The following is a 230,686-nucleotide window of genomic DNA, read 5'->3' as shown; positions in this document are numbered from 1 at the left end:
GTATGGCAGATAGTTGATGAGCTGGGATGCGCAGAATTTTGACCAGCAATCACCGCATAATACAAGCATGCAGAGAAGATGCAGGGGAAGGATGGATAGCTGTGACAGCAGTAAGAAGTAGATTATCAAACCGATAACGCCGTAACTGCCGATATGCGAGTCTTTCATGATGGCCAGTGTACGCTCACGGGTAGTACCGCCGCCAAAACCATCGAGAAAATCGGCCAATCCGTCTTCGTGCAGACAGCCTGTGACGAGCAAGCGTACAATGATAGCTGTAATCCAGGCAATGGATATAGGCAATATCTGTCCGGTAATCCATAATGTACCCGCCATGATACCGCCGGTCAGCCAGCCGGTCAGCGACCAGTAGGGCACTACGTGCTTGAAACATTCGGCGGGCACTTCTTTTATTTTCCAAAAAGGAAGTCGCGTGAAGAAGATAAATGCAGCCAGTATATTCATAATATGTAATTATCAATTTGCGGATTTCGATTCAAAAGGGATAACGGTTGCAGAAGCCTTAAAAGTACTTGGTGATAGAGGCATGGGCAAAGTTATCCATTTCATTAATCATGCGGACAGCCGAGTCTACAATGGGGTATGCACAGATTGCCCCCGTTCCTTCTCCAAGTCTTAATCCTAAGTGTAATAACGGGTTGACATTTAATGACTCGAGTAAGAGTTTATGTCCGGATTCATCCCCGCAATGCCCGAAGATAGCATAATCCAGTACTTCGGGATACAGCTTGCCGGCGGCAAGAATGCAGTTTGTCATGATGAATCCGTCTATCAGAATAATCATCTTCAGTTCGGCGGCTTGCAACATGGCGCCTACTGCCATAACCATTTCCAACCCGCCAAAATAGCGGATGATGTCGCGTGGCGAGCCGTCTCCTTTATAATTGTCCAGCGATTGTTTCAGCACTTCGTACTTGTGGCGAATACCTGCGTTGTCCAGACCGCTTCCCGCACCTACACATTCTTGCAGCGGGATGCCTGTAAGGCAAGTCATCCACAGGGAAGAAGAGGATGTGTTGCCTATCCCCATTTCTCCGAAACTGAGTATGTTGCTGCCTTCTTCGTGGCAACGGCGCACTACTTCAGCGCCCCGCTCAAGGCAAAGTTCCATTTCTTCCTCGGTCATTGCAGCTTCATGCAGATAGTTGCGCGTACCTTTACGTACTTTCATATCGATGATACCTTTCTCGTAAGGTAAGTCATAATCCACTCCGGCATCCACAATCTTTAGCGTAAATCCATGCTGACGGCACAGGAAGTTGACGCCTGCGCCTCCGTGAAGGAAATTACTGATTTGCTGCCAGGTAATTTCTTTAGGCGAGAGGCTGACACCTTCCTCTACAATGCCATGGTCGGCGGCAAAGATGACATTTTGCGGATGTTGCAGGGTGGGAGTTAGGGTTTGCTGGATGAGCCCGATTTGCAGCGCAAGGCTTTCCAAAGCACCTAAAGCACCTTTCGGCTTGGTGAGATTATTGATTTTATCAATCAATGCCGGACGGATGGCTTCGTCCGGACGGGAGATATGAAATGTTTTCATTATATTCTTCAATTCTTAATTCTCAATTCTTGATTTTGACCGGGATGCCGGATACCATTAGGATTACCTCATCCGCCCGCGAGGCTATGTACTGGTTCATCCAGCCCTGCATATCCGTAAACTTCCGTTGTATCTCGTTCTCGGATGTACCCCCCATGCCTATCTCGTTCGTGACGAAAATAAATGTGGCATCCTGTGCGGTAAAACGATTGAACTCTTCTTTGGCGGCCGCGAGAGCTTGGTCTGTATCTGCGTTCAGGTCGAAGAAGAAGTTGGTGCACCACAGCGTTATGCAATCTATCAGAACGATACGTCCGGATAAAGAATGGCGGCTCAGCTCCTTTTCTTCTTCTATATTCGTCCATTCAGTTCCTCGTCTTTCTTGATGATGTATCACTCGTTTGCGAAACTCTTCATCCCATATACGTGCCGTGGCGAGGTAAACAGGGTTGGGAGCGAGGCTGAGCGCCAGTTTTTCCGCATAAGTACTTTTGCCCGAACGGGCTCCGCCGGTGATAAGTATGATTCGTTTCATTGATTTGCTTGAAGTTTACGGGAAGCAAATGTACATGATTTATGTGGCAGTGACAAGAACAGAGCATTTTTTTAGCGATTTCATTTTTTCTTTTTTAAAAGATTTCATTACCTTTGCCAACGTTTTCAGTACAAAGGAAAGCAAACTCTGCGGAAGTAGCTCAGTTGGTAGAGCATCAGCTTCCCAAGCTGAGGGTCGCGGGTTCGAGTCCCGTTTTCCGCTCTGTCTGAGAATTAGGCGGTTACTAATGAAGTAGCTGCCTTTTTTATTTGCTTATGTTAGTTAATACAACAAGCCATACGATGTTAACTTCGTAATGATATGATATTAACTTCTTAGGATGTAATAAGTTAACATCCTTTCCGCATGATTATTAACTTACTGTAACCGATCGGTCATGACGGGGTGTTACGGGAAAAAAGCCTGCATTTATAAACTCCGCAAAAAATAGTGATTACACAATAAACACTTTTCGCACAGAAATTTGTACTTTTGCACTCCGTTTAATGAATCCGAATAGAAAACTTTAAAAACAAAATAGAATGGCAGTAGAATTGAAAGACCTGACCAAACGTAGCGAGAATTATTCTCAGTGGTACAACGAGTTGGTGGTAAAGGCCGATTTGGCAGAGCAGTCGGCTGTGCGCGGATGTATGGTAATCAAGCCTTACGGATACGCAATTTGGGAGAAGATGCAGCGTCAGCTGGACGATATGTTCAAGGAAACAGGACACGTAAACGCTTATTTCCCCTTACTTATCCCGAAATCATTCCTCAGCCGCGAAGCGGAACACGTGGAAGGCTTTGCCAAAGAGTGTGCCGTAGTAACGCACTATCGTCTGAAGAACGACCCGAATGGCGGCGGCGTAGTGGTAGACCCCGCCGCAAAGCTGGAAGAGGAGCTCATCATCCGTCCCACTTCGGAAACTATCATTTGGAACACCTATAAGAACTGGATTAATTCGTACCGCGACCTGCCTATCCTGTGCAACCAGTGGGCAAACGTATTCCGTTGGGAAATGCGTACCCGTCTGTTCCTTCGTACTGCCGAGTTCTTGTGGCAGGAAGGCCACACGGCGCACGCCACTCGCGAGGAAGCCGAGGAAGAAGCGGTACGTATGCTGAACGTCTACGGTGAGTTTGCCGAGAAATACATGGCAGTGCCCGTCGTTAAGGGTGTGAAATCTGCCAACGAACGTTTTGCAGGCGCTCTCAATACCTATACTATCGAGGCGATGATGCAGGACGGTAAGGCTTTGCAGAGCGGTACTTCCCACTTCCTGGGACAGAATTTCGCCAAAGCTTTCGATGTACAGTTCGTCAATAAAGAGAATAAGCTGGAATATGTATGGGCTACTTCTTGGGGCGTATCTACCCGTTTGATGGGTGCGCTTATCATGACACATTCCGATGATAACGGTCTGGTGCTTCCGCCACACCTGGCCCCGATACAGGTAGTTATCGTGCCTATCTATAAGAATGCCGAAATGCTTGCCAAGATTGACGAGAAGATTGCCGGTATCGTAGCCAAACTGAAATCAATGGGTATCTCGGTGAAGTACGACAATGCCGACAACAAGCGTCCGGGCTTCAAGTTTGCCGATTACGAGGTGAAGGGTGTACCTGTTCGTCTGGTTATGGGCGGTCGTGACCTGGAGAACAATACAATGGAAGTGATGCGCCGTGATACATTGGAAAAAGAAACCCGTTCTTGCGACGGTATCGAAGAATACGTAAAAGACCTGCTCGAAGAAATTCAGGCAAATATCTATAAGAAAGCGTTGGATTATCGCAACAGCCGCATTACTGTGGTAGACAGCTACGACGAGTTCAAGGAAAAGATTGAAGAAGGCGGCTTTATCCTGGCTCACTGGGACGGTACAACCGAGACCGAAGAGAAGATAAAGGAAGAAACCAAAGCTACCATCCGCTGTATTCCGTTTGAATCTTTCGTACCGGGCGATAAGGAGCCGGGCAAATGTATGGTTACCGGTAAGCCGTCTGCTTGCCGCGTGATATTCGCACGTTCTTATTAATCGGATTTTTTCATCCTGCGGAACGGATTTTTCCGTCCCGCGGTACCAATCAACTCATCCCGTGAGACGAATCCGTTCATCTCACGGGATGATTTTTTTTATCCCGTGAGATAAAATTGTAACCTTCCCCACATACATCTGAAACAGCTTTCGGACATCTTTGTATCGTCAAAAAGAAAAGAGATATGAACATGAAACCGAATGGAAACGATTACACCGTAGAGGCGGCTGCCGGCGTGGCTTTTACCGAAAACGTGTAAAGTAAACAACATACAAACTGTACAAAGATGAAAGTTCTTTTTATTGTTCAAGGAGAGGGGCGGGGACATCTCACCCAAGCCATTGCCATGGAAAGGCTTCTGCGCCGCAACGGACATGAAGTCGTGGAAGTGCTGGTGGGTAAAAGCAATTCCCGTCATCTGCCCGGGTTCTTCAATCGCAGTATTCAGGCTCCGGTAAAGCGCTTTCTCAGTCCGAATTTCCAGCCGACACCTGCCAATAAGCGGGTGAGCCTGTCGCGCAGTGTGGCGTACAACCTTGTCAAAGTACCGGCCTATCTGCAAAGTATGCGCTACATTCATCGGCGCATCAAGGAAACCGGCGCGGAACTGGTCATTAACTTTTATGAACTGCTGGCCGGACTTACTTATCTGGCGTTTCGTCCGTCCGTACCTCAAATCAGTATCGGTCACCAGTACCTCTTTCTGCATCGCGATTTCGAATTTCCCGCCAAGAGCCGGTGCGGTTTGTGGCTTTTGCGTTTCTTCACCCGGCTCACCTGCATAGGAGCATCCCAAAAGCTTGCGCTCTCCTTTCGTGAAATAGAAGACGATGAACGCGCCCGTATTCGTGTCGTACCGCCGCTGCTTCGCCGTGAAGTGCTTTCCTGCGAGAGCGTAGAGGGTGATTATCTGCACGGATATATGGTGAATGCCGGTTTCGGCGAAAACATAAAGGCGTGGCATAGGGAACATCCGGAAGTGCCGCTTCATTTCTTTTGGGACAAGCAGGATGAAGCGGAAGTGTGTAAGGTGGATGATACGCTGAGCTTTCATCAGATTGACGATATGAAGTTTCTTCACTATATGGCGGGGTGCAGGGCGTATGCCACAACCGCAGGGTTTGAATCGGTTTGCGAAGCGATGTATCTGGGTAAGCCTTTGCTGATGGTTCCCGCACATATCGAGCAGGATTGTAACGCATACGATGCCGCCCGTACAGGAGCGGGCGTTGTTTCTGACGAATTCGATTTGCGGCGGTTGCTGAACTTCTCCGAGAATTATAGGCCGGACGCGTATTTCCGCTATTGGGTGCAAAGCTGCGACCGACGGATAATGCACCATATAGAGGCGGCTATGTGCTTGTCACACTATCCCTCTCCGGCCTTTCCTTATCCGTGTTGCAGTCTGTCCGATGTGGCGCTGTGATGTTTGTTGCATACGGTATGGGTAGTGAAGTGATGCCATGCATGCGTGATAAATATATCAGTCCTTGCGCTTCTCCTTCAATCTCTTTAGCTTCCACTTGTTCCAGAAGAGCAGCTCATTCCATTTATTGAAGTCTTTCTTGAAGACGATACCTATGCCCTGAGTGGTGAGGTTGGTCTTGGTGTAGTAGCGGTCGTTGGTTTCGTTATACGCTTTCAGGCGTATGTCACCGGAACGGTTTACGAGCCATTCGGCCTGAAAGTCACCTACGAAGTTCGTGTTTGCCATCGGGTTGTCGCGATAGCCGAAGTTACCGTTGATAAGCAGGCGGTTGTTCAGCAGTTGCCCGGAGAGCATTGTCTCGAATTCCATGTCGGTCCAGCCTTTTTCTCCGGTACTGAAGTTCGTGCCGAAGTTCCAGTTGTTGCTGTCTATAATCTGTGAAAGCGCATTGTTCAACTGTCCGGACAGGGTGGAAGACAGTACGCTCGACATCATGTTGGAGTTGCCGGTGGCATCCACATTCTCCGGGGTATAGAACTTGCCGATACCCAGCAGGTAGAGTATCTGCATATTCATCTGCTCGTCCGTAGGGATATAGTTACGCACCAATGCCTGCACTTCATCGCGCTCGTTGGGCAGTTCCAGGCTCATTTTGATGTCCGGCGAGGTGAGTTGTCCGGTCAGAGCCATAAGGCAGTTTACCTTGATGCTGGTTTGATTGACGTAGTTGCCGGCGTCGGGTACAAGGTCGTTCAGCGAAGCGGAGTTCACGAGGTAGCCGGCCTGGATGTCGAGGGTGGCATCGAGCGGCGGTCCGTTGAAGGTGATGGTACTTCCGTCTTTGATGATGAAGTCCTTGCGGATTACTTCCTGCAAACTGAATTTATACACTCCTTGACTGATGCGATAACTGCCGAACATCTTCACATCTCCCTTATTGTAGAATTCGGTACGGATGTTCCCCGTACCTTTTCCGCTGATGTAGTCGCCTGCAATGGGGTCCATGATAATTTTCATGGTAGCGTCCGGTGTGGCGTCTATCAAGAGATTCAGACGGATATCGGTATCGCTTTCCTTTTCCCGGACTTCTTTCTGGGCTTGCTCGAACTCGGATATAAGTACGATGGAATCTTGGAGTACGCGGCGGGGCGTCTTGTCTACGAAGCGTATAAACTGGTTGCTGACTGCCGAGGCGACACCCTCTTTCATATAGGTGAAGTTGGTGTTGCGGTTGGTGGTCATTGCCACGTCGATGTTTACTCCCTCGGCTGCATTACCGGCAATGGTGGCGTTACCCGTACCATATACCGTGCCGTAGAAAGGAAAATCGGGAGACTCTTTGGTGTTCATTACCAGCATATTGTTGACATCGAATTGGAAACGGTATTCCAGATTCTTGAAATGTCGGTAATGCAGGTAGCCGTTGGCTCTTCCCTGATGTCCTTGCGTGTCGAAGATGCGGTTGTTGCGGAAAGTAAGCCCGCCCGGCTCGATAAGTATGCTGTCTTTCAGTGAGAAAGTGGTGTTGAGCACATCTACCTTTAGGGAAGCGTCGCCAAACACACGCCCTTCCATTGTCAGCGCTTTGAATTTGCCGTAGAAATGTACGTGGCCGCTGGCGCGTCCGTTGAATTCGGGCGTGATGCTTTGCATATAGTGGTGGATGAACTTCAGGTTGGTACTGTCAGCCTCGATTTGCAAATCGAGCGAGCTGGTGGGCTTTATGGGGTAAATGTAGCCGTACACATGGCTCTTGGCGATGTCTTTCTCGCGTATGCGGGCATCCAGATAGATGCCTTTTACGTCGTGATGCCATTCTCCGTGTATGTTGGCATCGCCTAAAAGTCCTTCGTTCAAGCCGAGGTTGCGGATGAACAGGTCAGTACTCATTACGGGGGTTTTAAGTACGCCGCTGGCGTATGCAGGGCCGGTGGCTTCACCTTTGAAGTTGACGCCCAGGTCGGCTATGTCGAATACATAGCCTATGTTTATCTCTTTCAGGTTCAGGCGTACGGTGTCCTGCGGCTGTTCGGATACGGTTCCGTTGATACGTAAATGACGCTCTTTATGACTGAAATAGAAATTGTTGACATGTATCTTGCCCGAGTCCACAACGATTTGTGACGGGTGTATCTTCCAGATAGTGTCGTTGAGGATTACGTTCGTTTCCTGCACATTGACAATCGTCTTCAGGGCGGGAATGTCTTTCTTGCCTTTGCGGACGGGTTTATGCTGTTTATCGTTATCCGTTTCTTGCGATGATTGGCGGATGAATTGCGTTACGGCTGCCAGCTTGCCGCTGTATGTTACGGCGCTGCTGTTTCCCCAGTTGAAGATGGCTTGTATCTGGTCGTCTTTGGCCTTGGCTTCCAAAGCGACATTCACCGCGCCGGTTGCTTTCCGGTTGGTAAAGCGGACTTTTGCCTGGAACTGTTCGCCCGGATTTTCGCAGAGAATCACTCCCGATTCAAAGAACTTTTCTCCGTAGCTCAGTCGCGGGAAGTAACCTTCCACGCGCAGGCGTTGCGCTTTGTCGTTGAAGTAGCCTTTCAGCGTGGAGTGGGTATATACTTTCAGCGGTATCTGGAATACGGTGGACAGTATCTCCGTATTGTAGACGTGCAGGTCGAAATAGAAGTTGTTTTCGGTTTCCCGGGGTTTCTTGTCCGGCAATATCAAGGCGGGGATGTAACGCCGCATGATGTTGAGTACGCTGGTAGGCAGGGTCTGATAGGAGTAGTCCCCTTCGATAGTGCCTCGCAGGAAGTTGGAATTGATAGTCAGCCGTTTCTGACGCTCGTCATTCTGAGTGGCGGCAATCCGCAGGTTGTCCATGAAGAAGCTCTGGTCGGGAGCGGTGTATTGCAGGCTGTCAATGTTGATTTCACCGTTCATGTCGTTAATGGAACTTCCGGTGAAGTCGGCTTTTATCTTTACGGATATTTCCGTGTCCTTGTATTTGGGAGTAAGATGAAGGGTGTTCGGACGGAAATGGTCGACATCGGCGCGGAAGTTGAATGTCGGGATTTTGCCGGCTGTGTTGATGGAGCCGTTCAGTTGTATGGCGCCGTTCTCGTCGTCGAATGACACGTTTCCGTTGAAGCCGCCTTGTTTGTATTCACCGTCCAAAGTGATGTTTTCGTAGGTGTAGTCGCTGTAATCTATGGACGCAACAAGCCCTTTCATCGTAACGGACGGGTATCTCTTGGCGTAATGGCTGCCTTTGACATCCATGTTGAAAGTAACTTTCCCGAATTTGTCGTTAGCCAACAGTTTGCCCAGCTCGAATTCCGCGGTCTTTACCGCGCCGGAATAGGAGAAATATCCCTTTTCCTTATCGGAACTGAACTTGACGTCTGTCTTTACAGTACCTATGTCCGTACGCACTTCACCGTAGGTAACCAAATCCGTGAAGTACCCGGATATTTCTCCCCGGAAGGATATCGTACCCAAATGCTGTAAGGCCGGCGGAACTCCCTTATAGTCTTTGCTCAGGTTGCGGACGAAGAATGCGATGCCGTCCGGATCGGCGTATAAATTGGACAGATTGCCGAATATATAAGCGTCTTGAGGATGTGAGAGGTCTTGCAGGGATACATCGCCTTTCAGCAGGAAATGGTTGTCGGCGGAGATTAGCAACTTTGGGCAATTGAGCTGGTTGACCGTTCCGTCGGCTTCCGTTTCCAGTCGTAGTTTTTCTTTGAAAGGTTTGAAAGCGGGTACAAAAGCCGATAAGTCCTGCAACACGACTTCCGAAGGCAGCATACGGAATGAGAAGCGGACGTCATCGGCGAAATTGCCGAGAGAACCCAGACTGTCATACTCCATACGGATAGTATCCATTGCCAGGGAAGTGTTGGGTAAATCAATGGCAAAGTTCTCTATCCGCATGTTTTGGTTGTTGGCTACTATCTTAAGGCTCAGCTTCTTCAATTCAAAGCCGGAGTGTTCCTCTTCAACACTCATCCGCTTGATGGCGGCATTGATAGAGTCGCTTTGAAGCGCTTTCAGTGAGATGTTGGCAAGGATATTGGACAGACGGATGTGCTGCGGATTAAACTTTCCCGGAGTTTTTCCGGCAGAGAGGACATCATAGGATATTCTTCCGCGACGTATCAGCAGTGAGTTGATGCGAAGGTCCAGATTGCTCTTTTTCTTAACGGTGTCTTTGGAAGCGAAAGCGTCGAGTATAAACTGGAAATTGGTTTCAGCCTGTGGCGTAGGTCTTTCCAGATTGGCGTTGAAACTGAACAGTTGCACGTTTCCGATGGATATTTTTCCGTTGAACAGGGGGAGTATCTCGAACTTGGCCGACAGACGGCCTATTTTCAGCAACTCTTTCCCCGATTGGTCGTTCAGTATTAAGTCATCAATGATGATTCGGTTCAGCAGGCCTATGTTTATCTGCCCTACAGTAAGCCGGCTGCCCAGTACGGAACTCAGTTCCTGGGCTACGAGTACGGACATCCGGTGCTGGACATAAGGAATGTTCAGCAATAAAATTATCCCGATATAGAGTCCCAATACTATACCGATTACCCAGCGTACTGTCGTTTTCAGCGTTCTGATAGGCGATTAATTTTTTGTTCAGCCAACAAAAATATGAAATAATACGTTATGGATACTACTTTTATCACTACTTTTGCAGCGTTTAAACGTAAATAAACACTATGAGTACAATAATCTTAGGAATAGAATCTTCATGCGATGACACTTCTGCAGCAGTCATCAAGGACGGCTACCTGCTATCGAATGTCGTGGCCAGCCAGGCAGTTCATGAGGCTTATGGCGGGGTAGTGCCCGAATTGGCTTCACGTGCGCATCAACAGAATATAGTGCCGGTGGTGCACGAGGCGTTGAAGCGTGCCGGAGTTACCAAAGAGGAACTGAGCGCTGTGGCGTTTACGCGCGGTCCGGGATTGATGGGTTCTTTGTTGGTAGGCGTGTCGTTTGCCAAAGGGTTCGCCCGTTCTTTGGGTATTCCCATGGTGGATGTTAATCATCTGACAGGACATGTGTTAGCTCATTTCATTAAAGCGGAAGGTGAAGATAATGTGCAGCCTGAGTTTCCTTTCCTTTGCTTGCTGGTCTCCGGTGGAAATTCCCAGATTATTTTGGTGAAAGCTTACAATGACATGGAAATCTTGGGGCAGACAATCGATGATGCCGCAGGTGAAGCCATTGATAAATGTTCCAAGGTAATGGGTTTGGGCTATCCCGGCGGACCGATTATCGACAAGCTTGCGCGCCAGGGCAATCCTAAAGCGTTTACTTTCAGCAAACCTCATATTCCGGGGCTGGATTACAGTTTCAGCGGACTGAAAACCTCATTCCTGTATTCGTTGCGGGACTGGATGAAAGATGATCCCGATTTCATCGAACATCACAAGACGGACCTGGCCGCTTCGCTGGAAGCTACTGTCATCGATATATTAATGGATAAATTGCGTAAAGCCGCAAAGCAATACAACATAAAGGAGGTGGCCGTTGCAGGCGGTGTATCGGCCAATAACGGCTTACGTAACTCTTTCCGCGAACATGCCGAAAAGTATGGTTGGAATATATTCATTCCTAAATTCAGCTATACAACGGATAATGCCGCAATGATTGCCATTACCGGATATTTTAAGTATTTGGATAAGGATTTCTGCCCGATAGAGGCTCCGGCTTATTCACGTGTCACTTTGTAAGGTTCTATATATAATAAGGTATGAAACCGGAAGAGGAGATAGGAGAATTGTTGAAAGCGAAGAATTTGTCCCTTTCCACCGCTGAAAGTTGTACCGGCGGCGGAATAGCAGCCTTGATAACTTCGGTTCCGGGGAGTTCGGAGTATTTTAATGGCGGCATTGTGGCGTATTCTAATGAAATAAAGAAGGATTTGCTTCATGTTTCCGCCGAAACTCTGGCTAAATACGGCGCGGTGAGCCGGGAAACCGTTATCGAAATGGTGAAAGGTGCGATGAAAACGCTGAAAACGGATTGTGCGGTTGCCACCTCTGGTATTGCAGGTCCCGGTGGCGGTACACCGGAAAAACCGGTAGGTACGGTGTGGATAGCCGCTGCATATAAAAATGACATCGTAACCATGAAGCAGGAAGGAGACCGCGGAAGAGCGGGAAATGTACAGTCGGCTATTCAAAATGCCCTGTCGATGCTCTGTGACAAGCTAAAATGAGGAAAAAATGTTCTCGCACAATGAATTATTTTAGGAAAAACTTGTTTTGTAACGATAAAAGTGCTTACTTTGCGCTCTGTTTGAAATAAGTATAGATAAAAACTATAAAATAAAGATAGAAATGTCGAAGATTTGTCAAATTACCGGAAAGAAAGCCATGATTGGCAACAATGTTTCACACTCAAAGAGAAGAACAAAAAGAACCTTTGATTTGAACTTGTTTAACAAGAAGTTCTATTATGTAGAACAGGACTGCTGGATCAGTCTGAGCATTTGCGCTAACGGCCTGCGCATTATTAATAAAAAAGGTTTGGATGCTGCTTTGAAGGATGCAGTAGCTAAAGGTTATTGTGATTGGAAAAGCATTAAAGTAATTGGCTAAAAGTAGAGGAGAATACTGATTATGGCAAAGAAAGCAAAAGGTAACAGAGTACAGGTGATTCTGGAATGCACGGAACACAAGGATAGCGGTATGCCGGGAACTTCTCGTTATATTACGACGAAGAACAGAAAGAATACTACCGAGAGATTGGAATTGAAGAAATACAATCCGATTCTGAAGAGAGTAACAGTACACAAAGAAATCAAATAATAATAGTATAACCCATGGCAAAGAAAACAGTAGCAAGTTTGCACGATGGTTCTAAAGAAGGTCGTGCTTATACGAAAGTTATCAAGATGGTTAAGTCTCCGAAAACCGGCGCTTACATCTTCGATGAGCAAATGGTTCCTAACGAAAAAGTACAAGACTTTTTCAAAAAATAAGATAAATGCAGTTGCTGTGAAGCACTGATTACTTATAAAGCTCCTCTCACCGAATCTATCGGTGGGGGGATTTTTTTTGTTATTAAATCGCTTCAACTTTTATTATTTGTTAGTTTTGTTATATCTTTGTAGCATAATGTATTGTACAAAAAGGTAGACTATGGGATTTTTTAGTTTTTTCTCAAAAGAAAAGAAGGAAACGTTAGATAAAGGATTATCTAAAACAAAGGAAAGTGTATTCGGCAAGATAGCTCGTGCTGTGGCTGGAAAGTCGAAAGTGGATGATGAAGTGCTGGATAATCTGGAAGAGGTGTTGATTACTTCGGATGTGGGTGTGGAAACTACGTTGAAGATAATTGAACGTATCGAGAAGCGTGCCGCAGATGAAAAATATATGAACGCGCAGGAACTGAATATGATTTTGCGCGATGAAATCGCTGCTTTGTTGACTGAGAATAACTCGGACGATGTAGATGATTTTGAAACTCCGATTACGAAGAAACCTTATGTTATTATGGTGGTCGGAGTGAATGGCGTAGGAAAGACTACAACCATAGGTAAATTGGCTTATCAATTTAAGAAAGCCGGTAAATCTGTTTATTTGGGTGCGGCCGATACTTTCCGTGCGGCAGCGGTAGAACAGTTGGTAATATGGGGCGAGCGTGTAGGCGTTCCTGTTATAAAGCAAAAAATGGGTGCCGACCCTGCTTCCGTGGCATTTGATACTTTAAGCTCTGCGGTAGCCAATAATGCCGATGTGGTGATTATTGATACGGCCGGACGTCTGCATAACAAAGTAGGCTTGATGAATGAGCTGACTAAGATTAAGAATGTAATGAAAAAAGTCGTACCTGATGCTCCCAATGAGGTATTGCTTGTTTTGGACGGCTCCACCGGACAAAATGCATTCGAGCAGGCCAAGCAGTTTACTTTGGCTACGGAAGTTACGGCAATGGCTGTAACCAAGTTGGATGGAACGGCTAAAGGCGGTGTTGTGATAGGTATTTCCGATCAGTTCAAAATTCCGGTAAAATATATCGGTCTGGGAGAAGGCATGGAAGATTTGCAGGTGTTCCGTAAAAAAGAGTTTGTCGATTCGTTGTTTGGGGGAAATGCATGAAACGGAAAACCATTGATATTATAACATTAGGTTGTTCTAAAAATTTGGTGGATTCGGAGCATTTGATGCGTCAATTGGAAGAAGCGGGTTTTCATGTGACGCATGATGCCGAACGTCCGAAAGGACAGATTGCGGTAATTAATACTTGCGGTTTCATCGGTGATGCAAAGGAAGAGTCCATTAATATGATTCTTGAATTTGCGCAGGCCAAGGAAGAAGGGAGTTTGGAGAAACTCTATGTCATGGGCTGCCTGTCGGAACGTTATCTGAAAGAACTGGCCATTGAAATTCCTCAGGTTGACAAGTTTTACGGCAAGTTCAACTGGAAAGAACTGTTGCAGGATTTAGGCAAGGCATATCATGATGAACTGCACATAGAGCGTACATTGACCACTCCCCGGCATTATGCATATCTGAAAATATCGGAAGGATGCGATCGCAAATGTTCGTATTGCGCTATTCCTATTATTACGGGGCGGCATATATCGCGTCCGATGGAAGAAATTCTGGATGAGGTGAAATATCTCGTAGCTCGTGGAGTGAAAGAGTTTCAGGTTATTGCGCAAGAGTTGACCTACTATGGCGTGGATTTGTATAAAAAGCAGATGTTGCCCGAATTAATCGAAAGAATCTCCGAAATACCGGGTGTGGAATGGATACGCCTGCACTATGCCTATCCGGCTCACTTTCCTATGGATTTGTTCCGGGTAATGCGCGAACGTCCTAATGTCTGTAAATATATGGATATCGCTTTGCAGCATATCAGTGATAATATGCTGGATAAAATGCGCCGCCATGTAACTAAGGAAGAAACTTATCGGCTGATAGAAAAATTCCGTGAAGAAGTTCCCGGTATTCATTTGCGTACAACCTTGATGGTAGGGCATCCCGGAGAAACGGAAGCGGACTTTGAGGAATTGAAAGAATTTGTCCGCAAGGTGCGTTTCGATAGAATGGGTGCGTTTGCGTATTCCGAAGAAGAGAGAACGTATGCTGCGGCCCATTATGAAGATGTCATTCCCCAAGAAGTGAAACAAGCTCGTTTGGATGAGTTGATGTCTATTCAGCAAGGTATTTCAGCAGAACTGAGCGCGGCAAAAGTAGGTAAGCGGATGGATGTGATAATCGACCGTCTGGAAGGTGATTATTATATCGGACGCACAGAATTTGATTCTCCCGAGGTGGATCCGGAAGTATTGATTGAGTGCGGAGACAAGGTTTTGGAGATTGGTAACTTTTACCGGGTGGAGATAATAAACTCCGATGATTTCGACCTTTTTGGCCGAGTTCTTTAAAGATTTTTTCTGAACTTCTTGTATATATGGGGAAGATTTGCTAATATAGCACCGTAGTTCACAATTTTAAAGCTTGGATTTTGAATAACAAAGAATTTACTTCTGAATTGTCACGACGATTGGGGTATACTTTAAAGGATACCTCGGAATTGGTTACATCTTTGTTGTCGGATATGACGCGGCAGTTGGAGGACGGGAATACGATTTCCGTACAAGGCTTTGGAACATTCGAAGTTAAAAAGAAAGCGGAACGCATATCTGTCAATCCTACAACGAAGCAACGTATGTTGGTTCCGCCGAAACTGGTGTTGACCTATAAGCCCAGTACGTTGTTAAAAGATAAGTTTAAGTAGTCTTTCTTTTAAAATCTCCCATATTATGAATGAAAAACTAAACATACAGGACTTGATTGACTTGCTGGCTGAAAAGCATGGCATGAGCAAGAAGAATGCTGATAGTTTTGTGAAGGAATTTTTCCAGTTGATAGAAGAAGCGCTGGAAAAAGACAAATATGTGAAGATAAAGGGATTGGGGGCTTTTAAGCTGATTGATGTGGAAAGCCGTGAGAGTGTCAATGTCAATACCGGAGAACGTTTTGAGATACAAGGACATACTAAAGTTTCGTTTACTCCGGAACCTGCTCTGAAAGATATTATCAATAAGCCGTTTTCGCATTTTGAAACGGTTGTGCTCAATGACGGCACTGTTTTGGAAGATACCCCTATAGATAGCGGCAATGAGGATGAGGAAGAAGCAGAGCAAAAGACAGAAGGGGGGATGTCGGGAGAAGCTGAAGGTTCTCAAGGTGTGAAAGACGCCGTAAACGTGCCCCCGGTAGAAGTTGTACGGGAAGCAATTGCGGATATTCCTGAAGCAATCGAAACTCCGAAAGAAACTGAAAATTTGGTGGAAACGAGTTCTTCGGAAGAAGCGAAAAGTTGCTCGGAGGAAATTACTGTAAGTCCGGAAGAAAAAGCTGTGGAAACCCTTTCTGCCACTTCGGAAGAGGAGGTCGGTGTTGAAGAAGCGAAAGCTGCGAAGACTGATGGACCGACGGAATCTTCTACAATGAAATACTTTATCGGCATTGTTGTTCTTGTTGTACTGTTGTGCGCGGGAACTGTCGTCTATTTGTATTATCCGGATCTGTTTGATAAATTATCAACCAAACCACCGGTAGAAGAAATTGTTGATGCCGAAGTCGATAAACAGACGGATGATGCCGCTTTAACAGATAGTATTGCCGATAAAGATACTGTAATTGTTGCAAAAGCGGATACGGTTTCGATGAAGCCTGCGGTGGAACCCGTAACCAAAAAACCGGATGTATCGGCTGTTGTCAAAGAATCTGCCGCAGTTGCCGCACCTGTATCACAACCTAAAAAACAACCCGGAATCACGTATGTTCCCGATTCCACCAATTATACTATCGTGGGAACGGAAACTACGTATACAATTAAGCCTGGAGAGACATTGACCAGAGTTGCCCTTCGTTTTTACGGTACTAAGGCGCTTTATCCATATATAGTAAAGCATAATCCGGGTGTTATTAAAAAACCGGATAATGTACCTGCGGGTACCACTATAAAGATACCGAAATTAGCGAAGAAGCAGTAAAAATATTACTGCTTCTTTTTTTGTTAAATACTAAACTCTATGAAAGTAGTTTAATCTAAAGGTTTCACATAGTTTTTTAATAAAAATTAGTTGCTATGGTTAATTTATTCCCGTACTTTTGGAAGCAAAATATAATTACCGGCGTTCAGTCGGGGTAAAATGAAAATTAAACATTAAAAATACATTGATTTATGGCTGAAACAATTGATATCCGCGAATTGAACGAGCGGATTGAAAGACAAAGTGCTTTCGTTACCAATCTTACTACGGGCATGGACCAGGTTATTGTAGGACAAAAGCACCTGGTAGAGTCGTTGTTAATCGGTTTATTGTCTGACGGACATGTATTGCTGGAAGGTGTGCCCGGTTTGGCAAAAACATTAGCAATCAAGACACTGGCTTCATTAATCGATGCGCAATATAGCCGCATTCAGTTTACGCCGGACTTGTTGCCGGCGGACGTTATCGGTACAATGGTTTACAGTCAGAAAGACGAGACTTTCCAAGTAAAGAAAGGTCCTGTGTTTGCTAATTTTGTCTTGGCAGATGAAATTAACCGTGCTCCGGCTAAAGTGCAGAGTGCTTTGCTGGAAGCCATGCAGGAGCGTCAGGTCACCATAGGTAAGGAAACTTTCAAGCTGCCCGAACCTTTCTTGGTACTTGCAACCCAGAATCCTATTGAACAAGAAGGTACATATCCATTGCCGGAAGCCCAGGTAGACCGTTTCATGCTGAAAGTTGTGATCGACTATCCTAAATTGGAAGAAGAAAAACTGATTATACGCCAGAATATAAACGGGGATAAGCTGAGTGTGAAGCCTATCTTGAAAGCTGACGAGATTATCGAGGCGCGTAAAGTGGTGCGTCAGGTATATCTGGATGAAAAGATTGAGAAATACATTGTCGATATTGTATTCGCAACCCGTTATCCGGAGAAGTACGATTTGAAGGAACTGAAGGATATGATCGGATTCGGCGGCTCACCCCGTGCGTCCATAAACCTGGCACTGGCTGCCCGCAGTTATGCTTTCATCAAACGTCGCGGTTATGTTATTCCGGAAGATGTACGTGCTGTGGCACATGATGTACTGCGTCACCGTATCGGCTTGACTTATGAGGCTGAAGCAAGTAATATGACTTCGGACGAAATCGTCAGCAAGATATTGAATAAGGTTGAAGTGCCCTAACACGTGGCAAATGCATCCGAAACTCCGGGAATCAGCCGGCATAACCCCTGAGGTTTACACTCGTAATCCCCGGTTTTTTGCCAGCAAACCTTAGGCTTATAGGACGTAAACTTAAGGGTATTCCTGTCGGGAGCAAATGCTAAGGTCTTTTGTTAATGGGATTATTTTAAATAAATCAATGGAAACAACAGAACTCTTAAAAAAAGTCCGTCAAATTGAAATAAAGACACGCGGATTATCCAATAATATCTTTGCAGGCCAGTATCATTCGGCTTTCAAAGGTAGAGGTATGGCTTTCTCCGAAGTGCGTGAATATCAGTTTGGCGACGATATACGCGACATAGACTGGAATGTAACGGCCCGTTTTCATAAACCTTTTGTGAAGGTGTTTGAAGAAGAACGTGAACTGACTGTAATGTTGCTGGTAGATGTTTCCGGTAGTTTGGAATTCGGTACGGTAAAGCAGATGAAGAAAGATATGGTGACGGAAATTGCTGCTACGTTGGCTTTTTCTGCCATTCAGAACAACGATAAGATTGGCGTTATCTTCTTTTCAGACCGGATAGAAAAGTTCATTCCACCCAAGAAAGGGCGTAAACATATACTATATATCATTCGTGAGTTGCTCGATTTCCATCCGGAAAGTCGCCGAACCAATATCCGTCTCGGTTTGGAGTATCTAACGAATGTCATGAAGCGTCGTTGTACTGCTTTTGTTTTATCAGACTTTATCGACCAGGAGAGTTTTAAAAATGCCATGACTATCGCCAATCGTAAGCATGATGTCGTGGCTATCCAAGTATATGACCGTCGTGTGGAAGAATTGCCGGCCGTAGGTCTGATGAAAATAAAAGATGCGGAAACAGGACATGAGCAGTGGATTGACACTTCTTCGCGCGCTGTACGGCGTGCTCACCATGATTGGTGGGTAAACAAACAGGTGGAGCTGAACGATACGTTTACCAAAAGCAATGTAGACAATGTGTCGGTACGTACGGATCAGGACTATGTTAAGGCATTGATGAATTTATTTGCGAAAAGAAATTAATCGGAAAATGAAAAGATATTTATTTCTGATAACATTGTTGGCAGCATTGACGGGTAGGACAGTAGCCCAGTCGGTGACGGTGGATGCTACAATTGATTCCTTGCAAATCCTTATTGGAGAGCAGGCTAAAATTAAACTCCAAGTATCATTGGACACCGATAAGCGTGCTATTTTTCCCGTTTATACCGATACTTTGGTGCGTGGAGTGGAGATTATCGATATAGCCAAGCCGGATACGCAAATGCTGAATGACGGCAGGCGCTCGCTGATTACCCAGGAGTATACTGTTACTTCCTTTGACTCGGCACTCTACTATTTGCCGCCAATGGAAGTGCTTGTCGATAATAAGGCATACCGTTCCAAGGCTTTGGCGTTAAAGGTGTATTCCATGCCGGTGGATACATTGCATCCCGATCAGTTCTTCGGCCCGAAACCGGTAATGAAAGCGCCTTTTGCGTGGGAAGACTGGTATATGGCTATCGCTTGTGCCGTACTGTTCGCTCCGTTTCTGTTATTGCTTATCTACCTCGTGAAACGTATCCGTGATAACAAACCGATTATACGTAAGGTGAAAGTCGAGCCCAAATTACCGCCACATCAATTGGCAATGCAGGAGATAGAACGCATCAAGAGTGAGAAGGTATGGCAGAAGGGGCAGTCGAAGGAATATTATACGGAATTGACAGATGCTATTCGTACTTATATAAAAGATCGTTTCGGCTTCAATGCATTGGAGATGACTTCTTCCGAAATCATTGATAAGTTATTGGAAATGAATGATAAGGATGCGATATCCGATTTGCGTACTCTATTCCAGACCGCGGATTTAGTGAAGTTTGCCAAGCATAACCCGCTGATGAATGAGAATGACGCTAATTTGATTAATGCGATTGACTTCATCAACGATACGAAAGAGAAAGAAGATGAAAATGCTAAACCGCAACCTACTGAGATTACTGTTATTGAAAAACGTTCTTTGCGTACCAAGATATTGCTTGGCGCAGGAATTGTTGCTTTAGCGGCGGCTCTTGTCGGTTCTCTGGTATATATAGGTTTGGAGTTGTACAACTATTTTGCCTGATGCAAAAGTGGAAGTGCGCTTTAATCATAAATCGTAATTTGTAAAATTGTAAATATCATGGTTTTTGCCAATATTGAATATTTATTTTTGCTACTGTTGCTTATACCTTATATAGTATGGTATATCATGAAGAGGAAGAATAGTGAGGCTACACTTCAGATTTCGGACGCTCGTGTTTATGCACATACCCCTAAGAGCTATAAGAACTATTTGCTGCATGCGCCGTTTGCATTGCGGATAATTGCTTTAGCGCTGATTATTATTGTTTTATCCCGTCCGCAAACTACCGATAGCTGGCAGAATAGCGAAATAGAGGGTATTGATATAATGCTTGCTATCGATGTTTCTACCAGTATGTTGGCCGAGGATTTGAAACCTAACCGCTTGGAAGCGGCCAAGGATGTGGCGGCCGAGTTCATCAATGGCCGTCCGAATGATAATGTCGGTATCACGCTGTTTGCCGGAGAGAGTTTTACGCAGTGTCCGCTGACGGTAGACCATGCCGTTCTGCTGAATTTGATAAAAGACGTAAAGTGTGGTCTTATCGAGGATGGTACGGCAGTGGGAATGGGTATTGCCAATGCGGTTACCCGACTGAAAGACAGTAAAGCCAAATCTAAAGTAATCATTCTATTGACAGACGGTACGAATAACAGAGGAGAGATATCTCCGTTGACGGCCGCCGAGATAGCAAAAAGTTTTGGTATCCGTGTTTATACTATCGGTGTAGGAACCAACGGTATGGCTCCATATCCTTATCCGGTAGGCGGAACCGTGCAATATGTCAATATGCCGGTTGAGATTGATGAAAAGACTCTGACACAAATTGCCGGGACAACGGATGGCAATTATTTTCGTGCTACGAGCAATTCGAAGCTGAAAGAGGTATATGAGGAAATAGACAAGCTGGAGAAAACGAAACTGAATGTAAAAGAATATAGTAAACGTCAGGAAGAATATCGTTGGTTTGCGCTGGCGGCTTTCTTGTGTGTGCTGTTGGAAGTTTTGTTGCGTAACTCTATATTGAAGAAGATACCGTAATAATTGCAGACTTTTCCTCTGATATATTTTGTATCGTACGCAAATTTAGTAAATAGTAAATCGTAAATTAGTAAATAAGAAGATGTTTCGATTTGAAGAACCTGCATATTTGTACTTGTTGCTGTTGTTGCCCTTGTTGGCAGCCTTCTACTTATATTCCAATTATCGGCGGCGAAAGAATATCCGTAAATTCGGTGATCCGGTACTGATGGCACAGTTGATGCCGGATGTATCCAAATACCGTCCGGATGTAAAATTTTGGATGGTGTTTGCTGCTATCGGACTGTTTGCCGTACTGTTGGCTCGTCCCCAGTTCGGTTCTAAACTGGAAACAGTGAAGCGTCAGGGAGTGGAAGTGATGATTGCATTGGATATTTCCAATTCGATGTTAGCGCAAGATGTGCAGCCCAGCCGGTTGCAGAAGGCGAAGAGACTGGTGGCACAGTTGGTGGATAAAATGGAAAATGATAAGGTAGGTATGATTGTATTTGCAGGTGATGCATTTACGCAACTTCCTATCACAAGTGATTATATATCAGCCAAGATGTTTTTGGAATCCATTGATCCGTCATTGATTTCTAAACAAGGTACGGCAATTGGGGCAGCCATTAATTTAGCCTCCCGCAGTTTTACGCCTCAAGAAGGTGTAGGGCGTGCGGTGATTGTCATAACTGATGGTGAAAACCATGAAGGTGGTGCGGTAGAAGCTGCCAAAGCTGCTGCCGAGAAAGGTATTCAGGTGAATGTACTTGGTGTGGGTATGCCCGAAGGAGCACCTATTCCGGCGGAAGGAACCAATGATTATCGTCGTGACCGTGACGGGAATGTGATTGTAACCCGCCTGAACGAACAGATGTGTCAGGAGATAGCGAAGGCCGGTAATGGTATTTATGTGCGTGTAGACAACACAAACGGCGCTCAAAAGGCGATTAGTCAGGAAGTCAATAAAATGGCGAAGGCTGATGTGGAAACACAGGTATATACAGAATTCAATGAGCAATTCCAGGCTGTGGCATGGATTATTTTATTGTTATTATTGGCTGAAATGCTGATATTGGAACGTAAAAACCCTTTGTTCCGTAATATTCATTTATTTTCCAATAAGAAATGATGCGTATGTTACAGAAGAGATATATAGGATTGGTTTTACTGCTGTTGATGGCAGTTACGGCTTCGGCTCAAAAAGCCGAACGTGATTTTATTCGTAAAGGAAACCGCTTTTTCAAAGACAGCGTGTATGTCAATGCTGAAGTGAATTACCGTAAGGCATTGGAAGTGAACCCTCAGTCTACAGTTTCTATGTTTAATCTTGGAAATACACTGGCGCAGCAGAATAAGTTGCAAGAGGCTATGGAACAATATGTTGCTGCCACGAAAATGGAAAAGAACAAGGATGGATTGGCTCAGATGTATCATAATATGGGAGTGATTTTTCAGTCGCAAAAGGATTATGCAAAGGCGGTAGAAGCATACAAACAGTCATTGCGTAATAATCCGAAGGATGATGAAACACGTTATAATTTAGTTTTGGCTCAGAAGATGTTGAAAGACCAGCAGCAGAACCAGCAAAATCAAGATCAAAATCAACAGCAGCAGAAGCAAGATCAACAAGAGGATAAGCAAGAGCAGAATAAAGACCAGCAACAGAATAAAGATCAGCAACAACCACCTCAGCCGCAGAAAAAGGACAATGAGATGTCTAAAGAAAATGCCGAACAACTTTTGAATTCTGTGATGCAGGATGAAAAAGACGTACAGGATAAGGTTAAAAAACAGCAAGTTATCCAAGGTGGTCGTTTAGAAAAGGATTGGTAATAAATATAATAAGAAATATATATGAGAAAAATAGTTTTCTTATGGATGGCACTGATGATAGTCAGTATACATGCTTTTGCCGATGGTAAGGTATCGTTTACTGCGTCTGCCCCTGATGCTGTGGCGGTAGGTGATCAGTTCAGGCTATCATATACAGTGACTACACAGAAAGTGAGGGACTTCCGGACTCCTTCCATAAAAGGATTTGATGTGCTTATGGGGCCGAGTCGTTCCCAACAAAAAAGTGTACAGATTATTAATGGGGAAACAACCTCTACCAGCAGTATTACATTTACATACATTTTAATGGCTACTGCAGAGGGGAGTTTTACTATTCCAGGGGCCACTATAACGGCTGAAGGTAACCAAATGGTTTCCAATTCTGTACACATAAATGTACTTCCTGCCGACCAAGCGGGCGGGGGAGCTTCCGGAAATGGTGGAAGACAAAGCGGTTCGACAAGCCGTGCTTCATCAGGAACGTCAGTTTCAAATAGTGATTTGTTTATTACTGCTACGGCCAGTAAGACAAATTTATATGAGCAAGAGGCGTTCTTGTTGACGTATAAGATATATACTTTAGTGGATTTGCGTGGTTTTGATAATGTGAAACTTCCTGATTTTAAGGGGTTTCATTCGCAAGAAGTAGAACTGCCTAATGACCGCAAGTGGAGCCTTGAACATTATAAAGGAAGAAACTATCAAACAACTGTATATCGCCAATTTGTACTATTTCCGCAACAATCGGGAAAGATAACCATCGATGCGGCGCGCTTTGACGCATCGATAGCTAAAGCTACTCATGTAGACGATCCTTTTGAGGCATTTTTCAATGGTGGTAATAATTATGTGGAAGTAAAGAAAACGTTAGTGACTCCTCAATTGACAGTTGACGTGAAAGCTTTACCGGAAGGTAAGCCCGCAGGGTTCTCTGGCGGAGTGGGAGAGTTCAGTATTTCTTCTTCTATAAATAGCACGAATGTTAAAACAAATGATGCTGTTACAGTGAAGCTTGTTATTTCCGGTACAGGTAATTTGAAATTAATTTCTACTCCGGAAGTAAAATTCCCTGAAGACTTTGAAGTATATGATCCGAAAGTTGATAATAAGTTCCGTTTGACAAATGCCGGGCTTTCAGGTAGCCAGGTAATTGAGTATCTTGCTATTCCCCGTAATGCGGGAACGTATAAGATTCCGGCTGTGAAGTTCAGTTATTTTGATATTAAATCTCGGGAATATAAGACTTTAACAACCGAGGAATATGAGCTTCATGTTGAAAAAGGTAGCGGTAATGCCGCTCAAACTATTGCCAACTTCACTAATAAGGAAGATTTAAAGGTTCTGAATGAGGATATACGTTATATTAAGCAGAATAACGTAACGCTTTCTCAGAAGGGTGACTTTTTCTTTGGCTCTTTGCTTTGCTGGTTATTCTATATTGTGCCTGGTATTGCATTTATCCTATTCTTTGTTATTTATCGTAAACAAATTGCTGCCAATGCCAATGTTGCTAAAATGCGTACGAAGAAAGCAAATAAAGTAGCTGTAAAACGTATGAAGCTGGCTGGTAAATTATTGGTTGATAATAAGAAAGATGCCTTTTATGATGAGGTTTTGAAGGCATTGTGGGGGTATATTAGTGATAAGTTGAGTATTCCGGTTTCACGTTTGTCTAAAGATAATATTGAAGGGGAACTTCGCAAATATGGTGTGGATGAAGTATTGATAAAAGATTTCCTTGCTGCATTGAATAATTGTGAGTTTGCCCGTTTCGCTCCCGGAGATGATAATCAGGCCATGGATAAGGTTTATTCGGACTCTTTGGAAGTTATCAGTAAAATGGAAAACTCTATAAAACATTAATTGGGAGGACACAATAATGAAGAAAATAATATCCTTAACCTTGAGTTTTTTAATGGTGTTAGTTGTCTGGGGACAAGATGTAGCCACAGAAGATACTTTGGCTGTTGCTAAAGACTCTGTTTCCATAGGCTCACATACAGAATTCGCTGCGACTAAACTGTCAGATGATAATGTAACAAAAGCACAAGGTGATAGTGCATATATGCGAAATGATTATGCTTCTGCTATTCAAATTTACGAGAGTCTGTTGACAAAAGGGGAAGCGGCCGAAATCTATTATAATTTAGGTAATAGCTATTATAAAACTGATGATATAGCCAAAGCTATTTTGAATTATGAACGCGCTTTGTTGTTGCAACCGGGAAATGCTGATGTGCGTGCGAATTTGGAGATTGCACGTTCTAAAACGATAGATAAGGTCGTTTCAGTACCTGATATCTTTTTTGTTACTTGGACTAAATCTTTGATAAATTGCTTAAGTGTAGATGCTTGGGCTAAATTAGGCGTCGCATTTTTTATTCTTCTGCTTGTATCCTTTTCTCTTTTCTTCTTTTCCAAACAGATCGTATGGAAGAAAAGTGGATTTATTGCGGGAATTGTATTCTTAATATTTGTTGTATTAAGTAATGTTTTCGCTTCAGAACAAAAAACAGAGTTGATGAATAGAAATAATGCCATAATCTTGTCTCCAAGTGTCACAGTACGTAGTACTCCTAGTGAGAGTGGTACTAGTTTGTTTGTTCTGCATGAGGGACATAAAATTGAAATTAAGGATAATTCTATGCGTGAGTGGAAAGAAATTCGTTTAGAAGATGGTAAAGTGGGATGGGTTCCTGCTTCTGCAATAGAAGTGATTTAGGATAAGCTTATAGCTGAATATAAAGCCCGTATGATATGTAAAAGAAAACAGGTTTCTTTTACTTCATGCGGGTTCTTTTTATATTTATGGAAATGTTAAACATATAATGGAAAAATACAAGTAAATAGTTTGTTTTATCTTTTTTTTTCCTTAAGTTTATAGCGTGATAAAGAAATATCCAAAGTATTAACCATTAAATTTATGAATATGAGAACAATAACATTTAATGAACTCCGTAAGATCAAAGACTCATTACCTAGCGGTAGTATGCATAGAATAGCCGATGAACTCGGACTTAACGTTGACACTGTAAGAAATTTTTTTGGTGGTCATAACTTTAAGGAAGGTAAAAGCGTTGGGATTCATTTGGAACCCGGTCCGGATGGCGGTTTAGTAATGATTGATGATACTACCGTTCTTGACCGGGCTTTAAAAATTTTAGACGAAATGACAGGTGAAACTGCTGAACCCGTTCAGGCTTAAGAAGAGAAAGTAAAAAAGGATCCCAATTGCTGAGAAACAATTGGGATTTCTTGTGTGTTTTATAAACGATATAATAAGATGACTTATGGAAGATAAATTAGTAACATTAGCGATTCTGACGTATGCCAAGGCACAGATACTGAAGAATGTCCTTGAGAATGAGGGTATTGAGACTTACATCCATAATGTGAATCAGATACAGCCGGTTGTATCTTCCGGGGTACGTGTCCGTATAAAAGAAAGTGACTTACCGCATGCTCTGAAAATCACTGAAAGCTCAGCATGGCTGTCTGAAGAAGTAGTAGGAGAGAAGGCCCCTAAAATAGAGAAAGGAAGTAACAAGGTTGTGATTCCTGTCGATTTTTCAAACTATTCGTTGAAAGCCTGCGAATTCGGCTTTAATTTTGCAAAAAATATAGATGCTGAAGTTATTTTACTTCATGTTTATTTTACACCTATCTATGCGACATCATTACCATACGGTGATGTGTTTAATTATCAACTGAGTGATGAAGAAAATGTAAGAAACATATTGCAAAAGGTGCATTCGGATTTAAACGCTTTGTCCGATAAGGTAAAAGCTAAAGTCGCTTCCGGAGAATTTCCTGATGTAAAGTATACTTGTGTCTTAAGGGAAGGTATTCCGGAAGAAGAAATATTGCGCTATTCTAAAGAAAACCGTCCAAGGATTATTATTATGGGTACACGTGGTAAAAATCAAAAGGATATTGATTTGATTGGTAGTGTAACGGCCGAAATTATTGAACGTAGCCGTGTACCTGTTTTAGCTATTCCTGAGAATACACCATTTAAGCAGTTTAGCGAAGTCAAGCGTATCGCATTTATTACAAATTTTGATCAACGTGATTTAATAGCTTTTGATTCATTGATTAATAGTTTGAAACCATTTCATTTTTCCGTATCTTTAATACATCTTGCTGATGTAAAAGATACTTGGAATGAGATAAAGTTAGGTGGTATTAAGGAGTATTTTCAAAAACAATATCCGCAATTGGATATTTACTATGATGTGGTGAAAAATGATGATTTTCTTAATAGCTTAGATAACTATATTAAAACCAACCAGATAGATATTATTACATTGACATCATATAAACGAAATATATTTTCTCGTTTATTCAATCCAGGAATTGCCAGAAAGATGATTTTTCATTCTGATACGCCATTATTGGTTATCTATGGACAGCCTTAATTTATCTAACATTAATAAGTACTTATACAGAATAAGGTCTTTACTTTATCCATAATCGTAAGATTAAAAGTTAATAATCAAATGTCTCATAACTTAAAAAAGTCCAACCAAAAGATACAGCATAAGCCTTAAAAACGTCAGACGCTTCGATAAGGGTACAATCCTTGAAAGTTTTGCGGTGAAAACAGTTGTTATAGTCCATATAATGAACAATCACTCTGCGAAACCGCTTTGAATACTTCTTAGAAAAAAATGCGCCATAACCGTTTATTTTAGGTATGGCGCAAAGCTAAATATTACTTTTGTGATTTTATTTATAATCGTGATTATGTTTAATATATCAAGGAGATTACTAAAAAAAGAAATAACTACTCCTCTCATAGAATATCACTATAAATAAAATATGTAAAAGAGAGATAGCGCAAAATGTGAGCTATCTCTCTTTTTATTATTATTGCATCATCTTATCAATTTCATCGAATTCCGGACCCATTTGCAAGTTATAGTATACTCGGTACAGTCCATTCAACCATAAATCTTTCTGATCAGGTTTCAGTTCTCTTGCTTTTTCATAATTAGGTCTAGCCTTTTCATAGAAGACTTTCAGTGTAGCTTGATCTTCTTTGTATTTTGGATCATTGACATCAGTAGTAGCCTTCTCTGAGAAATCCTGTGCTTGCAAGCAATAGATTAAACCTAAATTAGAATATGCTTCTGCGTAGTTAGGATCTACTTCAATAGTCTTTTTGTAGAACTCAATAGCTTTATCATAATCTTTCATGTTATGATAAAGATATCCTTTTACATACAAATAAAATGTATTATTAGGATCCTTAGCCAGCATATCATCTGCAAACTGCATTGCTTCGTCAAACTTATTGTTATTGCTATAATAATCAATCAGATGGCCGAAGAAGAATGAATGTTCAGGATACTTTTGAATACCATCTTTCAAGGAAGCAATCCATTTGATAGTATCGCCTTGAGCTTTCAATGCTGTAGAAATAAATTCCATGGCATATTTACCCACTTCTTTATCTTCTTTTGCATAAGGAGCATATTTCAGCACACTTGGGTAATCTTCCATTTTGGCTGCAGCTAAGCTTGCATAATAAGCAATTTGAGGCAATACGGTATCTGTTTGAAGCAGATTTTCTTTTTCAAACATCGGATTAATGGCAACATCTACATAAGTTGCAAAGAAATCGAGTGCTTCTTTGTTCTTATCCAGATTAAAGAATTGGATACCGCCATTAATCAAATTAGGACGTGCGGCTAATATAGCAGCACTATTAGATTTTCTGTATTTGTTTTTGATTTTACCTTTTTCATTAGGAATTTGTGCAAGCTCATCACATTTAAAGTAGTATTTGCACATGTTCAATGCGCTGTTGTACACTTTAAGAGTATCATAAGGTTTTCTCAAATATGCATTCTCCATTTCCTTCTCATTGATTCTCTTTTGGATAAATCCTGCTACATCCCATGTCTCAGCGTTGTCCTTAGTCTCGGCATTCGTCAAGGCTCCATTGATAAGTTTCTCTGCTTGGGCAAAGTTTGGTTTTACTTCGTTGGCAATGCTTTTAGCTTCTTTTACGTTCTTCTCCTGAGCAAAAGTGAAGCCGGCAGCAAGCAGTAAAACCATTGAAAATAGTACTCTTTTCATGATTGTAGAAAATTTTAAATTAATATTATGTCTATTCTTCATTTTCATTATTTATTTCGTTTTGAGGGGCTTCTGATGCGGTGTCATCTTCTTCTGCGATAATATCCTCTTCATTTTCGGAGGTAACCTTACATACGGAACCGATCTCGTCATTACGCTTTTCAAGATTTATCAGTCGTACTCCCTGGGTGGCACGTCCCATGATGCGGACATCAGCTACTTTCAGACGGATGGTGATACCTGATTTATTGATAATCATTAAATCATTCTCATCTGTTACAGACTTGATTGTTACCAGCTTACCGGTCTTATCGGTAATATTCATGGTTTTTACGCCTTTACCGCCACGGTTTGTCTTACGATAATCCTCAATATCAGAACGTTTACCATATCCTTGCTCTGACACAACCATGATAGTTTCGGCTTCAGGGTCTTTGATGCAAATCATTCCAACAACTTCGTCTTGTCCGTCTTCATCAAGTGTCATACCACGTACGCCGGTAGCTGTACGTCCCATTACGCGTACTGCGTTTTCGTGGAAACGAATAGCGCGTCCGTTACGATTGGCAATGATAATTTCATTGTTACCGTTAGTCATGCGTACCTCGATTACGCGGTCGTCTTCACGAATAGTAATGGCATTGACACCGTTTTGGCGAGGACGGGAATATTGTTCGAGCAATGTTTTTTTAATAACACCATTCTTTGTGCAGAACAGTACATAATGGCTGTTGATGAAATCCTGGTCGTTCAGGTTCTTCACGCGCAGATATGCATTTACGGCGTCATCAGAGTCTATGTTCAACAGGTTTTGAATGGCACGTCCCTTGGAGTTCTTCGTTCCTTCGGGTATTTCATAGACCTTCAGCCAATAACACTTACCTTTTTGAGTGAAGAACATCATGGTATTGTGCATTGTTGCAGGATAAATATGCTCTACAAAGTCCTCATCGCGTGTTTCTGTTCCCTTAGAACCTACTCCACCGCGGTTTTGCGCGCGGAATTCGCTTAACGGCGTACGCTTGATATATCCCATGTGAGAAATGGTGATAATCATTTCGTCATCCGCATAGAAATCTTCCGGATTGAATTCTTCCGATGAATAAACGATTTCAGAACGGCGTTCATCACCGTATTTATTTTGAATCTCGATTAATTCATCTTTGATAACCTTGCGGCAAAGCTCATCGTTAACGAGGATTTCTTCCAAATAAGCAATCTGCTTTTGGATTTCCTCATACTCGGCATGAAGCTGATCCTGCATAAGTCCGGTTAGCTGACGCAGACGCATTTCTACAATGGCACGTGATTGAATTTCAGTCAATTCAAAGCGTTCCATCAGCCCGCTGATTGCGTCATTTGGAGTTTTGGCGGCACGGATGATTTTGATTACCTCGTCAATATTGTCCGATGCGATAATCAAACCTTCTAAAATATGAGCGCGTTCTTTAGCTTTACGCAAATCATATTGTGTGCGGCGGATAACTACGTCGTGACGATGCTCTACGAAATACTTGATAAGGTCTTTCAGGTTTAATAAACGGGGACGTCCATGTACCAATGCCACATTGTTTACACCGAAAGACGTCTGCAACAATGTCATCTTGTAGAGCTTGTTCAGTACTACGCTGGCGTTGGCGTCACGCTTCACGTCGATGACGATACGCATGCCTTCACGGTCAGACTCATCATTGGCGTTGGAAATGCCCTCTATTCTCTTTTCGTTGGCCAAATCGGCAATAGATTTGATTAATTCGGCCTTATTCACTCCGTAAGGAATCTCGGTGACGATAATCTTGTCGTGAGTGGAAGTTGTCTCAATCTCCGCTTTGGCACGCATTACGACACGTCCGCGGCCTGTCAGATAGGCTTCGCGCACACCGCTCATGCCATAGATATAACCGCCTGTCGGGAAATCGGGAGCTTTGACATAAGTCATTAAGTCCTCAATGTCAATATCGTTATTGTCAATGTATGCGATGCAGGCGTCTATCACTTCGGATAGATTATGAGTCGGCATATTTGTGGCCATACCTACAGCGATACCGGAAGCACCGTTTACGAGTAGATTTGGAATGCGGGTAGGCATTACGGTCGGCTCCAGTAACGAGTCGTCGAAGTTGGTTTGCATGTCAACAGTCTCTTTATCAAGATCCTGCATCATTTCTTCTCCAATCTTCTGCAAGCGACATTCCGTATAACGCATGGCGGCTGCGCTGTCTCCGTCTACAGAACCATAGTTACCTTGTCCGTCTACAAGCATGTAGCGCATAGCCCAAGGCTGTGCCATACGGACGAGAGCTCCGTACACGGAAGAGTCACCGTGCGGGTGATATTTACCTAATACCTCACCGACAACTCTCGCAGATTTCTTATAGGGTTTATCCGACGTATTTCCCAGTCCCATCATACCGAAAAGAATTCTTCGGTGAACAGGTTTAAAACCATCTCTAACATCCGGAAGGGCACGTGAAACAATGACCGACATAGAGTAGTCAATGTACGAAGACTTCATTTCCTCCTCGATGTTAATCTTTATAATTCTGTCTTGTTCAAGCATTTAAAAAGATTATTAATTATACATTTGCGGGTTTGTGAAAAACCACGCTAAAGTACTGCTTTTTTACGATATACAAAAGTTTTCCCTCATAAACTTTGTTGCAGAATTCCAGGCTTACGGCCTTGTTAGGGTATCCTCTTCCCTACTGAATATATAACCGGTTAAGAATAAGACAGATACGGTACCAAACAAATACCACCCTTTGGAACACGGTGTACCTTACTAAGGTACGAGCCGTACCAAGCTCAGGTACATGAAGTTTCTTAGGTTGGTACATCGAGTACCAATCGTTGGTACGGGCGGTATCATCGTGCATTATAATATAAGGTGTAGAAGGGAAAACCGGTAGATTATGATTTATGGCACGGGATTTGTATATTATTAAATCAGTTTATGGTACGCGATATAAAGAAATGCGTATCTTTGTAAATTCAAAACCTTTAATTAAGGAGATAAAAAATATATGAACAATCAATTTTCACAAAGAGTTTCTGATATTATAACTTATAGCAAGGAAGAAGCTAACAGACTGAGAAATAGATATATCGGTCCGGAGCATCTTCTGCTCGGCATGTTACGTGACGGCGGTGGAAAAGCTATCGAGATATTGATGAGACTCGATATAGATTTGAAGCAAGTAAAAAAACGCATTGAAAGCTTCTTGAAGGATGCCGAAGACGACACCCTGTTACCCGATGCGGATGTACCATTGTCGCCAATGGCCGCTAAAATATTGAAGATGTGTATGCTGGAAGCGCGTATTTTAAAGAGTGCGACCGCTGATACCGAACATGTGCTATTGGCCATATTGAAAGATGGAGATAACCTGGCCGCTACTGTTCTGGAAGAAAACCAAGTAAGTTATCAATCTGTATTTGAGCAGCTTACCATGCAGTCTACTAATCCGAATGCAGGTATGGGATTTCCGGAAGAAGAGGAAGATGATGATGAAGACATGAATATGTCCCATTCTTCTCGCAATGCAGGACAGGGAGCGGCTTCTTCCGCGCAGACTGCATCGAAGAAGCCTTCCAACGATACTCCGGTCTTGGATAACTTCGGTACGGACATGACCCGTGCCGCAGAAGAAGGCAAACTTGACCCTGTTGTAGGACGTGAACGTGAGATAGAACGTTTGGCGCAGATATTGAGCCGCCGTAAGAAAAACAATCCTGTATTGATTGGTGAGCCGGGTGTCGGTAAATCGGCCATCGTAGAGGGGCTGGCATTGCGCATCGTCCAAAAGAAAGTATCCCGCATCTTGTTTGACAAGCGAGTGGTAATGCTCGATATGGCCTCTGTTGTGGCCGGAACCAAATACCGCGGACAGTTTGAAGAGCGTATTCGCTCCATTATCAATGAGTTGCAGAAGAATCCGAACGTAATCTTGTTTATCGATGAGATTCACACCATTGTAGGCGCCGGTGCTGCTGCAGGTTCTATGGATGCGGCTAATATGTTGAAACCCGCTTTGGCTCGCGGTGAAATACAGTGTATCGGCGCTACCACTCTTGATGAATACAGAAAGAATATCGAGAAAGACGGTGCTTTGGAGCGTCGTTTCCAAAAGGTTATAGTGGAACCCACTACATCGGAAGAGACTCTTCAGATACTGAAGAATATAAAAGAGAAGTACGAGGACCATCATAATGTGAGCTATACAGACGAAGCGTTAGAAGCATGTGTCAAGTTGTCAGAGCGTTATATAACTGACCGTAACTTCCCGGATAAAGCCATCGATGCTTTGGACGAAGCGGGTTCGCGTGTGCATCTGACGAATATCAATGTTCCCAAAGAGATTGAAGAACAGGAAAAGCTGATAGAGGATGCACGTGTTTTGAAGGCCGAAGCCGTAAAGTCGCAGAACTTTGAATTGGCCGCCAGCTATCGGGATAGAGAGAAAGAACTTTCCGCTCGTTTGGATGAAATGAAAGCGGAATGGGAAGCTCGTCTCAAAGACGACCGCCAGACTGTCGGTGAGGAAGAAATTGCCAATGTCATATCCATGATGTCCGGCGTTCCGGTACAACGTATGGCTCAGGCGGAAGGCCTTAAGCTTGCGGGCATGAAAGAAGACTTACAGGCAAAGGTTGTAGCTCAAGATGCTGCAATAGAGAAACTTACCAAAGCGATTCTACGTAGTCGTGTAGGCCTGAAAGACCCTAATCGTCCTATCGGAACGTTTATGTTCCTCGGCCCTACCGGTGTGGGCAAAACGCATTTGGCCAAACAATTGGCTAAATACATGTTCGGCTCCAGCGATGCGCTGATACGTATTGATATGAGTGAGTATATGGAAAAGTATACGGTATCGCGTATGATTGGAGCGGCTCCGGGCTATATCGGTTATGAGGAAGGCGGACAGTTAACGGAGAAAGTACGTCGGAAGCCTTATTCCATAGTACTGTTGGATGAAATCGAGAAAGCTCATCCGGATGTGTTCAATATCTTGTTGCAGGTATTGGATGAAGGACGTCTTACTGACAATTATGGCAGAACGATTGACTTTAAAAATACAGTCATCATCATGACTTCAAATATCGGTACCCGCCAATTAAAGGAGTTCGGCCGTGGTGTAGGTTTTGCGGCACAGGCACGTACGGATGATAACGAGCACTCGCGCAGCGTGATTCAGAAAGCATTGAACAAAACCTTTGCTCCTGAGTTTCTGAACCGTCTGGATGAAATCATAACGTTTGACCAACTCTCATTGGATGCCATCACGAAGATTGTAGATATAGAATTGCAGGGCTTATATGAGCGTGTTGAAAACATTGGTTATAAGATGGTTGTGGATGATGAAGCCAAGAGATTCCTTGCTGCCAAAGGTTATGACGTGCAGTTCGGCGCCCGTCCGTTGAAGCGTGCCATTCAGAATTATCTGGAAGACGGACTTTCGGAGCTGATTATATCTGTTGGATTACAGCTCGGTGATACGATTTGTGTCTCTGCCGATAAGGAAAAAGACGAGTTGAGTATAACCAAAGCGTAACAAGCTTTTATAATAAAACAGTCAAAATGTCAGTTCTTCGGGACTGGCATTTTTTTTGTGTTCAGTTTGCCAAAACAATAAAAATATAAATCTGAAAAATATAAACTTAGTATGCAAAAAGGAAATATTGGGGTAACTACAGAGAATATCTTCCCCGTTATCAAAAAGTTTTTGTACAGTGATCATGAAATCTTCCTTCGTGAGTTAGTTTCTAATGCCGTCGATGCTACGCAGAAGCTTAAAACACTGGCTTCTATCGGTGAGTTTAAGGGTGAAGCCGGTGATTTGACAGTGCACGTGTCTTTGGGTAAGGATACGATTACCGTATCCGATCATGGTATCGGCTTGACAGCAGAAGAAATAGACAAATACATCAATCAGATTGCGTTCTCGGGAGCCAACGACTTCCTGGAGAAATATAAGAATGACGCCAATGCCATCATTGGTCATTTCGGACTTGGCTTTTACTCGGCTTTCATGGTTGCCAAGAAAGTTGAAATCATCACCAAATCCTATCAGGATGGCGCTAAAGCCGTAAAATGGACTTGTGACGGTAGTCCGGAATTTACAATCGAAGATACGGACAAGGCAGAACGCGGTACGGATATCGTTCTTTATATAGACGACGATTGCAAGGAATTCCTTGAAGAAGCGCGCATCTCTTCTCTTTTGAAGAAGTATTGCAGCTTCCTGCCTATTCCCGTTGCATTCGGCAAGAAGAAAGAATGGAAAGACGGCAAGCAGGTTGAAACAGCCGAAGATAATATCATTAACGACGCTAATCCGTTGTGGACGCTGAAACCCAGCGAATTGAAAGACGAGGATTACAAGAAGTTCTATCGCGACCTGTATCCGATGTCCGATGAACCTTTGTTCTGGATACACTTGAATGTGGATTATCCGTTCCATCTTACAGGTATCTTGTACTTCCCGAAGGTAAAGAGCAATATAGAGCTGAACAAGAACAAAATCCAGCTTTATTGCAACCAGGTATATGTAACGGATTCCGTAGAGGGCATCGTACCGGACTTTTTGACATTGCTGCACGGCGTACTCGATTCACCGGATATTCCGTTGAACGTATCCCGCTCTTATCTGCAGAGTGACTCTAACGTTAAGAAAATCTCTACATATATTACGAAGAAAGTATCCGACCGTCTGCAATCCATATTCAAGAACGACCGCAAACAGTTTGAAGAGAAGTGGAACGATTTGAAAATCTTCATCAACTATGGAATGCTCACGCAAGAGGATTTCTATGATAGAGCAAAGGATTTCGCCCTTCTCTCCGATACAGACGGCAAGCATTATACTTTTGAAGAGTATAAGACCTTGATAAAGGATAATCAGACGGACAAGGACGGTAACCTGATTTATTTGTACGCCAACAACAAAGACGAGCAATACAGCTATATCGAGGCTGCCAAGAACAAGGGTTATAATGTACTGTTGATGGACGGCCAACTTGATGTTGCCATGGTAAGCATGCTGGAACAGAAATTTGAGAAAGTACGTTTCACCCGTGTAGACAGTGATGTTGTTGACAACCTGATAGTGAAGGAAGACAAGAAAAGCGATGTTTTGGAAGCCGGTAAGCAGGAAGCTCTCTCTGTTATCTTCAAGAGCCAGCTGCCACAGATGGAAAAGACAGAGTTCAACGTGATGGCTCAGGCTTTGGGTGAAAACGCTTCACCGGTCATGATTACTCAAAGCGAGTACATGCGCCGTATGAAAGAAATGGCTAATATCCAAGCCGGAATGAGTTTCTATGGTGAAATGCCGGACATGTTCAATCTGGTATTGAATGCCGACCATAAGTTGGTAAAAGAGATTTTGGCTGATGAAGACAAGAAATGTGCGGCTGCCGTTGCTCCGATTCAAAAAGAAATGGACGATGTAAACAATCGTCGCAATGACCTGAAAAAGAAGCAGGAAGGCAAGAAAGATGAAGACATTCCTACGGCAGAAAAGGATGAAGTGAACGACTTGGACAAGAAATGGGAAGAATTGAAATCTCAGAAAGAAGGTCTGTTTGCCAACTATGCCGCCCAAAATAAAGTTGTCCGCCAGCTTATTGATTTGGCGTTGCTTCAAAACGGCATGCTGAAGGGTGAAGCTCTGAACAACTTTGTCAAGAGAAGTATCGACTTGATTAAATAAGCCCCTTTAGATTTCTATTATATAGGGCATTGCAACTCGCATGAGTTGTAATGCCCTTTTTTTGTTTGTTTTTTCGTAATGAATATATTTTTTTCCGTTGGATACGAGGTTTTTGGAAACTATTGTTTATATTTGAACATTGAATAAATTAGTATATTTCACTCGAAACTGCATTCATGAAAAGATTTCTTTTGTTTTTATCAGTCTGTTTATTGCTTCTGCCGCTTGCGCAAGCCCAGAAAGTAGGACTTGTTTTGAGTGGCGGCGGTGCAAAGGGAATGACGCATATCGGTATCATCCGCGCTTTGGAGGAAAATAATATCCCTATCGACTACATTACCGGTACTTCTATGGGAGCTATCATCGGTTCGCTATATGCTATGGGATATTCCCCTGACGATATGGAGGCTTTGTTGCGTTCCGAAGACTTCAAACGCTGGTATTCGGGTCAGGTAGAGCCTAAATACGGATACTATTTTAAGCAGAACCGGCCGACTCCGGAGTTTTTCAATATCCGTTTCTCTTTTAAGGATTCGTTGCACATCAAGCCTCAGATACTTCCTACAAGCATGGTAAATCCCATCCAGATGAATCTGGTCTTTGTGGAACTGTTCGCACGCGCTACGGCAGCGTGCAACGGTGATTTCAATCGGTTGTTCGTGCCTTTCCGCTGTATCGCTTCCGATGTATATAATAAAAGGCCGCTGATTATGCGTAAAGGAGACTTGGGAGATGCGGTGCGTGCCTCCATGAGTTTTCCGTTTGTTTTCAAGCCGATAGAGATTGATAGCGTTTTGGCTTATGACGGTGGTATTTATAATAATTTCCCGACAGACATTATGCGTGAGGACTTCCGGCCGGGAGTTATTATAGGCAGTGTGGTAGCCGCTAATCCCAGTAAACCGAAAGAGAATGATTTGATGAGTCAGCTTGAAAACATGATTATGCAGAAGACGGATTATACCCTTCCGGATTCTTTAGGTATTATTATGACGTTCAAGTACGATGATGTGAGTCTTCTGGATTTTGACCGTCTGCAGGAGTTGCACGATATCGGCTACAACCGGACTATAAGTTTGATGGACTCCATAAAAGGCCGTATTCATCGGAGGGTCAATGCTGAGAATGTGCGTTTAAGGCGTCTGGTGTATCGAAGCAATTTGCCTCAATTCCGCTTCAGGGACATCTATATAGAAGGAGCGAACCCGCAGCAGCAGGCGTATATCAAGAAAGAATTTCATGATGAAGACCACGAAGTGTTTACATACGAGGATTTAAAACGTGGTTATTTCCGTTTGCTATCCGATAATATGATTTCGGAGATTATCCCGCATGCGGTTTATGATACTGAAAGTGACCTGTATTCACTGCATCTGAAAGTGAAGATGGAAGATAATTTCTCTGTACGGATGGGGGGAAGTGTTTCGACCACCAGTTCCAACCAGATTTATTTAGGGTTAGGCTATCAGAACTTGAATTATTATTCCAAAGAAATCACTCTCGACGGGCAGATTGGCAAGGTGTATAATAATGCGCAACTTATGGCTAAAATAGACCTTCCTACCCGTATTCCGACTTCCTATCGCCTTATCGCTTCTTTAAGTACATTCGATTATTATAAGAAAGACAAGCTTTTCTCTAAAAACGATAAGCCCTCGTTCAATTCTAAAGACGAGCGTTTTGTAAAGTTGATGGTAGCCTTGCCTTTTTTAGCCAATAAACGGGCGGAAATAAGTATCGGATACGGAAAGTTGCAAGATAATTACTTTCAATCCAGCGTAATCAATTTCGATAAGGACCGTTCGGATAAGAGCACTTATAATCTTTTGGGAGGAGCTATCGGATTTTATGGGAGTACGTTGAATGCGCGACAGTATGCTACGAAAGGGTATTTTGAAAAGCTGGTGGCACAGGTCTTTAGCGGGAAAGAAAGATTCATTCCGGGAAATCCGACAGAGACGAGCGTTACAACTAAAGACCGGCAGTCTTGGTTGCAAATCTCTTATATGAAGTATGCCTATCATACTATGAGCCCCAAGTTTACTTTGGGGTGGATGGCGGAAATGCTGTATTCATCGAAGAATTTTTCGGAGAATTATACGGCAACAATGTTGCAGGCGGCGGATTTTTCTCCTACTCCTCATAGTAAGTTGATGTATAATGAGGCATTCCGGGCTAATCAATTTTTGGCGGCGGGAGTTAAACCTATATTTGTTCTCAATGATATGTTCCAGTTCCGTTCCGAATTTTATGGTTTCATGCCGATATTTCCTATCAAAAAGAATGCTTTGAACAAGGCTTATTATGGAAAAGCGTTCTCACGCTTTGAATATATGGGAGAAATTTCTGTGATATGCCAATTGCCTTTTGGGGCAATCTCTGCATATGTAAATCATTATAGCTCACCGAAAAAGGAGTGGAATGTGGGATTGACACTCGGTTGGCAGCTGTTTAATTACCGGTTTATCGAGTAATTTTCTTCAAAAAAAGTTTGCGTATCGCTTGCTAATTCGGAAAAAGTACGTATCTTTGCACCCGTTAAACAAAAAGGCCGCGTAGCTCAACTGAATAGAGTAGCTGACTACGGATCAGCCGGTTACAGGTTTGAATCCTGTCGCGGTCACACTTTTGTTAATAATAAAGGGTCGCGTAGCTCAACTGAATAGAGTAGCTGACTACGGATCAGCCGGTTACAGGTTTGAATCCTGTCGCGATCACAAGAAGCCTCTGCAATATAGTTGTAGAGGTTTTTTGTTTGTGTTTATAGACGTTGTATATTTTCCGACATACGAGCACTGAATTTTTAATCTACATAGAAAGAATTTTATCATCGTATGAAAAATAAATATGATGTATATCAAACCGTATTTTGATATATATATCATATCAGTCCACAATAATATAGCGAATATGACCTGTTCTTGCAATAAAAAAGCCCCGTATTTCTATACGAGGCTTCTTATAGTTTAATAAGGCTTGTTTCAGCATTTGATATTCAATTCGTTTAATATCTTGCGCATAGCTTCAAAAGTCGTGATTCTGGTAGGTACTAGCGGCAAGCGAAGCTTATTCTCAATCATTCCCATTGCATTCAGCATGGCTTTTACTCCGGCAGGATTACCGTCAACAAAGAGCAATTTGAATAATTCCGCAAATTTGTGGTGTATGGTCAGCGCATTTTGATAATCTCCTTGCAATGCCAGACGTACCATACGGCTAAATTCGCGCGGAAAGGCATTTCCAATGACCGAAATGATACCAACTGCTCCTAAGGTAATCAAAGGGAAGGTGATGCCGTCATCGCCCGAAATAACGTCAAAATTAGCAGGTTTGTTTTTTATGATGTCATCCATCTGGCTGATATCGCCTGATGCTTCTTTAATTGCGATTACGTTCTTAAAATCGCGTGCGATACGCAGGGTGGTTTCGGCTTTCATATTTACGCCCGTACGCCCCGGTACATTATAAAGCACAATCGGAAGGTCGGTAGCCTCGGAAATTGCTTTATAGTGCTGGTAAATTCCCTCTTGAGAAGGTTTATTATAATATGGAACGACAGAAAGAATGGCATCTACTCCTGTAAAATCGTCATTTTTCAGAGTTTCTACTATAGCGCGAGTATTATTTCCGCCTACTCCAAGCAGAATAGGTATTTTCCCATTCACACGCTCGATAACCATCTTCTTGATTTTCTTTTTTTCCTCTTCAGTCAGTGTCGGAGTTTCTGCCGTAGTGCCAAGCACGCATAAAAAATCAGTGTTGTTTTGAAGCTGATAGTCTACTAAACGCATCAATGCATCGTAATCAACGCTTTCATCCTCTTTAAATGGAGTAATCAGCGCTACCCCCATTCCTTTCAATCTAGTCTGTATCATGAGTATTATAAAGTAATCTCTAATTAAATGACTCGCAAAAGTACGATTTTTTTCGATTTACCATACAAATATAAGCTATAAAAAAGCTTTTTGTGGAAATTTGTTAGGATATGAGCGCTAAAAACTCATCTTCGCTCATAATCCTTATGCCCAGTTTGTGAGCTTTTTCCAATTTGGCTGGACCCATATTCTCCCCTGCCAGGATAAAACTGGTTTTGGCAGAGATACTACCGACATTCTTTCCGCCATTTTTTTCTATCAACTCTTTGTATTCGTCTCTTGAATGGTGCGCGAACACACCGCTTATAACAATGGATTGTCCCGCCAATTTATCCGTATATCCGCTTAAATCCTCTTCTCTGCGATAGAGCTGCAATCCGGTGGATTTCAAACGTTCTACCAACTCCCGGTTCAATGGATTTGCGAAGTATGCCAGAATGCTTTGCGCTATTTTTTCCCCGATTTCATCGATGTTTATCAGTTTTTCGAGGTTCGCATTTTCCAGTTCGTCTATATCATTAAAGGACTTGGCTATTTTCTTGGCCACAGTTTCTCCTACAAAGCGGATACCCAAGGCAAAGAGTACTCTTTCAAATGGAACCTCTTTGCTTGCTTCGATTCCTTTAATGATATTCTCCGCCGATTTCTCACCCATACGGTCCAAGTTCTTAATATCGTCTGTCGTGAGCTGATATAAATCTGCCGTATTCTTAATTAATCCCAAACGATAGAACATATCTACGGTTTCCGGGCCTAGTCCGTCGATATTCATTGCCTTACGGCTGATAAAATGCTCTATCTTACCTTTAATCTGAGGTGGGCAGGATGTCTCGTTAGGACAATAATGGGCAGCTTCTCCTTCGTAGCGTATCAACTTGCTGCCACATTCGGGACAGTGAGTGATGAATTTCACTTTTTCGCCGATAAGCATACCGCGTGCATCTTTGTCTACTCCCGTAATTTTAGGAATGATTTCTCCACCTTTCTCTACGTAAACCATGTCTCCGATATGTAAATCCAGCCCTTCGATAATATCGGCATTGTGTAGAGAAGCTCTCTTTACGATAGTTCCGGATAGTTGTACCGGGTCTAAATTGGCAACGGGAGTTACAGCTCCGGTGCGTCCTACTTGATAAGTGACTTTATTTAAGCGAGTCAAAGCCCGTTCTGCCTGAAACTTATACGCGATTGCCCATCGGGGAGATTTCGCGGTAAAACCGAGATTTTTCTGTTGACGCATACTGTTGACTTTTAGAACAATACCGTCTGTCGCTACCGGTAAATTCTTGCGTTCGGTATCCCAATATCTGATGTATTCAAATACTTCCTCAAGGCTGTGCGCCTTTTTTGTGTGTTCCGAGATTTTAAATCCCCAGCCGGCTGCTGCTTGCAGATTTTCATAATGACCGTCACAAGGCAATTCTTCTCCCAGCAGATAATACAAATAGGCATCAAGTTTCCGAGAGGCTACAATGGCGGAATTTTGCAGCTTTAAAGTTCCGGAGGCTGCATTGCGTGGATTAGCGAAAAGCGGTTCTTCGCGCGCTTCCTTTTCCCGGTTCAACTCTTCAAACACTTCCCAAGGCATCAAGATTTCTCCTCTGATTTCAAATAATGCAGGGTAATTGCCATGGAGTATTAATGGTATGGTACGGATTGTTTTTACATTATCCGTTACATCATCGCCTTTTTCACCGTCTCCACGAGTTACGGCACGTACCAGTTTGCCATTTTCGTAAGTCAGTGAAATGGATGTACCGTCGTATTTTAACTCACAACATATCTCAAAATCTTCATTCAAGGCTTTCTTTACTCGGTCGTAAAAGTCTGTCACTTCATTTTCAGAATAGGTATTTCCCAATGAAAGCATAGGATATTTGTGAGCTACCTGAGTGAAATTCTTATTCAAGTCACTCCCCACACGCATGGTAGGTGAGTTTTCATCTTGATATTCCGGATGTTCTTTTTCAAGTTCCTGTAATTCACGCATCCTGTCATCGAACTCTTTATCAGATATTTCGGGAGTATTCAATACGTAATAATTATAGTTGTGCCGATGTAAATCGGCGCGCAGCTGGTCTATCTTTTCTTTTATGGTCATAATGATTCTGGTGTTTGAACGCAAAAATACGGGTTTCTCCCGAATATTTTTTGCTTTTACTCTTAACTTACACTATTTTTGCGGAAAAATTAAATATATGCGTATTGATATCATTACTGTTTTGCCGGAAATGATTGAAGGGTTCTTCAATTGCTCCATCATGAAACGTGCTCAAAACAAGGGGCTTGCAGAAATCCATATTCATAATCTTCGTGATTATACCGAAGATAAATATCGCCGGGTAGATGATTATCCTTTTGGCGGGTTTGCCGGAATGGTTATGAAGATAGAACCCATAGAACGTTGTATCAATGCTTTGAAGGCGGAACGGGAGTATGACGAGGTGATTTTTACGACTCCGGACGGTGAACAGTTTAATCAGCCTATGGCCAATACGCTATCTCTCGCAAAAAATCTCATTATCCTTTGCGGACATTTCAAGGGGATTGACTATCGTATTCGCGAACACCTCATAACGAAGGAAATCAGTATCGGAGACTATGTACTGACGGGTGGCGAATTAGCTGCTGCTGTTATGGCCGATGCGATTGTACGTATCATACCGGGGGTTATCTCTGACGAGCAATCAGCTCTTTCCGATTCTTTTCAAGATAATCTTTTAGCCGCTCCTGTATATACACGCCCGGCTGATTATAAAGGTTGGAAAGTTCCGGATATTTTACTATCCGGCCATGAGGCTAAAATTAAGGAATGGGAGTTGCAACAGTCTCTTGAAAGAACTCGGAAGTTGCGCCCTGATTTATTAGGCGAGTAATCTGTAAGATGTAAATAAAAAGAAAAAGGACATTCAAGTTGAATGTCCTTTTTTATGAAAATAACTTGCGAATGGCTATACTTTGTAATTTGTCATACCTCAAGTGCGCCAATTATTTCCTTAACCGACTTATATCCATGTCTGTTTAGGTAGTCATCAATACCTTCTGCAACCTTCACAGTAATTGCCGGATCAATAAAGTTTGCTGTACCAATCTGGATAGCGGAGGCTCCTGCAAGCATAAATTCCACAGCATCTTTCCAATTCATGATACCCCCTAAGCCTATGACCGGTATTTTTACTGCCTTAGCAACTTGCCATACCATGCGGAGCGCAATAGGTTTCACTGCCGCTCCGGACATGCCGCCTGTCACCGTAGAAAGGATGGGACGTCTGCGTTCCGCGTCTACAGCCATTCCTAACAGGGTATTGATAAGAGATACACTGTCTGCACCTCCATTTTCGGCTGCACGTGCTATCTCTGTGATGTCTGTAACATTAGGTGACAGTTTTACGATAAGTGTCTTTTTGTAAACTGAGCGCACAGCTTTTACCACTTCTTCAGCTCCTTTGGCTGTGACACCAAATGCCATTCCACCTTGCTTTACATTAGGACAGGATATATTTAATTCTATAGCAGGAATATTTACAAGTTCATTAATGATTGCAGCAGTTTCCATATAATCTTCGATAGCAGAACCTGAAACATTTACAATCATATTAGTTTTTATATTCTTAATGCGCGGATAGATATGTTCAACAAAGTGATGGACACCCTTATTTTGCAGTCCTACAGCGTTTAACATGCCGGAAGGAGTCTCTGCCATACGTGGATATGGATTTCCTTCACGTTTGTGAAGAGTAGTGCCCTTTACAATTATACCACCTATTCGCGATATATCGATGAAATCGGCGAATTCTTCACCGTATCCAAAAGTTCCGGATGCCGTCATTACCGGATTCTTCATATGCAATTCGCCAATGTTTACATTTAAATCTGCCATAATAGTTTGTTTATATTAAAAACCGGACCTTCTTTACATACACATAAATGACCTTCTGTAGTATTTTCCACACAACATAAACAAGCGCCTATGCCACATGCCATCATGTTTTCTAAAGATACTTCACAACTGATATCTTTACTTTTGGCATATTTAGCTACAGCCATCATCATCGGCTTGGGACCACAGGTATATATTTGCTCGAAGTCCACCTTGCTCAATATAGAATGTTGGGTAACATATCCTTTTTCGCCATGACTACCGTCTTCTGTTGTAGTATATACTTCCCCGTAGGCAGCAAATTCTTCCAATTGCAGCAAATCCTTGTCGCTTCTGGCACCTAATAAAAAGGTTGGTTTGCTTCCGTTTTTCGCCAATTGCCCGCCTAAATATAACATTGGTGCCGTACCTACACCACCGCCTACTAATAAGAGCTTATCTGAGGGCTTTTCAGGCATTGTGAAGCTATTTCCTAATGGAAGCACTACATTGATTACATCTCCTGGTTTTGCTTCACCTAAGCGTCTGGTTCCATCTCCTACAAGTTGAATTAGAAACCATACCTCGTTCCGTTGTTTATCTACATAATTAATAGAGATAGGACGTCGCAAGAAAGTACTGGGTGAACCATCTACGCGAATCTCTGCAAATTGTCCCGGAAGCATTTCCGGGAGCAGGGACGAGGAAGTCAATTTCAACAGCGCATAGTTGGTATGCAGCCGGACGTTCTCAGTCACTGTCAGATCTAAAATATATTTTTTCATATTATCTATATAGAAGAATTATCTTTTGGCTGCAAAGATACGGGAATTTGTGCAAATAGCCGTAGTTACCTCTTAATTTTCCGATTTGAATGTCTCATAAGTATTATCATCAAAGAAAATTCTTATTTCAGTTATTTTTCTGGGTGGTCTTTCTTTATAGATAATCTCTTGTTTTACAACCTCTTTAGGTGATTTTTGTACTGTTTCTAATGCGATTTCCTTGCGATTTTCCGATGCACTCGTCTCATTGGACAGGTTTTCCGGATTGTCAGCGAATAAAGGATAGTCAAATCCGCCATCTTCAGTAGATGGGGAGTTATTGCTCATATTTCCTTTCCCTGTCAGCAGCCATTCAAGATTGATGTCATTATATCGCTTGTGCAGTTTTAAAATGACTTCCGTACTTGGATTATTGCGGGAACTTAAAATATGGGAGATAGTGGCTTGAGCTACATCTATGCTTTCTGCAAATGCTCCCGCAGTTAATTGTTCCCGGTCCATTATCATCTTGAATCTGTCCTTTATACTCATAGCGTAGATATTATTACAATTGTATCTCTTTTTAATCTGATTACAAAAGTAAAAAATAGAAATCACAAAAGCAAATTAAAAATGTAATATTAACAAAATCACAAGAGTACTGCATTTGTTTACTTATGTCATTTGTATTTTTGTAAACACTTGAAATATATAAAAAATAGTTATGATATTAGCTTTAATATAATCATATATTAAGCTGGTATACAATGGTATATTCCTATATTATACCCACTAAGATGTGTATGTTACAAATGTTTTTAATTATATCCCCGATCTTTATAATCTATTGGTATAATAAAATATTATATACATCTGATTTACAATGCTATATCCTTTAATTTTAATACGGTTAACCATTTATACAATAAAAATGTAATAATGTATATCGTGTTTGTAAACAAGTGCTTTTACAAATATATTTCTATTGTTGTGTTTCTATTTGTAATATAATATAGTTATAGTGTATATATTTGTATATTCCAATTTTTACATAAGTAATATACCATGGTTGTATCATACAACTATTCTCTCATTAAGTTTACTAAACTTAATGAGGGGCATACTCTTTCTTAAATGAAAATGGGTAACAAAATAGAAATGAACTAATCTTTTATTACTTTGTAATGTAGCAACAATAAAATCTTTGCTTTCTTTCAATATAAAAGTCCGAATGGTTGGAAAAAAAAGATTCTCAGAGGCTTATTTTTAGCGTATTTTATTGTATTACAATTTATTATCTCTTTTTCTACACCGTTGAGGAATCATGATAATAGAAAAAAAGGGGGAAATCCCCCCTAAATGTGACAATATGATATAGAAATGAGTTATTTTTATATTTCCTTCTTTTATATAAAGAGAAGCAAATGTGGAAATCAATGTAAGATTTTAAAGACCAACTCCCGCAAGAGAGCTCCGTCGTTTAATGAAGAGTTTCCTACTCCTTTAGATTTGGCATCTGCATATCGTATTTCTCCAATGATTTGCATGGTCTTTACCCCATTATATCTCCGCATGGCATTGAGATATTCACGAGACTGCCATGGACTCTTTAAACCTAAGAATGCGGCAATGCCCTGCTCAGACTTTTCAGGAGCATAATAAGCTAACATTAAGTTGGAAAAGAAGCCAAAAAGTAAAGATAAAGTCATTTGAATTGGATTGGTTTTCGGATTTTCTTCAAAATATTTTATTATTCTATTAGCTTTTAAAACATCCTTTTCTACAATGGCGCTACGAAGTTCAAAGTTATTATAATCCTTACTGATTCCTATGTTATGCTCTATCTGTTCGGGGGTGATGCGTGTCTGACCTTTTGGAAGTGTAATAATCAGTTTCTCCAGCTCACCGGTAAGGCGGCTGAGGTCGGTTCCCACAAAATCGGCAAGCATGGAAGTTGCTTTGGGTTCAAGATCTACTCCCTTACGCTTCATATAAGATGTGATGAATGCCGGTAGTTGGGCATCTTTTACTTTTTTGGACTCAAACAGTATACCGGACTTCTCTATTTCGGCAGCAAGCTTTTTCCTTCTGTCCAATACACCATGTTTGTGGCATATTACCAATATGGTGGATAGCAAGGGCTTTTGAAGATAGTAGGAAAGTTCCTCCATATTGCGTATGTTTTGTGCTTCCTTCACTACTACTACCTGGTGTTCGGACATCATTGGATAGCGTTTGGCAGCATTGATGATTGTAGCCACATCTACATCTGCGCCGTATACTACGGTTAAGTTGAATTCCTTTTCGGTTTCGTTCAGAACATTATCTGTTATATAGTCTGAAATGAGATCGATGTAATACGGTTCTTCTCCCATTAAATAATAAATAGGGCGGTATTGTCCGGTTTTCAACTCCTTTATGATGTCGTCACATGTAATATCTTGCTTTGCCATGTTTCTTGGTTTTACCAGTCGAATTTCAGATGTTTTACCGTTTTCTTTTCATCAATAATCATACGTAGAGATGCGATACCGATTTCAACATGCTCTGTTACATAGTTTTGAGTTACTATGCTATCGCTTTTATCAGTCTTGACGCCTTCCGGAATCATGGGCTGGTCGGATACTAATAGCAAGGCGCCGGTTGGAATATGGTTGGCAAAACCGCAGCTGAACAAGGTTGCCGTCTCCATATCAACTGCCATGGCACGGGTTTTCTTGAGATATTTTTTAAAACCTTCATCATGTTCCCAAATGCGACGGTTGGTGGTGTATACAGTACCTGTCCAATAATCACGGGCATAGTCACGAATGGCGGAAGAAACGGCACGCTGTAACATAAATGCCGGCAATGACGGTACTTCCGGCGGAAAATAGTCGTTTGAAGTACCTTCACCGCGGATAGCGGCGATTGGAAGGATAAGATCTCCTATCCTGTTTTTCTTGTCTATGCCTCCGCATTTGCCCAGAAACAGACAGGCTTTGGGTTGGATGGCGCTTAATAAATCCATGATAATGGCGGCATTAGGGCTTCCCATTCCGAAGTTGATAATAGTCATTCCTTCCGCGCTGGCAGAAATCATATTGGCATCCTTACCAAGAATGGGAACATTGAATTTTTCGGCGAAAATTTCTACATACTTGTTGAAGTTGGTCAACAGAATATACTCTCCAAAATCTTCCAGGTTACGTTTTGTGTAACGGGGTAGCCAATTAGCTACGATTTCTTCTTTTGTTTTCATAAGATTTCATTAAATTTGTTCCCTAAAGTCGTTAGGAAGCGATTATTTAACTCACAAAAATACAATAAAAAAGTAAAAACAAGAAATTAAAGTAGAATGTTCTCACTGAATCTGCCTGCGTTTGATGCCAAGATTGTTGTAAGGGATGGAAAAAGGAGTATTTTTGATGTTATCCGTCGCCGATATGTTGCCTTGACTCCGGAAGAGTGGGTACGACAGCATTTTGTGCACTTTCTTATGGCACATAAGAGTTATCCGCAGGCGCTTATGGCAAACGAAGTGCAGGTACAGTTAAACGGTACTAAAAAACGTTGTGATACAGTTCTTTATAGACGAGACCTTACAGCGCGTATGATTATAGAATATAAAGCTCCCGAGGTAGAAATCACCCAAAAGGTTTTCGATCAGATTACCCGCTATAACATGGTATTGAAAGTGGACTATCTGATAGTGAGCAATGGTATCAGGCATTATTGCTGCCGTATGGATTATGAGCGGAATGGCTATACTTTCTTACAAGATATTCCTGACTACACAAGCCTTTGAATTACTTACCAAACGAATCATACTCACTCCGGGACTGAAAGGCATTCAGTTACGGGATGAATATGGTTCAGCCCTATACTTATCTCTCTCCCTCTTGGGAGATATAGTTTTCAGATAAGTATTCATCGTATACCATCCGGGAAATACGGGCGATAATAGCGGCATTTTCATCGTCTGTCTCACGTGAATTCATTACAAAAACGGCAATATAATACTTCTTTCCGTCAGGCATGATTACGACTCCGGCATCATTATCTGCAATTTTCACACCTTCCGAATTACGGTCGGAAGAGCCTGTCTTATGTCCTACAATTGCATTGGAAGGCAATAATCCCTTCAGTTTATTACTTCCGGTACTGGTTGCTATCATGGTATTCCATAAAAAATCTTTGTATATGGGATCGAATAGTTCCTTTTTGTCAGCTATTTCCAGTAATCGTACCATTTCAGCGGGAGTACTCCAATTCAGATATGTCTTTGAGGGATTCCGGTGCATGGAATCTTCCGTTTCGGACAGATTAAAATCGCAGACGCCTAACTTGTTAATATACTGATGGATATGCCCTATCCCACCGGCATATTCTATGAGGATGTCGCAAGCATTGTTATCACTTAGCGAGATGCTGTATCGTAAAAGCTCTCCTAATGAGATATCGAGATCTTGATTGGGATACTTTTGCCGTAACGGACTGTAAGTATTTGGCTGCAACTGAGATGCTTTTACATGAACGATATGGTCTAATGGAGTTCCCTGCTTGTTCATCTTGTCCAATACAGTTAGTGCTACGTGGAATTTGAATACGCTTAGCAACGGATAGTTCATCTTGTTGTTGTGCAGCAGGATTTTGTTCCGGTCTGTCAGTACAGCCACGCCTACCATGGCTTTCTTTCCTTTAAGGAAATCGCCAATTTTGCTTTCCAATGTTTGCTGTTGTGCTTGCAAAGCGATACTCATGCTGAAACACAACACATATATTAAAGTATATCTAAGTCCCATATTATTAATTTCATACATTTGCTCAATCCGCAAATGTATGAAATTAATTCAAAATAAGGAAACTGGACTTTTTTATTTGGCTATATTCTTTCCGAACTTTTCTTGCAGCTTTTGCATCAGTTCATAGAAATTAGGAATATAAACCGTTGCAAGTAATGTATTTAGCGCCATACCGAACACCACTGCCGCTCCAAGAGCAACACGGCTTCCCGCCCCTGCCCCTGTGGCAAACAGAAGTGGCATGACTCCCAGCACAAATGCCAATGAAGTCATCAGAATAGGACGAAGCCGGATGTGTCCCGCCTGGAATGCAGCGTCACGGATACTGTTACCTTGTGCACGGAAATCACGTGCGAATTCTACAATCAGGATGCCGTTCTTGGCGGATAGCGCCACTAACAGGATTATACCGATTTGAGTGTAGATACTGACCGGAGTTCCCATTACATAACACCCCAGCATTGCGCCGAGCAATGCTACCGGAAGCCCCATTACGGCAGATACCGGGCTGGTCCAACTTTCGTATTGTGCGGCGAGTACGAGGAAAGCCACTAATAACGCCATGATAAAGACGACAGTTGTAGTTGTTCCTGCCTGTGTCTCTTGATAGGCAACGGAAGTCCATTCGTAGCCGAATTCATTACCGAGTTGATTCTTTATCAGACTCTCCACTTGCTTGATAGCTTCTCCGGAGCTACTTCCCGGAGAAGCATTGCAGGTAATGGATGCGGTAGAATACATATTATACCGGTTGATTTGGTCCATACCCAGTTGTTCGTCTATCTGTGTGAAAGAAGAGAAAGGGACCATCTCTCCCGAAGCATTAGATACACTTAATTTGAGTACGTCGTCAATAACACGTTGGGCGCGGTCGCCAGCTCCCAATTTTACTTGGTAAATGCGTCCGAACTGTACATAGTCGTTAACGTAGGCTTCCCCCATATAATATCCTAAGGCGGTGAAAACGCTGTTCAACTGTATGCCCATTAATTGCACTTTGTCTCGGTCTATATTCAGGAAATACTGAGGAACATTTGCTTGATATTGGCTGCTGACAGATGCCAAGGCCGGATACTCACGATAGTGCTCCATTAAATTTTCTACGGCACGCTGCATTTCGGTAGTACCGAGATTGTTACGGTCTTCCAATTGCAGTTGCAGCCCGCCGGTGGCACCCAGCCCGGGAATGGCGGGCGGAACCATTGCAAAGACTTCAGCTTCCTGAATACCGTAGGCTTCCATATTGAAACGGTCAACGACGGCCGATGCCGTATGTTTCTTCCCTTTGCGTTCATTCCAGTTTTTCAGGACAACGAAGTAGGTGGCGGCATTGCTCTGTTCTCCCCCGCCCATAACGGAAAAGCCGGATATTCCGATATAATTCTTTACTTCGGGATAAGTGTCGAGCAAAGCATTGATTTGTTTTCCCACTGCTTGCGTGCGTTCCAAGCTTGATGCAGGTGGAAGTTGCACAACAGCGAGGAAATATCCGTCATCTTCTTCCGGTATAAAAGTAGAGGGCCACTTAACGAACAGCAATACAGCGATTATCGTAAATACAGCATAGGAAGCCATTGCGACAAAAGGCCGTTGCAACAAATAGCCCACTACTTTGTCATATACTCCTTGCGTCTTGTCGTATAAACGGTTAAATCCTTTATACAGAGGAAATTTCGAGGGTTTGGCGGGTTGAAGCATTAATGCGCAGAGTGCAGGTGTCAGAGTCAGTGAGTTGATACCGCTTAGTACGGTACTGGCTGCAATGGTCAAGGCAAACTGTTTGTACAACTGTCCTGATATTCCGCTGACAAGGGTGGTAGGGATAAATACGGCAAGCAATACTAAAACCACCCCCACGATGGGGCCTGTAATTTCTCCCATTGCTTCCGTTACAGCTTGCCGTGCCGTATATCGCCCGGTATCCAACAGACGCATGGAGTTTTCTACAACCACAATAGCATCATCCACTACGATGGCAACCGCCAATATCAGTCCGAATAGTGTTAATGTATTGATAGAGAAACCGAATAACGACATGATTGCCAGCGTACCAATCAGTGAAACAGGTATCGTGATACAAGGAATGATGACAGCCCGCCAGTTTTGTAGAAAGAGGAAGATTACAAGCACTACCAATAGCGTTGTTTCAAAGAAAGTCACCATTACTTCGTCAATGGATGCATGGATAACGTCTGTTGTATCGAGCGTTACATTATACTGTATGCCTGCCGGGAAATTCTGCGATAACTCTTGCATCTTTGTTTTGACACCTTTTGATACGTCTAATGAATTGCTTCCCGGTTGCTGGTAAATGGCGATGGCAGCTGTAGGTTTTCCGTTCAGCTGAGAGACGACACTGTAAGATGCCGAGCCCAGGTTTATATGGGCTACATCACGCAGACGGAGAATCTTTCCGCCGCTGTCCGTACGAAGGATAATGTTACCGAATTCCTCGGGTGAAGTCAGCCTCCCTTTTACAGTCAGGCTGTATTGATAAGCATTCCTGTTGTCATTTCCGATAGGCTGTCCTACGTTTCCGGCGCTAACCTCTACATTCTGCGCCTGAATAGCCTGATAAACATCTGCCGGTGAGAGATTACGGATACGCATAGCGTCAGGGTCGAGCCAGATGCGCATGGAATAGTCTCCTGCTCCCATTACATTGACTGCACCCACACCGGGTACACGGGTCAATTGATCCACAAGATTCAGTTTGGCATAGTTGCTGAGGTAAAGACCGTCGTAATTTTTGTTGTCGGACTTCATTGTCAGGAACATAACGATATTGCTGGACTGCTTCTGCACCGTAACTCCTTGTACCACTACAGGGGCAGGCAGTGATGATTGCGCCACACTAACCCGGTTTTGCACCTGTACGGTAGCCATGTCAATATCTGTACCTACTGCAAAAGTAATGGTAAGCGAATATGCCCCCGATGAGGATGAGTTGGAAGACATATAAAGCATCCCGTCTACTCCGTTGACTTGCTGCTCGATAGGAATACCGACGGTTTGAGCCACCGTCTGCGCATTGGCTCCGGGATAAACAGCACTCACCTGTACGGTAGGCGGTGTAATGTCCGGGTATTGCGCAATGGGTAGAATGCCCAGCGTGACCAATCCCGCCACGACAATGAGCAGTGCCAGTACAGTTGCGAATATGGGACGGTCTATGAAGAATTTTGAAAACATAATTCCTTGTTTTTTTGAATGGTGATATATACAGTGTGAATTATTGGACGGGGTTTATCCGCATGCCGTTTCTGACTTTCATCAGGGCTTTCGTTACATACCTTTCCTGCGGGGAAATTCCTTGTTTTATTTGCCGCAGACTGTCCCCTATCAGTTGTCCTGTCTCGATGTGACGGTAGTGCACGATGTCCGAATCATTGACTACATACACGTATTTACCCAGTTGGTCTGTACCGATAGAGGCATCAGGTATGAGGATTGCATTTTTCTGTTTTCCATAAGGTAGTGTGATGCTGACATAAAGTCCGCTTTTCAAGATACCTTTGGGATTATCCAGTCGGGCACGAATATTCAGTGTGCCGGTATTCAAGTCTACATTGGGCGAAAGATAATCCAGCTGTGCCGGATAATTCAGTATGCCGTCTTTCCCCAAGCTGACATTGACCTGTTTGGGAATGCTTTCCCCCTGCTGTATCAGCATGGCAAGCCATTGATTATCTGCTACATTAAAATAGGAATACAGATGATCGTCTTTATAAATGGTAGCCAAGGTTACAGGTTGCGCACTGCCGTTTATATAACTTCCCGCATCTGCAAGGTTGCGACTGATTGTTCCGTCGAACGGAGCACGTACCGTACAATAACCCAAGTTGGTGCGTGCTGTATTCAATGCAGCTTCGGCATTACTTACGGCTGCCAGTGAAGTAGCCACATTCGATTTGGATTGCAATACCTGTATCTGACTGACGGCATCCGTTTTTGCGGCTTCCTGCATACGGGCATAATTGTTCTGCGCATATTCAAGATTGGCCCGTGCCGTATTCAGAGCCGCCTCCGCCTGTCGCACATTATCTTGATAAACAGTTGGTTCAATTTGGAAAAGCACTTGTCCTTGATGTACCCGGCTACCGGGTGTATAGGCTACGGTTTGCAGCGTACCACTGACTCTGCCTACTAAATCTACCGTTTTTTCAGAGGTCAGATAGCCGGGGTAGTTTTTAGTAAGTGTAATGTCTTGTACACTTGGACGGGCTACGCTGATTTCCGGAGCAGGCATTGTATGTGCCGCTTCTTTTTTATTCCCGCATCCTGCCAATAACGGTAGGACAAGCAGGGCGATGTACATTTGATTTTTCATATATGGTTCGGTTTAAATTTAGAGATTAGTGATTTCATATCCTCCTCCCAATGCTTTGTAGAGCGATATAAGCTCTTGCAGTGAGTTACCCTGAGCATGTGTCAGCTGATTTTGATAAGTCAGCAATGAGCGGAGGGCGTCCAGAACGTTTTGAAAAGGGGTCAATCCCTGCTTATAGAGGTCTAATGATAGTTTTAAAGTTTCTTCTCCCTGATTGCATACTTCGCGCAGGGCAACAATCTGCTTGATAGAATTACGGTAACCGTTCATGGCATTATCAGTTTCCTGCACGGCTGTGAGCACTGTTTGATTAAACTGATGGATGGATTCATCCAATTGCGCACGTGCCAACCGGGTCGCATTCACCAGTTTTGTACCGCTGAACACGGTCCAGCTAAGACTTGGCGCAATCTCAAATGTCATGCTGTTTCGTTTGGTAAGATTCTTCAAGTCATGAGAAGAGTAGCCTACGGAACCTTTTAGAAAAACCTGCGGTAGCCAATCGCTTTTAGAAGCTCCAAGTAAGGCAGCCTGTGCATTGACTTGCCGTTCGGCCTGCCGGATATCCGGGCGGCGAAGTAGCAAATCGGCCGGAATGCCGACACCTACGGGTTCCATATAATCGGGGAGTTTACCGTTTTGCTCCAATGTGGGGCGAATGTCTTGAGGATAAGTTCCGAGTAAAATGGCCAGAGTGGTAATATATTGATTAATACCGGATTCCAGTTGAGGAATAGATGCTTTGGTGCTGTAGTATACAGACTTGGCTTGAGACACATCCAGCTTGGATACCAATCCAGTTTTATAGCGGACCCGGGTAATTTCAAGCACTGCCGCTTGCGTATTGCAGTTATGGGTGACGACATTTAATTCTTGCTGTAATTCACGTAGCCCGATGTAGGCTGACGCTATTTGTGCGCACAGTGAAATCATAACAGAGGTGTATTCTTCTTTGCTGGCGGCAAAATTTTCCCGCTGCGCTTTTACCCGTTGCCGGATATTTCCGAATATATCCAGTTCCCAACTTGCATTGAGCGAGGCACTGTATGCTCCGGTTATGGATTGTGGCACTTCACTTACGTTACCGCTACTTTGCTGACGTGCCCATCCACCATTCAAGGAAACGGAAGGAAAGAAACTCCCCCGTTCTATTCGCCAATTGGTTTTCGCCATATCCATGCGGTCTATGGCTGAAAGAACTGAAAAGTTCTTGGTGGATGCCGTTGTTATCAGTGAATCGAGCATCGGATCATCAAAAGCCTTCCACCATTTGTCATTTACGGGTTGTATTTGGCCGTCGAACATATTATCGTCTCCGGGGATGGCATGAGCAGTTTCGGTTCCCCAGCCTTGTGGAAGCGGTTTTTCCAAGTAGCGGCTGCTGTTCTGTGCCCATGCCGCAAAAGAAAAACATAGGACGAGCAATGTACTGCTCCAAGCTTTTATACTCATAAAAAAAGGTTTAGGTTGTTATTTTATGGGATTGATAACAACCTAAACCTTTATTTGTTTATCGCGATTCTTGCGGAATTTATTCAGCGTCTGCCGCTTTCTTTCTGCTTCTTGTCGGCTTTTCCTTTACCGGTTCTTCTTTCACTTCGGGAGTGATACCTGCCAGTTCAGGGTCAATCATAATACGTCCGCAATATTCGCAAACAATGATTTTCTTGCGTGAACGAATATCCAATTGTCTTTGGGGCGGAATCTTGTTGAAGCAACCGCCACAAGCGTCACGCTGTACGTACACGATACCCAGACCATTACGTGAGTTCTTGCGGATACGTTTGAAAGATTGAAGCAAACGCGGCTCTATTTTAGTTTCGAGCTCTTTAGCCTTGTCTCTCAGTTTTTCTTCTTCCTGCTTGGTCTCTGAGATGATTTCGTCCAATTCATTCTTCTTTACGTCCAGGTCTTTTTGCCTTTCTTCCAAAGCAGCGGTACTGTCTGCAGCTTCCTGAGATTTAATTTCTTCATCGGCGGAGAATTCTTTAATTCTCTTTTCGCAAAGTTCAATTTCCAAAGTTTGGAACTCTATCTCTTTACTCAGGAAGTCATATTCGCGGTTATTGCGTACATTTTCCTGTTGCTCTTTATATTTAGCTACAGAAGCCTTTGCTGTTTCGATTTCCACTCTCTTGGTTGCGATAGCGGATTTCAAATCGGCAACTTCCGACTGGATTCTTTCGATGCGGGTACTCAAACCGGCAATTTCATCTTCCAAGTCTTGCACTTCCAAAGGAAGCTCGCCTCTCAACGTCTTGATTTCATCGATTTTAGACAACATAGTCTGTAGTTGGAACAAGGCTTTCAGTTTTTGTTCCACTGTCAATTCCTGGGGATCTTTTTTTGCTTCTTTAGCCATTTTAATTACATGTATTTTATGGGATTTGTATTCACTTTACTCTGTTGAACCTCAACATTAGGAAACAACTCCCGGATTATTGTATAAAATATTTCTTTTGTATATTGTTCGCTTTCGTAATGCCCTATCTCCGCCAACAGGATATCTGTATCATGGCCGAAATAATCGTGATATTTTATCTCGCCAGTGATGAAGACATCTGCATGGTTACGTATGGCAAGCGGCATAAGGAAAGCACCTGCACCACCACATAGAGCAACGGTTTGTATCTCGCGTCCGGTCAGTTTGTTGTGTCTCAGGCAACCTGCTTCAAAGGTTTTCTTGATACGCTTTAAGAATTCCAACTCGGTTTCCGGAGTTTCCAATTCGCCGATAACGCCTGCTCCGGCCTGTTGCCAAGAGTTTTGCAACGGATATAAATCAAATGCAGGTTCCTCGTATGGATGTGCGGTAAGTAACGCTTTTATCATTTCCGCTTTTCGGTAAGTTGGCAGAATGGTTTCGATACGCACTTCTTTTTCCACATGCAGTTCACTGATTTCCCCACAATAAGGATTGGCGCCTTCACGGGCACGGAACATCCCCTCACCTTCCACATTGTAGCTGCACGAATCATAATTGCCTACACATCCGCATCCGGCAGATGCCAATGCCGCGCGTACTTCTTCCGCCCGGTCTGTAGGAACAAATGTGACCAACTTCAGCAAAGCGTTTTCTTTAGCTTCCAGTACACGTACATTCTTCAATCCTATTTTCTCGGCAATCTTGAAATTTACTCCTTCCGGCGCATTATCAAGGTTGGTGTGGGCGGAATAAATGACAATGTCGTTCTTGATGGCTTTCAAGATACAACGTTCCACATAATCCTTTCCTGTAATGGATTTATAACCTTTAAAAATGAGCGGATGATGCGATATAACAAGATTATATCCTAACGCAATCGCTTCATCCAATACGGCTTCAGTAACGTCAAGACACAACAAAGCCCCTGTTGCTTCCGCATCTGTCAATCCTATTTGCAGGCCGGCATTATCAAATCCGTCTTGCAATGGCAGAGGCGCGAACCGTTCAAGGGCGCTTACTATCTCCTTAATTTTCATTATCAGTAGAAAATTTGGTTGCAAATATACGAAAAAGTAGTGAACTACGATTTACTTTTTACTTTTTTTTCTATCATGACAGGTTGTAACTTTCCGTAAGCGTCGAAAGACTTACGCGAAGCCAATGAAATGGTTATCATCAGCGAAAGCATAGATGCCGTAAATGTGATAACCATAATCATCATCTGATATTTGATAGCGACATTCGGACTGCTCCCACCCAATATCTGTCCGATCATTGTTCCGGGAAATGCGACCAAACCCATGACGGAGATATTGGCGATGAGCGGACTGAATGCCTTGATAATAGCCTGACGGATAAACGGTGCTTGTGCTTCGGTACGGGTAGCCCCGTTGCCAAGCAGATAACGGTAAAGTTGTTGTTCGCGTTTCAATCCGCTATAATAAGTATTTAGGGCTATGACATTGCTGGATAGCATATTCCCCATCAGTATACCGAAAATTGGAATGAAATACTGGGCACTGAACACATTTTCAAGACGCAGCACGATTCCTATGAAATACATTCCCACACATACCACACTACACAGAAAGCCTATGGATATAGGTATCAGTAATATCTTGCGTTTCAGTTGTGTGCGTGCCAATGCCGTTTGCGAAGCTACGAGTATCATGACGATTACCCATAAAAAATTAATCCACGGATTATTCCACAGAAAAAGGAATCTCAGATAGACGCCGATGAAGAAAAGCTGCACAATCATACGCGCCGTACCGATGAGAGTTGCACGCAGTAGACCTGTCTTGAACTTCCATATATAGAATAAGGGTATTAATAGTAGAAGTAGTCCGATACCCAGGCTGAGGTATGATATGTCGATAGTTCCCATGAATATTTCCGATAGCTTGTAATGCAAAGGTAGCGCTATTAATAAATTACGGAAGAATTTATTAATAAATTTCCAGGAATTTATTAATAAATCTTGGAAAATTCATTAGTATTTCGGTAGGCCTTTTTTTTCTTATGGAATTAGCGGGTAAATATGAAAACCAATACAGACGCAGTAAGAATACAAATTCCCATAATAATCAACATCATCCGCACGGTGTGCCTCTGCTCGGAATATTCCTTTTGCCGGGTAAGTCTGGTTATCTTTTCCATGTCTTCTGCTGTTGTGTTTCGTGGCATACCATGCCCTTTGTACATTTTATCTAAACGTTCATTGAGACGTTCCCGGCGAAGAAGACGTAAATTGCGATTCTCCTTATCACGGCGTATCATATCAAAGACAAATCCGGCAAAACTCATGGTTTTATTTTTATCAGGTTGATTACATTATTATATGCCGGTCACATCCTCCGGTAAAATCTTTGTCGTGTGACACAGCCAGCACAGCGGTTCCCTTACGGGTTTGATGCCGTAAAAAGGCAAGTACTCTCTCCGTAGAGCCCGAGTCGAGCGCAGAGGTTGGCTCGTCTACGATGATTAAAGGTTTGTTAATCATGGAAGCTACGGCTATCATCATACGTTGGCGTTGTCCGCCGGATATCTCATTTACACGCTTATAATATAGTTCTCCTTCGAGTCCTAATTCCTCAAAGCAGTTGAATAATTGTGTTTCGGAAAACGGTGTGGTTCGATTGGCTTTTAGACCGAAAGGTAGTTGAATCATGTCTCTTACCCATTCTAACGGAAGTGCCAATTCTTGTGGAATCCAAGCTATTTGTTTGCGAATGAGGTCTATGCTGTTTTTATCCAATATGATGTTATTGACTGTAATACGTCCTTCTTTTAACGGAGTAAAACCCAGTATGGCATTGAGAAGAGATGTCTTCCCGCATCCCGACGAACCGGAAATGCTGGCAATCTCTCCCCTTTTCAATTGCAGGTTGAATTTGGAGAATAATATCTCATCACCGTATGCAATACTGGCATCCTCTATTTGTAGCATAAATAAATACTTTAGTCTTTATTGCAAAGGTAAGGAAAAAAGATTTGCAAAGATAACTTTATACTTTTATCTTTGTATCACTAATTAATTCAGGAAAAAGTATGATACAAAACGAACGGGATTGCCGCCATGAACATGTGCTCAATGTGGCGAGACAAATGATGACCGCTGCACGTACGGCGCCTAAAGGAAAAGGTGTAGATGTAATTGAGACAGCGCTGGTTACGGGAGAAGATTTGAAAAAGCTTTCGGAAAAAATGATTGCCATGGCCGAAGAGCTGGGCATGAAGTTCTTTCTTCGTGATGCCGCAAATGTCTTACAGGCCGAATGTGTCGTTATAATAGGTACGCGCGAGCAGGCACAAGGCTTGAACTGCGGACATTGTGGTTTTCCAACTTGTGCCGGACGTTCCGAGGGGGTACCATGCGCCTTGAATACAGTTGATGTGGGGATTGCCGTCGGATCGGCTTGCGCTATGGCCGCCGATATGAGGGTAGATACCCGGGTAATGTTTTCTGCGGGGCTGGCTGCGCAGCGAATGAATTGGCTGAAAGATTGCAAGGCTGTATTCGCTATTCCGGTCAGCGCATCTTCCAAGAATCCGTTCTTTGACAGAAAGCCTAAGGAAGAAAAGAAATAAATGTATTCCGAACCTTAAGTCGAGATATGGAAACGTAGAGCTGAGATTCAGAATTCTAAAGTAGAACTAGGGAAATGCAGAATAGGGCTTTACGAAGATTGAGATTCAGGAATATCGGTACTCGAGTTTCATTGCCTTACTTAACGAATTAAATGACTTAGAATGATATGGGATATTTTGTCGGACTTCCCCTGGGTGGAGGAACGGAAAAAGATTGCCAAGTGCGTTTGGGCAAGAATATGACCTTCCAGGTGGAAACACGTGCTCCTCACCTGCCTGCAGAATGGACTTTACAGAGCGGTATACAGCTTACATGGCCTCATGCGAATACCGACTGGGCTTATATGCTGGAAGAGGTACAGCAATGTTTTATTGCCATTGCTTCCGAAATAGCAAAGCGGGAGTTGCTGCTAATCGTAACTCCGGAACCGGAGGAAGTAAAAAAGCAAATCTCCATGACGGTCAACATGGATAATGTTCGTTTTCTGGAGTGTGAGACGAATGATACTTGGGCGCGCGACCATGGAGTTATCACAATGATAGATACGGAAGGGCCTTCTCTGCTTGATTTTACATTTAACGGTTGGGGCTTGAAATTCGCTTCGGACAAAGACAATCAAATAACACGCCGGGCTGTTGAAACCGGAATTCTAACAGGACGATATGTGAACCGTTTAGGTTTTGTGCTGGAAGGCGGTTCCATTGAAAGTGACGGTATGGGAACATTGCTTACCACTTCGGAGTGCCTGCTGTCGCCTAACCGTAATGGTCAGCTAAATAAAGTGGAGATTGAGGAGTATCTTTGCTCCGCCTTTCATCTTGAACGGGTACTTTGGCTGGATTATGGATATTTGGCCGGAGATGATACGGACAGCCACATAGATACGCTTGTCCGTTTGTGCTCGCCGGATACGATTGCTTATGTGCAGTGCCGGGATGTGAATGATGAACATTATGAGGAATTGTATCGAATGGAAGAGCAGCTTAAAACGTTCCGAACACTCGCAGGAGAACCTTATAAACTGTTGGCACTGCCAATGGCTGATAAAATAGAAGTGGAGGGAGAAAGGCTGCCGGCTACGTATGCTAACTTTTTGATAATGAATGATGCAGTGTTATATCCTACGTATAATCAGCCGGAGAATGATATCCGCGCCAAAGAGGTGTTGCAAGAAGCTTTTCCCGGACATGAGATTGTAGGTATAGACTGTCGTGCTTTGATAAAACAACATGGTTCGCTGCACTGTGTCACGATGCAATATCCGATAGGAGTAATCAGATAGACAAAAAGAAAAACATTCAAAAGAAATATAGATTATGAGAAAAATAAAAGTCGGTATTATTCAGCAGGCAAATGTTGCGGATATGCGCATTAATCTGATGAATCTGGCCAAGAGTATCGAAGCATGTGCCACTCATGGTGCACAGTTAGTGGTGTTGCAGGAACTGCACAACTCACTCTATTTCTGCCAGACGGAGAATACCCAACTGTTTGACTTGGCGGAACCTATTCCCGGACCGTCAACCGGTTTCTATTCAGAGTTGGCGGCTGCCAACAACATTGTATTGGTAACCTCGTTATTTGAAAAACGCGCTCCGGGTTTATATCATAATACGGCTGTTGTTTTTGAACGTGACGGAAGCATTGCCGGGAAATATCGCAAGATGCACATTCCGGACGATCCGGCTTATTATGAAAAGTTCTATTTTACCCCCGGAGATTTGGGATTTGAACCTATACAGACGTCTTTGGGGAAATTGGGCGTTTTGGTTTGTTGGGACCAGTGGTATCCCGAAGCTGCTCGTCTTATGGCGCTGAAAGGAGCCGAATTACTGATTTATCCTACCGCTATCGGTTGGGAAAGCAGTGATACAGATGATGAGAAAGCCCGTCAGCTCAACGCATGGATAATCTCTCAGCGTGGACATGCCGTAGCAAACGGTCTTCCGGTTATTTCGGTGAATCGTGTGGGACATGAACCCGATCCTTCCATGCAGACAAACGGTATCCGGTTTTGGGGAAATAGCTTTGTGGTTGGGCCACAAGGTGAATTTTTGGTACAAGCAGGTAATGAGCAACCGGAAAATATTGTAGTGGAAGTGGATATGGAGCGTTCGGAGAATGTTCGCCGTTGGTGGCCGTTCTTGCGCGACCGCAGAATCGATGCTTATGAGGGATTGACCAAACGCTTCTTAGATTAAAGGAAAGGAGTGCTTTTATTTGAACGTGACCTTTCTGTTCATCAAGAAGTTAACTCCGCCATATACAAATAGTCCCAAGAACTGGGCGAGATATTCATCACAATTCAACCCCTCTACCAATCCGATGAGGAAAAGGAATTGTGCGCAATAAGCCATTCCGAAGGCTATGGAAAAGAGCAGCACTTGTCGCCAAGTGTTGCTCTTTTTTTCTGTTGGGAATATCCAATACTTGCACCAGATAAAGTTATGAGTCTGTGCCAGTATATATGCAGTGACATTGGAGAGCATGTAATTAATATCCAATCCATCCATCATTATCCAGATGGTGATTGCTGTTATTAAGGCGTTTAGCGTACCGATTACTGCAAAACGGCAAATACGTGTGGACTCTTTCACTCTCTCCTGTTCTCTGGTTTTTATTCTTTTACCTCAACAATAAGGTTCAGTTCATCCAATTGCTTTTGGTCGATGACCGAAGGCGCATCCAACATGACATCGCGGCCGGAGTTATTCTTCGGGAATGCAATGCAGTCACGGATACTGTCGAGGCCGGCAAAGATGCTTACCCAACGGTCAAGGCCGTAAGCCAAACCGCCATGAGGAGGTGCGCCGAATTTGAAGGCATTCATCAAAAAGCCGAACTGTTCTTCAGCCTTTTCCGGGGTGAAGCCCAATATTTCGAACATCTTAGCCTGCAATTGGGCATCGTGGATACGGATAGAGCCACCCCCCACTTCAATACCGTTACATACCATATCGTAAGCATCGGCACGAACAGCCGCAGGATCTGTGTCCAACAAAGGAATATCTTCATCTTTCGGATGCGTAAACGGATGATGCATAGCCATTAAGCGACCTTCTTCTTCACTCCATTCAAACATGGGGAAGTCGACTATCCAAAGCAATGCAAACTTATTCTTGTCGCGTAAGCCTAATTGATTACCCATTTCAAGACGAAGTTCGTTCAATTGCTTGCGGGTTTTCATTACATCATCACCGCTCAAGATAAGAATCAAGTCGCCGGGTTTTGCGCCAAAGGCTGCTTTCATATCTTGCAGAACTTCTTGTGTATAGAACTTGTCGACACTCGATTTTACAGTACCGTCAGCTTCTATACGGGCATATACCATACCCTTTGCTCCGATTTGCGGTTTCTTTACGAATTCGGTCAAGGCGTCCAATTGTTTGCGGGTGTAGCTTGCGGCGCCTTCCGCACAAATACCGCCGATATATGCGGCATTGTCGAATACAGAGAAACCATGGCCTTTCATGATGTCCATCAATTCCACAAACTTCATACCGAAGCGCAAATCGGGTTTGTCGCTACCATAATATTTCATGGCATCCGCCCAAGGCATCCGCTGGAACGGTTCTGTCAACTCAACACCACGAATTTCCTTGAAAAGGTACTTTGCCATACCTTCAAAGAGCTCGATTACATCGTCTTGTTGTACAAAAGACATTTCACAGTCGATTTGTGTAAATTCCGGTTGGCGGTCGGCACGGAGGTCTTCGTCACGGAAACATTTCGCGATTTGGAAGTAGCGGTCAAAGCCTGAAACCATCAGTAATTGCTTCAATGTTTGAGGGCTCTGCGGCAGTGCATAGAATTGTCCCGGGTTCATACGTGAGGGAACAACAAAGTCGCGCGCGCCTTCTGGGGTGGAACCGATGAGAAGAGGAGTCTCTACTTCAATGAATCCTTTGCTATCCAGATATTTACGTACCTCGATTGTCATTTTATGGCGCAACTCCAGATTCTTGCGTACTGCGGCGCGGCGTAAGTCCAGATAACGGTATTTCATACGGATATCATCGCCGCCGTCCGTATTATCTTCGATTGTGAAAGGCGGAGTTAAAGCTGAATTAAGCACATTCAGTTCCGAAACGATGATTTCGATATCTCCCGTAGGAATATTTTTGTTTTTGCTGAAACGCTCATTTACCGTTCCTACTATTTGAATTACGAATTCACGGCCCAAGCGGTTGGCCTGCTCGCAAAGTTCGGCATCTACTTCTTCATTAAATACTAATTGGGTGATTCCGTAACGGTCGCGAAGGTCTACGAATGTCATACCTCCCATCTTACGGCTGCGCTGTACCCAACCTGCCAGCGTCACTTGCTTATTAACGTCGGAGATACGCAATTCTCCACAGGTGTGTGATCTATACATATTATTATATATAACTTTATAATTTATTCTTTTGGCTATACAATGCCCTTTACTGCATAAATATCATGCAAAAATACATAAAACATATTACAGACGTATCAAAACAGAAGAGTTTATTTTAAAAAACAACCGTATCTAGCAGTTGACAGTAAAATTATCAATCCTAAAACAACTGCAACGTCACTCGTAGAATTTAATTCTTTCTGAGTCTTTTTATTTGTTCCTTGCCTTTATCCAATATCCTTCTATTCGTATGGGTAATGTCTTCCATTATGGCTTCATTTATTTGTTTCAGGCCATTGATGTAATCCTGGGCACGTTGCAATACGTTTGAAGTGTCTTTTTCGGCATTCTTGGGTACAATAACCTGTAAGCCTCTTTTGAGGATATTCACATCGATGTTTTCTCCCATCATCATCGGGTCTCCATCGAAATGTATCACTCCCGGTTTGGAACGGTGAATACGAAGTGTTTTACAACGAAAAGTCTTTATACGGCTGTTTTGGTCGATAGTCTTGTTGAACAACTGGAATGATAATGCCGGTACGTCCAATACGGTAAAAGGCTCCAAAATAGTAACATCCAGCAATCCGTCATTTAACGTGGCCTGTGGGGTTATATAGGCGTTATTCCCATATTGTGAGGCATTGCCGCATGCTATCAGGAAAGCTTTGTATCGCGAGGTACTGCCATCCATCTCCAACTCATATGTTTCCGGCTTGTACTTGAGGCTTTCAAGCAGTGTCTTCTCCAGATATATGAGCGGGCCTCTCCTGCCGGCTTTGGAAAATTGCAGACTGACAAATGCGTCGAATCCTACTCCGCAGGTACAGAAAAAAGGAACATCATTGATTTTACCATAGTCAATGATATCTATCAATCCCTCATTGATAATATCAATTGCTTTTTTTGCCTCCATGGGAATCTGCAGATGGCGTGCCAACCCGTTGCCGGAACCGCATGGGATGATGCCCAATGCCGTTTTGGTGTGCACCAATGAGCGTGCTATCTCGTTGATTGTTCCGTCTCCGCCGATGGCAACAACGGCAAAAACCTCTTCTTTAGCTTTCCGGGCGGCTATTTCAACGGCGTGCCCCGCCCATTCCGTATAAATTACTTCCGGTATGTAGCGGCTCTTATCCAGCTTTTCATCGAGCCATTTCAATATTTGCTCCTTACCCTGCGTACCGGATATGGGATTTATTATAAATGATATTTTCTTTTTACTATCGTCCATTTAAACGGATATTACTATGGGGTTTTCTGTCATGCAAAAGTAATATAAATCCTTTAAATTTTAACCATATGAATCTCTTAAAACGAGTTAGAGCAGATTTTTTAGAGTAAATGGAACAGATAACAACATATTTTGCTATCTTTGCCCCCTGTTTTTAAGAACTTGTTTTTAATAGAATTAAATATTCATTATATAAAAGACATTTCATGGGTTTACTGCAAGACAAATTCGCGAAATATGATTTGCCGCAACAATTTATGGCAAAAGGGGTATACCCTTATTTCCGCACAATTAACAGCCACCAGGATACAGAGGTGATGATGGATGGCAAAAAGGTTCTGATGTTCGGTTCGAACGCATATATGGGACTGACATACGACAAACGAATCATTGACGCTTCAATAGCTGCCACTGAAAAATATGGTACAGGTTGTGCCGGTTCCCGTTTTCTGAATGGTACTCTTGATATACATGTTGAATTGGAAAAGGAATTGGCCGAATTCGTAGGCAAAGACGAAGCTCTTTGTTTTTCTACCGGTTTTACTGTAAATGAAGGTATTATTCCCGCGGTGGTAGGACGTGGTGATTACATTATTTGTGATGACCGTGACCATGCTTCTATCGTAGACGGACGCCGCCTTTCTTTCGCTACACAATTAAAGTATAAGCACAATGATATGGAAGACCTTGAAAAGGAACTCCAGAAGTGTGAGCCGGATGCCGTAAAGCTGATTGTTGTAGATGGCGTATTCTCAATGGAGGGTGATTTGGCTAATTTGCCGGAAATCGTTCGTTTGAAAAAGAAATATAATGCCAGTATTTATGTGGACGAAGCTCACGGTTTGGGTGTATTCGGTAAGCAAGGCCGTGGTGTTTGCGACCATTTCGGAGTGACCGAAGATATCGACCTGATAATGGGAACTTTCAGTAAGTCATTGGCTTCTATCGGCGGTTTTATCGCGGGTGACAAAGATGTCATCAACTGGTTGCGTCACAATGCCCGTTCTTATATATTCCAGGCAAGCAGTACGCCGGGAGCAACGGCTGCAGCCCGTGAAGCTCTCCATATTATTAAATCAGAACCGGAACGCATTCAACGCCTGTGGGATATTACCAATTACGCATTGAAGAGTTTCCGTGATGCCGGTTTTGAGATTGGCGAAACCGAGTCGCCTATCATACCTTTGTATGTGCGTGATACGGAAAAGACATTTGTCGTAACGAAGATGGCATTTGATGAAGGTATCTTTATCAATCCGGTAATTCCGCCTGCATGCGCTCCTCAAGATACATTGGTACGCGTAGCATTGATGGCTACTCATACTAAGGAACAAGTAGATTATGCCGTTGAGAAGTTGACTAAATGCTTCAGGGAATTGGGAATAATCAAGTAAAAGAATGAAGAATTAAAGCAAAGATAAAAGCCGTTTAATCGTGGGTCGGTTAAACGGCTTTCTTTTATAAAATAATCCATTAAAACAAACCAAACAACATGAAAAAACAAATTCTGATTTTCGCCGCTATTGTATGCGGAATGACTTACACTACAACTGCCTATGCGCAGTTTAAAATTGGCGGTAAGAAAATAAATGTAGGTAAGGTTGTTCAGGCCGGCACTGATGCCGCTAAAGCTATAACTCTTTCGGATGCGGATATTGCAGCTATGAGCAAGGAGTATATGCAATGGATGGATACTCACAATCCTTTGACCAAACCCGATACGGAGTATGGTAAGCGTCTGGAAAAACTGACCGGGCATATTAAAGAGGTGGATGGTCTGAAAGTAAACTTTGGCGTTTATGAAGTTATCGACGTGAACGCTTTTGCTTGCGGTGACGGCAGCGTACGTATTTGCGCCGGGTTAATGGATATTATGACGGATGATGAAGTGATGGCTGTGGTAGGTCATGAGATAGGCCATGTAATTCATACAGACTCCAAAGATGCTATGAAGAGCGCTTATCTTCGTTCTGCAGTGAAGAATGCCGCAGGCGCTGCAAGCTCTACCGTATCAAAGCTGACTGATTCCGAGTTAGGCGCTATGGCGGAAGCTTTGGCGGGTGCGCAATACTCCCAAAAGCAGGAAACGGAAGCGGACGATTACGGTTTTGAATTTTCTATAAAGAATAATTTGGATCCTTATGCCATGTATAATGCTTTGAATAAACTGCTGGAACTTTCAGCGGAAGCTCCCAAGGAGTCTAAATTCCAAAAGATGTTTTCATCTCATCCGGATACGGCGAAACGAGTAGCTCGTGCTAAGGAGAAAGCTGATGAATATATGAAAAACAAGCAATAAGAGATTGTATTTCCAAATTACAGAGAGAGGCAGGATTTCATTTGAATTCTGCCTTTTTTCTTGATAATAAAAGGATAAAACGTACTTTTGCTTTGATTTACCGGTTTTGCTTGTCTAATTGCTTTGATATTGAATTTATTTTAGTATGTTTGCCGTTATTATTAATGAAAAGCACAGCATTTGAATGAAAAAGCAAGATTTCCTTTTCGTTTTCGTCCTAATCGTAATCTTCTTACCTTTTTTCGTGAGTGATGCGGTTTACGACTGGTATAAGTCTTTCAATGCCACACATGGTATGGTAATGAGTTTCCTGAAATTCGGAGTGCTTGCCACTTTAGGTGAGATGCTGGGGCTTCGCATCAGTGCCGGAATATATAACAGAAAAGGATTCGGAGTACTTTCCCGTGCGGTTGTATGGGGTATCTTAGGGATGGGAATCAATATGGCGATGATTGTCTTTTCTAAAGGTGTGCCGCAGTTTATGGAGTATATGGGGATGGCGGATGCCTCGGTGATAATTAACGGTGGTTTCTGTTTGGACAAGTTATGGATTGCTCTGGCTATATCTGTTGCCATGAACACAATCTTTGCTCCTGTATTCATGACATTTCACAAGATAACGGATACACATATTCTGGATTGTGGCGGTTCGCTTCGCAGTCTTATTACCCCTATCCCGATGACGCGTATCATTACGCATCTTAATTGGGATGCGCAATGGAATTTTGTTTTTAAGAAAACGATTCCTTTTTTCTGGTACCCCGCCCACACCATTACTTTCTTGTTACCGGGCGAGGTAAGAGTTTTGTTTGCCGCTATTTTGGGTGTTGTGCTTGGGGTACTGCTGGCTATTGCTGCAAGAATGAAATAATGGTTCTTTTGGTATAAAAAGGAAGGGGAATACGGACACTGTTGCGCATTCCCCTTTATTATCTTACTTTTCTCTTACATAACGTAGTGTATAGCCGTAATTGGAATTTAAGATTAATGAGTCAGCCGTAAGTTTCTCAATTCTTAAGGTGTCTATCCCCTCTATCTCCATACCGTTACCAATGCTTTTTACCGTGAGATAAAGTTCATCTCCTTGTTGCTCCCAATATTTATATACCAGCGTAGCCATATTAATGGAAGATGCATCCCCGCCCTCTTCCAGTTTGATACCCTGCATTTTTCCCGGCTGTCCTTCGATAGGCATTACCCATGAGCCAATGATAGAGTCTTTGCTTTGCTTTTCATTACAAGCGGCCATTGCAATAACCAATACGGCGGCTGCCAATAAAAGTTTCTTCATACTATATGTTTTTAAAAGTGAGTTAATGTATTTTCGTTATGGCAGATGCAATGTTAATGCCGGGTTCATCTTCGGTAACCGTGTACGAAACCTCTAATGTATCTCCTACTGATAGTCCTTCTTCCAAGGCTATATCCTGATCCATTGTACTTATATATAAGGTATCGTTTTTCCGGGTAACCATTGTGAATCCATTCATGGTAGCATCCATAACTACGCCTTGTGCATGATATACGGAATCGTTAATCTCCTCTGTACCGGGCTTTGCGCTTTCCTGTTCTGTGTTTCCGGCTTTATTTTTGCAGGAAGCACATCCCAACAGAATAACGGTAACAAGTAAAATAGGTTTGGTCAACTTCATATTCTCTGATTTTATTAAGATTATTTCTACAAAAATAGATATAAAAGAGAACGTATCAAAGAGGCAGAGAATAATTAACTGTTCCCGTATATTGTTTCCCAGACTTTTATAATTTTATTTCAGATAAAATCATAAAAAGATTTGGTCTATATCAAAAAAGATTTTACCTTTGCACTCGCTTTTAAGAAGTAAAGCACTCGGGGTGTAGCGCAGTCCGGTTAGCGCACCTGCTTTGGGAGCAGGGGGTCGTGGGTTCGAATCCCGCTACCCCGACTGATAAGAATCAAGGAGTTACAGTAAAATGTAGCTCCTTTTTTGTTGCTCGATTGGGCGGTTGAATTGACGGTTGACTTAGATAATGTCAACCAAGATGTCAACCATTAAAACAATGAATGCAACTGTAAATGTAGTATGCTACAAATGGAAAACATTATCCAATGGCGAACATCCGTTGATGCTTCGCATCTGTAAAGACGGTAAAAGGAAATACCAAAGTTTGGGAATATCGGTTAATCCGAGATATTGGGACTTTAAGAAGAATGTACCAAAGTCTAAATGTCCTAACTTAGAATATATCCAAAAGATAATTCTTGATAAGAAGTTGGAGTTTCAAGAACGAATGCTTGAAATGAAAGCCGACCAAAAGGATTATTCGGCTGAAACACTTGTTGCGATGCGAGGGCAAACAACTACGATTAAAACAGTCGGAAGTTTCTATCAAGAAATCATTGCCCAATGCAAAGCTGATAATAAATGTGGGAACAGATTGGTCTATCTCAATTCTTACAATTCGTTGATGAGGTTTACAAAAGGGAAGTTGGAGATACCGTTTGACGTAGTTAATGTGGCGTGGCTCGAAAGATATGAAAAGTGGCTTCGAGCAAATGGGAATAAGGAGACAACAATCAGTTTGATGTTCCGTACTTTGCGTAGCACATATAATAAGGCTATCAATGCCAAATGCGCCCGAACGTCCGATTATCCGTTCAATGAATATAAAATCTCTAAGTTCGACACTACTACTCAAAAGCGAGCCATAGCCAAGACAGAGATGTTGAAATTTACAGAAACATCCCAGCCGATAGGTCAGAAGAAATACGTGGAATTGAGCAAGGACATATTTATATTTAGCTACCTGTGTGGCGGTATCAATTTTACCGATATTGCCAATCTGACGCAAGAGAATATCGTCAATGGTAGGTTACACTATATCCGTCAGAAAACTGGTAAGCTAATCAAAATTGGAATACCCCAAGAAGCTATGCTGATAATAGAGAAATACGCAAAGGAGGGTAACGGTTATCTGTTCCCGATATTGAATGTAAAAGTCCATAAAACAGCTTTGCAGAAGCAGAATAGGATTCATAAAATACGCGGCAAGGTGAATGAGGTTTTAAGGATACTCGGTAAGCGATTGGGAATTGAAGCCAACATTACGACCTATGTTGCAAGGCATTCGTTTGCAAGTGTCCTTAAAAAGTCGGGAGTGAACATTGCATTAATAAGCGAAGCATTAGGACATTCAGACTTAGCGACCACTCAAATATATTTGGATAGCTTCGACAACGAGCAAGTAGATGAAGCGATGAAGAATTTACTTTGAAGCCATTGCCATATGAATGAAAAGTTATATCTTTGCACCAATTCTACAACGTGGTAGAAGATACGGGCTAAGACTTAAATAAGCCCTCCTGAATGGTTCACGTGACAGTGCAGTTATCAAGCGGATAATCAAGAAAGGTAACCGTTCTACAAGAAGCTTGTCAGCAATTAAATTCTACTGCATAAGTAGCGGCTTCTGCAACTAAGTTCTCGGAGCGTGACTTCCGAAATCTATTATTGGATGAACATTCATTCGTACCTTGTAAGGGTGAATTGTATCCAATCGTAAGGAGAACTTGGTTGCAGGAGCTTTTTTATTCCCCTTAGTCCAATTGTTAAATTTCTAAATTCATCAAATTATGCCAATGAATTTAAGAATCCGAACAATTGGATTGAGCCGCCAATCGGAACTTGTCACCCCGACAAGTCTTAATCGGCTCACGAGTTTTATAACTTTATATGGGTCTGAACTCCATTCTTCGGGTGGGGTAACAAAATCATCACGCCCATATAATAACCAGTTCTTCCAAGTTTCTTACCCCCTAAATCCAATGTACCATGAATGACGCGGCAAACAGAACATTGGACGTGGAGGTACTGAACATCCACAAGGGAGAGTATCTGTCCGAGGCCTTAAAAAGACAAGGCTACCCCATGCTACCGAGTAATGCCATTATTAATAAGGTAATGACAGGTACAGGTGCTACTTACATGGAATTGAACCCGAAGTTAAGTCCAAGAAATTCTATCGTGATCGAGCCGTATCGTTCTGCGGTGGAGAACAAAGTGCAGGCATTTGACGAAGTGCAAGGAGTGTTCAAGGAAGTAACCGTTAAGAAATTGACCGCCTACCTCAACAACTCCAATATCAAGTACAAGAAAATTATCACCACTCCCGAAGGATTTCAGACCAAAGTCTTGAAGGCGGCAAAGAGTTTGAAGATGAACATCTATAAGGAGTTCTTCAACTTGTACGATGAATCCGAACACATTACGGAAGACACAGATTACCGTAGGAGCATATCTTCCCCGATGAAGGAGTTCTTCAAGTTCGAGGGAAAGGCTCTCGTATCTGCCACTCCGTTAAAGCCGAGCAAGTACACCTTAACGCTGTTCTTGCGTCACCAATTTAGGTGGGTGGAAATTAAACCCGACTATGACTATCGGGAAGATATGACTTTGATAACGACCCGTAGTTTTTACAGTCGGGTGAAGCAGGAAGTAAAAAGACTGTTGGATAACGGCTCTCCTCATGTGTGCATCTTCTATAAGACAACAGAGGGTATATGTAACATCGTGGAATCATTGCTGCATGACGGAATAATAAAAGAGGATGATTACAAGGTGTTCTGTTCAAAGGAAAGTACCGATAAGCTAAAGAGCCGTTTCTTGGAACACAGTACGGACAGGTTGGAGCTTCCCCTAAGAAAGGTGAACTTGTTTACCTTGCGGTTCTTCCCGTCAATAGACATCAATCTGAAAGAACTTTGCGATGTGCTGGTGTTGTCAAACTACGACCATGTGAAGCACACCCTAATCAATCCGTTCACCGAAGCCATCCAATGTCAAGGAAGATTCAGACGCGTCTTCCCAAACGGTAAGAGATATAACTCGCTTACGGTTATCGCTTCAATTCCGAATGAACTTAAAGTTAATTCCGATGAAGAAATTTATAGGGACATTACAGCGAGGATTAAATCTTACCGAGCCGTTCAAAAAGAAAGACTGAATGCGGACGACCCGACCAATTTCGACAAGGACTTGAAACGGTTACGGCTGAATGAAGTCTTAAATCCCGAACGGAACGGATTTGACAGGTTCGCCATAGAGCAACTGTTACTTGACGAGCAGGTTAAGAGATATTACCTCTCACCCGATGCACTTAGACAGGCATACGAAGCAACGGGATATTTCAATGTGGACTTCCAGCCCGAAGAAGAAGTGATCGGTGAGGATGACATTTACAGAATCAAAGCAGCCAAATCCAAAGAGAAATGGCAGTCCATTGTATCCGTCTTAAGCAACATCAAGGAAGATGAAAATGCCGTACAACTTCTCCGAGCCAAGTGTGTAGAGGAAGAATGGCTCATCAATGCGTTCTTCAAGTTAGGGCGAGAAACTATCGAACAGCAGAAGTACAGCAAGACTGCAATCAAGGAGCTGTTGGAACAGACCGAACAGAAAGAAGCCATGCAACGGAGATTCAGCCGAGAGTTCCTATCAGACATAAGACGTGAATTTGAAACGGAAACGGGTAACGATTTATATATCCCCGTAAATGATGTGCTTGATAGAATTTCTTACCTGTTGGACTGTTACGGAATAACCTACTCCCGATATGGAGACGGAAAGAAAGGTACAATGTGCAAGCTATCCGCTCCTTTCATTGAGGAATATTTCGATGTAACACGCAGCAATCGGGACGGTGCTAAAATCAAACTGGAGAAGTTCAAAGATGAATTACAGAACCGACATTAAATGAAGTGCAGGCTGGCGCAGCCAGCCGGAACTTCGTTCCGTCTGACTGCACCCCTCTTTTAGTCCCCCTTATGCCTGCCGAAGAAAAAGAATGCTTTAATAATTGCACTACCACCTCACATCGTCAATTAAAAAGACATTCTTTGTTGGCAGCGTATATGTTCACAACTCTATTCCCATAGCCGACCGATTACTCACTAATGCTCCGAACTTCCTTTAATTGAATATTTAGGGAAAGACATAGAACGAGCCTTAGATGCAAGCGAAGAAATTCACTTGTGTTTAGGGTTTGTTCTTGTTAAATCCACTCAATCAATAACCCTTTAAATTTCAATTATAGATAGATTATGAAAGCTGATTACACAGTTGGAGAAGTGGAACTCACTTACAAATCCACATCAAAAACTCGGAGTGAAATTTATAGCTCGGAGGATGCTTACAAAGTCTTACTCCCCACATATAAGGAGGGTACAATCTGTTACAAGGAATATTTTAAAGTCTTGTTCCTAAACCAATCCAACCAAGTTTTAGGCTACACTCTCATATCAGAGGGTGGAATAACAGACACAACCGTAGATGTAAGAGTAATTCTACAAGCTGCATTGCTCACCAATTCAGTAGCTATCATTCTTGCTCATAACCACCCAAGCGGTAACACGAAACCAAGCAGGCAGGATATGGAGATTACTAAGCAGGTCAAAGAAGCTGCAAGACTTATGAGAATTACAGTAACAGACCACCTCATATTAACAGATGCAGGATATTATAGCTTCGCTGATGAAGGACAGTTATAGCGTATCATCTTAAAAGGACATTCAATTTTCAAGTTGGGTGTCCTTACTTACATAAGCTGAATGTTCGTTCAGCATTTGTAACCAACCATTAATAAATGTGAATTATGAAGACATATATAGCATATCTAAGGCAATCCACCATGAAGCAGCAAATATCGGGTCTTGGTGTGGAAGCCCAACGGGAGATTATAAACAACCATGTAAAGAATAAGCCCATACTTGCTGAATATATTGAAACGGAGAGTGGGAAGAAGTCTAACAGACCTCAACTTCTTGCAGCTTTGGCAATGTGCAGGAAAACCAACTCTATTCTGATTGTCGCTAAATTGGATAGGTTGTCAAGGAATGTAGCGTTTACTTCAAAGCTGTTGGAGAGTGATGTTGAGATTGTGTTCTGTGACTTTCCACAAGCCAATAGGCTAATTCTGCATATCATCAGCAGCATAGCCGAATATGAAGCAGGGCTGATTAGTCAGAGAACCAAGCAATCACTTCAAGCCAAAAAAGCAAGGGGTGTGCAGCTTGGTAAATCGGAGAACTTGATGAATAAATTTGAACAAGCTGTTCAACATAGTATCGTTACCAACAAGGCTAAAGCAGATAACAATCCAAATAACATGAGAGCAATAGCGCTGTTACGGTCACTATCAATGCAAGGCAAATCATTATCTGAAATGACTTGTCTGTTAAATGAGCAAGGCTTCGTTACATCTAAAGGATGCAAGTTTCAGATTACACAAGTCAAGAGGTTGCTTGTCAGAGCAGGATTGATGTCGTGAAATCACTTTGAAAGGCAGGACAAATTTAGAACAAGGTCAGTCTTATATACCCCAATCTAAATTTGTCCTACCCTTAAATTCAGACGAAGAAATTAACTTTAGCTTTATAAATCCATGTGGGTAACAATTTCTAAAATTCACTTCTTATAATGGGAATTATCATTTTGATACCCACATGGATTTACAGAGTATGGATGCAAATCTTATTAAATATCCCGTTCAGACCATGTTTGAGAGCATAGAAGTTACTATTAATCCACACTTCATGCTTATTAATTTAGAACCTTTCATTATCTTTGCACCAATTCCAATGAACTAATGAGATAGGGAGTTGGAAGGACATATTTAACGAAAGGTGTTATTGAAATTATCTTCTTAGATTAAACTTCGCAACTTTAATTCTTAGCATGAAGATGATAGCAATAGTACCCATGCATTTGATATATATTCATCTTTTAGATGAACTATATACCTTTTGGTGTGGGGCTATTGTTTTATCCATGCTAAAGGTAATGCGAAGACCTAATCTAAGGATAAGACAGATATAGTTCCCACACCTTATTTATTTTAACAGCTTACTAATAGGGAACAAGTAAGCATAATATTATTAATATGAGAACACTTAGATTAATTGGAACGACCTTATTAATGGTCTTGTGCGCTGTAAACTTTACAGCTTGTGATGACGATGATGATGAGAACAATGCTAACAGTAGTATCAATCCTCAAAAGGTATTTGTGAATGGAATGCCTAAACAAGTTTCTGATATGAAAATCACCCAAGATGCATCAGGTTTAGTTTCTAAGATTGAAACAGATGATGCGGTTGCTATCTTTAAATATCCTACCACTGTAACAACAAGAGCAGGACTTCCCAATCAGCTTGTAATAGTGGAATTAACAGAAGATACAGGAGGAGAATATGAAGAAACATTCATCTTCAAAATGGAAATAGGTGACAATGGTTTTATAAAGCATTGTGATGAAACAGAAGAAGACGGTGATTTAGAGACTTGGGATTTCACATACACCGCAGAAGGCAACTTACTATCTATGAAACGTTCAGAAGGTGGAAATGAAACCACGACTATTACCTATCAAGACGGTGACATTATTAAAACGTCCACCGTATCAGCAGATGAACCAGAGGTTTCGTCCATTTACACCATAGACTACACCTCAGATGCAGCAGTGAACACCCCAATTGAGAACAAAGGATGCCTCATGTTCTATGATAAGACATTAGGAATTGACATGGATGAAATGTGGTTTGCCTATTATGCTGGACTATTAGGAAAAGCAACCAAGCATTTACCTTTAAAACTAACTTATGAATCCGACTCTTATGAGGACATAACCAATTTTGCATGGACGCTAAATGCAAATGGATTCCCTACCTTATTGTCTATTCAATCAGAACATAGTTCCACTAATAATAATATTTCTATCATTTGGTAATGAAACTAATATAAAGGCAAATAGATTCTTATTATACTATAAGCGGTATCGGAGGAAACTCTTATACCGCTTTGTTTATAATGGGTACGAATCTTGAAACATTCTTCTTCATATGGAGAAGCGGCAAATTCATACCCGAAGAATAAAGTGCAACAATAATGTTGCTCGCTTAGAATGGATTATTATATTACCAATATGGCATCAAGCCATAGAGAGATTATAAACTTATTGTTCAATACTTCTTGTTTGGTTATCAAATTCAACCAAGATGTCAACCGCTTTAATTCAGTAGGAAAGCAGATGTAAGTTAATTGACTTATAGATAATCTATTAAACGATGTCAATAATAGCATAAGCGCACCTGCTTTGGGAGCAGGGGGTCGTGGGTTCGAATCCCGCTACCCCGACAAAAACGAGCCACTGAATTTCAGTGGCTCGTTTTTTTGTATCATAGATACTCTCCGATGACGATGGATTATACATAAATAAACAGGGTTTGTACTTTTGCCCTTCACCTTCCACACACCTGTTTATACGGGTTAGCGGGTGAATCCTTGTTCTTTTGCTATATAAGGAATTGCCTCGTGAGATAAATAAAACCATCTCCCGAGACGAATTAATTCGTCTCACAAGACAAATATATCCGTCTCTCAGGATGAATATATTCATTCCGCAAGACGAATTTACACAGCTTACATTCTCAAATAAAAGTCTTTGGTCAGGGCGATGTACTCCGGGGTAAACTGTCCGTGCTTCTCTCCTTCTATGTAAAGACTGTCCTCGATACATGGTACATCCTGATAACCGAAAGTCAATAACACGCGCCGGCAAGGTTTTCCGGGTTTGGTAAAAACATACAAGCGGCGATGTGGATGAAAATTATACTTCCAGGCTGTATCAACCACCGTCTTTTCAACTTCCGCCGGAATGATAATGCTTATACTTCCCCGTTCCGATAAGAAATGCGCCGAATGTCCGAAGAGCAATTCATAGCTCAGTTCACTCGTGTGCCGTGCCATGCAGCGCTGATTGTCCGGGCATTTCAGGGCATCGACAAAATAAGGTGGGTTGGAAACAATCAGGTCGAATCTGTCTTCCGGATGATACTTGCGGAAGTCACAGCATACCACTTCCATCCGATGGCTCCAGGGGGACGATTGAATATTCTCTTGGGCTTGCGCCGCCGCTGCCGGGTCTATTTCGACAGAGGTAATTGCGGCTTCCGGATTACGCTGCGCTAATTGTAAGGATATTAGACCACTACCCGCTCCTACATCAAGAATTCGTTTAGCATCTTGAACCGGAGCCCACGCCCCTAATAGCACTCCGTCTGTACCTATTTTCATGGCGCATTTGTCGTGCCGGACGGTAAATTGTTTGAACTGGAAATAAGGATTCGGCATATTTGTTTTTGTTAATCGGACTCAAAAATAATCAAAGCCGCCAAAATAGCGGCAATTTTGGCATCGTTTTTGTCTTTTTAAAGAAAGGAACGCCTATTTAATAGAAGAAATAGCTAACTTTGCAGACGCCTTATTGGCCTGCCAATATGACATAAACTAAAAAGAATGAGATGAAGAAAAGAAATTACTTGAGTGATATCGAAGATAGGAATGAAAATGCGTTTTCTGTAATTGCTGATTTTGAGGGGAATGAAGAACAATTGATGGATATTGAGGTTGATGAAATCCTGCCGGTATTACCTCTGCGGAACATGGTTTTGTTTCCGGGTGTGTTTATGCCGGTGTCTGTCGGAAGAAAATCTTCCCTGAAATTGGTGCGTGAGGCAGAAAAGAAAGGTACATATATCGCCGTGGTGTGTCAGAAAGTAGCTGATACGGAAACGCCTTTGTTTGAGGACCTGCATACAATAGGTACGGTTGCCAAGATTGTCCGTGTGTTGGAAATGCCGGATCAGACGACTACCGTTATCCTGCAAGGCTCCAAGCGCATTGAATTGAAAGAGATAACGGAAGTTACTCCATATTTGAAAGGACGTGTAAGCACGCTTAATGAGGAAATTCCCGCAAAAGACGATAAGGAGTTCCAGGCATTGGTAGAAGCGTGCAAAGATTTGACCGTACGCTATATCAAATCTTCGGATATGTTTCCGCAGGATTCTGCATTTGCCATCAAGAACATTACCAACCCGATGTTTCTGGTGGACTTTATCTGCACCAACCTGCCCTTGAAGAAGGATGAAAAGATAGAGTTGCTGCGCATTGACGCATTGCGTGCCCGCACCTATCGTTTGCTCGAAATTCTGAACCGGGAAGTTCAGCTCGCCGAAATCAAGGAATCTATCCAGATGCGCGCCCGCGAGGATATAGACCAGCAGCAACGCGAGTATTTCTTGCAACAGCAGATTAAAACCATTCAGGATGAACTGGGGGGCGGCAGCCAGGAGCAGGAATTGGAAGAGATGCGTAAAAAAGCGGAAACCATAAAATGGAATGAAGAAGTAAAAAGCACCTTCCTGAAAGAAGTGGATAAGTTGGAGCGCATGCATCCGCAATCGCCCGATTACAGTGTACAACTGAACTATCTGCAAACCATGATGAGTCTGCCGTGGGGCGTTTATACAACGGATAATCTGAACCTGACCAATGCCGAGAAGACGTTGAATAAAGACCATTACGGTTTGGAGAAAGTAAAGGAGCGTATATTGGAACACCTCGCCGTATTGAAGTTGAAGGGAGACATGAAGTCGCCTATCATTTGCCTGTATGGCCCTCCGGGTGTGGGTAAAACCTCTTTGGGGCGTTCTATTGCGGCTGCTTTGAAGCGGAAGTATATCCGTATGTCTTTGGGTGGCGTGCACGATGAAGCCGAAATACGCGGACATCGCAAGACTTATATCGGAGCGATGCCGGGACGCATCATCAAAAGTTTGATTAAAGCCGGTTCTTCAAATCCGGTATTTATATTGGATGAGATAGACAAGGTGAGCGCCGACCGTCAGGGAGACCCCTCTTCCGCTCTGCTCGAAGTACTCGACCCGGAGCAGAATACTACGTTCCACGACAACTTCCTGGATGTGGATTATGATTTGTCGAAAGTAATGTTCATTGCTACCGCCAATAATCTGAATACGATTCCCGGACCGTTGCTCGACCGCATGGAGTTGATTGAAGTAAGCGGTTATATCACCGAAGAAAAGATAGAGATTGCCCGTCGCCATTTGGTTCCCAAAGAGTTGGAAGCAAACGGTATGAAGAAAAACGATATCAAGATTCCCAAGAATACGCTGGAAGCGATCATAGAGTCTTATACCCGTGAAAGCGGTGTGCGTGAGTTGGAGAAGAAGATTGGAAAGATTCTGCGTAAATCGGCTCGTCAATATGCTACGGACGGTTATTTCGCAAAGACCGAAATTAAGCCGGGCGATTTGTACGAATTCCTGGGCGCTCCCGAATATACGCGCGACAAGTATCAAGGCAATGAATATGCCGGTGTGGTTACCGGCTTGGCGTGGACTGCTGTCGGCGGTGAGATTCTGTTCGTCGAAACCAGTCTCAGTCGCGGCAAAGGCGGCCGCCTGACGCTGACCGGAAACTTGGGTGATGTAATGAAAGAGTCGGCTATGCTGGCGCTGGAGTACATTAAGGCGCATGCTTCGTTGCTGAATCTCGATGAAGATATTTTCGACAACTGGAATATCCATGTTCATGTTCCCGAAGGGGCTATTCCCAAGGATGGTCCGTCGGCAGGTATAACGATGGCTACTTCGCTGGCATCCGCACTTACGCAGAGAAAAGTAAAAGCCAACCTTGCCATGACGGGCGAAATCACGCTCCGTGGAAAGGTGCTTCCCGTCGGTGGCATCAAAGAAAAGATTCTGGCTGCCAAACGTGCCGGCATCAAGGAGATTATCCTCAGCGACGAGAACCGTAAGAACATTGAAGAGATACAGGAAATTTATCTGAAAGGACTGACTTTCCACTATGTGAAAGACGTAAAAGAGGTGTTTGCCATTGCGCTGACTGATGAAAAGGTAGCTGATGCCATCGACTTGTCCGTTAAAAAAGAAAAGATAGAAAAGTAAGAAGAATGACATTTGAGTTACAGTACACAGACAGTAAGACGAATGCGCGTGCAGGTTTGATTACCACTGACCATGGGCAGATTGAAACTCCCATCTTTATGCCGGTAGGTACGTTGGGAACCGTAAAAGGCGTGCATCTGACAGAATTGAAAGAAGATATAAAGGCGCAGATTATATTAGGGAATACCTATCATCTTTATTTGCGTCCCGGATTGGATGTTATAGAGAAAGCCGGCGGACTGCATAAGTTCAACGGCTTTGACCGTCCGATGCTGACCGATAGCGGCGGTTTCCAGGTCTTTTCATTGGCGGGTATCCGCAAGCTGCGCGAAGAAGGCGCCGAGTTCCGTTCGCACATCGACGGAAGCAAGCATGTCTTCACTCCGGAGAGGGTAATGGACATCGAGCGTACTATCGGAGCGGACATAATGATGGCGTTTGACGAATGTACTCCGGGCGATGCGGAATATGCCTATGCCAAGAAGTCGATGGAAATGACGCACCGTTGGCTGGACCGTTGCATCACGCGATTCAACGAAACGGAGCCCAAGTACGGTTATCATCAGGCGCTTTTCCCTATTGTGCAAGGATGTGTCTATCCCGACCTGCGTAAACGGTCGGCGGAGTTCATAGCCTCTAAAGGAGCCGAGGGTAATGCAATCGGCGGTCTGGCCGTAGGTGAACCTACGGAGAAGATGTACGAAATGATAGAGTTGGTGAATGAGATTCTTCCGAAAGACAAACCCCGTTATCTGATGGGGGTAGGTACGCCTGTGAACATTCTGGAAGGCATCGAACGCGGAGTTGACATGTTCGACTGCGTGATGCCTACACGCAACGGACGTAACGGTATGCTGTTCACCAAAGACGGTATCATCAATATGCGTAATAAGAAATGGGAAACCGATTTCTCTCCTATTGAGGCGGACGGCGCATCTTACGTAGATACATTATATAGTAAGGCCTATCTGCGCCATCTGTTCCATGCGCAGGAGTTGCTGGCCATGCAGATTGCTTCCATTCACAATCTGGCGTTTTACCTCTGGCTTGTCGGTGAAGCCCGCAAGCATATTATCGCCGGTGATTTCTCTACATGGAAACCGATGATGGTACAACGTGTATCGACAAGATTATGAGCAAGATTGACCGGAAGATACTGAAAAATATAAAACTGCCTGTCGGGAAAAACAAGTTCCTCAAGCGGCTGGACTGGTACATCATCAAGAAGTTCCTGGGAACATACGTGTTTGCCATAGCCCTGATTATCTCCATCGCCGTAGTATTCGACTTTAACGAGAAAATGGACCGCTTTATGTCCCATGAAGCGCCGTGGAAAGCCATTATCTTCGATTACTACATGAACTTCATCCCCTACTTTGCCAATCTGTTCAGCCCGCTGTTCGTCTTTATCGCGGTAATCTTCTTTACTTCCAAGCTTGCGGAGAACTCGGAGATTATCGCAATGTTCTCTACGGGAATGAGCTTTAAGCGTATGCTGCGTCCTTATATGGTGTCGGCGGCTATCATTGCGATCACTACGTTCTGTCTCGGTTCGTACGTCATTCCTAAAGGCAGCGTCACGCGACTTAATTTCGAGGATAAATACTATAAGCCCCGTAAGTCCACCACAGCCCGCAATATTCAGTTGGAAGTCGATTCGGGAGTCATTGCCTATATAGAGCGTTTTGAGGATTACAGCAAAACGGGTTATCGCTTTTCACTCGATAAGTTCAAGGACAAACAGCTGGTGTCTCACCTCACTGCACGCAGCATCACCTACGATACGGCAGCCGTGCATAAATGGAAAGTGAAAGACTACATGATTCGTGAAATGGACGGTATGCGCGAAAGTATCGTCAAAGGAGAGCGGCTGGATACCATCCTGTTTATGGAGCCTGCCGACTTCCTTATCATGAAGAACCAGCAGGAGATGCTTACCAGCCCTCAGCTGAGCGAGTATATAGACAGGCAACGGCAGCGTGGTTTTGCCAATATCAAGGAGTTCGAGATAGAATATCATAAACGTATAGCCATGTCTTTCGCCTCGTTCATCCTGACGCTGATAGGTGTATCTCTTTCTTCGAAAAAGACAAAAGGCGGTATGGGATTGCATCTGGGTATAGGCTTGGGATTAAGTTTCTCGTACATTCTGTTCCAAACGATTGCCTCCACATTTGCGGTGAACGGTAATGTGCCGCCCGTCATCGCGGTATGGATACCGAACCTGCTTTATGCATTCATAGCATTCTACCTGTATAAGAAAGCGCCGAAGTAAGTAATTGCAGGAAGCTGTCGCCAAGGCAAATCACAGGATATTATAAAATAAGAAGCCGTCCCGCTCTTGTGTTTCCACAAGTGCGGGACGGCTTTTTTGTTGTATTCATTTCCTCTTTTGTTTTGTTCTTCCTTCTTTTCAGGCGGACAGACCGCCCGTTGTCGGAAGAAACCCCACTTTCTTCTTACAGGTTCTTTAATCCCTTCGTTGCAGCGTTGTGCATTGAAGCGCTTAATTCAAGTAAGCTGAAAGCTCTGCAGCAGAGATGTTTTTGGCAATAATCACACCATTCTCATCTAATAAATAGTTAGTAAATCCGCGGCCTAAGCGATATTTCTTGAATAAGCCGGAGGACTCGCCTTTAGTTTCCACGAAACAAGTGGGCGTAACTATTTGGTCCTTACGAACAGTTTCCTTAAAAATAGATTGGTACTCATCGAATGAGACGGAAACCATTTCCACATTTTCATTGCGGGAAGCGGAACGAAGCACATTGCTCAAACTTGCGTTTTGCATCCGGGAGTGCGCGTCATAACTTGCCCAAAAGCTAAGCAACACATATTTGCCTTTCATGTCTGAAAGTTCGGCTAACGGTTGCCCGGCAGACATAGATTGGATTTTAAAGTCCGGGGCTATGTCACCCACATTCAAACCGCCGGTCGGTTTGTCTTTTTCTACAAAAGAAGTCAAGGAACCAATTAGTAATACAACAAAAATCCATTTTACATATTTCATGTAACACGATTTTGGTTAATACTATCCGGGACTGTCCTTTTTGGCAGTGATTTCTTCCCGGAACGTCATCTTCTCAGACCTTGCAATGAGAGGAATTCATTGATACTCAAAGCCTTTAATTCTGAAATCGGGTGCAAAGGTAAGTAATTCTTAAAGTAACTTCCAAATAAACAAGCAATTTTCTCACTTTTTTAGTGCACTTTTTTATGTTATTTAGCATAAAAGGCGAGATTTTTCCTTACTTTTGTGGCTTGTTATCCTATTAATAGACAACTTATGCAACCATTAAGTACAGAACTTATTCTTATCCGCGTAACAGGTGAAGACCGTCCGGGACTGACGGCTTCGGTTACAGAAATTCTTGCCAAGTACGATGCGACCATTCTCGACATCGGACAAGCCGACATCCATAACACCCTGTCATTGGGTATCCTATGTAAAACGGAAGAACAACATTCCGGCTTTATCATGAAAGAGTTGCTTTTCAAGGCATCGTCTTTGGGTGTCACTATCCGCTTCTATCCTATTACGGCGCAAGAGTATGAAAACTGGGTGAGCATGCAGGGTAAGAACCGTTATATTCTCACGCTGCTCGGACGTAAGTTGTCTGCCCGCCAGATTTCGGCGGTTACCCGTATTCTGGCGGAGCAAGGTATGAATATCGATGCTATCAAGCGCCTTACGGGACGTATTCCGCTGGATGAATGCGATACGAAAACACGCGCCTGTATTGAGTTCTCCGTACGAGGCACACCTAAAGACCGCATAGCCATGCAGGAGCAGCTGATGCAACTGGCCAGCGAACTGGAAATGGACTTTTCTTTCCAGCTGGACAATATGTATCGTCGTATGCGCCGCCTTATTTGCTTTGACATGGACTCTACATTGATAGAGACCGAGGTTATAGACGAACTGGCCATACGTGCAGGTGTCGGCGAGCAGGTAAAGGCTATTACGGAACGTGCCATGCGTGGAGAGATAGACTTTACGGAAAGCTTCCGCGAGCGGGTGGCTCTGCTGAAAGGCCTGGACGAGTCTGTCATGCAGGAGATCGCCGAGAACCTGCCTATTACGGAAGGTGTTGACCGCCTGATGTATGTTCTGAAGAAATACGGTTATAAGATTGCCATCCTTTCGGGCGGTTTCACTTATTTCGGGCGTTATCTCCAGCAGAAATACGGTATCGACTATGTCTATGCCAATGAACTGGAAATAGAGAACGGCAAACTGACCGGACGTTATCTCGGCGATGTAGTGGACGGCAAGCGCAAAGCCGAACTGCTGCGCCTGATAGCGCAAGTTGAGAAAGTAGACATAGCCCAAACCATTGCGGTGGGTGACGGCGCCAATGATTTGCCGATGCTGGGTATCGCCGGATTGGGTATCGCTTTCCACGCCAAGCCTAAGGTCGTGGCAAATGCCAAGCAGTCCATCAACACAATCGGTCTGGACGGAGTGCTTTACTTCCTGGGATTCAAAGATTCTTATATAGATATTCCGCGATAAAATAAGCTCGTACCATATATGCGTAAGCTCCTGCGAGAATTAATTATCGCAGGAGCTTATTTTTTAGCAAGCTTATTTTGTTCTACTTTCGGTTTGCATTATCTTTGTACCAAATACGAAAATAAGCTGCACCTCGGCATAAAAAATGAACAAGTTCATTTTATTCTGTTCTCGGTTTGCATTATCTTTGTGGCAAATATAACGAAATTCATGAAGTTTTCTGAACTAAAATTAAACGACAACGTGCTTGAAGCACTGGATGCAATGCGTTTCGACGAGTGCACCCCCATACAAGAAAAATCAATACCAGTTATACTCGAAGGCCGGGATTTGATAGCTGTTGCACAAACCGGAACCGGAAAAACCGCCGCGTACCTGTTGCCCATATTGAACAAGCTTTCGGAAGGCGGGCATCCCGAAGATTCCATCAACTGTATAGTAATGGCACCTACACGGGAGTTGGCGCAACAGATAGACCAGCAAATGGAGGGTTTCTCCTATTTCATGCCGGTGAGCAGCGTGGCTGTGTACGGCGGTAATGACGGAGTGCTTTTCGAGCAGCAAAAAAGAGGTCTGACTTTGGGTGCGGATGTTGTAATCGCAACTCCGGGACGCCTGATAGCGCATCTCAGTCTGGGATATGTAGACCTTTCACGCGTCTCCTACTTCATTCTGGATGAAGCAGACCGCATGCTGGACATGGGATTCTATGATGACATTATGCAGATTGTGAAATACCTGCCTAAAGAACGTCAGACCATTATGTTCTCGGCTACGATGCCTGCCAAGATACAGCAACTGGCGCAGAGTATCCTGAACGATCCGGCAGAAGTGAAACTTGCCGTTTCCAAACCTGCCGAAAAGATTGTGCAGGCCGCTTATGTATGCTATGAGAACCAAAAGTTAGGAATCATCCGCAGCCTTTTCGCCGAGCAGACGCCCGAACGCGTCATTATCTTCGCATCTTCCAAGCTGAAGGTGAAAGAAGTAACCAAAGCGCTGAAGCAAATGAAGCTGAACGTCGGGGAAATGCACTCCGACCTCGAGCAGGCGCAGCGCGAGGAAGTAATGTACGAGTTCAAGGCGGGTCGGGTCAATATATTGGTTGCCACCGATATTGTGGCGCGCGGTATCGATATAGACGATATCCGCTTGGTTATCAATTATGATGTGCCGCATGACAGCGAAGACTACGTGCACCGCATCGGACGTACGGCACGTGCCAACAATGACGGCGTAGCTCTTACTTTCGTCAACGAAAAGGAACAGACGAACTTCAAGGGCATAGAGAATTTTCTGGAAAAGGAAATCTATAAGATACCGGTGCCGGAAGAATTGGGCGAAGCCCCCGTGTATAAACCGCGCTCCAATGACGGACGCAAACGCAGCAACTTCAAAGGCGGCGGACGCCGGAGCGGCGGAAACGAAAAAAGCGGAAATGGAAAAGGCGGTAACCGGAATAACAACAAACGCAGGGAAGGCGGCAAAAAGCCTGTCCGGGCAAAGAAACAAGAATAAGTAAAAAGCGGAATTTATTCCGCTTTTTTTATCTCCGTCCGATTGTCGAATCCGATGGTAATATCCGCCAGACTGTATACGGAACTTTCCGGTACGCGTAAGGTTGCCTGGTATCGGTAGCCCTTGTTGTCAACTCCCATAAAATTCATATCGGCAAGAATCATTTGGCTCAACGTCTCCTCGGAAAAGATACCGGCAAACATTTTCTTGGTAATGTCTTTGCCATACAACATCCGCCTGCCCTCATACACGCAGATATGTATGACATTGTCGTAATAAACATTATCCACACTGATGCCACCCTCTGAATAGGACGAGCGGACAACCTTCATCTTCGAGGGATTGATGTACACATATCCCCGGTAGCGTGTACCTTTGTACATTACTACGCTATCCTTTTTCACTACTTCCGTAGTGGGTATGACTTCCACTTCCCTGTTCTCAAAGGCAAGCGCATCCTCGGGACTTTCCGATTTATGCAGCTTTACAATCTCATCCGCCAATGAATGAAACCAAAAGCTGTACTCGGTCTGCCTGTCAATCTTGTAGGTTACGGTATTGCTGCCGTACACATATATCGTATCTCGTATAATCTTAAATGATACGGGGATATTCTGGGGATCGGCATAGTATATGGTGTCTCCTTCTATGCGCATCAAAGGCAGTTCGGTTTCATCATCTATCCAAACGCCTTGAAGCAGAGCCTTGGCCGTAGAGTCCTCTTCGACAGTATTTTGCTCCTTACCATTACCGCATGCAGCCAACACTATGACGCAACACAACTCTATTACGAGTTTTTTCATGTCTGTCTCCTTCCTTTATTTACCTATACAGTGGTAGGTAAATCCAAGTTCTTCTATTTCTTTCTTTTCGTAGATATTGCGACCGTCCAATAACACCGGGGTTCTCATGGCCTTTTTGATGACAGCCCATGACGGCAGGCGGAACTCTTTCCATTCCGTCACCAGCATCAAGGCATCCGCATCGAGTGCGGCATCGTACATGTCGGTAGCGTAGCAGACGCTATCGCCTATCCTACGGCGGCATTCCGTCATGGCGGCCGGATCGTACACGCGCACTTTACAGCCCGCATTCAGCAACTTGTTTATCAGAATCAACGAAGGCGCTTCGCGCATATCGTCTGTTTCCGGCTTGAAAGCCAATCCCCATAAGGCGATTGTCTTATCCTGCAAATCGCCGCTGAAGTGTCGCTGCAGCTTTTCAAATAAGACGCTTTTCTGCTTTTCATTGACCTCCTCCACTGCTTGGAGCACACGCATCCGATAACCGTTCTGTTCGGCGGTCTTGATTAACGCCTTTACGTCTTTCGGGAAACACGAACCGCCATACCCGATGCCCGGATAGAGGAACTTGCGGCCGATACGCGTATCGGAACCGATGCCGCTGCGCACCATATTGACGTCAGCTCCCACCAGCTCGCACAGATTGGCGATATCGTTCATGAAGCTGATGCGGGTAGCCAACATGGAATTAGCCGCATACTTTGTCATTTCGGCAGATGGGATATCCATGAAGATGACGCGGAAGTTATTCAGCAAGAACGGTTTGTAGAGCTTGCTCATCAGCTGCTTTGCCCGTTCGGACTCTACTCCCACCACTACCCGGTCGGGGCTCATAAAGTCGGCCACGGCATTTCCCTCTTTCAGGAATTCGGGGTTGGAAGCAACGTCAAACTCTATTCGTACTCCCCGTTTATCCAGTTCAGCCTGAATCGTCGCACGCACTTTCCCGGCAGTGCCCACCGGAACGGTACTCTTGGTTACCACCAGTACGTATTTCGTCATGTTGCGTCCGATGGTACGCGCCACTTCGAGCACATAACTCAAGTCCGCGCTGCCATCTTCATCGGGCGGAGTACCCACAGCGCTGAATATAACATCTACCTCGTCCAGGCAACTTTCCAAAGAAGTCGTGAATTGCAGGCGTCCCGCTTTCGCGTTCCGGTTTACCATTTCCTCCAGTCCGTTTTCGTAGATTGGAATCACTCCCTGCTTCAGCGCTTCTATCTTTTCGCCGTTCGTATCGACGCAAATAACGTTGACGCCTATTTCTGCAAAACAAGTACCGGTTACTAAGCCGACGTATCCCGTACCGACAATGGCTATTTTCATATCCTATTCAAAATATTCCGCATCTTTGAACGATACGGCATGTCCGTCTTTCTCTGATACTATGAATTGAGATTCCGCAACCGGCCAGTCGATACCGACGGTTTCGTCGTTGAAGCGAATGGAGGCCTCTGCCTGCGGTGCATAGCCGTTATCTACTTTATAAGTGAAGATTGCCTCGTCGCTCAACACCAAAAAGCCATGGGCAAAGCCGCGGGGAATAAAGAACTGACGCTTGTTCTCCTCGCTCAGCTCCACGCTGACGTACTTGCCGAATGTAGGAGACGAACGGCGCAGGTCGACCGCAACATCCAGTACCTTGCCTTTTATGACACGTACCAGTTTGGCCTGACTGTATTCGCCTTTCTGATAATGCAGTCCGCGTAATACACCGAAAGAAGATTTAGACTCGTTGTCCTGTACGAAATGTACATCGCCGATGTTGGCACGGAATTCTTCTTCTTTAAACGCTTCCATAAAGTAGCCGCGCGCGTCATTGAACACTCTCGGTTCGATGATCCATACGCCATCAATTTCTGTTTGTATGTAGTTCATTGCTTTAGAACGATTTATGTATCTTTAATTGAAATCCGAAATTATCTCCGTATATCTCTCCCATGTCCAAGGCAAGAGAAGCGTTGAAGTTCCAGCCTTTCCATCTTTCGGGAGCATAAGAGAACGAGGCGTAGGCCGAAAAGTTCTCTAGAATATCCAGCGTGGGAGCGCCGGGAGTACCCCACGTCCTGTTGTGGCTCATCTTGGCGATGTAGCTCCATTCCGGACTTATCTGTCCGCTCCAGCCGATGTGCAACGCTTTTACACGGTTGTACTTGAAGGTCATGTCGCCGTCTTTATTATAGATGGGCGACGCAATCAACGGATTGGCTATCATCATACCCCAATGCGCCCAGCCGGGGTAAAGGCCGTTGTTGTAATAGTTGTCGGAGCCGCCTGTTTTGTGCACAGGGCCTTCTTCGGGTTCGTGCAAGCCGTGCAGCGGACCGCTCATGTTGGTAGTCTGCAAAAACTCGAACACAACCGCGTTGACAGGTTTGAAATGGTTGAAACTCATTTCAAGTCCCCACAATCCGTCCCAGCCGTTCTGCTTACCCATGGCGGAGAAGTCGTCGAAGTGGTTGCACAGATATGCGCTGATTGAGAACTTATCGGAACGGTGGGTCAGCCTTATTTGCTCGCTGCCCAGGAAGTTGCCCTGAAAGAAGTTGCTGTCGTTCCACGGCTTGTCTTCATCGCCGGCGCCGGGAATAAATACTCTGAAATAATCTTTCAACGTGTTTCCCAGATTGGCTACGTTGCCGTTCGAATCTACTATGCTTCCGCCGAATTGCGTATCGAGCGTCATGCCGATGTCGAGCTGCCATTTTCCGTTAGGCACGCCGACGCGGATAAATCCCTCTTTGTGATGATACTTGATGTCTTTTGTGTACCAATGCCCTGCTCCTACTTTGCGCTCCTGGTATTTGTTGTCGGTGAACCATCCGTAAGATATTTCACCTTTGATGGCGAGGCGCGGAAGTATGTAAAGGTATTCGGGGATGCCCACCATGATTTGAGGAATCGGCCTGGCGTTGCCCGACCATGTCATGTCACCGCTGCTCAAAGCGTTGTTCAGCAACGGAGCGCCTTTCTCGCGGCTTCCGGCAAACAGCCCCAGCCACTTGTAACGCGCGTCTATATATGCCTGCTGGATAAAGATGTCCTTGTCGCCTTTGAAGTTCATGCCCACGGCAGCTACCATGTCCAGCTTTTCTTCGAATTTCCACTTGCCGAGCTGATGCTTGTAGCCCAGTCCGCCCCGTATGTATGTATTGTCATAAACAGAGCCGAGCCCCTGTTGGTTGCTTACTTGCCATAAAGGAGTGTTGTCTCCCGTATGCACGGTAGCCCCGTATTCCACGAAAGGAGAAACCTGCGCCGTTGCCATGTTGCCGCCCATGAGAATAAAGGCCAATAAACAGATAGGGATACGCATGATGGTGAATAGTCTGTATCTGGTTAAGTGCTGACAGTTATCTGTGTTCATTTCAAAATATATAATATAGTTTATAGTCCTAATTAAAGAGAGATGTGGAAGACGGTGCAAAAGTAGGAAAAAAATCTAATATATCGGCCATGGGCGATAAAGGAGTTTCCAAAGTTCGCCGTGTTTATAAGTTGTTAATAAGAAAAGCTGTCCGAAAGTGGCGTATATCCGATAAAACCGCTACTTTTGCAACATGATTGAATTAGCGCAGCACATAGAAGTATTGTTATTGGAGAATGATTGTGTCATTGTTCCGGGGTTGGGCGGATTTGTCGCTCATTATACTCCGGCAATGAGAGTGGCGGAAGAAAATACTTTCCTGCCCCCCACCCGTATTATCGGTTTCAATCCGCAGTTGAAGATGAATGACGGACTGCTGGTGCAATCCTATATGGCTGTGTACGGTACGGACTTTTCCGATGCCACCAGGATTGTGGATAAATCGGTGAAAGAGCTGCTGTCGCTTCTCCATGAGAATGGTAAAGCGGATTTGCCCAATATCGGCGAGTTGCGCTACAACATTCACGATGTCTACGATTTCGTGCCGTACGACAATAAGATTACCACTCCTTACTTATATGGGCTCGACAGTTTCGAGATGCGGGAACTGGCCGTTCTGCGTAAGCCTTACGAGAGCAAGACCATTCCTTTCGCACCCGTTGTCCGGGAAGAAAAGAAGCGTAAGTACGAGATTCGTATCAACCCCTCTTATCTGACCAATGCGGTTGCCATGATTGCCATTGTGGCTCTGTTCTTCTTCTTTTCCGCGCCCATAGAGAATACGGAAGTGGTGGAGGCCAACTATGCCCGTCTGCTGCCCGGTGAGTTATTCGAGCAGATAGAAAAGCAATCGCTGGTTATTACTCCGATTGTCGTTCATCAGCAGGCAACCGCTAAGAAGGCGAAAGCCTCTCAAACCGGCTTGTCGCAGTCTGCGGGTAAAAAAGTCGTCGCCCCTGTTGCCGTGAAAGAAGTGAAAGTCCGCCGGCAGTCCGCAGCGGCTCCCGTTCAGCCTAAAACGGAAACGACAGCTGCCGTTTCTGTCGTTCAGGCCGCCAAGACGCCTTACCATATCATCATTGCCAGCGTAGGAACCGAAAAGGATGCCGATGCCATGGCGCAGCGGTTGATTGCCAAAGGCCATGCCGGCGCCAAAGCGATTATCGGTGACGGCAAAATGCGTGTCAGCATTCAGTCGTGCGCCACAGAAGCGGAAGCCTATCGCGCTTTAAACAAGATTCGTCAGGATGAAGCGTTTCAGAACGCCTGGGTGCTGAAAAGATGACTTTCTCCATAGCGAATTATTAATTACCAACTATCCATCAATTCAATGAAACGTATCCGTTGCCCCAAATGTGAGAACTATCTGACTTTCGACGAAACAAAATACACGGAAGGCCAGTCCTTGGTGTTTGTTTGCGAGAACTGCAAAAAGCAATTCAGCATACGTTTGGGCAAGACGAAAATGAAAGCGCCGCAGAAAGAAGAGAATCCGGACGAGACCGAATACAAGGAAGCTTTCGGAAACATTACGGTCATTGAGAATGTCTTTGGCTTCAAGCAAGTGCTGCCTTTGCAAGAGGGCGACAATAAGATAGGCCGTCGCTGCGTAGGAACGGTTATCAATGTCCCGATAGAAACCTCGGATATGAGCATGGACCGCAACCACTGTGTTATCAACGTGAAACGCAACAAGCAGGGCAAACTCGTTTATACGCTGCGTGACGCTCCGAGCCTGACGGGTACTTTCCTTAACAATGAAATTCTGGGCGATAAAGACCGTGTCCGTATTGAGGACGGAGCTATTGTAACCATCGGCGCCACCACCTTCATTCTTCGGGCGGCGGAGTAAGCAGATTGCTTTTTCTGCTTACCCACCAATAGCGTATAAACAATACCCCGGTGGACATGAGTGCAAGCGAAAGCCCGGTATAGAATACCGAAATAAACGCGTCCGGCAATAAATGGAACGAGCGTATCGTAATGCCGAACGTTATCATAAAGACCATTACAATCCAACCTTTTACATCGAAGAAAGAAAAAGGGCAATTCTTCTCTTTCTTTTTTTGTTCGATACGTTTGGTGTGCTTGTAGTAGAGTTTCTTGAAGACCAGCAAAAAGAACAGAAGAAATACAACCGTAGCCTCTCCTATCTTGAACAGCCAATATTGTGAATCCGTCAGCCATGTCACGATTCCTATCCGGAGGATATTGGCTCCGGCTGCCATCCACACGATTCCGGCGGTGATAAGCAATACTTTCCTGTTTACTCCGTATTTCATTTTTCTATATTTGGGTAATCTTACTGATACAGGGAACAAAGATAGGAAAAATATGTTCGCAAATTCATATTGTATACTTCACTGTCTATCAGACCTGTGTATGTACCAGGGAGTTCCTGCCTTTGGTACGTCCCGTACCTCAGCGTGGTACGGCCTGTACCCTACTGTGGTACGACGTGTACCATAGTAAGGTACAAGACGTACCAACGGTTGGTATTCCTTGTACCAACCGTTGGAAATTAAAATATCATGCGGGAGAAAATCGGCGGTTCCGCAGGGAAACGCGGGCGGGATGCCTACCAGTCGTATTCTTCGGTGTATCGGTCGAAAGCGATCTCCTTGTTCCAACCATGTTTCCTGCACACTTGGCGGATACATTCCTGTTGCTTCGGAGTAAGTCCCAACTTTTGATTGCGGTATCGGTAATAGGGAGAATGATTGAAGACGGCTTCCAAATTGAGGTGGATGGCGCGGGAAATGCGTGCGGGCATGTCATCGTACAGGTTTTTGAAACCCCACGCTACCCGTATCTTCTTGTTTGTACGGAAATGCGGGCATTCCTTTCCCGCTTCCGGATAACAGAGGGGATTGATAACGGACAGTCGGATGTTTTTCGCCGTATTGTATTGTGTCATACTGTGTCGCAAGCAGCTTTCGGCCTTAGCGCAGCAGTCGTTGAAGCATAGGGTGTATCGGGCTGCCTGGTTGTTTAAGTCGGAGTTGTTTTCCATTATTTGTTCGGATTTTAATGAATATGTATTATCTGGTAAAGGTACATGAAAAAAGTCGGCCGGGCATCATATAACTACTGTTATATTTAGTGTGGCAGGTATAAAAAACAGGGTAAAACCGAAGTCTTACCCTGTTTTCTTTCGTTATATATCGGTTCTTGTTTAGAGAATACCTTTCACTGTTTCCAGCATACCCTTTTCTTGAATGGAGTTCAAGAAACCGGTAACCATATCCGTTAATCCCGGGATGGTGTTCAAGTCCCCGTGTTCGCCCCAAATAAGGTCTTTGGCTGCCAATACGCCTTCCGCTACTTTGCGGGTGTCGCCTGTCGCCCAAAGGTCTTTCAGTAATTGCATGATTTCGGGAGCGTCGTTCGGAGTGATTTCCGCACCGTCGGCACGCACACCGCCCTTATAATATGTGATGATGGCGGCAAGACCGAGCACGAGTCCTTTCGGAAGTTCGCCTTTGCGTTCCAGATAAGTCTTCAAGCCCGGCAGGTCGCGGGTTTGGTATTTCGGGAAGGAGTTCAGCATGATGCTGGTCACCTGATGTTCTACGTAAGGATTGTCGAAACGTTCCAATACATCGGCGGCGAATTTCTTCAATTCGTCCATGGGCAGATTCAATGTCTGCATCAGTTCGTCGAACTGTACTTTGCGGACGTACTTGCCGATAACAGGGTGGTTACAGGCGTCGCGCACGATGTTTACGCCACTGAGGTAAGCCACCGGAGAAAGCACGGTGTGAGGACCGTTCAGCAAGGTTACCTTTCTTTCGTGGTAAGGAGCCTCGGACTTCACGAAGAGTACGTTCATGCCTGCCTTGTTTGCGGGGAATTCCTCTGCCAACTGGCGGAGAGAGAGGTTCTCGGCAGCTTCGATAACCCACAGATGGAAGATTTCGGCCTGTACAACCAAGTTGTCGGCATAACAGATTTTCTTCTGAATCTGCGCGATTTCCTTACGCGGGAAGCCCGGAACGATACGGTCTACCAGAGTAGCGCATACGTAGCAGTACTTTGTGAACCAGGTCTTGAACTTCTCGTAATCTGCGCCGAAGTCGTCTTTCCACAGTTCGATGTACTGATAGATGCATTCTTTCAGGTGATGGCCGTTCAGGAAAATCAATTCGCAAGGCATGATGATAAGACCTTTGCTCTTGTCGCCCTTGAAAGTTTTGAAACGACGGTACAGAAGCTGAGTCAGTTTGCCCGGATAAGACGATGCGGGAGCGTCGGTGAATTTGCAATTCGGGTCGAATGCAATACCGGCTTCCGTTGTGTTGGAGATAACGAAACGTATCTCGGGCTGGTCGGCAAGCGCCATGAATGCGGAGTTTTGAGAGTACGGATTCAATGCGCGGCTGATACAGTCGATACGCGTGAGGCTGTTGACAGCCTCACCGTTCAGACGGCCTTGCAGATTGACGTGGTAAAGACAGTCCTGGCCGTTCAGCCATTCTGCCATACCTCTTTCTATGGGCTGAACCACTACAACGCTACTGTTGAAGTCGGTTTTCTGATTCATGTTGTAAACAATCCAGTCTACAAATGCACGAAGGAAGTTACCTTCACCGAATTGGATAATTCGCTCGGGAGCAACGGACTTGGGAGCCGTCTGTTTGTTTAATGCTTTCATCTTAAAACTGATTTTAATTATGATTTATGGATTATGATTTAAATTGTACGATGCTTGGGGAACTACTCGAATTCGAAGTAGAAGTCGATGTTTTCTTTCATCAGAACGTCGATGGGCATATACTTTACGGCAGTCACCGGCTTCTTGAATACGATGTGATTGCATAACGCTTTAACGCCGCAATATCCTTGCAATCCGGGGCGTTGTCCGATGAGATAGTTCACCTCGCCGCTTTTCAGGTATTCCACATTCTTTTGAAGCAGGTCGTAACCTACCAGCGCGTCCAGCTTTTGCTTCTTTCTCTGCAAGTAGCCTGCCACTTGATATACGCGAGAGTTGAAGACGGCTCCTAAAGCGACTTTGGGATGTTCGGCAAAGAAAGTATCCAGCTGCTTTTCATTAGCGTCGGTGTTTTCTTTGTGGAGAACAAAGTCGTGTACAATCAGATTCCGGTGCTCGGCGGCAAGGTATTGCATAAAACCTTCCAGGCGGCGTTGCATCTGCACCTCGGCGGGGCTGTTCTTTTGGTTGTTCAGGAAAAGCACCAGCTCCTGGCCTTCCCGGTAACGGCGCATCAGTATCTTGGCCGCAATGTATCCGCTGACCTGAGAGTCCTGGCCTATATAACATAAAGCATGGGTCTGCTCCATGTTGAAGTCGATAAAGGCGTAAGGTATATTCTTGCTTTCCAGATACGATGTCAGTTTCAAAGTATCGTCCTGAAAATTCGGAGCAATCAATACCGCATCGACGGACTCGGATTGAAGCCGCGTGCATGCCTCTTGATAAGAAGGCTTGTTTGCATGGCTGTAAAACAGGTAATCCACGCCTACGTTGAACGGACGCATTTCCTGCGCGGCGCGGTCTATTCCCTGCGCCACGGAATGCCAGTAATCATGCTCTATATAATAAGGTATGATACATACCACATGATAACGCTTTTTGGCCGCCAGACCTATGGCAAACATATTGGGATGATAATCTATTTCATCAAGAACTTTCTGAACCTTTTCTCTGCTTGCGCGGGATACGTCGCCCCGGTTATGGAGCACACGGTCTACAGTTCCGGCAGACACGCCTGCCATACGTGCAATGTCCTTTATCGTATAATTCTTGTTTTCCATTCTCTCCTACCTAAAGGCGTTTAAAGGTCTTACGTTCAAAACTTAAATATTATAAATATTTGCCGCAAAGATACGAATTATTTTGTTTCTCCAAGTAAAATTTCTACTTTTGTGTTCGATAACGGTTAATAAAAGCAAAAAGCCTTATCAGGCCTATCAGCTTTACAATCAATACTATATAGGTGTAATAACAAGAAAGTAATTTTTTTAGATACTTAAAACACAAGAAGATGAAAAACTTTATGGACGAGAACTTCCTGTTGCAGACAGAAACCGCACAGAAGTTGTACCACGAACATGCGGCTAAAATGCCGATTATCGACTATCACTGTCACTTAATTCCACAAATGGTAGCAGACGATTACCAATTCAAGTCACTGACGGAAATCTGGTTGGGTGGCGACCACTACAAATGGCGCGCAATGCGTACCAACGGCGTGGACGAACGTTTCTGCACCGGTAAGGACACCACCGATTGGGAAAAGTTCGAGAAATGGGCGGAAACCGTACCTTATACTTTCCGTAATCCTTTGTACCACTGGACGCACTTGGAATTGAAGACTGCATTCGGCATCGACAAGATTTTGAACCCTAAAACCGCACGTGAAATCTATGACGAATGTAACGAGAAGCTGAAACAACCCGAATACTCGGCTCGCGGCATGATGCGCCGTTATAACGTGGAAGCTGTTTGTACGACCGATGACCCCGTCGATTCACTGGAATATCATATCAAGACCCGTGAAAGCGGCTTTGAAATCAAGATGTTGCCTACTTGGCGTCCCGACAAGGCGATGGCGGTAGAAGTTCCTGCTGATTTCCGCACTTATGTAGAGAAGCTGGCGGAAGTGAGCGGTGTGGCTATTTCTACTTTCGACGATATGATTGCCGCTTTGCGCAAGCGTCATGACTTCTTCGCCGCTCAAGGATGTAAACTGTCCGACCATGGTATCGAAGAATTCTATGCGGAAGATTATACGGATGCGGAAATCAAGGCAATCTTCAATAAAGTGTATGGCGGCGCCGAATTGACCAAGGAAGAAATCCTGAAGTTCAAGTCGGCTATGCTGATTGCCTTTGGTGAAATGGATTGGGAGAAGGGCTGGACACAGCAATTCCACTATGGAGCCATCCGCAACAACAACAGTAAAATGTTCAAGTTGCTCGGCCCTGACACCGGTTTTGACTCTATCGGTGAGTTTACTACCGCTAAAGCAATGGCTAAGTTCCTCGACCGCTTGAATTCGGCAGGCAAACTGACCAAGACCATTCTTTATAATCTGAACCCGTGTGCCAATGAAGTAATCGCTACTATGCTGGGTAACTTCCAGGACGGTACGATTGCCGGTAAGATTCAGTTCGGTTCAGGCTGGTGGTTCCTCGACCAGAAAGACGGTATGGAAAAGCAAATGAACGCACTTTCCGTACTTGGCTTGCTGAGCCGTTTCGTAGGTATGTTGACAGACTCACGTTCTTTCCTCTCCTATCCGCGTCATGAATATTTCCGTCGTACATTGTGTAACCTCGTAGGTCGTGATGTGGAAAACGGCGAAATTCCTGTTGCTGAAATGGAACGCGTAAATCAGATGATTGAAGATATCAGCTACTACAACGCTAAGAAGTTCTTCCAGTTCTAAGACAAGGACGAGATAATTAAAATCAGCCCTTCCACGCTTGATGCTTTATGGCGAGCGTGGAAGGGCTTTTTATTAAATACTGCTGATTTTAGACTTATACTATCTGTCATTCTTCGTTGCGCTCTGAATGACAGGTTACCTTATAAGAGGTATTCCGTTATATCTTTGATGTTCTTTAATTGGATGAAGTTGGGGCTTGTTATGTTTCCGTCATGGGTTTCATATTGCCAGGTAATATGGTAAGGAATGTGGGCGGCATATCCGCCTAACTCCAATACCGGCAGTATATCCGATTTGACGGAGTTTCCCAGCATCAGGAAATTTCGCGGATTGCATTTCATGGTGTCAAGAAGTTTTTGATAATCGGCTTCTTTCTTGTCACTCATTATTTCAACGTGGCAGAAGTACTTCATCAGTCCCGAGCTCATCACCTTTCTTCTTTGGTCGAACAGGTCTCCTTTGGTTGCCAGTACCAGCTTGTATTTTCCTTGCAGTTGGAGTAATACATCTTCCACTCCGTCTAAAAGCATGACGGGCTTTTGCAGAAGTTCCTGTCCCAATTTGATGATTTCTTCCACGCAATGCATGTTTTCTGTTCCGTCGGTAATCCGGCATGCGGTTTCAATCATACTGAGCATCATGCTTTTCAGACCATATCCATACATGTGCAGGTTCTTCATCTCTGTCTTAAACAGTTCCTGCGAGACTGTTGCCGATGGCTGATATGCTTTTAGCAAATCACAGAACTTATGTTCGAACTCCTGAAAATAAAGCTCGTTTTCCCAAAGGGTATCGTCCGCATCGAATGCCACAACTTCTATTTTGTCTGTCATACGTTGTCCGTTTTATTGTTATTGTCTATCTTTGCCGCAAAGATAAGTAATAAAAACGTAATAATTAATCAGTAAAGGATGACTCAATCACCCCAAACTAATGCCAAAGGTTTTAGCAAGGCCTTTTGGGTAAGCAACACGGTAGAACTTTTTGAACGCATGGCGTATTATGCCGTATTTATTGTTCTCACCATTTATCTGTCCAGTATTTTAGGTTTCAATGATTTTGAGGCGAGTATGATTTCCGGTCTGTTCTCGGGCGGGCTGTATCTGCTTCCCATATTTACCGGAGCTTATGCCGATAAGATAGGTTTCCGTAAATCGATGATTATCGCATTCTCTTTGTTGTCTGCGGGTTATTTGGGCTTGGGAGTGTTGCCTACCTTGCTGGAAGCAGCCGGACTGGTGGAATATGGAGAAGTGACACGCTTTTCGGGACTGACCGATAGCAGTGAACGCTGGATGATTGTTCCTGTGCTGTTTGTCATCATGCTTGGCGGTTCGTTCATTAAGTCTGTTATTTCCGCATCGGTGGCGAAAGAAACCACCGAAGCAACCCGTGCCCGCGGTTATTCCATCTTTTATATGATGGTGAACTTCGGCGCTTTTACAGGAAAGACCATTATCGATCCGTTGCGCAACGCTATCGGCGAGCAGGCTTATATCTATATCAATTTCTTTTCCGCCTCAATGACCATTCTGGCGTTGTTGTCCGTTATTCTTCTGTATAAATCGGCGCATACGGCAGGTGAAGGTAAAAGTATGAGTGAGATAGGACGAGGTTTTCTGCGCATCATCACAAACTGGCGTTTATTGATTCTTATCCTTATTGTAACGGGATTCTGGATGGTGCAACAGCAACTGTACGCCACAATGCCTAAATATGTTATCCGTATGGCCGGCGAAACTGCCAAACCGGGTTGGATAGCCAATGTAAATCCTTTTGTGGTGGTTTGTTGTGTAAGTTTCATCACCAGATGGATGGCCAAACGCACGGCCATTACTTCCATGAATATCGGTATGTTCCTGATTCCTGTTTCTGCATTGCTGATGGCATGCGGAAATCTGTTGGGCAGCGATGTTATTGCGGGAATGAGCAATATTACCTTGATGATGATACTCGGTATTGTGGTACAAGCGTTGGCGGAATGTTTTATTTCTCCGCGATATTTGGAATATTTCTCATTGCAGGCTCCAGAGGGAGAAGAAGGTATGTATCTCGGGTTCAGCCATCTCCATTCTTTTCTGTCATCCATTTTCGGATTTGGCATAGCGGGTGTGTTACTGACCAAATACTGTCCCGATCCGGCTTTGTTTGCAAGTCGGGAAGCTTGGGAAGCGGCCAGTATGAACGCGCATTATATCTGGTATTATTTTGCGGGAATAGGATTGGTGGCCGCCGTAGCTCTGTTGATTTTTGCCAAAACCACCGAATTCATCGACAAAAAGAAGAAAGTATAATCTTTTATATTGCATATTTTTCCGTATATTTGTCGCCCAATGCGAAGACAGGCTGCTTTCGGCATAATTTAAGTACGCTTAATTCTGCCCTCATTTGCACTGTCTTCGCCGTCATTTTTTCTCAAAAAAGTGACGGCTTTTTGTAATTAAGTAGATTAGAATGAAAGTAAGATTTATAAGCCTTGCAAGTGGTAGCAGTGGCAATTGTTACTATATAGGCACAGAGAAATACGGAATACTTATTGATGCCGGTATCGCTGTCCGTATCATAAAAAAAGGATTAAAAGAGGCAGGTATCAATATGGAAATGATACGTGCGGTGTTCGTTACCCATGACCATGCCGACCATATAAAGGCGGTAGGCGGACTGGGAGAGAAACTGAATATACCTATTTATACGACGGCGCGCATTCACGAAGGTATAAACAAAAGTTACTGTATGACGGAGAAGCTGCATTCGTCCGTCCGTTATCTGGAAAAGCAACAACCTATGCAGTTGGAAGATTTCCATATCGAATCTTTTGAAGTTCCCCATGACGGTACGGACAATGTAGGTTATTGTATCGAGATAGACGGAAAAGTGTTCTCTTTCCTTACCGACCTTGGAGAAATCACTCCTACCGCGGCGCATTATATCTGCAAAGCCAATTATCTGATATTGGAAGCCAATTACGATGACGAAATGCTGCGCATGGGTACTTATCCCCAATACTTAAAGGAGCGTATCACCAGCCGTACCGGACACATGAGTAACATCGCCACCGCAGAGTTTCTTGCTGAAAATATCACTGAGCATTTGCAATATATCTGGCTTTGCCATTTAAGCAAAGATAACAACCATCCGGAACTGGCCTATAAAACCGTTGAATGGAAATTGAGAGAGAAAGGTATCATTGTAGGTAAAGACGTGCAACTCTGTGCTTTAAAGAGGACTACTCCTTCCGAACTATACGAGTTTGAATAAAAAGATACCGATTCCATCGAAAAAAGTCCTGGAATTGTTTGCGGAATAAAATAAAAGGACTTACCTTTGCACCCGCAAACAGGAAATAAGAATGCACTCTTAGCTCAGTTGGTAGAGCAACTGACTCTTAATCAGTGGGTCCAGGGTTCGAATCCCTGAGGGTGTACTTAAAAAAGGAACAACAATAGTTGTTCCTTTTTTGTTATATATCCATGTTTTTCTATCTTTGTGACTAATCAACAGATATTTCTAATTTATAAAATACACTATGGATAAAAGTGCAAAACAAGTCGTGGTTCTTCTGGCACACCCCGATATTAAAAGTTCGCAAGCCAATAAGGCATTGGCGGATGCCATCAAAGAGTTGGAAGAAGTGGCGATATACAATTTGTATGAAATGCGTCCCGAAGACGCTTTTAATGTAGATTTATGGAGCAAGATTATATCCCAGGCGTCTACTCTTGTGTTTCAGTTTCCGCTATATTGGATGTCGGCTCCTTCTTTGTTGAAGAAATGGCAGGATGAGGTGTTTACTTATCTGGCTAAGACTCCGGCGGTGGCGGGCAAGGCGTTGTTGGTGGCGGTTACTACCGGTTCCGAATACAGCGCATATCGTAGCGGCGGAAGAAACAACTTTACGATAGATGAATTATTAAGACCTTATCAGGGAAGCGCCATACATGCCGGAATGGTATGGCAAACTCCTGTCGTCGCGTATGGTATGGGAACGGCAGACGCCGGAAAGAATATTGCGGAAGGGGCTAATAATTACAAACTGAAGATAGAATCTCTGATTGGAAAGAATCACGCAGGCAGTGATTGGTAATATACAAACCGAGGGGCAGAATAAGGTTTGAAATTCGTTCTGCCCCTCTTTGTTGTTTTAGTGTTCGGAATATTTGGTTTTACCGATATATTATTCCTTGCTTCTGCAGCATTTCAAAATCTTCTTTACGCATTCCTATATCATCCAAAGACCGGGCTTCATTGTGGTCGTTGAGATATACGCCGGGCTTTTCGGAATACAAAGCGCTTGTAACGGATAATGAATCATTCCGGTAAGGCGTCTCCACTCCTCCCAGTTCCAGCATAGTCTGAAAGAAAGACGCGCTGGATGAAATGTTTTTCTGTTTGTTTGCTTCAGCGTTTCGCAGAAGAACCGGATAATTCCGTCGGTATCCGTCAGACATCCATACAAGGAAAGGTACGTGTATCTGATAATAGGACGGTACCGGTGATGCGTGCAGGAAAAGACGACGGTTATCATCGAAAATATCTTCTCCATGGTCTGAAGTATAGAGCATTGCCGCATCTACATTCTGCTCTTGCAACATCTCAATGAGACGTGCCAGAAAATCATCCGTATAGCGGATGGAGTTATCATAGGCATTTACCAGATTATCCTTATATCTCACTTCTGCATCTACCGGAAAATCCGGCAGGAAGTAAGCATTGTCCGACGGATAACGTTCCCGGTAATTGAAATGAGAGCCATAGGTGTGGAGAACAATAAATTGTTTGGAAGCATTGTTGGCCAATTCGGCAGCTACCAGCTTCAATAGTTCATCGTCAGAAGGATTATAGTTGGCGTCTCCCGCATCTTCTTTAATAAAATCGTACGTATCGGCTTCTTTTCCAAAAAAGTCGATAAATGAATGGTTATAGCGCTGGTTGGAGAAAAAAGCCGTTCGATATCCCGCTTCCTTGAATGCTGTAATAACTCCTTTTTGTTGATAAATGGAATTGAAGTCATGAGCCGAAATCGGAGACATCAGCATCGGTACGCTTTTGTGCGTGGTATTAGACTCGGTCAACACGTGGCAAAAGGCTGTCAACCCCTCTATTTTGGAAAGTTTCGGGTTCGTTTCACGATTATAACCATAAAGCGACCAGTTGGCGGCACGGGATGTTTCTCCAATTACCATGACGTAGACTTCCCTATCCTCTCCCGAATGAACGGCTTTTGCCTGATAAGTGAAATCTTTCGAGGTCTCTGCATAGTTCTGTGTCTGTGCGGTACGTTGAAAGGCCAGTGCAATGTTATAGCACACATTGGCCGGATATAAATCCGATTTCAATTCATAGCGGGAATCGAACAGATAGGCGGTTCCCAATGACAGGACTCCGATGATTATCGCTATCCGGGCACGTCTGCGCTCTCTGTGGATGAACGGTTCCGGCAGTTTCCGTTTCCTGATGACAGATACCGCAGCCAGAATCAACGCCGGAATGTACAGCAATACTACGATGACAATGGCGGGAATCAGATTATCCAGTAATTCCAATGCTTCACTGGAATTGGTCGTTACCAAATTGAGAAACATATCTACCGCAATGATGGACTGTCCGAAAAGGTATAACAATACGATTTGGAATGCTCCGAAAAACAAAAAAGGGAACAATATCCAGAAAGTCTTGCCGCAATTCCTCGACCGGCTCATCACTATATAATAGACGGAGAATGGCAATAGCACATTACACGTTTTTGCCACCGGCGGCATAGGTTCCGTAAAGCATAGTACAATATTGGGTACTATCAGAATTATCAGGAACAAATAAAACAAATTCTCTTGGTTTTCAAACCATTTTTTGATTTCTCTAAAAAGCTTCATTGATATTAAATATAAATCCGGTCTGGTGTTTGCCAAACCCTAAATCCAAACGTACATTCACTCTCTTCTTAAATTCCCAGCGATAGCCGAAACCATAATTGGGAAGAATATGTTTCACATCGAACTCGGAGACCTTCGGGAAAACAGTACCTGCTCCTACCCATACGGCCACTCCGTTCCGTTTCCACACATGCTGGCGAAGTTCTATTTGGGCATCCATCGCGCATTTGTCGCGATAACGTCCTTCATAATAGCCGCGCATGGAATACGAACTGCCTAAAGTTGCCATCAGTCCCCAGGGAGGATTTCCATAATTCAGCAACGTATGAAACTGTCCGGCCAGAACACCGCCTTTCCATACGGTATGATAGTACCTTGTATCCAGTTCTGTGCTGCTGAACGCATATTTATTTCCTAAAAAGGCAGGGCTGAAACGCTGGTCTATTCTCAGGTAGTATCCTTTGTATGCGTTCGTCAGAAAGTCGCGCGAATCATAAAGCAACGACAAGCCTAAACTGAGATTGGTAGTACGTGCGCTCATGCCTTCCCATAATTCCGGTTTTTCAAAATCATGTCCGTATATATAATCGAATACAGCCATAGGACCTATGTAGAAGTTCGGAGCCAGCCGAAACATGAAGTCGGCTTTCATTTGTGCCTGAAAACGGTCATAGTCGCTTTCATTATCGCTGTTGGCTCCGTTGTCATACCCTGTTCCCCAATACAAACTGGGAAAAGAATAGAAATACAGGTTGTAATTCAAACGGTATCTGTCATGAGGAAACAGATGCGTTCCGCGTATTCCCAACAGATAAAAACCTACCGTAGAAACATCTCCGTACAGTGAAACATTGGAAGGCGGAAGAATCGTATCGTTCCGGTCGGAGCGGTAAAGTCCCGCAGCTACCAGTCCCAGTCCTAATTTGGTGTCGCTGGAGTAGTGCGGTCCGCCGATAATGCTGAAATCGAATTTCTTGTTTTTCTTTTCTTTATTGGCGTCATTGAAGTAATTCAGGAACTTTTTAAAGAAGTTCCGCTTTGCAGGAACAGAGTCAAGGGTGATGGCAGAATCCTTGTCGGCCGAAGTATTTGCTTCTGCCAAACGTGTTTGTGCATGAACAGCAGTTACAGTCACCAACAAGATTAAAGATAATAGACATCCTTTTAGTTTTGTGCTCATTCTCTATTGCTAAGAAAACTTCGGGGCAAAGTTAGTTGTAAATAATCCATGTTACAACAATGTTACGAGCCTTTTTGTTTCCATTTCTTCCTATTTAGTGTCTATAATTTCCTTAGAGTATTTTAACCCGGGTCTTGACAGAACATTCCTTAATTCCTTGTGTTTCTTTATAATGAACAAAGAACAACTTGAAATATGAAAACAGCAATGGATATCCCCGATAAAGAGGGACGTAAACGACTGGTCATTGTAGGTGGCGGTTTTGGCGGACTGAAACTGGCAAGAAAACTAAAGAGTGATAAGTATCAGGTCGTCTTACTGGATAAGAACAACCACCATATTTTCCAACCTCTACTCTATCAAGTGGCTACGGCAGGTATCGAGCCAAGCGCCATTTCCTTTCCTTACCGCAAAATCTTTAAGAAAAGAGACCATTTCCACATACGTATTTGTGAAGCTCAACGCGTAATTCCGGAGAACGACTTATTGGAAACTTCTATCGGTACGCTGGCTTATGACTATCTGGTGATCGCCACCGGATGCGATACAAACTATTTTGGCAACAACGATATGGCCAAGCAGACCATGGCTCTAAAGAATACATCGGAAGCCCTGTTCAACCGTAATCAAATTCTGGACAGTTTTGAACAAGCTCAAAATACCGGAAATCAGGAAGAGCGTAAGCGTCTGATGACATTCGCCATAGTGGGTGGTGGAGCTACGGGGATAGAGTTGGCAGGCGCTTTGGCGGAAATGCGAAAATTTGTATTGCCGCAAGACTATCCGGACTTGAATATCAACGAAATGCGTATCATTCTGATAGACGGCGCTTCCCGCCTCTTGTCCGCCTTTTCAGAAAAATCCTCTCAAGAGGTGACGGACTACCTGCGAAGCCGGGATGTAGAGATAAAGCTGAACGCGCGCGTGATGAATTATGAAGACAATAAGCTTGTACTGAGCGAGGGCCCCGTAATCGACACGAAAAATGTATTTTGGGTGGCCGGTGTAAAGGCAAACAGCCTGCAAGGCTTACCGGCTGAAGCCTACGGACCGGGAAACCGCCTGAAAGTAGACAATTATAACCGTTTGTATGAGTATCCCGATATTTTTGCCATTGGCGATACAGCTTTGATGACTTCCGATGTTTTTCCCAAAGGGCATCCGCAAGTTGTCCAACCTGCCATTCAGCAAGCAAGGAATTTAATAATAAACCTGCAACGTATCGAGCAAGGTCTGCCTTTGCAACCTTTTGTTTATCACAGCAAAGGTTCTATGGCCACCATCGGCCGTAATCATGCGGTTGTTGAATTAAAAAAACTGCGTTTTGGCGGTTTTCCGGCATGGGCTGTATGGTTGTTTATTCATTTAATGAGTATTGTGGGCGTAAAAAACCGCTTGTTTATATTTGTAGACTGGATGTGGAGCTACTTTACTTACGATCCGTCATTACGGATAATCATCAAACCATTGAAGCGGGAGTAAACATTTATTCATTCTTATTTGTTAAGAGTATATATCAACTTAAAAAAACGAATGATTATGTTAAAGCGATTTTTATTCCCCTCTAAACCGGACGGTACCTTTATATCTGTTATATTATTAACGGTCAGAGTTGTGTTCGGCATTCTGATGATGAACCACGGCATTGATAAATGGGCAAACTATCAGGAACTATCCACGGTATTCCCTGACCCTCTCGGTATCGGCAGTCCCCTTTCTCTCGGCTTGGCTATTTTTGGTGAGCTGGCGTGTTCAATGGCGTTTATTACCGGTTTCTTATACAGACTGGCCATGATTCCCATGATATTTACAATGTGTGTGGCATTCTTCGTCGTTCATGGCAGCGACCCGTTTGCGGTAAAAGAACTTGCGTTCGTTTATTTGGTAGTATTTGTACTGATGTATATCATAGGCCCGGGTAAATTTGCGGTAGACCGCTGGATTTCCAAATCCCTTTCTCGCAAATAGAGAGAAAGGCTCCTCTTTTATTTTACAAAATGTTGTTTTTCGCGGCTTTTTTGTGTTTTTTTATAAAAATGGTTATATTTGCACTAACCTATAAATAGATAATGAGATACTATCTCAATAAATACAGTAAAATAAAAGAAAGTGATTATGAAAAAGTTCAATTTGAAATTGGCCGCAACTGTAATGGTATGCGGTGCTTTTCTTTTCAGTTCATGTATCGGTTCTTTTGCCTTGCACGGCAAGTTGTTAAGTTGGAACCAGGGTGTCAGCAATAAGTTTGTCAATGAACTTGTTTTTCTTGCGTTCAACATCATTCCGGTGTATGGCGTATGCTACTTGGCAGATGCTTTGGTGATCAACTCTATCGAATTCTGGAGTGGAAATAATCCTTTGGCAAGTATCGGTGATGTAAAGAAAGTAAAAGGCGAAAACGGAAACTACCTGGTAGAAACTCTTGAAAACGGTTATTCCATCACAAAAGAAGGTGATGAAACCGCATCTATGGAGTTAATCTACGATAAGGATTTAAATACCTGGAATGTTGTAGCAGACGGCGTAAGTACCGAACTTTTGCAGATGAACAATGACGGTACGGCACAGATGACTTTACCTAACGGTGAAGATATGACTGTTACTTTGGACGCTCAAGGTGTATCTGCCGCTCGCCAGGCAACTATGATCAATACGTATTATGCCGCACGTTGAGAACTGAAAAATAAGAATTAAGATAAAACAGAAGGCTGCGCGGTTCTTTAAAGAATATTGCGCAGCCTTTTGTTTTATATTTTTTTCAGGCGGATATTCTCATGTTAGAACGGATATCCCACTGCAAAATGGAATGCGAAGTCACGACTGAATTTGGGATGTATAATAGGAAAATGTTCTTTTCTGTTGTTGTACACCGGGTTGACAGCTTTCATACCACCGTCAAAACGCAGAACAAAGAAATCCAGGTCCAATCGTAATCCCAAACCGTAAGCTACGGCTATCTGCTTATAGAATTTATTGAATTCGAACTTACCGCCCGGCTGGTCTTTGTAATCGCGCAATGTCCAGATATTACCCGCGTCCACAAAGACTGCTCCTCTGAACTTCCAGAACAGGCGCGTGCGATATTCTATGTTTGCATCCAGTTTAATATCTCCCGACTGATTCATGAAGTTTCCGTCACCGGGAAACACACCCGGACCCAAATCACGTACCGACCAGCCGCGTACGCTGTTTGCACCGCCGGAGAAATAACGCTTTTCAAAAGGTACAATCGTTGCATTGCCGTAAGGTACGGCAATACCGGCTCCCACATGGAACGCAATGGAGTTACGGTTGTCTATAACGACATTCTTGGCAAAGTCAAAATCTCCCTTGACATATTGTGCGAATGGGATACTCAGTAATGAATATTCCCCGTCTTCATTCTTCTTCATGTTTGTCATTTTGGCAAAAGCATACAAAAGATTGCCTGCCGACTCAAAATTAAAGCGAATAGAGTATGAATTGCCGATGATTGCATTATTCATCAGGGCTTGTCCTGCGCTATTGTATGTATAACTATACCCTGTGCGAACAATCAGACGGTCGTCGTAGTTGTATTTTAAAATATAATTCTGCTCGTTATTCAAATATTTGTCGCGAAACTCCTGCGAAATGGAAGGCATGTACAGATAGTTGATGTCCAGTAAGTCAATGCGGTGCTGTGCTCTCTGGCGTTGCAACCCCCATTTGTAGCTCCAACTGGCAGAGGCGATGATGCGTGAAAACTCCGGACGTATCTGATAATTGTACTGTACGCCGAATTCCGTAGTGGCGCGTATTTTCCTCCGGAAGTCGTTGGAGAGGAACGGAAAGAGGAAACGCGGGAAATTTATGGTTGCTTCCGCTCCTAACTCCGTATAATCCTCGTGATTATAACCGCCCTGCAAACCAGATACCGCTTCGTATGCGCCACGCAGCTTTATCATAAAGGTTTCGGAACCCTTGAACATATTCCGGTTCTGGAATGATACGGATGCGGCAGCACCCAAGTCTCCCGCAGAATTGGTTCCTTCCAACTCAAACGATACGGACTGGTATTTCCCTTTCGTCAGCATCACATAAGCATTCAACTTGGCGGTATCGCCTACCTGCGTTTCAAAGAAACGGATATTGGTATATTTCAATGCCTGCAAGCGTCCGAAATTGGAGTAGGTACGTTGCACATCCGGTTCGTTGTACAAGCTGCCCGGTACAATACGCAGATTATTGGTCAGTACCTTCGGGCGCAGATAGAGTTTATCCTTATAATATATGGGAAAGCCCTTGTAATGTATGGAGTCGTTGATTTCTATACTGCTCAAAGCAGATGATTCCAACACATTGTAGTCCGTTATAAAATTTACCTTGTTGATGTAGTACTGCCGATGATTTTGCGGGGTATCGTCATTGTGCTGCCGAAAAGGCGCCAAATGCATGGTTACGTCCACTTGGTAGGTATTCCGTACCGTATCTGCCGTATATGAGATGTATTCCTTGTTGAACTTATAATATCCGTTACGAAGAAGATTGTCCGTAATGCGCTGACGCTCTGCATCCAAACGGTTCACATCAAAGTACATGCCTTCGGTCAGATAGGTGTCTGCCGAATCCTGTCGCATGTATTCCTTGATTTTCTCATCTTTGATGTCGTATTTAAGCGAACGGATTTTATAGGGCTTTCCGCTGGAAACCTTATAAGTCAACTTTAATTTCTTCTTCTTGACATGTGTAACCGGTTCTACGGTGGCACTCATATAGCCCATGTTTTGTATGGCCTTTGTCATTTCCTCACCGGACCGTTCGGTTTCCTCCGCCTTGTAGATAACCGGCGCGTCTCCCATTCGTCGCAAGGTACGATTTATCCAGCGCGTGGAATCCCTGCCCGACCAGTTGTAAACATACAGCTGTGTCTTTATCAGGCTGAACCATTTGGCATTCGGATTTTGGCGGACATACATCGAGAGGCTTGAAGGCTTGATTTCCTTGTTGTCCGTTTGTATGCGCACTTCGTCCAATAAATACGAACCTTCCGGCACATATTTCGTGGCAGAACATGAAGCTAATAAAAGTATGGCGGTAGCAAGTAGTGCGTAGCGAAAGCCTTTCTTCATACTAAGTTATTAATTGGCGCATAAATTACTGCAAATATAGAAATAATCGTGTACTTTTGCCAAATAAAACCAAACAACTTATGGCACTGAGTAAGAATCGTATCAAATATATCCGTTCATTGGAGTTGAAGAAGAATCGTAAGGCTGATAAAGTATTTCTGGCGGAGGGGCCGAAGCTGGTAGGCGATTTGTTGGGGCACTTCCGTTGCCGCTTTCTGATTGCAACGGCAGAATGGCTTTCCGCACACAAACATCTATCGGTAGAAGACATAACCGAAGTCTCCGAAGAGGAACTCTCACGCGCCAGTCTGTTGAAAACTCCGCAACAGGTACTCGCCGTGTTTGAACAACCGGAAGAAGCAATGGATGCTTCCGTTATAAGCCGTTCCCTCTGTCTGGCATTGGACGATGTACAGGATCCCGGTAATCTGGGCACTATCATCCGCCTTGCCGACTGGTTTGGTATCGAGCATATCTTCTGTTCGCCCAATACGGTGGATGTCTATAACCCCAAGACCGTACAGGCCACTATGGGCGGCATTGCACGGGTAAAACTGCATTATACTTCCCTACCCGAACTGATAGGTTCATTAAAAGACATACCGGTATACGGTACTTTTTTGGATGGGGCAAACATGTATACTCAACCGCTTTCGGCTCATGGATTGATTGTTATGGGAAATGAAGGCAACGGTATAGGAAACGAGGTGGAGCAGCTTATCAATCGTAAACTTTATATTCCCAACTATCCGTCGGAACGTGAAACTTCCGAATCTTTGAATGTTGCCATTGCTACCGCAGTAGTTTGTGCCGAGTTCCGTCGACAGGCAGCATTGTTGTAATGTCAAAATTAGAGAAATAGACGGGTCGCAGTCTGCAACTCCCGTTAATAGAGGGCGGCGGAGCCATTAATAAATTCCGGGGGAATTTTACTATATTTTTTTTAGAATTATAGTAAAATTCTGCGGACGTTTTACTATAATTTTGTTGAGCGTTTGGTATGGGGGAATTTATGTCAGGTTCTTTCAACTCTTCTTGCGTCAGCAGTACGATAGCCCCCGGCAACCATTCCACATTTTCCATCTCCTCGGTTAATGGAAATAAACGTACAACCACACCTTCTTCCGTTTCTACCGCATATTGCTTTAGATAGCCATATGCGGGCAAGAACAAAAAATGGGAAGCGAAGCGTTTCATTACTTTTCGGTAGTTTGGCGTAATCTCGGACGAGGACGCATTTCAGGACGGCGGATACTGTCTTTCTTTTCATCCTGTTTCTTCAATTCTACGGGTTTGCCCGGAACCATATCTTTCTTTATCTCCTTATCATCGATTTTCAGACTTTCTTTATCAACGTTAAACAAGGTGTCCGTTGCATGATAACGCATCAGGCTGATACGGTCTGCTAATATACTCTGCGCAGATTTCTGTGCAGGATAATAGATAAAACCTCGTATTTCTTTTATTTCTCCCAATGTATCGGCAAATAAAGAAATGGTTTCCGTACCCGATCGCTTTACTTTAAGCATCTCGTTCAGCGTATCTTTGGCATAAAGAATCTGCATGGCCATTAATGGAGCATGCAGGCTGTCGGGCGTTCCGCTCAAGAAACGAAAACGAACCGTCCACCGCAGTGTATCCCTGTCCTTGAAGTTGGTATCCGAAGGAAGCGTAAAGGCCAGCTTGTTGTCCAACGGCGTTCCGGTAAGATGATAGATATGCCGGCCTATCCATACGTCGATACTGTCGCCCGGAAGAGATTCTTTGGGCTTGTTGTCACGCAAGGCTATTAAATGGTTGATACCGTCTCTCTCGGCCTTTAACCGTTGGTTCACTTTCTCGTAGACTTTTGTGAGAGCATCCGGATGGCGGGCATACCACACCATTGAGGTGTCGAAATCGGCTTGAGTGATGCCGTGTTTCCTGTAAACCGATTCAATGTACAGCACACGCTTGTAACTGTCGCTATAAGGAACTTCCTCTCCCATTGCCTTTGCAATGTGGAAGTCATAAAGCACGTTTTCCATTTTGGCGTCCGGTATAACCGTATCAGGTCTTTTAACCTGACACGCTGTCAGACCGAACGCCAAAAGGATTACGCTATACCATTGAATCCGTTTTTTCCTTTTCATGATTTCTTTATAACATGATAGGAATCATTCAAATATTTACTGTAAAACAGCAACAGTGCTATGATACCGCAACTGATCGCAGCATCGGCAAAGTTGAAAATCGGGCTGAAGAAGATGAAATGGTTTCCACCTATGAACGGCATCCATTCAGGCCAGTTTGTTTCGATAATGGGGAAATAGAACATATCGACCACTTTGCCGTAGAACAGCGGAGCATATCCGCCGCCTTCGGGCATGAAAGTTGCCAGTTGCGAATAGGTGCTTTCATTAAACAGCACTCCGTAGAATACGCTGTCGATGATATTGCCCAATGCTCCCGTCAGAATGAGTGAAACACAGACAATAAATCCCGTCTTCATACCATGCTTTATGAACTTATACAGGAACCAGCCTATCACTCCTACCGCAACGATTCGAAATGAAGTAAGGAACAATTTCCCGAATATCTCCAAGCCGAAAGCCATACCGTTGTTTTCGGTAAAATAGATATAGAACCAATCGGTGATGCGTATACTCTCATGCCAATACATTTGCGTCTTAACAATCACCTTGATTACTTGGTCGATAATCAATACCGAGAAAATAACGAGTAAGGCTATCCGCCCTTTCGTGAAAAATTTCTTCATCCTTATTTCTTGCCGTTGTTTTTAGCTTCAATGCTTAATGTTGCATGAGGCACCGCACGCAGACGTTCGGCGGGAATCAGTTTACCTGTTTCGCGGCAGATACCATACGTTTTGTTCTCGATACGTACCAAAGCCGCCTGTAAACCCTGGATGAACTTCAGCTGGCGTTGCGCCAAACGTGTCGTTTCTTCCTTAGACAAGGTATTAGCCCCTTCTTCCAGTACTTTGTACGTTGGAGATGTATCGTCGGTATCGTTACCGTCTGCACCTGTCAGGCTGGCTTTCAGCAATTCATAATCGCGTTGTGCCAACTCTAACTTTTCCATAATAATGGCGCGGAATTCTTCCAATTCAGCATCCGAGTATCTTGTCTTTTCTGCCATAACTTTACGTGTTTAATCGTTAGTATTAATAATTTATTCTTTTACAACGCTTACATACAGTTTGAAATCGTCGAACTCAAGTTCTGTACCGCTTTCTACATCGTCTGCCAGCGTCAGTGAGGTTCCTAAAACCTGGTTACAAATATAGTCTTTATATTCATTTACCGCATCATCTGTTTGCGGATTTTTTGATAATGTAATCTTTATTTTATCCGTTATCTCAAAGCCGCTTGACTTGCGGATATTCTGGATACGGTTCACCAATTCGCGGGCGATACCCTCGCGACGAAGCTCCTCGGTTATGGTAACTTCCAGAGCGACAGTCAGCTTGCCTTCATTGGCAACCAGCCAGCCCGGAATATCTTCACTGAAGATTTCCACGTCGGATGTTTCGATTACGGCTTCCGCGCCGTCCAGGTTCAGTGTATAAGAACCGTTCTTTTCCAGTTCGGCGATGGCTTCCTGCGGCATTTCGGCTACGGCGGCGGCAACAGCTTTCATTTGCTTGCCGAATTTCGGGCCCAGCTTCTTGAAGTCGCACTTCACTTTCTTCACGAGTACCCCGGCCGCACCGTCCACAAACCGGATTTCCTTTACATTCACCTCGTTCATGATAAGCGCTTTTACGGCTTCGATGTGGGCACGTTGCTCTTCGTCCACAACCGGAATCATGATGCATTGCAGCGGCTGGCGCACTTTGATGTTCACCTTGCGGCGCAAAGCCAATACCATAGAAGTAACGTCCTGTGCCATTTGCATGCGTGCTTCCAGCTCCTTGTCTATCGCTTCTTCCTCGCATTCGGGGAATTTGGCCAAGTGAACGGACACGACATTGTCACGTCTGGTTGCCGCTATCAGGTCCGAATAGAGCATATCGGCATAGAACGGAGCGATAGGCGCCATTAGTTTGGCTACGGTTTCCAGACAGGTATAGAGCGTTTGGAAAGCAGACAGCTTATCTTGTGTCATGCCACCACCCCAGAAACGTTTACGGTTCAGGCGGACATACCAGTTAGAAAGGTTGTCGTTCACAAAGTCCGAAATCAATCGTCCGGCTTTGGTCGGCTCGTATTCGTTGTAGCAGTTGTCTACGTCTTTCACCAGCGTGTTCAGTACGGAGATAATCCAACGGTCTATTTCCGGACGTTCCGCCATCGGTACATCGGCTTCCTTGTATTCAAATCCGTCCACATTTGCGTAGAGGGCGAAGAAAGAATACGTATTATATAAGGTACCGAAGAACTTACGGCGTACTTCTTCCACTCCGTCTACGTCGAACTTCAGGTTGTCCCACGGAGAAGAATTGGTAATCATATACCAGCGTAGGGGGTCGGAACCGTATTTCTCGATAGTAGAGAACGGGTCTACGGCATTGCCCAAACGCTTGGACATCTTATTACCGTTCTTGTCGAGCACCAGACCGTTTGAGATTACAGCCTTATAAGATATGCTGTCGAATACCATTGTGGCGATAGCGTGCAGGGTGAAGAACCAACCGCGTGTCTGGTCTACGCCTTCTGCGATGAAATCGGCGGGATATACCTGATGGCTATCCAGCAATTCCTTGTTTTCAAACGGATAGTGTATCTGCGCATACGGCATGGAACCGGAGTCGAACCATACGTCAATCAAGTCTGATTCGCGCTTCATAGGCTTGCCGTCTTTGGATACGAGGATGATATCATCCACGTAAGGACGGTGAAGGTCTATCTTGTCATAGTTCTCCTGCGTGTACACACCCGGGCGGAAGTCTTTCTCCTTGTAAGGATTGGACGCCATCAGTCCGGCTGCAACGGATTTCTCTATCTCGTTGTAGAGTTCTTCCACGGATTCGATACACTTCTCCTCATCACCGTCTTCCGTACGCCAGATAGGCAACGGAGTACCCCAGTAACGTGAACGGCTCAGATTCCAGTCGTTCAGGTTCTCCAGCCATTTGCCGAAACGTCCCGTACCGGTACTTTCCGGTTTCCAGTTGATAGTCTTGTTCAGCTCTATCATACGTTCCTTGCAGGCGGTACTGCGGATAAACCAGCTATCCAACGGATAATACAATACGGGTTTGTCCGTACGCCAGCAATGCGGATAGTTGTGCACGTGCTTCTCTATCTTGAATGCCTGGTTGGCTGCCTTCATCATCATACATATATATATGTCGAGAGTTTCGGCAGCTTGCGCGGCTTTCTCATCATATTTGCCGTCAACGGTAAATTGAGGGTCGTAGGCATTCTTCACCCAACGGCCCTGATATTCTTTGTAAGCATCTGTATCGACGCATTCTTTCACGAACTTCTCATCCAGTTCGTCTAATAAATAGAACTTACCGGTAAGGTCTACCATAGGACGGGTTTCACCGCGCTTGTTAATCATGAACAAGGAAGGGATACCTGCCGCACGGGCTACGAAAGCATCATCCGCACCGAATGTGGGAGCGATGTGTACGATACCCGTACCGTCTTCCGTGGTCACATAGTCACCGAGGATTACACGGAAGCCTTTGTCGCTGACGCTCCAATTACCGTCATTATCCACGTCCACCGGTTTCACCCACGGAATGAGTTGTTCATATTCCATTCCTACCAAATCCGGGCCTTTATATTCGCCTACAATCTTGAACGGAATCAGTTTATCACCGGGTTTATAATCCTCTAATGCAAGTCCTTCCGCTTTTTTGTTGAAGTGAGTATAGAGCAATGCTTTGGCAAGCACCACAGTCATCTTTTCACCCGTATAGCCGTTATAGGTCTGTACGGCTACGTAGTCGATTTTCGGACCTACGCAGAGAGCGGTATTTGAGGGCAATGTCCAAGGAGTTGTAGTCCATGCCAAGAAATAAGGAGTACCCCACTCCGCCATTTCAGGCTTCGGGTTCTTCATCTTGAACTGTCCTACCACGGTTGTATCTTTTACATCGCGATAGCAACCGGGCTGGTTTAACTCGTGAGAGCTCAAACCGGTTCCTGCAGCCGGAGAGTACGGTTGTATGGTATACCCTTTATAAAGAAGTCCTTTTTTATGAAGTTGCTTCAACAGCCACCACAAGGTTTCGATGTAACGATTGTCATAGGTGATATAAGGGTTCTGCATATCCACCCAATAACCCATTTTGTGGGTAAGGTCTTCCCACTCTTTGGTGAACTTCATCACGTCCTTGCGGCATGCGGCGTTATATTCGGCAACGGAGATAGTCTTACCGATATCCTCTTTGGTAATGCCGAGCGCTTTTTCCACACCCAGTTCCACAGGAAGCCCGTGTGTGTCCCACCCGGCCTTACGCTTCACCTGGAAACCTTTCATGGTTTTGTAGCGGCAGAAAATATCCTTAATGGAGCGAGCCATTACATGGTGAATACCCGGCATACCGTTGGCCGAGGGAGGTCCTTCGAAAAACACGAAAGAAGGACAACCTTCACGTTCTGTCATACTCTTGGCGAAAACCTGGTTTTCGTCCCATTTCTTCAACACTTCCTTATTTACTTCCGAAAGGTCAAACTTTGAATATTCGGCAAACTTCTTACCCATCTTGATATTTACGATTTGACTATTTACGATTTACTACTCTTAGAGATAGCCCGAGGAGTCTTTTCAGCGCACCTGGAGCTATCCTCTTTGTTTTAAGGGTGCAAATTTACAAAAAAGTTAGAGAAAAGAGATTTTTGAATAGATAATTTTAAAATGATGCATTGTTGCATACGTGTATCGCGACAAAAGCTCGCCGCCGGTTACGCGGATTTATCCTTACTTCTTCATCCTCACTTCATATAAATCATTTCTGCGGTCTTTCAGGTTACGAACGCTGCCATAAGTGTGTAGCTCGTTCAATAAATCCAAATCCACGTCGGACACAAGAATCATTTCCGTGTTCGGAGTGGCTTCGGCACGCTTTCCGTCTGTGGGGAAAGCGAAGTCGCAAGGAGTAAACACACCCGACTGGGCATATTGTATATCCATATTGTGTACACGGGGAAGATTACCCACACTGCCCGCAATGACAACGAAACACTCGTTTTCAATGGCACGGGCGTGAGCGCATACCTTCACACGCGAGTAGGCGTTCTGCGTATCGGTAAGGAACGGAACAAACAATATTTGCATTCCCTGGTCTGCCATGATACGTGATAGTTCCGGGAACTCCACATCATAACATATCAGCACACCGATTTTGGCGCAATCCGTGTCGAATGTCTGCAAGGATTTACCGCCGCTCAATCCCCAGCTTTTAATCTCATCGGGAGTGACATGTATCTTTTCGTACATTTCGTATGTTCCGTCGCGACGGCACAGAAAACCTACGTTGTACAAACGTCCGTCCTCTTCTTTGATAAGCGGCATACTGCCTGTAATGATATTGATGTTGTAACTGATGGCCAGTTTTACAAACCGTTCTCTGATTTCATTGGTATAAGCGGCCAGTCCGCGGATGGCTTCCGACTCTCCCTCGTCATTGAATTTCGCCATTAACGGCGCATTGAAATACTCCGGGAAAAGTACAAAGTCGCTCTTGTAGTCGGATACGGCATCCACGAAAAACTCCACCTGTTCGAATAAATCGTCCAATGTTTTGTAAGTACGCATCTGCCATTGCACCAGACCGACGCGCACGGTGGTTTTCGGACTAATATACTCCTGCGTAGGCGGCTGGTAATAAATATTATCCCATTGCAAGAGGCAGGCGTAGTGCTTGGATTCCTCATCGTTAGGGAGATAGTTGCGCATCACTTTACGCACGTGGAAGTCGTTGCTCAACTGGAAAGTCAGTACGGGGTCGTAAATCTCTTTTTGTTTTACTTTATCGATATACTCCTTAGGGCGTATTTGGTCGGCGTATTTATGGTAATTGGGAATGCGTCCGCCGAACATGATGGCTTTCAGGTTCAGCGTTTCGCAGATTTCCTTGCGGTATTCGTACATACGGCGTGCCAGACGCAATCCGCGGTATTGAGGATGGATAAAAACTTCGATACCGTATAGAATGTTACCTTTGGGATTATGCGTATTGAAAGTTTCCTTACCCGTAACCTGAGCATAGGTATGGTCATTCTTCACATCGTCATAGTTTACGATGATGGAAAGCGCGCATCCCACTATCTTCTCATCGACAACCGTCACAATCTGCCCTTCCGGAAAGATACGGATCAGCTTCTCTATCTGTTTATGCGTCCAAAAAACATCACTTCCGTCTGAATAAACACGCGTGAAGGATTGTGCCAATTGGTCATAATCTTCTATTTGCAGATTACGTATCTGCACTTTATTGATTTTCATTTCGTCCATACTCATTGTGTTACATCTGAATTAAAAACAGTGCAAAGTTACAGTTTTACCGATACATTAATCTTTATGGATATGATTTTTTCCTACCTTTACCGCCAAAATGATATTTATCCCCGCACATACTAAATATAAATAAGATATGCGTAAACTTATGATGTTGGCATTCAGCGCTTTATTTTTGCTTTCACTGAATGCGGCAAATCCGAAAAAGCACTACACCGTTATTGTTTCACTGGACGGTTTTCGTTGGGACTATCCCGCCATGTACCGAACTCCCAATTTAGACCGTATGGCGGCAGATGGGGTAAAAGCCGTAATGCTTCCCTCCTATCCCGCTTCTACATTTCCCAATCACTATACCCTGGCTACCGGGTTGGTTCCCGACCATCACGGCATAATCAACAATACCTTTTGGGATGCAAAAAACAAACGGCAGTATTCGATGGGCGATTCCGTCACCCGTAACAATCCGGAATATTACTTAGGGGAGCCGATATGGATTACAGCCCAGAAACAAGGTATTAAAACCGGCAACATGTATTGGGTAGGTGCTGACATTGCCATCAAAAACAATCATCCCACTTATTACAGGCCTTGGAACGCCAAACCTTTTCTGAGTTTTGAACAACGAATAGATACTGTGCTGACCTGGCTGCAAAAGCCCGAGGAAGAACGTCCCGGACTTGTCATGTTGTATTTTGAAGAACCTGACGGCAGCGGACATCATAACGGTCTGCGCAGTTCGCAGACAGGCGCAGTGGTTCAGCGTATGGACAGCCTGATGGGAGTATTGAGAAAAAAGATAGAAGCCCTTCCTTTTGCCGGAGATGTCAATCTTATTGTCACTTCAGACCACGGCATGACCGATATCAGCGCTGAGCGTGTAGTCAATATAAATGATTATTTAAAACCGGAATGGTGTGAAGTGGTAGACGGCCGTACGCCTACTTCCATATTTTCTAAACCCGAATATCGTGATTCTATCTATAATACACTGAAAAAAGCGGCCCATATCAACGTATGGAAAAAAGAGGAGATTCCCGCAGAACTGCATTACGGCAGCAGTGACCGCATAGGAGATATTGTCGTTGCTCCGGAACTTGGATGGCAGTTCACGGATGTGGCGCGTGACACCAAAGGCGCGCATGGATATTTCCCTCAAAGTCCCGATATGCAGGTGATGTTTCGTGCCATCGGACCGGATTTTAAAACAGGATATACTGCCAAAGGTTTTGTGAATGTAGACATCTATCCCCTTTTATCCTATCTTTTGCAGATTGTTCCGGAAAAAACCGACGGACAGTTTGAACGAATCAGGGATATATTACGATAGGCAACGGCATGCTTATAATCAAATAACTGCATGTACCAACTTATTTCATGCCTTGGTACCGACCGTACCATGTTGAGGTACGCGGTGTACCACCGGGTGGCAGTCTCCGTACCATGCCTTGGTACGAGCAGTACCACCTGATGGTAGGCATCAAAAGTCGAGAGGTTTAAACGCAAAAGGCTGTGCAATTCATTTCGAATCGCACAGCCTTTCATATTCTGTTGAATGAAGTCCTTACGAACTTATTTCTTTTTCTTCCAAAGCTTGGTCATATCTTCCAAAGTCTTGCCTTTCGTTTCGGGTACGAGCTTCCATACGAAGATGGCCGCCACTACGCAGATAATGCCATAAAGAGCATAGGCGAACATGTGGCCGAACTTATCTCCCATTTCCCCGAGGCGCATGTTGTACATCGGTAGGAAAGTAGACGAAACAATGAAGTTGAAAATCCATTGGAATGCCACCGCAATAGCTACTGCAGCACCACGGATGGTATTCGGGAAGATTTCGGCAATCAATACCCAGCAGATGGGTCCCCAACTGAACATAAACGAAGCGCTGTAAATCATAATGCTGATAACGGAGATTATCGCCGGAAGTCCTGTGACGATGTTGCAAAGCGCCACACCGAAAGCTCCTACGGCCATACCGATGGAACCGGAAATAAGCAACGGCTTGCGTCCCCATTTCTCAACAGTGAATACGGCCAGCAAGGTAAACAGGATATTCACGACACCCATGAGCACTGTCTGCACCATAGGATTAGCCATCCCCATTGTATCGAATATACGCGGGGCAAAATACAGTACGGCATTGATACCGACAGCCTGTTGGAATACGCTCAACATGATGCCGATGAAGATAACCATCCAACCGTACGTAAATAGTTTTTCCGTCTTTTCTTCGGTAGTGGCTTTTATCTCGGCCAGAATTACTTTGGCTTGTGACGAACCGTTGATTCGGCTCAATACATTCAGAGCCTTTTCATCTCTGCCGCACATGGCAAGGTAACGCGGCGTTTCAGGAACCAGCAATACCAGCAATGCGAATAATCCCGCCGGAACAGCCTCGCTGACAAACATCAAACGCCAACCGGTTTCTGTGGTCCATGCAGCAGCTTCGGGGTTCATTATCTGATTTACTCCGTTCACCAAATCGATTACAGGATTGGCATGACTGCCCAAAATCAGGAAGTTCACGAAATACACCACCAACTGACCGAAGATAATGGCAAACTGGTTCCATGACACCAATGTTCCGCGAATGTTACTCGGAGCAATTTCGGCAATGTACATCGGACAAATGGCAGAAGCCAGTCCTACGCCTACACCACCCAAAACCCGGTAAAAGTTGAACGCTACCAAAAGAGAATAGGAAGGAACGCCGTGTTCGAAGAACAGGAATTCCGGGTAATATGAACCCAGCGCCGATAAAAAGAACAGGATACCGGCCAAAAAGAGAGAGTTCTTGCGCCCTAATCTGGAAGCAAAAAAACCGGAGACGGCACTACCGATGATACAACCTATCAGTGCGCTGGATGATGTAATGCCGTGTATTGCATCTGTGTATTCAAAATCGGCCCCCATAAAAAAAGCTTGCAGTCCCTTTTCAGCGCCGGAGATAACCGCGGTATCATAACCGAAAAGCAGACCGCCAATGACGGCCACAAGTACGATAGAGAAGAGGTAGAGCTTGCTACCTTTTTCTGTATAATTCATGATAATAGTGATTAGGAGTTAGTGATTAGGGATTAGTGATGAGCGATTAATGATAAGTGATGGGTGATAAACAATTATCACTAATCACTAACCGCTAATCACTCGTCACTAACCCCTATTTATCAGCAATACATATTTACGATTGCTTCGTACAATTCTTGCTTGCCGCTGGTTTGCTTCGGCTCGCCGTTAGCTTTCGCATAAGCCACGACATCTTCCAAAGTCAGCTTGCCATCTTCAAATTCCTTACCCTTACCGCCGTCGAAAGAAGCGTAACGGTCAGCGAGCATTTTCTTATAAGGAGATTCTTCGAGCAACTTGGCAGCGCTTTCCAAGGCACGTGCCATAGCGTCCATACCGGCAATGTGAGCGATGAAGATATCTTCGAGGTCGGTAGAGTTACGACGGGTTTTAGCGTCGAAGTTAGTACCGCCGTTACCCAAACCGTCATTGCGGATGATTTGCATCATGGCTTGCGTCAGTTCGTAGTTGTCGATAGGGAATTGGTCTGTATCCCAACCGTTCTGGTAATCACCACGGTTGGCGTCGATAGAACCCAACATACCGTTATCTACGGCAACGGCAAGTTCGTGTTCGAATGTATGGCCTGCCAGTGTAGCGTGGTTTACTTCGATATTCACTTTGAAATCTTTATCCAAACCGTGAGCTTTCAGGAAGCCGATAACAGTTTCCGTATCCACATCATATTGATGCTTGGTCGGTTCCATCGGTTTCGGCTCAATCAGGAACGTGCCTTTGAAGCCACGTGCACGGGCATAGTCGCGTGCGATAGTCAACATTTGTGCAAGGTGTTCCTTTTCACGTTTCTGGTCGGTGTTCAGCAAAGACATATAACCTTCGCGTCCGCCCCAGAATACATAGTTTGAACCGCCTAATTCGATTGTAGCGTCGATGGCGTTCTTAATTTGAACGGCGGCGCGGGCTACAACGTCGAAATCGGGATTGGTAGCGGCACCGTTCATATAACGTGCGTGGCTGAATACGTTGGCAGTACCCCACAGCAGTTTGATGCCGGTTTCTGCCTGTTTTTGCTTTGCGTAAGCAACGATAGCTTTCAAGTTTGCTTCATATTCTTCAATGGTAGCGGCTTCTTCGCAAAGGTCTACGTCGTGGAAGCAATAGTATTCGATGCCCATCTTTTGCATGAATTCAAAACCTGCGTCCATTTTATTCTTGGCAGCCTGTACTTTGTCGGCATCACCATTCCAGGGGAACTGTTTTGTGCCGCCGCCAAACTGGTCGCCGCCTTCTGCGCAGAGTGTGTGCCACCATGCCATGGCAAACTTCAACCAGTCTTTCATTTTCTTACCCATGATGACTTTTTCTGCATCGTAATAGCGGAATGCCATCGGATTCATACTTTCTTTACCTTCGAATTTAATTTTTCCTATACCGGGAAAATACTCTTTTGTTGCCATAATTCTAATTGTTTTTAAAGGATTAATATATTTACTGTTTAACTGTTTGCTATTTCATATTGATGTCCAGACATTGTTTCCAACGTGCATACGCATCTGCGTAAGCCTGACGGTCGGACTGCTTCGGCTCTATGATTTCCAGTTTCTCCAATGTTGCAAAAGCTTCGTTATTGTCTTTATAAATACCCGCGCCTATACCTGCGCCTTTGGCCGCACCTACCGAACCGTCGGTATCATAAAGTTCGATTACCGCTCCCGTTACGCCGGCCAGTGTTTCGCGGAACAGCGGACTGAGGAACATATTGGCCTTGCCCGCATGGATTTTTTGTACCGGAATACCCATTTGCTCCATAATATCGATACCATATTTAAAGGAGAATACGATTCCTTCCTGTGCGGCACGGATAATGTGCTGCTTGCCATGCTGGTTAAAGTTGACACCCTGAACGGAACAACCTATCTCCTTGTTTTCCAGCATACGCTCTGCACCGTTGCCAAAAGGCAGGATACTGACACCTGCACTGCCGATGGGAGCTTGAGCCGCAAGAATATTCATGTCGTTGTAAGAAATACCTTCGGGAGCAACGGTGCGTTTCACCCACGAGTTGAGAATACCCGTACCGTTGATGCACAAGAGAACTCCCAAACGGGTTTGTTCTGCGGTGTGATTGACGTGCGCAAAGGTGTTGACACGTGATTTCGGGTCATAATTCACTTCACCGTTCACACCGTACACTACTCCGGATGTTCCTGCGGTAGATGCAATTTCACCGGGATTGAATACATTCAGTGACAATGCGTTATTAGGCTGGTCACCGGCACGGTATGTAATTGGCGTACCCTCTTTCAAACCCAATTCCTGTGCAGCCGTAGCATTTACACGTCCTTGTTCGGAAAAAGTCGGTTTGATATCGGCTATCAACGAATGGTCAAAACCATAATATTTCATCAGGAAGTCCGCTACCCGGTTGTTCTTGAAATCCCAGAACATACCTTCCGACAAGCCTGATACGGTAGTGCAGATTGTACCGCTCAACTTCATGGCAATGTAATCGCCGGGCAGCATAATCTTGTATATCTTCTCATAGACAGAAGGCTCATTTTCCTTTATCCAGGCAAGTTTGGATGCCGTGAAGTTACCCGGAGAGTTCAACAGATGAGAAAGGCACACTTCCTCTCCCAACGTTTCAAAAGCTTTTTGTCCGTAAGGCACTGCTCTTGAATCACACCAGATGATTGCCGGGCGCAATACATGTTGGTCTTTGTCAACGCACACCAGTCCATGCATCTGGTAAGAGATGCCGATTGCTTTGATATCTGCCGCATCCACACGGGAATCTGCCAATACGGCTTGCGTAGCCAATTTTAAGTTTTCCCACCAGTTTTCCGGATTTTGTTCCGCCCAACCCGGTTTTACGGCGATAATTTCCGCCTCTGTTTTCGGAAAGAATGCAGAAGAGACACATTTACCACTTTCTGCGTTTACCAAACTCGCTTTTACGGACGAGCTGCCGATGTCATAACCTAATAAATACATGATGAAGATTTATGATTTTTAATTTATGATTTATGATTTCATCGTCTCACCTTATTATATATCTTTTTGTCAAACCGATAATACCGTGCAGCGCGGTGGGCTACGCCTTGTTGTTTTTCTTCCAAGGGAACCACATATTCCATGAGGGCTATCTTTTTATGGAAATTGCGCACATCAATCTGTTTGCCGTACAATAATTCGTATAAGGTGCGAAGCTGGGATGCCGTAAATTTACGCGGCAGCAAATCAAACAATGACGATGGATTAAACTCTATATATTGGCGGATGTAGGTCATAGCCTCTTTGATGATAAGGTTATGGTCGAATGCCAGCGCTTTGATGTCCGGCAAAGCCACCCAACTTGCCATATAATCGTCCAAATCGCGATTCAGCGCACGGTCTATCTTTACCAGCGAGAGGTATGCGATGGTTACGATACGCTCCACTTTGGACTGCATGGCCCGCTCCAGCCAGTGCACATCCTTAGGGTCTTTGGTGCGGTTTTTGGAACCGAATGCCTTGAACTGCATCAGATTTACATTTTTGAGACCTGTCAATTCGTTCAGTACCCGTTGGGCAGCTTCATCCAAATCCTCGTCCATATAAATCAAACTGCCGGGAAGTTTCATGTCATGAAAGATTTCACCTTCTTCCTCTCCCGCCCGTTTAATCAGCAGAACTTTCAATTGCTCTCCGTCAAAACCGATCACTACACAATCTACGGAAATATGATTGTTGGCCAACGGCATGTTATGTTCCATGTTTTGCATAATATTTATGTTTAACGGCTGCAAATATAATGAGGTTTTTCTAATTTGCAATAAAGAAAAAGAATATTTTAATGATGTTATAAAGCATTATTTTACAGGTAAATACATATCATACATTTTACAATATGAACTTATTGTGTTATCGTATAAAATACAATATGTAATTTAAGCGGATACCCGGCATAAGTAATTGTAAGATATACAATAACTGTAAACTGCTTAATTTATAAGGATTTTACCGCTTGCCTGCCTGTCCTTCGAAAGTGGTACATATTGTATTCTAACCACATGTAAAAATAGTGCATTGCACAAAAAACGTCCATTTGTGCGGTGGTTATCAGAAAAACCTATACCTTTGCACCACTTTTTTAATTAAACACTAAAAATAAGTAAATATGAAAGCATTTGTATTTCCAGGTCAAGGTGCTCAGTTCGTAGGAATGGGTAAAGACTTGTACGAAAATTCGGCTTTAGCCAAAGAACTTTTTGAAAAAGCAAACGATATCCTCGGATATCGTATTACAGATATTATGTTCAACGGCACGGACGAAGATTTGCGCCAAACCAAAGTAACGCAACCTGCCGTATTCCTTCACTCGGTAATTTCCGCGCTTTGTATGGGCGATGATTTCAAACCGGAAATGACTGCCGGTCACTCACTCGGTGAGTTTTCCGCATTGGTTGCCGCCGGCGCGTTGAGCTTTGAAGACGGTCTGAAACTTGTATATGCCCGTGCCATGGCAATGCAGAAAGCTTGTGAAGCGCAGCCTTCCACTATGGCCGCCATCATTGCTTTGCCGGACGAAAAAGTGGAAGAAATCTGCGCACAGGTAAGTGCGGAAGGCGAGGTTTGCGTGGCTGCCAATTACAACTGTCCGGGACAAATCGTAATCTCAGGTTCCATTGAAGGCATCAACAAGGCTTGCGAACTGATGAAAGCTGCCGGAGCGAAGCGCGCTTTGCCTTTAAAGGTAGGCGGTGCATTCCACTCTCCGCTGATGAACCCTGCCAAGGTCGAATTGGAAGCAGCTATCAACGCTACTGAAATCCATACTCCGAAATGTCCTGTCTATCAGAATGTAGACGCTCTTCCCCACACGGATCCGGCTGAAATCAAGAAGAATCTTGTGGCTCAGCTGACAGCTTCCGTACGCTGGACTCAAACAGTCAAGAATATGGTTGCCGACGGTGCTACCGACTTTACGGAATGCGGTCCGGGTGCAGTTCTGCAAGGGCTTATCAAGAAGATTGATGCCAGTGCAACGGCTCATGGCATTGCATAATCCATAAAAGAAATTCCTTTTGGAGTTACTTCCGGTGGGGATGTGTCAAAATTTCGATTGGCACATCCCCATCTTTTTTATTCATTTTGCTTCCCTTTGATAAAAAATCCTCTCCTTTTGTTTTTTATATTTTATTTTCCTTTACCTTTGCCACCGTAAAGACAAAGGGGTGCCCCGACGGGCTGAGATTATACCCTCGAACCTGATGCAGTTAGTACTGCCGTAGGAATTGGATATTTTTTCTTCTTGGAACTTACCTTAACGGTACTTCTTTGTATTTACTTCCATTGTTTTACTTAACAGAAACAAAACATGAAAGTATTAATCAACAACAAAGAAGTGGAAACCGAGGCCGTTACCCTTTTACAACTGACAAATGAACTTTCCCTGCCAGCGCAAGGCGTCGCCGTTGCTGTCGATAACCGCATGGTTCCACGTGCGGAATGGACGGATTATGCTCTGTCCGAAGGAATATCTATCGTTATAATAAAAGCTGCCTGCGGCGGATAAGCCTATGAAATCACTTCAGTTCATTACACATTACACCGAAAGGTATTCCTACCTCGACTCGGCCCGTATGGCTTTGGAAGGCGGTTGCCGATGGATACAACTGCGCATGAAAGATGCCGGAAAAGAGGAGATACTGCCCATAGCGACGGAAATACGAAAATTATGCAATGATTGCGGCGCAATATTCATTATCGACGACCATGTGGAACTGGTCAGGGAAATCCGTGCTGACGGCGTACATCTCGGCAAGAATGATATGCCCGTTGCCGAAGCGCGGCGCATACTCGGAGACGAATATATCATAGGCGGTACGGCCAACACATACGAAGATATAAAGAAGCATTGGCTCGACGGAGTAAATTACATCGGCTGCGGACCGTTCAGATATACCACCACCAAACAAAAGCTCAGTCCTATTCTGGGTTTGGAAGGATATAAAGAGATTATCCGTCAAATGCGCGCGGAGAACATCAACCTGCCTATCGTCGCTATCGGCGGAATTACCTTCGCAGATATTCCGTCTGTCATGCAGACAGGAATTACGGGCATTGCCCTTTCGGGTACCGTGCTGCGGGCGGATAATCCGGCGGAAGAAATGTGGAGAATACTTGCGGCAATCAATCAAACAGACAATCACCGAACTAACAAATAAATAAGATATGGAGAAATTAATCATTGCGGGACGTGAATTCAACTCCCGCCTGTTTTTGGGAACGGGAAAGTTCAATTCCAATGAAATCATGGAGCAGTCCATTCTGGCATCCGGCACGGAAATGGTGACGGTGGCCATGAAACGTATAGAGCTGGAGAATAAAGAAGATGACATGCTGAAGCATATCCGTCATCCCCATATCCAGCTTCTGCCCAACACTTCCGGCGTGCGCAACGCCGAAGAAGCCGTATTTGCCGCGCAAATGGCACGCGAAGCATTCGGAACCAACTGGCTGAAACTGGAAATCCACCCCGATCCGCGCTATCTTCTTCCCGACTCCACCGAAACCCTGAAAGCAGCGGAAGAGCTGGTAAAGTTAGGCTTTATAGTTCTTCCCTATTGTCAGGCAGACCCTACGCTTTGCAAACGTCTGGAAGAAGCCGGAGCCGCCACCGTCATGCCGCTGGGTGCGCCTATCGGTACGAATAAAGGATTGCAGACCCGCGACTTCCTGCGGATTATCATCGAACAGGCCACCATACCTGTGGTGGTAGATGCCGGCATCGGTGCTCCCAGCCATGCCGCCGAAGCAATGGAAATGGGCGCTTCCGCCTGTCTGGTCAACACGGCTATTGCCGTAGCGGGCAATCCCGTAGCCATGGCAGAGGCTTTCAAACAAGCCGTAGAAGCAGGACGCATGGCTTATGAAGCCGGTTTAGGATTGCAGGCCGATAACTTTGTGGCCGAGGCCAGTTCTCCCCTTACAGCCTTTCTCAATGAATAAAACACATTATTAAATAAGCTATGAAACCAAGAATTAAATTTCCCCGTTCGGAAAAGGTATACCTGTCGGGAAACATATATCCGGAACTGCGCGTGGCTATGCGCAAAGTAGAGCAAGTACCCAGTACGACTTTTGTCGGAGAAGAAAAAGTCATTACTCCCAATCCGGATATTTACATTTACGATACCAGCGGTCCGTTCAGCGACCCCGATATAGAGATTGACCTTAAAAAAGGATTGCCCCGTCTGCGCGAGCCCTGGATTTTGCGTCGCAACGATGTGGAGCAGTTGCCGGAGATTACTTCGGAATACGGCCGTATGCGCCGTGACGACAAGTCGCTCGACCACCTGCGCTTTGAGCATATCTCATTACCCTATCGCGCCAAACAAGGCAAATGCTGCACGCAGATGTATTATGCCAAGCAAGGTATCATCACTCCCGAAATGGAATATGTGGCGATTCGCGAGAACATGAATTGCGCCGAATTAGGAATAGAAACGCATATCACCCCCGAATTCGTCCGCCAAGAAATAGCGGAAGGGCGTGCTTTGCTTCCCGCCAATATCAATCATCCCGAAGCCGAACCGATGATTATCGGCCGTAACTTCCTTGTGAAAATCAATACGAACATCGGTAACTCCGCCACCACTTCAAGCATCGACGAAGAAGTGGAAAAGGCCCTTTGGAGCTGCAAATGGGGCGGTGACACTTTAATGGATTTATCTACCGGAGAAAACATCCACGAAACGCGCGAATGGATTATCCGAAACTGCCCGGTTCCCGTAGGCACGGTGCCCATCTATCAGGCATTGGAAAAGGTGAACGGCAAAGTAGAGGAGCTAACTTGGGAACTCTATCGGGATACCTTGATTGAACAATGCGAGCAAGGCGTGGACTACTTCACCATACACGCGGGTATCCGCCGCCACAACGTACACCTGGCGGATAAACGTCTGTGCGGTATCGTAAGCCGCGGCGGAAGCATCATGAGCAAATGGTGCTTGGTACACGACCGGGAGAGCTTTCTGTACGAGCATTTCGATGACATCTGCGATATATTGGCGCAATACGATGTAGCCGTTTCCTTGGGCGACGGCCTGCGTCCCGGTTCTACGTACGATGCCAATGACGAAGCGCAGTTTGCCGAACTCGATACCATGGGCGAGCTTGTGCTCCGTGCCTGGGACAAGAATGTACAGGCTTTCATCGAAGGCCCCGGACACGTGCCCATGCACAAGATTAAGGAGAATATGGAACGTCAGATAGAGAAGTGCCACAATGCGCCGTTCTACACGCTCGGCCCGCTGGTTACGGATATTGCTCCGGGGTACGACCATATCACTTCTGCCATCGGTGCGGCGCAAATAGGTTGGCTGGGTACGGCAATGCTGTGTTACGTTACTCCGAAAGAGCACCTTGCATTGCCCGACAAAGAAGATGTACGCGTAGGTGTCATTACCTATAAGATAGCCGCCCATGCCGCCGACCTTGCCAAAGGGCATCCCGGCGCGCAAGTACGCGACAACGCCTTGAGCAAGGCACGTTACGAGTTCCGCTGGAAAGACCAGTTCGACCTTTCGCTCGACCCGGAACGCGCACAGACCTATTTCCGGGCGGGACACCATATCGACGGAGAATACTGCACCATGTGCGGGCCGAATTTCTGCGCGATGCGGTTGTCAAGAGAATTAAAGAAAAAAGAGTGATTCAATAAAAAGAATTATATGTTTTCAGACGAATTAGAAAAAATATCCTGGGAAGAGACGACCGACCGCATCCACTCCAAAACAGATGCGGACGTACGTCGTGCTCTTTCCAAAGAACATTGTGACGTAGAGGACTTTATGGCACTCATCTCACCGGCCGCCGTCCCCTATCTGGAAACGATGGCGCGTTTAAGCAAAAAGTATACGGAGGAACGTTTCGGCAAAACGATTTCCATGTTTGTGCCGTTGTATATTACGAACTCCTGTACCAACTCCTGCGTGTACTGCGGCTTTCATATCAGTAATCCCATGCCCCGCACCATATTGACGGAAGAGGAAATTGTGAACGAATACAAGGCTATCAAAAAGCTCGCTCCCTTTGAGAACCTGTTGCTGGTTACGGGTGAAAACCCCGCCAAAGCCGGCGTTCCCTATATCGCCCGCGCACTCGATTTGGCAAAGCCTTATTTCAGTAACCTGAAGATTGAGGTAATGCCCCTGAAAGCCGAAGAGTATGCCGAGCTGAAAGAGCATGGCATGAACGGCGTTATCTGCTTTCAGGAAACCTACCATAAAGCAAACTATAACATCTATCACCCGCGCGGCATGAAGTCCAAATTCGAATGGCGTGTCAACGGTTTTGACCGTATGGGACAGGCGGACGTACATTCCATCGGTATGGGAGTGCTTATCGGTTTGGAGAAAGAGTGGAGAACCGATATTTGCATGATGGCATACCACTTGCGCTATCTCCAGAAACATTACTGGAAAACAAAGTATAGCGTCAACTTCCCGCGCATGCGTCCCTCGGAAAACGGTGGTTTCCAACCCAACGTGATTATGAGCGACCGAGAACTGGCGCAAGTTACATTCGCCATGCGGATATTCGACCATGATGTGGATATATCCTATTCTACCCGCGAACCGGCTTTCATACGCGATCACATGGCTACTCTGGGAGTAACCACCATGAGCGCGGAAAGCAAGACGGAACCGGGCGGATATTACAGCTATCCGCAGACATTGGAGCAATTCCACGTCAGCGATGAACGCAAAGCCGTGGAAGTGGACAAAGCCTTAAAAAGTTTAGGCCGCGAACCCGTATGGAAAGACTGGGATGCCAGTTTCGACCTGAAACGGGTTTAAGCCTCTTTCTTTATACTTATAATTCTCATCATGACCCGATACAGCAGACAAACCTCTCTTCCCGAAATAGGAGAAGACGGACAGGAAAAACTGCATAAGGCAAGAGTTCTGATAGTAGGCGCAGGCGGACTTGGTTCCCCTGCCGCCCTCTATCTTGCAGGTGCAGGGGTAGGTACAATAGGTTTGGTGGACGATGACACGGTCGGTATCAGCAACCTGCAACGCCAGATATTGTACACGGAAAACGAGGTAGGACAACCTAAGGTACACTGTGCCGCCCAAAGATTGCAGGCTTTGAACGGTGATGTAAAAGTACATGCCTATCCTTTCCGTCTCAATCAGGAGAATGCCCGCCGTCTGGTTGCCGAATATGACATCATTGTAGACGGATGCGATAACTTCTCCACCCGTTATCTGATTAGCGACAGTTGCAGCTCGCTGAACAAGCCTTATGTATACGGCGCTATTCAGGGATTTGAAGGGCAAGTTTCCGTATTCTGTTACGGTGAGCGACCCAAGACATACAGGGATTTGTTTCCCGACGAAACCGCAACATTGCAAATGCCCGCTCCCGACAACTCCGTCGTAGGTGTTACCCCTGCCATCGTAGGCAGTGTGGAAGCGAGTGAAACGATGAAGCTCATTTGCGGCTACGGCGAGGTCTTGGCAGGGAAATTATGGACTGTGGATTTAAGAACCATGCAATCGTTCGTTCTTTCATTGTGAAAACGAATGATTTGCCCTTTAATAAGTAAATGCGCATAATTAGTTTATACTATCTTGATATAAATTAATTCTCAACATTTACTTACCTAAAAGCAATATCCCGAAAAGTATGAAACTGATAACGATTACCCTACCTGTATTCTTTGAAGAAGAAGCCGAAGCAATCACTTCCCTGTTCGATGCAGGGCTTGAGATTCTGCATCTTCGGAAACCCGGCGCTTCTTATGAAGATATGGAAAAATTATTGAACAAGCTTCCGTCGGAGTATCTGGAACGTATCGTCACTCACGAGCATTTCCAACTGGCGTCTTTCCTAAATTTGAAAGGTATCCATCTGAACGGACGCAACCCGGTAGCGCCGGCAGGCTTTACCGGACACATCAGCCGCTCCTGCCATTCATTGGAAGAAGTCTCAAAATACAAAACAACCTGCGATTACGTATTCCTCAGCCCCATATACGATAGTATTTCCAAAAAGGGGTATTCCTCTGCCTATACTCCCGACACCCTGCAAAAGGCGCGGCAAGCAGGCATTATAGACGCTAAAGTAATGGCATTGGGTGGTGTCACGGCAGCGCATTTCCCCGAAATCAGTTCATCAGGTTTCGGCGGTGCGGTTCTTTTGGGAGATATATGGAAACGGACGGGAACGGATTTTATCGGGCACTTCAAGGAATTACTCCGTTTGGCGTCTTTATTTTAATCATCAAACATTTATATTATCATGTCAACTATTCCTGTCATTCTCACCATTGCCGGTTCCGACTGTTCCGGCGGTGCAGGCATACAAGCGGATATTAAAACGATTTCTGCGCTGAAAGGGTACGCCGCCTCTGTCATTACCGCCGTTACAGCGCAAAACACAACGGGAGTTCAAGCTGTCTACCCTATCCCGCCGGATATTGTTCGAGCACAGATAATATCCGTAACAGACGATTTGCAGCCTGCCGCTATCAAGATAGGAATGGTACACAATGCCGCTATCGTGCATACCATAGCAGAATGTTTGCAAAAGTACCGGTCTCGTTTTGTCGTCTATGACCCCGTTATGGTATCCACCAGCGGGCGAAAACTAATGACGGAAGATACCGTTTGCGCTATCCAAAACGAACTGTTCCCCCTCTGTTCCCTGATAACTCCCAATTTGAGCGAAGCGTCTTTGCTTCTTTCCAACCCCGTTACGGACCTGGAGGAAATGAAACACGCCGCTCGTGAGCTGGCAAACCGCTATCATTGCGCCGTACTGGTGAAGGGCGGTCACTTATCCGGCGGCACAATGTGTGATGTATTGTACAACAACGGTAGTGTCAGCCTGTTTGAACAGCAAAAAATAGAGAGTTACAACCTTCATGGTACGGGATGTACGCTTTCTTCCGCCATCGCCACCTTTGCTGCCCGCAACAACGGACTTGAAGAAGCTATCCGTCAAGCCAAAGCCTATATAGGCAAAGCTATTTATTATGGTAAAGACCTGCATATCGGACATGGAAACGGGCCTCTATGCCATTTCTTTTCCGGGGAATAAACTCAGTTCTTAAATAATAAGCAGAATTGAGATAAAGATAAAACTTATAAGTCGATATTGAGAATCGGTTTATATCAAAACACTCTGTCATTCAGAGCGTATAAACTAATTTTGAGAAACTTCATAATTAAAGCCCGAAACACTTGACAAAGGGTATCCTGATTTCGTATATTTGTATTCTGAACAACTGATAACATTAACCTAAAACTTAGCAAATGGCAAAATCTATTTCTTCTTTTTCCGAATTGGCGCAGATGTATTTCCCCGGGTGCTCTACTCCCAAAAATGCGGTAAGATGCTTGCAACGCAGTATCAAAAGATGTACAAAATTGGCAACATTATTAGCCGAAACAGGTTATCTTCCATACAATCACCGTTGGATTTCGCCCAGACAGCAAGCGCTTATTTTTGAGAATTTAGGAGATCCTTACCCCGATTAAACTTATGAAAAGACATAAAAAAAACGGCATTTCACACTGTGATTTGCCGTTTTTTTGTACCTATATTTCAATGAATTCATTTATAACCTCAGAAATACCTACTAATAAATTTTGGAAGAATTTACTATAATTTTTCCAGAATTATAGTAAAATTCAAAACACACTCATTAATAAGGATATTTTAGTTGTATCATCATTTTACTTTTTTGTATAACAATTCCTGTTTCTATTCTTTATCCAATTCTTTAGCTATTTCCACCAAGCGGATAAATTCTCTTTTATATCCTTTGGCATCCTTACCAAGACCGGTCTTAGTAAGGGAAATAATTTTGTCATAAGTGGCTGTTCCCTTATAGTCGGAATCGCGAAGTAACTGGCCGAACATTGCCACTGCCGAAGCAAAATGAAAATCCACCGATACTTTATTTGCTTTATCATCCGCAAGAGTAATCTCTATTCTCTTACTACTATCCCCATCCGGTTGTTTGTAGCGAAGTTTCACTGTCAATAATTCCTTGGAAAGTGATACGGGAACAGTCTTTTCCGGTTTTTGGTATTTCAATTCGTCCACCTTACCTGCATAGTCGCTTTCTACTCCTGCGGGAATCACTTCGTAAAAAGCGGTTACCGTATGTCCGGCTCCCATTTCTCCTGCATCTTTCGCATCATTGTTAAAGTCTTCGTCCTGCAACAAACGGCTTTCGTAGCCTATCAGCCGATAAGCCTGTACCTGTGCCGGATTGAATTCAACCTGCAATTTCACATCTTTTGCCACCGTATGCATCGTTGCGCCAAATTCATTCACCAGTACCCGATTGGCTTCCTGCAAATTATCTATATAAGCATGGTTACCATTTCCTTTTTCAGCGAGCACCTGCATTTTACCGTCTTTGTAATTGCCCATTCCATATCCCAATACCGTAAGAAAAACGCCCGTTTCACGCTCTTTCTCTATCAATTTTTCAAGAGCTTTTCCGGATGATATGCCTACATTGAAATCTCCGTCCGTACAAAGAATGATACGGTTATTGCCACCGGGCACAAAATTCTTCCGGGCTATTTTATAAGCAAGTTCAATACCCGCGCCACCCGCTGTGGAACCTCCTGCCTCGAGTTCGTCAATGGCATCTTTAATCTTTTGTTTGTCACTGCCGGAAGTGGAAGGCAATCTTTCGCCCGCAGCCCCTGAATAGACCACAATGGCTACTCTGTCTTTATCACGAAGATTATTTACCAAAAGTTTAAGCGATGACTTTACCAAATCCAAACGTTCGGCGCCAACATCAATCAGAAACACCAAATTGGATACCGGCAGATTTTCCGTAGGAATTTCTCTGGCTTTCAAACCGATACGAACCAACCGATGAACTGGATTCCAAGGACATGCACCTACTTCGGTCGTAATCTTTACAGGAGCGTCTCCCGTCGGTTTCGCATAATCATAGGAAAAATAATTTATCAATTCTTCCGTACGGACGGCATCTGCCGGCGGCAGCTGTCCTTTGTTAAGGTAGCGGCGCATATTGCCGTAAGCCGCTGCATCGACATCAATGGAAAAAGTGGACAGCGGCGTATCCTTTACTTTCATGAATCCGTTTTCTACGATTTCATTGTATTCTTCGGAAGGAAGTTCCTACCGAACCGGAACATACATTATCCGTATTTCCTCCGAGGATACATCTTCCACAGATTCTCCTACCGTATAACCGGTGACCATGGATTCTTTGAGCGCTTCAGGAGACTCCTGCAACACAACATTGAGTTTGGCAGACTTCACCGTTTTCTCTTGGGTAATGCAGCCTATATAAGAGAACACGAGTGTATCGCCTGTATTGGCGCTGATAGCATACTTTCCGTCAGCATCGGTCAGTGTTCCGTTTCGGGTTCCTTTTATAAGTACACTGCAGCCTATTATGACGGAACCATCTTCTTTTGCCGTCACCTTTCCTTTTACAGTTACAGGTTTTGCGCTGGCAGGCGCCACTGACATCATTGCCGTCAGTAAAGCGAGTACTACAATCGTCCAATGTTTTGTTTTCATATCTTTAAGGTTTTCTACTTTATAACTGCAAATATACTAATTAATGATATCATATTTATCTATCGGCGGCTTAAACTTTTATTACTACCTTGACTTCTTTCCGTTAGAAAGTCGGAAACCGCAGAAACAGTCTGTAACTCAAAAAGAAAAAGATTTAGCAATCAATGGATTATGACTTTTCTTAAAAAACATACTTCTAAAGGGTTTAAAAGGGGACTATGGCAATAAAGACCTATTGTATCTTTGCATAGTCGTTGAAATAAACGGCAATAGTAAACCTTATTTTTTTAACCAATAAAACTTTAACAATTATGGCTTTAGAGTATGTAGTAACCAAAAGAGTGTTTGGCTTTGACAAGACAAAAGCGGAAAAGTATGTAGCGCGATCTGTCGGTTCGGGACAGGTGAGTTTCGACAAAATGTGCGCAAAGGTCAGCCGTCTGTGCGGTATTCATCGCAAAGTGGTGGATTTAGTGGTGAGCGGTCTGGTAGACATGATGGCAGAGGATATTGACGACGGTAAAACCGTACAAATGGGTGAATTCGGATTGTTCCGCCCTACCATTAAAACGAAGAGCGCCGATGCCGCAGATGCCGTCAAGGCAAGTAATATCCTTTCCAAGCGTATCGTTTTTACTCCGGGAAAGATATTCCACCGTACGCTGGATGAAATGAGCGTTACCCGTTCCGTACCTGTCGACACAGACTATACGGACGGAAGCAGTAACGGCGGTAATAATAGCGGCGGCGGTTCAGGGAACGGCGGCGAGGAAGAGAACCCGTTAGGTTAATCGTCAAATAGGAAGACATGGCTCTTCCACACGAAAAGAGTGTAAAGCAGCGGATTTTGTTCCGCTGCTTTTTTTATTTCATATACCTGTCATTATTTAATTTTATCTATTATTTTTGCAAAAATAATCACAATAAACAGGTATATATATGGAAAAAGCCAAAGTATATTTTTCAGACTTACGAACCTCTCCCACCTCTAATCTTTTAGACAAGATGGAACGCCTGCTTAAACGTGCAGGCATCGGACAACTTCCTTTGAAAGACAGTTTTACCGCTATCAAGATACATTTCGGAGAACCGGGTAATTTGGCGTATATCCGTCCTAATTATGCCGCACGCATGGCAAACCTGCTCCGTAGTTTCGGAGCCAAACCTTTTCTGACGGATTGCAATACGTTGTATTCCGGACGTCGCTCCAATGCGGTAGACCATTTGCAGAGCGCCATGGAGAACGGTTTCAATCCTATATCCGCCCAATGTCAGGTGATTATTGCCGACGGGCTGAAGGGTACGGATTACAGGGAAATACCGGTAGACGGGGAATACTGCCCTGCTCCCAAGATAGGTACCGCCATTGCCGATGCCGATATCATCATCAGCATGAATCACTTTAAAGGACATGAGCAGGCCGGATTTGGCGGCGCTCTGAAAAATCTTGGAATGGGATGCGCCAGCGTAGGCGGTAAACTGGAATTGCACGCTTCATCGCAGCCCAAGGTGGATATCGAAAACTGCATCGGATGCAATATATGCGTAAAGCATTGCGCCCATGACGCCATACATCTGAACGCCGGACGTAAAGCGGAAATAGACTATGCAAAATGTGTGGGATGCGGACAATGCGTAGCCCTGTGCCAGCATGACGCTGCCGTAGTAAGCGACTGGGATACGTCCGAACGTCTGAACTACAAAATAGCGGAATATTCCGTTGCCGTACTGAAAGACAAGCCGCACTTCCACATCAGTTTCATTATGAACGTATCGCCGGAATGCGATTGCTGGAACCATAATGATGCCGCCATCATTCCCGACCTCGGCATGCTGGCGTCGGCAGACCCCGTAGCGCTGGATAAGGCTTGCGCGGATTTGGTGATTCAGGCTCCCGTACTGCACAGCGATAATGTGCTTGCCAAGAAACACGAGCACGAAGACTTGTGCGGCTGCGACAAATTCCACATGATACATCCCGATACGGACTGGCTTGCCGGATTGCGTCATGCCGAAAAAATAGGCTTGGGAACAATGAATTACGAGTTGATAAAAATATAAACCGCATTACTCTTATGGCAAAAACAATGGAAGAAGTGCTGGAGCGTTTCCGCACGATCGAGTTCCACGATGATTTTGATATGATTGTAGCTATTGCCAATGGCGGTATTGTTCCGGCCGGCATCATCAATCAGCGTTTACAAAAAGAAGTGCATCTGCTGCGCATCAATTTGAGGGACGAATACCAACATCCTAAATACGATACTCCGCAATTGCTGGCTCCCGTTGATTTTGATTTCAAGGGAAAGAGCATTTTACTGGTGGACGACCGCATAAAAACGGGGTCTACCATAAAGCTGGCGCGTGAATTGCTGAAAGAGGCGCGCAGCATCAAAACCTTTGCGGTAAACGGTACGGCCGACTATGCGTTGTTTGATGAAGCGTGTTTCAAATTCCCGTGGATACTATAATAAATGAACATTTTTCTACTATTTTCCTTTCTTACTACGATAAAATAACTAATTTCGTACCGAACAAAAACAGTAGATTTTAACAACATGGAAGTAGTAACGAACAACTGGTTCTCAAACAAATATTCTATCGGTTATGCCCTGAGCGGCGGTTTCATTAAAGGTTTTGCCCATTTAGGAGCCATGCAGGCTTTATTGGAGCACGATATTAAGCCCGACATAATTTCCGGCGTCAGTGCGGGTGCGCTGGCCGGTGTTTTTTATGCGGACGGTAACGAGCCCCATAAAGTATTGGATTATTTTGCCGGGCATAAATTCCAGGATTTAACGAAACTGGTTATTCCCAAAGTGGGCTTGTTTGAGCTTAGTGAATTCAAAGACTTCCTGAAAAGCAACCTGAAGGCGAAAAAGCTGGAAGAGCTGAAATTGCCGTTGATTATCACCGCTACGGATTTGGACCACGGGCGTCTTGCGCATTTTCATAAAGGGGATATTGCGGAGCGTGTAGCCGCATCTTGCTGTATGCCTGTACTGTTTGCGCCCGTAAAGATAGACGAGACGTATTACGTGGACGGCGGCTTGCTGATGAACCTGCCTGTAACTACCATTCGGCGGGTATGCGAAAAGGTTGTAGCAATCAATGTCAGCCCTTTAATGGCGCCTAAGTACAAAATGAATATCGTAAGCGTAGCCTTGCGTTCGTACAACTTCATGTTCCGCTCCAACTCGTTTCCCGAACGGGAAAAAGCCGACCTGTTGATAGAGCCTTATAATCTGGACGGTTACAGCAACCGGGAGCTGGAAAAGGCGGAAGAGATATTTATGCAGGGATACAATGCCACCAACGACATACTTGAACGCCTGCAAATAGAAAAAGGCACCATATGGAAAGAATAAAAATAACCATTCTCTAAATAACAAGCAATGAGCGACGAAAAAAAACTGATTATTTATCAAGTGTTTACCCGATTATTCGGAAACAACAATAACCACTGCATCAATAACGGCAGTATCGCCGAAAACGGATGCGGCAAGATGGCGGATTTCACCGCCAAGGCATTAGGAGAAATCAAAAAACTGGGTGCTACCCACATTTGGTATACAGGTATCATTGAACACGCAACGCAAACGGATTACCGTCGCTATAATATCCAGCCCGATCATCCGGCTATCGTAAAGGGTAAGGCCGGTTCGCCCTACGCCATAAAGGACTATTATGATGTAGACCCTGATTTGGCGAAAGATGTTCCCGAACGTATGAAGGAATTTGAAAATCTGGTGCAACGTACGCATCGCAGCGGACTGAAGGTAATCATAGATTTCGTACCCAATCATGTGGCACGTCAATACCATTCGGATATGCAGCCGGACGGTACTTCCCAGTTGGGAGCAAACGATGATACGAGCTATGCGTTCAGTCCTTATAATAACTTCTATTATATTCCGCAGTCGGAACTGCATGGACAATTCGACATGAAAGGCGCTGCCGCCGAACCTTATAAAGAGTTTCCCGCCAAGGCTACGGGTAACAACCGTTTCGATGCGTATCCTAACATCAACGACTGGTACGAAACGGTCAAACTAAATTATGGCGTGGATTATCAGAATGGCGGTACCTGTCATTTCAATCCCGTTCCCGATACATGGACCAAAATGCTGGACATTCTGCTGTTTTGGGCGGATAAGAATATCGACGGCTTCCGCTGCGATATGGCGGAAATGGTTCCCGTTGAGTTTTGGGAATGGGCTATTCCGCAGGTAAAGGCCAAGTACCCCGCCCTACTCTTTATCGCCGAGGTATACAATCCGAAAGAATACGGCAACTATCTGTTTCGCGGAAAATTTGATTATCTCTATGACAAAGTGGGACTATATGACACGCTCCGCGCGATAGTTTGCGGCAACGAGTCCGCTACCGCCATTACACGGGCATGGCAAAGTCTGGGCGGAATAGAAAAACGGATGTTGAATTTCCTGGAAAACCATGATGAGCAGCGTATCGCTTCCGATTTCTTTGCGAGTAATCCGCGCAAGGCTATTCCCGCCCTTATCGTATCGGCTTGTATGAATGTAAATCCCATGATGATTTATTTCGGACAGGAGTTCGGCGAACTGGGTATGGATAGCGAAGGATTCAGCGGCAGGGACGGACGTACCACTATCTTTGATTATTGGAGCGTAGATACTATCCGTCGCTGGCGCAATGGCGGGAAATTCGACGGGAAGATGCTGACGGAAAATCAGAAACATTTGTATAGCGTCTATCAACGCATATTGACGTTATGCAACGAGGAAAAGGCGATTGCGCAAGGAGACTTTTTTGATTTGATGTATGCCAACGTCAACGGCTGGCGCTTCAACGAACATAGGCAATATACTTTCCTGCGTAAGTTCGGACGGGATTTATTGCTGTTTGTCGTGAACTTCGACCATATATCGGCCGACCTTGCAATCAATATTCCTTCCCATGCTTTCGATTTTCTGCAAATACCGCAGATGGACCAATATCAGGCCGTGGATTTATTGACCGGTAAGGAAGAAAAAATAAGCCTATTGCCCTATAAGGCAACGGAAGTATCCGTAGAGGGATGCAGCGGTAAGATTCTCAAAATAAAACTATAAAAGATAGATAATGCAGGGTGAACCCAATCACTCTGCATTATCTTTACCTTCCATCTTATCCTTTAATTGATACAGGCGGGTGATGGCCGGATTATAGAATTCATCCGGATAATGAGCGGCTATATCGCTCAGATTGGCCTGTACATACCTTTTCACATCAAATATATTCTCCGCTTCGCTTAACATGACCTGTTCGGGGAATGACGCCGTTTTAGTCCACTCTATCAGAGCGTTAACGCTTTCTTCGTCGTATTTATACTCTTTCATATTTTACATATTTTCTTGCAAAGATATAACAATTGCTAAAGATATGCTTACCCCCATGAACAAAATCTGAAAGTGTAATGTTATATAAATGTGTTTTTCATAGTATTAGATATAAGATTAATTAAAAGAGACGTACCCGCTTGTGATAAGTAAGTACATCAAAAAACAGAAGCGTCTGTTTGATTGATAAATGTGTAAGGAGCATCGGTTTACCAGAGCCGATGCTTTTTTTTTACGTCTGTTTGTAGCATGTTAGAAATATTATCCGTAAATTTGGCAGAAATAAGGATTTATATGATATGAACATCCCTGTTATATTTCAATTTCTGAAAGAACTATCCGCCAACAACAATCGTGAATGGTTCAATGCTCACCGGGAGCAGTATGAAAATGCCCGGAACGAGTTTGAGAACCTGCTGACAGTTATTATCTCCCGTATCTCATTGTTTGACGAAAGTGTTCGTGGCATCGAAGCCAGGGACTGCACATACCGCATCTACCGGGATACACGCTTTACGGAAGACAAAACGCCTTATAAAAATCATTTCGGCGGCTACATCAATGCCAAAGGGAAAAAATCAGACCACTGCGGATACTATGTTCATCTGCAACCGGGAAACTGCCTCTTGGCGGGTGGCAGCTATTGTCCGCCCTCTCCCTTGCTGAAAGCCCTGAGACAGGCTGTTTATGATAATATGGATGAATTTCGGGGGATTGTCGAGGATCCTGCTTTCAAGCAATACTTTCCCGTTATCGGAGAGAATTTTCTAAAGACGGCCCCGAAAGGTTTCCCAAAAGATTATCCGTACCTGAAGTATCTGCAATGTAAGGAATACACCGTTACTTGTTATCAGCCTGACAGCTTCTTTCTGGCTCCCGACTTTCTGGAGCGTACAGATGACGTCTTCAAGCAGATGAAACGTTTTTCCGACTTTGTGAATTACACAATAGACGACTTTGAATAATAATTACCTATTTATAACTAACTAAAAAATATTTGAATTATGGTAGTAGACAGACTTGAAAACATAGAGAAATACGCTTCGCTGAATCCTTTATTCGCACAGGCCATCGAGTTTTTGAAATCGCACGACTTAAACGCTTTGGAAGTGGGAAAAACCGAGCTCAAAGGTAAAGATTTGCTTGTAAATGTAGCGCAAACCAAACCGAAAGCAAAAGAAGATGCCAAGCTGGAAACTCACAGAGACTTTATTGACATCCAGATACCTCTATCAGGAACCGAATTAATGGGGTATACCGCTGCCAAAGACTGCGTTCCGGCCGATGCTCCTTACAACGCGGAAAAGGATATTACTTTCTTTGCCGGTCTGGCGGAAAGCTATATCGAAGTAAAACCAGGTATGTTTGCCATTTTCTTCCCACAAGACGGACACGCTCCCGGTATCACTCCGGACGGCGTGAAAAAAGTAATTGTGAAAGTTAAAGCATAATATCAAATATCCAAAATTAATCCTCTATGGAAACATTGAATTTGATTAAAAACGATCCTTGGCTGGAACCTTATGCAGATGCCATAAACGGACGCCATAAACATGCCGCTGAAAAAGAGGCTGAGTTGACCAACAAGGGAAAGCAGACATTATCGGATTTTGCATCCGGCTATCTTTATTTTGGTTTACATCGCACAGATGACGGCTGGGTGTTTCGCGAATGGGCGCCTAATGCCACCCAAATTTTCCTGATTGGCACATTCAACGATTGGAAAGAAGAGAAAAAATACAGCCTGAAACGTAAGGCGAACGGCAACTGGGAAATAAAGCTCCCCGCCGACGCCATGAAACACGGCGATTTATATAAGTTGATGGTGCATTGGGACGGTGGTTGCGGCGAACGCATTCCGGCATGGGCCAATCGGGTTGTTCAAGATGAGCAAACCAAGATATTCAGCGCGCAAGTATGGTCTCCGGAGAAACCGTACAAGATGAAGAAAAAGAGCTTCAAGGCCGCTACCGACCCGTTGTTGATTTATGAATGCCACATCGGTATGGCGCAACAGGAGGAAAAAGTAGGCAGCTACAAAGAGTTTCAGGAAAAGATTCTTCCGCGCATTGCCAAGGACGGATATAATTGTATTCAGATTATGGCGATTCAGGAACATCCGTATTACGGAAGTTTCGGCTATCATGTTTCCAGTTTCTTTGCGGCTTCTTCCCGTTTCGGTACTCCGGAAGAACTGAAAGAATTGATTGATACAGCCCACAGCATGGGTATTGCCGTTATCATGGATATTGTTCATTCACATGCAGTGAAAAACGAGGTTGAAGGCTTGGGGAACTTTGCCGGTGATCCGAATCAATATTTCTACCCGGGCGCCCGTCGCGAACATCCGGCATGGGACTCACTTTGCTTTGATTATGGCAAGAATGAAGTAATTCATTTCTTACTGTCCAACTGCAAGTACTGGATGGAAGAATATCACTTCGACGGCTTCCGTTTTGACGGTGTGACTTCCATGTTGTATTACAGTCACGGCTTAGGTGAAGCATTCTGTAATTATGGAGATTATTTCAACGGTCATCAGGACGACAACGCCATCTGTTATCTGACGCTTGCCAACCGCTTGATTCATCAAGTTAATCCTAAAGCAATAACCATTGCGGAGGAAGTATCGGGAATGCCGGGGCTGGCTGCCAAGTTTGAGGACGGCGGCTATGGGTTTGATTATCGCATGGCTATGAATGTTCCCGATTATTGGATTAAGACTATCAAAGAAAAGATAGATGAAGACTGGAAACCGTCCAGCATGTTCTGGGAAGTAACCAATCGCCGTCAGGACGAAAAAACAATATCTTATGCGGAAAGCCACGACCAGGCATTGGTAGGTGACAAAACCATTGTTTTCCGCTTGATAGACGCCGATATGTATTGGCACATGCAGAAGGGTGATGAAAACTATACGGTACATCGCGGCATCGCTTTGCACAAAATGATACGTTTGCTGACAGCGACGACTATTAATGGCGGTTATCTTAATTTCATGGGTAATGAATTCGGCCATCCCGAATGGATAGACTTTCCTCGTGAAGGTAACGGCTGGTCGTGCAAGTATGCCCGCCGTCAATGGGATTTGGTAGATAATAAGAATCTGGCATATCATTATCTGGGTGATTTCGATTGCGCCATGTTGGGAGTCATCAAGAGCGTGAAGAATTTCCAGGCTACACCGGTTCAGGAAATCTGGCATAATGACGGCGATCAGATATTGGCGTATATGCGTAAGGATTTGATATTTGTATTCAACTTCAATCCTAAACAGTCTTTCACTGATTATGGCTTCTTGGTTCCGGCAGGTTCTTATGAGGTTATATTAAATACGGATAATCCGGATTATGGCGGTAACGGCCTTACCGATGATACAGTGAAGCATTTCACTCTATCGGACCCTCTGTATAAGAAAGAAAAGAAGGAGTGGCTGAAGCTCTATATTCCGGCACGTACGGCAGTGGTATTGAGAAAGACCAAATGATACAAGTGGTAGAATAAAGAGAGAGGCAGGTAATTGTAATTCAGTACCTGCCTCTCTTTTGCTATCTTCTTGAAAATATTTACTGTAATTGGGAATTGATGAAATTCAACATTGTATTTGCATTGTCTTTCATTTTCTTTTGAGCCGGTTTGTCGGCAGACAATAACGGAATCAGTTTATCCAAATATTCCTTGGCTTGTTTAAATTCCTCTTTTGCTTTATCTGCATCTGTTTTCAGCAGAGTTGCGCCTTGATTGTAGTATAATGAGCCTAAGCTATTGAGTGCGTTTACATTGTCGGGCTGAATAGAAACCGCTTGTTTGAAAGCTTCTTCTGCGGCACTGTTTTTCTTGGCTCTTTGTGCCAAAATACCTTGATTTACATAGTAAGTGGCATACAGCTTGGTCAATGTTTTATTTCCGGGAACTGCTTCCAGACCTTCTTTCAGAGTAGCTACATATTCATCATTCTTCTTCAAATCCTTCAATGCACCGGCTTTACCGATATAAGCATTGGCCAAGTTATACTTTTTCTGTACGGCTATATCGAAATATTTCAAAGCGTCCGCCGGCTTCTTAATTTTATCGGCGCAAACACCGCAGTTAAAAGCGATTACAGAGTCTTGGTTGTTGGTCTGTGTCAGATAAGTACTGAATTTTGTGAATGCTTCTTGATAATTTTTAGCCTCAAGTGCGGCTTTACCTTCGTTGACCAATTGTGCAGGGTCAGCATTCTGCGCAAAGAAATTAGTAGCTGCACAACATAGTGCAAGAGATAAGATTAATTTTTTCATATGCTTTTATTATTTTAAAAGTTGATATTCCAAAGTTAGCAGCCTATAACGTAGGAGCAAAACCTTTTTACCTTTTTTGAGCTTTTTACGAGAGTAGTAACAAGTGTTATTTTACGTAAACAAAGATATTGACGGGATGATAGCGGTTTATCGGGAAGAAAATTCATTAAGACTATAAAACGACGAAAGGCAAGCAGTTTTTATCGACTGCTTGCCTTTTCGTTGTGATTCCGTTGCGATTCGAACGCAAGACCCACGCCTTAGAAGGGCGTTGCTCTATCCAGCTGAGCTACGGAACCAGCCTTAATTGCGGTGCAAAGGTACGTTTTTTTATGAAAACTACAAATTTTACATTCAAAATATTTATTGTTTGTATTAAAATGATAGTCTTCTATATGGCAAGCAAATAGTTGTATTACTGAAACACAATACTTTATACATACATAATATTTTTTTAAAAGAGTTGCATCATAATTGGTAATAAGCGTCGTCAGCCATAATGATTGCATCTTCCAAAGTACCGCCACTTTGTTCTACAAATGCGATAATAGCATCTATAAACTCGTTGAAAGAAGCAATATCCTCACCTGCTGTTTTCTCATTATAATCTTTCTCTGTAAAGTCTAAATTTTCTATTAACTCCGTTTTCATATTTACTCAATGATTATTATAGTATCATTATTAAATATCTTTTTTTGGCAAAAATAATATATCGCCATGACTTCTTAGCTATTATTTGCAAATAATATTTACCATTACAATATATTATACCAAACATATTTCTAATAAGAACTTCCCTCTGAGAAGTGTAATGTAAATGTAATTCAAGTCATTACAGCCTATTAGATCCGTTACTAACGATTGTCTATGTTTTTCTAAATCATTTCTTTAAACTGATATCAACGGTAAATGAGTTCTTTTCTTGTTTCGGCATTTCCTCTCTCTTTCTAAAAGACAATTCTAATAACATATTCAACCAAATTAATAATTCAACTCCTATTTGTAGTTAGGATATACACATTACTGAACGGCACTCGGTGATAAACTTCTTATATTTGCACAAATAAACTAAATACTTAATACGATGATATTCAAGCGCCATTTTTACATTTGTGCATTCCTATCTTCTATCATTATGTTCGGATGTACAGATAACGACATACCCATAAAAGATAAGGAAGAAGAGAAACCGCCCGTAGAGGATGAAGAAAAGCCCGCTCTGCCCCCAGACGAAGATACAGAAGTAACCCTATTCAATATTCTTAATCTGGACTATCCCGGATTGGGTACTGTCAAATCGCTGTATGAAGCAGGTGATGATAATACTGCCTTAAAAGAACTGTTGGCTTACTACATAAACAGAGAGAATATAAAGAATCCCAATGTCACATCAGCTTCTCCCAGTGAGGTAGAGCGTGGTTATGCGGACTATGCCATAGATGAATACCGTTTTTATGTAAACGATAACTATTTGGAAGATAAGAATCTGAAAAAGCCTTATTCCCTACAAAACAGCGATAAAACAATCAATTGGGAATTTGCGCCTAAAGGTGCGGATAATGAATATCAGAAGCAATTGCATCGCCACAATTGGATGCCGCTTCAAGGAAAAACCTATCAAGATTCTCATGATGAGAAATATATGCTTTCATGGAAAGAAGTATATACCGATTGGATTGCCAAGCACCCTCTGCCCGAAGGCAGTCCTGATAAGTTTAAATGGTATCAGCTTCAAGTGTCCACACGCATTATGGGTCAGACGGAGTCATTTGAATATTTCAAAAGTTCTCCCAACTTTACGCCGGAGTGGCTCTCTTTTTTCCTGGTACACTTTGCGGAGCATGCCGATTATTTATCCAAATACAAATATGCCGGTGAAAATAATATCTTGCTAAGCCAAGCAGTGGCATTAGTGTTTGCAGGAACTTTGTTCCCTGAGTTGAAGAATGCCTCACAATGGCAAAAAACAGGTTGTGATATTATCAATGACCAAACTTCAAAACTGTTTTTGGAAGATGGTATGACAAACGACTTGTCTCTACATTATCATATCGGTATATTAGACGGACTGTATGACCTCAAACGACTGCTTCTTCTGAACAAAGTTCCGGAGAATTTACTTTCACCAAATCTCAATGAGGTACTTTTAAAAGCGGCAAAGGTAGTGATGCACTTCACTTACCCCAGCTATTTCACGAAAAACAGTAAAGATTGCAGCCCTGCTTTCAACGATTCATGGGTGAAAACCCGAAGCGTGCTAAATAAGAATTTCAAGAAATATATGGAAATGTTTCCTGAAGATTCCGAGTTTGAATATATGTACACATATAGCAAAAGCGGCGCTTGTCCGAGCACACAAATAAAAACGTTCCAATCTTCAGGCTTTTATGTACTGCGTAGCGGTTGGGACTCACAATCTACCGTATTGATTCACAGTAATAATATTTCTTCAAAATTGGGCGATTCGAGCCATAACCAGCTTGACAACGGTACGTTTGAGCTATATCGTAACGGGCGTAACTTCTTCCCCGACTCCGGTGTTTGTGCATATATGGCAGAGGGTAATGAAAATGTAATGGAGTTACGCAGATGGTTCCGCCAGACCAAAGCGCATAACACGATGGTTTTAGGCAAGACTGCGGAACATGAAGAGACCGGAGCGGAAAACATCAATAAAGCAGCCGGAACCTTATTATTATCCAAAGATGAAAATGAATACCAACTTATTGTGACGGAAAATCAAGGATATACCAACTTCAAACACCGTCGAGCCATCTTCTACGTCAAACAGCCACAAGAATTCTTTGTACTTGTAGATGAAGGATTCGGGACAGCCACCGGATATGCAAAATTATATTTCCATCTTTGCGATGAAAAGTCAGTTGACAATGTTCTTTTGGATAAGGAAGTATTTGGCGCTCATACCACCTTCAATGGTGACAATAACCTGTTAGTTCGTACATTCGGAGAAATAAATAAGAATCTTATCTTCAAAGAATTTGATGGTCGCATATCCTACCAGACAGACAGAAAATATGAACAAAGAAAGTCCTATGCGGTTGTCATGCGGAAGCCAGATAACAGTCCTGTACGATATATTACAGTACTATACCCCGTACGCTCTGCCACAGGTCACACAATCGAGGGTCAGTTTAAAGAAACCGGGAACAAGGACAATGTATCTATCAATATAAAAATAGACGGTCACCCATACGACTTAAATTATAGCCTTAATGAACAGCCTATTTACAAAGTCCGTTAACCAATGAAACAGAAAACATTCTTGGCAAACTTTTTTCTTTAAAGTTATGTTATAATAACAATATAAGAAACAGTAAAAGGTATGAAGTGGAACAATCAACTCATAGAACAGTTGCAATGGTCAAATACTATTATCAACAGAGCCGGCAAAGAGCGTGTTGCCAAAGAAGTAGCCGATATAGCCAAAAACGGAGATATAATCGGTGCCGGTTCCGGCTCTACTGTCTACCTGACTTTATTCGCATTGGCCGAACGGATACGCAAGGAAGCGCTCCACATAGAGATAATACCCGCTTCCAATGAGATTTCAATGACCTGCATACAACTGAACATACCACAAACCACCCTTTGGAATAAACGCCCCGACTGGACTTTTGACGGAGCCGACGAGGTCGATCCGCAACATAACCTGATTAAAGGTCGCGGCGGTGCCATGTTCAAAGAAAAATTGCTGATTAAAAGCAGCGACAAAAGTTACATCATCATCGACCCAAGCAAGAAGGTGGAGCGTTTGGGAAGTAAATTTCCTGTTCCGGTGGAAGTCTTTCCCGGTGCGCTCAATCATGCGGAGCAGGAGATTCGTCGGTTGGGAGCTTCTGAAATAACATTGCGGCTTGCTGTTGGGAAAGACGGTCCGATACTGACCGAAAACGGTAACTTTATCTTGGATGTCCGTTTCGACACCATCGGCTCCGGTTTGGAACAACAGCTCAAATCCATTACGGGAGTCATTGAAAGCGGGCTTTTCATTGGTTATGATGTTGAGATTATTACCGCAGAATAAAGATACGCGCGAAAACAATCCCGACTTACAATCCCAGCGGCAGTTTACAAAGATACCAAAGCACAAACAAAACAGTCCAGGCAATAAGAATGGCCAATGAATATCTCCACGTATATTTAAGCAGCGAACCATAAGTAGACTGCTTATCGTACTGCTGCATATACGTCAGAACAAGCGGCATATAAAACATGAAAGGAGTAATCGCATTCGTTGCGCTATCACCGATGCGATACGCGCACTGTGTCATATCCGGAGAAATCCCCATACCGGCCAATACCGGAACGAAAATGAACGACATAAACGCCCACTTCGATGTGGAAGAAACCATAATGAGGTTAATAAGAGCAGTAAACAAAATAAATAATATCAGTATCCACAAACTGTCCGAACGAACGGAAGAAAGCATATTCGCTCCCATTATTGCGATACACTTATCCAGATGTGAATACTCAAAGCAAGCGAACATCTGGGCAGCAAAAAAAGCGATTACGAAATAAACGCCCAATAATTTCATCGGTTGGGTCAGCCCCTCTATCACATCACCGTCCGTACGATAACGTCCGGAAGCGAATCCATACACCATTCCCATCAACCCTATCCCCAAAGATAGCAGGAATAGGATACCGACAATAAACGGCGAACGGATCAGCCCGCCATTAACGCCTCTCAATATCCCCCACGAAGAGAATGTAGCCCACAGAACAAGCGCCGCATAGAGCAAACCGACAATGACAGCTCCCAACAAAGCTCTCTGCTCCTTTCGGGACAACTGCTTATAACCGCAGAACGCATTACTTCCATTGTATTCCCCTAAACCCGGCAATAGTCTTCTACGGGTTATATGGTAAATAATGAGTACCAATAGGAAAGTAGATGCGCAAAAGAAATAATAATTGCACAGAGGTCCGACCCGTCCGCCCGACACATCCGTCATATCGGCAGCCTCTTGTGTTGCGGCGGCAAGCATAGGATCGAGCGTACTCAAAAGTATATTGGCACTATAACCGCACGACACCGATACATAAGCAGCTATAATTCCGCCTACGGGATGCAATCCTACCGAATGGAATAACGTTGCGGCGATAGGCAGCAATATGATATATCCGGCATCCCCCACTACATTGGACAGCAACCCCAAAACAATAACACTGAGTACGATACGCCACGGATTACGTCCCCGGCCGCGTATGCCTTTGCGTATACACGCATCTATAAACCCGGAATGTTGCGCAACTCCTATCCCGAACATCGCCACGATAACCAGCCCCAACGGGGCGAAACCCGTAAAATTCGTTACCACATGGCGCAACAGCCATCGAATACCTTCCGGGCTCAACAAACTCTGTACACGTATCTCCTCGCCTGTCTGAGGCAGACGCACACTCAAACCGTAGACATCGAATATCCACGACAGAAAGATAACTCCCAGCGTCAGCAGGAAGAACATCGTTGCGGGATGGGGCATGCGCCATTTATTCCTCATAACTATTCGGTATCCGGGATTATTCCTCATCCGCTTCCAGATTGTCAATATCAAGAATACGTAGCTCGAGCGCACGCACCACCAGGCGCGTAGCATTTACTCCCACTCGTTCATAATCTCCAAAAAGGCGTCCTATCAAATCATTCTGCCGTTTCTCCAAAGACTTCACGCCAAACGGCATTCCTTTCAGATTGGCAATCATCTCCTTGGTGTACCCCAAAGCAAGATGACGGAGAAAGCGTTCGTCGTATTCGTCTATATCATAACTGATAACGGCTTCCTGCCGTTTCGCATCATTCCGGACGGAAGTTTTAAAGCGTTCTACAATCTTTTCCAATATGGGATAATTGAAAACGAGTTTCTTCCCGTCCATAACGGCCTGTACATCCGTCTTGGTCAGCAGTTCTCCGGTCTTCAGAATGATACCGTCGGCTCCCGCATCAAGGACATCCACCCATAGTTTCTCATTCAAAATCTCTCCGGTGAATATCAACACATGCACACCCGGATAGCGCTTAAAGATATTGCGGCAAATCTCCACGCCGATAGTGGTGGAACCGCCCAAGCCCAAATCCAGTAAAACAAGGTCCGGTACACCGGTTTCCATCAAACCCCAGAACTCCTGTTCCGTCATGGCGGTACCGATAACTTCCGCATCCGGTATTTCGTGACGGAATATCTCTTCCGTCCCCTTTAACTCCAGCTTTACGTCCTCTACAATAATGACTTTAAATTTCTTTGCTTCCATATTTCATATCCTTTCATCCTTACCTATTCCGATTTGCTCCGAGGAAAAACAATTATCTTCCCGGCTAAATTCTTTTTAGATAACGGGGCAGCGTAAAGTATACGACAAATCCCCCTTTCTCCGCAGGTTCCGCGTTAATGCGGCATCCTCTTCTTCCGGCGAATTCGTCATGGTCGCGAATAATCTGTTTGCATAGCAGATACTCCGTACCGTGCAACTCTCCTCTTTTACCGGCCGTCATACGCGCCAGATTCGGATAAAACAGTTGGTTCAGCTCTTCCCTTGTCTTCTCCCGCCGCGTGTCTGTAAAAAGAAAACGCACAAAATCATCTTCTACTGCACAAGTCAGGCTGATTTTTCCCGAAACAGGTACAGACAAAGCTTCATCAATCAAGTTCTCCAACAGAAAACGCAATTGGTTTACATCGCCGACAACCGATTCGTCTACCGTTTCCGTACTGAAAACAACAGAAGCCGCAACTCCCCTGCCCGCCTTGCGGAAATACTTCTCCGCAGCTTCCGATAACTCGGAAACAGGAATCACCGTACGCCTGAAAGTAACCTCTTCCAATTGGCGGGATGCGCATTGGCTCAAAATGGAGAATACCCCCTTATAATACTCTATCAGTTCGCTGATAGCCGTTACCGTTTCCCGCTCTTCCGTTTCCGACAATTCACCGGAACGGAGTTTGCCTATCAGTTGCTTTATTCTGTTCGGATAATAAATCGTTTCATGCTTGATGGTAGACAAACAGTTGTCGAGTACCATATTTTGCACATGCAGCACACTGTCTTCCCACGATGCACGGCGCGCTTCATCCTGAGCCGTTTCGATATCCCGGTATTTCGTTGCCAGCTTCACTACCGCATTGAATATCACGATCGCAACGTAACGGGCTATCAGCTCCAGCAACAAGTGGTCGGACTCCTGCTGCGCCTCGCTTCTTACCAGGCACAACACCCCTATGCACTGACTGGAGTTTCCGGCTTTCACAATGAGAGGCAATGCCTGCATTCCACTTTCCGACAGATACCTCTGTTCTTCAAAACAGCGTTGCATCAAGTCTTTCCACACGGATTTATTCTCCGCCGCTCCTTCCAAAGGGTTGGACGCGTACTCCAACCTATGGGCAGCCTCGTTATACACCGCAATACTCAACCGCTCTATACCCAACAACTCGTTAACCGCGTCGAATGCATTATCCGCTATGTGTTGCGGAATACCTTTCAGCGTATCTTCTTCCCGTTGCAGCATCTCCTCGTTTTCGGATACAGGCATTACAGAGGCGGAAAACACCTGCTTGTTGATTTCCAAGACCTGTTCCAGGTTCCAACGGTTTACCAATCTCCTGCGGAAATACAGAACATAATACCCCAGACATAGCGTAACCAGCAAAATAATCACCAGCAGGATGCTCACCATCTTATTATTCGTAGAGCGTTCCAACTCACGGCAGAAATCTTCCAAAGACTGGTCTTCGCCCAGCAACTTGTACAAAGTAGTATAAGCGGCATTATTGTAACTGTACTCATCCCACTGCTTCAAAGCGAGAAAAGCAACCGCCGCCTCGTTCCGGATATCCAGTATCACATGAAAGTCCGAATTAAACATCCTATTCCACCAATCCAGCTCGGCAGGCGTGTCATCCCCGGCCAAAGCCATATAGCGACGCGGTTCTTCGGCATACTTTCCGTAATGCTCATTCAAGCAAATCATCGCGGAGTCTATATATTGCAAAGCCATCGCATATTCACCGTCCACATTACAGTAATAGGCTTCATTGGCATAGTCGGAAGCCCGATTCAGTAAAAGTTCATATTCTGCCTGCAAGGCCGATGTCAGAGAATCGGTAAGCGTTTCCTTCGGCATATCGTTATCTGTCGCTTTGCCGCAAGAAACCATACCCAAAGAGAATGCAAGCAGCATTGCCGTCAAAACCTTGCGTACTCCTGCCGGCAGCCTGAAATAGAAGCGGCTGCCCTGCCCCAACGTACTCTCTACATCGAACAGGCACACATTAAAAATAGGATTCGTCTTCTTATATTTCTCAATGATACCCTTACAATTCATTAAACCGAACCCGCTGCCCTTATTCTTTCGCAATTCTTCCCGGTCGGGCGCGTCGTTCATTCCGATGGCTTTGGAATCATATACTTTCTCGCCTATGATATGGGCGACATCTTCCGGAGACAGGCCGCAGCCGTTGTCCTCAACGGATATTTCCACATAATCACTCTCCCGACGGGCGTAGATTTTCACCTTACCCCCCTTAGGAGTATATTTGCGCGCATTCTCGGCCAATGTATTTATCATAAAGAGAGTCAAGGCCTTGTCCGCTTTCACGCAGGCATCGGTCGGCTCCACTTCCAAATCCAGCCGCTTCATCTCGAAAGCCCGGTTCCCTTTCCTCAACAATTCAAAAAGTTCATTCAGCTCAAAAGCCTCGATGTTCAGGCTCAGCGTACCTTGCTTCATCTTAATCCACAAAGCCAGAATATCATTATATTCGTTAATGGTGGTGACAAGTTCATCAATATACTGATACTTCTCTTTTTTGATAGTTTCATCATGGATATATCCCATGCGTATCAGCTTATGCACCTCGTTCAGAATACGGTCGATGTAAGGATGAATGCCATTGACAATGGAAAGACAAGCCTTTTTAATCAGATTCTGCCGTTTGTTTCCGGCGATATGCTGTTCATGGATATAGCGTTGCTTTTCCAGCCTGCGCTGTTCCTCGCCGAGAGAGATGGACGTCATTCCGTTGTCCAGCGCCCATTGGATATAGGGGTTGATTACCTGCACCATAGCCTGCTCGTCTTTCCCCATACGCCGTGCGAATACCAATTCTCTGTTTTTGATACATACCTCTTCTGTACCGAACAGGCATTTCAATCCCGGACGTACAGCCGTCAGAATCGCATCCGTGATGTCTTCCTCAGTCTGCGCATCAGCGGGGATGGATGCGGTTATTCCCTGACAAATATCCAGCATGGACTGCAAGCGGTGCAGGTGTAATCTGTTGCGCAGTTTGGAGCGTTTATTAAAGAACCAGAAGAACACCAGCACCAAAATAAGTCCCGTAATCACACAGAAAAGCAGCAGGTTCAGTTGTCCCGCCTCTTTCTCCAACGCCTGATAACGGCTTTCCAGCTCCTTATCCTGACGGGTATCTTCCAGAATATCCAGATATATATTCCTATTGTAATCCGAATACTCTTTCATTTCCAGCCCGGCGTAAGTCACACTCAACTGCTCGCGTATCCTTGAAATCCATTCGGGAACGGTTTTCAGTTTCTGCTGAATCCACGACTTCTCCGCGCATATCGTATCACGGCGGTCGTAAGCCTTCAACCAGTCCAAGCTGTCGTGGCAATCGTAAAAGCGGCGATGATGGTCGTTTACACATTCCAGAGCACGTTTCAGCGTATCGAGAGCCTGCTCGTATTCCCCGTGCGCATTCAGATACTTCCCGATGGAAACGTACGCGCCCGCAATTTGGTAAATGTCATTATATTGCCGGAATTTCTCCAAAGCCAATTGCCCCAACCGCATGGGCAATAAAGAATCCACCGGCTCGCCGAACTGCTTCAGCGCATGCGCCCGCCGTCCTTGAAAGAATTCATAATTATCCGGCGAAGCCATCAGATTGGCCAACCCCTGTACGCCGTTTCCCTCAAAATACAGATACCCTTTTCTGAAAGCCAGTCTCCAGGTCGTGTAAAGTTCGTCAAACTCCCTTAAACGACGCTCGTCGGGCGTTTCTCCGTCACACAGAGAAGCCGAACCCTTTATATAGTGATAATACAATAACTGGTTGGTGTCCGCTGCCAGTTCCTCGTTCTCCGGCACCTCATCGATGGACGCCAGAGCTTCCGACCGCTGCTGCAGATAATAGTAATATATGGCAGATACGATATAGAACTCCGACCGGGCGTAGGCCAGCCGCATCCGTTCATGCCTGTCCGCAAACAGATTATTATCCTCGGCGATACGTTTCATGCGGCGCACGGCGCTGTTGCGGTAATCATAAAACTCCTTGTTCAGCGCCGTCCGCTGATAAATCTTCATCAAACCTATATCGGCGATAAGAAGCTCCAACTCATTCTTTGTCAGGCCGTACACTTCCTGATGGTATTTCTCCGCCTGCTCGAAGTCCATGCGCATAAAAGCGCAGAATCCCAGATTATTACAGGCTTCCGCCTTTCCTTGTCTGTAAAGCCCCACTTCCCGGTAAGCCCTCGACGCCGCATGACACGACGAGTCCAGATTTTTATAACGATAAGTATATGCCGCCTGATTCAAGGAATCAATCAGATGCACCTCTTTTGTAGGAGCCGTACCCACACACGAGACAAACGCCGTACCTGCCAGGCATAGCATTCCTACCGACAATAATATAGATGAAAGGCATTTCACAAAGCAAAGCTACAAATAAATCCGGTAAAGAAAAATATTTTTTCTACAATAAGTCTTGTATTATGTAGCGGGAAATTCATACCTTTGCATGCAAATTAATAAATAGGTAACATCTATTACAAAATGAGCGAAAAAGCACCCTTTATGGTATTCTCCGGAACAAACTCGAGATACCTTGCAGAAAAAATCTGCGCCAGCCTTGATTGCCCTCTAGGAAAGATGAATATCACCCACTTTGCTGATGGTGAATTCGCCGTTTCTTACGAAGAGTCCATCCGTGGCGCAAACGTATTCCTGGTTCAATCCACTTTCCCTAATTCCGACAATCTGATGGAACTTCTGCTGATGGTTGATGCGGCCAAAAGAGCATCCGCCAAAAGTGTAATTGCAGTTATTCCTTATTTTGGTTGGGCACGTCAAGACAGAAAAGACAAACCTCGTGTTTCCATCGGCGCCAAGTTGGTAGCCGACCTGCTTTCAGTTGCAGGCATCGACCGTTTGATTACTATGGATCTCCATGCTGACCAAATTCAAGGTTTCTTCAACATTCCCGTTGATCATTTGTATGCATCGGCAGTATTCCTTCCTTATATCGAATCATTAAAGCTGGATGATCTTGTTATCGCAACTCCCGACGTGGGCGGTTCAAAACGTGCCAGCACATTCTCCAAATACCTCGGCGTACCTTTGGTATTGTGCAACAAAACGCGTGAAAAAGCAAACGTAGTTGCCACCATGCAGATTATCGGTGACGTAAAAGACAAGAATGTCGTATTGGTGGATGACATTGTGGATACGGCCGGCACCATTACCAAAGCTGCCAACATTATGATGGAAGCAGGCGCCAAATCCGTACGTGCCATTGCCAGCCACTGCGTGATGTCCGATCCGGCATCATTCCGCGTACAAGAGTCCGGTCTGACCGAAATGGTATTTACAGACAGTATTCCTTACTCCAAGAAGTGCGATAAGGTTAAGCAATTGAGCATCGCCGATATGTTTGCCGAAACCATCAGACGAGTGATGAGCAATGAATCCATCAGTTCTCAATACATTATTTGAAAATTGAGAATTAAGAATTGAGAATTAAAAAATAAGGGCTGCGCGATTCCGGATGAATATCGCGCAGCCCTCTCTATTTTTTAATTCTCAATTCTCAATTTTCAATTACTCAACCGTCCCATTTTGTAGGTTCCTTTCCGTATCAGCTTTCCGTTCTTGTCCGTTTCCACAAACGGGCCGTCTTTCTTGCCTTGTTTGAAGAAGCCTTCGTAGCGGTTTCCGTTCTTATCTTCCTGCACGCCGCTTCCCTCTTCCAGTCCGTTCACAAAACCGCCTTTGTATTTTGTGCCGTCGGTAAGAATCAGAGTACCCTGGCCGTTGAATTTATTATCTTTCCATTCACCTTCGTAGGAGTCGCCGACGTTCCATTTGTAAACGCCATAGCCGTTACGCTGGTTATCTTTCCATTGTCCGTCGTATACGGCACCGCTGGCCCATGTAAACGTACCCTGTCCGTCCTGCATGCCGTTCTTGAAGTTTCCTACATATTTATTGCCGCTGGCATGATAATAAATGCCTTCGCCGGTACGCTCGCCCTGCACGTAAGAACCCTCGTAGCGGTCGCCCGTATGGAAAAAGTAAATACCCTTGCCATGCTGCATATCCTCTTTCCAGTCGCCTACATACTTATCGCCATTGGCATATTCAAACGTACCTTTGCCGTCGCGTACATCATTCTTCCAATGACCGTCGTATTTGCAGCCGTCATTCCAGATTAACGTACCCTCACCGTTCTTTTTGTCGTCTTTCCACGAGCCGATGTATTTGGAACCGTTCTTCCAGGTATAAGTACCCTGACCTTCACGTTTGTCGTTTATCCAGTCGCCCTCGTAAAGGTCGCCGTTATAGTAGTACATAGTGCCTTTGCCGTGTTGGTAATCCTGGTACCACATACCGTCGTAACGGTTATTGTTCATAAAATAATAGATACCTCTGCCATGCTGCTGGTCTTGAAACCACTGGCCGTCGTACTTCTCGCCGTCGGGAAAAGTATAGACGCCGTACCCCTCGCGTTTTCCTTTGACGTATTCGCCTTCATAGACATCGCCGTTCTTAAAAACCGTCTTTCCTTTGCCGTTGGGTTTGCGTCCTTTCATCTCGCCGGTATATACGGAACCGTCTTTAAACGTATGCGTCCCTATTTTTATTTCCGATGAGAAAGTACCCTTTATTTTATCAAAAAAACCGCTCTTTTCTTGGGCTGCGGCACTGCCCTGTGATAAGTATAACAGAATGATTGCGGTATATAGATATTTCATCTTTGGTTACAGATTACTTAATTAGTATTTTGACAAAGATACGATTAATCTGCCAAAACCACGAGCCGCTTCCCGCTTTTTATGACATTTTTTTGCCGGATATGACTTCTTTTAATTTCTCTTTGCACAAATGCCGTCCGGCAAGTTCCCGTATTTCTTCGGGGGTAATATCCTTAACCGCATTCAGGGCATCCTCAAAGTGGGTATCACCGAAGCCCGAAACCTGAACGAACATCCATGCGTCTGCCAGCGAAAATGCCGATTCATAGCTGCGGCACATCTCGCCCAGCATATAATTCTTTACCATAGACAACTCCTCTTCCGGTACCAAATCATTCTGCAGGCAGTCTATTTCGTGATAAACTTCCCGAATAAGAGGCTCTGCAAACTCGTTTGCCGTTTCCGTATTTACAACCAGCATCCCTTTTCCCGGATAGGGCACGATACCTGCGGAAATACCGTAAGTATATCCTTTTTCCTCACGGATGTTAGACATCAGGCGGCTTCCGAAATACCCGCCGAACAGCGTCACCATCACCCGTGTCTTCAAATAATCGGGATGATTGCGCTCCAAGGAAAGCATACCCATGCGCACCGCGCTCTGCATGGCATCCGCATATTCCACAAAAATCCGTTTGTCTGCGGAAGAAACCGGAATAAAGTCTCTCCTTTCCGGTTTGCGGAAATCCTTACCGAACGCTTCCCTGCCGAACAAATCCTCTATCCGCCGCACACAATCATCGCTCACTTTTCCGGAAACGTAAATCGTGCAGTTCCGCGAATGATAATGCCGGTCGTAGAACTCCCTGAGCACGGCAGGGTTTATCCGGTTATAATCCTCTTTCTGCACCAGCCGCCCGCAGGGATGCGCTTCGCCATACACCGCTTTCATCAACGCCCGGTGCGCCAGAAAATCCACTTTGGACGAATTGACCATGAACTGCTGGATATTATTATCTATGATAATGCCCAACTCCTTCTCCGGAAATACAGGTTCTTTCACGATAGACTCCAGTATCTCCAAAGTCTGCGGCAGGTATTTATTCAACGAATAAAGCGTGATGTAGGCATATTCCGATGCGCTGGACAGCTCCAGCCATGCGCCGTAATAGTCCAGCTTCTCCGCTATTTCCAAAGCGCCGTACCGCAGCGTTCCTTCACGCAGCATACGGTTGGTGAACAGAGCCTGCAACGGTTGCGACTGCTGCCAGCGTCCGCCTTCCATCAGCAGGTCTATGCGTACCACTTCATTATCGCCGGAATCGAGAACGTTCAAAAGTACGCCGTTGGGCATGACGGAGCGTCGGGGCATTTGTACGGCCAAATGCTCGATATCCCTTACTTTAGGTTGGTTGGTTCTGTCCAAAAGCATCATCAGTCAACTATTCATTGAACGTTTTGAGCTTGCAGGAAGCGTTCCGCATGCTCCAAATCCTGCGGCGTATCGATGCCGATTGTCTCCACTTCGGTAATGCCGGCTTTAATGGTATAACCGTTCTCCAGCCAACGCAACTGCTCCAGCGATTCCGCCAGTTCGAGCGAGGACTGGGGAAGCGAAGTTATCTCTTTCAGTACTTCCACCCGATAGGCATACAAACCGATGTGTTTGTAATAAGTATGATTTTTCAGCCACTCCCGTTTTTCCGCATTACGCTGGTACGGAATGATGGAACGGCTGAAATAAAGGGCGTTCATGTTCTTGTTGAGTACCACTTTCGGAGAATTGACGTTCTCCAATGCTTCGAAGCCGTTATCCGCCGTGAAGGGTTTTACCAAGGTGGCTATTTGCGTGGACGGGTCGTCGAAGCAAGCCTTTACGGTTTCCAATTGTGACGGTTGTATAAAAGGTTCGTCACCCTGAATGTTTACCACCACATCAAATCCGTCCCCTACTTTGGTACAGGCCTCATAACAACGGTCGGTACCGCTTTTATGATGTACGGACGTCATCACGACTTTTCCGCCGAACGCCTTTACGGCAGCTTCGATGCGCTCGTCGTCGGTAGCCACGTAAGCGTCGTCCAAAACACCGGCCACTTGTTCATACACCCGCTGAATAACGGTTTTTCCACCCAACAAAGCCAAAGGTTTGGCCGGGAAACGCGTAGATGCGTAACGGGCAGGAATGATTCCCAGAAATTTCATATCGTTAATACTTTATAGTTCTTCCAATCCACGGACGATATAGTCCCGTTTCCAATCTTCGGGTTTATACACCTTGCCATCACAGGCCAGCAAGTCGATATCGAGGCGCACAATCTCCCGTTCCTTCTCTTCGGGCGTTCTTCCGGCTTCCCGTTCTATATTCTTCAAACGGAGTATGACTTCATCGGCGTCATAATCGGATATGAAACGTGCCACCTGATTGGTAAACAACGCCTGCCGCCGGAAAAACAACGGTTTCGTATCCGCCTCTGCCGAAAAGCGAATATCCGGAAAAAGTTCCGACAGCCTTTTACGCGCCAATGCCAGATTATCTTTCCGGTGCTCGTTACTGCCGATGCAGATTGTATACACCATTTCTGTTATCCGGTTCTCAATTAAACAAATCGTCCAATCCTATTTCCGATGCAGGTTCCGCATCCTCATAGTCGCTGTCCTTGCACGGGTCGAAACCTTCGGGCAGTTGGAAAGTCTCGTTTTCGTCATATCCCAGCGATTTGTCGCCAAGCACTTTCACCATATATTTAGCCCAGATAGGCAATGCCATGGAAGCGCCTTGTCCGTGCAGCATCGTATCGAAGTGAATATCACGGTCTTCGCCGCCCACCCAGCAACCGGACACCAGCGAAGGCGTAAAGCCCATGAACCAGCCGTCGGCGTTAAAGTTGGTCGTTCCGGTCTTGCCGCCCATATCGGCCTTCACACCCAGGCGGCGGACACGTCCGCCGGTACCTTCATTGACTACCGCACGCAGCATCACCAGCATCTTATAAGCGCTGGATGCGCTGATTACTTCCTGCATTTCCGGCGAGAATGTAGCCAGTACATTACCGTCGTTATCCTCGATACGGGTTACGAACAGCGGCGCTACACGAATACCCTTATTGGGGAATGCGGTGTAAGCGCTCACCATCTCGCCTACGGATATTTCGCAAGGGCCGAGACAGAGAGATACCGAAGGCACGATGTCGCGATTGCGCACACCGAAGCTGTGTACCAGCCGTTTCAATTCATACGGGTTCAGTTTGCTCATCAGATAGGCCGTAATCCAGTTGTCCGAATTCGCCAGTCCCCACTTCACCGTCACCATTTCGCCGTAGCGTTTTTTGTTGGCGTTACGCGGTGTCCAGGGTTTTCCGTTTTCGTCTATCAACGTATATTCCACGTGACGCGCCTGGTCGCAAGGAGAAAAACCGTTCTCCATGGCCAGCGAGTACACATAAGGCTTCATGGTAGAACCGATTTGGCGGCGTCCCACCATGGCCATGTCATACTTGAAGTAATGATGGTTAGGCCCGCCTACATACGCTTTTACATGACCGTTGCGAGGGTCCATCGACATGAATCCGGCACGCAGGAAGAACTTGTAATAACGTATGGAGTCCATCGGCGTCATTACCGTATCTTTCTCGCCGCCCCAACTGAATACGGACATTTGCTCGGGCGTATCAAACGCTTTCTTGATTTCCGCCTCGGAAGCTCCGGCGTTCTTCATGATGCGGTAGCGGTCGGACAGCCTCATGGCGCGTCCCAGGATTTCGTCCACCTGCTCCTGCGTCAGGCGGAAAGTATAGGGCGCTTTTTTAGCGCCTTTTTTCTCCTTGAAGAAGTAACCCTGCAATTCTTTCAGATGCTCGGTCACGGCGTCCTCCGCATATTTCTGCATGCGGGAGTCAATCGTGGTATAGATTTTCAGCCCGTCCGTATACAGGTTGTATTTGCTTCCGTCTTTCTTCGTATTCTTTTCGCACCAGCCGTACAGAGGGTTTGTTTCCCAGTCGAGCGAATCCTCGTAATACTTCTGCATCTGCCAGCCCCGGTAATCCGATTTGTCGGGTTTCCTGGCATTCAGTACGCCGCGCAGATATTCGCGGAAATACGTTGCAAGCCCCTCGTTATGGTCTACGCGATGATAGGACAGTTTCAGGGGCAATGCCTGCAAAGAGTCGCGTTCCTCAACGGTGATATATCCGGCCTTGCGCATTTGGTCGAGCACCACATTGCGGCGTCCGCGCGAGCGTTCGTTATAACGCACCGGATTGTAAAGCGACGGATTCTTGCACATACCCACCAGCGTGGCGGCTTCCTCTATCTTTAATTCTTTCGGCTCGCAACCGAAGTAAGTATAAGCGGCGGTTTTTATACCTACCGCATTGTTCAGGAAGTCGAACTTGTTGAGATACATCGTAAGAATCTCCTCTTTGGTATAATAGCGTTCCAGTTTCACGGCGATAACCCATTCGATGGGTTTTTGGAACAGACGCTCCATAATGTTATCGGCGCTCGGAGAATAGAGCTGCTTGGAAAGCTGCTGGCTGATGGTGCTGCCGCCGCCGGCATTCTTCTGCATCAGGATTCCCCGCTTCACCACGGCGCGGAACAGCGCGATGGCGTCAATACCCGAATGTTCGGCGAAACGTACGTCTTCCGTCGCGATCAGCGCATTGATGATATGGGGGGACAAATCGTTATATCCCACAAAAACGCGGTTCTCCTTACTATAAGAATAAGTACCCAGAACTTTTCCGTCTTCCGAGAAGATTTCCGTTGCAAATTTATAATTGGGATTTTCCAGGTCTTCCACAGGCGGCATATAGCCAATCCAACCTTTTGCTATCGAGAAGAAAATAATAACGCATGTCAATGCTATCAGTGCTATGAAAATCCAAAGGACTTTTACGACTCTTTTTATCATGTCCGGTTCAACAATTTCTGTGATTATAATAATAGGGCAAAGGTACGGAAATATAATGTATATACACCCAAACATCCTTGCTTTTTTCGTCTTTTTTAGGTTCGGAAAGCGGGTTTTCCCGTGCAGATTTTGACACTTTTCGCACGAAAATGAACGCGAAACGCCTCTAAAGTGAACAAATTCTGCACTTTTTTAAATCAGAGGAAAATCAAGAATGCGCTGACAAGCAAGCTCTTAACCGCTTTTTCGCGCGTTTTTTTCATGCGGAAATACTATATATTATATATAAACAACAACATCATAAGAAAGAAAAAGAAAGAACTGCCGCCGCTGCCGCTTTTTTCTTTCCGGGAAACGAGAGACCGGAAGCGCGCGGCTTATCGTTCCCGAGCCCGCACCTTGCGAAGCCCGGCCGCGCATGCCGGCAAGCGTAAACCACGGGCTCACGACCGATGAGACGTGCGCCCGGGAATGACGGGCTGAGGGCTCGGGGACGACAAAGCGCGCGCTTGGCGACAACCTGCATTTTTATCTCAAAAAAGTCCGCTCACATTTTCGTGCGCCACATCTTTTTCGTACCTTTACACTCTCGAAAAGTAAAATGAATATCAACGATATGGAAAACAGAAGTTTAGTCACTATCGCCGAACACAGCAAGGAAAAAATCCTCTACATGCTCGAAATGGCGAAAGAGTTCGAGGCAAAGCCCAACAGGCATCTGCTTGATGAAAAAGTTGTCGCCACCCTATTTTTCGAGCCGTCCACCCGTACCCGTTTAAGTTTTGAAACCGCCGCCAACCGTCTCGGCGCACGTGTCATCGGTTTCAGCGACCCTAAAGCCACCAGCTCGTCCAAGGGCGAAACGCTGAAAGACACCATCAAAATGGTAAGCAATTACGCCGACATCATCGTGATGCGCCACTATCTGGAAGGGGCTGCCCGCTATGCCAGCGAAGTAACCTCGGTGCCTATCGTCAATGCCGGAGACGGAGCCAACCAGCACCCCTCGCAAACGATGCTCGACCTCTACTCCATCTACAAGACGCAAGGCACGCTGGAGAATCTGAACATTTACCTGGTAGGCGATTTGAAATACGGCCGCACCGTACACTCCCTGCTGATGGCAATGCGCCACTTCAACCCCACCTTCCATTTCATCGCTCCCGAAGAACTGAAAATGCCGGAAGAATACAAGATTTACTGTCGTGAACACGACATCAAATTCGTGGAACACACCGACTTCACGGAAGAAATAATAGCCGACGCGGACATCCTCTACATGACCCGTGTGCAGCGTGAACGCTTCACCGACCTCATGGAGTACGAACGTGTAAAGAACATCTACATCCTGCGCAACAAGATGCTGGAACACACCCGTCCCAACCTGCGCATCCTGCATCCGCTGCCCCGTGTCAACGAGATAGCCCTCGATGTGGACGACAATCCGAAAGCGTACTATTTCCAGCAGGCGCAAAACGGACTTTATGCCCGCGAAGCCATCCTCTGCGATGTACTCGGCATCACGCTGGACGATGTTAAAGTATAAAGCATGGAACATGAGGTATACCGCTCTAAACGTTATACTTCTTTTACGCTTTCTACTTCAATATTTTACACTTCATACTTTATTTAGGACATGAAAAAGCAAGAATTACAAGTAGCCGCGTTAGAAAACGGCACTGTCATCGACCATATACCATCCGAAAAGCTGTTTACAGTAGTGTCACTGCTCGGACTGAAACAGATGAACAACAACATAACAATCGGCTTCAACCTCAAGAGCAAGAAGCTGGGAACAAAGGGTATCATCAAAATAGCGGATAAGTTCTTCTGCGACGAGGAAATAAACCGCATCGCCGTAGTTGCCCCCAACGTAAAGCTGAACATCATCCGCGACTACGAAGTGGTGGAAAAACGCGAAGTGAACCTGCCCGACGAATTACGCGGCATCGTAAAATGCGCCAATCCCAAGTGCATCACCAACAACGAGCCGATGCCTACCTTGTTTCATGTGGTGGACAAGGATAATTGCGTAATCAAATGCCACTATTGCGAGAAAGAACAAACAAGAGAGGACATAGAGATAATCTGATGAAAGAAGACTGGAAACCGGGAACCATGATTTATCCGCTGCCCGCCGTATTGGTGAGCTGTGGAAGCACCCCGGAAGAATACAACATACTGACTGTCGCATGGACGGGAACCATTTGCACAAACCCGCCCATGTGCTATATTTCCGTACGTCCGGAACGTCACTCCTACGACATCATCAAGCGTAACATGGAGTTTGTCATCAACCTGACAACCAAAGACATGGCACGCGCCACCGACTGGTGTGGCGTACGCTCGGGCAAGAACTACAACAAATTCGAGGAGATGAAGCTGACACCCGGCAAGAGTACCGTTGTCAGCGCTCCGCTCATAGAGGAGTCTCCTTTGTGCATCGAGTGCAGGGTAAAGGAAATCGTCGCCCTCGGCTCACACGATATGTTCATCGCCGATGTGGTGAATGTCCGTGCCGATACATCCCGCCTGAATACGGAAACCGGAAAGCTGGAGCTGGCGGAATCCAATCTGCTGGTCTACGTGCATGGCGGTTATTACGGGCTGGGAGAGAAAATCGGAAAATTCGGCTGGTCGGTAGAGAAGAAAAAGTGATAGATACTATCTGATGCGTCCAAGCGTGTCGTTACATTAATAATTTAAAGACAATTATGGGAAGAAGAGGATTACTTTTCGGGTTTTGTTTGCTGGCTTTCTCCGCAACCATGTGGGGTCAACTGCCGGTTGTGCCCGGAACGGATGAACCGGAACGCCCCCAGCATACCCACCGTCACGACCGACGGGTGAACTTCGGTATCAAGGGCGGATTCACCTCTTCACTTTTCCTCGTATCAGACCTGGTGCTTAACGGCACCGTCATCGACGAAGTGCAGAACAACTACAAGATAGGCTATTTCGGCTCGTTCTTTATGCGGATAAACTTCAAGCGCCACTTCCTGCAACCGGAACTGTCGTACACGATAAACCGCTGCAATATCACCTTCGAGAAGCCGCTGCCCGAAGACGCGCCCGAAAACAGTACGCCCGAAATGGCCTCTATCACCTCGTCCATCCATAGTTTCGAGATTCCCGTAATCTACGGATACAACATCATCAAGGAAGGGCCTTACAGCCTTGCCGTATTCGGCGGACCGAAAATACGCTATATTTGGGACAAGCAGAGCAAGGTCACTTTCGAGAATTTCGACCAACGGGATATCGAAGAAGAGCTTTATCCGCTGAACGTCAGCTTCACGGCCGGCGTTGCCGTAACGATTTCACGCGTATTCTTCGACTTCCGCTATGACATCGGACTGCACAACATTTCAAAGCGCATCAGCTACAAGCCGGTTTACGATGAAAGCGTCGGCGAGGAAATTACTCTTGCCAACCAAATACGCTTCCACAGACGGGATAATGTACTCAGCTTTTCGCTCGGGGTGTTCTTTTGATAGGAAATTTCTTACTTTTCTTACAGTTTATTCATTTATTTCCTTTAAATTTGTGCGCTTAATAAGAGAACACAGAATTATCAAACTTATCTAATAAGCAAGAATGAAAAGAGACGATTTAATTTTCGACATCATCGAAAAAGAACATCAACGTCAGCTCAAAGGCATTGAACTGATTGCATCAGAGAACTTCGTAAGTGACCAAGTTATGCAGGCGATGGGCTCCTGCCTCACCAACAAGTACGCAGAGGGCTATCCCGGCAAGCGTTACTACGGCGGTTGCGAGGTTGTAGACCAAAGCGAACAGATTGCTATCGATCGTTTGAAACAGATTTTCGGTGCAGAATGGGCTAACGTACAACCGCACTCGGGCGCACAGGCCAATGCCGCCGTATTCCTCGCAGTGCTGAATCCGGGCGACAAATTCATGGGTTTGAACCTTGCGCACGGCGGTCACCTCTCTCACGGCTCATTGGTTAATACTTCCGGTATTATCTATACTCCCTGCGAATACAACCTCAATAAAGAAACTGGACGCGTAGACTACGACCAAATGGAAGAAGTAGCCCTGCGTGAGAAACCGAAAATGATTATCGGCGGCGGTTCCGCTTATTCACGCGAATGGGACTACAAGCGCATGCGCGAAATTGCCGACAAGATAGGCGCTATCCTGATGATTGACATGGCGCATCCTGCCGGACTGATTGCCGCCGGTGAACTGGATAACCCCGTGAAATACGCCCATATCGTAACTTCCACCACTCATAAGACGCTACGCGGTCCTCGCGGCGGTGTCATCATGATGGGTAAGGACTTCCCCAACCCCTGGGGCAAGAAAACTCCGAAAGGCGAAATCAAGATGATGTCCCAATTGCTCGACTCTGCCGTATTCCCCGGTATTCAAGGCGGTCCGTTGGAACATGTCATTGCGGCAAAAGCCGTTGCTTTCGGCGAGATTCTGCAACCGGAATGGAAGGAATACGCCAAGCAGGTTAAGAAGAATGCCGCTACGCTGGCGCAAGCCCTGATAGACCGTGGCTTTACAATCGTTTCCGGCGGTACGGACAACCACTCCATGCTGGTAGACCTGCGCAGCAAATACCCCGATTTAACAGGTAAAGTGGCTGAAAAGGCATTGGTATCTGCCGACATCACCGTAAACAAGAACATGGTTCCGTTCGACAGCCGTTCCGCATTCCAGACTTCCGGTATCCGTCTGGGTACTCCCGCCATCACAACCCGCGGCGCAAAAGAAGATTTGATGTTGGAAATCGCCGAAATGATCGAAACCGTTCTCTCCAACGTAGACAACGAACAGGTCATCGCAGACGTTCGCGCACGTGTGAATGCCAAGATGAAAGAATATCCGCTGTTCGCTTACTGATTATTAAATTAAGAATTGAGAAATAAAAAACAGGCTGCGCAATGTTCACTTGAGCTGCGCAGCCTGTTTTTTTTCACTTCTTATTGTAGAAACTATTATTTCTCACTTCTTAATTCTCAATTCTCAATTTTTAAGAAAGTCCCTCTATGTTACCGTCCACAATGTCGATGTGCTCCGCTTGCGGAACTTTGGGCAGCCCCGGCATACGGAGTATCTCACCGGCAATGGCTACAAGCATTTCCGCGCCGTTATTGATAACGATGTCTTTGATGTGGAACTCGAAGTTATTGACTGCGCCGTATATTTTGGGGTCGGCGGAGAAAGAGTATTGCGTCTTGGCTATGCAGATGGGATAATGCGCGATGCCCATTTCTTCGATGAGCTTCATCATCTTGCGTGAAGCGCTGCTATAAGTCACCACGCTTGCTCCGTAAAGGTTGCAGGCTACTTTCTCTATCTTCTGCTGTACGCTATCGTTTTCCCCGTAAGTGTATTGCAGCGGGGCGGAAGGTTTCTTTTCGATTGTTTCCACGACAAGGTTAGCCAGGTCGATAGCACCTTCCCCACCCTCGGCGAAAGCGTTATTGATGGCGAAGCCCACCTTCAAATCATCTTCACAATGGCGGCGGATAGCTTCTACTTCTTCGTCGGTATCACTGGCAAAACGGTTGAAAGCGACAACAACGGTCTGTCCGAAGTAGCGCAGGTTACGAATATGTTTGTCAAGATTACCGAAACCTTCTTTCAAGCCTTCCATATTCGGTTCCTTGATACGGTCAAGGCTGACGCCGCCATGCATCTTCAGGCCTTGCGCAGTGGCAACGATAACAGTGAGCTTGGGTTGCAGTCCGCTTTTACGGCATTTGATGTTATAGAACTTTTCCGCTCCCAAGTCCGCGCCGAAGCCTGCTTCCGTCACTACATAATCGCCGAAGGTCATAGCCATTTTGGTGGCGAGAATGGAGTTGCAACCGTGCGCTATATTTGCGAACGGACCACCATGCACAAAAGCAGCCGTTCCTTCGGTAGTTTGTACCAGATTGGGATGGATGGCGTCTTTCAGCAATACGGTGATGGCACCGGCTACACCTAAGTCTTTAACAGTAAACGGTTTGCCGTTGAAATCAAAGCCGAGTATGATGTTCTCGATTCGCCTGCGAAGGTCTTCCGTATCTTTTGACAGGCAAAGAATTGCCATAATCTCCGATGCAGGCGTAATATCGAAGCCGGACTCCATGGTAACCCCATTGGTGCGCGGGCCGAGACCGGTGACGATGCTGCGCAAAGAGCGGTCGTTTACATCGAGCACGCGTCGCCAGATGATTTCTTTCAGACCGAAGCCGTCTGCCTGATGCTGGTAGATATAGTTATCCAGCAAAGCGGAAATCATATTGTGAGCGGAAGTGATGGCATGAAAATCTCCTGTGAAATGTAAGTTTATTTTCTCCATGGGAAGCACCTGCGCATAGCCGCCGCCTGCCGCTCCGCCTTTCATTCCGAAGCATGGGCCGAGTGAGGGTTCACGCAAGGCTACGATGGCTTTCTTTCCAATCTTATTAAGTCCTAATGCCAGGCCGATAGAGACGGTAGTTTTGCCAATGCCCGCCTTGGTTGCCGTGATAGCGGTTACAAGAATCAGGTTACTCTGTTTTACTTTCTCCTCGTCAATCAGTTGTTCGGGAATCTTGGCGATGTAACGGCCGTAGTTCTCTACTTCTTCACGGGGAATACCCACACTTTCAGCAACCTGCTTTATCTTCTTCAGCTCTATGCTGCGCGCTATTTCAATGTCTGATTTCATACAGGGTCTTTTCTTTAAATAACAACTTTGGTTTTTGAAAGTTGCAAAAGTACAAAAAAGAAGGGAAAATGCAGGTATATAAAAAGAATTTAGTGACACGCCGAGTTGTTTCGTCGGTAAGGGGAGAATGCCATATAGTATAATGGAATAATTTAATACATAGAATAGCCTGATTGTAGAGTAACCTAAGGCTGAAAGCCTTGCATCTCTAAACCCGGGGTAAGCCCCCGGGAACGTATATATGACTAACATTACGCCCTATAAAGGCAAAATCTTTAAACATTAATCTTTTGCCCTTACAGGGCGCAGAAGACCGAGGACATTTAGACCCGGGGTGTTACCCCGGGCTATATGATGAAAGCCTTTCAGGCTTAGAGTTAATCAAATCAACTACAAAATCATATTTAATTGACAAGCCATACCTATATTATCAAGACATATTTAATATCAACTTATACTTAATATCAAATCATACTTAATATCAAATCATACCTAATATCAAATCATACCTAATATCAAATCATACCTAATATCAAGTTATATTTAAGACCAAGTTATACTTAATATCAAGGCATATTTAAGTATAGACTAACCTAAGGCTGAAAGCCTTACATCTCTAAGCCCGGGGTAACACCCCGGGAACGTATATATGACTAACATTGCGCCCTGTAAGGGCAAAATCTTTGAACATTAACCTTTTGCCCTTACAGGGCGTAGAATACAGAGGACATTTAGACCCGGGGTGCTACCCCGGGCTATATGATGAAAGCCTTTCAGGCTTAGAGTTTGTCAAATCAACTACAAAATCATATTTAATTGACAAGACATGCTTAACTACCAAATCATATTTAATCGCCAAGTCATGTTCAATTATCAAGTTACACTCAATCGTCAATCCTTCTTTATTACTCAATCCTTCTCAATTCTCAAACAATCATTAACAGCCAAATAATCATTTAAATCGTGATGTATCCACCCCTTCCCTTTGCTTTTCTTTATAGCCACCGAATTTGTATGTGAACGACACTCCCAACTCGCGAAAGCACGAATAATGATTGGTTACGTTCTGTGTCCGGAAGCGGATGCGCGGAGAGATTTGCCCTGTTTCGAATATATCGTTGCAATACAAATTCAGTATAGCCTTTCCTTTGGCAAATCCATAGCGCAGGGCGGCGTTCACATTGCCGGAAACAGGCAGGTCGTAAATCCCCTGAATCGCTTTGCTATGTACAAATCCGGTGAGGGTCAGTTTCAAATCGGGTTTGGTGGAAAGGGTGAAAGTATTGTTCATTTGAGCTATGCCGTAACACTGTTTGCGATTGAAAGGAATATCCCAAAAGTCATTGTCTTTCTCGTGATGCCATATCCCGATAAGCGTCAGGCGGGAATTCAACCAATTCTTTATCTTAAACGGCACTGACGCCTGTATACCAGCCTGTTGCTGATAATCAAAATTCATATACTTATAAATCTCGACCAACCGTTGCGAGGATTGGTAAAGCGTCTGCGTCGAGTAGTCTTTGGTATGGCTGAACCAGGTACTGAAGATATATTTTCCCTTCAAAACGTAGTTCATCTTAAACTCGTAGCTTTGCGCAGGCTTCAGCAGAGGATTACCGTGAATCTCGGAATACCCGCCGCCGATATACGAAACGGCATCCTGCACAGCCCAATAATCGGGATAGTCCTTATCACTGCTCAACGCAAGTTGCAGGATATGTCCGGGAGCAGGCATATAGTTCAGATTGATGGCAGGATACAAATCCCACTGGTTCCATACGGGCGTTTTATAGCGTTCTATGGCTAAGGATGCGTCCAGCGAGAGCTTATCGCCGAAACTCTTGTTGAAGCCCGCATAGATGTTCAGTGTTTCTTCCCGTTTGCGTGATTTCATGTTGCTGAGGTTATCGGCGGAGTTATCACCGGCTGCCAACGAAGTTGTGTTTTCATCTCCCAGCTGCTCTCCGGTTTCCGGGTCGTAGTAATATTGGTAGCTGTTGTCGGTGCTGGTGGTATAGACGATGCCGTAATTCAATCCCCAGCCCTTGCCCAGACTGTGTTCCTGCGCCAAAAACATTTTCCAGCGGTTGATGCGCTGGCAGTCTTGCGTAAAGAAGTCGAGTTCATCGCTCTCCAGCAGACGGCTGTTCAACAGCTGGTCGGACGGAGAACGATAATAGGTCAGTTCCACACCCGCTTTCAAACCGAAGGGAGTACGGTAGTCCAGACGACCGTTGTGAAGCCAATCCGTACTGTTACTCAGCGTGGTGGACTGCTGCGAACCGTTGATATGCATCCGGTTGTGATACGTTTGATAGTTACCGTTATAAACAAAGCTCAACTGATGCTCTTCAGCGATATTGTAATCGGCTCCCACCCGGAAACTATGCGTATGCGAACGGCCGCGGCGCACCTCATCGGTAGTCATCGGGTACACCGAGCCATCCGCCAGAGTGTGCATAGCCTCTTTGTCCGTCGTATTGTAAGTACGGCCATGTTTGTGCGAGTAAAGAAAATCCGCTGAGAACTTATTTCCGTTATATAAGAGGCTGGCACGCTCTTCAAAGTTTTCGTAATACTTCTGGTTGTACTTGCCATAAAGCTCGCCTTGCCAGGAAGAAGGGCCGTCTGCGGTCTGCTTCAATTGTATGTTGATAAGGGCGCCGCGCACTTGGTAGCGGGCGGGCGCATTGTACATCACTTCGGCTTTTTCTATACGGCTCGCAGGGATGCTCCGCAGCAATGAATACAACTGTTCGACACTGAGGGTGGTTACCTTTCCGTTCAGAACGACGGTGACGCCCTGCCCCGCCAATTGCAAAGCGCCGTTCATCTCGGTTACGCCGGGAAGCTCCTTTACGGCATCATAAGCGTTGTCCACAGGCAGGTCGCGGATAAGCCGCGGCAAGTCATAAACCAGTTTGCCTTGCGATGCTTTTACTACGGGACGCTCGCCGGTTATCATTACTTCGGGCAGACTTTGGTAGATGCTGTCCAGCCGGGCATCCGAGGTTATAATACTGTCAGCGCTGAGAGTACGTTCTTCGCCGGTGCTTTCCTGGGCGGAAAGGCTGATGCTTGTCAGGCAAATGGCTGATAACAGATAAAATCGTTTCATATCAAGTTAGTGTTGAAATTTAATTTATAGTCAGGCATATTTTAATTGACCTCCGCAAAGTACGGCATTAGCCGCGTAACTCTGTGTTATCACCGGCTTACCAAGTGTTATCTACTGTTATCGGAAGTGTTATTTAGTCTTACCGCATGATACAGCGCACGATATAACTCCTTATATTTGCCTGCGTAAGCATTAAGCATAAAGAAACTGCCATGAAACTGCCTCTGAAATATATTGCCGTACTCGTTATCCTGTCTTTGGCGGGCATCTTCTCCTACCAGGCCTATTGGCTCGGCGGACTGTACCGCACCATGCGCAATGACCTGGAACGCAACATCATAGAAGCCATGCGCATGAGCGACTATAATGAAATGATGCTGCGTGTGGAAAGGATGCGTAAGGACAGCACCGACCATGGAGAAGTGAGCGTATCCGCCGGATTCGAGAAAGACGGAACGCAAAACAAAGCCTATGTACGCAGCACCACCAGTATAGACCGCAACGGTGAGAAAGAAGAAACCACCACCCAGCAGGTCATCCATCAAAAGAGTGATACCATTTCGATGAATATCTCGGACAATTCTTCCGTACAAGCTATTGTCACCCGTGATGACATTGCCGCCTCGGACTCCGGTGACGTGCTTTTCATAGAACGAAACAAAGACCGGAGCAAGGCTCAATGGCTGAACCCCGATTCAGCCCAAAAGAAGCTGGAAGCCGCCGTAAAAGATACCGGTAACTCGCCCCAAGCCGCCCTGAGAGCCAAAGACGGGCTGGATGTGATTCTGCGCGACCAGAACAGCATGCTGGAACTCGCCACCTATTTCCAACGAGGTCTGCACTCCGGTCTGGACATTATCTCCGACCCCGACGTCCTCGTGTACGACAGCCTGCTGACCCTTCAACTGAAAGACCGGGGCATCACGCTGCCCTACCGTTTGGAGCATATCTACACGAGCGACAAAGACGCGCCTTACACATTCGTGGACACGCTGGCCGTTGCCGGTACTGCCGGATATATCCCCGGCCCTGACGCCAAGCAATACAACTACGCCTTCGACCTCAATACCCACCAAAGCTACCGTCTTTGGATAGAGCCCGTCACGCAACTGGTGTTGAAGCAGATGTCGGGCATACTGGCTACCTCGTTCGTCATTCTGATTATCCTTATCTTCGCATTCTGGGTACTTATCCGCACCATTCTGCGGCAAAAGACGCTGGAAGAGATGAAAAGCGATTTCACCAACAACATCACCCATGAGCTGAAAACCCCTATCGCCGTCGCCTACGCCGCCAACGATGCCCTGCTGAACTTTAACCAGGCGGAAGACAAGACGCAACGCGACAAATACCTGCGTATCTGCCAGGAACAGTTGCAGCGGCTCAGCGGACTTGTCGAGCAAATACTTTCCATGAGTATGGAACGCCGCAAGACCTTCCGCCTGCATCCGGAAGTACTGTCCGTCGGAGATATCCTCGAACCGCTCATCGAACAGCACACACTGAAATCGGAGAAGCCCGTGCATATATCGGTAGATATCGAGCCGGAAGACCTGGCTCTTACCGCCGACCGCACTCATTTCAGTAACATCATCAGCAACCTGATAGATAACGCCATAAAATACTCGCCGGGAGAGGCGGAAGTAAACATCCGCTGCCGGCAAATCAACGCAGCGGAACAAGGAAAACTTGTCGAAATCGCCATCAGCGACCGTGGAATAGGTATCGCTCCCGAAAAGCAGAGCCACATATTCGATAAGTTCTACCGTGTTCCCACCGGTAATCTGCATGACGTGAAGGGCTACGGGCTCGGTTTGTTCTACGTCAAGACCATGGTTGGGAAACATGGCGGGAGCATATCCGTAAAGAGCGAACCGGGCAAAGGCAGCACCTTTGTTGTAAGATTAAACAAGCAGGCGGATGATTGAAATCTGTATGGGACAAAAAGCTTCAACGCACGAAACAAAGTGTTTTTTACGTGTTTGAACACTTTGTTTCAAGGCATGAAAACAGAATGTTCCGCATAGCGAAACAAAATGTTCACCGTAGGGAAACAAAGTGTTTCAACGGTTGGAACAATCTGTTTCGCCGCTGAAAACCGACATCCGCCTCAGGAGTAACTAAATTCGGCTCATAATACAGAAAAAATAAAGGACTATGGATAAAATAAAAGTATTATTGGTTGAGGATGAAGAAACCCTTGCCATGATTATAAAAGACACGCTTGAAGGGCAGAACTTCACCATCCACACCGCTGCCGACGGTGAAGAGGGATTGCGCCGGTTCTTCGACCTGCGCCCCGATGTACTCGTGGCCGACGTAATGATGCCCCGCATGGACGGTTTTGAAATGGTACGCCGCATCCGCCAGACTGACAAGCATACGCCGGTACTGTTCCTTACCGCCCGCTCGGCCATCAATGATGTCGTAGAGGGCTTTGAGCTTGGCGCCAACGATTATCTGAAAAAGCCTTTCGGCATGCAAGAGCTGATTATCCGTATCAAAGCGCTGGCGGGCAGGGCTTTCAGCTTCACTGACGCCGCACCCAAAGAAGTCACCGACTTTGAAATAGGCGATTACCGGTTTAACTCCGTCACGCAACGGTTGTCGTATATAGGGACTGCCGTATCTCCGCACACTGACACGGATATGGAACTCTCCCACCGTGAATCGGAAATACTGAAACGCCTCTGCGAAAACCGTAACCAGGTTGTCAACACCCAGAATGTTCTGCTCGAACTTTGGGGAGATGACAGCTTTTTCAACTCCCGCAGCCTGCACGTGTTCATCACCAAGCTACGCCACAAACTGGCGCTGGACGACCGAATCCGCATCGTAAACGTACGCGGAATAGGATATAAACTGATAGTATAAAGAGTATAAGTGAATGAGACGAACACTCCCGATGCAGACCGCCCCTCAATATTTACTTAAAGAAATTTCGAAGAATGACCGGAAAGGTTTATCTTTGTAATCGGGAGACGGGGAATTAAAGAATGAAGGAGCGAAACCGCCGGATTGGTGAAAGCTCCATTAAGAATAGTTGAATGGAACAATGAAACGAGTTTGCTTTTTTATCATCGCACTGCTTGCAAGTATCGCTTCGCTATATGCCCAAAGCGAAGTGAAGGGCGACAGCGTACGCTCCCTGCCCGACGGTACTCCGCCCGATGGCGTATTCCTGCCCGAAACAAAGAATTACAACGGCTTTCTTTTGGATATGAGCCTGATGAAAATGGAAGCTCCCCGCCTGCCTGAGTTTACGCTGGAAATACCGGACGCAAGCAAGGATTACAGCAGCATATTCCGTCTTAATCCGGACGTTACCTACTCGCAAGGGCTTTCGAATGTATTCTCACTGACCAATTCCACCGTTTACAGCATGAATCCGTTCGGGCTGACCGGATTCTGGTCGTCACCGGAGAATCTGCAGATGGGCAGCTTCAAACTGAAAAACGGTATGCGTATCAATACCTATGGCGAATATGACAAAGACGGCTGGAAAGTTCCCAACCGCTCGGCGCTGCCATGGGAGAAGAACAACTTCAAGGGCGCATTCGAGATGAAATCTTCCAACGGAGCGTTCGGCATACGCATCGAAGTGCAGCAAGGTAACAGAAGCCCGTTCTAAAGCATGAGTTCCGGCTCTGCCAATCCTTTCTCCTTGCGGTATCCATGTACCATTTCCAAAATAATATCCCCGTACTTTTCCACTCCTTTCTTTCCGAAATAAGGGATGCGGACAAGCATGGCTTTATCGGCGGGCAGCAGGTTGCTGATGCCTAAAATGGCTTTTTGTTGGATAACCGTATAGACGGGCAGCCCCAGCCGGGACGCTTCCGAGTTTCTCCATGCCACCAGCCGGTCGTAAAGTTCGGGATGTAACACGTCCGAAGGAACTTGAACAGCAGGTGTTGCCGATTCTTTCTTTTTCCGTTCCCGTATATTCTTCTCCACCGCATCCAACAGTCCTCTTCGTTTCAGGTCTTCTTTACCGGAAAGAGCGGAGTCACCGATGGAGAGTATCGCTTTCTGCCTTAAATATTCGGCTGTACGGAATCCGTGCGCTATGACGTAAGCCAAGAGGTCGTCTTTCAGCAAGAAAAGGGTATTCAGCTCTTCTTTCGCGGTATTCAACTGTTTCTTCAGTTCCTTGTTGTCCGTGGCAAGAACCCGTTCTTTTATCAATACGAGATACTGAGGCTCCATTTCTTTTTTGAAGTAGCCGGCTCCCGCAGCAATCCGTTCCTGCAATGTTTCGTCCGTAGCATAGTTCTGCGCGGCGTCAATCAGACGGTTGTATTGCATACCGAACTTCTGCGCCACTATCACCACCTTCTCGTGAAAACGTTCCGCTTCTGCCTTGTATGCTGCCAACTGCTTGGGATAGAGTTTATAAAGATGCTCGTCAATCAGGCGTACATAGCGCTGAAGCGATTGCTCCAACGGCCGGAAATCGAATAGTCCCGACAACAGTTCATGGAAATAGGTTCGCTGCAACGAATGGAAGCGGTCTTCATCCGGTTCGTTTCTGCGTGCTTCTTCCGTAAAGCGGTCTACCGCCCGGTCGCTGATAACGGCTTTTGCGGAAAGCGGGGCGCTAAGCACCAAACCTTCCAATGTCTTGCAACGGCTCAGAGCCACATACGTCTGTCCGTGCGCAAAGGATGAGCTGGCGTCGATAATGGCGCGTTCAAACGTAAGCCCCTGGCTTTTATGAATCGTAATGGCCCATGCCAGTTTCAAAGGGAACTGCCGGAAAGTACCTTCAATATCTTCCACAATCTCCTTGCTTTCCTCGTCCAATACGTATTTTGCGTTTGCCCACTCCTCTTCTTGCAGCAGGAAGGCAACGGTGCTATCTTTGGCACGCACTTCGATGCTGTCGGCGGAAAGGTCGGTGACTTCACCGATCATACCGTTATAGTAGCGGTGCTCGCCGGACGAGTCGTTCTTTACAAACATCACCTGAGCGCCTTTTTTCAGCTCCAGGAGTTCGTCCGTGGGATATGAATACTCGGGAAACTTTCCGTCAATCGTGGCACGAAAAGCATAAGAACGTCCCGGAAGCTGTTCCAGTTCGTAATTGTTGATGCGCTGCGCCTGGTAGTTATGGGTGACCAGACGGATATAACCCTCTTCCTTCCGGGGTTGGAAATCGGGAAGATAGCGACGGTTCAGGGCTTCCAGGACTTGAGGGTCGCAATGATTCTCGCGAATGCGGTTCAGTAAGTCCAAGAAAGCTCCGTCACTCTGCCTGTATACGGTTTTAAGTTCGATAGTGCAGTATTCCGTCTGCTTCAGCGCGCGGCTGGAGAAAAAATAGGGAGTATCGTAATACTTCTTCAGCATCTGCCATTCCTCGTCCTTCACTACGGGAGCCAACTGCTGCAAATCGCCAATCATCAATAGTTGCACACCGCCAAACGGCTTGTGACGGTCGCGGTAACGGCGGAGCATTTCATCTACCGCATCCAACAGGTCGGCACGCACCATACTGATTTCATCAATCACCAGCAGGTCCATACTGCGTATGATATTGATTTTCTCCTTACCGAAACGGAAACGATAGGTTGCCTGTCCATTCGTACTGAACGAGCTTTCGGGCACATAAGGCGCGAACGGAATCTGAAAGAACGAATGGATTGTTACACCGCCGGCATTGATGGCCGCGATACCGGTCGGCGCGATAACGACCATGCGCTTAGGACTTTCCCGCTTGAGCTTACGTAAGAAGGTTGTTTTACCGGTTCCGGCCTTACCGGTCAAAAAAAGATGAGTGCCTGTATTTTCAATGAACTGCCATGCAAGCGTTAATTCAGAGTTTTGCTCCATTATTCCTTTCAGTTTGTTGTAACAGGTGGTAAAGGTAGCACAAATAAATAAAGGAGAGGGGATGTTGGCGGAATGTTTTTTATGATAGGAAAAGAGGATGTACCGAAAGCGCTTCGGTACATCCTCTTTTCCTATGCAAAACTTATTTCAAGCTGCCGCCGATTATATCCAGCAATTCATTCGTAATCGCCTGTTGGCGACTCTTGTTATACTGCTTCGTCAGGTCCTGAATCAACTCGTTGGCATTGTCCGTAGCGGCCTGCATGGCAAGCATACGGGCTGCATGTTCGGAAGTATTCGAGTCCAGCAGAACCGTATAAATCTTCTGGCTCAGTACTTTAGGAAGAAGGTCGGCTATCAACCGGGCTGCGGAAGGCTCTACAATATAATCATTATTGAAGTTGCTCTTTCCGGCGGTTTCCGTCGCTTCTTCGGCCACCTTATCCAAGTTGATAGGCAGATACTTATCTCTCGTCAGGATTTGCGACCCGGTAGATTTGAAATGATGATAAATCAGCTCTACCTTGTCGATGCGTCCCTCCAGAAACTCTTTCATCAAGAGTCCGGCAAGCTCGTAAGCCTGCACATACGAAGGTTTGTCGGCCATTTCCTGATAGCTGCCTTGCGGCTCGTATCCCAACTTCTTTACGGCTTCTTCCACCTTCTTGCCTACGGGATACAGCAAGATGTTCTCTTTGCCCAACGATTTATAGTCTTCCAGTGTGCGCTCCAGCATCTTCGCCACGTTGGAATTGAAAGCGCCGCATAAGGACGAATTGGACGAGAACGCCACAATCGCCACTTTCTCTACCGGACGTTCCTCGGTATAGGGTGACTCTATCGTAGCATCCGTACTCAAGAAGTTTGTCAGAATCTCATTCAGCTTCCGTTGATAAGGCAGCATATTCTCAATCCGCCCCTGCGCCTTATGCAGTTTGGCAGATGCTACCATCTTCATCGCCGAGGTTATCTGACGCGTACTCTTGACGGAGCTTATTCTATTTTTTACCTCTTTCAGTGAAGCCATTTCATATAGTGATTAGGGGTTGGTGATTGGCGATTAGTCGTTGTTGAATGCCTGACCGCCATCTACATAAATTGCTTGGCTGTCTTTGCCGCCGTCTCTTCTATCTTCTTGCAGACATTATCATCAATGACACCCGTCTTCAATACATCGAGCACTTCCATCTGATAATCTCTTTCAAGGAATTCGAGGAAACTGCGTTCAAACTCGCTCACTTTGTCCAAAGGCACGTCTTTCAACAAACCATGCGTACCGCAATAAAGAATGGCAATCTGCTTCTCTACGGGCATCGGGCTATACTGAGGCTGTACCAGCAAACGGGTATTCTTTTGCCCTTTGTCGATAGTCAGCGCAGTAACAGGGTCCATATCACCGCTGAATTTGGTAAACGCTTCCAGTTCGCGATACTGAGCCTGGTCTATCTTCAATGTACCCGCAACCTTCTTCATCGCCTTAATCTGGGCATTACCACCTACACGGCTCACGGAGATACCTACGTCGATAGCCGGACGGTTACCCTGGTTGAAGAGGTTGGTGTCGAGGAATATCTGTCCGTCGGTAATGGAGATTACGTTTGTAGGAATGTAAGCCGACACGTCACCGGCCTGCGTTTCGATAATAGGAAGCGCCGTTAATGAGCCGCCGCCTTTTACTCTGCCTTTCAGGCTTTCGGGCAGGTCGTTCATCTCGCGCGCCACCTCTTCCTGGCTGATAATCTTTGCCGCACGCTCCAACAGACGGGAATGCAGGTAGAAGATATCACCCGGATATGCCTCACGTCCCGACGGACGGCGCAAAATCAAGGAAACCTCACGATAGGCTACCGCCTGCTTGGACAAGTCGTCATAAACCACCAGCGCATGACGGCCGGTATCACGGAAATACTCACCGATTGCAGCGCCGGCAAACGGAGCATAATACTGCAATGCAGCCGGATCGCCTGCCGTAGCAGCCACAACGATGGTGTAATCCATCGCACCGTTTTCACGCAATGTGTTTACGATGGATGCTACCGTAGAGCCTTTCTGACCGATGGCTACGTAGATACAGTACACAGGGTCGCCCGCTTCATAGTTGGCACGCTGGTTTATGATAGTATCGATGGCAATCGCAGTCTTACCCGTCTGGCGGTCGCCGATAATCAACTCACGTTGCCCGCGGCCGATAGGAATCATGGCATCGACAGCTTTCAAGCCGGTTTGCAACGGCTGGTTTACTGGCTGGCGGAAAATAACGCCCGGAGCCTTACGTTCCAACGGCATCTCACAAAGCTCGCCGCCTATCAGGCCTTTGCCGTCCAACGGTGCGCCCAACGGGTCGATAACGCGTCCCAACATACCCTCTCCCACCATGATGGAAGCGATACGCTTGGTACGTTTCACCACGAATCCTTCCTTGATTTTATCCGTAGGGCCTAATAATACGGCGCCCACGTTGTCTTCTTCAAGGTTCATCACGATGGCTTTGATACCGTTGTCAAATTCCAGCAACTCGTTTGCTTCGGCATTGCGCAATCCGTAGATACGTGCCACGCCATCGCTGACTTGCAGTACCGTACCGATTTCATCCAGTTGCACGCGGGTATCGATACCTTCCAACTGTTTGCGCAGAATATCGGAGACTTCGCTTACTTTTATATTTTCAGACAACATTTTAGTATTTACTATTTAACGATTTACTATTTTACTTTCTGAAGAAACGAATCATATACCGCTTTTGACCTCTTACAACTTACCCGTCACAATGCTAAATAGTAAATTGCAAATTGTCAAATCGTAAATCACACGATTCTTCTGTTCTTATCAATGAACTGTTGTTTCACTCTCTTTAGCTGAGTAGCAATACTGGCATCCAGACGGAAATCGTTGACGTCGAATATAAATCCGCCTTCAATAGATGGGTCGACATCTGTCTGTAACTCCATTTCGGCATGCAGCAGATGGGAAGCGCTGTTTCGGATACGTTCCCAAATCTCATGGCTTGCGGGTACGGCGGTCGTCAGTTTCGCAATCCCGATATGCCTGCTCTTTCTGTATAAATCCAGATAGCTCAGACAAATATATTGCAGAAACGCCTCACGCCTGTTTCTTAATACCAGCGTAATGAAACGGGCCAACTCACGCTCGGCAGGAGCATCCCCCACGGCCGCGGTACAGATAAGCGAGAATTTCTCCCGTACCGACAGTACTGGATTCTCCAATGCCGTACGCAAATCAGGATGTTTCTCGAAACTCCAGCTCAACGTACGCATTTCAGTATATAGTCTGTCTTCCGTACCCGTGCTCTTGGCATACTCCATAAGAGCCTTTGCATATCGCATCGAAACAATTCCTATATCCATTTCTTCTAAAGATTAATGATTAGTGATTGGGCGTCAGCATCTCATCCAGCATACGGTCAATCATTTCCATCTGGTCTTGCTTCTCGTCCAGATTACGACGGATAATCTTCTCCGCAATATCTACCGATAGTACAGCAACCTGACGGCGAATATCGCGGATAGCTTCTTCCTTCTCTTGCTGAATCTGCTGTTTTACATCATCCAGTTCCTTCTGCGCAACGGCTTCCGCATGTTTACGCGCTTCGACAATAATCTTGTCACGCTCGTGCATTGCTTCCCGCATGATGCGTCCCTGCTCCTTGTTCGCGGCAGCAATCAGCGCCTCACTCTCCTCTTTCAGTTTGGCGAGCTGGGCGTTTGCCTGACGTGCCACTTCCAGCGACTGGTCTATGTAGGTCCTACGGCCTTCCACCATTTTAGTAATGATGGGAAAGCCGTACTTGGCCAATATCACAAAAACCACGCCGAATGAAAGGAGCATCCAGAACAGCAGACCACTATCAGGTAATAACAATGACATAATTTTATCTTTTTATAAGAAGAATACCAACAGACACACAACAACTGCCAACAATGCGACACCTTCAATCAAGGCGGCGGCAATAATCATGCTCATACGAATATCTCCCGATGCTTCCGGTTGACGTGCAATGGCTTCCATGGCAGAACTGCCAATCTTACCGATACCTACACCTGCGCCGATAACAGCTAAACCAGCGCCAATGGCTGCACCCAATTTACTAACTCCAACACCTGCCGCAGCAGCTTGCAATAATACAGATAGTAACATAACTTTCAGTTTTTAAATTGTTATTTTATTAATGTTTATTTTCTCAATTTTATCACTCCATCACTTTATGGCCTTCTCCTCCGCTTTCTCTTTGTGTTCCTCTTGCGCCAGACCGATGAACACGGCCGACAGCATCGTAAACACATAGGCCTGAATAAAGGCTACCAATAATTCCAATGCGTTCATAAAGATATTAAACAGCACCGAAGCCACCGTTAATGTCCCGTTCAAAGCAGGTCCCATACTCGCCGATATGAATATCAAACAAGTCAGCACCAGCATTGCCATGTGTCCCGCCAGCATATTGGCAAAAAGACGTATCATCAGAGCAAACGGCTTCGTAAAGATTCCGAAGAATTCTATAAACGGCATCATGGGCACAGGCACTTTCAACCACCAGGGTACATCCGGCCAGAAAATGTCTTTCCAATATGTTTTGGTTCCAAAAATATTGACGGCAAGGAACGTACAGACAGCCAGGACCATCGTAATGGCAATGTTTCCGGTGACATTCGCCCCGCCCGGGAAGATAGGAATCAATCCCATGAGGTTATTTATGAAGATAAAGAAGAACGCTGTCAGCAGGTAAGGGGCAAACTTACGGTACTTTGGTCCCACACAACTCTTTATAATGTCGTCGTTCACCATCATAATGAACATCTCCATAAATCCTATGAAACCGCCCGGTGCCGCACTGCCTTGAGGATGCTTGCGATACCATTGGGCCACGCTCAGAATAATGACAAGCAATAAGACGCTATTGATAAGCAGTGCCAACGTAACTTTCGTAATGGATATATCCCAAGGACGCACCTCATTACCTGCGGCATCGTATTCCACCAATTTTCCCTCGTACTTACTGCCTTCCGGAGCGATGGACAAACCCTCGTAGCTTCCGCCGTTTTCTTCCAAACGGGAAGAAAGGAAAGTGTGCCATCCTGTTGTACTGCTATATACAATGACAGGCAACGGAATGATAACATGCGTTTCCCCAAAAGCGGTAATATGCCATTCGTACGAATCGCCAATATGCCCGAATACGATTTCCTTTACATTCACCGTATTCTTCTCTTGCTCTGCAGGGGTTACATCATCACGTTGGACTATGCTGTCGAGTTCGGCCGCAAGTCCATTTTGTGCAACAGGAATACTGTCGGCCTGCACAGAGGCGGATAACAATAATCCCCACACCAGCAACACCCCGGTTAGTATGTTACGCAATTGTTTCATTTTTTTGTTTCATTTTCTTTTTCAACTTCCGGTTAGTTTCAAAAGTGAAGAAAAACCAAGAGTCATAAATCAAATATATCAGATAGTTCGCGATAAACGTCAGCAGGAATTCTTTCGCTTCTTCACGCACGGCAACGCAATATACCAGCATCACAATGATAGAAGCAAGCATTCGCATAACACGCATCAACAGGTATATCTGCAACATCCGCCCCGGCATCCGGTGACGGCAGCTTTCGACCATGCTTATCATAAACACACCGAAAACCAAGAAGAAAATCGGTATCAACGGATAACCGCCAAAATAGTGATGCGGGAATACCGAATAATAAGCCCAACCGCCTATACCGCCTACCAATACCGTTAAGAGCGCTACCTGCCACAAATAATTTCGTTTTGTAATACTCACATCGATTCAATTTAAGGTTCAAAATCAAAAGGGGTCAGTCTACGCAAACCGAAACTTTGTTGCCGTTCATCTCCACAAAACCGCCATGAATATCCTGTACATGCTCTTCTCCGTCTTTTGTTACATAAGCCAGTGTACCGGCTTTGAGCGAAGACACGATGGGCGCATGCTGCGACAAAATAGTAAACGAACCAAGCGTACCCGGCAATGTAACACTGTCGACCTCGCCATTGAAGATTTCCTTATCCGGCGATACAATATCCAAATGCAGTCCCTTCATTTTTTTAGTCTATTGAAATTTAAATATTCAAACTACTTCTTTGCCTGTTCCAGCAACTTCTTACCTTTCTCTATCGCTTCTTCAATAGTTCCGACATTCAGGAAAGCCGGTTCGGGCAGATAGTCAACTTCACCGTCCAGAATCATCTTAAAGCCTTTGATGGTATCTTCGATAGAAACCATCGTACCGGGAACTCCGGTAAACTGTTCGGCCACGGCAAAAGGCTGGGACAAGAAACGCTGTACGCGACGAGCGCGATTTACCAATGTGCGGTCGGCATCCGAGAGTTCTTCCATACCGAGGATGGAAATAATATCCTGTAATTCTTTGTTGCGCTGAAGAATCTGCTTTACACGTTGAGCTACTTCGTAGTGTTCCTGACCTACAATGTGCGGGTCGAGAATACGCGAGGTGGACTCCAATGGGTCGACAGCCGGATAAATACCGAGCTCGGTAATCTTACGGCTCAATACCGTTGTTGCGTCCAAATGCGTAAAGGTAGTGGCAGGCGCAGGGTCGGTCAAGTCGTCGGCAGGCACATAAACAGCCTGTACAGAAGTAATAGAACCGTTGCGCGTAGAAGTAATACGTTCTTGCATGGCCCCCATCTCCGTTGCCAGTGTCGGCTGATAACCTACGGCCGAAGGCATACGTCCCAACAACGCGGACACCTCGGAACCTGCCTGAGTGAAACGGAATATATTATCAATAAAGAACAATATATCGCGCGGGCCATTCGTCTCGGAACCCATATCACGGAAAGACTCGGCTACCGTCAGACCGGACAATGCAACAGACTGACGTGCACCCGGCGGTTCGTTCATCTGACCGAATATCAAGGATACCTGCGATTTAGCCACTTCGTTATAATCAACTTTGGAAAGGTCCCAATGACCTTCTTCCATTCCTTTCTTGAATTCTTCGCCATAGCGGATCACACCGGATTCAATCATTTCCCTCAGCAGGTCGTTACCTTCACGGGTACGCTCTCCTACTCCGGCAAACACAGAAAAACCATTCTGTTTCTTGGCGATATTATTGATTAACTCCTGGATTAATACAGTCTTACCTACACCTGCGCCACCAAACAAACCAATCTTACCGCCCTTACTGTATGGTTCCAGCAAGTCGATAACCTTGATACCCGTATAGAGAACTTCCTGTACGGTAGTCAAATCTTCAAATTTAGGGGGTTCGCGGTGAATGGGATAAGCGCCGGCACGATCTAATTCTTTCATTCCGTCGATAGAGTCGCCCACAACGTTCATCAATCGGCCTTTGATTTGTTCTCCTATCGGCATGGTGATAGGTCCGCCTAACGGGTAAACTTTCATACCTCTCTGTAAACCGTCCGTACTATCCATAGCTACGGTTCTCACGGTGTTTTCACCAATGTGCTGTTGTACTTCCACAATCAGTCTCTTACCGTGGTTCTTTTTTATTTCCAGCGCGTCGTGAATGCTTGGCAGCATCAGTTCTGCCTCTGTACCTTCAAAATAGACGTCTACAACAGGTCCGATAACCTGAGAGATATGTCCAACAATCTGTGACATAAGCAATCTTTTTATATTCTGTTTTCTTAATTATTATCCAGTAAAGTTGTAAGTCGTCGCGTAAATCTTCTACCAGCCATGTCGCGTCCTTCATCATCCAATTTCACTTGCTCTCTTAACATTTGCGTCAGGCTATTTGTTCATTTAAAATAGTTACATAAACAACCTCGCAAATGTATAAACAAATCACGTCTAATTGTTCTCCTTAAAAGCTTTTTTTCTATAAATTATACGATTTTGAACGATTTATACTACAATAGGAACAATTTGTTCCATATACAATAACGTTGGTTAACAATTAGTAATGCACCTAATTATAAAAAACAGTTAATTGCGCCCCATATTCCACCAATAAATATCGGCGAACAAGATTCTAAGTTTATTTCAAAAAGAAACTTGGCATAAGAAATACATGTATGTTTCTTATGCCAAGTACAAATATATTCAATTCCGTATGGGAAGAATATTCAAGATAATCAATGATTGCAGACCTTGGTAACATCTACCGTAAATCCATTGCCGGCAGGCATAAACTTACCTTTCATTTTAAGAAATTCAATGAGAGTATCGATGTCCATATTATCAGCCGAACAAGCATAGAACCGCTGTTCTTTACCGAACTTGCGAACGATTGCTTCTTTTAACGACAATTCCGTATAACTGTTGCCTTCCATCATGTGAAGAACTTCATGAGCGTGTAACTGTTCCATAATCTTTTTTCTTGCAAAGATAAAACAAGGAAAAACTCCCGAGTGTAACAAATGTGACAAAACTAATGAAAAAAACAAAAAATAAGCCCTGTCTCGCGACAAGGCTTATTCACAACACAAACACAAAATAAAACACGACAAAACTACTATGCAATCTTACCTGTCTATGCCGGGGAGGCATATGTACTAATTACGGATATTCACATATACATAAGCAGCTTCAGGCTGATTTGCATGTAATAAACAAATGCGGGGAAGCATTTGTTTATTTTCTATCTGTTAAAAAACACAAATCCGTTTATTCTTATTGAATACCTCTTTCACGAAGTTTCAACTGCCAATTCCATGCGGAACGTAAAGTATCTTCAATACCCTCTTCCGCTTTCCAGCCTAATTCATTGTTAGCCAGTTCAGGATTAGCCCATACTTTTTCAATATCTCCGGCACGACGGCCCACAATCTGATAATTCAACTTCACGCCGGTAGCCTTCTCAAACGCGTTAATCAGCTCCAATACGGAAAGACCGCGTCCTGTACCGATATTGAATACTTCAACTTTCTCTTTCTGTTTCTTCTCCAAAATACGACGGATAGCTACGACATGAGCCTTTGCCAAATCCACCACATTAATGAAATCGCGGATGCAAGAACCGTCAGGAGTATCATAATCATCACCGAACACACTCAGCTTCTCACGGATACCGATAGCAGTCTGAGTAAGATACGGTATCAAGTTCTGCGGCACACCGTTAGGCAATTCACCAAGCAATGCCGTAGGATGAGCGCCTATCGGATTGAAATAACGCAGCAAGATAGCATTGATAGGAGCGCCGGAAGCGACTGTATCACGAACAATCTCTTCGTTGATTTGCTTCGTATTTCCGTACGGGGATTCCGCCTTCTTTATAGGAGCTTCTTCCGTGACAGGAAGTTGATCGGGCTGACCATATACAGTACAAGAAGAAGAGAATACAATACCCTCTACTCCATGTTTAGGCATCAGTTCGAGCAGATTTATCAAAGAAACCAAGTTGTTGCGGTAATACAGCAACGGCTTTTCCACAGACTCTCCCACAGCTTTGCTCGCTGCAAAATGAATAATTGCTTTGATACCTTTATATTTAGCGAACACAGCGTCAAGACCGGCATAATCCAAGCAATCCAATTTCTCAAATACGGGACGGATACCCGATACTTTTTCGATATTGTCTACAACATCTGCGCTGGAATTTGACAGATTATCAATAATAACAACTTCATAGCCTGCGTTTTGAAGTTCTACAACAGTATGAGAACCGATATAGCCGGTTCCGCCTGTAACCAAGATTTTCTCTTTCATATTAAATAGATAATTTAGCTTTTAGGTTATCACTAGGCCACAAATGTAAGGAAATAAATTCATAAAGTATATACATGGCGGAGAAAAATTAGCGAAAGATTACTCCACCCTGACCGTGCGCGATAACTCCTCATATAAAAGACAAAGCGAAAGAGCTATCCTCTTCTTTTACAAAGAGAACAGCTCTTTCGCCTTATCTTAACTTCCAAGTATATCTTAGATTTTAACTACACCGGAGAAGCCCATAAATGCCATAGCCAGCAAACCGGCGGTAATCAAAGCTATCGGAGTTCCCTGCATGCCTTTCGGTATGTTTACCAAGCTCATCTGTTCGCGTAAACCCGCAAAGAGTGTCAACGCCAAACCAAAGCCAAGGGCAGTGGAGAATGCGTAAACCACACCGGTCAGCAAATCGTAATCTTTCTGGATAACGAGAATAGCTACACCGAGAATACAGCAGTTCGTCGTAATCAAAGGCAAGAACACACCTAAAGCCTGATATAAAGAAGGAGATACTTTTTTCAGGATAATTTCCACCATCTGCACCAATGCGGCAATCACAAGGATAAAGGTGATGGTTTGAAGATACCCTAAATCGAAAGCATCGAGCACATACTTCTGAATGAGGAACGTTACGATTGTTGCAATGGTAAGCACGAAAGCCACCGCTGCCGACATACCCAACGCCGTCTCCACTTTCTTGGACACACCCAGGAACGGACAAATACCCAAGAACTGCGACAACACAATGTTATTGACAAAGATTGCCGAGATAAATATCAATATATATTCCATAATATCAATTCTAATTATGAATTACAAACTACGCTTTCTTGAAGCTGTTAACCAACGCAATGAGGTATCCCAACGCAATAAATGCACCCGGAGCAAGTACAAATACCAACATTCCGTATTCTTCGGGAAGAATCGTAAGATTGAAGATCTTACCCGTGCCCAGAAATTCACGAACGGCGCCCAACAAAGTTAATGCAATGGTAAAACCTAAGCCCATGCCTAAACCGTCAAAAAGAGATGCCACCGGACCGTTTTTGGCAGCAAAAGCTTCAGCGCGCCCTAATACAATACAGTTTACAACAATCAACGGAATAAACAAGCCTAACGTTGCATAAAGCGCAGGAACATAAGCCTGCATCACCATCTGCAACAATGTTACGAACGATGCGATTACAACAATGAAAGAAGGAATGCGTACCATGTCCGGGATTAAATTCTTAATAGCGGAAATTACCACATTGGAACAGATAAGCACAAACATTGTAGCCAAGCCCATACCCATACCGTTGATGGCAGATGAAGTAGTACCCAGTGTAGGACACATACCAAGCAGGAGCACAAACGTAGGATTCTCTTTAACAATCCCGTTCATCAATACTTTAAAATTATTCATATCTCTACTCCTTTCTTATTTAGCACTGACAGAATCAGTGAGTTCAACTTTAATGGTAGCTCCCGTAGCCGTATTGGTATCAGCGGCTTCTTCCACATTCTTTTGAGTAGCTCCCGTAGCTCCATCGGCTGTGTTTTGACCCGCATACGCAGCGTATGCAACATTTACAGCGTTCAGGAACGCACGTGAAGTAATGGTTGAAGCTGTAATAGCGTCTACTTTACCACCGTCTTTACTTACAGTCAGAGGAGCTTCACCGGGATTCATACCCGTAATATCTCCCTTGTTTCCTTTCTTAAACCAATCGGCAGCCTTGGAACCCAATCCCGGAGTTTCTACGTGCGACAGCAAGGAGTAATCGATAATCTTGCCCTCAGCATCGAAACCGACCAGTACTTTCAGTTCACCGCCGAAGCCCATGGCTGCCGCTTCAACAGCCGCGCCAATGAATTTACCTTCTTTGGTGGCGGGATATACGGAGTATTCAACACCGTTAACCTCTTGGGCTTTCTTTTCCGCAATCGGATCATTGTCAAAACCGGGAACAACTGCACTGACTGCATCGCTCAAGGTCTTGGCATTGGCTTGCGCAATAGGTTCTTTTGTCAATTCGTTGACATAGGCCAGCAAGGCTACGGAAATAGCAGTAACTCCCGTAAGCACCAGCAACATATTCTTTAAGGATGATTCTAATTTTTTCATTTCTTCTTCGCTACCTCCCCAAAGCGTTTAGGTTTAACATACGTGTTAATCAGCGGAGTGAACGCATTCATAATCAGAATAGCGAACGACATACCTTCGGGATATGCACCGAACAGACGGATGATGACTGTCAGCAAACCGATACATACGCCGTAAATCAACATTCCCTTATGGCTCATCGGAGAAGTGACATAGTCCGTAGCCATGAAGATAGCACCCAGCATCAAACCACCGGACAGCAGTTGTATCACCGGAGACACATAGATTTCCGGATTAGTCCAATACATGATACCGGAAAAAACAAATACCGTAACCAAGATGGAAACAGGAATATGCCAAGTTATAATCTTCTTCCACAACATATAAGCCAATCCCAACAACAAAGCCAATGCGCTGACTTCACCCAAACAACCGCCGTTATTACCGATCAGCAGGTCGAAAGATGCAGGAAGGTCGCTTAAAGACATTCCCGGAGCACCGCTGATTACACCTTTCATAATAGCCAACGGTGTAGCAGCCGTAGTGGCATCCGTATAAGCGGTCAACTGTCCCACGGCAGGCCATGTAGTCATCTGCACAGGGAATGACAGCAGCAAGAACACACGTCCTGCCAATGCCGGATTAAAAGGATTACAGCCCAGACCACCGAAAGACATCTTGCCTACGCCGATAGCAAACAATGCGCCTAAAATGATAATCCAGATAGGAAGATTGGAAGGCAGGTTGAAGGCCAGCAACACACCGGTGATAATGGCAGAGCCGTCACAGATAGTTGTGGTTTCTTTCTTCATCAGGAATTTGCCGATAGCCCATTCAAAGAACAAGCAGGCCGCTACGGAAGTAGCCGTAACAATCAGTGCGCCCAGTCCGAAAAAGTAAAGCGATACAAGAAATGCAGGAATCAATGCTATAAGCACGCCGTACATATTCTTCTTTACGCTGTCACCGCCGTGAACATGGGGCGAAAGGGATACGATTAATTTATTCATAAGATTATACTAAATTAATTCTTTCATTTTTTTACTTGACGTGCACGTATCATCGCTCCTACTTTTCCCTTACCTAAACGGATGTAGTCCAACATCGGACGGTTGGAAGGACAAGTGAACTGGCATGAGCCGCATTCGATACATGACATGATATCTTCTTTCTCTACTCTCTCAAAGTCTCCGTGAGCCGATACAGTAGCAAGCAAGTAGGGTTCCAGTCCCATCGGACAAGCACCTACGCATTTGGCGCAACGGATACACGGTTGTACCTCACCGCGCTTAGCCTCTTTATCGTTCATAATCAGAATACCGGAACTGCCTTTAGCTGTCGGCACATCGGTATTTACCAGAGCTTTACCCATCATCGGTCCACCGCCGATAACCTTACCCGTATCTTCGGGCAAACCACCACAAGCATCAATCAGCTGCTTCATCGGCGTACCGATACGTGCCAGGAAGTTAGAGGGTTTGGACAAAGATTTACCGGTAACGGTAATAACGCGTTCAAACAGCGGCTTATTCTTCTGCACAGCCTGATATACGGCAAATGCGGTACCTACATTCTGCACCACAGCACCCGTAGAGATAGGCAATGCACCGGCAGCAACCTGACGGCTGATAACAGCATCAATCAACTGTTTTTCACCACCTTGCGGATATTGCACTTTCAAAGGCACAACCTCAATACCGGCATAACCGGCGGCTACTTTCGTCATCAGCTGGATAGCATCGGGTTTATTGTTCTCGATACCGATAAATGCCTTATTTACTTTAACGGCTTTCATCAAAATAGAAACACCTACCATTATTTCTTCGGCATGCTCCAGCATTAACTGATGGTCGGCGGTCAGATACGGTTCGCACTCTACGGCATTGATAATGACACATTCCGCCTTAAATGCAGGCGGCGGACACAATTTTACTTGTGTCGGGAAACAAGCGCCACCCAAACCTACGATACCGGCGTCCGCAATCTTCTTCACGATTTCCTCGGCTGTGAGGTTACACTCTTTTACCAACGTATCGGTACGGTCGATGGATTCTTCCCACTCATCTCCCTCTACATCAATGAAGATAGCCGGTTTAGCGTATCCGCTGGCATCGACAATAGTGTCAATTTTAGCGACCTTTCCGCTGACAGACGAATGGATGGCTGCCGATACGAAGCCGCCGGGTTCGGCAATCTTTGTACCTACTTTCACAACATCACCTTTAGCTACGATAGGCTTTGCAGGAGCACCGATATGCTGGCTCAATAAGATAACGGCTTTTGCCGGAATCTCTGCCTTCACGATAGGCTGATGTGCTGAAAGTTTATTTTCGTGTGGATGAACTCCACCAATTGAAAATGTCTTCAACATACAATTCTGTATTTTTAGTCGTTTAATTTCTTTTAATATTATGCCTCTGCTTTCGGCGCTTCTGTTGCAGGAGCCTCAGGAGCTTTGGGGCTTTCCACCGTTTTCTTCGGAGCTTCCGCTACCTTCGTAGTAGCTTCTGCAGCCTTAGGAGCCACAACCGGAGTTTCCCCCTCTGCCTTTGGCTTACGCGGCGGGAAGTTCAGTGCTATAATTGTGCCCTGCGGACAAACTTCTTCGCACTTACGGCAAGATTTACACTTATTCGGGTCGATGTAGGCCAGATTATTTTCCAATGTAATTGCTTCGAACGGACATACTTTCACACACTTGCCGCAACCGATACAAGCTACGGTACAAGCCTTACGTGCCACAGCACCCTTATCCTTGTTTACACATTGTACATACACCCGGCGGGATTTCTTACCTTGCGGACGGATCTCAATAATGCTTCTCGGACAAGCCTTAGCGCATGCGCCACAAGCAGTACATTTCGCTTCATCCACCTCCGGAAGTCCGGTTTCGGGATTCATGTGAATAGCATCGAACTGACAGGCAACCACACAGTCGCCACAGCCCAAGCAGCCAAAGCTGCAACCGGTTTCACCACCGTAAAGAGAAGATGCGATAGCACAACTCTTTGCGCCGTCATATTGATTGACGCGAGGACGGTTGGCGCATGTTCCGTTACATCTAACCACTGCAACCATCGGTTCGGCGGCGGCAGCATCCAATCCCAGGATTTCAGCAACCTTAGTCATAACGGGTTGTCCACCCACCGGACAAAGTTTACCTTCAAGCGAACCGGCCTTCACGCAAGCATCGGCAAATCCGCTACAACCCGGGTAACCACATCCACCGCAATTTGCTTGGGGAAGCACTTCGGCCACCTGTGCAATTCGCGGATCTTCATACACGGCAAATTTCTTGGAAGCTACATAAAGAATAGCCGCTGACACCAGCGCTATCGCTCCCAATGAAATTACTGCAATCAGAATTACATTCATAAATTAGTTGTTTATTAATTATTTGTTTTATGTATTAGTTAGTTCATGGGGCTTATTGAGAAAGAGAACTTCTTTCCCAACCGCGACTTGTTCAGCCACAATATATAATAATAAGGTATAAGGAGAGCCAACGAGCAAAGCGCCGAACCCAACTCGTCATTCCATATAGCCATAAAGATAAAAAGGGAAAAGATTAAAACAAGGAAAGGTAGTATAAAGGCTAACAGAACCGCCATCACTCCCATCGATAATTCGCCGATAACCCATACACGGTCACCCGGCTGATAGGAAGATACGTTATCGTCTGTAACATCGATGAGCTTCTCTTTCGTATCGGCGGAACTGCAATGTCCTTTGATACTGCATGAAGCGCATGCCGAAGTTTGAATAATTCTCACTTGAAGATGAGAACCGTTTATGTTTTCCACAATACCCTGATGTTTTATAGTATTCGCCATTTTGCAAAGTGTGCATTACAAATCGCGGCAAATTTACGCATTATTTGCGAACTGCAAGGGATTAGATAACTTTTTCTGTGTGCGTAAACGTTCTTTTTCCTGATTTTAGTGATTTTTCTTGATTTTTTCTACCGGAAAAAGAAAAAGAGCGCTCCGTTGTCATCCAACGGAGCGCTCTTTTCAGCCGTTAACAATATATATGGTTACCATTTGTAATTGATACCAAAACTCAACAATTCCTTTACTTGGAAATAGCTGTCTCCTTCGGTCGGCTTGGCGCTATCATCAAAACGGGCATGAACATAGAGCTTGGTGGAAAGATAACGGTTCAACACAAAATTAACCGTATTTTCCCACTCGATACGCGTCCATTCATAACTGGTCTGGAAATCCAGCCGTGAGTCCAAAACAATGGAAGGAATGATAGTCCATGACAAAGTCGGCTGTATTTGAGAACCGAAATTGTGCTTGACGCATGTGCCCTCATCCAAACCAAACTTCACTTCATCCACATCTTTATTGCCTACATAGCGCAGCATATAAGTCAACGGAGCTATGAAAACAGATAAGTTGAACTTTTTCTTTTTCAATTTATAATCCATACCGATACTGGATGACCAATCCGCCGGAGCGAAGAATGCAGAAACCAGTTCCTCACTGTTTGCTTTATAACCATGGCAGAACTGCGTTTTAAATTCCGTAGAAACGGTATAGTACCATTTGGATGCAGCCTGAATACCCAATTTACTATAAATACGAAGCTGGTCGGTACTTACCAAATAATCGTGAAATTCATCGGAAGGCGCGGAGCTGAAACCTAATTTAGCGTCCAGCATATTCTCCCATTGAACCTTCTCTTTATCATTGTAATTGGCAAACAACTGCAAGTTGGCAAGCAAAGCGTTGGTACTTTCACCACCTTTGTACCAGTTATCGGAAATATAGTTTTGCGTAATCTGCAACGAACCGTTTCCGCCGGTCACCCACCAGTTAGGCTTCTGTATCACGACTTCAGCCTCTTCCTTCACTCCCACCATTTTCTCTTGGGCAAAAAGCTTTGCTACGGAAGGTTTGGAAGAAACTTCCTTTTCTATATTATCTTTGAACAATTTCTTCTTTTTAATCTCCTTTTCAGTCATTACCACTAAATCCGGACGATTGATATACGTACTCATCATCACACGATCCACAACCTTATTGGCATTCTCTTTCGACAAGAAGCTCAATGTATCGAAAGGCAAAAGCTCTTTTGTCAGGGCAGGTACCGTATCAGGTTTCTGAAAAGTCCAGTTGACCTGCGACATACGTTCCATCGGAGCATAATAATAAGTAGTGGGAACGAACATGCGGTAGTAATTCGGATTGTACGCGATGTAGCGTTCGGGAGTAGCCGGATCATTCAAATAATTCAGCACCCCGAAATACTTCTCATACAACACAGAGACCGTATCCAACCGATATCCATCATTGTAAGGTTTCAGCTTCAATATCCAGTTTTGACTCCAAATACCCGACAATGTATCCGCATTCTCCGTTACAGCCTGTTTCTTTATATTCTTTGCAGAATTCTGGGCTATCACCGGAAATGAAAGTAGTGCGGCAACCAATCCTATTAAAACGCGTCTATTCCTCATACTTTTTTCTTAAAATCTATATTTGAACGCAAAATTAAATCAAAATGTTCAGATAACAAAAGGTAGGAAGTGAAAGTTTATCAGAACCTTATTATGCGCACATATTCCACTTTTTATAATTGTTTTCACTAAACTGTTATGTACTTCCTCTTTTTTTTCATAATTTTGCGCTTTAATTTTTAGAGAAAACATTTAAAAACAGTATAGCTGTGGGAGAAACAAAGTATATTTTCGTCACCGGTGGCGTTGCCTCTTCATTAGGTAAAGGTATTATTTCGTCATCCATCGGTAAATTATTGCAAGCAAGAGGTTATAAAGTAACGATTCAAAAGTTCGACCCGTATATCAATATCGACCCGGGCACACTGAACCCTTATGAACACGGAGAATGCTACGTAACGGTAGACGGTCACGAAGCTGACCTTGACTTGGGACACTATGAACGCTTCCTGGGCATCCAGACTACCAAAGCTAACAACATTACAACCGGACGTATCTATAAGAGCGTTATCGACAAAGAGCGTCGCGGCGATTATCTGGGAAAGACCATTCAGGTGATCCCTCATATCACAGATGAAATCAAGCGTAACGTAAAGCTGTTGGGCAACAAATACAAGTTCGATTTTGTTATTACTGAAATCGGCGGTACGGTAGGTGACATCGAGTCTCTTCCGTATTTGGAAAGTATCCGCCAGCTGAAATGGGAACTGGGTAAAGACGCGTTATGCGTACACCTTACTTATGTGCCCTACCTCGCCGCTGCCGGTGAATTGAAAACAAAACCCACCCAGCATTCCGTAAAAGAATTGCAAAGCGCCGGAATTCAGCCCGACGTGCTTGTGCTCCGTACGGAACACGAATTGAGCACCAATTTACGCAAGAAGGTAGCCCTTTTCTGTAACGTGGACGAAAATGCCGTTGTACAGAGCATTGATGCGCCGACCATCTATGAAGTGCCTATCTTGATGCAAGCTCAGGGATTGGATGAAACCATCTTGAAAAAAATGGGACTTCCTGTGGGCGACACTCCGGGACTGGGCCCCTGGCGCGCTTTCCTCGAACGTCGTCATAAGGCAGAAACAACAGAACCGGTACACATTGCGCTGGTGGGTAAATACGACTTGCAGGATGCTTACAAATCCATCCGCGAAGCCCTTTCACAAGCCGGAACATATAATGACCGCAAGGTATCCGTAGATTTTGTAAACAGCGAAAAGCTGACAGACGAAAATGTAGCGGAAGCATTAAAAGGCATGTCGGGTGTTCTCATCGGACCGGGCTTCGGTGAACGCGGCATCGCAGGTAAATTTGTAGCTATCAAATATGCGCGTACGCACGATATTCCGACATTCGGTATTTGCTTGGGCATGCAGTGCATCGCCATCGAATTCGCCCGCAATGTCTTGGGATACGCAGACGCCAATTCACGCGAAATGGACGAAAAGACGCCTCACAACGTTATCGACATCATGGAGGAACAAAAATCCATTACCAATATGGGAGGTACCATGCGCTTGGGCGCCTATGAGTGCGTATTGCAAGAAGGCAGCAAAGCATACGAAGCCTACGGAACAGAGCACATACAGGAGCGTCATCGCCACCGTTACGAGTTTAATTCCGCCTATAAAACGGAATATGAGGCGGCAGGCATGAAATGCGTAGGTATCAATCCGGAATCCGATTTAGTGGAAATCGTGGAAATTCCTGCATTGAAGTGGTTTGTGGGAACCCAGTTCCACCCGGAATACAGCAGTACAGTATTACACCCGCACCCGTTGTTCGTAGCCTTTGTGAAAGCTGCGATTGAAAATGAAAAGAAGTAATCATTACTAATTAATAATAGATAATTCATATTTGACTAAATGGATAAAAATACCATCACAGGCCTTGTCCTAATAGCCGTTTTGTTAGTCGGATTCAGTTTCCTAAGCCGTCCGAGCAAGGAGCAGCTGGCCGCACAGCAACGTTATTATGACTCCATAGCCCAAGTACAACAACGCGAAGCTGACCTGAAAGCAAAGGCGGAAGCCGCCCTGGCTAATGACAAAGAAGCTCAAACGGCAGATTCCACCGCCCTATTCTTTAATGCGCTTCAAGGAACCGACTCACAGGTTACAATACAAAACAACCTGGCGGAACTGACGGTAGCCACTAAAGGCGGACGTATTTCATCAGCTACGTTGAAAGAGTATATGGGACAGGACAAGAAGACTCCTGTTACTTTATTCAGCGGCGACGACGCTTCCATGAACTTCCTTTTCTACAACAAAAAGGAAACGATACAGACGGAAGATTACTACTTTACAGTGGTAAACCGTACGGACAGTACCGTAACCATGCGTTTGTCGGCAGATAGCGCCAGCTATATCGACTTTAATTATGCCATGCATAATGACACCTATCTGGTAGACTTTACGATTGACGCAACAGGCATGGCAAACAAACTGGCAAGTACCGACTATGTGGATATCGAGTGGTCGCAACGTGCACGCCAGATAGAAAAGGGGTATACGTACGAAAACCGTTTGTCGGAACTGACTTATAAAATTACCGGAGACGGAACCGACTATCTATCCGCCGGTAAGAATGATGAAAAAGAAGTCGCAGAACGTTTGGACTGGATTGCTTTCAAGAATCAGTTCTTCTCTTCTGTATTCCTGGCCGATGCAGACTTTGAAAAGACCAAGTTAAACTCAAAAATGGAAGCGCAGGGCAGCGGATATATCAAGGATTATTCCGCTGAAATGAGTACGGCTTTCGATCCGACGGGCAAAACTCCTACTCAACTGTTCTTCTACTTCGGTCCGAACCACTACAAAACACTGACTGCGCTCGATAAGGGACGTGAGGATAAGTGGGAACTCAACCGCTTGGTATACTTGGGCTGGCCGTTAATCCGCTGGATAAACAAATGGTTCACCATCAACATCTTCGACTGGTTATCCAGCTGGGGATTGAGCATGGGTATCGTTTTGTTGCTGATGACACTGATCGTAAAAGCAGTGGTATTCCCCGCAACCTGGAAAACGTATATTTCTTCTGCTAAAATGCGCGTCTTGAAACCTAAAATCGACGAAATCGGCAAGAAATATCCCAAGCAGGAAGATGCCATGAAGAAGCAGCAGGAAGTAATGGGATTGTATAGCCAGTACGGTGTCAGCCCGATGGGCGGATGTTTGCCTATGCTGATTCAGTTCCCCATCTTAATGGCCTTGTTTATGTTCGTACCGAGTGCTATCGAGCTTCGCCAGCAAAGTTTCTTGTGGGCCGATGACTTGTCTACATACGACGCATTCATCAACTTCCCGTTCCATATTCCGTTCCTGGGCAGTCACCTCAGTTTATTCTGTTTGTTGATGACCGTAACAAATATTCTGAACACCAGGTTTATGATGCAGCAGCAGGATACCGGCGCCAATCCGCAAATGGCGGCTATGAAATGGATGTCATACCTGATGCCTGTTATGTTCCTGTTCATATTGAACGATTATCCTTCGGGACTGAACTATTACTACTTCATTTCTACGCTTATCAGCGTAGTGACTACGCTTATCATGCGCAAGATGACTAATGAGGAAGCTCTTCTTGCACAACTGGAAGCGAAGAAGAAAGACCCGAAGAAAATGAAGAAAACCGGCTTTGCCGCCCGTCTTGAAGCCATGCAAAAGCAGCAAGAACAGATGATGAAAGAAAAACAGAACAGGAAATAAAACTTCCGTTCAAGATATTTTTTCAGAAGGGAGCCGGACAATTCGCATTGCCCGGCTTTCTTTTCCTTTTTCAAGTACATCAAAAAGGGTTATCAAGTATATCAAATGATTTTTTCAAGTATATCAAAAAAACTTATTTATCGAATATGCAAACTAAGTACACCTACAAAGAAATTTGGCTTATAGCCTACCCTATCCTAATCAGTTTGCTCATGGAGCAGATGATCGGTATGACAGACACCGCCTTCCTGGGACGTGTAGGCGAAATAGAATTAGGAGCATCTGCCATTGCGGGTATCTTCTATATAGTAATGTTCATGGTGGCCTTCGGTTTCAGTATCGGAGCGCAAATTCTGATTGCACGGCGTAACGGTGAGCAGCAATATAAAGAAATAGGCAACTTGTTCTATCAAGGCATCTATTTTCAACTAGGAATGGCAGCGGTTATGTTTGTCGTTTGTTATAGCTTTGCTCCGGTGATATTGAAGCGGCTTGTCTCTTCCGAGCATATTTATGATGCGGCAATGAGTTATCTCAACTGGCGTGTCTTCGGTTTCTTCTTCTCCTTTACGGCGGTAATGTTCCGTGCGTTTTTCCTGGGAACGACACAAACCAAGACACTGACATTGAACTCAATCGTCATGGTATTGAGCAACGTCGTCTTCAACTATATCCTGATATTCGGCAAGTTCGGCTTCCCTGTCCTCGGCATTGCCGGAGCGGCCATCGGCTCGTCATTGGCGGAATTGGTTTCATTGATATTCTTCATCATCTATACCCGCAACCGCATTGATATCCGCAAATATGGACTGGACAAGATACCGGGCATCCGTTGGAACATACTCAAGCGTATGCTCAACGTTTCTTTTTGGACAATGGTACAGAATTTCCTGTCACTCTCTACTTGGTTCCTGCTGTTCCTCTACGTAGAACATTTGGGAGAACGTTCGCTCGCCATCACAAATATCATCCGTAACGTATCGGGAATCATGTTTATGGTGATGATGGCATTCGCGTCGACCTGCGGCTCATTGGTCAGCAACCTTATCGGAGCGGGAAACATCAGCTGCGTACCCGGAACAATACGGCAACATATACGTATCGCGTACGCTTTCGTATTGCCGTTTGCCGTATTCTTCGCCCTGTTCCCCAAATTGATATTGGGCGTGTATACGGATATGCCGGAATTGCAAGAGGCGGCTATCCCCTCGCTGTGGGTGCTTTGCTCCGCTTACTTGTTTCTCGTACCGGCCAATGTATATTTTCAGTCCGTATCGGGAACGGGTAACACACGTACCGCCTTGGCCTTGGAGCTGATAACGCTGGTAATTTACACCTGCTATATCACATACATTGTGGCCTATCTGAAGTTAGACGTGGCATTTGCATGGACATCGGAAATAGTTTATTCCGTAGGTATTTTAGTGCTTTGTTACTTCTATATGAAGAAAGGAAAATGGAGTCTGAAGAAAATTTAAATTAATTCCCTATCTTCGCTACCAAAATAAATCTTCAAACATATATGAAACAATCAAACCTATTATTTATGTCGGCAGCAATGATGTTGGCATCCTGCGGCGGAACCAAAGAAGCAGGACAAAACGGAGCGCTTATCGAGAGATCGGATATAAAAATCGAAGGTCAGCGTATGACGCCTGAAGCGCTTTGGGCAATGGGACGTATCGGCAGCGTAGCCGTATCGCCCGACGAGAAACAGATTGCTTATTCGGTAGCTTATTACAGCGTGCCCGAGAATAAGAGCAATAATGAATTATTTGTTATGAATGCCGACGGCAGCAATAACAAGCAAATTACTCGTGACAATTGGCAGGAAAGCCAGCCTGCCTGGATTAAGGACGGCAAGAAAATCGCTTTCCTGTGCAATGAAAGTGGTAGCAGCCAAGTATGGGAAATGAATCCGGACGGTACGGAACGCAAACAACTCACTCAGTATGACGGAGATATCGAAGGATTTGCTTTCTCGCCCGATGGTAAGAAATTACTTTTCATCGCTCAAGTAAAGACCGTGCAGAGCACCGCCGACAAGCATCCCGATTTGCCCAAGGCAACCGGCATCATCGTTACCGATTTGATGTACAAACATTGGGATGAATGGGTAACGACCGCTCCGCATCCTTTCGTTGCCGAATTCGACGGCAATGGCATCAGTAATGTGAAAGACATCCTTGAAGGACTTCCCTATGAAAGTCCGATGAAGCCTTTCGGCGGTATCGAACAACTGGCGTGGAGCCCCGCATCGGATAAAGTGGCTTTCACCTGCCGTATGAAGACGGGACTGGCATATGCTATTTCTACCGACTCGGATATCTATGAATACGATGTACAGAAAGGCGGCTTCGTCAACCTTTGCAAACAGGATGCGAAAGCTTCCGACGGTCAAACCGAAATGGCGGGCTACGACACCAATCCGCAATATTCTCCGGACGGCAAATACATCGCATGGCAGAGTATGGAGCGCGACGGCTATGAGGCAGACCTCAACCGCCTGTGTGTAATGGACCGTGCTACCGGAGAGAAACGTTTCGTCAGCCAAGGATTCCAATCCAATGTAGACGCTTTCTTGTGGAATAAAGACTCACGAAGCATCTTCTTCCTGGGTGTATGGCAGGGCAGAACCCAAATCTACAACACCGGTTTGGAAGATGACAAACATATATACCAACTGACCAACGGCATGTACGACTATGCTTCGATGGCCTTATGCGGTAACAGTATGATTGCCAAACGCCACTCCATGTCCATGGGCGACGAAATTTTCTCCATCGGTCAGTTGGACAGCAAACCTTTCCCTGTCTGCATGTTCGGTACCGATACGTACAACAATGCCGATAGCAATACTCCGGTAGAGGAGATTTATCCCGTAACGCAACTCACCTTCGAGAACAAACAAATCTACGACCAACTGGAAATGGGTAAAGTAGAGGGACGCTGGATGAAAACCACTGACGGCAAGCAGATGTTGACTTGGATTATCTATCCGCCGCACTTCGACCCGAACAAGAAGTATCCTACCCTGCTCTTCTGCGAAGGCGGTCCTCAAAGTCCTGTCAGCCAGTTCTGGAGCTATCGTTGGAATTTCCAGATTATGGCGGCCAACGACTATATCATCGTAGCTCCCAACCGTCGCGGTCTTCCGGGCTTCGGCGTAGAATGGAATGAGGCTATCAGCGGCGATTACGGCGGTCAGTGCATGAAGGATTATTTCACCGCCATTGATGAAATGGCGAAAGAGCCGTTTGTCGATAAAGACCGTTTGGGTTGTGTAGGCGCCAGCTTCGGCGGTTTCTCCGTTTACTGGCTTGCAGGACATCACGACAAACGTTTCAAAGCATTTATCGCCCATGACGGCATCTTCAATATGGAAATGCAATACCTGGAAACTGAAGAAAAATGGTTTGCCAACTGGGATATGGGCGGCGCATACTGGGAAAAGAACAATGCCACAGCCCAACGTACGTTTGCCAACTCCCCTCACCTCTTTGTAGACAAATGGGACACTCCTATTCTCTGCATCCACGGTGAAAAGGATTTCCGTATTCTCGCCAACCAAGCTATGGCCGCTTTTGATGCAGCCGTCATGCGCGGCGTGCCTGCCGAATTGCTTATCTATCCCGATGAAAACCATTGGGTACTGAAACCGCAAAACGGTATTCTGTGGCAGCGTACATTCTTTGAATGGCTGGATAAATGGCTGAAACCGGCTAAACAATAAAGAAAGCAGATAAAAAAGGATATGAAAAAAGGAAGTTAACATCGTTGGTACGATGATGTTAACTTCCTTTCTTTATGATATTAACTTGCTATAAATATTCTATTAACTTCTTATTTACCAATTCATCAATAGGATATTATTCTATTAATCACACCAGAATGCCCAATATCGGGAAGGTTGCTCCCTGCATAGCGAAGCAGATACCAAAGACGGCTGCACTCACCATCCAAAGAATAACCAAAGTCCATTTCAAGCCGGAAGCCATCGGCTGCCACTTAAATATCTGGCTGAATATTGCCCAAACAAGACTTACCAATGGAATGCCCACCAGCAAAATACCCGCAATGTACATTACAATAGCCGATAACGGAGAAGTAGGCAATATCACATCAAAAGTGGGGAACATCGAGATAAGCGCAGCTCCGCCACCAATAGCCACCATTACGGCCGCAAAAAGCAGCGCGACAAATACTACTCCGAACACAAACAATAGCGGGCTGCAAATAATGGCAAATATCACCAGGCAGATTTTGAAAAACCAACCGGCCACCATCACCAAAGCATCACCCAGCTTCTGCAAGAAAGTACGGGGTTTATCGGATTTCATGTAATCATTCACACCGTTGGCAACCTTTTCAAAACCATCGGTCACGGTCTTCCCTATATTTTCTACCGTAACGGCTTCACCGCGCATACTCAGTTTCTCGGCGGCTGTACGCGCTTCGGGAATAACCAACCAACAAACGATATAAACCGGAATCAATGTTCCTACTCCACAAATCAATACAACCAGCAACAACAGACGGAGCAGAGTCACATCCCATCCCAAATACGCAGCCATACCGCTGATAACACCTCCCAGTAACTTATCATCCGGATTACGGTAAAGACGGCGGTGTATCGTAGTACGGGTTGCATTGCCAACCGACGGCTCACTATCATTTTCCGCTTCCATATCTTCCGGTTTTCCCATACGGGCAATAACCTCTTCCACATCAGTAATGGTAATCACTTGCGAACCCGCAGTAAGTTTCTCCGCAAAGAGCTCGGAAATACGGCGCTCAATATCATCAATAATCTCGTCTGCACCGGCTTCCTTACGGAAATGTATCTTCAGATTACTTAAATAATTATCCAAAAGACGGTAGGCGTCTTCATCAATATGAAAAACAGTTCCGCCTAAGTTTACCGTTAATGTCTTTTTCATTGTTATATGTTTTTTATTTATTACTTTATTATCTAATATGTATAATTGCCAACCGCTAATTATTCGCTATATGATTGACCGTATCACTTAATTCCCGCCAAGATACTTCCAGCTCACCTAAAAACAGCTCCCCTTTCTCTGTCAGCTTATAGTATTTGCGTGGCGGCCCTTGCGTGGACTCTATCCATTCGTAACTCAATAAATCATCATTCTTCAAACGGGTAAGTAACGGATACAGCGTTCCTTCCACCACAATCAACCGGGCTTCTTTCAGTTTTTGTATAATATCCGAAGCGTAAGCCGGTTCTTTATGGAGCAATAGCATGATGCAATATTCAAGCATGCCTTTACGCATTTGCGACTTTACATTATTAACATCCATAATCTATTCATTATTAATTTGCTTTATTAATTACAACAAAGATGCCCTACCGACATTCTTTGTATGGCACAAATATATGTATTATATTAGTACTATGTATTGCAAAGTACTTTATATTTATATTAATTAACAATAATCCCGGATTTTACACCGCCAATACCTAAAGTTTATGCCTTTTATTCTTAAGGTTTGCAACACATATACCTCGACGCTAAGCTCTGATGCACCGGATTATAATTTCAGCCGATTAAGATACACCGTTTCATAAAGCATGCTATATTTGTATCCGATTAACAATATAAACGCCACAAATATGTTTACTATCAGAAAAGCGACAAGCGCCGATTGTGAATTGATTCACAAACTTGCCTGGCAGATATTTCCCGAAACCTACAAGGAAATACTTTCAAAGGAACAAACCGAATATATGATGGAGTGGATGTACTCTTTGGAGAATATCCGTAAGCAAATGGAAGAAGAAGGACATGTGTACCTCATAGCCTACGAAGAGTGTGAAGCAGCAGGATATGTATCCGTACAACCGGAAGGCGACAACCTGTTTCATCTGCAAAAGATTTATGTACTCCCCTATTATCAAGGGGCGCACTGTGGAAGTTTCCTGTTTCGTGAAGCCATAAAATACATCAAGGAAGTGCATCCGGAACCATGTATGCTGGAATTAAACGTAAACCGTAATAATAAGGCAATACACTTTTATGAGCGTATGGGAATGAAGAAATTAAGAGAAGGAGATTTCCCGATAGGAAACGGGTATTATATGAATGATTATATAATGGGAAAGGAAATTTAAATTTAAATGAAGAATGAGAAATGAAAAATTCTTCATTCTTCATTTCTCATTCTTCATTTAACTGGGTTTTCATTTATTTTGCCACTCTCTCCAGCCACTTAACCATTGAGAGCATTACAATCATAGAAGCGCCCGTCGCACCTACAAAGACTAACCAACAAGCCCAGATTGGAACGGTAGTATAAAGAATACCGCCAATGAAAAGCAACGAGTTACCTACTGCGGTCGCAGCCAACCAACAGCCCTGCATCAAACCTTGCAAATGAGGAGGAGCCACCTTCGATACGAAAGACAATCCCAGCGGCGAGATAAACAATTCGGCAACCGTAAGGATGAAGTACAAACCGATCATAATCCACGGAGTTACACGGATGGCATTAATTTCAGCCGCACTCATTGTACTCAGCGCATCTTTGGCGGGCAGCGTGAACGAGAATACCATAAGGAAAATATAAGCCAATGCCGCGATACCCATACCGATGGCAATCTTCATCGGTGTGGAAGGTTCTTTCTCCTTCTTCTTCAGCGCGCCGAAGAACCACATGATAAACGGAGTAAGGAATACCACAAAGAACGGATTTACACACTGGAATATTTCAGCACCCTTGATACGGGTAAAGCCGAGGTCGATATCGATTACGCTCAAGTCTACATAGTCGCGCGCAAAGTAAGTCAGCGAATAACCATTCTGGTGGAACGACAACCAAAAGAAAATCACTACACCGAATACAGCGAACAAAGCGTAAATACGCTGTTTGATTTCGGCCGCACTCATCTTGATTTCTTCCTTGCTTACAGTAGCGTTCTGCTCTTTGGCAGCTACCACTTTCTTTGCAGGATCGGGAAAACGGTTCTTATTGGCCAAATAGATTACCAATGAAATCAACATGGCAACAATGGCAGCCATAAAAGCATATTGGAAACCACGGTTAAACACATCCAGGTAGTTATTGACAAATGTACCCATATCAGCCACGTGGCTGCCGTCGAGCGTAACCTTATCGGCCAACGATGCAAGATTCTCCATTGCCTGAGGAGCCATTTTATCACCTTCTTTAAGGAATTGGTGACAAAGTTCGGGTAAAGTGGCATCATAATCGAAGTTATTAACCTTCAACCACCAGTTACGTACACCGATAGCAATCCACGGAGCAAAGAAACCGCCGATATTGATAAACATATAGAAAATTTGGAAACCGGAGTCACGCAGACTCGAGTATTTGGGATCATCGTACATCTGACCTACCAATGCCTGAAGATTACCTTTGAACAAACCGTTACCGAAAGCGATAACCAAAAGTCCGAGACAAGTCAATCCCAGGTAAAGTCCCATGCTGGGAACCGGCGTAGGAGTAGGAATGGCAATAATCAAATAGCCGACAGCCATCATCACCAAACCGGCAAGAATAGTACCTTTAAAGTTTTTAGTCTTGTCAGCTATGATACCGCCTGCCAATGCCAGAATATAGATGGATGCATAGAATGCGGAATAGATATATCCGGTAGTCGTTTCAGACAGCCCGAACTTGGCCGAGATAAACAGTGTAAGGATTGCCATCATGATATAGAAGCCGAAACGTTCTCCCATATTAGCCAAAGCGGCAGCAATCAAACCATTAGGGTGTTTGCTAAACATAAAAATAAGTTTTTGTAAATTAGTAATTAGTATTAGTTTATTTATATTTTTTGCAAATATATACTTTTCATCGAGATTTTCGGTAAGAAAACAGAATATCTCTTGTCCGAACCAAGCTTTTACGGCTCAAAAAGAGTGCAAACCTCGGCGCGTACTTCCTTTATCAAATCTTTCGGAGCCAGTTTAAGCTGTAGTCCGCGTTGCCCGGCACTGATATAAATATAGGAGAATTGCAAGCATGTCTCGTGAATATAAGTGGGAAAAGGCTTTTTCATACCGATAGGCGAGCAGCCGCCGCGAATATATCCTGTCAGCGGAAGCAGTTCCTTCATGGGGATAAGGTCGCACTTCTTGTTTCCGGAAACCTTGGCCGCCAATTTCAGGTCGACTTCATGCTCTCCGGGAATGACGCACACGAAATAACCGGTCTTGTCACCATGCAATATCAATGTTTTAAAGACTTGTTCTATATCCTCTCCCAGGCTGGCGGCAACGTGTATGGCACTCAAATCTTTTTCATCCACTTCGTACGGAATGAGTTCATAGGCAATCTTCGCCTTATCGAGCAGCCGTGCTGCATTCGTTTTATTAATTTTGGGTTCTTTCATCACAAGATAATCATTTTTCATCACAGGATAATGGTCTTTCGTTGTAGGATATTCAAAGATGAAGTTCTTCTTTCAGAAACTTCGGAGTATATCCTTTTGTACTCTTCGCCACTTCTTCGGGTGTGCCGCAAGAGAGAAGCTCTCCCCCGCCCTTACCGCCTTCGGGGCCCATATCGATAATATAGTCCGCCATTTTGATAACGTCGAGATTATGCTCGATAACAATAACCGTATTACCCTTATCGACTAATTTATTCAGTACATTCATCAAAACGCGAATATCTTCAAAATGCAGTCCGGTAGTGGGTTCGTCAAGAATATAGAGCGTCTTGCCCGTATCCCGCTTGGAAAGTTCGGTAGCCAATTTCACACGCTGGCTCTCACCACCGGAAAGCGTGGTGGAAGATTGCCCCAACTTGATATACCCCAAGCCGACCTCTTGAATTACTTTAATCTTATTCAATATCTGAGGCACGTTCTCGAAGAATTCCACCGCGCGGTTTATCGTCATATCCAGCACATCGGCAATGGACTTCCCTTTAAAGCGCACTTCCAACGTTTCACGGTTGTAACGCTTGCCATGGCAAACCTCACAAGGGACGTAGACATCGGGCAGGAAGTTCATTTCAATGGTTTTGTAACCATTACCCTGGCAGGCTTCACAACGTCCGCCACTGACATTGAACGAAAAACGTCCCGCTTTGTAACCGCGGATTTTAGCCTCAGGCAAGCCTACAAACAAGTTACGGATATCGGAAAAGACTCCCGTGTAGGTGGCAGGATTGGAACGAGGGGTTCGTCCCAACGGCGACTGGTCTACATTCACCACCTTATCTATATACTCCAGTCCTTCGATATTGCCGTATTCCAAAGGGTCTTGAAGGGAACGGTAAAACTTCTGTGAAAGAATAGGCTGAAGCGTTTCATTAATCAACGTAGACTTTCCGCTACCCGACACACCTGTAACGCAAATCAGCTTGCCAAGCGGAAACTCCACATCCACATTCTTCAGATTATTACCCTTTGCGCCACGCAGCCAAAGACTATGACCGTTGCCCTTCCGCCGTTCGGCAGGAACTTCGATGGCACGCTCACCGTTCAAATATTGGGAAGTCAACGTATGCGTCTGCAACATCTTCTGCGGAGTACCGGCAAATACGACCTCACCACCCAATCTGCCCGCTTTTGGACCCATATCGATGACATAATCGGCTGCGAGCATCATATCTTTATCATGTTCCACCACGATAACGGAATTACCCATGTCGCGCAGTTCTTTCAGCGAATGGATAAGCCGCTGGTTATCCCGCTGGTGCAATCCGATGCTCGGCTCGTCCAGGATGTAGAGTACATTTACCAACTGCGAACCTATCTGCGTAGCCAGTCGGATGCGCTGGCTTTCACCACCGGAAAGGCTGACAGCGCTGCGGTCTAACGACAAATAGTCCAATCCCACATCCAGCAAGAACTTCAGACGGGTGCGGATTTCTTTCAGAATTTCCACGGCAATCTGTTGCTGCTTATTGCTAAGATACCGGTCTACATTCATCAGCCAGTCATACAACTCGCTGATATCCATTGTAGAGAGTTCGTAAATATTTTTATCATGAATGCGGAATGACAAGGCTTCCTTGTTCAACTTCGCCCCATGGCACTCGGGACAGACGGCCGTCTTGGCAAATTGCTCCGCCCACTTCTGTGCCGTGGCAGACACATCCTTTTCCTGTAACATCTGGATGTATTTCACTACTCCCTCAAAAGTTACAAAGTAGTCGGAAGATGTACCGATAAGCGAGCTCTTTATCTTTATACGCTCGTCCGAACCGTACAATATCTCCTCGATGGCATCGTCCGGAAGCTCCTTGACGGGGGTTTTCAGCGTGGCTTCGTATTTCTCCAACAATGCGGTGATCTGCCAGAATATCATGCTGTTCTTGGATTTTCCCAAAGGTATGATGGCTCCCTCTCCGATAGACAGTTCGCGGTCGGGGATAATCTTGTCTATATCAATCTGGCTCACCACACCCAGCCCTTTACACTTCGGGCAAGCCCCTTGCGGAGAGTTGAAAGAGAAATTGTGGGGAGCAGGTTCTCGATAGGACAATCCGGTCACAGGACACATCAAACGTTTGCTGTAATGACGTACGCTCTCACTTTGGGCATCAAGGATCATCAGCAACCCGTCACCCTGGCGCATGGCGGTGGCAACGCTGTTCTTCAAGCGGGTATCATCCTTATCCGCTACCACCAGTTTGTCAACGACCACCTCGACATCATGGTTCTTGTAGCGGTCCAGTTTCATGCCGGGCAACGCTTCGCGCACTTCACCGTCCACGCGGACGTAAAGATAGCCTTTTTTGCGAATTTGCTCGAACAACTCCTTATAATGTCCCTTACGGCTACGCACCAGCGGAGCAAGAATGTAAATGCGTTTCCCTTTGTAATCATTCAGAATAAGCTCAAGAATCTGCTCTTCGGTATATTTCACCATTTTTTCACCGGAAAGATAAGAATAAGCTTCACCGGCGCGGGCATACAACAGACGAAGATAATCGTATATCTCCGTTGTCGTACCTACGGTAGAACGTGGGTTTTTATTGGTTGTCTTTTGCTCAATGGAAATCACCGGGCTCAATCCTGTAATCTTATCTACATCGGGACGTTCCAGATTGCCCAAGAAGTTACGGGCATAAGCGGAAAATGTTTCAATATAACGGCGCTGGCCTTCGGCGAATATCGTATCGAACGCGAGAGATGACTTGCCGCTTCCGCTCAATCCTGTAATCACCGTCAGACTGTTACGGGGGATTTCCGCATCGATATCTTTCAAATTATGTACACGCGCTCCGTATACATTGATATATTCTGTTTCTTCTTGCATACTTTAATTAATGAATTTGTGCAAAAATAACGGTTTCCGACCGAATATCAGCCGAAAAGAAGTATTTTTCAGTTTTGAAATGCACAATATTATTTCTTAACTCAATCCTTTGGTTAAAATAGGACAATATTGTTAACTTTGCGGCTACTTTGGGAAATTGTAAACATAAACCAACGATTACTGAATGAAAACAATCAACCGTATTTTTTGCTCCCTACTGCTTGCCGGCGCATGTGGCCTCGGAGTAAATGCACAAGAAAACCAGTCATATTTTCTGCATACAATAGAAAAAGGCCAAAGCTTATACTCCATTGCCAGTATGTACAATATCAGCCAGGCGGATATAGTAAAACTGAATCCCGGCAGCGATGACAAGATATATGTGGGACGCGCTCTACGCATTCCACGCACGGACGCCAATACGCAAAAAGAAACCTTTCACACCATAGCGCCCGGTGAGACCCTTTACCGCCTGACCGTGAAATATAACGTATCCGCCAAAGCAATATGCGACGCCAACCCCGGACTGAGCGCCGAGAACTTCCGCATCGGACAGGTAATCCAAATTCCCTCTGCTACGGACGAGACAACCGTCACCGCAACCACACCGGAACTTTCCGGTATATCTACGGGCAATTCGTCCGTTCAAGCTCCGGTACAGTCGCGTTGCCGCGATATGCATAAGGTAAAACGCAAAGAAACGGTATTCAGCATCAGCCGCGAATACGGCATTACAGAAGCCGAACTCATTGCCGCCAATCCGGAGTTACGGGGGGAGAATAAAATAAAGAAAGGCTCATTCCTTTGCATTCCCTACCCCTCTGCCCAAACTCAGCAAAGCACACATCCCCAAACCGTGCCGAGCGACAGCGAACTATTCAGTGAAAACAAAAAGAGTAACGAGCGCATCAATGTCATCAAGGCAGCCGTTATCCTTCCCTTCCTATCCGACGGAGCAAGCAAAAGCGAATCTGCAAAAATGGTGGAATACTACGAAGGTTTCCTCATGGCGGTAGACAGTTTGAAACGTACAGGAACTTCCATAGACCTTTATACTTACACTACCGGTTCCGCCACATCATCTCTGAACTCCATACTGGGCAAAAGCGAAATGAAGGATATGGATATTATTTTCGGTCCGTTGCACCAGCAACACATCAAGCCGCTGGCCGATTTTGCCGACAAGCATGACATACGTCTGGTCATACCGTTTACATCGAAAGATAACACCGTATTCCGCAATCCGTCGGTGTACCAAATCAACACTCCCCAATCCTATCTCTATTCGGAAGTGTACGACCACTTTGTCCGCCAATTCCCCAACGCCAATGTAATCTTCATCGAAGCCAGCCAAGACACAAGAGACAAGGCGGACTTCATTAAAGGATTGAAAGAGGAACTGCGTAACCGTTCCATACCAACGAAATCGTTGAAAGAAGATGCCACCGTAGAGTCATTGAAAGCCGTACTGCGTAACGACCGCGAAAATATCTTCATCCCGACTTCCGGAAGCAACATCACCCTGATTAAGATACTTCCGCAATTGACGTTATTGGTACGCGAAAAGCCAGACAGCCGTATACACTTGTTCGGTTATCCGGAATGGCAGACTTATACAAAAGACCATCTTGAGGCCTTCTTTGAACTCGATACATATTTCTATTCATCTTTCTATACGAACAACTTGCTTCCGGCGGCCATTAACTTCACCAAGAGTTACCGTAAGTGGTATGGAAAAGACATGGATGAACGTTATCCCAAATTCGGAATGTTAGGTTTCGATACAGGCTATTTCTTCCTCAAAGGACTGTCCCGATACGGTTCAGGTTTTGAAAAGAACCTGAACGAAATGAACCTCGTTCCTATTCAGACAGGATTCAAGTTCCAGCGTGTCAATAACTGGGGCGGATTTATCAACCGGAAAGTATTCTTTGTGCATTTCACCAAGAATTTTGAGCTGATAAAGCTTGATTTTGATTAAAGACGACTGACAGCCATTTGGCGTTATAGCAATTCGTAATTGAAGAAAATGAAACTAAAAACAATCATAGGAACAGCTCTTTTAGCAGGTACATGTGCTTTGCCGGCAAGCGCGCAGATAGGCGAACAACGCCATAACCTTTCTGTGGGTATCAACGGCGGTATCAACCTGAACAGCGTAAGCTTTTCTCCCAGAGTTCGCCAAAGCAATCTGATGGGTATCAACGGCGGACTGACAGCCCGTTATATTTCCGAAAAGTATTTCAGTATGATATGCGGTGCACAAATTGAACTTAACTTCTCCCAACATGGTTGGGATGAATTTTATCAGGACTATCCCGAATTACAATATACGCGAAAGATGAACTATATAGAAATTCCTTTCCTTGCACACCTGGCGTTCGGAAAAGACAGAGGCCTGCAATTCTTTGTACATGCCGGCCCGCAGATAGGTTTCTTTCTCGGAGACAGTTATACAATAAGCGGTGACTGGGACAATTATACGGGAATAACCGTTGAGCAGCATGATAAAGCTGTCGACAATAAGTTCGACTATGGTATTACGGGCGGAGCCGGTGTAGAGCTACGTACTAAAGCAGGCAACTTTCTGGTAGAAGGCAGGTATTATTATGCCTTGTCCGACTTTTACAGCAGTACTAAGAAAGATTATTTCTCCCGCTCGGCACATGGAGTTATCACGGCTAAAATCACCTATTTATTCGATTTAAGAAAATAAGAATACAAATCCGACAATAACAAGCGGGGCATATGTTACTTCAACATATGCCCCGCTTGTTATTATTTAAATATCCTTTTCTTATCGAAACCGATTTATTATCTCAATCTATCCGCAGCTTTCACCATCAGTTCGTCACGATAGATGGCACGAAAAGCCAAATAATTCAGTATGATACATACAGCAGGCAGACATAAAGCCCAACCTAACTGAAAACTCATCGCATTCAAATCACCTTTCAAAATAAACATGAATACAAAGAAAGCAATGTAATAGCCTATCAGTAAAAGACTGCCGAATATCGTCATACGAACTTGCAGCATACGGTTACGGAACAGGAATATAGTACATAGCGCAATAATTGCACTCAGTAAAAGAATACCGAACAAACCCCATGTAGACTGAAAACTTCCGTCAGCCAAAGTTACGCCCAACGGCTTGAAAACATGAGTCGCTATTCCATCCGAACCTATGAACTGTCCTACCGGCAAGCAGATGGCCACAACCAGCAGAATAGTCACTAATAATAAATAAACGGATTGAATACGCTGTATCATTACTGCAATTTTTCTTTTTCCTTAGAAGGATTACGATAATATACCTTGCCTTCAAGATATTCCTGAGTGGCAATCAATGTCGGTTTCGGCAATTTCTCATAGTAACGGGAAATCTCAATCTGTTCGCGATTCTCGAATACTTCTTCAAGATTATCATTGTAAGAAGCGAACTCTGCCAACTTCTTAGAAAGATCATTCTTGATTTCAACACTGATCTGATTGGCACGCTTACCAATGATCGCTACTGTTTCGTATACATTACCGGTATCCTCACACAACTCCATCATATCACGGGTCACCGTAGTAACAGGAGCATTTGTCTTTCTGTAATCCATAAATTTCTATCTAAATTAATTTTATTCTATAACAATAATAACCTCTCTTTTATCAATCTTTCAAAATCTTCTGCGCCTCCTTAAAAATGCGATCGGCATCTTTCATGTATTTGCTTTCCGGAAATTCATTCTTAAAAGCGTAATATTCATCTACCGTCTCACGATAACGTTCGGCTCTCTTATCCTCCACACTATACACCGCCATTTCATATTTGGCACGCAAGATAAGGATAGACAAATCTTCACGCATATTGGTATAAGGATAATCCTTCAATGCGTTCTGTGCAGTAATAACGCAAGACTCGTAGTTATTTCCCAAATAATTTCCCAAATTATAATAGAGCTTGGCAGAAAGATATTCTTTCATAACCAACTTATCCTGCAAAGTAAATATCATACTTTGAGCTTCATCTTTCTTCGCGCTGTTAGGGAAATATTCAAGAAACATTTGTAACTGCTGAATCGCGCTATATGTACCGGATTGGTCCAAACGGGGTTCCGGAGTATCCAAATATAACGCCTTTCCCGCATGGAAACGTGCCAGTTCAGTAAACGTACCACGCGGGTACACATTATAATATTGGGTAAATGTCTGCGCGGCGGTCTGATAATCTTTCTGGTTATAATAGCTCATACCCAGCATATAAAGTGATTCTTCCGCTTTATCAGTACCTTTAAGAATAGCAATCAACTCATTCAGCAAAGTCGCAGCACGATTATACTGACCTTTCGCGAAGTAATTCTTTGCCGCTTCATACTTGTATTCGTAGTCTGTGCTTTTCAGCAACTTGTTGTATTCTCCGCATGAGGAGAGCAGCAGTGCTGCAAGCAAAGTTATAAGGATGTTCTTCTTCATTACTCTTATTCAAATAATGTGCAAAGATAGAGGTTCGCATCGAATTAAACAACGATACGCACCTTAATTTTTCAAAAACAAAGACTAAGGGCGCAAGATAATCGATGGATAGGGAAGAAAAAAGATAATAGAGTGGCAGAAGGGTAAAAGATAATAAGATGACAGAGCAACAGAGTGATGAGGTACTGAGACTATACCCTATCACTCTGTTATTTTTCATCCTTTTTACAGTTTATATAAGTCGCTTGCAGCGAGTAAATCCACCTTTTTCTCCGTCAATACCCGGATACAGTTTTCCATATCATTGGGACGGATAATAACGTTGGCGGTCTGTCCGTTGGCAAAGGAGTACATATATTCAATAAATACGCCTTCATCAGACAGGCAACGGAGCACTTTTGCCAATGACCCCGGAATATTGGGACAACTGATACCCACCACATCAGTTACGTTCACGGCAAAATGATTATCCTTTAAGGCCTTATATGCTTTATCCGGTTCGGAGACAATACCGCGAAGAATACCAAAATCGGCATTCTCGGCTATGCAGAGAGCAGAAAGATTAACACCTTCTTTGGCAAGAACTTCCGTCACCTCCGTAAGACGACCGGACTTATTTTCCAAAAAAATAGAAAGTTGTTTTGCTACCATAAGTTTTACTATTTGACGATTTACAATTTACGATTATCAATTACGCGTTTCGCTTTGCCTACACTGCGCTCAATGCTGCGAGGCTCTACCAGACGGACATCTACGCCCAAGCCCAATACGCTTTGCAAACGCGCGGTAAGCTTCTTCTTCAAAGCCAGCATCTTATTAATCTCATCGGAGTAATATTCCGGACGGACTTCTACTTGCAGTTCCATGGTATCCGTATTATTCTTACGGTCGACAAGCAGCAGATAATGCGGCTCGAATTCAGGCATTTCGAGAATAACGGATTCAATCTGTGTGGGGAATACATTCACGCCGCGTATAATGAGCATATCGTCACTACGTCCGAGAATACGGTCCATACGCACCAATGTACGTCCGCAAGAACATTTGTCATAGTGCAAAGCCGTAAGGTCTTTAGTGCGATAACGCAGCAACGGCATGCCTTCTTTAGTAAGGTGAGTAAATACCAGCTCTCCCGTTTCACCCGGCGCAACAGGTTCAAGTGTTTTCGGGTCTACTATCTCCGGAAAATAATGATCTTCGTTAAGATGCGTACCATTCTGGCATTCACATTCATACCCTACACCCGGACCCGCTATTTCACTCAATCCATAAATGTCATAAGCCTTTATTCCCAATTTCGTTTCAATATCGCGACGCATATTCTCCGTCCACGGCTCTGCACCGAATGCACCGACTTTCAGTTTGAACTCCTCACGCGGAAAACCCGAATCCTTAATGGCGTCCGCCAGATACAACGCATAAGAAGGCGTACAACAGAGTACTGTCGAACCGAAATCATGCATCAATGTAATTTGCTTTTCCGTATTACCGCTGGACATCGGAATAACAGAAGCACCGATATTCTCGGCGCCTGCGTGCGCCCCCAATCCGCCGGTAAACAATCCGTATCCGTAAGATACTTGAAAAATATCCGAACTGCCTGCGCCATACGCCGTAAAAGCACGTGACAGGCATTCCGACCAGGCCGAAAGGTCCTTGCGCGTATATCCCACTACGGTAGGTTTTCCGGTTGTACCGGAAGACGCGTGGATACGAACAATCTGGCTCATAGGAACAGCACAAAGTCCGAAAGGGTAATTGTCCCGCAAATCATATTTTGTAGTAAAAGGAAGTTTTACAATGTCGTCGATGCTGTTGATGTCATCGGGAGTAATTCCCAGTTCCTGCATTTTCTTGCGATAGAAAGGAGTGTCATGATATACGCGCTCCACCGTTTTTTTAAGACGAATGCTCTGAATTTTACGAAGGCTTTCGCGATCCATGCATTCGATACTTTCGTTCCAAATCATGTTTTTGTTGTATTACATTAATGGTTATTATTAATTTGATATCGCAAAGATATGTTTTACTTACGAATTCACAAATTTTCGATGTAACTTTCCTATCTTTGCCCGACAATTCTGATGAAATGAATAAATTTGAGTTAACATCCGCCTATCGTCCCACCGGAGACCAACCGGAAGCAATTGCACAACTCACCAAAGGTGTACGTGAAGGAATTCCCGCACAAACTTTGCTGGGTGTGACAGGTTCCGGAAAAACATTTACCATTGCCAATGTCATAGCCAATATCAACAAGCCTACGCTCATATTGAGCCATAACAAGACACTGGCTGCACAGCTATACAGCGAGTTCAAGGGATTCTTCCCGAACAACGCGGTAGAATACTATGTATCCTATTATGATTACTATCAGCCCGAAGCCTATCTTCCTTCTTCGGACACATATATAGAGAAAGACCTCGCCATCAACGACGAAATCGACAAGCTCAGGCTTGCCGCCACTTCCGCCCTGCTTTCCGGACGCAAGGATGTGGTAGTGGTATCTTCCGTATCGTGCATCTACGGCATGGGAAATCCGGCCGATTTCTATAATAATGTCATCGACGTGCAACAAGGAAAAAATTACAGTCGCAATGTGTTCCTGCGCCGGCTTGTAGACAGTCTTTACGTCCGTAACGACATTGATTTGAACCGGGGGAATTTTCGCGTGAAAGGCGACACCGTAGACATTTACCTTGCTTATGCCGACAATCTGCTGCGCATAGTTTTTTGGGGAGATGAGGTAGACAGCATCGAAGAAGTAGACCCTATAAGCGGAGTTACCATTGCCCGGTTCGATGCTTACAAAATATATCCCGCCAACCTCTTTATGACGACCAAGGAAGCCACTCTGCGGGCTATCCATGAGATAGAGGACGACTTGCGCAAACAAGTACAATGGTTTGAAAACGAAGGACGTCCTTTTGAAGCCAAACGCTTGCAGGAACGGGTCACCTACGATATGGAGATGCTGCGCGAATTGGGACACTGTTCGGGAATCGAGAACTATTCGCGCTATTTTGACGGACGTGAGGCGGGTACACGCCCTTACTGTTTACTGGATTTCTTCCCCGATGATTTCCTTATCGTCATTGACGAGAGCCACGTCAGTGTTCCGCAGATACGAGCCATGTATGGCGGTGACCGTGCCCGGAAAACCAATCTTGTAGAATACGGTTTCCGGCTTCCCGCTGCCATGGATAATCGCCCGTTGAAGTTTGAGGAATTTGAATCTATGGCCAAACAGGTAATATACGTCAGCGCCACCCCCGCCGACTATGAATTGATGCAGTCCGAAGGTATTGTCGTAGAACAGGTGATTCGTCCCACAGGTTTGCTGGACCCTATCATCGAAGTACGCCCCAGCCATAACCAGATAGACGACCTGATGGAAGAAATTCAATTGCGCATAGAGCGCAATGAGCGTACACTCGTCACCACTCTGACCAAACGTATGGCGGAAGAGCTGACGGAGTACCTTCTCAATAACAGCGTAAAATGCAACTATATCCATAGTGACGTAGACACGCTGGAACGTGTAAAGATTATGAGCGATTTACGTGAAGGCGAATATGATGTGCTTGTAGGTGTCAACCTTCTGCGTGAAGGACTGGACTTACCGGAAGTCTCTCTTGTGGCTATTCTGGATGCGGACAAGGAAGGATTTCTCCGCTCTCACCGTTCATTGACGCAGACAGCGGGACGTGCCGCCCGTAATGTCAACGGTATGGTTATCATGTATGCTGATAGAATTACGGAAAGTATGCAGCTTACCATTGACGAAACCAACCGTCGTCGCGAAAAGCAATTGAAGTATAACGAAGAACATGGTATTACTCCCCGGCAAATCAAGAAAGCAAAGAACCTCAACGTATTTGCCGGTACGGAAGGATTTGCCGAAAGCGGAGCCGGCAAAGAAAAATCTTCCGCAACCACCCCACGTCCCTATGTGGAACAAGACAGTACCGCTACGCTTGCCGCAGACCCGATTGTTCAGTACATGAACCGCGCCCAGCTTGAAAAGAGCATCGAGCGTACCAAGAAACTGATGCAGGAAGCCGCCAAGAAACTCGACTTCATCGAAGCCGCGCAATACCGTGATGAAGTACTGAAAATGGAAGACCTTCTAAAAGAAAAAACAGAATAGAACCTAAAAAGTCTGTTTGTATCAAACTGTTTGATGCTGCATTTGTTACTCTTTGTATATAAATCACTTAACTCATAAGATTATGAATACAAAAAGAGGAACGGTAGCATTAACAGCCTTAGCTGCCCTGTTTTCATTAGGCATACAACAAGCGGACGCATGTACGCGCGCCACTTACATCGGACCGGACAATATGGTTATCACAGGCCGTACAATGGACTGGAAAGAGGATATCATGAGTAATATCTACGTATTCCCGCGGGGAATGGAAAGAGCCGGATACAATAAAGGCGAAACAGTGAAATGGACATCAAAGTACGGCAGTGTCATTGCAACAGGTTATGACATAGGTACATGTGACGGTATGAATGAGAAAGGCCTGGTGGCCGGCCTGCTATTCCTGCCGGAGTCCGTATATGACCGCCCCGGAGATACCCGCCCCGTAATGGGCATCAGTATTTGGACGCAATACGTACTTGACAACTTCGCTACCGTACGCGAAGCCGTAGACGAGCTGAAAAAAGAGACCTTCCGCATTGATGCCCCCCAAATGCCGAACGGCTCGGCTTCCACTCTTCATTTGGCTATTACAGACGAAACGGGAAATACCGCTATCCTGGAATATCTGGACGGAAAACTGAGTATCCACGAGGGCAAAGAATATCAGGTAATGACCAACTCGCCCAAATATGAGGACCAATTAGCCATAAACGACTACTGGAAAGAAGTCGGTGGATTGCAAATGCTGCCCGGAACCAATCGTTCCAGCGACCGTTTTGTACGTGCGTCATTCTACATCCATGCCATTCCGCAGACGGCAGACGCAAAGATTGCAGTGCCCAGTGTATTGAGCGTGATGCGTACCGTATCCGTCCCGTTTGGAATCACTACACCGGATAAACCCCACATCTCTTCCACCCGTTGGCGTTCGGTCTCCAACCAAAAGGATAAAGTCTATTATTTTGAATCAACCCTCACTCCTAACCTGTTCTGGCTTGATTTGAAGAAAATAGATTTCAGCCCTAAAGCCGCAGTAAAGAAACTCGCGCTGACCAACGGAGAAATCTACGCGGGAGATGCCGTAAAAGATTTGAAAGACAGTTCCTCTTTCACATTCCTGTTCCAGACACCCGTTCTTTGATAAGAGCGTATAAATCTTTATTAAAGATACATATAAAGGACTGTACCATACGAACAAAAGGGTACAGTCCTTTTTTGCATACCTGTTTTTCACGTTAGCCTTAAGCCTTTCTCATGATTTTTATGTATGTTTGTAGTCAAACTTCAAAGCCGCATATCTACATGGAACTATTAGTATATAAAGCCTCGGCCGGTTCGGGAAAGACCTTCACACTGGCTGTGGAATACATCAAGCTTCTGATTCTCAATCCCCGCGCCTATCGGCAGATTCTTGCCGTAACTTTTACCAACAAGGCTACGGCGGAGATGAAAGAGCGTATTTTAACGCAACTTTACGGCATTTGGAAGGCAGACCCTGCATCAGACGCTTACCTGAAACGTATCAAAGAGGATTTGAATTCCTCTTCCCTTTCCGACAAAGAACTGCGCCAACGTGCAGGGATGGCCTTGCAATATATGCTGCACGATTACAGTCGCTTCCGCGTGGAGACAATCGATTCGTTTTTCCAGTCCGTCATGCGCAACCTTGCCCGTGAGCTGGAACTCAGCCCCAATCTGAACATCGAACTGAATAACGCCGATGTGCTGAGCGACGCCGTCGACAGTATGATTGAAAAACTGACTCCCTCTTCACCCGTATTGGCTTGGCTATTGGATTACATCAACGAACGCATTGCCGATGACAAACGCTGGAATGTCTCCAATGAAGTCAAGAGTTTCGGACGGAACATCTTCGATGAAAGTTATATAGAACGCGGCGAAGGACTGCGTCTCAAACTTCGTTCGCCCGAAACAATCAAACTTTATCGTGACGTGCTGCGCGAAATGGAGACTGATGCGCTGGAACAGATGAAAGGTTTCTACGACCAGTTCGAAGGAGAGCTGGACGGTCATGCCTTCGTACCCGAAGACTTGAAAGGCGGTGCACGCGGCATAGGCAGCTATTTCCGCAAATTGCGTGACGGGCGGCTGACAGACAAAGACGTACTGAATGCCACCTTACAAAACAGTCTGGCAGATGCCAAAAACTGGACTACAAAAACATCTTCCCGTAAGGATGAGATTATCCGTCTTGCGGAAACCAGTCTGATACCTTTGCTTCAGGATGCAGAAAGGCTGCGCCCGCAGAAAAGCCGTACGATAAACAGTTGCCGCCTCTCGTTGCAACATCTCAACAAATTACAGTTGCTTAACCATATCGATGAAGAAGTACGCACACTGAACCGAGAGCATAACCGGTTTCTGTTATCAGACACCAACGCCCTGTTACATAAATTAGTGCACGAGGGCGATTCTTCCTTCGTATTCGAGAAAATAGGCGCCAACATCCGCAATGTAATGATAGACGAGTTTCAGGATACAAGCCGCATGCAATGGGATAATTTTCGGTTACTGTTGCTCGAAGGGCTTTCACAAGGAGCTGACAGTCTGATTGTGGGTGACGTGAAACAGTCCATCTATCGTTGGCGCAACGGTGATTGGGGAATATTGAACAGCCTGGGAAGCAGTCAATCCCAACCTCAACTCTACAACAACAGTTCCCAACTCTCTTTTCCTTTCCCGGTACGTGTGGAAACATTGAAGGTAAACCGCCGGAGTGAAACGAATGTCATCAATTTCAATAACCGCTTGTTTACCGCTGCGGTAGATTATCTGAATTCCTTGCATTTGGAAGAACTGAAAGAAGAATGCTTTCCGCTGAAACGAGCCTATGCCGATGTAGCCCAGGAATCTCCTAAAACAGACAGTAAGGGCTATGTCAAAGTTTCTTTCATAGAGCCTGACGAAGAACGGAACTATACCGAAAAAACTTTATCCGCTTTGGGCGAAGAAGTACAAAGACTGCTCTCGGAAGGTGTGAAATTGAATGACATCACCATTCTTGTACGCAAGAATAAGAACATACCGCCTATCGCGGATTATTTCGACAAAGAACTGCATCTTCCCGTCGTATCGGATGAAGCGTTCCGTTTGGATGCGTCTCTTGCCATCTGCATGTTGATAGATGCTCTGCGCTATCTGTCGAATCCGGAAGAAAAGATAGCGAAAGCTTCGCTAATCATGAATTACAAATTACAGATTACGGATGAAAAACAAGTGAAAGCCGATAAGGCAGGAGCAAATGAGAATAAGCTCCGAGAAAACGGAAATATCGCAGGAGCAAACGAAGACAAGCGAGAGGCGAACTTTGCAGAACCGGCAGATTGGCACAATATCTTAACGGCTGATGCAAGAACAGCGCTTCCCGCAGAGTTCGTTTCCCGTATGAACGAACTACGCTTGATGCCGCTATACGAACTACTGGAAGAACTTTTTACACTGTTCAATATGGGCAGCATCGAAAAGCAGGACGCTTACCTGTTCTCTTTCTTCGATGCGGTGACAGAGTATCTGCAAAGTAATTCTTCCGACCTCGACGGCTTTATCCGTTACTGGGACGAAACACTTTGCGCCAAGACAATCCCCAGCGGAGAAATGGACGGCATACGTATCTTCTCCATTCATAAATCCAAAGGACTGGAGTTCCATACCGTCCTCATTCCCTTCTGCGACTGGAAACTGGAGAACGAAACATACAACCAGCTCGTATGGTGCACCGCTCCCGAGTCACCTTATAATGCAATAGACCTTGTTCCCGTCAACTACTCTTCCACAATGGCGGAGTCTGTTTACCGTCAAGACTATCTTGACGAACGCTTGCAACTGTGGGTGGACAATCTGAACCTGCTTTATGTAGCGTTTACCCGCGCCGGGAAGAACCTTATATTATGGAGCAAGAAAGACCAGAAGGGTACGATGGCGGAACTTCTTTCCGCCGCCCTGCCTCAAGTAGCCCAAACGGGTGAAGGCAGTTGGAATGAAGAGGAAAGTGTCTATGAAAGCGGAGAGATATATCCGTCGGGAGAAGAGATTCTTCACTGCGTTCAGAATGAAAAGAACAAAGACACGGATAAGCCGAATGACAAAAGCAAAGTCCTGAACAAGCTTGCCCAGAAGCCCGTCAAGCTTCCGGTGCACATGGAGAGCATGCGCCACGACATCGAATTCCGCCAGTCCAACCGTTCCGCCGACTTCATAGCCGGAGTGGACGAAGCCGAATCCAGCCGGCGTTTCATCAATCGGGGACGTTTGTTGCACACATTGTTCTCTGCCATCGAAACCGAAGTGGATATTGACGATGCCATCAGCCGCCTGGTATTCGAGGGTATTATAGGACGTACCGAAACAGAAGAGGAAATACGGGAACTGACCCGCAAGGCGTTCTCTCAACCGCAAATCAAGGATTGGTATTCGGGCGCATGGCAGTTATTCAACGAATGCGACATCATTTGGCAGGAGAACGGCGAACTCCGCAACCGCCGTCCCGACCGCGTGATGATGCGTGACGGTGTAATCGTGGTTGTAGACTTCAAGTTCGGCAAACCTAACAAGAAATATAACAAGCAGGTGCAAGGATACATAGAATTACTTGTCCGCATGGGGTATGACGCAAATACTATCAGCGGGTATCTGTGGTATGTAGAAGAAGATATAATAGAGAAAGTATGAAAACATTCCTTCAATTAGTAGCCCAAGACCTATATTCCAAAATAGGAAACGACCTGTCACGCACAGCCATCGTATTTCCCAATAAACGCGCCGGCCTGTTCTTTAATGAACATCTGGCAGCCCAAAGCGACCGCCCGTTATGGTCGCCCGCATACGTCAACATCAGCGAACTGTTTCGCCAACTTTCACCCCTGAAATCGGGTGACCCTATCCGGTTGGTGTGCGAGTTGTATAAAGTATTCCGGGAAGAAACCCATAGCGAAGAGCCGTTGGATGATTTCTATTTTTGGGGAGAACTGCTTATCAGTGACTTCGATGACGTAGATAAGAACCTTGTAGATGCCGGCAAACTGTTCAGCAACTTACAGGACTTGAAGAACATCATGGACAGCTACGATTTTCTTGATAAAGAACAGGAAGAAGCCATACAACAATTTTTTCAAAACTTCTCCATTGACAAGCGCACGCAGCTCAAAGAGAAGTTTATCTCCCTTTGGGACAGGCTGGGAGACATTTATAGAAACTACCGGAAGAATCTCTCCGAACTGGGCATCGCTTATGAAGGCATGATGTACCGCCACGTCATAGAACAGCTCGATACAGACCGCCTGCGCTATGACCGCTACGTATTCGTCGGCTTCAACGTGCTGAATAAGGTGGAAACCCGCTTCTTCCAACTTCTGCAGGATGCGGGAAAAGCCATGTTCTACTGGGATTACGATGTGTTCTACACCCGTCTGCCCCACGAACAACAACCACCGTACATCCACGAGGCAGGTGAATTTATCCTGCGCAACTTAAAGCTGTTTCCCAATCAACTGCCCGAAACAGCCTTTGACGTCCTGCGGCATCCCAAGATAGTCCGTTTCATATCCGCTCCGACAGAAAATGCGCAAGCCCGCTACCTGCCCGAATGGGTGCGTACGGTTATGAAAAATCATACCGAAACAAGCAAGGAGAAAGAAAACGCCATCGTATTATGCAATGAATCGCTGTTACTGCCCGTACTGCACTCCATTCCCCCGGAAGTGGAGAACGTCAACATAACTATGGGATTTCCATTGGCGCAGACACCCGTATACAGTTACATCAACGCCCTTATGGAATTGCAGACTACGGGATACCGCAGAGATACGGGACGCTATACGTACGAAACGGTACTTGCCGTATTGAAACACCCCTATACCCGGCAACTGTCTGCCGCCTCCGAAGATTTGGAGAAGCAACTCACCAAAGACAACCGTTTCTACCCTCTTCCGTCGGAGCTTAAAAAAGACGCTTTTCTTGAACGGATATTCACTCCGCAGAACGGAATCTCTTCCATCTGCCGTTATCTCACCGAACTGCTGCGCGAAGTAGCCGTTGTTTACCGTCAGGAAAAGGACGAAGAAGATATTTTCAACCAGCTTTACCGGGAATCACTATTCAAGAGTTATACGCTTGTCAACCGTTTGCTCAGCTTGATAGAGAGCGACGGACTGAGCCTGCAGACAGACACCCTGAAACGTTTGATGAATCGTCTGCTCACCTCAACCAACATCCCGTTTCATGGCGAACCGGCTATCGGCATGCAAGTAATGGGAGTGCTGGAAACACGTAATCTTGACTTCCGTAATCTTATTATGCTGTCCCTCAATGAAGGCCAGCTCCCAAAAGCAGGCGGTGACTCGTCCTTCATTCCTTATAACCTGCGCAAAGCATTCGGCATGACCACCATCGAGCACAAGAACTCGGTATATGCCTATTACTTCTACCGCCTTATACAGCGTGCGGAAAATATCACCTTATTATACGATACGGCATCCGACGGTTTGAACCGAGGTGAAATGTCACGTTTCATGCTCCAATTCCTCGTAGAGTCTCCACACGACATCTCACGCGAATATCTGGAAGCGGGACAATCTCCCCAACACAGCCGTGAGATAGAAATACATAAGACGGATGAGGTACTATCACGAATGTACAACACATACGACATCCGGCGACATCCGAATGCGCTCTTTTCGCCTTCGGCACTCAATACCTACCTCGATTGCCGGCTAAAGTTCTACTACCGCTACGTTGCCGGACTGAAAGCCCCCGATGAGGTCAGTGCAGAGATTGACTCCGCCTTGTTCGGAACCATCTTCCACCGTTCTGCCGAACTGGTATATCAAGACCTTACCGCCAATGGAAAAGAGATACGCAAAGAAGATTTGGAACAACTGCTCCGTAATGACGTTAAACTGCAAACTTACGTAGACACCGCCTTCAAAGAAGAACTTTTTCATGTACCGGCCGACGAGCGTCCCGAATATAACGGCACACAGCTCGTTCACTCCAAAGTCATTGCTTCCTATTTGCGGCAACTGCTCCGTAATGACTTGCAATATGCTCCTTTCCACATGGAAGCCATGGAACAAAAAGTAACGGAAACCATAGAAGTAAATACTCCCTTGGGAACTCTGCCTTTAAATATTGGTGGAACGATAGACCGGATGGATAGTAAAAACGATACCCTGCGTATTGTGGACTATAAGACAGGCGGTACTCCCAAAACTCCTGAGAACATAGAACAACTGTTTACTCCAGCCGATAACCGTCCGAGTTATATCTTCCAGACTTTCCTGTATGCCGCCATCATGTGCCGCAAACAAACCTTGAAAGTAGCCCCCTCCCTGCTATACATTCATCGTGCCGCGTCCGAAAGCTACTCGCCCGTCATCGAAATGGGTGCACCGCGTCAGCCTAAAGTACCGGTTTATAATTTTGCATTTTATGAAGATGATTTTCGGGAGCGGCTATCGGCACTTCTGCAAGAGATATACAATTCCGGGGAGCCCTTCACTCAAACAAAAGATACGAAGAAATGTGAATACTGCGACTTTAAAAGGTTATGTAACAAATAAGGAGGTTGTGTCAATACAAAAAAACGTTTACTATTTGTTTTTTTGTATTGACACAACCTCCTTATTTATTTCTTCAACGGGATAGAGAAATAGAATGTCGATCCTTCTCCTTGCTTGGATGTAAACCACAGCTTACCGCCATTCTTCACGACAAAATCCTGACACAATAGCAATCCTAATCCGGAACCTTCTTCATTGTTAGTACCGAAGGTGCTGAAATGCGTATCGGTATGCAGTAATTTTTTCTGCCCTTCTTCGTCAATCCCGCAACCGTTATCTTTTACGCTGACCACCACCATATCTCCCTGTTCTTCCATTTTCACCAACACTTCGGAGTTTTCATTACTGAATTTAATGGCATTGCTCAACAGATTGCGAATAACGGTTTTCAGCATATCAATATCAGCACAGACAGGTAACTTCTCCGGCTTTTCTTCACGAATGGTAATCTTCTTCAAGCCGGCTATCATATTGAATACATCAATCACGCCGTCCATCACTTCCACTGCATCAATATCCTGATAGACAACATTCAGATTACCGATTTGGCTCTTTGTCCATTTCAGCAGGTTATCCAATAATGAGAAAACATCTTCTGTTGTCCGGTTTGCCATTGTCAGCAGCTCGTGCATCTCGGTGCCAATCTTCTCAACAGGCAGGTTAAGAATCAGCATATTCAGCACCATTTTGATAGAGCCCATCGGAGAACGCAAATCGTGGGCAATCACAGAATACAGCTTGTCACGTCCGGCAATGGTACGCTGCAACTCTTCCGTTTTCTTCAAAATAATACGTTTGGCCGCCACCAATGAAATCTGATGAGTGACGCGAATTATCAGTTCTTCCTTATTGAAAGGCTTGGATATAAAATCATTGGCCCCTACCTGGAAGCCTTTCACAATATCCGTCGTACTGTTCAATGCAGTCAAAAAGATGATTGGAATATCTGCCGTATCGGGGTTTGACTTGAGACGCTGCGCAACTTCAAATCCGCTTAAATCCGGCATCATCACATCCAGCAACACTAAGTCCGGATGTTCTTTTTCCACCTGCTCCAAAGCCTGCTGTCCGTTGTTTGCCGTAGCAATCGCAAACTTCTCATTTGTCAAGAGTACTTTCAACAACAATACGTTGGACATCACATCATCTACGATGAGAATCTTGTACTCGGAAGGATTTATTTCCATGTTCATCTTTGTATTATATTTTTTCCCGTTATCGATATTATATTTATTCAAGAACGATACTTTCCGAAATATTCAATCATGCGGCGCAAGCCTTCCTCCAGCCCGATTGCAGGTTGCCAGAGCAGTTTGCTTTTAGCCAACGTAATGTCGGGTTTTCGTTGTCTCGGATCATCGTGCGGCAACGGTTTGAATATCAGCTTTGATTGGGAGCCTGTCAGCTCGATGACTTTCTCCGCCAGCTCAAGAATGGAGAATTCGCAGGGATTACCCAAATTTATCGGACCGATAAACTCATCTTCCGTATTCATCATCCGCACCATTCCTTCTATCAAGTCGTCCACATACTGAAAACTACGAGTTTGAGCGCCTGAGCCGTAAATCGTAATATCCTCGTTCCGCAATGCCTGAACCACAAAATTAGAAACCACCCGCCCGTCATCAGGCAACATACGCGGACCATATGTATTGAAAATACGTATAATCTTTATGCGTATCCCGTTCTGACGATGATAATCCATAAAAAGCGTTTCGGCGCAACGTTTGCCTTCATCATAACAAGAACGGATTCCGATCGGGTTTACATTTCCCCAATAACTTTCCACTTGGGGATGTATGATAGGATCACCATAGATTTCGCTGGTAGACGCCTGCATGATTTTCGCATTTGTCTTTTTTGCCAGTCCCAACATATTAATAGCTCCCAATACCGAAGTTTTAATAGTTTTTATGGCATCGTGCTGATAATGTATCGGGGATGCGGGACAAGCCAGATTATAAATTTCATCGACCTCCGCCTCATAAGGGAATTCCACATCGTGAAGCACAAATTCAAAATGAGGATTCCCCTTCAGGTGGGCTATATTCTCTTCCGAACCGGTGAAAAGATTATCCAAGCATATTACTTTGTGTCCGTCTTTAATCAACCGGGTACACAGATGAGAGCCTATAAAGCCGGCACCACCGCTAACCAATATTTTTTTCATGCAGCACTATATTTCTATATGTCCGAAGACCATACAATCTGTTTGTTTTGCTTATGTGCTGACAAATGTAGGCGATTTGGTTAAAATATGCAAGTTTGTAAAAGGATTATTTCAATTGTCAGGGAATATATTCCGGCTTGTTATCAGGAATACTGAAATCTTTATTGGCAAACAAGTCTGCCAAACCCGAAATTTGCTTTAAACGAAGTAGCTCGTCACGGTCCATTCCTATATTCTTCATGATCCACTGGTCGGACATGCCGGCATGATCCAGTTCGGCGACAATATTACACATCAGCTCGATGTTATGTGTTCCACGCGCACGGTTATGGCGG

General features: G+C 44.8%; 191 protein-coding genes, 6 tRNA genes, 1 pseudogene and 1 riboswitch (2 of these 199 cut by a window edge). Of the genes and pseudogenes, 99 read left to right on the top strand and 99 right to left on the bottom strand.

Annotated features, from left to right (window positions below):
• The 3 genes in view from BUB52_RS09105 to cobU are tightly spaced (at most 58 nt apart) and all read right to left on the bottom strand, a layout consistent with a single transcriptional unit that may run on beyond the window.
• Positions 1–465: the 5' portion of an adenosylcobinamide-GDP ribazoletransferase gene (locus BUB52_RS09105; protein WP_009120870.1), read on the bottom strand. The gene continues 276 nt to the left of window position 1, outside the view; only the first 465 of its 741 coding nucleotides appear in the window; the start codon lies at positions 463–465; its stop codon lies beyond the left edge, outside the window.
• A gap of 58 nt (positions 466–523) precedes the next feature.
• On the bottom strand, positions 524–1,561 hold the full coding sequence (gene cobT, locus BUB52_RS09100) for a nicotinate-nucleotide--dimethylbenzimidazole phosphoribosyltransferase (RefSeq protein ID WP_009120871.1): 1,038 nt from the start codon (positions 1,559–1,561) through the stop codon (positions 524–526).
• Positions 1,562–1,583: 22 nt separating this feature from the next.
• Positions 1,584–2,096 carry a bifunctional adenosylcobinamide kinase/adenosylcobinamide-phosphate guanylyltransferase gene (gene cobU / locus BUB52_RS09095; RefSeq protein WP_009120872.1) on the bottom strand — a complete coding sequence of 171 codons (513 nt, stop codon included), beginning with the start codon at positions 2,094–2,096 and terminating at the stop codon, positions 1,584–1,586.
• Between the two features lie 149 nt (positions 2,097–2,245).
• Here cobU and BUB52_RS09090 point away from each other — a divergent pair.
• From BUB52_RS09090 to BUB52_RS09080, 3 genes are all read left to right on the top strand, one after another.
• A tRNA-Gly gene (locus BUB52_RS09090) sits at positions 2,246–2,318 on the top strand.
• 320 nt (positions 2,319–2,638) lie between these two features.
• Positions 2,639–4,132, top strand: coding sequence for a proline--tRNA ligase (proS, locus tag BUB52_RS09085; RefSeq protein ID WP_009120873.1), 1,494 nt, complete (start codon positions 2,639–2,641; stop codon positions 4,130–4,132).
• A gap of 287 nt (positions 4,133–4,419) precedes the next feature.
• Positions 4,420–5,559 carry a glycosyltransferase family protein gene (locus tag BUB52_RS09080; RefSeq protein WP_039950317.1) on the top strand — a complete coding sequence of 380 codons (1,140 nt, stop codon included), beginning with the start codon at positions 4,420–4,422 and terminating at the stop codon, positions 5,557–5,559.
• Positions 5,560–5,616: 57 nt separating this feature from the next.
• On the opposite strand, the gene BUB52_RS09075 is transcribed toward BUB52_RS09080, so the two are convergent.
• Positions 5,617–10,029, bottom strand: a complete 4,413-nt coding sequence (locus tag BUB52_RS09075; protein ID WP_009120876.1) for a translocation/assembly module TamB domain-containing protein — start codon at positions 10,027–10,029, stop codon at positions 5,617–5,619.
• A 203-nt stretch (positions 10,030–10,232) separates the two neighbouring features.
• Here BUB52_RS09075 and tsaD point away from each other — a divergent pair, with 203 nt between their 5' ends.
• The 19 genes from tsaD (at position 10,233) to BUB52_RS08980 (ending at position 27,127) form a co-directional block, all read left to right on the top strand.
• The gene (tsaD, locus tag BUB52_RS09070; protein ID WP_009120877.1) at positions 10,233–11,252 is read left to right on the top strand and encodes a tRNA (adenosine(37)-N6)-threonylcarbamoyltransferase complex transferase subunit TsaD; all 1,020 of its coding nucleotides are present in this window, start codon (positions 10,233–10,235) and stop codon (positions 11,250–11,252) included.
• A gap of 20 nt (positions 11,253–11,272) precedes the next feature.
• The gene (locus BUB52_RS09065) at positions 11,273–11,740 is read left to right on the top strand and encodes a CinA family protein (protein WP_009120878.1); all 468 of its coding nucleotides are present in this window, start codon (positions 11,273–11,275) and stop codon (positions 11,738–11,740) included.
• A gap of 121 nt (positions 11,741–11,861) precedes the next feature.
• A complete protein-coding gene (gene rpmB, locus BUB52_RS09060; protein ID WP_004291052.1) occupies positions 11,862–12,122 on the top strand; it encodes a 50S ribosomal protein L28 in 261 nt (86 codons plus the stop codon).
• Between the two features lie 21 nt (positions 12,123–12,143).
• Positions 12,144–12,332 carry a 50S ribosomal protein L33 gene (gene rpmG / locus BUB52_RS09055; RefSeq protein WP_002560155.1) on the top strand — a complete coding sequence of 63 codons (189 nt, stop codon included), beginning with the start codon at positions 12,144–12,146 and terminating at the stop codon, positions 12,330–12,332.
• A gap of 14 nt (positions 12,333–12,346) precedes the next feature.
• The gene (locus BUB52_RS09050; RefSeq protein WP_005654275.1) at positions 12,347–12,505 is read left to right on the top strand and encodes a DUF4295 domain-containing protein; all 159 of its coding nucleotides are present in this window, start codon (positions 12,347–12,349) and stop codon (positions 12,503–12,505) included.
• Between the two features lie 160 nt (positions 12,506–12,665).
• On the top strand, positions 12,666–13,625 hold the full coding sequence (gene ftsY / locus BUB52_RS09045) for a signal recognition particle-docking protein FtsY (RefSeq protein WP_009120879.1): 960 nt from the start codon (positions 12,666–12,668) through the stop codon (positions 13,623–13,625).
• Positions 13,622–14,920 carry a 30S ribosomal protein S12 methylthiotransferase RimO gene (gene rimO, locus BUB52_RS09040; RefSeq protein WP_009120880.1) on the top strand — a complete coding sequence of 433 codons (1,299 nt, stop codon included), beginning with the start codon at positions 13,622–13,624 and terminating at the stop codon, positions 14,918–14,920. The genes ftsY and rimO overlap by 4 nt, the downstream gene beginning before the upstream one ends.
• 80 nt (positions 14,921–15,000) lie before the next feature.
• On the top strand, positions 15,001–15,273 hold the full coding sequence (locus BUB52_RS09035; protein ID WP_022219080.1) for an HU family DNA-binding protein: 273 nt from the start codon (positions 15,001–15,003) through the stop codon (positions 15,271–15,273).
• Between the two features lie 25 nt (positions 15,274–15,298).
• A complete protein-coding gene (locus tag BUB52_RS09030) occupies positions 15,299–16,537 on the top strand; it encodes an HU family DNA-binding protein (protein WP_009120882.1) in 1,239 nt (412 codons plus the stop codon).
• Between the two features lie 191 nt (positions 16,538–16,728).
• On the top strand, positions 16,729–17,724 hold the full coding sequence (locus BUB52_RS09025; protein ID WP_009120883.1) for an AAA family ATPase: 996 nt from the start codon (positions 16,729–16,731) through the stop codon (positions 17,722–17,724).
• Between the two features lie 178 nt (positions 17,725–17,902).
• On the top strand, positions 17,903–18,772 hold the full coding sequence (locus BUB52_RS09020) for a DUF58 domain-containing protein (protein ID WP_022219081.1): 870 nt from the start codon (positions 17,903–17,905) through the stop codon (positions 18,770–18,772).
• 7 nt (positions 18,773–18,779) lie between these two features.
• On the top strand, positions 18,780–19,853 hold the full coding sequence (locus tag BUB52_RS09015; protein ID WP_009120885.1) for an ETRAMP family protein: 1,074 nt from the start codon (positions 18,780–18,782) through the stop codon (positions 19,851–19,853).
• 57 nt (positions 19,854–19,910) lie between these two features.
• Positions 19,911–20,894: a vWA domain-containing protein gene (locus BUB52_RS09010; RefSeq protein ID WP_009120886.1), complete on the top strand. Its 984-nt coding sequence runs from the start codon at positions 19,911–19,913 to the stop codon at positions 20,892–20,894.
• 82 nt (positions 20,895–20,976) lie between these two features.
• Positions 20,977–22,005 carry a VWA domain-containing protein gene (locus BUB52_RS09005; RefSeq protein WP_009120887.1) on the top strand — a complete coding sequence of 343 codons (1,029 nt, stop codon included), beginning with the start codon at positions 20,977–20,979 and terminating at the stop codon, positions 22,003–22,005.
• Positions 22,002–22,709 carry a tetratricopeptide repeat protein gene (locus BUB52_RS09000; protein ID WP_009120888.1) on the top strand — a complete coding sequence of 236 codons (708 nt, stop codon included), beginning with the start codon at positions 22,002–22,004 and terminating at the stop codon, positions 22,707–22,709. The genes BUB52_RS09005 and BUB52_RS09000 overlap by 4 nt, the downstream gene beginning before the upstream one ends.
• Before the next feature lie 21 nt (positions 22,710–22,730).
• Complete coding sequence (locus BUB52_RS08995; RefSeq protein ID WP_009120889.1) at positions 22,731–24,572, top strand: BatD family protein; 1,842 nt, start codon at positions 22,731–22,733, stop codon at positions 24,570–24,572.
• 16 nt (positions 24,573–24,588) lie between these two features.
• Positions 24,589–25,431, top strand: a complete 843-nt coding sequence (locus BUB52_RS08990) for a tetratricopeptide repeat protein (protein WP_009120890.1) — start codon at positions 24,589–24,591, stop codon at positions 25,429–25,431.
• Between the two features lie 201 nt (positions 25,432–25,632).
• Positions 25,633–25,914, top strand: a complete 282-nt coding sequence (locus tag BUB52_RS08985) for a hypothetical protein (RefSeq protein ID WP_009120891.1) — start codon at positions 25,633–25,635, stop codon at positions 25,912–25,914.
• An 85-nt stretch (positions 25,915–25,999) separates the two neighbouring features.
• Positions 26,000–27,127 (top strand): universal stress protein, encoded by a 1,128-nt coding sequence (locus tag BUB52_RS08980; protein ID WP_009120892.1) that lies wholly within the window; start codon positions 26,000–26,002, stop codon positions 27,125–27,127.
• Positions 27,128–27,578: 451 nt separating this feature from the next.
• Here BUB52_RS08980 and BUB52_RS08975 read toward each other — a convergent pair whose 3' ends face one another.
• On the bottom strand, positions 27,579–28,841 hold the full coding sequence (locus BUB52_RS08975) for a tetratricopeptide repeat protein (protein ID WP_009120894.1): 1,263 nt from the start codon (positions 28,839–28,841) through the stop codon (positions 27,579–27,581).
• Positions 28,825–31,353 (bottom strand): DNA gyrase subunit A, encoded by a 2,529-nt coding sequence (gene gyrA / locus BUB52_RS08970; RefSeq protein WP_009120895.1) that lies wholly within the window; start codon positions 31,351–31,353, stop codon positions 28,825–28,827. The genes BUB52_RS08975 and gyrA overlap by 17 nt, the downstream gene beginning before the upstream one ends.
• 463 nt (positions 31,354–31,816) lie before the next feature.
• On the opposite strand from gyrA, the gene BUB52_RS08965 reads away from it, so the two are divergent.
• From BUB52_RS08965 to BUB52_RS08945, 5 genes are all read left to right on the top strand, one after another.
• Positions 31,817–34,345 (top strand): ATP-dependent Clp protease ATP-binding subunit, encoded by a 2,529-nt coding sequence (locus tag BUB52_RS08965; RefSeq protein ID WP_009120896.1) that lies wholly within the window; start codon positions 31,817–31,819, stop codon positions 34,343–34,345.
• Positions 34,346–34,456: 111 nt separating this feature from the next.
• A complete protein-coding gene (gene htpG, locus BUB52_RS08960; RefSeq protein ID WP_009120897.1) occupies positions 34,457–36,505 on the top strand; it encodes a molecular chaperone HtpG in 2,049 nt (682 codons plus the stop codon).
• A gap of 176 nt (positions 36,506–36,681) precedes the next feature.
• A complete protein-coding gene (locus BUB52_RS08955) occupies positions 36,682–38,979 on the top strand; it encodes a patatin-like phospholipase family protein (RefSeq protein WP_009120898.1) in 2,298 nt (765 codons plus the stop codon).
• A 75-nt stretch (positions 38,980–39,054) separates the two neighbouring features.
• Positions 39,055–39,128 (top strand) — tRNA-Arg (locus tag BUB52_RS08950).
• Positions 39,129–39,148: 20 nt separating this feature from the next.
• Positions 39,149–39,222, top strand: a tRNA-Arg gene (locus tag BUB52_RS08945).
• A 264-nt stretch (positions 39,223–39,486) separates the two neighbouring features.
• Here the strand turns inward: BUB52_RS08945 and dapA are convergent.
• Positions 39,487–40,380 (bottom strand): 4-hydroxy-tetrahydrodipicolinate synthase, encoded by an 894-nt coding sequence (gene dapA, locus BUB52_RS08940; protein WP_009120899.1) that lies wholly within the window; start codon positions 40,378–40,380, stop codon positions 39,487–39,489.
• A 103-nt stretch (positions 40,381–40,483) separates the two neighbouring features.
• Entirely contained in the window at positions 40,484–42,481 is a 1,998-nt protein-coding gene (gene ligA / locus BUB52_RS08935; RefSeq protein ID WP_009120900.1) for an NAD-dependent DNA ligase LigA, read from the bottom strand.
• 97 nt (positions 42,482–42,578) lie between these two features.
• Between ligA and trmD the strand changes: the two genes are divergently transcribed.
• Positions 42,579–43,256 (top strand): tRNA (guanosine(37)-N1)-methyltransferase TrmD, encoded by a 678-nt coding sequence (trmD, locus tag BUB52_RS08930; protein WP_022219095.1) that lies wholly within the window; start codon positions 42,579–42,581, stop codon positions 43,254–43,256.
• Between the two features lie 92 nt (positions 43,257–43,348).
• On the opposite strand, the gene BUB52_RS08925 is transcribed toward trmD, so the two are convergent.
• The 5 genes from BUB52_RS08925 to BUB52_RS08905 form a co-directional block, all read right to left on the bottom strand.
• Entirely contained in the window at positions 43,349–44,260 is a 912-nt protein-coding gene (locus BUB52_RS08925; RefSeq protein ID WP_009120902.1) for a dihydroorotate dehydrogenase, read from the bottom strand.
• Positions 44,248–45,024, bottom strand: coding sequence for a dihydroorotate dehydrogenase electron transfer subunit (locus BUB52_RS08920; protein WP_009120903.1), 777 nt, complete (start codon positions 45,022–45,024; stop codon positions 44,248–44,250). Before BUB52_RS08920 ends, BUB52_RS08925 begins: the two co-directional genes overlap by 13 nt.
• Before the next feature lie 72 nt (positions 45,025–45,096).
• Positions 45,097–45,555, bottom strand: coding sequence for a helix-turn-helix domain-containing protein (locus BUB52_RS08915; RefSeq protein WP_009120904.1), 459 nt, complete (start codon positions 45,553–45,555; stop codon positions 45,097–45,099).
• Between the two features lie 881 nt (positions 45,556–46,436).
• Complete coding sequence (gene holA / locus BUB52_RS08910) at positions 46,437–47,456, bottom strand: DNA polymerase III subunit delta (RefSeq protein WP_009120906.1); 1,020 nt, start codon at positions 47,454–47,456, stop codon at positions 46,437–46,439.
• An 11-nt stretch (positions 47,457–47,467) separates the two neighbouring features.
• Positions 47,468–48,244 carry an AMP nucleosidase gene (locus BUB52_RS08905; RefSeq protein WP_009120907.1) on the bottom strand — a complete coding sequence of 259 codons (777 nt, stop codon included), beginning with the start codon at positions 48,242–48,244 and terminating at the stop codon, positions 47,468–47,470.
• A gap of 96 nt (positions 48,245–48,340) precedes the next feature.
• Here BUB52_RS08905 and BUB52_RS08900 point away from each other — a divergent pair, with 96 nt between their 5' ends.
• Positions 48,341–48,790, top strand: a complete 450-nt coding sequence (locus BUB52_RS08900) for a type I restriction enzyme HsdR N-terminal domain-containing protein (RefSeq protein ID WP_009120908.1) — start codon at positions 48,341–48,343, stop codon at positions 48,788–48,790.
• Between the two features lie 79 nt (positions 48,791–48,869).
• On the opposite strand, the gene bla is transcribed toward BUB52_RS08900, so the two are convergent.
• The 9 genes from bla to BUB52_RS08855 all read right to left on the bottom strand — a co-directional run bounded on the left by bla (position 48,870) and on the right by BUB52_RS08855 (position 59,492).
• Positions 48,870–49,787: a class A beta-lactamase, subclass A2 gene (bla, locus tag BUB52_RS08895; RefSeq protein WP_039950410.1), complete on the bottom strand. Its 918-nt coding sequence runs from the start codon at positions 49,785–49,787 to the stop codon at positions 48,870–48,872.
• A gap of 72 nt (positions 49,788–49,859) precedes the next feature.
• Positions 49,860–52,979 (bottom strand): efflux RND transporter permease subunit, encoded by a 3,120-nt coding sequence (locus BUB52_RS08890; protein WP_009120910.1) that lies wholly within the window; start codon positions 52,977–52,979, stop codon positions 49,860–49,862.
• Positions 52,980–53,019: 40 nt separating this feature from the next.
• On the bottom strand, positions 53,020–54,117 hold the full coding sequence (locus BUB52_RS08885) for an efflux RND transporter periplasmic adaptor subunit (protein WP_009120911.1): 1,098 nt from the start codon (positions 54,115–54,117) through the stop codon (positions 53,020–53,022).
• Positions 54,118–54,135: 18 nt separating this feature from the next.
• On the bottom strand, positions 54,136–55,569 hold the full coding sequence (locus BUB52_RS08880) for an efflux transporter outer membrane subunit (protein ID WP_009120912.1): 1,434 nt from the start codon (positions 55,567–55,569) through the stop codon (positions 54,136–54,138).
• Between the two features lie 79 nt (positions 55,570–55,648).
• Positions 55,649–56,479 (bottom strand): zinc ribbon domain-containing protein, encoded by an 831-nt coding sequence (locus BUB52_RS08875; RefSeq protein ID WP_009120913.1) that lies wholly within the window; start codon positions 56,477–56,479, stop codon positions 55,649–55,651.
• A gap of 5 nt (positions 56,480–56,484) precedes the next feature.
• Positions 56,485–57,579, bottom strand: a complete 1,095-nt coding sequence (locus BUB52_RS08870; RefSeq protein ID WP_009120914.1) for a Nif3-like dinuclear metal center hexameric protein — start codon at positions 57,577–57,579, stop codon at positions 56,485–56,487.
• A 44-nt stretch (positions 57,580–57,623) separates the two neighbouring features.
• Positions 57,624–58,430 carry an ABC transporter permease gene (locus BUB52_RS08865; protein ID WP_009120915.1) on the bottom strand — a complete coding sequence of 269 codons (807 nt, stop codon included), beginning with the start codon at positions 58,428–58,430 and terminating at the stop codon, positions 57,624–57,626.
• A gap of 140 nt (positions 58,431–58,570) precedes the next feature.
• Positions 58,571–58,849, bottom strand: coding sequence for a hypothetical protein (locus BUB52_RS08860; RefSeq protein ID WP_009120916.1), 279 nt, complete (start codon positions 58,847–58,849; stop codon positions 58,571–58,573).
• Between the two features lie 22 nt (positions 58,850–58,871).
• Complete coding sequence (locus tag BUB52_RS08855) at positions 58,872–59,492, bottom strand: ABC transporter ATP-binding protein (RefSeq protein ID WP_009120917.1); 621 nt, start codon at positions 59,490–59,492, stop codon at positions 58,872–58,874.
• A gap of 101 nt (positions 59,493–59,593) precedes the next feature.
• Between BUB52_RS08855 and BUB52_RS08850 the strand changes: the two genes are divergently transcribed.
• The 3 genes from BUB52_RS08850 (at position 59,594) to BUB52_RS08840 (ending at position 62,335) form a co-directional block, all read left to right on the top strand.
• Complete coding sequence (locus tag BUB52_RS08850) at positions 59,594–60,133, top strand: ferredoxin domain-containing protein (protein ID WP_009120918.1); 540 nt, start codon at positions 59,594–59,596, stop codon at positions 60,131–60,133.
• Between the two features lie 167 nt (positions 60,134–60,300).
• Positions 60,301–61,416 (top strand): agmatine deiminase family protein, encoded by a 1,116-nt coding sequence (locus BUB52_RS08845; RefSeq protein WP_009120919.1) that lies wholly within the window; start codon positions 60,301–60,303, stop codon positions 61,414–61,416.
• Between the two features lie 34 nt (positions 61,417–61,450).
• Entirely contained in the window at positions 61,451–62,335 is an 885-nt protein-coding gene (locus BUB52_RS08840; RefSeq protein WP_009120920.1) for a carbon-nitrogen hydrolase, read from the top strand.
• 15 nt (positions 62,336–62,350) lie between these two features.
• Here BUB52_RS08840 and BUB52_RS08835 read toward each other — a convergent pair whose 3' ends face one another.
• The 3 genes from BUB52_RS08835 to BUB52_RS08825 form a co-directional block, all read right to left on the bottom strand.
• On the bottom strand, positions 62,351–62,731 hold the full coding sequence (locus BUB52_RS08835) for a GtrA family protein (protein ID WP_009120921.1): 381 nt from the start codon (positions 62,729–62,731) through the stop codon (positions 62,351–62,353).
• A gap of 20 nt (positions 62,732–62,751) precedes the next feature.
• A complete protein-coding gene (gene aspS, locus BUB52_RS08830) occupies positions 62,752–64,509 on the bottom strand; it encodes an aspartate--tRNA ligase (protein WP_009120922.1) in 1,758 nt (585 codons plus the stop codon).
• Between the two features lie 193 nt (positions 64,510–64,702).
• Positions 64,703–65,746, bottom strand: a complete 1,044-nt coding sequence (locus BUB52_RS08825) for a diacylglycerol/lipid kinase family protein (protein ID WP_009120923.1) — start codon at positions 65,744–65,746, stop codon at positions 64,703–64,705.
• A gap of 206 nt (positions 65,747–65,952) precedes the next feature.
• Here BUB52_RS08825 and spt point away from each other — a divergent pair, with 206 nt between their 5' ends.
• From spt to BUB52_RS08810, 3 genes are all read left to right on the top strand, one after another.
• Positions 65,953–67,140 carry a serine palmitoyltransferase gene (gene spt / locus BUB52_RS08820; RefSeq protein ID WP_009120924.1) on the top strand — a complete coding sequence of 396 codons (1,188 nt, stop codon included), beginning with the start codon at positions 65,953–65,955 and terminating at the stop codon, positions 67,138–67,140.
• A 98-nt stretch (positions 67,141–67,238) separates the two neighbouring features.
• Positions 67,239–68,045: a M48 family metallopeptidase gene (locus BUB52_RS08815; RefSeq protein ID WP_009120925.1), complete on the top strand. Its 807-nt coding sequence runs from the start codon at positions 67,239–67,241 to the stop codon at positions 68,043–68,045.
• A gap of 184 nt (positions 68,046–68,229) precedes the next feature.
• Positions 68,230–68,916: a hypothetical protein gene (locus BUB52_RS08810; RefSeq protein WP_009120927.1), complete on the top strand. Its 687-nt coding sequence runs from the start codon at positions 68,230–68,232 to the stop codon at positions 68,914–68,916.
• A gap of 63 nt (positions 68,917–68,979) precedes the next feature.
• Here the strand turns inward: BUB52_RS08810 and BUB52_RS08805 are convergent, their stop codons facing one another.
• Both BUB52_RS08805 and BUB52_RS08800 read right to left on the bottom strand, forming a co-directional pair.
• Complete coding sequence (locus BUB52_RS08805; protein ID WP_009120928.1) at positions 68,980–69,336, bottom strand: lipocalin-like domain-containing protein; 357 nt, start codon at positions 69,334–69,336, stop codon at positions 68,980–68,982.
• Between the two features lie 22 nt (positions 69,337–69,358).
• Positions 69,359–69,697 (bottom strand): hypothetical protein, encoded by a 339-nt coding sequence (locus BUB52_RS08800; protein WP_009120929.1) that lies wholly within the window; start codon positions 69,695–69,697, stop codon positions 69,359–69,361.
• Positions 69,698–69,895: 198 nt separating this feature from the next.
• On the opposite strand from BUB52_RS08800, the gene BUB52_RS08795 reads away from it, so the two are divergent.
• The 6 genes from BUB52_RS08795 (at position 69,896) to BUB52_RS08770 (ending at position 76,808) form a co-directional block, all read left to right on the top strand.
• Positions 69,896–69,970, top strand: a tRNA-Pro gene (locus BUB52_RS08795).
• 115 nt (positions 69,971–70,085) lie between these two features.
• Positions 70,086–71,300: a site-specific integrase gene (locus BUB52_RS08790; protein ID WP_039950413.1), complete on the top strand. Its 1,215-nt coding sequence runs from the start codon at positions 70,086–70,088 to the stop codon at positions 71,298–71,300.
• 557 nt (positions 71,301–71,857) lie between these two features.
• Positions 71,858–73,777 (top strand): hypothetical protein, encoded by a 1,920-nt coding sequence (locus BUB52_RS08785; RefSeq protein ID WP_009120931.1) that lies wholly within the window; start codon positions 71,858–71,860, stop codon positions 73,775–73,777.
• A gap of 347 nt (positions 73,778–74,124) precedes the next feature.
• Positions 74,125–74,571: a JAB domain-containing protein gene (locus BUB52_RS08780; protein ID WP_009120932.1), complete on the top strand. Its 447-nt coding sequence runs from the start codon at positions 74,125–74,127 to the stop codon at positions 74,569–74,571.
• A 104-nt stretch (positions 74,572–74,675) separates the two neighbouring features.
• Positions 74,676–75,350: a recombinase family protein gene (locus BUB52_RS08775; protein ID WP_009120933.1), complete on the top strand. Its 675-nt coding sequence runs from the start codon at positions 74,676–74,678 to the stop codon at positions 75,348–75,350.
• A 612-nt stretch (positions 75,351–75,962) separates the two neighbouring features.
• Positions 75,963–76,808, top strand: coding sequence for a DUF4595 domain-containing protein (locus BUB52_RS08770; protein ID WP_073212642.1), 846 nt, complete (start codon positions 75,963–75,965; stop codon positions 76,806–76,808).
• Positions 76,809–77,500: 692 nt separating this feature from the next.
• On the opposite strand, the gene BUB52_RS08765 is transcribed toward BUB52_RS08770, so the two are convergent.
• Positions 77,501–78,211, bottom strand: a complete 711-nt coding sequence (locus tag BUB52_RS08765) for a tRNA1(Val) (adenine(37)-N6)-methyltransferase (protein WP_009120937.1) — start codon at positions 78,209–78,211, stop codon at positions 77,501–77,503.
• A 170-nt stretch (positions 78,212–78,381) separates the two neighbouring features.
• Here BUB52_RS08765 and lon point away from each other — a divergent pair, with 170 nt between their 5' ends.
• From lon to BUB52_RS08750, 3 genes are read left to right on the top strand one after another with little or no spacing between them, the layout of a single operon-like run.
• A complete protein-coding gene (lon, locus tag BUB52_RS08760; RefSeq protein ID WP_009120938.1) occupies positions 78,382–80,853 on the top strand; it encodes an endopeptidase La in 2,472 nt (823 codons plus the stop codon).
• A gap of 5 nt (positions 80,854–80,858) precedes the next feature.
• The gene (gene tgt, locus BUB52_RS08755) at positions 80,859–81,989 is read left to right on the top strand and encodes a tRNA guanosine(34) transglycosylase Tgt (RefSeq protein WP_009120939.1); all 1,131 of its coding nucleotides are present in this window, start codon (positions 80,859–80,861) and stop codon (positions 81,987–81,989) included.
• The gene (locus BUB52_RS08750; protein ID WP_009120940.1) at positions 81,986–83,128 is read left to right on the top strand and encodes an LptF/LptG family permease; all 1,143 of its coding nucleotides are present in this window, start codon (positions 81,986–81,988) and stop codon (positions 83,126–83,128) included. Before tgt ends, BUB52_RS08750 begins: the two co-directional genes overlap by 4 nt.
• A 231-nt stretch (positions 83,129–83,359) precedes the next feature.
• Here the strand turns inward: BUB52_RS08750 and BUB52_RS08745 are convergent, their stop codons facing one another.
• On the bottom strand, positions 83,360–83,863 hold the full coding sequence (locus BUB52_RS08745) for a redoxin domain-containing protein (RefSeq protein ID WP_005654168.1): 504 nt from the start codon (positions 83,861–83,863) through the stop codon (positions 83,360–83,362).
• 276 nt (positions 83,864–84,139) lie between these two features.
• Between BUB52_RS08745 and serB the strand changes: the two genes are divergently transcribed.
• Positions 84,140–85,369 carry a phosphoserine phosphatase SerB gene (gene serB / locus BUB52_RS08735; RefSeq protein ID WP_009120941.1) on the top strand — a complete coding sequence of 410 codons (1,230 nt, stop codon included), beginning with the start codon at positions 84,140–84,142 and terminating at the stop codon, positions 85,367–85,369.
• A gap of 210 nt (positions 85,370–85,579) precedes the next feature.
• Positions 85,580–86,887, top strand: coding sequence for a DEAD/DEAH box helicase (locus BUB52_RS08730; RefSeq protein ID WP_039950334.1), 1,308 nt, complete (start codon positions 85,580–85,582; stop codon positions 86,885–86,887).
• Between the two features lie 14 nt (positions 86,888–86,901).
• On the opposite strand, the gene BUB52_RS08725 is transcribed toward BUB52_RS08730, so the two are convergent.
• From BUB52_RS08725 to BUB52_RS08710, 4 genes are read right to left on the bottom strand one after another with little or no spacing between them, the layout of a single operon-like run.
• On the bottom strand, positions 86,902–87,690 hold the full coding sequence (locus BUB52_RS08725; protein WP_009120943.1) for a DUF4738 domain-containing protein: 789 nt from the start codon (positions 87,688–87,690) through the stop codon (positions 86,902–86,904).
• A gap of 15 nt (positions 87,691–87,705) precedes the next feature.
• On the bottom strand, positions 87,706–89,019 hold the full coding sequence (locus tag BUB52_RS08720; RefSeq protein ID WP_009120944.1) for a UDP-glucose dehydrogenase family protein: 1,314 nt from the start codon (positions 89,017–89,019) through the stop codon (positions 87,706–87,708).
• Between the two features lie 3 nt (positions 89,020–89,022).
• Complete coding sequence (gene rfbC, locus BUB52_RS08715) at positions 89,023–89,571, bottom strand: dTDP-4-dehydrorhamnose 3,5-epimerase (protein WP_009120945.1); 549 nt, start codon at positions 89,569–89,571, stop codon at positions 89,023–89,025.
• A gap of 4 nt (positions 89,572–89,575) precedes the next feature.
• Positions 89,576–91,009 carry a capsule assembly Wzi family protein gene (locus tag BUB52_RS08710; protein WP_009120946.1) on the bottom strand — a complete coding sequence of 478 codons (1,434 nt, stop codon included), beginning with the start codon at positions 91,007–91,009 and terminating at the stop codon, positions 89,576–89,578.
• 244 nt (positions 91,010–91,253) lie between these two features.
• Between BUB52_RS08710 and BUB52_RS08705 the strand changes: the two genes are divergently transcribed.
• Entirely contained in the window at positions 91,254–92,345 is a 1,092-nt protein-coding gene (locus tag BUB52_RS08705) for an HU domain-containing protein (RefSeq protein ID WP_009120948.1), read from the top strand.
• Between the two features lie 45 nt (positions 92,346–92,390).
• Positions 92,391–92,912, top strand: a complete 522-nt coding sequence (locus tag BUB52_RS08700; protein WP_009120949.1) for an FHA domain-containing protein — start codon at positions 92,391–92,393, stop codon at positions 92,910–92,912.
• Here BUB52_RS08700 and BUB52_RS08695 read toward each other — a convergent pair.
• The 4 genes from BUB52_RS08695 to BUB52_RS08680 form a co-directional block, all read right to left on the bottom strand.
• On the bottom strand, positions 92,890–93,342 hold the full coding sequence (locus tag BUB52_RS08695) for a hypothetical protein (RefSeq protein ID WP_009120950.1): 453 nt from the start codon (positions 93,340–93,342) through the stop codon (positions 92,890–92,892). The two genes, BUB52_RS08700 and BUB52_RS08695, sit on opposite strands and share 23 nt — an antisense overlap.
• Positions 93,343–93,638: 296 nt before the next feature.
• Entirely contained in the window at positions 93,639–94,073 is a 435-nt protein-coding gene (locus BUB52_RS08690; protein ID WP_039950337.1) for a DUF6078 family protein, read from the bottom strand.
• A gap of 162 nt (positions 94,074–94,235) precedes the next feature.
• Complete coding sequence (locus tag BUB52_RS08685; RefSeq protein WP_009120952.1) at positions 94,236–95,714, bottom strand: tagaturonate reductase; 1,479 nt, start codon at positions 95,712–95,714, stop codon at positions 94,236–94,238.
• Between the two features lie 62 nt (positions 95,715–95,776).
• Positions 95,777–96,838: a LacI family DNA-binding transcriptional regulator gene (locus tag BUB52_RS08680; protein WP_009120953.1), complete on the bottom strand. Its 1,062-nt coding sequence runs from the start codon at positions 96,836–96,838 to the stop codon at positions 95,777–95,779.
• Between the two features lie 230 nt (positions 96,839–97,068).
• Between BUB52_RS08680 and uxaC the strand changes: the two genes are divergently transcribed.
• On the top strand, positions 97,069–98,475 hold the full coding sequence (gene uxaC / locus BUB52_RS08675; RefSeq protein ID WP_009120955.1) for a glucuronate isomerase: 1,407 nt from the start codon (positions 97,069–97,071) through the stop codon (positions 98,473–98,475).
• Between the two features lie 140 nt (positions 98,476–98,615).
• Here the strand turns inward: uxaC and BUB52_RS08670 are convergent, their stop codons facing one another.
• Positions 98,616–99,308, bottom strand: a complete 693-nt coding sequence (locus BUB52_RS08670; protein WP_009120956.1) for an HAD family hydrolase — start codon at positions 99,306–99,308, stop codon at positions 98,616–98,618.
• A 78-nt stretch (positions 99,309–99,386) separates the two neighbouring features.
• On the opposite strand from BUB52_RS08670, the gene BUB52_RS08665 reads away from it, so the two are divergent.
• The 4 genes from BUB52_RS08665 to BUB52_RS08650 all read left to right on the top strand — a co-directional run bounded on the left by BUB52_RS08665 (position 99,387) and on the right by BUB52_RS08650 (position 102,559).
• Positions 99,387–100,769 (top strand): peptide MFS transporter, encoded by a 1,383-nt coding sequence (locus tag BUB52_RS08665; protein ID WP_009120957.1) that lies wholly within the window; start codon positions 99,387–99,389, stop codon positions 100,767–100,769.
• A 160-nt stretch (positions 100,770–100,929) separates the two neighbouring features.
• Positions 100,930–101,733, top strand: coding sequence for an MBL fold metallo-hydrolase (locus BUB52_RS08660; protein WP_009120958.1), 804 nt, complete (start codon positions 100,930–100,932; stop codon positions 101,731–101,733).
• 93 nt (positions 101,734–101,826) lie between these two features.
• Positions 101,827–101,899 (top strand) — tRNA-Lys (locus tag BUB52_RS08655).
• 102 nt (positions 101,900–102,001) lie between these two features.
• On the top strand, positions 102,002–102,559 hold the full coding sequence (locus BUB52_RS08650) for an NAD(P)H-dependent oxidoreductase (protein ID WP_009120959.1): 558 nt from the start codon (positions 102,002–102,004) through the stop codon (positions 102,557–102,559).
• A gap of 79 nt (positions 102,560–102,638) precedes the next feature.
• Here the strand turns inward: BUB52_RS08650 and BUB52_RS08645 are convergent, their stop codons facing one another.
• Positions 102,639–104,345 carry a phosphoethanolamine transferase family protein gene (locus BUB52_RS08645; RefSeq protein WP_009120960.1) on the bottom strand — a complete coding sequence of 569 codons (1,707 nt, stop codon included), beginning with the start codon at positions 104,343–104,345 and terminating at the stop codon, positions 102,639–102,641.
• On the bottom strand, positions 104,332–105,525 hold the full coding sequence (locus tag BUB52_RS08640; RefSeq protein ID WP_009120961.1) for a BamA/TamA family outer membrane protein: 1,194 nt from the start codon (positions 105,523–105,525) through the stop codon (positions 104,332–104,334). Before BUB52_RS08640 ends, BUB52_RS08645 begins: the two co-directional genes overlap by 14 nt.
• Positions 105,526–105,720: 195 nt before the next feature.
• Between BUB52_RS08640 and BUB52_RS08635 the strand changes: the two genes are divergently transcribed.
• The 3 genes from BUB52_RS08635 to BUB52_RS08625 all read left to right on the top strand — a co-directional run bounded on the left by BUB52_RS08635 (position 105,721) and on the right by BUB52_RS08625 (position 108,198).
• Positions 105,721–107,007 (top strand): NAD(P)/FAD-dependent oxidoreductase, encoded by a 1,287-nt coding sequence (locus tag BUB52_RS08635; protein ID WP_009120962.1) that lies wholly within the window; start codon positions 105,721–105,723, stop codon positions 107,005–107,007.
• A 57-nt stretch (positions 107,008–107,064) separates the two neighbouring features.
• Positions 107,065–107,493, top strand: a complete 429-nt coding sequence (locus BUB52_RS08630) for a DoxX family protein (RefSeq protein WP_039950414.1) — start codon at positions 107,065–107,067, stop codon at positions 107,491–107,493.
• A gap of 147 nt (positions 107,494–107,640) precedes the next feature.
• The gene (locus BUB52_RS08625) at positions 107,641–108,198 is read left to right on the top strand and encodes a DUF3332 domain-containing protein (protein WP_009120964.1); all 558 of its coding nucleotides are present in this window, start codon (positions 107,641–107,643) and stop codon (positions 108,196–108,198) included.
• Between the two features lie 104 nt (positions 108,199–108,302).
• Here the strand turns inward: BUB52_RS08625 and tamL are convergent, their stop codons facing one another.
• Positions 108,303–110,615, bottom strand: coding sequence for a translocation and assembly module lipoprotein TamL (gene tamL, locus BUB52_RS08620; protein ID WP_009120965.1), 2,313 nt, complete (start codon positions 110,613–110,615; stop codon positions 108,303–108,305).
• A gap of 80 nt (positions 110,616–110,695) precedes the next feature.
• Between tamL and BUB52_RS08615 the strand changes: the two genes are divergently transcribed.
• Positions 110,696–111,457, top strand: a complete 762-nt coding sequence (locus BUB52_RS08615; RefSeq protein ID WP_009120966.1) for an RNA methyltransferase — start codon at positions 110,696–110,698, stop codon at positions 111,455–111,457.
• On the opposite strand, the gene BUB52_RS15875 is transcribed toward BUB52_RS08615, so the two are convergent.
• The 6 genes from BUB52_RS15875 to BUB52_RS08585 form a co-directional block, all read right to left on the bottom strand.
• A complete protein-coding gene (locus BUB52_RS15875) occupies positions 111,408–111,812 on the bottom strand; it encodes a hypothetical protein (protein ID WP_073212641.1) in 405 nt (134 codons plus the stop codon). The two genes, BUB52_RS08615 and BUB52_RS15875, sit on opposite strands and share 50 nt — an antisense overlap.
• On the bottom strand, positions 111,812–112,747 hold the full coding sequence (locus BUB52_RS08605) for a DUF4296 domain-containing protein (RefSeq protein WP_009120967.1): 936 nt from the start codon (positions 112,745–112,747) through the stop codon (positions 111,812–111,814). Before BUB52_RS08605 ends, BUB52_RS15875 begins: the two co-directional genes overlap by 1 nt.
• Positions 112,744–113,373: a lipoprotein signal peptidase gene (locus BUB52_RS08600; RefSeq protein ID WP_009120968.1), complete on the bottom strand. Its 630-nt coding sequence runs from the start codon at positions 113,371–113,373 to the stop codon at positions 112,744–112,746. The genes BUB52_RS08605 and BUB52_RS08600 overlap by 4 nt, the downstream gene beginning before the upstream one ends.
• Positions 113,374–113,375: 2 nt before the next feature.
• Positions 113,376–113,756, bottom strand: coding sequence for a TraR/DksA family transcriptional regulator (locus tag BUB52_RS08595; protein ID WP_004290962.1), 381 nt, complete (start codon positions 113,754–113,756; stop codon positions 113,376–113,378).
• Positions 113,757–113,789: 33 nt separating this feature from the next.
• Complete coding sequence (gene ileS / locus BUB52_RS08590) at positions 113,790–117,278, bottom strand: isoleucine--tRNA ligase (protein WP_009120969.1); 3,489 nt, start codon at positions 117,276–117,278, stop codon at positions 113,790–113,792.
• Between the two features lie 216 nt (positions 117,279–117,494).
• Positions 117,495–119,030 carry a carbon-nitrogen hydrolase family protein gene (locus BUB52_RS08585; RefSeq protein ID WP_039950416.1) on the bottom strand — a complete coding sequence of 512 codons (1,536 nt, stop codon included), beginning with the start codon at positions 119,028–119,030 and terminating at the stop codon, positions 117,495–117,497.
• 151 nt (positions 119,031–119,181) lie between these two features.
• Between BUB52_RS08585 and BUB52_RS08580 the strand changes: the two genes are divergently transcribed.
• Positions 119,182–120,363, top strand: a complete 1,182-nt coding sequence (locus BUB52_RS08580) for an alkaline phosphatase family protein (protein WP_254302455.1) — start codon at positions 119,182–119,184, stop codon at positions 120,361–120,363.
• Positions 120,364–120,410: 47 nt separating this feature from the next.
• Entirely contained in the window at positions 120,411–120,533 is a 123-nt protein-coding gene (locus tag BUB52_RS15945; protein WP_259319598.1) for a hypothetical protein, read from the top strand.
• A gap of 72 nt (positions 120,534–120,605) precedes the next feature.
• Here the strand turns inward: BUB52_RS15945 and xylE are convergent, their stop codons facing one another.
• From xylE to BUB52_RS08560, 4 genes are all read right to left on the bottom strand, one after another.
• Positions 120,606–122,081: a D-xylose transporter XylE gene (gene xylE / locus BUB52_RS08575; RefSeq protein ID WP_009120972.1), complete on the bottom strand. Its 1,476-nt coding sequence runs from the start codon at positions 122,079–122,081 to the stop codon at positions 120,606–120,608.
• A 122-nt stretch (positions 122,082–122,203) separates the two neighbouring features.
• The gene (gene xylA, locus BUB52_RS08570) at positions 122,204–123,520 is read right to left on the bottom strand and encodes a xylose isomerase (RefSeq protein WP_009120973.1); all 1,317 of its coding nucleotides are present in this window, start codon (positions 123,518–123,520) and stop codon (positions 122,204–122,206) included.
• Positions 123,521–123,569: 49 nt separating this feature from the next.
• Entirely contained in the window at positions 123,570–125,057 is a 1,488-nt protein-coding gene (locus BUB52_RS08565; RefSeq protein WP_009120974.1) for a xylulokinase, read from the bottom strand.
• A 38-nt stretch (positions 125,058–125,095) separates the two neighbouring features.
• Positions 125,096–125,827 carry an NUDIX hydrolase gene (locus BUB52_RS08560; RefSeq protein WP_039950345.1) on the bottom strand — a complete coding sequence of 244 codons (732 nt, stop codon included), beginning with the start codon at positions 125,825–125,827 and terminating at the stop codon, positions 125,096–125,098.
• A 395-nt stretch (positions 125,828–126,222) separates the two neighbouring features.
• On the opposite strand from BUB52_RS08560, the gene fabD reads away from it, so the two are divergent.
• The 10 genes from fabD to BUB52_RS08510 all read left to right on the top strand — a co-directional run bounded on the left by fabD (position 126,223) and on the right by BUB52_RS08510 (position 134,599).
• Positions 126,223–127,110, top strand: coding sequence for an ACP S-malonyltransferase (gene fabD / locus BUB52_RS08555; RefSeq protein ID WP_009120977.1), 888 nt, complete (start codon positions 126,223–126,225; stop codon positions 127,108–127,110).
• A 155-nt stretch (positions 127,111–127,265) separates the two neighbouring features.
• Positions 127,266–127,356: riboswitch (TPP riboswitch) on the top strand.
• Between the two features lie 66 nt (positions 127,357–127,422).
• The gene (gene thiS / locus BUB52_RS08550) at positions 127,423–127,620 is read left to right on the top strand and encodes a sulfur carrier protein ThiS (RefSeq protein WP_009120978.1); all 198 of its coding nucleotides are present in this window, start codon (positions 127,423–127,425) and stop codon (positions 127,618–127,620) included.
• A gap of 4 nt (positions 127,621–127,624) precedes the next feature.
• A complete protein-coding gene (locus BUB52_RS08545) occupies positions 127,625–128,272 on the top strand; it encodes a thiamine phosphate synthase (protein WP_009120979.1) in 648 nt (215 codons plus the stop codon).
• Between the two features lie 7 nt (positions 128,273–128,279).
• Positions 128,280–129,056, top strand: a complete 777-nt coding sequence (locus BUB52_RS08540; RefSeq protein WP_009120980.1) for a thiazole synthase — start codon at positions 128,280–128,282, stop codon at positions 129,054–129,056.
• 20 nt (positions 129,057–129,076) lie between these two features.
• The gene (gene thiC / locus BUB52_RS08535; RefSeq protein WP_009120981.1) at positions 129,077–130,762 is read left to right on the top strand and encodes a phosphomethylpyrimidine synthase ThiC; all 1,686 of its coding nucleotides are present in this window, start codon (positions 129,077–129,079) and stop codon (positions 130,760–130,762) included.
• A gap of 18 nt (positions 130,763–130,780) precedes the next feature.
• Complete coding sequence (gene thiH / locus BUB52_RS08530) at positions 130,781–131,908, top strand: 2-iminoacetate synthase ThiH (protein WP_009120982.1); 1,128 nt, start codon at positions 130,781–130,783, stop codon at positions 131,906–131,908.
• A gap of 30 nt (positions 131,909–131,938) precedes the next feature.
• Entirely contained in the window at positions 131,939–132,634 is a 696-nt protein-coding gene (locus tag BUB52_RS08525) for a HesA/MoeB/ThiF family protein (protein ID WP_009120983.1), read from the top strand.
• Between the two features lie 109 nt (positions 132,635–132,743).
• The gene (locus BUB52_RS08520; RefSeq protein ID WP_009120984.1) at positions 132,744–133,337 is read left to right on the top strand and encodes a thiamine phosphate synthase; all 594 of its coding nucleotides are present in this window, start codon (positions 132,744–132,746) and stop codon (positions 133,335–133,337) included.
• Between the two features lie 21 nt (positions 133,338–133,358).
• On the top strand, positions 133,359–134,159 hold the full coding sequence (gene thiD / locus BUB52_RS08515) for a bifunctional hydroxymethylpyrimidine kinase/phosphomethylpyrimidine kinase (RefSeq protein WP_009120985.1): 801 nt from the start codon (positions 133,359–133,361) through the stop codon (positions 134,157–134,159).
• 215 nt (positions 134,160–134,374) lie between these two features.
• On the top strand, positions 134,375–134,599 hold the full coding sequence (locus tag BUB52_RS08510; protein ID WP_022219150.1) for a DUF4248 domain-containing protein: 225 nt from the start codon (positions 134,375–134,377) through the stop codon (positions 134,597–134,599).
• Positions 134,600–134,825: 226 nt separating this feature from the next.
• Here the strand turns inward: BUB52_RS08510 and BUB52_RS08505 are convergent.
• Positions 134,826–136,640 (bottom strand): annotated as a pseudogene (locus BUB52_RS08505) (YfbK domain-containing protein).
• A gap of 311 nt (positions 136,641–136,951) precedes the next feature.
• Here BUB52_RS08505 and BUB52_RS08500 point away from each other — a divergent pair.
• From BUB52_RS08500 to BUB52_RS08480, 5 genes are all read left to right on the top strand, one after another.
• Positions 136,952–137,431: an HU family DNA-binding protein gene (locus BUB52_RS08500; RefSeq protein WP_009120989.1), complete on the top strand. Its 480-nt coding sequence runs from the start codon at positions 136,952–136,954 to the stop codon at positions 137,429–137,431.
• Between the two features lie 148 nt (positions 137,432–137,579).
• Entirely contained in the window at positions 137,580–138,701 is a 1,122-nt protein-coding gene (locus BUB52_RS08495) for a DUF362 domain-containing protein (RefSeq protein ID WP_009120990.1), read from the top strand.
• Positions 138,702–138,715: 14 nt separating this feature from the next.
• On the top strand, positions 138,716–139,111 hold the full coding sequence (locus BUB52_RS08490; RefSeq protein ID WP_009120991.1) for a phosphoribosyltransferase: 396 nt from the start codon (positions 138,716–138,718) through the stop codon (positions 139,109–139,111).
• A gap of 87 nt (positions 139,112–139,198) precedes the next feature.
• Complete coding sequence (locus BUB52_RS08485) at positions 139,199–140,008, top strand: patatin-like phospholipase family protein (RefSeq protein WP_009120992.1); 810 nt, start codon at positions 139,199–139,201, stop codon at positions 140,006–140,008.
• A gap of 27 nt (positions 140,009–140,035) precedes the next feature.
• Positions 140,036–141,733: an alpha-amylase family protein gene (locus BUB52_RS08480; RefSeq protein ID WP_009120993.1), complete on the top strand. Its 1,698-nt coding sequence runs from the start codon at positions 140,036–140,038 to the stop codon at positions 141,731–141,733.
• 27 nt (positions 141,734–141,760) lie between these two features.
• Here BUB52_RS08480 and BUB52_RS08475 read toward each other — a convergent pair whose 3' ends face one another.
• On the bottom strand, positions 141,761–142,000 hold the full coding sequence (locus tag BUB52_RS08475) for a DUF6965 family protein (protein ID WP_009120994.1): 240 nt from the start codon (positions 141,998–142,000) through the stop codon (positions 141,761–141,763).
• Positions 142,001–142,299: 299 nt separating this feature from the next.
• Between BUB52_RS08475 and BUB52_RS08470 the strand changes: the two genes are divergently transcribed.
• Genes BUB52_RS08470 through BUB52_RS08460 form a run of 3 tightly spaced genes read left to right on the top strand, consistent with a single transcriptional unit; the run spans position 142,300 to position 145,487 of the window.
• Positions 142,300–142,965 (top strand): DUF2461 domain-containing protein, encoded by a 666-nt coding sequence (locus BUB52_RS08470; RefSeq protein WP_009120995.1) that lies wholly within the window; start codon positions 142,300–142,302, stop codon positions 142,963–142,965.
• Positions 142,966–143,004: 39 nt separating this feature from the next.
• Positions 143,005–143,451 carry a NanQ anomerase/TabA/YiaL family protein gene (locus BUB52_RS08465; protein WP_009120996.1) on the top strand — a complete coding sequence of 149 codons (447 nt, stop codon included), beginning with the start codon at positions 143,005–143,007 and terminating at the stop codon, positions 143,449–143,451.
• Positions 143,452–143,477: 26 nt separating this feature from the next.
• Positions 143,478–145,487, top strand: coding sequence for an alpha amylase C-terminal domain-containing protein (locus BUB52_RS08460; protein WP_009120997.1), 2,010 nt, complete (start codon positions 143,478–143,480; stop codon positions 145,485–145,487).
• Positions 145,488–145,566: 79 nt separating this feature from the next.
• On the opposite strand, the gene BUB52_RS08455 is transcribed toward BUB52_RS08460, so the two are convergent.
• The 3 genes from BUB52_RS08455 to BUB52_RS08445 all read right to left on the bottom strand — a co-directional run bounded on the left by BUB52_RS08455 (position 145,567) and on the right by BUB52_RS08445 (position 146,931).
• Positions 145,567–146,280: a tetratricopeptide repeat protein gene (locus BUB52_RS08455; protein ID WP_009120998.1), complete on the bottom strand. Its 714-nt coding sequence runs from the start codon at positions 146,278–146,280 to the stop codon at positions 145,567–145,569.
• 225 nt (positions 146,281–146,505) lie between these two features.
• Positions 146,506–146,579, bottom strand: a tRNA-Arg gene (locus BUB52_RS08450).
• A 169-nt stretch (positions 146,580–146,748) separates the two neighbouring features.
• Entirely contained in the window at positions 146,749–146,931 is a 183-nt protein-coding gene (locus BUB52_RS08445) for a hypothetical protein (RefSeq protein WP_009120999.1), read from the bottom strand.
• Positions 146,932–147,364: 433 nt separating this feature from the next.
• On the opposite strand from BUB52_RS08445, the gene hepC reads away from it, so the two are divergent.
• Positions 147,365–149,542, top strand: coding sequence for a heparin-sulfate lyase HepC (gene hepC / locus BUB52_RS08440; protein ID WP_039950351.1), 2,178 nt, complete (start codon positions 147,365–147,367; stop codon positions 149,540–149,542).
• Between the two features lie 81 nt (positions 149,543–149,623).
• Positions 149,624–150,325, top strand: a complete 702-nt coding sequence (rpiA, locus tag BUB52_RS08435) for a ribose 5-phosphate isomerase A (RefSeq protein WP_009121001.1) — start codon at positions 149,624–149,626, stop codon at positions 150,323–150,325.
• Between the two features lie 25 nt (positions 150,326–150,350).
• Here rpiA and BUB52_RS08430 read toward each other — a convergent pair whose 3' ends face one another.
• The 3 genes from BUB52_RS08430 to BUB52_RS08420 all read right to left on the bottom strand — a co-directional run bounded on the left by BUB52_RS08430 (position 150,351) and on the right by BUB52_RS08420 (position 156,943).
• Positions 150,351–151,808: an AbgT family transporter gene (locus BUB52_RS08430; protein WP_087942763.1), complete on the bottom strand. Its 1,458-nt coding sequence runs from the start codon at positions 151,806–151,808 to the stop codon at positions 150,351–150,353.
• Between the two features lie 19 nt (positions 151,809–151,827).
• Entirely contained in the window at positions 151,828–152,556 is a 729-nt protein-coding gene (locus tag BUB52_RS08425) for a DUF5932 domain-containing protein (RefSeq protein WP_009121003.1), read from the bottom strand.
• Between the two features lie 64 nt (positions 152,557–152,620).
• Entirely contained in the window at positions 152,621–156,943 is a 4,323-nt protein-coding gene (locus BUB52_RS08420; RefSeq protein WP_009121004.1) for a DUF5113 domain-containing protein, read from the bottom strand.
• Between the two features lie 159 nt (positions 156,944–157,102).
• Here BUB52_RS08420 and BUB52_RS08415 point away from each other — a divergent pair, with 159 nt between their 5' ends.
• Positions 157,103–158,041 (top strand): ribose-phosphate pyrophosphokinase, encoded by a 939-nt coding sequence (locus BUB52_RS08415; RefSeq protein ID WP_009121005.1) that lies wholly within the window; start codon positions 157,103–157,105, stop codon positions 158,039–158,041.
• A gap of 101 nt (positions 158,042–158,142) precedes the next feature.
• Here the strand turns inward: BUB52_RS08415 and BUB52_RS08410 are convergent, their stop codons facing one another.
• From BUB52_RS08410 to BUB52_RS08390, 5 genes are all read right to left on the bottom strand, one after another.
• Complete coding sequence (locus BUB52_RS08410; protein WP_009121006.1) at positions 158,143–159,300, bottom strand: MORN repeat-containing protein; 1,158 nt, start codon at positions 159,298–159,300, stop codon at positions 158,143–158,145.
• 79 nt (positions 159,301–159,379) lie between these two features.
• Positions 159,380–160,675, bottom strand: a complete 1,296-nt coding sequence (locus tag BUB52_RS08405) for a M16 family metallopeptidase (protein WP_009121007.1) — start codon at positions 160,673–160,675, stop codon at positions 159,380–159,382.
• Between the two features lie 11 nt (positions 160,676–160,686).
• A complete protein-coding gene (gene kdsB, locus BUB52_RS08400; RefSeq protein ID WP_009121008.1) occupies positions 160,687–161,445 on the bottom strand; it encodes a 3-deoxy-manno-octulosonate cytidylyltransferase in 759 nt (252 codons plus the stop codon).
• Positions 161,446–161,457: 12 nt separating this feature from the next.
• Positions 161,458–161,820 carry a 2-amino-4-hydroxy-6-hydroxymethyldihydropteridine diphosphokinase gene (locus BUB52_RS08395; protein ID WP_009121009.1) on the bottom strand — a complete coding sequence of 121 codons (363 nt, stop codon included), beginning with the start codon at positions 161,818–161,820 and terminating at the stop codon, positions 161,458–161,460.
• A 16-nt stretch (positions 161,821–161,836) separates the two neighbouring features.
• Positions 161,837–164,158: a transglycosylase domain-containing protein gene (locus tag BUB52_RS08390; protein ID WP_039950353.1), complete on the bottom strand. Its 2,322-nt coding sequence runs from the start codon at positions 164,156–164,158 to the stop codon at positions 161,837–161,839.
• Positions 164,159–164,774: 616 nt separating this feature from the next.
• On the opposite strand from BUB52_RS08390, the gene pyrB reads away from it, so the two are divergent.
• The 5 genes from pyrB to glyA all read left to right on the top strand — a co-directional run bounded on the left by pyrB (position 164,775) and on the right by glyA (position 169,036).
• Entirely contained in the window at positions 164,775–165,704 is a 930-nt protein-coding gene (gene pyrB / locus BUB52_RS08380; protein ID WP_022218837.1) for an aspartate carbamoyltransferase, read from the top strand.
• A 90-nt stretch (positions 165,705–165,794) separates the two neighbouring features.
• Positions 165,795–166,250, top strand: a complete 456-nt coding sequence (gene pyrI, locus BUB52_RS08375) for an aspartate carbamoyltransferase regulatory subunit (protein ID WP_009121013.1) — start codon at positions 165,795–165,797, stop codon at positions 166,248–166,250.
• Positions 166,250–166,816 (top strand): flavin reductase family protein, encoded by a 567-nt coding sequence (locus tag BUB52_RS08370; protein ID WP_009121014.1) that lies wholly within the window; start codon positions 166,250–166,252, stop codon positions 166,814–166,816. The genes pyrI and BUB52_RS08370 overlap by 1 nt, the downstream gene beginning before the upstream one ends.
• 56 nt (positions 166,817–166,872) lie before the next feature.
• The gene (locus BUB52_RS08365) at positions 166,873–167,652 is read left to right on the top strand and encodes a porin family protein (RefSeq protein WP_009121015.1); all 780 of its coding nucleotides are present in this window, start codon (positions 166,873–166,875) and stop codon (positions 167,650–167,652) included.
• Between the two features lie 103 nt (positions 167,653–167,755).
• Positions 167,756–169,036: a serine hydroxymethyltransferase gene (gene glyA, locus BUB52_RS08360; RefSeq protein WP_009121016.1), complete on the top strand. Its 1,281-nt coding sequence runs from the start codon at positions 167,756–167,758 to the stop codon at positions 169,034–169,036.
• Between the two features lie 130 nt (positions 169,037–169,166).
• Here the strand turns inward: glyA and BUB52_RS08355 are convergent, their stop codons facing one another.
• Entirely contained in the window at positions 169,167–170,837 is a 1,671-nt protein-coding gene (locus tag BUB52_RS08355; protein ID WP_009121017.1) for a formate--tetrahydrofolate ligase, read from the bottom strand.
• A gap of 952 nt (positions 170,838–171,789) precedes the next feature.
• Complete coding sequence (locus BUB52_RS08350; protein ID WP_009121018.1) at positions 171,790–173,955, bottom strand: outer membrane beta-barrel family protein; 2,166 nt, start codon at positions 173,953–173,955, stop codon at positions 171,790–171,792.
• 212 nt (positions 173,956–174,167) lie between these two features.
• Here BUB52_RS08350 and BUB52_RS08345 point away from each other — a divergent pair, with 212 nt between their 5' ends.
• The 3 genes from BUB52_RS08345 (at position 174,168) to BUB52_RS08335 (ending at position 177,586) form a co-directional block, all read left to right on the top strand.
• On the top strand, positions 174,168–175,883 hold the full coding sequence (locus BUB52_RS08345; protein ID WP_009121019.1) for a sensor histidine kinase: 1,716 nt from the start codon (positions 174,168–174,170) through the stop codon (positions 175,881–175,883).
• Between the two features lie 229 nt (positions 175,884–176,112).
• On the top strand, positions 176,113–176,829 hold the full coding sequence (locus BUB52_RS08340; protein ID WP_009121020.1) for a response regulator transcription factor: 717 nt from the start codon (positions 176,113–176,115) through the stop codon (positions 176,827–176,829).
• A 181-nt stretch (positions 176,830–177,010) separates the two neighbouring features.
• Complete coding sequence (locus BUB52_RS08335) at positions 177,011–177,586, top strand: hypothetical protein (RefSeq protein WP_009121021.1); 576 nt, start codon at positions 177,011–177,013, stop codon at positions 177,584–177,586.
• On the opposite strand, the gene BUB52_RS08330 is transcribed toward BUB52_RS08335, so the two are convergent.
• The 20 genes from BUB52_RS08330 to BUB52_RS08235 form a co-directional block, all read right to left on the bottom strand.
• A complete protein-coding gene (locus BUB52_RS08330; RefSeq protein WP_009121022.1) occupies positions 177,583–179,790 on the bottom strand; it encodes an AAA family ATPase in 2,208 nt (735 codons plus the stop codon). The two genes, BUB52_RS08335 and BUB52_RS08330, sit on opposite strands and share 4 nt — an antisense overlap.
• A gap of 142 nt (positions 179,791–179,932) precedes the next feature.
• A complete protein-coding gene (locus BUB52_RS08325) occupies positions 179,933–180,817 on the bottom strand; it encodes a F0F1 ATP synthase subunit gamma (RefSeq protein WP_009121023.1) in 885 nt (294 codons plus the stop codon).
• Between the two features lie 62 nt (positions 180,818–180,879).
• The gene (gene atpA / locus BUB52_RS08320) at positions 180,880–182,463 is read right to left on the bottom strand and encodes a F0F1 ATP synthase subunit alpha (protein WP_087412039.1); all 1,584 of its coding nucleotides are present in this window, start codon (positions 182,461–182,463) and stop codon (positions 180,880–180,882) included.
• Positions 182,464–182,594: 131 nt separating this feature from the next.
• On the bottom strand, positions 182,595–183,155 hold the full coding sequence (locus BUB52_RS08315; protein ID WP_009121025.1) for a F0F1 ATP synthase subunit delta: 561 nt from the start codon (positions 183,153–183,155) through the stop codon (positions 182,595–182,597).
• 19 nt (positions 183,156–183,174) lie between these two features.
• Entirely contained in the window at positions 183,175–183,675 is a 501-nt protein-coding gene (atpF, locus tag BUB52_RS08310) for a F0F1 ATP synthase subunit B (RefSeq protein WP_009121026.1), read from the bottom strand.
• Positions 183,676–183,687: 12 nt separating this feature from the next.
• Positions 183,688–183,945: an ATP synthase F0 subunit C gene (gene atpE / locus BUB52_RS08305; RefSeq protein ID WP_009121027.1), complete on the bottom strand. Its 258-nt coding sequence runs from the start codon at positions 183,943–183,945 to the stop codon at positions 183,688–183,690.
• 60 nt (positions 183,946–184,005) lie between these two features.
• The gene (gene atpB, locus BUB52_RS08300) at positions 184,006–185,175 is read right to left on the bottom strand and encodes a F0F1 ATP synthase subunit A (protein WP_009121028.1); all 1,170 of its coding nucleotides are present in this window, start codon (positions 185,173–185,175) and stop codon (positions 184,006–184,008) included.
• A complete protein-coding gene (locus BUB52_RS08295) occupies positions 185,159–185,584 on the bottom strand; it encodes a hypothetical protein (protein WP_009121029.1) in 426 nt (141 codons plus the stop codon). Before BUB52_RS08295 ends, atpB begins: the two co-directional genes overlap by 17 nt.
• Positions 185,585–185,618: 34 nt before the next feature.
• Positions 185,619–185,864 carry an ATP synthase F1 subunit epsilon gene (gene atpC / locus BUB52_RS08290; RefSeq protein ID WP_009121030.1) on the bottom strand — a complete coding sequence of 82 codons (246 nt, stop codon included), beginning with the start codon at positions 185,862–185,864 and terminating at the stop codon, positions 185,619–185,621.
• 32 nt (positions 185,865–185,896) lie between these two features.
• Positions 185,897–187,417, bottom strand: coding sequence for a F0F1 ATP synthase subunit beta (gene atpD, locus BUB52_RS08285; protein ID WP_009121031.1), 1,521 nt, complete (start codon positions 187,415–187,417; stop codon positions 185,897–185,899).
• Between the two features lie 476 nt (positions 187,418–187,893).
• The gene (locus tag BUB52_RS08280) at positions 187,894–188,127 is read right to left on the bottom strand and encodes a YecH family metal-binding protein (RefSeq protein WP_009121032.1); all 234 of its coding nucleotides are present in this window, start codon (positions 188,125–188,127) and stop codon (positions 187,894–187,896) included.
• 304 nt (positions 188,128–188,431) lie between these two features.
• Positions 188,432–189,466 (bottom strand): UDP-glucose 4-epimerase GalE, encoded by a 1,035-nt coding sequence (gene galE, locus BUB52_RS08275; protein WP_009121033.1) that lies wholly within the window; start codon positions 189,464–189,466, stop codon positions 188,432–188,434.
• A 216-nt stretch (positions 189,467–189,682) separates the two neighbouring features.
• The gene (gene rsxA, locus BUB52_RS08270) at positions 189,683–190,261 is read right to left on the bottom strand and encodes an electron transport complex subunit RsxA (protein ID WP_009121034.1); all 579 of its coding nucleotides are present in this window, start codon (positions 190,259–190,261) and stop codon (positions 189,683–189,685) included.
• Between the two features lie 28 nt (positions 190,262–190,289).
• Complete coding sequence (rsxE, locus tag BUB52_RS08265) at positions 190,290–190,874, bottom strand: electron transport complex subunit RsxE (RefSeq protein WP_009121035.1); 585 nt, start codon at positions 190,872–190,874, stop codon at positions 190,290–190,292.
• 15 nt (positions 190,875–190,889) lie between these two features.
• Positions 190,890–191,576: an RnfABCDGE type electron transport complex subunit G gene (locus BUB52_RS08260; protein ID WP_009121036.1), complete on the bottom strand. Its 687-nt coding sequence runs from the start codon at positions 191,574–191,576 to the stop codon at positions 190,890–190,892.
• Entirely contained in the window at positions 191,573–192,565 is a 993-nt protein-coding gene (locus tag BUB52_RS08255; RefSeq protein WP_009121037.1) for an RnfABCDGE type electron transport complex subunit D, read from the bottom strand. The genes BUB52_RS08260 and BUB52_RS08255 overlap by 4 nt, the downstream gene beginning before the upstream one ends.
• A gap of 23 nt (positions 192,566–192,588) precedes the next feature.
• On the bottom strand, positions 192,589–193,926 hold the full coding sequence (gene rsxC / locus BUB52_RS08250) for an electron transport complex subunit RsxC (RefSeq protein ID WP_009121038.1): 1,338 nt from the start codon (positions 193,924–193,926) through the stop codon (positions 192,589–192,591).
• A 38-nt stretch (positions 193,927–193,964) separates the two neighbouring features.
• The gene (locus tag BUB52_RS08245; RefSeq protein WP_009121039.1) at positions 193,965–194,930 is read right to left on the bottom strand and encodes a Fe-S cluster domain-containing protein; all 966 of its coding nucleotides are present in this window, start codon (positions 194,928–194,930) and stop codon (positions 193,965–193,967) included.
• A gap of 38 nt (positions 194,931–194,968) precedes the next feature.
• Positions 194,969–195,388 carry a SoxR reducing system RseC family protein gene (locus BUB52_RS08240; protein WP_009121040.1) on the bottom strand — a complete coding sequence of 140 codons (420 nt, stop codon included), beginning with the start codon at positions 195,386–195,388 and terminating at the stop codon, positions 194,969–194,971.
• A gap of 203 nt (positions 195,389–195,591) precedes the next feature.
• Positions 195,592–197,022 (bottom strand): DUF3078 domain-containing protein, encoded by a 1,431-nt coding sequence (locus BUB52_RS08235; RefSeq protein WP_009121041.1) that lies wholly within the window; start codon positions 197,020–197,022, stop codon positions 195,592–195,594.
• A 209-nt stretch (positions 197,023–197,231) separates the two neighbouring features.
• Here BUB52_RS08235 and BUB52_RS08230 point away from each other — a divergent pair, with 209 nt between their 5' ends.
• The 4 genes from BUB52_RS08230 (at position 197,232) to BUB52_RS08215 (ending at position 204,465) form a co-directional block, all read left to right on the top strand.
• Complete coding sequence (locus BUB52_RS08230; RefSeq protein WP_009121043.1) at positions 197,232–198,845, top strand: CTP synthase; 1,614 nt, start codon at positions 197,232–197,234, stop codon at positions 198,843–198,845.
• Between the two features lie 39 nt (positions 198,846–198,884).
• Positions 198,885–200,732 (top strand): membrane protein insertase YidC, encoded by a 1,848-nt coding sequence (gene yidC, locus BUB52_RS08225; RefSeq protein WP_009121044.1) that lies wholly within the window; start codon positions 198,885–198,887, stop codon positions 200,730–200,732.
• Positions 200,733–200,878: 146 nt separating this feature from the next.
• Positions 200,879–202,210 carry an MATE family efflux transporter gene (locus BUB52_RS08220; RefSeq protein WP_009121045.1) on the top strand — a complete coding sequence of 444 codons (1,332 nt, stop codon included), beginning with the start codon at positions 200,879–200,881 and terminating at the stop codon, positions 202,208–202,210.
• Positions 202,211–202,254: 44 nt separating this feature from the next.
• Positions 202,255–204,465 carry a dipeptidyl-peptidase Dpp5 gene (locus BUB52_RS08215; protein WP_009121046.1) on the top strand — a complete coding sequence of 737 codons (2,211 nt, stop codon included), beginning with the start codon at positions 202,255–202,257 and terminating at the stop codon, positions 204,463–204,465.
• A gap of 148 nt (positions 204,466–204,613) precedes the next feature.
• Here the strand turns inward: BUB52_RS08215 and BUB52_RS08210 are convergent, their stop codons facing one another.
• Positions 204,614–205,672: a PspC domain-containing protein gene (locus tag BUB52_RS08210; protein ID WP_009121047.1), complete on the bottom strand. Its 1,059-nt coding sequence runs from the start codon at positions 205,670–205,672 to the stop codon at positions 204,614–204,616.
• Between the two features lie 55 nt (positions 205,673–205,727).
• Positions 205,728–206,054, bottom strand: a complete 327-nt coding sequence (locus BUB52_RS08205; protein ID WP_009121048.1) for a PadR family transcriptional regulator — start codon at positions 206,052–206,054, stop codon at positions 205,728–205,730.
• Between the two features lie 313 nt (positions 206,055–206,367).
• Here BUB52_RS08205 and BUB52_RS08200 point away from each other — a divergent pair, with 313 nt between their 5' ends.
• Positions 206,368–206,865, top strand: coding sequence for a GNAT family N-acetyltransferase (locus BUB52_RS08200; RefSeq protein WP_022218814.1), 498 nt, complete (start codon positions 206,368–206,370; stop codon positions 206,863–206,865).
• A 73-nt stretch (positions 206,866–206,938) separates the two neighbouring features.
• On the opposite strand, the gene BUB52_RS08195 is transcribed toward BUB52_RS08200, so the two are convergent.
• The 3 genes from BUB52_RS08195 to uvrA form a co-directional block, all read right to left on the bottom strand.
• A complete protein-coding gene (locus tag BUB52_RS08195) occupies positions 206,939–208,501 on the bottom strand; it encodes a peptide MFS transporter (protein ID WP_009121050.1) in 1,563 nt (520 codons plus the stop codon).
• 119 nt (positions 208,502–208,620) lie between these two features.
• Positions 208,621–209,109 carry a Cys-tRNA(Pro) deacylase gene (ybaK, locus tag BUB52_RS08190; protein ID WP_022218813.1) on the bottom strand — a complete coding sequence of 163 codons (489 nt, stop codon included), beginning with the start codon at positions 209,107–209,109 and terminating at the stop codon, positions 208,621–208,623.
• Positions 209,110–209,161: 52 nt separating this feature from the next.
• Positions 209,162–211,990 (bottom strand): excinuclease ABC subunit UvrA, encoded by a 2,829-nt coding sequence (uvrA, locus tag BUB52_RS08185; protein WP_009121052.1) that lies wholly within the window; start codon positions 211,988–211,990, stop codon positions 209,162–209,164.
• 184 nt (positions 211,991–212,174) lie between these two features.
• On the opposite strand from uvrA, the gene BUB52_RS08180 reads away from it, so the two are divergent.
• Together BUB52_RS08180 and BUB52_RS08175 are read left to right on the top strand one after the other, a co-directional pair.
• On the top strand, positions 212,175–213,971 hold the full coding sequence (locus BUB52_RS08180; protein ID WP_009121054.1) for a muramidase family protein: 1,797 nt from the start codon (positions 212,175–212,177) through the stop codon (positions 213,969–213,971).
• Between the two features lie 48 nt (positions 213,972–214,019).
• A complete protein-coding gene (locus BUB52_RS08175; RefSeq protein WP_009121055.1) occupies positions 214,020–214,706 on the top strand; it encodes a porin family protein in 687 nt (228 codons plus the stop codon).
• A gap of 98 nt (positions 214,707–214,804) precedes the next feature.
• Here the strand turns inward: BUB52_RS08175 and BUB52_RS08170 are convergent, their stop codons facing one another.
• The 5 genes from BUB52_RS08170 to BUB52_RS08150 all read right to left on the bottom strand — a co-directional run bounded on the left by BUB52_RS08170 (position 214,805) and on the right by BUB52_RS08150 (position 218,424).
• Positions 214,805–215,263 carry a DUF4293 domain-containing protein gene (locus tag BUB52_RS08170; RefSeq protein ID WP_009121056.1) on the bottom strand — a complete coding sequence of 153 codons (459 nt, stop codon included), beginning with the start codon at positions 215,261–215,263 and terminating at the stop codon, positions 214,805–214,807.
• Positions 215,263–215,598: a DNA-directed RNA polymerase subunit omega gene (locus tag BUB52_RS08165; RefSeq protein WP_009121057.1), complete on the bottom strand. Its 336-nt coding sequence runs from the start codon at positions 215,596–215,598 to the stop codon at positions 215,263–215,265. The genes BUB52_RS08170 and BUB52_RS08165 overlap by 1 nt, the downstream gene beginning before the upstream one ends.
• Before the next feature lie 52 nt (positions 215,599–215,650).
• Entirely contained in the window at positions 215,651–216,454 is an 804-nt protein-coding gene (locus BUB52_RS08160; protein WP_009121058.1) for an outer membrane protein assembly factor BamD, read from the bottom strand.
• Positions 216,455–216,679: 225 nt separating this feature from the next.
• Positions 216,680–217,105 carry a hypothetical protein gene (locus BUB52_RS08155; RefSeq protein WP_004290856.1) on the bottom strand — a complete coding sequence of 142 codons (426 nt, stop codon included), beginning with the start codon at positions 217,103–217,105 and terminating at the stop codon, positions 216,680–216,682.
• A gap of 20 nt (positions 217,106–217,125) precedes the next feature.
• A complete protein-coding gene (locus BUB52_RS08150) occupies positions 217,126–218,424 on the bottom strand; it encodes a phenylacetate--CoA ligase family protein (RefSeq protein ID WP_009121059.1) in 1,299 nt (432 codons plus the stop codon).
• Positions 218,425–218,543: 119 nt separating this feature from the next.
• Between BUB52_RS08150 and uvrB the strand changes: the two genes are divergently transcribed.
• The 4 genes from uvrB (at position 218,544) to BUB52_RS08130 (ending at position 228,181) form a co-directional block, all read left to right on the top strand.
• Positions 218,544–220,604, top strand: coding sequence for an excinuclease ABC subunit UvrB (gene uvrB, locus BUB52_RS08145; protein WP_039950362.1), 2,061 nt, complete (start codon positions 218,544–218,546; stop codon positions 220,602–220,604).
• An 82-nt stretch (positions 220,605–220,686) separates the two neighbouring features.
• Positions 220,687–221,745: a linear amide C-N hydrolase gene (locus tag BUB52_RS08140; RefSeq protein ID WP_009121061.1), complete on the top strand. Its 1,059-nt coding sequence runs from the start codon at positions 220,687–220,689 to the stop codon at positions 221,743–221,745.
• Between the two features lie 161 nt (positions 221,746–221,906).
• Positions 221,907–225,293 (top strand): UvrD-helicase domain-containing protein, encoded by a 3,387-nt coding sequence (locus BUB52_RS08135; protein ID WP_009121062.1) that lies wholly within the window; start codon positions 221,907–221,909, stop codon positions 225,291–225,293.
• The gene (locus tag BUB52_RS08130; protein WP_009121063.1) at positions 225,290–228,181 is read left to right on the top strand and encodes a PD-(D/E)XK nuclease family protein; all 2,892 of its coding nucleotides are present in this window, start codon (positions 225,290–225,292) and stop codon (positions 228,179–228,181) included. Before BUB52_RS08135 ends, BUB52_RS08130 begins: the two co-directional genes overlap by 4 nt.
• 65 nt (positions 228,182–228,246) lie before the next feature.
• On the opposite strand, the gene BUB52_RS08125 is transcribed toward BUB52_RS08130, so the two are convergent.
• The 3 genes from BUB52_RS08125 to BUB52_RS08115 form a co-directional block, all read right to left on the bottom strand.
• On the bottom strand, positions 228,247–229,374 hold the full coding sequence (locus BUB52_RS08125; RefSeq protein ID WP_022218807.1) for an ATP-binding response regulator: 1,128 nt from the start codon (positions 229,372–229,374) through the stop codon (positions 228,247–228,249).
• Positions 229,375–229,415: 41 nt separating this feature from the next.
• Positions 229,416–230,351, bottom strand: a complete 936-nt coding sequence (locus BUB52_RS08120) for a UDP-glucuronic acid decarboxylase family protein (RefSeq protein WP_009121065.1) — start codon at positions 230,349–230,351, stop codon at positions 229,416–229,418.
• Between the two features lie 118 nt (positions 230,352–230,469).
• A protein-coding gene (locus tag BUB52_RS08115) for an IbrB-like domain-containing protein (protein ID WP_009121066.1) crosses the window boundary here: on the bottom strand, positions 230,470–230,686 show its end. It continues 311 nt past the right edge of the window; the window shows 217 of its 528 coding nt (coding positions 312–528); its start codon lies beyond the right edge, outside the window — the gene reads right to left on this strand; its stop codon occupies positions 230,470–230,472.

Origin of the sequence: Bacteroides clarus YIT 12056 (assembly GCF_900129655.1) — a bacterium.
GTDB lineage: Bacteria > Bacteroidota > Bacteroidia > Bacteroidales > Bacteroidaceae > Bacteroides > Bacteroides clarus.
The sequence above is the reverse complement of the archived record's forward strand: the minus strand, read 5'-3'. Positions and strand labels throughout refer to the sequence as shown.

Excerpts from the sequence above, each read along its gene's own strand:
- uxaC (WP_009120955.1), top strand. The coding sequence starts at position 97,069 with ATGAAAAACTTTATGGACGAGAACTTCCTGTTGCAGACAGAAACCGCA.
- BUB52_RS08825 (WP_009120923.1), bottom strand. The coding sequence starts at position 65,746 with ATGGACGATAGTAAAAAGAAAATATCATTTATAATAAATCCCATATCC.
- proS (WP_009120873.1), top strand. The coding sequence starts at position 2,639 with ATGGCAGTAGAATTGAAAGACCTGACCAAACGTAGCGAGAATTATTCT.
- trmD (WP_022219095.1), top strand. The coding sequence starts at position 42,579 with ATGCGTATTGATATCATTACTGTTTTGCCGGAAATGATTGAAGGGTTC.
- xylA (WP_009120973.1), bottom strand. The coding sequence starts at position 123,520 with ATGGCAACAAAAGAGTATTTTCCCGGTATAGGAAAAATTAAATTCGAA.
- BUB52_RS08325 (WP_009121023.1), bottom strand. The coding sequence starts at position 180,817 with ATGGCTTCACTGAAAGAGGTAAAAAATAGAATAAGCTCCGTCAAGAGT.
- BUB52_RS08875 (WP_009120913.1), bottom strand. The coding sequence starts at position 56,479 with ATGGCTAAAGAAGCAAAAAAAGATCCCCAGGAATTGACAGTGGAACAA.
- BUB52_RS08340 (WP_009121020.1), top strand. The coding sequence starts at position 176,113 with ATGGATAAAATAAAAGTATTATTGGTTGAGGATGAAGAAACCCTTGCC.
- BUB52_RS08410 (WP_009121006.1), bottom strand. The coding sequence starts at position 159,300 with ATGAAATATCTATATACCGCAATCATTCTGTTATACTTATCACAGGGC.
- BUB52_RS08750 (WP_009120940.1), top strand. The coding sequence starts at position 81,986 with ATGAGCAAGATTGACCGGAAGATACTGAAAAATATAAAACTGCCTGTC.
- BUB52_RS08615 (WP_009120966.1), top strand. The coding sequence starts at position 110,696 with ATGGCACTGAGTAAGAATCGTATCAAATATATCCGTTCATTGGAGTTG.
- BUB52_RS08150 (WP_009121059.1), bottom strand. The coding sequence starts at position 218,424 with ATGATTTGGAACGAAAGTATCGAATGCATGGATCGCGAAAGCCTTCGT.
- BUB52_RS08415 (WP_009121005.1), top strand. The coding sequence starts at position 157,103 with ATGAGCGAAAAAGCACCCTTTATGGTATTCTCCGGAACAAACTCGAGA.
- BUB52_RS08595 (WP_004290962.1), bottom strand. The coding sequence starts at position 113,756 with ATGGCAGAAAAGACAAGATACTCGGATGCTGAATTGGAAGAATTCCGC.
- bla (WP_039950410.1), bottom strand. The coding sequence starts at position 49,787 with ATGGGACTTAGATATACTTTAATATATGTGTTGTGTTTCAGCATGAGT.
- pyrB (WP_022218837.1), top strand. The coding sequence starts at position 164,775 with ATGGAAAACAGAAGTTTAGTCACTATCGCCGAACACAGCAAGGAAAAA.
- BUB52_RS08840 (WP_009120920.1), top strand. The coding sequence starts at position 61,451 with ATGAGAAAAATAAAAGTCGGTATTATTCAGCAGGCAAATGTTGCGGAT.
- BUB52_RS08140 (WP_009121061.1), top strand. The coding sequence starts at position 220,687 with ATGAATACAAAAAGAGGAACGGTAGCATTAACAGCCTTAGCTGCCCTG.
- BUB52_RS08235 (WP_009121041.1), bottom strand. The coding sequence starts at position 197,022 with ATGAGGAATAGACGCGTTTTAATAGGATTGGTTGCCGCACTACTTTCA.
- BUB52_RS08465 (WP_009120996.1), top strand. The coding sequence starts at position 143,005 with ATGGTAGTAGACAGACTTGAAAACATAGAGAAATACGCTTCGCTGAAT.
- BUB52_RS08405 (WP_009121007.1), bottom strand. The coding sequence starts at position 160,675 with ATGATGCTTTTGGACAGAACCAACCAACCTAAAGTAAGGGATATCGAG.
- BUB52_RS08710 (WP_009120946.1), bottom strand. The coding sequence starts at position 91,009 with ATGCGTATCCCTATCTGTTTATTGGCCTTTATTCTCATGGGCGGCAAC.
- BUB52_RS09050 (WP_005654275.1), top strand. The coding sequence starts at position 12,347 with ATGGCAAAGAAAACAGTAGCAAGTTTGCACGATGGTTCTAAAGAAGGT.
- BUB52_RS08480 (WP_009120993.1), top strand. The coding sequence starts at position 140,036 with ATGAGCGACGAAAAAAAACTGATTATTTATCAAGTGTTTACCCGATTA.
- BUB52_RS08705 (WP_009120948.1), top strand. The coding sequence starts at position 91,254 with ATGATTGAATTAGCGCAGCACATAGAAGTATTGTTATTGGAGAATGAT.
- fabD (WP_009120977.1), top strand. The coding sequence starts at position 126,223 with ATGAAAGCATTTGTATTTCCAGGTCAAGGTGCTCAGTTCGTAGGAATG.
- cobT (WP_009120871.1), bottom strand. The coding sequence starts at position 1,561 with ATGAAAACATTTCATATCTCCCGTCCGGACGAAGCCATCCGTCCGGCA.
- BUB52_RS08170 (WP_009121056.1), bottom strand. The coding sequence starts at position 215,263 with ATGATACAGCGTATTCAATCCGTTTATTTATTATTAGTGACTATTCTG.
- BUB52_RS08665 (WP_009120957.1), top strand. The coding sequence starts at position 99,387 with ATGACTCAATCACCCCAAACTAATGCCAAAGGTTTTAGCAAGGCCTTT.
- BUB52_RS08135 (WP_009121062.1), top strand. The coding sequence starts at position 221,907 with ATGGAACTATTAGTATATAAAGCCTCGGCCGGTTCGGGAAAGACCTTC.
- BUB52_RS09010 (WP_009120886.1), top strand. The coding sequence starts at position 19,911 with ATGGTTTTTGCCAATATTGAATATTTATTTTTGCTACTGTTGCTTATA.
- BUB52_RS08155 (WP_004290856.1), bottom strand. The coding sequence starts at position 217,105 with ATGGTAGCAAAACAACTTTCTATTTTTTTGGAAAATAAGTCCGGTCGT.
- BUB52_RS08215 (WP_009121046.1), top strand. The coding sequence starts at position 202,255 with ATGAAACAATCAAACCTATTATTTATGTCGGCAGCAATGATGTTGGCA.
- BUB52_RS08845 (WP_009120919.1), top strand. The coding sequence starts at position 60,301 with ATGGGATATTTTGTCGGACTTCCCCTGGGTGGAGGAACGGAAAAAGAT.
- BUB52_RS08560 (WP_039950345.1), bottom strand. The coding sequence starts at position 125,827 with ATGCAAAACATGGAACATAACATGCCGTTGGCCAACAATCATATTTCC.
- BUB52_RS08430 (WP_087942763.1), bottom strand. The coding sequence starts at position 151,808 with ATGAGGAATAAATGGCGCATGCCCCATCCCGCAACGATGTTCTTCCTG.
- ybaK (WP_022218813.1), bottom strand. The coding sequence starts at position 209,109 with ATGAAAGAACCCAAAATTAATAAAACGAATGCAGCACGGCTGCTCGAT.
- BUB52_RS08420 (WP_009121004.1), bottom strand. The coding sequence starts at position 156,943 with ATGCTATGCCTGGCAGGTACGGCGTTTGTCTCGTGTGTGGGTACGGCT.
- BUB52_RS08120 (WP_009121065.1), bottom strand. The coding sequence starts at position 230,351 with ATGAAAAAAATATTGGTTAGCGGTGGTGCCGGCTTTATAGGCTCTCAT.
- BUB52_RS08975 (WP_009120894.1), bottom strand. The coding sequence starts at position 28,841 with ATGAAAATGAAGAATAGACATAATATTAATTTAAAATTTTCTACAATC.
- BUB52_RS08390 (WP_039950353.1), bottom strand. The coding sequence starts at position 164,158 with ATGATAAAAAGAGTCGTAAAAGTCCTTTGGATTTTCATAGCACTGATA.
- kdsB (WP_009121008.1), bottom strand. The coding sequence starts at position 161,445 with ATGAAATTTCTGGGAATCATTCCTGCCCGTTACGCATCTACGCGTTTC.
- yidC (WP_009121044.1), top strand. The coding sequence starts at position 198,885 with ATGGATAAAAATACCATCACAGGCCTTGTCCTAATAGCCGTTTTGTTA.
- BUB52_RS08965 (WP_009120896.1), top strand. The coding sequence starts at position 31,817 with ATGAACAATCAATTTTCACAAAGAGTTTCTGATATTATAACTTATAGC.
- rimO (WP_009120880.1), top strand. The coding sequence starts at position 13,622 with ATGAAACGGAAAACCATTGATATTATAACATTAGGTTGTTCTAAAAAT.
- rfbC (WP_009120945.1), bottom strand. The coding sequence starts at position 89,571 with ATGAACTACATACAAACAGAAATTGATGGCGTATGGATCATCGAACCG.
- BUB52_RS08785 (WP_009120931.1), top strand. The coding sequence starts at position 71,858 with ATGAATGACGCGGCAAACAGAACATTGGACGTGGAGGTACTGAACATC.
- thiD (WP_009120985.1), top strand. The coding sequence starts at position 133,359 with ATGTCAACTATTCCTGTCATTCTCACCATTGCCGGTTCCGACTGTTCC.
- thiS (WP_009120978.1), top strand. The coding sequence starts at position 127,423 with ATGAAAGTATTAATCAACAACAAAGAAGTGGAAACCGAGGCCGTTACC.
- BUB52_RS08130 (WP_009121063.1), top strand. The coding sequence starts at position 225,290 with ATGAAAACATTCCTTCAATTAGTAGCCCAAGACCTATATTCCAAAATA.
- atpE (WP_009121027.1), bottom strand. The coding sequence starts at position 183,945 with ATGTTACTATCTGTATTATTGCAAGCTGCTGCGGCAGGTGTTGGAGTT.
- BUB52_RS08765 (WP_009120937.1), bottom strand. The coding sequence starts at position 78,211 with ATGCCGAATCCTTATTTCCAGTTCAAACAATTTACCGTCCGGCACGAC.
- BUB52_RS08780 (WP_009120932.1), top strand. The coding sequence starts at position 74,125 with ATGAAAGCTGATTACACAGTTGGAGAAGTGGAACTCACTTACAAATCC.
- BUB52_RS08175 (WP_009121055.1), top strand. The coding sequence starts at position 214,020 with ATGAAACTAAAAACAATCATAGGAACAGCTCTTTTAGCAGGTACATGT.
- rsxC (WP_009121038.1), bottom strand. The coding sequence starts at position 193,926 with ATGTTGAAGACATTTTCAATTGGTGGAGTTCATCCACACGAAAATAAA.
- BUB52_RS08650 (WP_009120959.1), top strand. The coding sequence starts at position 102,002 with ATGGATAAAAGTGCAAAACAAGTCGTGGTTCTTCTGGCACACCCCGAT.
- BUB52_RS09015 (WP_009120885.1), top strand. The coding sequence starts at position 18,780 with ATGAAAAGATATTTATTTCTGATAACATTGTTGGCAGCATTGACGGGT.
- BUB52_RS08425 (WP_009121003.1), bottom strand. The coding sequence starts at position 152,556 with ATGGAAGCAAAGAAATTTAAAGTCATTATTGTAGAGGACGTAAAGCTG.
- BUB52_RS08495 (WP_009120990.1), top strand. The coding sequence starts at position 137,580 with ATGGAAAAAGCCAAAGTATATTTTTCAGACTTACGAACCTCTCCCACC.
- atpC (WP_009121030.1), bottom strand. The coding sequence starts at position 185,864 with ATGAAGGGACTGCATTTGGATATTGTATCGCCGGATAAGGAAATCTTC.
- BUB52_RS08485 (WP_009120992.1), top strand. The coding sequence starts at position 139,199 with ATGGAAGTAGTAACGAACAACTGGTTCTCAAACAAATATTCTATCGGT.
- spt (WP_009120924.1), top strand. The coding sequence starts at position 65,953 with ATGGGTTTACTGCAAGACAAATTCGCGAAATATGATTTGCCGCAACAA.
- BUB52_RS08805 (WP_009120928.1), bottom strand. The coding sequence starts at position 69,336 with ATGAAGAAACTTTTATTGGCAGCCGCCGTATTGGTTATTGCAATGGCC.
- BUB52_RS15945 (WP_259319598.1), top strand. The coding sequence starts at position 120,411 with ATGCCTTGGTACCGACCGTACCATGTTGAGGTACGCGGTGTACCACCG.
- xylE (WP_009120972.1), bottom strand. The coding sequence starts at position 122,081 with ATGAATTATACAGAAAAAGGTAGCAAGCTCTACCTCTTCTCTATCGTA.
- BUB52_RS09075 (WP_009120876.1), bottom strand. The coding sequence starts at position 10,029 with ATGTCCGTACTCGTAGCCCAGGAACTGAGTTCCGTACTGGGCAGCCGG.
- rpmG (WP_002560155.1), top strand. The coding sequence starts at position 12,144 with ATGGCAAAGAAAGCAAAAGGTAACAGAGTACAGGTGATTCTGGAATGC.
- BUB52_RS09000 (WP_009120888.1), top strand. The coding sequence starts at position 22,002 with ATGATGCGTATGTTACAGAAGAGATATATAGGATTGGTTTTACTGCTG.
- BUB52_RS08640 (WP_009120961.1), bottom strand. The coding sequence starts at position 105,525 with ATGAGCACAAAACTAAAAGGATGTCTATTATCTTTAATCTTGTTGGTG.
- BUB52_RS08770 (WP_073212642.1), top strand. The coding sequence starts at position 75,963 with ATGAGAACACTTAGATTAATTGGAACGACCTTATTAATGGTCTTGTGC.
- thiH (WP_009120982.1), top strand. The coding sequence starts at position 130,781 with ATGTTTTCAGACGAATTAGAAAAAATATCCTGGGAAGAGACGACCGAC.
- BUB52_RS08330 (WP_009121022.1), bottom strand. The coding sequence starts at position 179,790 with ATGGAGCAAAACTCTGAATTAACGCTTGCATGGCAGTTCATTGAAAAT.
- BUB52_RS08600 (WP_009120968.1), bottom strand. The coding sequence starts at position 113,373 with ATGAAGAAATTTTTCACGAAAGGGCGGATAGCCTTACTCGTTATTTTC.
- BUB52_RS08700 (WP_009120949.1), top strand. The coding sequence starts at position 92,391 with ATGAAACGTATCCGTTGCCCCAAATGTGAGAACTATCTGACTTTCGAC.
- dapA (WP_009120899.1), bottom strand. The coding sequence starts at position 40,380 with ATGATACAGACTAGATTGAAAGGAATGGGGGTAGCGCTGATTACTCCA.
- BUB52_RS08885 (WP_009120911.1), bottom strand. The coding sequence starts at position 54,117 with ATGAAAAATCAAATGTACATCGCCCTGCTTGTCCTACCGTTATTGGCA.
- BUB52_RS08195 (WP_009121050.1), bottom strand. The coding sequence starts at position 208,501 with ATGTTTAGCAAACACCCTAATGGTTTGATTGCTGCCGCTTTGGCTAAT.
- BUB52_RS09020 (WP_022219081.1), top strand. The coding sequence starts at position 17,903 with ATGGAAACAACAGAACTCTTAAAAAAAGTCCGTCAAATTGAAATAAAG.
- BUB52_RS08585 (WP_039950416.1), bottom strand. The coding sequence starts at position 119,030 with ATGGACGAAATGAAAATCAATAAAGTGCAGATACGTAATCTGCAAATA.
- BUB52_RS08220 (WP_009121045.1), top strand. The coding sequence starts at position 200,879 with ATGCAAACTAAGTACACCTACAAAGAAATTTGGCTTATAGCCTACCCT.
- BUB52_RS08745 (WP_005654168.1), bottom strand. The coding sequence starts at position 83,863 with ATGAAATATGTAAAATGGATTTTTGTTGTATTACTAATTGGTTCCTTG.
- BUB52_RS08920 (WP_009120903.1), bottom strand. The coding sequence starts at position 45,024 with ATGAAAAAATATATTTTAGATCTGACAGTGACTGAGAACGTCCGGCTG.
- BUB52_RS08280 (WP_009121032.1), bottom strand. The coding sequence starts at position 188,127 with ATGGAACAGTTACACGCTCATGAAGTTCTTCACATGATGGAAGGCAAC.
- serB (WP_009120941.1), top strand. The coding sequence starts at position 84,140 with ATGCAACCATTAAGTACAGAACTTATTCTTATCCGCGTAACAGGTGAA.
- BUB52_RS08810 (WP_009120927.1), top strand. The coding sequence starts at position 68,230 with ATGAAAAAGCAAGATTTCCTTTTCGTTTTCGTCCTAATCGTAATCTTC.
- BUB52_RS08645 (WP_009120960.1), bottom strand. The coding sequence starts at position 104,345 with ATGAAGCTTTTTAGAGAAATCAAAAAATGGTTTGAAAACCAAGAGAAT.
- BUB52_RS08985 (WP_009120891.1), top strand. The coding sequence starts at position 25,633 with ATGAATATGAGAACAATAACATTTAATGAACTCCGTAAGATCAAAGAC.
- BUB52_RS08205 (WP_009121048.1), bottom strand. The coding sequence starts at position 206,054 with ATGGATGTTAATAATGTAAAGTCGCAAATGCGTAAAGGCATGCTTGAA.
- BUB52_RS08605 (WP_009120967.1), bottom strand. The coding sequence starts at position 112,747 with ATGAAAAGGAAAAAACGGATTCAATGGTATAGCGTAATCCTTTTGGCG.
- BUB52_RS09065 (WP_009120878.1), top strand. The coding sequence starts at position 11,273 with ATGAAACCGGAAGAGGAGATAGGAGAATTGTTGAAAGCGAAGAATTTG.
- BUB52_RS08725 (WP_009120943.1), bottom strand. The coding sequence starts at position 87,690 with ATGAAAAAACTCGTAATAGAGTTGTGTTGCGTCATAGTGTTGGCTGCA.
- BUB52_RS08335 (WP_009121021.1), top strand. The coding sequence starts at position 177,011 with ATGAAACGAGTTTGCTTTTTTATCATCGCACTGCTTGCAAGTATCGCT.
- BUB52_RS08870 (WP_009120914.1), bottom strand. The coding sequence starts at position 57,579 with ATGAAAATTAAGGAGATAGTAAGCGCCCTTGAACGGTTCGCGCCTCTG.
- BUB52_RS08255 (WP_009121037.1), bottom strand. The coding sequence starts at position 192,565 with ATGAATAAATTAATCGTATCCCTTTCGCCCCATGTTCACGGCGGTGAC.
- BUB52_RS09005 (WP_009120887.1), top strand. The coding sequence starts at position 20,977 with ATGTTTCGATTTGAAGAACCTGCATATTTGTACTTGTTGCTGTTGTTG.
- atpD (WP_009121031.1), bottom strand. The coding sequence starts at position 187,417 with ATGTCACAGATTGTTGGACATATCTCTCAGGTTATCGGACCTGTTGTA.
- BUB52_RS08720 (WP_009120944.1), bottom strand. The coding sequence starts at position 89,019 with ATGAAAATAGCCATTGTCGGTACGGGATACGTCGGCTTAGTAACCGGT.
- BUB52_RS08680 (WP_009120953.1), bottom strand. The coding sequence starts at position 96,838 with ATGGAAAACAAGAATTATACGATAAAGGACATTGCACGTATGGCAGGC.
- BUB52_RS08730 (WP_039950334.1), top strand. The coding sequence starts at position 85,580 with ATGAAGTTTTCTGAACTAAAATTAAACGACAACGTGCTTGAAGCACTG.
- BUB52_RS08630 (WP_039950414.1), top strand. The coding sequence starts at position 107,065 with ATGTTAAAGCGATTTTTATTCCCCTCTAAACCGGACGGTACCTTTATA.
- aspS (WP_009120922.1), bottom strand. The coding sequence starts at position 64,509 with ATGTATAGATCACACACCTGTGGAGAATTGCGTATCTCCGACGTTAAT.
- BUB52_RS08880 (WP_009120912.1), bottom strand. The coding sequence starts at position 55,569 with ATGAGTATAAAAGCTTGGAGCAGTACATTGCTCGTCCTATGTTTTTCT.
- rsxA (WP_009121034.1), bottom strand. The coding sequence starts at position 190,261 with ATGGAATATATATTGATATTTATCTCGGCAATCTTTGTCAATAACATT.
- BUB52_RS08815 (WP_009120925.1), top strand. The coding sequence starts at position 67,239 with ATGAAAAAACAAATTCTGATTTTCGCCGCTATTGTATGCGGAATGACT.
- BUB52_RS08460 (WP_009120997.1), top strand. The coding sequence starts at position 143,478 with ATGGAAACATTGAATTTGATTAAAAACGATCCTTGGCTGGAACCTTAT.
- BUB52_RS08695 (WP_009120950.1), bottom strand. The coding sequence starts at position 93,342 with ATGAAATACGGAGTAAACAGGAAAGTATTGCTTATCACCGCCGGAATC.
- htpG (WP_009120897.1), top strand. The coding sequence starts at position 34,457 with ATGCAAAAAGGAAATATTGGGGTAACTACAGAGAATATCTTCCCCGTT.
- BUB52_RS08900 (WP_009120908.1), top strand. The coding sequence starts at position 48,341 with ATGTTCTCACTGAATCTGCCTGCGTTTGATGCCAAGATTGTTGTAAGG.
- rsxE (WP_009121035.1), bottom strand. The coding sequence starts at position 190,874 with ATGAATAATTTTAAAGTATTGATGAACGGGATTGTTAAAGAGAATCCT.
- BUB52_RS08445 (WP_009120999.1), bottom strand. The coding sequence starts at position 146,931 with ATGAAAACGGAGTTAATAGAAAATTTAGACTTTACAGAGAAAGATTAT.
- BUB52_RS08905 (WP_009120907.1), bottom strand. The coding sequence starts at position 48,244 with ATGAAAACAAAAGAAGAAATCGTAGCTAATTGGCTACCCCGTTACACA.
- tgt (WP_009120939.1), top strand. The coding sequence starts at position 80,859 with ATGACATTTGAGTTACAGTACACAGACAGTAAGACGAATGCGCGTGCA.
- BUB52_RS09025 (WP_009120883.1), top strand. The coding sequence starts at position 16,729 with ATGGCTGAAACAATTGATATCCGCGAATTGAACGAGCGGATTGAAAGA.
- BUB52_RS08365 (WP_009121015.1), top strand. The coding sequence starts at position 166,873 with ATGGGAAGAAGAGGATTACTTTTCGGGTTTTGTTTGCTGGCTTTCTCC.
- BUB52_RS08925 (WP_009120902.1), bottom strand. The coding sequence starts at position 44,260 with ATGGCAGATTTAAATGTAAACATTGGCGAATTGCATATGAAGAATCCG.
- BUB52_RS08690 (WP_039950337.1), bottom strand. The coding sequence starts at position 94,073 with ATGGAAAACAACTCCGACTTAAACAACCAGGCAGCCCGATACACCCTA.
- BUB52_RS08490 (WP_009120991.1), top strand. The coding sequence starts at position 138,716 with ATGGCAAAAACAATGGAAGAAGTGCTGGAGCGTTTCCGCACGATCGAG.
- BUB52_RS08635 (WP_009120962.1), top strand. The coding sequence starts at position 105,721 with ATGAAAACAGCAATGGATATCCCCGATAAAGAGGGACGTAAACGACTG.
- BUB52_RS08580 (WP_254302455.1), top strand. The coding sequence starts at position 119,182 with ATGATGTTGGCATTCAGCGCTTTATTTTTGCTTTCACTGAATGCGGCA.
- BUB52_RS15875 (WP_073212641.1), bottom strand. The coding sequence starts at position 111,812 with ATGAAACGCTTCGCTTCCCATTTTTTGTTCTTGCCCGCATATGGCTAT.
- BUB52_RS08855 (WP_009120917.1), bottom strand. The coding sequence starts at position 59,492 with ATGCTACAAATAGAGGATGCCAGTATTGCATACGGTGATGAGATATTA.
- hepC (WP_039950351.1), top strand. The coding sequence starts at position 147,365 with ATGATATTCAAGCGCCATTTTTACATTTGTGCATTCCTATCTTCTATC.
- BUB52_RS08200 (WP_022218814.1), top strand. The coding sequence starts at position 206,368 with ATGTTTACTATCAGAAAAGCGACAAGCGCCGATTGTGAATTGATTCAC.
- BUB52_RS08860 (WP_009120916.1), bottom strand. The coding sequence starts at position 58,849 with ATGAGTTTTGCCGGATTTGTCTTTGATATGATACGCCGTGATAAGGAG.
- BUB52_RS08670 (WP_009120956.1), bottom strand. The coding sequence starts at position 99,308 with ATGACAGACAAAATAGAAGTTGTGGCATTCGATGCGGACGATACCCTT.
- BUB52_RS08525 (WP_009120983.1), top strand. The coding sequence starts at position 131,939 with ATGACCCGATACAGCAGACAAACCTCTCTTCCCGAAATAGGAGAAGAC.
- BUB52_RS08475 (WP_009120994.1), bottom strand. The coding sequence starts at position 142,000 with ATGAAAGAGTATAAATACGACGAAGAAAGCGTTAACGCTCTGATAGAG.
- BUB52_RS08350 (WP_009121018.1), bottom strand. The coding sequence starts at position 173,955 with ATGAAACGATTTTATCTGTTATCAGCCATTTGCCTGACAAGCATCAGC.
- BUB52_RS08685 (WP_009120952.1), bottom strand. The coding sequence starts at position 95,714 with ATGAAAGCATTAAACAAACAGACGGCTCCCAAGTCCGTTGCTCCCGAG.
- holA (WP_009120906.1), bottom strand. The coding sequence starts at position 47,456 with ATGGCAAAGCAAGATATTACATGTGACGACATCATAAAGGAGTTGAAA.
- BUB52_RS09080 (WP_039950317.1), top strand. The coding sequence starts at position 4,420 with ATGAAAGTTCTTTTTATTGTTCAAGGAGAGGGGCGGGGACATCTCACC.
- BUB52_RS08775 (WP_009120933.1), top strand. The coding sequence starts at position 74,676 with ATGAAGACATATATAGCATATCTAAGGCAATCCACCATGAAGCAGCAA.
- BUB52_RS08915 (WP_009120904.1), bottom strand. The coding sequence starts at position 45,555 with ATGAGTATAAAGGACAGATTCAAGATGATAATGGACCGGGAACAATTA.
- BUB52_RS08520 (WP_009120984.1), top strand. The coding sequence starts at position 132,744 with ATGAAACTGATAACGATTACCCTACCTGTATTCTTTGAAGAAGAAGCC.
- BUB52_RS08125 (WP_022218807.1), bottom strand. The coding sequence starts at position 229,374 with ATGAACATGGAAATAAATCCTTCCGAGTACAAGATTCTCATCGTAGAT.
- BUB52_RS08995 (WP_009120889.1), top strand. The coding sequence starts at position 22,731 with ATGAGAAAAATAGTTTTCTTATGGATGGCACTGATGATAGTCAGTATA.
- galE (WP_009121033.1), bottom strand. The coding sequence starts at position 189,466 with ATGAAAGAGAAAATCTTGGTTACAGGCGGAACCGGCTATATCGGTTCT.
- ftsY (WP_009120879.1), top strand. The coding sequence starts at position 12,666 with ATGGGATTTTTTAGTTTTTTCTCAAAAGAAAAGAAGGAAACGTTAGAT.
- ileS (WP_009120969.1), bottom strand. The coding sequence starts at position 117,278 with ATGGGTAAGAAGTTTGCCGAATATTCAAAGTTTGACCTTTCGGAAGTA.
- BUB52_RS08660 (WP_009120958.1), top strand. The coding sequence starts at position 100,930 with ATGAAAGTAAGATTTATAAGCCTTGCAAGTGGTAGCAGTGGCAATTGT.
- BUB52_RS08395 (WP_009121009.1), bottom strand. The coding sequence starts at position 161,820 with ATGGTGTATACAATCTGCATCGGCAGTAACGAGCACCGGAAAGATAAT.
- BUB52_RS08210 (WP_009121047.1), bottom strand. The coding sequence starts at position 205,672 with ATGAAAAAGACATTAACGGTAAACTTAGGCGGAACTGTTTTTCATATT.
- thiC (WP_009120981.1), top strand. The coding sequence starts at position 129,077 with ATGAAACCAAGAATTAAATTTCCCCGTTCGGAAAAGGTATACCTGTCG.
- tamL (WP_009120965.1), bottom strand. The coding sequence starts at position 110,615 with ATGAAGAAAGGCTTTCGCTACGCACTACTTGCTACCGCCATACTTTTA.
- BUB52_RS08790 (WP_039950413.1), top strand. The coding sequence starts at position 70,086 with ATGAATGCAACTGTAAATGTAGTATGCTACAAATGGAAAACATTATCC.
- BUB52_RS08370 (WP_009121014.1), top strand. The coding sequence starts at position 166,250 with ATGAAAGAAGACTGGAAACCGGGAACCATGATTTATCCGCTGCCCGCC.
- BUB52_RS09030 (WP_009120882.1), top strand. The coding sequence starts at position 15,299 with ATGAATGAAAAACTAAACATACAGGACTTGATTGACTTGCTGGCTGAA.
- BUB52_RS08160 (WP_009121058.1), bottom strand. The coding sequence starts at position 216,454 with ATGAAGAAGAACATCCTTATAACTTTGCTTGCAGCACTGCTGCTCTCC.
- uvrB (WP_039950362.1), top strand. The coding sequence starts at position 218,544 with ATGAATAAATTTGAGTTAACATCCGCCTATCGTCCCACCGGAGACCAA.
- BUB52_RS08180 (WP_009121054.1), top strand. The coding sequence starts at position 212,175 with ATGAAAACAATCAACCGTATTTTTTGCTCCCTACTGCTTGCCGGCGCA.
- tsaD (WP_009120877.1), top strand. The coding sequence starts at position 10,233 with ATGAGTACAATAATCTTAGGAATAGAATCTTCATGCGATGACACTTCT.
- BUB52_RS08890 (WP_009120910.1), bottom strand. The coding sequence starts at position 52,979 with ATGTTTTCAAAATTCTTCATAGACCGTCCCATATTCGCAACTGTACTG.
- BUB52_RS08850 (WP_009120918.1), top strand. The coding sequence starts at position 59,594 with ATGATACAAAACGAACGGGATTGCCGCCATGAACATGTGCTCAATGTG.
- BUB52_RS08245 (WP_009121039.1), bottom strand. The coding sequence starts at position 194,930 with ATGAATGTAATTCTGATTGCAGTAATTTCATTGGGAGCGATAGCGCTG.
- BUB52_RS08865 (WP_009120915.1), bottom strand. The coding sequence starts at position 58,430 with ATGGGAACTATCGACATATCATACCTCAGCCTGGGTATCGGACTACTT.
- BUB52_RS08510 (WP_022219150.1), top strand. The coding sequence starts at position 134,375 with ATGGCAAAATCTATTTCTTCTTTTTCCGAATTGGCGCAGATGTATTTC.
- BUB52_RS08800 (WP_009120929.1), bottom strand. The coding sequence starts at position 69,697 with ATGAAGTTGACCAAACCTATTTTACTTGTTACCGTTATTCTGTTGGGA.
- pyrI (WP_009121013.1), top strand. The coding sequence starts at position 165,795 with ATGAAAAAGCAAGAATTACAAGTAGCCGCGTTAGAAAACGGCACTGTC.
- atpB (WP_009121028.1), bottom strand. The coding sequence starts at position 185,175 with ATGAAACAATTGCGTAACATACTAACCGGGGTGTTGCTGGTGTGGGGA.
- BUB52_RS08565 (WP_009120974.1), bottom strand. The coding sequence starts at position 125,057 with ATGTATTTATTAGGTTATGACATCGGCAGCTCGTCCGTAAAAGCGAGT.
- BUB52_RS08260 (WP_009121036.1), bottom strand. The coding sequence starts at position 191,576 with ATGAAAAAATTAGAATCATCCTTAAAGAATATGTTGCTGGTGCTTACG.
- BUB52_RS08165 (WP_009121057.1), bottom strand. The coding sequence starts at position 215,598 with ATGGATTACAGAAAGACAAATGCTCCTGTTACTACGGTGACCCGTGAT.
- lon (WP_009120938.1), top strand. The coding sequence starts at position 78,382 with ATGAAGAAAAGAAATTACTTGAGTGATATCGAAGATAGGAATGAAAAT.
- BUB52_RS08315 (WP_009121025.1), bottom strand. The coding sequence starts at position 183,155 with ATGGATATAGGAATTGTTTCGATGCGATATGCAAAGGCTCTTATGGAG.
- glyA (WP_009121016.1), top strand. The coding sequence starts at position 167,756 with ATGAAAAGAGACGATTTAATTTTCGACATCATCGAAAAAGAACATCAA.
- BUB52_RS08455 (WP_009120998.1), bottom strand. The coding sequence starts at position 146,280 with ATGAAAAAATTAATCTTATCTCTTGCACTATGTTGTGCAGCTACTAAT.
- cobU (WP_009120872.1), bottom strand. The coding sequence starts at position 2,096 with ATGAAACGAATCATACTTATCACCGGCGGAGCCCGTTCGGGCAAAAGT.
- BUB52_RS08355 (WP_009121017.1), bottom strand. The coding sequence starts at position 170,837 with ATGAAATCAGACATTGAAATAGCGCGCAGCATAGAGCTGAAGAAGATA.
- BUB52_RS08540 (WP_009120980.1), top strand. The coding sequence starts at position 128,280 with ATGGAGAAATTAATCATTGCGGGACGTGAATTCAACTCCCGCCTGTTT.
- BUB52_RS08240 (WP_009121040.1), bottom strand. The coding sequence starts at position 195,388 with ATGGCGAATACTATAAAACATCAGGGTATTGTGGAAAACATAAACGGT.
- BUB52_RS08500 (WP_009120989.1), top strand. The coding sequence starts at position 136,952 with ATGGCTTTAGAGTATGTAGTAACCAAAAGAGTGTTTGGCTTTGACAAG.
- gyrA (WP_009120895.1), bottom strand. The coding sequence starts at position 31,353 with ATGCTTGAACAAGACAGAATTATAAAGATTAACATCGAGGAGGAAATG.
- BUB52_RS08625 (WP_009120964.1), top strand. The coding sequence starts at position 107,641 with ATGAAAAAGTTCAATTTGAAATTGGCCGCAACTGTAATGGTATGCGGT.
- rpiA (WP_009121001.1), top strand. The coding sequence starts at position 149,624 with ATGAAGTGGAACAATCAACTCATAGAACAGTTGCAATGGTCAAATACT.
- atpF (WP_009121026.1), bottom strand. The coding sequence starts at position 183,675 with ATGTCATTGTTATTACCTGATAGTGGTCTGCTGTTCTGGATGCTCCTT.
- BUB52_RS08545 (WP_009120979.1), top strand. The coding sequence starts at position 127,625 with ATGAAATCACTTCAGTTCATTACACATTACACCGAAAGGTATTCCTAC.
- rpmB (WP_004291052.1), top strand. The coding sequence starts at position 11,862 with ATGTCGAAGATTTGTCAAATTACCGGAAAGAAAGCCATGATTGGCAAC.
- BUB52_RS08980 (WP_009120892.1), top strand. The coding sequence starts at position 26,000 with ATGGAAGATAAATTAGTAACATTAGCGATTCTGACGTATGCCAAGGCA.
- ligA (WP_009120900.1), bottom strand. The coding sequence starts at position 42,481 with ATGACCATAAAAGAAAAGATAGACCAGCTGCGCGCCGATTTACATCGG.
- BUB52_RS08470 (WP_009120995.1), top strand. The coding sequence starts at position 142,300 with ATGAACATCCCTGTTATATTTCAATTTCTGAAAGAACTATCCGCCAAC.
- BUB52_RS08990 (WP_009120890.1), top strand. The coding sequence starts at position 24,589 with ATGAAGAAAATAATATCCTTAACCTTGAGTTTTTTAATGGTGTTAGTT.
- BUB52_RS08955 (WP_009120898.1), top strand. The coding sequence starts at position 36,682 with ATGAAAAGATTTCTTTTGTTTTTATCAGTCTGTTTATTGCTTCTGCCG.
- BUB52_RS08345 (WP_009121019.1), top strand. The coding sequence starts at position 174,168 with ATGAAACTGCCTCTGAAATATATTGCCGTACTCGTTATCCTGTCTTTG.
- uvrA (WP_009121052.1), bottom strand. The coding sequence starts at position 211,990 with ATGCAAGAAGAAACAGAATATATCAATGTATACGGAGCGCGTGTACAT.